Origin of the sequence: Gallibacter sp. Marseille-QA0791 (assembly GCF_965119705.1) — a bacterium.
In the GTDB taxonomy this organism is placed as follows: Bacteria; Bacillota; Clostridia; order Peptostreptococcales; family Anaerovoracaceae; genus Lentihominibacter; species Lentihominibacter excrementipullorum.
Map to the genome: position 1 here is coordinate 2,075,060 of NZ_CBCPMH010000001.1, position 230,686 is coordinate 2,305,745.

Below are 230,686 nucleotides of genomic sequence, written 5' to 3' on the forward strand. Positions count from 1 at the left end.
TTTAAAATGAAATCACCACAATAACATAGAAAGGAGTTTTCAATTATGCTCATGTCAAATTATATAGAAGAATTATTTGAATTAAAAGGTGCAATTTTAGAAAATATTAAAAGTACTGAGGAATCTCTCAACATTTTTATCTCAATGAAAAAAGAACCTCATACCTGCCCCTGCTGCAACTTCCCTACTGAAAGGGTTCATGACTACCGTACTCAGATAATCAAAGATGTCCCTTTTCTGCATAAAGCAACTTTCATTCATCTTAGAAAAAGAAGATATGTATGTCCTCATTGTGGTAAAAGATTTTTTGAGAAAATACCTTTCTTACCTAAATATCAAAGAACAACCAATAGGCTCTGGGCTTTTATTCTATCTAGATTTACTGAAGTTTCTTCACTAAAATCTATTGCTAAATTAACATCTCTTTCTCAGGCAACTATTGGCAGAATCCTTGATAAGATAGATTATGGCTTACCTAGTCTTCCCAAGGTGATTGCCTTTGATGAGTTTAAAGGAAATGCTAACGGAGAGAAATTCCAATTTATCCTTACTAATCCTAAAGCAAAGAAGGTTTTAGATATACTTCCTTCAAGAAAAGCTGACTACCTTTACTCTTACTTTTCCAAGTTTAAGGATAGAAACAATGTGCAATATGTTGTAATCGATATGAGCACTGCATTTAAAGCGGTTTCTAAACATTGTTTTCCTAATGCAAAAATCATAGCTGACAAATATCATGTTATCAGACAAGTCACATGGGCATTTGAAAGAACAAGAAAAAAGGTCCAACAAAACTTTGAGCCTAGCCGAAGGAAATATTTTAAAAGATCAAGAACACTGCTTCTTAAATCGCAGGACAAACTTAAAGACTATGAATGGCAACAAGTATTAAACATGCTATCTTTATCAAAGGAATTATCTCAAGCCTACTATCTTAAGAATGAATTTTATTCTCTTATGAAGGAAAAAGATAGCTACAAATTTACTAAAAGGATGAACAACTGGATTATGATGGCACAAAGTTTTGAATGTAAAGAGTTTAATAATTGCTGTAAAACTTTTATAGATTGGTTTGATGAGATAAGGAATGGAATAATTACAGGATACACTAATGGATATACAGAGGGCTGTAACAACAAGATAAAAGTAATCAAGAGAGTATCTTATGGAGTCAGAAATTTTAAGAGATTCAGAGCAAGAATCATGCATTCATTAACATAAAGAAACTGACAGAGTGAATATACACTCTGCCAGCCTATGATCTCATTTTATGAGTTCTACCCCAACATTTGACATAGAACCTTTTTTTCTCGGCTATTACATGAGCAGGAATACCAGCATGCCTCCGATGACAGAAGCTGAAGCCAGCAGAGCGGCAAAGGTGTGCTGCTTGTTGTTCTTGGCGATGACGCGTACGACGAAAGCAGCCAGACCGACGAAGCCGAAGCCCCAGGCGAACGCCTGCAATAATATCCAGTTGGATGGAAGGCTCTGGGCGCTTAATATCGCCAGCAATATCCCCCATATGGCCATAGCGAAGCATATGAGCTTCCTGGCTGCCATGTTTTTAGTGAGAAACAGGGCCAGCAGACCAACTATACTGATGATGCATAAAACGATGTACATGATAACAAGAATTCCTAATGCCATTTTTATATCCTCCTTTTATTTACTAAAATCGCATTTCCTTACTACGGTTATTAAGATACCACCATAATATAAAGAAAAACGGGAACAAATTCTAAAGAATCCTGAAGAAAAACGGGAATGATACTCAGGATCTGAAGAGGAACTAAACGTGATCAGGCCATATCAGTGACTGTCAGGGCGATCGCTATATCGATGAGGAAACTGCAGTCATCGCCGGACACGTTCACATGCCCGCCGGAGGCTTCCGCTATGCGCTTTACATTTACCAGTCCTATCAGACTGCTTTCAGGAGCGGGATTTTTGGATATGACCGGTTTTGCCACCTTGTTTTCCTGTCTGATGAGAAGGAGGTGGCCTTTTGTGCTCACCGTCAGCTGGACCGCTTCGGATGGATCAGCGTATTTCTGCACGTTGGAGGCCAGATTGTCGATTATCCTGCAAAGGCTGGAAGTATCCACTGCGCACGGGAAGTTACCGCAATGGGAAAGATCCACATGGCAGTCGAAATTTTCATCCAGGAGCTCTTCCCATTCGAAGGTCAGCTGACGCATCAACAGACCGATATCATCTATCTTCTCCACAGCGGCGGTGCTCTGGCCGGAAAGTTGTGAGATGAGACGCTTCATCTGTTCCGATTTGGAACGGACCAGCGCGATGTAATTCTGAGTTTCTTCCTTTCCCAGGTCCTCTTTCTCCGCCAGGAGCTCTGAGTAGGAGAGGATAGAGGTGAGGGGCGTCCTTATATCATGGGAAAGACTGCGGATGAACTCTTCGCGCTCATCCTTAAGCTCCTGTTCACGCCGCATCAGCCGCCGCTGAGACGAGGAGAGAAAATTGATGCTTTCCGCCAGCTCCGTCAGCTCATCGTTCCCCTCAGGTTCTATATAAAAGTTCATCTGGCGCTCTCTCAGCTTTTCGACTCCTGCTGTGATTTGGTTTATGTATTCCAGCCTGCGGCCTAACAGCACGAGGAACATGCAGATGAAAATGATAGACGCGGCGGCGATACAGAGACTCTTGAGCCATGTGTCCAGCAGAGACATCTGAACGTCCGTAAGGGGAATGCCCCGATGCGTTATGTAATTTTCAACAATGGAATGGGATGAGTAATAGAGAAAGAAAAAAGTGAAGGCCGCGACCACGAGGGCGGCCGCCAGATCCTTCAATATTTCAAAGTACAGTTTTCTTCGGTTCCCGGAACGCTGTGTTGTATCAGTCGACATAATAGCCTCTCCCCCATGCGGTTTTTACATACTTAGGTTCTCTGGAACTGTCTCCCAGTTTTCTGCGGATATTCTTTATGTGGACCATGATGGTCTCGTCGCCGACGGCGTCTTCGTTCCAGACGCTGCTATATATGTTTTCGGGAGAAAATATCTTCCCGCGGTTTGTCAGGAAGAGCTCCAATATCCTGAACTCGGTATAGGTGAGCTTGATGAGCTGGTCCTCTTTGCGCAGAGTATGGGAATCTGTGTCCAGCAGCAGGTCTTTGTATATTATGGTGTTCCCCGCTGTGTCCGTTTCATCCGTGCCGCTGATCCTTACGGCCTCGCCATCTGTCGTATTCATATCCGAGCCGCCTTTAGCGACGCTGATGTCAGCTTTTCCTATGGTCCTGCGGAGGATAGCCTTCACCCGCATCAGCAGTTCTGTATTGGAAAATGGTTTTACGATATAATCGTCAGCGCCCGCCGAAAAGCCGAGGTATTTGTCAGATTCTCCCGCATAAGCCGTCAGAAAGATCATGGGGGTGTCCGACCGCCGTCTTATCTCTGACCCGGCCGCGAAGCCCGACATTTCCGGCATGTTCACATCCAATATGTACAGATCGATATCTTCAGAAGGATGCTCCAAAGCCTGGCGACCGTTACTGGCCCGCACGACCTCGTACCCGTTTTCCACCAAGAGCATTTCCAGTACATCCAGTATTTCTTTCTCATCGTCAGCGATGAGGATCCTTCCTTCGCTCATGCCGTCCCTCCTTCACATACGCTTCCCTATAGGAACAATATATAGGAGAGTGGGGGATAAGTCAAGAAAAGCACCGCATCTATCTGTTCACGATGGCCTGCAGTACCTGGTTGGCTACAGAACCCGCGGCATCGATGCCGTATCCGCCGTTTTCCACCAGAACAACGAAGGCATATGGATTGGATGGGTCGTTGAGGAAACCGGCGAACCAGGAATGAGGGCTTTTGCCGTTACCCACCTCAGCGGTACCTGTTTTCGCGCACAGACTGTCCAGCCCCGGGAAGTTCTCCGAGCCGTAATGAGAGACCACGTTGTTGGCCATCATTTCCGTAAGGGACGAAGCTGTCGATGAGTCTATCATCTGCTTAGTCCTGCTGGTGGTGCCGAATACAGGAAGCCGGGCCTTCAGATTATTGAGGAAGGAGGTCGGCTCTACTATGTTGGGAAGCACGGCTTCGCCGCCGCCTGCGATGGCGCCCATATAGACCATAAGTGCACAAGGATTTACCATATCTTCCCACTGCCCTATACCGGTCCAGGCCAGATTCATCCCACTGTCGGGATAGGAAAATGAACCTTCAGCAGTCTTGATGCCATTGATGTCGTAAGAGGTGGTCAGTCCGGCCTTTTCCACGTATTTTTCCAGGAGCCCCGGTCCCAGCTTTTCGGCCAGCTGGCCAAAATAGCAGTTACAGGAGACTTCCAGCGCTTTTTCCAGATCCACGGTCCCGTGGGCCGTTTCGTCGGTCACGGCGTATTGTCCTCCGTAGCTTACGGAACCGGTGCAGTTGATCTCCCACGTATACGCGTCATCCAGGTTTTCGATGGCCGCGGCAGCCGTCACCAGCTTGAACACAGAACCGGGAACGAAGGTAGAGGATGTGAACCTGTTGATATACGAACCTTCCTCAGGTGAGGAAGGCGGGTCGGCAGGGTCGTAGGTAGGAGCGCTGACCATACATATGATGTCGCCTGTCTCATAATTGTAGACGCCTATTGTCCCGTTTCGACCGCCTAAGGCTTCATAAGCGACAGCGCATATGTTGGCGTCAAGGGTGAGCGTCACATCTTCTCCTTCGTTGTTGAGAGAGTAGACTCCATTGAGCAGATCGTAACCGATGAGCTCATCGGTGAAAGCTCTGTTGGCGCCTGTGGAGATATTGTTGTCACGGTCGCCGGTTATGTGCATCAGAGCCCTTCGTATGGTGGCGTCATCATTGTATATGATGCCATCCGCCGTGTTCTGCATCAGCAGTGTGCCATTGATGTCGTATAGCCGGCCTTTGGAGAGGTCTCCTTCGGCGTACACGTCGCGGTTGCCCTCATAGGAGGCCCAGTCGTCACCGTGGGCTACATATCTGTAGGAGAAGACGCCTACGCCTGCCAACAGGACGAATGCCAGAAGGAGGCACATGATGGCTCGTTTTTCTATTTTTTTCATTTGTCATCGCCTCCGAAAATATCTTCAAGGGTCAGCGGCTTGTCTTCAGAGGAGCTGTTAGGCGAGGTAGTCCTGCCGCCGGTGCTGTTTGAGCTGTTTGGACCGTTGCCCGTCCGTTTGCCGGTCGTTTTCGTTTTCTTCCCGGCCCCGGTCACTCCACGTGAATCACGTTCGAAGCTTTCAAAAAATTCCTCATCTGAAAAATCTTTGTACTGTATTTTTTTCTTTTCGTTCCGAGGCTTGCTCACTACCGTAGTATTGTCAAACCTGCGGGTCTCATCAGCCGTCCTGCTTCTTCCGGAAGGAGCGCGCCGCCCCGGTCGTCTGGCAGGACGTTTTCCGCCGGCGCCGGCCTCAGGCCTGGCCGGTATGGCTCGGAATATCTCTTCCGGATCTTCCGGTCCGCCGCCTTCCAGCTCCGGCTCGAACTCGCCTTTCTTGTCAAGGCGTATGGCAAAGCTGGCGTTTTGCCTCGTATCAGCGGCTTTGAGGAAGGCCAGCAGCCCCCATGACGCTATCATACTGGTCCCTCCAGAGGAGACGAAGGGGAAGGTCACGCCTGTCAGAGGCAGCAGATCCACTGAGCCGAACACATTGAGTATAGCCTGGAATATGAACATGGATGTGGCTGCGCAGGCGGCGATGCTGTAATATGTAGATCTGCCCGCTATTATGGCCCGTACCGCGAAGACACCCAGGGTGATGATACACAGTACAGCCAGGATAGCTATTATCAGGCCCCACTCTTCACTTAGCAGACCGAATACCAGGTCGGTGCTGGCCGCCGCCACATCGCTGAGATTTCCTTCGCCTGCGCCCAGACCGGGAAGGCCGCCGCTGGCGGCTGCCGTCATGGTCTGTACCTGCTGGAACCCGCCGCCTGTGGGATCGTCCCAGACATGGCCCCAGGTCTCGAATCTGGCTCCGATATACGGTCTGAATCTGAGGACCATCAATCCCATAAGTCCGGCCGCTCCTATGATGAGCGCCAATTTGGAGAAGTCGCCGCTTCTGAGGAAGGAGATGACGAGGAAGGTGACGAAGAATATCATCGCCGTACCGAAATCTCCCATTATGGCGAGGCATCCCAGGCAGAATACCGAGAAGCCCATGAAAATCGTCAGGTTTTTACGCTGCTGGAGTTCATCCAGCGTAGCCGCGCCAACGTAAACGAATACTATCTTCACCAGCTCCGAGGGCTGGAAAGAGAATCCGCCGATCTCCACCCAGTTCTGAGCTCCATAGCGAACAGTCCCCAGCAGCAGGTTTATCAGCAGCAAAAGTACGCTGGCCCCCATAAGGGCGTAGATTATCCTCTTGGCTCTGTTGAGATCACGCAGGAACCAGCATAGTCCGAAAAACAGAGCCAGTCCCAGCACGACGCAAACCGCCTGCTTGAAGACAGTGGACGGATAGGCTGAAGCTGTGACCGCCAGACTCAATGTGGAGAGGAAAAAGGCGATTATCTCCATTTCGAAGCCTACACGCCGCATGGTCCTCATGAAGATCACGTAAAACCACATGAGAGCGCATAGCAGCGCGAAAGCTATTGGTAAGTTGGCAGGGAAATCTTCGCCAAGCGATATCCGGAACTGGATGACCGTCAGAAGCTGGAACAGCGTCAGCGCTGCCAGAGACGGCCATGGAGAGACGGGGCGTGTCTTGCGCTTTCTCTTCTCGATATTGGCCATTCTCTCCTGCAGGCTGACTGGGTAGAGTGTGAAATCGGAGCCTCCGATAGTAAGCACATCTCCTCCTTTGAGGACTGTAGCCTCTTTTACCGGCCTGCCGTTTATCCTGGAACCGTTTTTGGAGTTGAGGTCGTTATATTTCCAGACGCCGGCTGAATCCCTTATGAGGGTGGCATGGCTCCTGGAAACGCTGGTCAGGTTGATGATGACATCACAGCCTCGGCCGCGCCCTATCAGATTTTCCCAGTGGGTGAGAGGGACATTGGTGCCATCGGGGCAGCCCAGATAGGCCCATATCTCTGAAGGATTGCGGGCCTGCAGCAGTGAACGTATCTGCCGGGCTAATATGAAGATCGCCAGGACCAGGAATACCCACCTGACTCCCGTTGTAAAATATATACCGGTATATTCCAATACCGTATTCAGGAGGTCCATAAAATTCTCCTTATCTTATCTCTAAAACACGAATGTATACATAGTCAATATAACAGATGTTTTTGTTGTTGATGTGATGGAAACGCCATTTGAGCCGGGCCGGCGGAAGAGAGCGGCTCTGGTTCTTGACTTGCCGGAAGTGCTGATATAACATGGGAAATATAACATGGGGAAAGCTAAGGAGGTAAGAAATGTTAAACTTCGCTTTTGTGATCAATGTATCGGGCGCTGCTCCCGAAAATTATTCCGTTATATATGAAAACGATGAGAGCCGTAGTATCATAGCCGGCGTGGACGGGATAGAGGCAGGAAAGGCATATGTCAGAGAGCTGATAGGACAGGGGTATACGCTCATAAATCTGTGCGGCGATTTTGACGATGATGTGACAGAAGAGATAAGAAAGGACGCAGGTGAGGGCATCACTGTGGAAAACGCCAGGTATACCATAGATGAGCTGGCGAAGCTCAATAAGCTGGAATCCTTTCACGATTACGGCATGATAGTGAAAATGGACGGTGTGGATGAACCGCAGTGGAGAAGGCTTGAAAATGCTGACTGCGCGCTCAGAGTGGTGTTCGTGAGGGATATGGATCAGGCAAAGGCGGCCGCTCTCGAAATGGTGAGAAAGAGGGTGGGTTTCATCGAGCTGTGCAGCTGGTTCGATCAGATGATGATGGAAAAGATATCGGACGAGACAGGAGGAAAAGTTCCTATCGGGACGTGCGGCAGGATCTACAGATAGATAGGCTGAAGCTGATACGGTAAGTGAGCATTAAAAGAGGAGACTGCTCCGGGAAAGGATATTCCCGGTACAGTCTCCCTTTTTCAGCATTACATGATCCATGTCCGTGTCCGGACCGTTGGCACGTCTGTGCTATTTGTAGTGGAGCAGTCTGTGAGCGTTTTCTCCGGCCAGCAGCCCATTGTAGAGATTTTCGGTCACAGGATTGCCCTGAGACGTACGTACGTTGGACAACTGATCGGCTTCGTACATCCCCTGGGAACGTTCGGCTCTTGCTCTTCCTACTACGAACGGCTGTCCCGCTCCGGCGATACATCCGCCCTGGCAGGCCATGACTTCGACGAAATCGTAGTGGACTTCGCCGCTTTCTATTTTTCTTATGAGATTTTCCGCGTTTCGCAGGCCGCTTACGATAGCGATGGAAATAGTCTGTTCTCCTTCTTCTCCGTAAGGCAGATGGACTTCCTTGACACCGTCCAGTCCTCTTACGCCTGTAAAGGCTATTTCTTCCAGTTCGGCTCTGCTGTCAGGATCGATGACGTTTCTTATCACTGCTTCTGTAACGCCACCCGTGACACCGAAGATGACTCCGGCACCGCTGGCGATACCGAATGGCATGTCCACGGCTTCAGGCTGTATGTCTTCAAACTTGAGACCCGACTCGATAATGAGGGAAGCCAGCTCCTGAGTGGTGATGGCCAGATCGACCGTAGGTTCACCATTTGTCTTCATTTCTTCTCTCTTCACTTCGAATTTCTTAGCAGTGCAAGGCATGATAGCTACGTTCTTCACTACCTTAGGATTTTTCTGGCCTTCCGAATCAAGTCTGGCTTTTTCCTTGAGGACTGAACCAAACATTTCCATAGGCGATTTGCAGCTGGAGATGTTGTCCATCAGCTCAGGGTGCTTCGTCTCCGCGTACTTGACCCATGCAGGGCAGCAAGAGGTGAAGAGCGGCAGCTTCCCGCCTTCCTTCAGCCTTTCCACGAACTCGGCAGCCTCTTCGATGACTGTCAGGTCAGCTCCGGTAGCTGTATCGTATACCTCGTCAAAGCCCAGCTTTCTCAGAGCTGCAACGATCTTACCCATGACGTTGGTCCCGTAAGGGAAGTTGAATTCATCTCCGAGAGCTACTCTTACGGCAGGTGCTATCTGAGCCTGAACGATGATGTTGTCGTCGTTGAGCATTTCCCACAGTTCACGAAGGTTGCTTCTTACCGTTATAGCTGCCGTAGGACATACGGCGGCACATTGACCGCAGTTGACGCAGTCCGATTCGGCCAGCGGCATATCGAATGCCGGCATTACTTCCATTTTTGAGCCTCTGTTGACGAAGTCGATGGCTCCTACGTTCTGTATCTCGTCGCACATCCTGATGCAGTCGCCGCAAAGTATGCACTTGTCAGGATGTCTGATAACAGCAAGGGAGGATTTGTCTTTCGTTCCATCCATGCTGTAGGTCTCAAATCTGACGGTATCGACGTCGAAACGGCGCGCCAGTCTCAGCAGCTCGCAGTCACGTCGCTTCTCGCAGGTGATGCAATCACGGTTGTGGTCGGCCAGCATCAGCTCCAATATCATTTTCCTGTATTCTCTCAGTCTCGGTGTATTGGTCCGTATGTCCATACCGGCTTTAGGCGGAGTGGAGCAGGATGCCAGGATATTGCCTTTTTTGTCTTCGACGATGCACATCCTGCACGCGCCGAAGGTGGAAAGCTGTGAGTGGTAACATAAGGTCGGCATATCGAAACCGGCCTTGCGTATGAGATCGAGAATATTCTTCTCGCCTTCTATAGGTACAGGCCTTCCGTTTACGGTCATGGTTCTCTTGTTATTGATAGTACTCATTTTAGCCCTCCTTAATGGCGTTGAACTTACATTTTTCCATACATGCTCCGCACTTGATACATTTGGCCGCGTCGATTTCATACGGCTCCTTTATCTTTCCGGAGATGGCGTCTACAGGACATACCTTGGAGCACAGGGAGCAGCCCTTGCAGAGATCCTTGTCGATGTAGATGGTTTTGAGGGCCTGGCAGTTGCCGGTCCTGCATTTCTTATCGACGATGTGCTCGATATATTCGTCCCTGAAGTATTTGAGTGTCGACTGGACAGGATTAGCTGCCGTCTTGCCCAGACCGCAGAGGGCTGTGGCGGTGATAGTGTCAGCCAGTCTTTCCAGTATGTCAAGATCGGAGAGCTCGCCGTTTCCGGCTACGATCTTCTCAAGGATGTCCAGCATTCTCCTGGTACCTTCACGGCACGGTACGCATTTGCCGCATGATTCGTTCTGAGTGAAGTTCATGAAGAATCTGGCCACCTCTACCATGCAGGTGTCTTCATCCATTACTACCAGTCCGCCGGAACCTATCATGGCGCCGACTTTTTTCAGGCTGTCGAAGTCCAGCGGCAGATCGAGATGCTCTTCCGTGAGACATGCTCCCGAAGGACCTCCTATCTGTACGGCCTTGAATTTTTTGCCGCCTCTGATGCCGCCGCCGATATCGTATATGACCTGTCTGAGAGTAGTTCCCATAGGTACCTCGATGAGACCGGTGTTGACGATGTTTCCGGTAAGAGCGAATGCCTTGGTGCCGGGGCTCTTTTCAGGTCCGATGGATCTGTACCATTCCGCGCCGTTTTCTATTATGATAGGAACATTGGCGAAGGTCTCCACGTTGTTCAAAAGTGTCGGTTTGCCGTAGAGGCCGTGCTCTACTGTCCTAGGAGGCTTGACTCTTGGCATTCCTCTGTTTCCTTCGATGGATGTGGTGAGGGCGCTTCCTTCTCCGCAGACGAATGCGCCGGCTCCTTTTACGATATGTATATCGAAGTCGAAATCAGCGCCCAGGATGTTCTTCCCCAGAAGGCCGATCTCGCGGGCCTGTTCGATGGCCATGGTAAGCCTTTCCACAGCCAGAGGATATTCGGCTCTGACGTAAATGTATCCTTCTTTTGCTCCTGACGCGTAGCCTGCTATCATCATTCCTTCCAGCATCTTGTGAGGGTCGCCTTCCATGATGCTTCTGTCCATGAAGGCGCCTGGGTCGCCTTCGTCTCCGTTGCAGACTACATATTTCTCAGGAGATTTCTGGGATTTTACCTGGGACCATTTCCTCCCGGCAGGGAATCCGGCGCCGCCTCTTCCTCTCAGGTTGGAATCTGTGATGACCTTGATCACTTCGTCCTGAGTCATTTCGAACATACATTTTTCCAGAGAGCTGTAGCCGCCGTAAGCGATGTATTCCTTGATGGACTGAGCGTCTATCTGTCCGCAGTCCTCCAGGACCATCCTCGTCTGATGTTTGTAGAATGGTATCTCTTCCTGTTCCGGATACTGTATACCATCTCTGCTGTATATGAGTCTTTCGACTACTTCGTCGCCTGCTATGGATTTTTCCACTATCTCGCGGCAGTCTTCCGGCTTGACCTTCAGGTAGAAAAGCTTCGACGGCTCTATCCTGAGGACAGGGCCCATTTCGCAGAACCCGTGACAGCCGCTCTTCTTGAGGCCTATGCTGCCCTGACAGGCGTCAGAATCCAGAGAAACGTCACATCTGAGGCCGTATTCCTCGATGAGCTTTTTGAATTCGTCATAGATTTCCATGGAACCGCCGGCTACGCAGCCTGTTCCGCCGCATACATATACCTTTTTTGTCTGAGTGTCGATATGAGCCAGAAATTCCTTTCTGTACTGGTCTAAATGCTTTCTATCTGTTATTTTCATGGGGTCCTCCTATTCCAGTTCTTCCACTAAGGCTGTAGCTGATTCGGGAGTCATGGCAGGGTATACCTTGTCGTTGACGGTCATTACGGGAGCTAACCCGCAGGCGCCGAGACATGATACCGTTTCGACGGTAAAGAGACCGTCATCGGTAGTCTTCTTGCCTTCCTTGAGATTCAGCTTGTTCTGAAGAGCATTTAAAATAGGTATGGATTTTCTGACGTGACATGCCGTACCGTCGCAGATCTTTATCACGTATTTTCCCTTCGGTTCAAGGGAGAAATTCTCGTAGAATGTCGCGACGCTGTAGATCTTGGCGATGCTCACATCGATTTTCTTTGCAAGATAAAACAACGCTTCCTTAGGAAGATATCTGTATTCCTCCTGGATATCCTGCAAAATAGCGACGATAGGTTTCTTGTCGCCGTGACGGTCGATGATACCGTCGATGGTTTTACACATTTTCTCATTATCCATAGTGAATTGCCCTTTCTGCATGTAGGTGGTGATAACGGTATGAAATTTAAGAATGGTGAAAATCTTGATAAAAAATATTTTACATTATCGGTTAAATGTTGTCTACAGGTTTAATATGTAGGAAAAAACTTACTTGCTTAAAAAAAAGAAAAAATGTTATTAATTTGCTCAAAAAACGGCTTTAATTTGTTTAAAAAATATCACAGTCTTATGGAAATCTCGCCGGATGAAAGGGCTTCCCGAGTACCGTTTTCATACTGGACGATCAGCCGTCCGGCGTTGTCAATATCAAGAGCCTTTGCCGGTATACCTGAAAGATCCTTTTCCGGTGAGGTGAGGTATCTTCCTTTATATACCGTGATATCCCGTCCCAATACGATACTTCTTTGCTTATAAGAATCGATAAATGTGCTGTTTTCCTGATCGCCGATAAAACGCAGCGTCCCGGCTATTATTTCTGCCGCCAGCTGAGCTTTGGAGTAATTTCCTTCCACAGCACCTGCGATATCCAGCAGCTCTTCAGGGAAATCCTTAACAGTCGTGTTGACTCCTATACCTATGATCATGGTTTCGACGCGGCCTGTTTCGAAGTTGGTGATGCCCTCGGTCAGGATACCGCATATTTTTTTCCCGTCGCAGTAAATATCGTTGACCCATTTGATCCCTGCCTGCTTTCCGCAGACTTTTTCAACCGCTTCGGCGACGGCGACGGCGGCGGCTGTGGTGACAGCGGCTGCTCTGTCGAGAGCGAAAGACGGCTTTATTATGATGCTGAGATAAAGACCTTCCCTGGGAGAAAAGAAGTCTCTGCCCAGACGCCCTCGTCCGGCTGTTTGCTGCAGCGCTATCACGACAGTCCCGTGACTGGCCCCGTCATCTGACAGCTGGCGTGCTTTCAGGTTAGTTGAATCGAGGATGTCGTATACCTCTATATCGATGCTTTTGTATTCCGAAGGGAGAAAATCACGTATGTTTCCCGCGGCGATAGTATCGCCTCCTTCGATGAGTCTGTAACCCCTGTTGGTGACAGCTTTTATGATATATCCTTCTTCTCTGAGGGCTCTGATGGCTTTCCATATGGCGGTACGGGAAACATGGAGATCGCCTGACAGCGTCTCTCCTGAAACGAAACTCCCGCCGGCGTTCCGGAGCGATTTTAACACGAGATCTTTAGTAGACATAATATCAATCCTCCAATTCGTCCTGCAATATCTCCAGCAGCTTCTTCGCGGCGGCGGAGAATATCTGGTACTTTTTCCACGCGATGAACATATCCACTTTCATGGCAGGTTCAAAAGGGCGGAAGCAGAGAGGGCTTTCTTCGGAAGTATTGGCCAGCTTATCTATGCAGACGGCGTATCCCAGACCTTCCTCCACCATGACAGCGGCATTGTAGATAAGATTGTATGTACCGATGATGTTCAGCTCCTCAAAAGCGATGCCCAGCCATCCCGAAAGCTCGTTCTGTATCAGAGCCTGACGCGAACACAGGAGAGGCAGACCTGGGAGCATGTCGGGAGTTATGCTTTCCTCCTTCGCCAGAGAATCGTCCTTTCTCATGATAAGACCCCATCGGTGATAGTAGGGCAGTGTCAGATAATCATACTTTTTCAGATCGGTCATGCCGACAAACAGACCGAAGTCCAGCAGCCCCTTGTCCAGCCGCTCGGAGACGTCTTCACCGTTGCCGCTGTACAAGTTGAACGTGATGCCGGGATGGAGAGCCTGCAGCCGGGACAAAGATTTTGCTATATACCGTATAGCTTCGGTTTCACCGCTGCCGATGAATATCTCTCCCACTATGGTCTCGCTGTCCGCTGTGAAGGCAGCCTCAGTCTTGTCGACCAATTCGGTTATTTCCTGAGCCCGCTTGCGCAGGAACATCCCGTCCTCCGTCAGCGTTATCTTCCTGTTGCCCCGTATGAACAGCGTTCTGCCCAGCTCCTTCTCCAGCTCCATCAGCTGCTTCGACAAGGTGGGCTGAGTGACGTGGAGAGTCTCGGCAGCAGCCGTTATATTCTGCTCTCTCGCGACAGCGAGAAAGTATCGTAAAACACGAAGTTCCATTTTATCCTTCTCCTTGATATATCTATCACATGTTTGATTCAATTATAAGTATTAAGTAAAGTCATGGCAAGCGGCTTTTATAGGCGTCCGCTATTGGAATGAGAGCGGGAGCCAAGGTAAAGATACGGAAAAAATTGTGTAGTTGCTGTGAATCCGCTTGTCAACAGGCGTGCGGATAATGTATATTAAAAAAAATATATATTCGAAAAGCAGCAGGAGGATGAATATGAGCGGATTTTTTTCACGTTCCAGCAGCAATCGCCGCTATCCTGATCCAAACAGGGGCGGGAGCCATTACAGGAAAAAGGGCCTGTTCGGTATACTGTCGGGATTCGGCGGCTCTTTCGGTTCACGGAGCTCATGGGGCTACAGAGGTTACGGCGGCTATCCGGGACAGGGTTATCCCGATCAGGGCTATCCGGGGCAAGGCTATCAGCAGGGTGGTCAGACGAACTTGTCAGGCGGCCAGATGAGTCCTCGTCATGGAGACGGCCAGATAGTATGCCCTAAGTGCGGGACAGCGGTCCCGGCAGGTTCGAAGTTCTGTTTGTCGTGCGGAGAAAAGATAGAGGCCAATGCCTCCTTCTGTACCGACTGTGGCAAGCCTCTCCCGCCGGGGGCCAAGTTCTGTGCCAACTGCGGCAAGCCGGTCGGTAAATGATGCTGCGGAAAAATAAGAGGATCGGAGACTACACCGTGATGTCCCGCATCGGAAGCGGACGTTACGGTGTATGTTTTCTTGCGCGAAGCTCTGATGGGAGGCAGGTGGTGCTGAAACGGTTTCGCAGGCGGATGAGAAGAAAAAACCGTTTCCACGAGCACCACGAAGCAGTAATACTGTCGGGTCTTCGGCATCCGGCGCTCCCACAGCTGGAAGGAGTGATAAATGACCGTCATGGCTATTTTTTCGTCCTTGAATACAAAGCCGGCAAATCGCTGGCCAGATGGTTGTTTGATGAGAAGAAGAGCTTTTCGGAAGCGGAAATAAGGGACATCGGGACGCAGCTTTTTCGTATACTGGAGTATTTGGAGAGCCGCAGCGTTATCCACGGAGATATCAGCATTTCAAATATCCTGTATGATGGTGAGGTGATAGCGTTGATAGATTTTGGCCTGGCCAGGTATGAGGGGACCAGAGGCATGTCCTTCAGTCTGGATCTGGCACGGACAGCAGACGTTTTGCTGTATCTGCTCTATTCATGCTACGGCGAGACTGCCTGCGGACCAGCAGGCAGCCGCGAAGAGAGGACGTGGCGTCAGGAGCTTCCTCTTTCGCGGGAGCAGCAAGAGTTCATCGGTCAGCTGTTGGAACCGGATACTTTCGGCAGGGAGGCATCTGACACGGACGCTACGGAGACAGGAGCCACGGGAACGGGTACAGCCCGGAGAAGCGATGGACCCCGTCCGGCTGCCGCAGCAAGGGAGATATTTCAGAGATTATGGCCGCGGATGTGAATGAAAACGCACGTCCGCGGCTTTGCATTGTGGCTCCGCGGGGATCTGTCGTTGTCCGCCGGCCCCCTGGGTCCTTCCGCTATCCGCAGCTATTCCTTTTGCGTATGGAAAACGATAATTTATAGGTATTTGCTATCAATGAAGACCGGGTGTAAAATAATCTCATCAGAAAGCGTGGCGCAGGAGGCATTGAGATGTTGACGAAAAAAGAGAAAGACGCACTGAGGCAAATATTGAAGGATGCCGGATGTTGCCAGGAGCAGGCCGACAGGTTCTTAGGATGTCGTGAAAATAAAAGCTGCGGCGAGCAGCTGGACATATTGTCGGACTACAGGCGGCAGCTGTTGGATAAAAGTCATCAGGTACAGCGGCAGCTGGAGTGTCTCGATTATCTGATATACAGGATAAAAGAGGGAAAAGAGATCAGTTGAAACAAGAGGAGGTATGGTTATGAAAAAGCAGACAGCCGGAAGAGATAGTCTTGGAGAATTCGCTCCTAAATTCGCGGAGCTGAACGATGATGTGCTCTTTGGAGAAGTGTGGTCGAGAGAGGATAAACTGTCGTTGAGGGACAGATCGCTGGTGACCATATGTGTGTTTATGGGAAAAGGTCTTGTCGATAACTCCCTTAAGTACCATCTGATGAGCGCAAAAAACAATGGGATAACGAAGGAAGAGATGGCGGAGATAATAACCCATGCTGCCTTCTATGCCGGCTGGCCAAACGCGTGGGCCGTATTCAATCTGGCTAAGGAAGTGTACGCTGACGAAGAGGATGGCCGCGACGGGGAGCACGGCGGCATGTTCGGTATGGGAGAGCCAAACACGGCATTCGCCCAGTATTTCATCGGCAATTCATATCTGAAGCCGCTGGTGGATCCGGAAAAATCCAATCTTTTCCTGGCTAACGTGACCTTTGAGCCGGGATGCCGCAACAATTGGCATATACACAGAGCCGAGAAAGGCGGCGGACAGGTGCTGGTATGCGTCGAAGGAGAGGGCTGGTACCAGGAAGAAGGAAAACCGGCTCAGAGCCTGAAGCCGGGCGATGTGGTAGTGATCCCGCCTGATGTCAAGCACTGGCACGGTGCCAAGGCCGACTGCTGGTTCAGTCATATAGCGATAGAGGTTCCGGGAGAAGCCACAGGAAGCGAGTGGTGTGAACCGGTCAGCGATGAGGAATATGGGAGGCTTTAAGATATGATATACAGGAAATTCAAGGATAAGGAGTTGTCGGCTCTCGGTATGGGAGCTATGAGGCTGCCTGTCATAGATGGCGACGATAACAAGGTGGATGCTCCGAAGGTAGAGGAAATGGTATCCTACGCCATGGAAAAAGGGATCAATTACTATGACACTGCATGGGGCTATCATGGAGGAAATTCGGAGACAGTTATGGGCGAAGCCCTCAGCAGGTACCCAAGAGAGTCCTTTTATCTGGCGGATAAATTCCCGGGGTATGACCTTTCTAACATGGACAAGGTGGAGGAAATATTCGAGAAGCAGCTGGAGAAATGTCAGGTAGAATACTTTGACTTCTATCTTTTCCACAACGTATGTGAAATGAACATCGACGAATATCTCAATGAAGATCATGGCATCATGGAATACCTGTGGAAACAGAAAGAAAACGGCAGGATAAAACATCTTGGATTCTCTGTCCACGGAAGCTTCGATGTAGCCAGGAGATTTCTGGAGAAGTATGGAGACAGGATGGAATTCTGTCAGATACAGCTCAACTATCTGGATCTGACTTTCCAGCACGCCGATGAAAAGCTGAAGCTGCTGGAGGAGTACGGTATCCCTGTATGGGTCATGGAGCCTCTCAGAGGCGGTCGGCTGGCAAATCTGACTGACGATCAGATCTCGAGGCTCAAGGCTCTGAGACCTGATGAGAGCGCTATAGGCTGGGCTTTCAGATTTCTTCAATCTGTCCCTCAAGTAGTTGTGACCTTGTCGGGAATGTCCAGTTTCGATCAGATGAAGGACAACATCGCTATTTTTGAGAAAGACGCTCCACTGAACGACGATGAAAAGGGAGCGCTTCAGGATATCGCGGACGATATGCTGAAGGAAAAGGTGCTGCCGTGTACAGCATGTCATTACTGCACCAGCCATTGCCCGCAGGGACTGGATATACCTGAGCTGCTGAAACTTTACAACGAGCATGTCTTTACCGGAGGCGGATTCATCGCTCCGATGGCCCTCAGTGCCATACCGGATGATAAGAAGCCGAGCGCCTGCATAGGCTGCCGAAGCTGCGAGGCCGTCTGTCCGCAGCAGATAAAGATATCGGAAGCGATGGCTGATTTTTCGGAAAAGCTGAAAGGATGACGAATGTAAAATAATGAAAAATCGGGAAACTTCCCCGACCCTCTTGACTCTGCCCGGGGGAGATACTGTATCATATTAAAAAAGGAGTCTTGCGGCAGGCAAGGCTCGAAGACGGTCAGAAAAAGGTTCCGGCGATGCCGGAACCGGTAATGATATCGCGATACAAAGCGGCAGAAGGAAGGTCGAGATTTTGCTGGAGAAGCTTGCGGGTAAATACGGAGCCAGTGCAGGAGTGGTATGCCTTGTCGTATCAGCCCTGTTGTGGGGCGGAGAATACGTGGTAGCCAAGGATGTGCTGGACATCATGGAGCCTAACTGGAGCAATGCCATCAGAGGATTTTTCACATCGATATTTGCTATAATAGTATGGCGGAAATATTTCAGGAACGCCACCGGACGGGACTGGCTACGGGGGAGCTATAGTATCGGCTGATTATTTTACGGAAAAGACCAGTGTTGAATTTATAACAGGATGCCAATTTATATGCACCTTTATTATCGGTATCGTTTTCGCGCTCATCATGGAGCAGCCGCCGGACATAACGATGACGGCGCCTGTCGTGCTTGAGTTCATATATTTGATATTTTTCGGTACATTCATCACTCAGTTTCTGTTTACGTTTGGTGTCAAATACGCATCGGCCAATCAGGCCGGCGTCATATTCCCGCTGGAATCGGTGTCAGCTACTGTGTTCGGATGCCTGTTTCTCCATGAACAGCTGGCTGCCGCTCAGGTCCTCGGCGGGATATTGATAGTTACGGCGATAATAATCAGTAGTATTTCTCTGAAGAAGACCACTCAGCGATCACAGTAACAGGTGATCGACTGTCATGAAATATTGAAAAAAGGGGGCTGTCGCTGCAGCTGACCTGATTTGGTCAGCTGTGCGGCAGCCCTGTGTTTTTTGACAGATATTGAGGGAGAATGGATATGCCCTCGCTAAATGACACCCCTCTTGCCTGTGATATGCTCGATAGTCAGTTGATAGGCGCAGGAACCGCAGCCCTTTCTGATGTGCTCCTTGCCGCTTTCCATGAACTCAGCGGAATACTTGCCTACCAGTGCTTCCAGCACTGGAATCTTTTGGGCAGTGTCCTTTATTATCTCCACCTTGCCGAACAGGATGACGCTTTCAAACAACGTCGTGAAATTTTCCTTGGCGATATCATCCTTGCTTATGATGCTGAAGGAAACGTTACCGTTTTTGCTGAGACAGTCGTACTTGTAACCCTCGGCAGCGCCATGGAAATAGATTTTTCCGTCTTTATAGACAAAATTGACAGGAACGGAATAAGGATAGCCGTCTTCGCCGAAGACAGCCAGTGTGCCGTTGGCGGCAGTTGTCAGGACTTTTTCTATCTCATCCTGAGACAGCGCCTGCTCTTTTAAACGCATTTCTCTGAACATGTTTACCTCCTTTATATTCACATGTAAATCAGTTTACATATTTATACCTGAACTTTTTTATCACATTGCCTCTTTTTCGTTTTGCTTACTTTATCGTATAGCCGCCATCGGATACGAGAGTGGTACCGGTGACGAAAGACGACGCATCTGACGCCAGATAGAGATAAGCTTCAGCGATTTCCAGCGGCGTTCCCATTCTGCCGATCGGGTGATGAGCGGCGAATTCGCTGCAGTATTCCTCGATGGTCTGACCGTTCTGACGAGCATCCTCTTCTGCCATAGGAGTGAGTATGTATCCCGGAGCTACTGCGTTTACACGTATGTCGTAGCCTTTTTCGCCGCAGTAGAGAGCGGCGCATCTGGTCATGGCCTGGACGGCGGCCTTTGTCGCACAATACGCGAAAAACTCACTGTCGCCGACTATGCCGTCCACTGAAGCGGTGCTGACTACGGCCCCCGGCTTGCCATTTTCTGCTATGGCCTCTATTCCCAGCTGCATGCCGTAGAAGACACCGGTCTGATTGGTAGCGATGGTCTTATTCCATGTCTCGTCGCTGATCTCCGGAAGAGATTCACGGTAGCTGGTCCCTGCGTTGTTGATCAGGATATTGAGCTCGCCAAAGCGTTCCTTTGCCAATTTAATGGCTTCTTCCCAGCTTTCACGCAAGGTGACGTCCAGCCTGCAGAAAACAGCATGCCCTGGATAATCGGCGTTGATGGCTGCCGCGGCGCTTTCACCCTCCTTCGCGTCTCTTCCGCAGATGACGACCTTGGCGCCTTCGGATGCGAAAAGGTGGGCGGCGGTCCTGCCGATGCCCTTTGTCGCCCCGGATATCAGAGCGACCTTGTTTTCCAGTCTATTCATGATATATCTCCTTTCTTGATGCGCTCAGCGCGGTCATTCAGTTGCTCAGGGCTGATGCGGATGACAGTTCCGCCGTCAGGAGCGATTTCTTCATCGCCGTATACTACCCATATGGCATTCATGGGTTTATCAGGCATGGGCGCCTGGCCATCAGTGAAAATGATGCGATTATCCACCCGTAAAGTGAAAGCGTTTACCGCTGCATTGAAATCAGTACCGCCGCCGCCCTCAAAGACCATATCGTCTATGTCTTTTTCATTTCTGATATCGTGAAACCCGTAAAATACCGTATCGAAACAACCTGCTTTCATTTTGGAAAAGGTGAGTATGTTCTTGCATTCCCTCAGGAAATTTCTCAGCAGGTCTTCGTCCACTGACCAGCTGGTATCCAGGATGATTTCCGTTTCCGGGATGGGAAGTTCCTCCAGGACAGGTCTGACGATGTTGTCTTCCAGGATGGCGTTGGAATAAGACCAGTCTACCCCGTAATTTATCGTATTGGGGAGAATGACGCGCCAGTCGATGAGAGGGGCGGAAGCACCGATCTCCTCGACCGTTCTGATATCTCTGTTGACAGCGTTCCCTGCGTCAGATTCCTTTTCTTCTATCAGGGTATATTCGTCGTCTTCATCCTCGTCGTCGCGATCCTCTTCCAGCGGCAGCTCCTTATAGCTCTCTTCACTTTCGTCCTCATCGCTGTTATCACCGGTATCCTCCTGTTTGCTTTCGCTATGGCTGTCGGAAGGAGTTTCCTGCCCCTCCAGCTGGCCGTCTATAAGCTCGATGTCCAGTTTTTCGCTGAGCAGCAATTCGTAATATTCCTCGGCGCTGTAGTCGATGGCTTCGGGGTAATCGATGCCGCCTGAGATTATCTCCAGCCCATCGCGCTTCAACATCTGATTGATGACTGCGTCGGTGGCGCTCATCCATACCGTGGGATCCTTTCCCACGCCTCGCTCCTTATGTTCGAAGGCTATGTGGCAAAGCTCGTGAGCCAGAAGGAAAAGCTGGTCGTTATCGGAAAGCGTCGACATGTACCGTGGGTCGTAGAAGATGGTGGAGCCATCGTTTTTCATGATCCCTGTATCTTCGATTTCCTGATATTCCACATTTGCCGCCACGCTGCCGAAGAAGGGATACATGGCGAGTACCTTGCGTTTCAATATTGTTATATCGTATATCATCCTTTTTCTCCCGGCAGTGTGTAGGAATCGAAGACAGCGCTGAATTCTTCACCCAGCATGGATACGAATTTCTTTATTGTTTCCAGATGCTGCCGATCTGCCTGTGTCAGCCCGACTGTTGTCGCGTATCTTTCGGATGTATTCATCTTTTCGATATCCTTATCGCTGTAGTTGCCGCTGAGAACATCTTCCATGGTTATCGCCGGCTGGCTGCAGAACTTTACGAATTCATCGGTGATGTCTTCTCCGATGAGAGCGCGCAGCATTTCCGGACGTCCCGTCGCGTAGAGCATTTTTGAAGCCATTTCCCATTTTCTGGGGTCGGCGTTTGGCTTTTCTCCGGTGTATTCGCTTCTCAGCGGTTCGCCCCTCTTGCAGGCGATGTATGCGTAGATAGCGGGATGGATGTTGTTTTCCCGGGCCCATTTCAACCATTTTTCTGTGGTGGTGTTGATATATACGTGGGCAAATCTGTTGAAGAACGGCGCCGCCAGCTGATAAGCCGCCAAAGAGTCCTGTGTGTCGTTGCCCGCGGCGACGATCCTCGCGTTGTCGGGGAGCTTCCAGATGCCGTTGACTTCTCTGTCAAGCACGATGTTGAACGCCATGCCCTGTATGCTTGGCAGCGCGTTGTTTATCTCGTCAAAAAAGACTACGTGCAGCTTATCCGGCTCCTTTTCGCATTTTGCCTGTACTTTTTTGAACCATGTAGGAGGAATGTCGATCATTTCGCCTGTGGACTGATTGTAGACGCTTCTGCCGTTGAGGCTGTCCGGCGTGGCGTTGCGCAGATAGATTATTTCACAGGTCGGGTCTATTTGCTTTACTCTGGCACTCTTTCCTTCCGATGAAGGGCCGTGAAGGAATACGGCTACATCGCTTTCGATGGCGCCCCTTATGATATCCTCTTCGCTTACTTCTCCGAAAGTCAGGTTATAAGGGTTCCTTCGTTTTGCGGCTCTTTTTATCTCATTTTCGTATTCCGCCTTTTCTTCGGGGGTCATTTCGCGGAGGATGCTGGGGATCAGATCTTCCGCTAACGTCGTATTTAAATATGAATATATCGAAGTTTTTTCAAAATCCTCATCGTAGTAAGATTCGCTGGAAAACAGCACTCCGGATACGAGGATCTGCCTGCTGACGAGGAGAGCGGCTTCCTCGTCATACAGCCATTTTACCGGGGCCACTTCGATCCATACGATATCATCTTTTTTGCAGCTTTTCCCATTAGACAGCGAGAGAATGCGTTCCGCCATGCAGGCAACTCTGATGTATTTGTGACCGTCTCGCTGATATTCTTCGTATTGCGCCTGATATTTTTTGCCGGTTTTTCTCAGTCGCCCTTCGGAAAAATCCTGCTCAAGGGTCCTGGCAAGCTCTCTGTCTGCTGCGCTTTGCGGATATTCACCCAGCTGGACTTCTTTAAAGCCGGTGATGTCTTTTGTTGTCTTGCAGTGCAGCTGAGAGATATCCTGGCATTTCATCACCGGACGAACGCTGCCGCGGGATGTCGAATAGGCCACCTTCTGACTGCCATCACTGTCGACCAGACACACGTCGCCATAGCCGGAAGCTGAAGACAGGAACCATTTGCCCTGTTTTTCATCATCGACATCAGCCCCGGATATGATCCCGAAATCAGTCACACCGCATTTTGTACCCAGCGCGCGGATGACATCTATCGGTGCTTCTCCAAATACTTGCTCCTTTGAAAGTAAAGTGTATGTGTGATTCATCGCAATACCGTCCTTGATCATAGCTTTTCCAAATATGTATGATACACCAAATTTGGCATGGTCGAAAGAGCCAACGTTCAAATAATTTGAGGGACAGGAATGTGGCGGGATCACTTGCGCCGGATACGGGGCGGAAAAATGTGAGGGATGTTGTTTGAATAACGATGCAGATATAGTATTGATGCTATAATACAAAAACATCTATTTGTTGAACGGATAATTAGGAGGAAAAGATGAGGAAGTTAAAAAAAGTACTGCCGTTTTTGATGGTAATGCTCCTCATGCTGGGTATGACAGCATGTGGAACGGGAGAGCAGGATGCCGAACAGGAAGATGCCGCGGATCTGACCGGAAAAAGCCTGATGGTGTATTGCGGAGCCGGCATGAAGGAACCTTTCCAGGAAATCGCCTCGGCTTTCCAGGAGAAGACCGGGTGTGAGGTGAATGTAAATTTCGCTAACGCTGCCCAGATCCAGACACAGATCAATGAGTCCGGGGAAGGCGATATGTTTGTCGCCGGATCTGCGGAAGAGCTGGAGCCTGTCAGTGACAAAGTGAGCAGGAGTGTCGATCTGGTGAAGCATATCCCGGTGATCGCGGTACCAAAAGGTAATCCCGACAACATAACATCGATAGAAGATCTTGCCAGTGGCATTGGGGTTGTTACAGGCGACCCGGAAGCTACGCCTATCGGAAAAATCGCGATGAAAATGTTTGCGGACGCAGGGATAAGTGGCAGCGTGAATATCCTCGCGACGACAACCACCGCGCCGCAGCTTACTACGGCACTTGAGGCAGGAGAAGCGGACGCCGCGATCGTGTGGAAAGAAAATGTAAAGGGCGATCAGGTCGAGATCGCTGAGGTAGAGGGGATCGATAAATATATCAAGGTAATCCCTGCTGCTTCACTCAACACTACGCAGGATGACGAAACATTGAAGATTTTCGAGGAGTTCCTTAAATCAGAAGAAGCCATGTCGATATGGCAGGACTTCGGTTACGAGGCGGTAAATGCGGAATAATGGTAAAAAAGATGCTTTTTCAATAATAAGTATTGCGGTGGCACTGCTGATGATTTTCTTTATCGGCAGTGCTTTAATTTCTGTCGTGGCCGGAGGGATCAGTTATATCCCTGAGGCTGTAAAATCGGAAGAAATTTGGTTCTCGGTAAAGACGAGTCTGATCACTGCTACGATATCGACAGCTCTTTGCGTATTCATATCGATACCGTCATCCTACGCATTTACCCGGACCGATATGCCCTTCAGGCGAATATCGGAGCTTATCATGGAGCTTATGATGTGTTTGCCATATATCGTTCTCGGCCTGTGCCTGTTGATATTGTTTTCTTCCGAATTCGGCAAGGCTCTCAAGGAGCTTGGATTTCAGGTGGTGTTTGATGTAAAAGGCATTGTGATCGCGCAGTTTTTCGTGAACTTCCCCTATGCGATGAAAATGGTGAAAACAGCATTCATGCAGGTCGACAGACGGTTGGAAATAATAGCGGGCATGCTGGGAGCTTCAAAGTGGAAGCAGCTGACGACTATAATACTTCCGCTTTCCAGAAATGCTCTGATAAGCATGATCGTTCTTGTATGGTCGAGGGCGATCGGAGAATTCGGAGCTACCTTGATGCTGGTGGGGATAACAAGAATGAAAACGGAAACCCTTCCGGGAAGCATATATCTCAGTATATCGACAGGGGATACGGAAATGGCCATGGCGGCGGCGACGATAATGCTTTGCATTGCGATGATTTCTCTTACGGTGATCAACCGACTGAATACTACGCCGAAATACTTCCGGCTGAATGGAGCAGAATGAAATGAATACGATCGAATGCAGAGCTCTTGTTGTTAAAAGAGGGAATTTCACACTTGGCCCTGTAAATCTGAATATCGAGAAAGGAGAAATCTTCTGTATCCTGGGGCGCACGGGGTCGGGGAAAACTGTTTTCCTTGAAACGCTGGCAGGCTTTTACGATAAAAAGTACGAGGGAGAGATAGTGATCCATGGTAAAAACAGGGGCTTTGTTTATCAGGATTCAGGCCTTTTCCCTCATATGACCGTTGAAAAAAACATATCATATGGACTGCGAATGAATCGTGTGGATAAAAAAACGATAGAGGAGAAAGTCCGGGATATCACAGAGATACTGTCGATATCAAATATACGAAAACAATATCCGGCTACAGTAAGCGGAGGTGAGCGTCAGAGAGCGGCGCTTGCCAGGACTCTTGTAATGGATCCTGATATAATATTTATGGATGAGCCTTTTTCCGCGCTGGATCCGGCTACATGCAGGAGAATGTATGAAGAGATCAGGCGCATACATAAGAAGTTCAAATGTACGATAATATTTGTAACGCATGATTTCAGAGAGGCGCAGCATCTTGCCGATCGTGTCGGGGTCATGCTGAATGGTAAATTGAGAACAATAGTGAGAGCTGAAGAGCTTTTTACAGTCCAACACGAGGAAGATGTCAAAGAATTTTTAGGAGGTGTACAGCATGAATAAGAAAGAATTGTTGGAGCTTATTGTCACACGTTTCAGAGAACTTCCTGAAATAGAGAGCCTGATCGATGAAACTGCTGAAATCAGAGCGAAAGCATTGTCACCTGAGGAGGCGATAGGGAATACAGAGAGGAAGGATTATCCTATACTTGACGGAAAAGACGTGATGATCGAGGCTGTCTGCAACGGAGCTGCGGGGCAGGCGTTCACCTGCGCGCCGGCTGACTTTTCCGGAACATTAAACGATGTTCTGGACATGGATTTTGAAAATGATACTCAGGCCGCAGGGCTTATGATAGCCGCGATAAATGCTGTGATGGCAAGTCTGGGCATTTGCGACAGAACGGTTCACTGCAAAAATGAAGGCCCGGCATTGTGCGGCATAGAAATGATGAAATATTTCAAAGAAAATCATTATGATGAGAATATCCTTATCGTAGGGTATCAACCGTCGATCATTTCAAATCTCACAGCAAATATGAAAAATGTAAGAGTGCTGGATCTGAACCCCGATAATATCGGATATGAAAAATGCGGCGCGATCATCGAAGACGGCGAACGTGCGATGAAGGGAGCTGTCGAATGGGCCGATGTCATATTATGTACGGGAAGCACTGTGTGTAATGGAACTCTTGTTGATTATCTGGATACGGGAAAGAAAACATATTTCTTCGGGACTACCCTTGCGGGGACAGCAAAGCTGTTAGATCTTGACCGGTTATGTTTCGCGGATATCGTTTGATCCACGGAAACGCAGACAGAGACCCATCCTGCCCGATACAGTCGGAGGGTGATTTCCTGTCCCCTCTGTATAACGAGAACCACAGGCCGGCTGTTATGAATTATCCATTGCAGTTGATCCGTCAGTCGTGTCCGTAAAAATTTGAGGAAGTTCAGCCTTCTTCGCCACAGATGGATGCCGTAAAGACTGTGGAAGCTGTTGAAGCTGAAGAAGCTGCGAAGCTGTGAGAGCTGTGAAAATGCCAACTCGTTGAAATTTTCCGGACTTTTGGGCAAAAATAACGGATTTGACACGGCTTCCGCAAGACAAAATGCCTATAACCCTTTTTTTCATCAGTCCTTTTGGCATATTTCGAGAGCCGATTGGTAAATTTTATGCCAAAACAAATTGTTTTCATCACAGTATTTGGCATTTCAGCACTGGTGAGAACGCCACAGAACTGTGAAAGCCTTGAGGTATAGAGAGGTTTTGCGGATTGTGCATCTTTATCTTATAAAGAAAAGCCTCGCAGATGATTCTGCGAGGCTTTGCAATTGGTACACCATCAGGGGATCGAACCCTGGACACCCTGCGAACCTTGGGCGTTTGCATACCGCCTTACCACTTCGTATCGCGTGTTATATTATCTGCGATGATCGTTGAAAACTCAACGGATAGCGGATATCATAACACGAAATAAAACTTAAAGATATTTTATGATTATTATTCAAAAACAGAGCGCTTTGTGGGAAGAATTTATAGATATGAGGAGGAAACAGCAATGATAAGTTATAAGAAATGTGAAGGTTAATTTTATCCTGATTTGGGAGGTTCAGAAGAAAACATGCATAGCTTGTCTTCAATACAGCTAATCAGTTATGCAGATATAAATAGCACGGATGAGTTGACAATAATATCTGTTAGTTTAGAAGGCGGAATAAAAAATTGATAAAGGTCTTGTTTGAGAAGGTGTTGAGCAAGACCTTTGTATTTATGTGGCGGATAGGCTCATATATGTAAAAAAATGTTGAAAAATCAATCGTTTTTTTGATACAATATATATTATTATGGAGAGATATGTAATGAGGTATTGACAGATGATGACAGCAGAAAGGACAATTTTAGCAAGCAAGCAAGCAAGCAAGCAAGCAAGCAAGCAAGCAAGCAAGCAAGCAAGCAAGCAAGCAAGCAAGCAAGCAAGCAAGCAAGCAAGCAAGCAAGCAAGCAAGCAAGCAAGCAAGCAAGCAAGCAAGCAAGCAAGGCGTAACTCTGTCCTTTTTTCATGTCAAACTGAAAACTGCACAAAAACGGAAGGCGTATTCCGCCCGTTTTCATACGGGTGGGATGCGTCTTTTTTCGTTGTGCGCCTGGCGGCGCACGTTTCTAACGGGTGAAAGTCCCGAATCCGCCCGGTAGTGGGAAGGATATAGCCGAAGGCAAGGGTGTTGCAGGTGACTGCAAATCTGAAGGAAGCCGGGTGTGGGGAAGCTACTAACCCACGGGCAAATCTCCGGTCTGACGAACAGAAATCGCATATTAGGCTATGCATGAGGGTAAGTCTGCAACACACGATGAAGCCCGATAGCTACACGGAATCATGCATGGTAAATGCGGCAGATAGATGGAGAGAAAGAAACGTGTGGTACCCAGGGAGGTCTGTGTGAGACGCCCTGAAAAGGGTAACCGCTATCGTAAGGTGGCGCTGAGCACACAGAAGTCAGCAGAGGTCATAGTAACTGAGAAGCGAAGGACCGAATCAATAGGAGTCTTAAGTACAACCTGGAAAGGAGGAATGAGCAAATGAGTGCAGAAAACGAGAAAGAAAGCTGCTCACAGAGAGATAGCGCGGAACGTAAAGGGTATGTGAGAGCGCACCGTTCATTTAACCGGATATGGAAGGAAAGAGACAGTGCAGAGCCGGACATCTTAGGTAAGATACTGGAAAGAGATAACATGAACAGAGCTTACAAAAGAGTGAAGGCAAACAAGGGAGCGCCGGGGATAGATGGAATGACCATTGAAGCGGCACTGCCATGGCTTAGGGAACATAAAGACGAGTTGATAGGAAGAATCAAAAGAGGGAAATATACCCCCTCACCCGTAAGACGAGTCGAAATTCCAAAGCCGGATGGAGGAATACGAAAGCTTGGTATTCCTACCGTCATCGACCGAATCATCCAGCAGGCAATAGCACAGAAGCTGATGCTAATCTACGAGCCAATGTTCTCGGACGGAAGCTACGGCTACAGGCCGGGACGGAACGCAAAAGATGCAATAGAGCGAGTAAGGGAATACGCCGAGGAGGGATATCGCTATGCGGTGAGTCTCGACTTGAGTAGGTATTTTGACACACTGAACCATGAGATATTACTGAACAGGCTGCGTAAGGAAGTCAAAGATGAGAGGGTCATCCAAATCATCAAGAGATATCTTAAAAGTGGAGTGATGGAAAATGGAGTGGTCATGGACACGGAAGAAGGCTCTCCGCAAGGAGGGAACCTGTCCCCGCTGCTTGCTAACATCTATCTGGACGAATTCGACAAGGAATTCGAAAGGAGAGGTGTACCGTGTGTGCGGTACGCTGACGATATCGTACTACTTGCAAAGAGCGAGAGAGCGGCTAAACGGCTATTGGAAACAAGCACTTCATACTTGGAAAACAAGCTGAAGCTGACTGTCAACAGAAAGAAGAGCAAAGTGGCCAGTGTGTATGCGATTCGAAATTTTAAGTTCCTCGGCTTCGCATTGGGAAGGAACGGAAATGGTACATTCATTCGAGTTCATCCGAAGTCGTGGAAGAAGATGAAAGCCAAACTGAAAAGCCTGTCTTCCCGCAGACATGTTCAGAGCGTAATACCGGCACTGTGCAAAATCAGAGAGTATATGCGAGGATGGCTTAACTACTACGGAATCGCAGCGATGAAGCAAGCAATCGAAGAACTGAATGGATGGCTATACCACAGAATACGCATGTGTATATGGAAGATGTGGAAAAAGCCGAGGTCGAAGATGAAGTATCTGATGAAGCTTGGGATACCGAAGCATTATGCCTTCATGGCGGCTAACAGCCGCAGAGGGCATTGGTTTACATCGGCAACCAGCACAGTAAACAGAGCCTTATCAAAAGAAATACTGGTACGCAAAGGCTTTTATGATTTAGCCGATGCATACCAGCAGATGCACGTCAACTATTGAAACCGCCGTATACGAGAACCGTACGTACGGTGGTGTGAGAGGACGGCGGTTAGTCACCGCCTCCTACTCGATTCCGGCGGACTGAAAATTTTTTTAACCACATACTCACTGCTTGGTCAATCAGAAACGAAGGGAGGGGTTTTATGGCAGAAGAAAAAGGAATACCGGCGCGGCGTGTTGCCTTCCTGGAAACCTGCTTTGATGTTTTCTGCGAAAACGGGCTGGAAAATACCGGTCTGAAAATGCTGGCCGATGCCTGCGGTGTGACTAACGGAAATCTGCTGTACTATTTCGACAGCAAAGATAATATAGTCATCGAGGCCACCGCTCACTGCATGGCAAAGGTGGAAGATGATTTCATGGCGAAAGCGCCGACAAGCGTTGAGGATATTGAACGCTTCCTGCGTGAGATGCCATATCTTACAGCAAAGCTGCACGGGAAAAAATATCGCTTTATGTATCAGGTGTATGCAAGCCCTAAATACCGGGAATACGGCAAGGAATTTTTCAAAGGTGTAAATGCGCGCTATTACGAATATGCCGTACAGCTTTCCCAAAAGCTCGGTATGCCGGTGGACTTCATCCGGGGCATGACGTATATCTTCGTCCGTGCCTGCGTACATTATGCGCTGTTTGAGGACGAAGAATATCTGAGGCTACAGCTGGAGGCAATACGCACATCATTGAAGTTGTTTGTAAAAGAAAGTAAAACGAAGGAGGAAAACCTATGAAACACAAAATACGCAGCCGGGTATTGACGGTGATGCTGTCGCTAATGTTTATCGTTGGCCTGATGCCTGCAACAGTCTTTGCGGCGAATACTACGACCCTGAATGTAAACGGTACAAATATTCTTACCGCACCCGACTACAAGGTTGTATGCGGAAGCGGAACGGCAACCTATGATCCTGGTACCAACACACTGACTTTGGATAACGCAGAGATAAACTACCAGCAAAATAGCGGTAACAATGGTGCGGGCGCAATTCTGTTTGACGGAGATTTGAACATCAATCTGGTTGGGGAAAATACGATCACGTCTGTCACCTGCGGTATTCTCGGAAAAAACGCCGGGACGCTCACGATAACCGGCGATTCGCTGACCCTTGACTGCATATATTACGGAATCGCAAGGTATTCAGCCGGCGCCGACATCACGATCGACGGCGCTGACATTGACGTTACTGCAAAAGGCGCAGATAATTTTACGGGTGTGGGTATTCAGGCCAGCGGGGTGCTGTCGATTAAAAACGGCGCATATATTGATGCTACCGATGTATCACATCACCCGATCATTGGAAATGCCGGAATTGAAATAGAAGACAGTACGGTATACGCACAACAATATACGGATTATTATGCTGCGATCAGGTCGGATAGCGAAATATCTATCAGCAATTCCACGGTTGAGGCAAAGGCCGATTCGGAAGGTTCTTCGGCAATTTGGACGGGAAACGACTTATCATCAACTTTCGGTAACATTACAATATCCAACGGAAGCGATGTAACGCTTTACTCCAAGAGCTCAAACGCAGTTTATGCAATGCTCGGAACCATTTCCATCAGCGGCTCGACTGTAAAAGCAGAATCATTTTCTGGAGCATATCCTACCCTTTGTGCAGACGGCGATATTGATATTACCGATCATTCTGATGTAACGGTTAAAAGTGCCGACACCATTGGTATTTATTCTACTGGCGGTGCCGTCGAAATTCAGGATTCGATCGCTCATGTTACAGCTCACGATGAATGGGACGCCATCCGAGGAAACGACGGCGGCGCTGCAATCAGCGGCAGCTGGGTCGAGACTTTCGGGTCTATGGTCAGTCAGTTGTTTACACATTCTGACAGCGCTATTTTTCTGAACAACGAGGGTGAGGCAGACGGTTCACTCATACTTCCGGGCGATGTGACTGTCAGCAAGGATATGATTCTGTCTGTTCCGGAAGATTCATCCATTACAGTGCCGGACGGCGTGATCTTTACAAATCACGGTCAGATCGAGCTGCTGGGTGAGCTTGTCGTTAACGACGGTGCCATTGTCTGCGACAGCCACAGCGGCGGCACGGCAACCTGCATAGAAAAGGCAAAGTGCAGCATTTGCGGTAAAGAATATGGTGATCTTGGTTCGCATGTAATGAAGAAGACAGAAGCTAAAAAAGCCACCTGCACAGAGGACGGCAATACGGAATACTATACATGCGAAATCTGCGGTAAAATTTTCAGCGACAAAAATGGCTTGGTTGAAATTCAGCTTTCCGATACTGTAATTAAAGCCAAAGGGCACAGCTATGAGAATGGCAGGTGTACATTGTGCGGCGCTGCTGAAGGGTCAGCCCAGACAGGCGATGACAGCAGCATCGTCTCTTTGGCAATACTTGCTGGTATTGCCGCCCTTGGAATTGCGGGGACAGCATTATACAGGAAAAGAAGAGAAATAAAGTAATCAGGACCATGCCGCATTAACGGGAAACAAAGCGTTAATGCGGCAGTTTTTTTTCAAAGCATAACTTCTTCTTAACTTTGATTTTCTGAAGACGATTCACAGATTCATGTCCTGCAGGGGATTTTGATTAGAAAGCAATTTACTTGAGACATTTTACAAAATTTAAAAATTATGGTAATATACCCTCCATAAGCACAAGAAACGGGGGGTGGCGAAATGGAAGAAAAGCGTCCTTTTGAAGATGATAGGTTGTATACGGTCAGCCAGGTGACAAAAGCCTGCGGAATAAGCCGTTCCACTATTCTGAGAATGGAAAGGGACAATCTTGTGGTTCCGGCAAATACGAATACTGACAACAGTTATCGTTATTATGACCTTTTTAATGTTTTTCAAATACAGCAGATCAACTATCTGAAAGAACTGGGATTAAAGAAAAGCGAAATATTAAAATATTATGATACGAATGGGGACATAACGGAGCCCCTTCAGATTCTTGAGAACAAATTGATGCTGCTGAGACAGAGTGTAGAGCTGTTGAGGCTCAGAAAATCGGAGGAAGAAAACATGATTATAAGTTTCTACGATTTTCCGGAACAGATTTGCTATACCCGAAAAGCTAAAAGCTCAGGTTCTGCCGATACATACCGGATAATGTATGATCTGTGTCAGGAAGCTGTGACGAAGGGGTATGAACTGTTATCGAGCATGCCGCTTTTTGGGATCAATATGCGTACGGATTTTCTGAAAGGAGATTTTTCGGAAAAAGATTTTGATTATATCTGTTGTGTTCCGCTGGCGCCGGAAAGGGCGCCGGAGGAGGCGGAAGTGATTCCTGCGTGTCATGCGGTATCGCTGTTGTATCATGGCTCATATGAGCATCCGGAAAAGCCGTTTCTGGCTCTTGGAAAATATGTGTCTGAAAATGATCTGATACCGGCAGGGCCTCTGCGGGTGGTAGGTATTGTGGCACCGTATGTAGGTAAAATGATTTCTCCCGAAAATTATGTGACAAGGCTGGTATTACCGATTGAATAACCAAATAAATATATGCTAACAACTTGACCTGTTCATAGGAGAACAGATTATAATTAGTATAAAAAGTTTTACAGATCATACAGTACAGAATATAAAACAAAAGGAGAAGATCCATGCAGAAGAGGAAGTGGACCGCAGTATTGCTGGCTGTTATCATGGTGACTACCGCGATAACAGGGTCAGTGTATGCAACAGATGGTTTGGAAAAACAGACCATGAATATATCTGCCAAAGAGGTAACGGTACGCTCTGTTATTCTGGAGCATTTCGGCGAGCTTGCAGGCGAAATAATCAACAATGTGACGGAGATGACTCTGGAGGATATCAACGGTGCAACGGACGGGCAATTGTCGGAAGGGCTTTGCACACTGCTGGGAGGTGCCACAGGCAGAGCCCTAAATGAGATATCGGATGAGATCGAGGCGACTCAGGAGATGATTGCAGAGCTTCAGAAATCGGTGGAGGTTCTGGCTGTTCAGACAGAGAAACACCTTGATGTGATAGAGGATCATCTGAACGAACAGGATCTGGACGATGCACTTGATACTTTAAACGAAGCCGATGCAGCGGTGGATTCGTTAAGCGGACAGTACAGAGAAATAATCGACAGCCTCTATGACTCTGACGGAAAGCTTAAGGAGGAAATAGGGACAGATGAAATCATACGGATCAATGGATTTATAAAGCATATCGATCAACTGGATATTTCTGCTCTGCTTGATAAAATAAAGGCAGATGTGAATCCTGGTATGGGGGAAACAATATATGATGTGCAGTTAAAATGCTATGAGGGAGAAACCTCTTTCAGACATAAGACATATATGAGTGCATATGCACTGGCTAATTGGATTACACAGATTCGGGCAGGACTTCTATTCTTCGAGAAAGAATCTGAAAGCTATAAGCAGATGCTTATTTATAAACATAATAATCCTGAGGATACGGATCTTGAGGGCTTCACGCCGAACTTTGCGAATTATGCATCCTTATATAATCAATTTATTGAAAATACCAATGCGGAAATCGAAAAAACAGCACTGTTTGAGGAAATAGGCAAGATCTTCAGCGGCGTTGATGACGGAGAACTGCCGCAGCAGGGAAATTACGGAAATGAAGAGGAATTTCAGGATGCAGTGGAATATTATCTGATGAACCATACCGATAATCTTCAGGATGCGATAGATGATTCCATATTGACAGAGATAGAGGTATATGCGCCGGACGGGAGCAGGGTAACAGAACAGGCCTATAAAGTTGTTTCCAATAAAGACGGCTGTGCATATTATATATCTCTTGAGGAACATACGCTTGATGACTATTTGATTTACAGAGATGAAGGATATCCGCCGACATTTTACTATAAAGTCGATTACGGAGCTGGTGTCACAACTGACGGCAAGTATATGCTTCCGGCAGACCAGAAGGCCGTGAAAGGTCTGTTCAACAGTCCGGCAGGAACGAAAGAACAGCTGACCTGGCTGATTGAGGAACTGCGTGACAGAGAAGGGAATTGCTTATTGAAGAATGACCGGAAGATTCTCTTGACCACGAATAAACAGGAAAAATTTTATCTTGTGGATCAAGGAAGTATTGATTACCCATATTCATATGAAGCAATAGATTACCTTTATCTTCTGGATGCCAATTATTTCAATAGCGATGATAGCTTGACGGAAACGAATTATATGCAGTGTGATGGCCATAGATATGACTCCAAATCAGTCTTTTTTTGGAATGAATACAGGTTTCACGGAGATAACCACGATACGGTCGTAAGAGATGCACCTCTTCTCATGGTATATAAGGATGCTACTTATAATGGGGAAGAAAAGCCTGTGACGGCAGATGAACTACCTGATAAATTTAATCTGGAAGACGGACAGACACTGGATCTTGGTGAAATATCCGGGCAGCATAGTAAATCTGTTACCATAACGGGAAACGTCACGATAAAGGGCGCAAATAATACTATAGGAGGATTGAAGCTGTATCTGTATGAAGATGCAAACCTGACACTGGAAAATATCAATCTGACTGGTGATAATACCATAGTAAGATCCCATGGACGAAATACGAAGCTGATAATAAAGGGAGATGTTAAGCTCGAGAGCACAGATGACGCACCTGCTGTAAAGGGATACAGTGATTCTGAGCAATTTATTATCACATCCGCAAATGGAGTCGGAGTCAGTGATGCAGTGTAGGACAGGCTGACTGTTATATCTGAAGAAGAGAATACTGCGGCTATAGAGATTGATAATTCCCTCAGGATAGAAAACCTGCATATTGAAGTGAATTCAAAAAAATGCAGTAAAGCAATTATGTGCGGAAATAATTCCAAAATAACAGACTGCTGGCTGCATACGATAGTTTCAGAAGCCGGAAACGGTGAGCTTACAATAACTTCCGGAGAAATAGCGGGGAATACTCTATATCTTACATATGGAGGAATAGATGGCGATGTGGTGAAATCCGATAATGACTGGACAGGGAATATTCGTGTTAAAGTCGAGCTGAAGACCGGAGATGTAAAAGATGCCTCGTCTGATGCAGTCGTACACATGACTTTGTATGATTCCAATGGCGCATCATACACGGTAGACAGTGTGGGGGAGGCTGACGGAGATCAGTTTGAGAGGAACCACACAGATGTATTGTATTACAGTATCCCTTCTGCCGTGATGAACGGATGTACTGCCGTAGAGCTGAAAATGGAAGGTGATGACGGATGGTATGTAGATACGGTAAAAGTTACCGAGTCAAGCATCGGTAATTTTGAAACAGGCGAGGGTCAGAAAACTTTTAATTTCTATAGATGGCTGGACAACGATGGCAGTCATAAGGCTGAACTGACGGATAAGGCCGTGAAGTTTACAGTGGAAACGGCGAATGAAGACGATGCAGGTACTGCGTCAAAAATAGAAGTGACTGTGGAATACAAAGACGTAGCGGGCGTCATAAAGACTCTGAAAAAGACTGAACTTACCAGCAGAACGCCGGATGGAAAGTTCTCTGCAGGCACGATTCTTAATATACCGGTAGCATTTACCGAAGAGGAAGTCGATGATATAGACGAGGTTACAGGATTTTATGTGACTACGGACCATTCGGGATCCAAGCCGGGATGGAAGCTGAAGACTCTGAAATTCTCATATGATAAAGTAAGCTATACAGCAAATCCGAACCAATGGTTTATTAAATCAGGACAGACAGGGTATTTTGGAAACAGCTGGAACAGTACAGGAGCTGTAGAACTGGTCACGAAGACAGCTGACAGAGATAAAGCGGGAACGGATGCCAATATCAAGCTTAAACTGGTTACAGAAAACGGAACGGTTACAGATGGACTGGATTTTACGGATTTCTGTGACAGAAGAGAGTATGATCCTATGGAAAGAGGAGCAGTAGATACATTCCATATTGCCTACCCTGAGCAGATAGGAGAAGTAAAAGGTCTGATTCTCGAGTCCGATGGAAGCGGTTCCGGTCCTACATGGGAATGTGATACGATTACTGTTAAACTCAGAGGGAACGATGGGTCGGTCAAAACCTATAATTTCAGCATTTACTGCAAGATAGGAGAAGGGACCTATCAGTTTATGGCTGATAATATGCTGAAAACCAATGCAAGCAGTGAACAGGAGCTGGTGGAGATTATGGAAGAAGCAAAGGATATGAGTTCTTTCCATATCACAGCAGATGGCATGCTTAGCAGATTGTCCGCGGAATTTTTAAGCAGACTGTCTGAAATAGGAAAGACAATGGTATTGGAATTCAGATCAGGAGGAGCCATGACATATCAGTGGATTTTCCGGGGGAATGATATGGCGGAAATCCTGTCGGACATAGCTTTGGAAGTTGAATTTTATTCAGAAGTAATAGAAAAAATGATAGGCATAGAGAAGACAGGAACTATGGCAGTGGTGAACCTCCCTGATATATCCAAGCTGCCGGAAGGCGTAAGTATTAATGTAAACGGCAGCCCATATGGATTCGAGCCCGGCGATACAGTATATATATTCATGGAATGAAAAAACAAAAATGCTGACTGTACAGGGAAAAGTGCAGGCAGATGGTAACAGCGGTATCCTTATAGACGTAAGGAGTGAAGGCCCGTATCTGTTGACTTCAGAACTGGCCAAGCCTGCGGCAGGATCTGAAACAACCGTTGATAACGGGATTTATGCGGATGAGGGGACAGCTGACAGCGGAAAAACCTCCGATATACCGAAAACAGGCGATGACAGCAATGCAGCTACATGGATCGTGATTGCAGTATCAGCGGCTTTAGGTGCGGCAGTAACGATGCTGCGTACCAGGAGGAGGAAACAGCATTAAGATAAATATATAAGATTAAAGGAATATGTTATTTCGGGCAGATCATGCAGATGGTCTGCCTGTTTTTTATATGAACCGATATTGTTTAATGCCGGTTGAACGCAGCAAATAAATCCAGGCAAGCGGCTTGACCTGTTCATAGGTGAACAGCTTATAATGGAAATGAAATAAAAAAGTGCGTGTTTATAAAAGAGTATGGATATTATCTTAAGGGGTTGTTTTATAAAAAAAGAGCGCGCGCATTTTCTTGCATAAGGAGGAATACAGATGGTTCGAAAATTTTGGGCGCTGCTGCTGTGTCTTGTTATGGTAATGACGATGATGCCTGTGATGGTATTTGCAGCTGATTCGCCTGACAGCACACAATTTGCTGGGACAGACGGGCTGAACTCGTTTAATGCGGCGCAGGCTGCATCAAGCGGCGAAAGCGGCTGCATCAATGAGGTGAAAGAGGGAGGTGATACACCTTCGGAAGCGGCAGGCGGTACTCAGAAAAATTCTGATGCAGATGCAGACGACTTAGAAGGCGGCAATACGCCTGCGGGAAAAAAAGTCCTCAAAACCGGCCATGCTGCAAAGACGACAGGGGTGAAGGGGCCGGATACGGACACCAGCTATGCTCTCTGGGTTAACGGAACGCAGGTGACGCCGGAAATTGCAGGAAACATACTTGATGATGGTACAGCAAGCTATGATGCCGAATCAAATACTCTTGCTTTAAATGGCGCTGATATCAATCAGCCCTATACAAGCGGTGCTTATACATCCGGTATCTATTCGGCCGGAAATATCAACATTACCCTCAAAGGAGAGAACAATATAAAGGTCTCAGGCGGGATGATAGCGTCAGGCATTCATGCCAACGGAGTTATAAATATCAGCGGCTCCGGATCCCTTAACATCACGGTAAGCGGTGGAAGCAGTGAAACGAGAGCGTTATCAACAGGATATACCGACAAGGAAGCAGGAGTTGTTATAAACAGCGGCGCTGTTTCCATTGACGCAGACGGTCAAAGCGGAATATATGCTGTATATGTGGATGGCTCCTACGGAACAGAACTTCCCGAACGCTATTTTAAGATCAACGGCGGCACTGTAGAGATGGACGCAAATTCCACGATGCCTTATTCCTGCTATGCGACCAATATCAGGCCGGATCTCAGTAATTATGAGGGCTATTCAGCCACAGCTATCCTTAACAGCGGGGAAGTACTTCAAGCTTACAATGAGAGCAGCTGGCAATACTATCGCTACATAAAGGTTCAGCCCCTTGTATACGATGAGAACGGTATTTCCGAGGATAAAGAACATTTCCAGCCGGCAGTGCAGGCCGAAGACGGTTATTATGAGATCAGAAACGCCGGCAACCTCTTCTGGTTTGCGGAGAAACTTGCGGAAAACGATAATAACGATACGCTCAATGCCCGTCTTATCGGCAACATCACCATGCCGGATGGAATGAACTGGGTTGCCATGAAGGCGGGAACCTACGGTAAACCTTACAACGGAACCTTTGACGGCGCAGGACATACTATTTCGAACCTGAGCGCTGAATTGGAATCAGGTGTGTACAGCAACGAAGGTCTGTTTAAGACCATCGGTGAAAACGGAACGGTAAAAAATCTGGGATTGATCAATGCAAGCATCAAGCCAAGCTCAGGCGGCGCAGGGGCCATCTGTGGGACCAATCACGGCCTGATTGAAAACTGTTACAATCTGGACGGTGAGATAAGCATCGTTTCCATATACGGTGGAGGCATCGCCGGAGAAAATGACGGGATCATCAGACAGTGCTATAATACCGGAAACGTGAAATCGACATTTACCTACGGATCTTCTATAGGCGGTATAGCCGGTTATTCCCATGATGGCGGTGAAATCATTGATTGCTATAATACCGGGGATATCACAGGCGCCTGGTATGTGGGCGGCATTTGCGGCCAGCTTGGTAAGACAGGTGAGCTGAACGGCGGAACTGTTAAAAACTGTTATGGTACCGGTACAGCCACAGCTACATCTCCCGGCTACGGTTCAACGGCAAATGCCGTTGTGGGCGGCCGTCTGGGCAGCTGCACCGTTGAAAATACCTATTATGTCAGCGAGAAAGAGAATAATTCCGGCGGAAAGACGTCTGAGCAGTTTGCTTCCGGAGAGGTGGCGTATCTGTTGAACGCAGATCGGAGCGAAAATGTATGGGGACAGGACATCGGGAAAGAGACATTACCTGTTTTAAAAGGACAAGCAGTCTATGCAGGATACGAATATTGCTATTCCGACAGCATCATCTACAGCAATGACGCTGACCGGGTTCACGAAACTAAGCCGGAACATAAATTTGAAAAGTTAGAATATGATGAGACCTGCCACTGGTATTCCTGCACTAATGACGGATGTACAGCGACTAACGGAAAAGAAGCGCATAAGGACGGTCAGAAAACTTACTTTAAAAAAGCTGTATGCGAGGTGTGCAATCAGGAATATGGAGATGTTTCGAAAGATATAACAGCACCTGCCGGAAAAATCTCCATCGGCACAAACGACTGGAATAAATTCCTTAACGATATTACGTTCGATCTGTTCTTTAAAGACACTCAGACTGTCGAAATTACAGCAGCAGATGACAGTTATACTCATGATGGGTACACTGATGATAAAAAAGTTAAAATTGAATATTATATTCACACCCAAGATACGACTCTGACAGAAGACGAACTGGAGGATAAGACCTTTACAGCATATTCGAAAAGCTTTAGTATCGATCCTGACGGTCAATATGTCATCTACGCAAGGATTACCGATCACGCAGGCAACGTGACATATATCAGCTCCGGCGGTATAGTGCTGGATGGGACTGCCCCTGTGATTACCGGAGCGGACAACGGCAATGTATACTATACGACGCAGAAAGTCACTGTGACAGATGCCAACCTTGATTATGTAGCTCTGAACGATGAACCTGCAGCAGGCCCGGAAGTGATACTAGATGGTAACGTAAATGCCGTCTACACCATTACAGCTATTGATAAAGCAGGCAATCAAGCCACCCTGACGGTAACTATGAAGCCGATCTCGGATATCCGAGAATCATTTGCGGATATTACGGTGACAAATGTGACATCTGAAGATAAGGTGCAGATCGTGCAGCTGCAGGAAACGGTGGACAAGCTGCTGCAGGAGGATGATATTACCGATGATGAAAAAGAAGAACTGCAGGATATCAGAAAAGAACTCGAGGGGCTTCTCACACAGATAGAGAATGCCGCTCAGGCCGGAGAGACGGATAGAACTGATAAAGTGGAGGGAATAACTTCCGATAATGTGAAACTGGAGGATAAAGACGATCTGAATTCTGCAAAAGAAGATCTGGAAAACGCACTGGACAGCTTCAGCGGAAATTACACCGAAGCAGAGAAAACGGCGCTTGAGGAAAAGCTGGATCGGATAAACAGCGCTCTTGACAGTATAGGAAATGTTGAAAAGACGGAAGAGATGATCGGCAGTCTCCCTGATAAGGTAAATCCTGATGACGCTGATGCCGAAAAGCTTATAAATGATGTTAAAAAACAGTATGATGCTCTGACTGATCATGAAAAAAGTCTTGTTTCCAAAGCTGCGAAAGCTAAGCTGGAAAGTCTGCTTGATGATCTGAAGGATTATAAAATAATAAAGGGGGATGGCAGCATATGGACGAAGGGAACAGAAAGAGGTCTTGAGTTCACAGCAAACGGCTCCTATTCAAAGTTCGCAGGAATCGAGGTGGATGGTGAAACGGTGAATGAGGAAAATTACACAGCCATTTCCGGCAGCACAGTAATTACGTTAAAGCCGGAATATCTTGAGACATTGTCCGTCGGCCGGCATACCCTGACAGTGCTTTATACTGACGGGAAAGCCGGGTGTGGATTTGAGATACGGGCAAAGGCGGATACCGCCGCACAGACGGGTGATGAAAGCAATATGAGCATCTGGATTGCGCTGGCAGTGCTGGCGGCTTTAGGTGCGGCAGGTGCCTTGTTATATGGCAGACAGCGAAAAATGCAGTAACCAGAATGAATTGAATATACAAGACGAGCGCAGCCGATAGTGGCTGCGTTCATGATTTTATATAAGCATTGTTTTAAAGATAAAGAATATAAAAAAGTGGTCGCAGATACGAACATATGCAAAAATCTGCAAACTGCTGATAAAATAAGGGATTTTGGCAAAACGGACGAAAGCTGGACGCAAATGCGGCACTATGATATTACCCGTTTTACCCTTTTTGACGGGCGATGGCAGAGCCGGATTTTCATGATATAATATTACGAATATTCATATTTTTTATGATATGAATAATATGGGATTGTCTGCTTTGTATCAGGATCGGCAGGTCTGAAAACAGCGAGGATATAAGACATAATATATCTGAAATCTGTCACCATAGAGGAGAAGGAGATATGAAGAATATTGCAAAGAAGATCACAGCGATAGTGTTGGCAGTCACGCTTGCGGCTACGATCTGTCCTGCTATAGATTCGGCAGGGGCGGAAACAGCAAAGAATGAAACACAGAAAGAAAAGGCAGAAAGCACTGTCAAGGCCGACAATGAAGCGGTGGTTTATTCGGAAAGTGAAGCGGCAGCGGGGTTCAACGTTGTTAAAATTGACACTGTTGCAAAGACAGCAGAGATAAATTGGATGGGAAATGTTGAGACCATCGTCGTGAATTTTTATGACGATGGATACAAGGGCCAATATAAAGATAGACCTCCGGTATATACAAAGAGCATTAATGTCACGGCTTCTCCAGATGAACTTGTTACGACAAATGTAACATTTGATAAAGACATGCCGGAATATTTCATACTGGAAATACTGCTTAAGGACGGTTCCGGAAAGGATGTGGCAGATCCGTATGTAACCAATCAGTACACGGAAGCGATCCGTGAGATCAGCGACAAAACCATAGAAGATTTCAGAAATGAGGGGGATCGTCTTGTGGAGCTCGCTGAAAATGCAGGTGCTGAGGAAGGCAGTTTTCTGATCCTTGCTGATGACGTCATCCGTATAGATGAAGGCCCCACCGGCCAGGAAGGCGTGGAAGGTGCAGGCTATGTCCAGGTGGAGATGATGCCGACAAACGGCGGCGATCAGCTTTGTACTCTGAATAATATAGACAGTGAACTTTCCCGTCAGCTTGATGATATCGAATACGGTGCGCCGGTGTTCATAACGGATGAGACTGTGGGCGCAAACGGGGCAGAGACGAGCTATGTCATGTTCAAAGCCAAGAGTGCGAGCGTAGATGAGAAATCAGGCAGTGCGGTTCTGCGCGGTGAGGTCATGGAAAGCGCCGGAAAAAACGGTGAAGTTAACGAAGAAGAAATGGCGACATATATCAAGGCGGCGAGTATCGGCGGCAAAGCTGACTATGAAGATGACTGGGATGATGTTTGGCTGCCCGGCGGGATAACTTTTACGGCGCATATGCATGGCACTATGGAGGTTCAAATTATAGTCAATGCAATGTCAATGTCCTATTTTGACTTTTCCGTATTTCTGGTTGATGACAGATATTGTGAAGACGCGGAGATTGATGTGAATCTGCCGTCCATTGTAATCGATATTCCTGTCAAGACATTCTCTTTAGGTGTAAAGGGCATATTTGAATTTGAGTTCAGCATCAATATCAGATTTTCAGGCTCATCATCAGGCGGAGTCAGGTTTGATTTCTATTTACCGACATATATATTTGTAAGCATAAGCTCACGGTCAGGACTTGGTATAAATAATTTTTCACCTGACAGCCGGTTTGAATTCGAGGGAGTCACTTTTAGAGGACAGTTCTTTGCAGGAGTTGCTACAGGGGTCGCAGGCAGTGCATTCGAAATGTTGTCTCTCAGCGCTGATCTGGAAAGCGGACTGGAGTTTTCCGCCGAGATGAATAGCGGCCAGTATTGGGACGGAAAGCGAAAATACCATGCATGCGAGGATTTCAGCTGTGTAGGCGGCGATATAACTTTTAAGAAATTAGGCTACAGTATCTGCGCCAATGCAGGGCATTTCAGCAATGGAATTTCCGGGGATATACTGCCGCCGAAATTGCTGAAGAATTTCTATTACTCATATACATACGATGATTACGGGCTTTCAGAGTGTCCTCACTGGGGATACAGGCTGAATGTTCATGTGAAAAATCAGGACGGGAAGGATGTGTCGGGTGCAAAGGTCAGCTATGATATAACCAGCTCAAACGATTATGCCGATAAGGATAAGGAGCGGTTTAAGGGCCTTACGGAAGGGACTACCGATGCGCAAGGCATTGCGACAATCTATATGCCTGAGAACGAATTTGATATAGACATCACGGCAAAAGATGAATACGGTCATACGTTCAAAGCTTCGAAAACATTTGATGAAACGGGAGATGATCCTGTTACAGAGACACTAGATATAAAAATCGATATGTCCCGCAACAAGCTGTCGTTCATAGATACAGATCAGAGCGGTCCTGCCGAGAATATGCCGGATCCGGTATATACGTACGACGATGAGCCGTCGGCAGCGATCCCGGAGAAAACTCCGTCAAAAAATAACCGCGTCTTTGTTGGCTGGGCTGCTGAACAGGGCTCAACAGAGGTGGCATACAACCCGGGAGATCCAATCCAGGTGAAAGAGGATACGCAGCTTTACGCAATCTGGGCGTACGATGAATATACGATAGAATTGGATAAAAATAAGCCGGGGAATGCATCTAATGAGATTAAGGGTGATATACCGGCTTCTATAACGATACAATATACTGAGGCAGACTCGCAGAGGATAGGGACTATGACTATGGAGGGATGGGAGTTTAAAGGCTGGAGCAGGGACAGAGTACCTTTTTCTGATAAGGATCTGATAAATGAGATTTCGAAGGAAGAGCTTCTGAAGAGTGATAGCAATACCATCAGGCTGTACGCGCAGTGGGATCCGAAGCCGTATAATGTGACATTTGTGGGTCAGAACGATCAGAAAATAGGAGAACAGGGAATATATTATGATACTCCTACGCAGCTGATTTCTGTTGAACAGCTTAAACTGCAGAATGAGAACAGTATATTCACTTACTGGACCGTAGCGGGTTCTGAGGAAAAGTTTCCGGATAAAGCCAAGATAACGAATCTCTGTACAGTGAACGAGGACGGCAGTCTGGAAGGGAAAACACTTAAAGCCAACTGGCTTACAAAGACCGGTGCAACGATCATCATAACGGACAGCGGTAAGTTTGTTGACGCCGGGGCTGCAATAAATATTACTTTGAAAAAATATGGTGACGATACTGTACAACACAATGTGACGTTCGTGAAAAAAAGCCCGGGCATTTACACCGTAGAAAATATACCTGATGGGATATATGTAGTCGTATTTGGTGATGAAGGTATGCAGGCATATAATACTGAGGACAGATCTATAGAAATAAGTAAAGACTTTGGAGCATACAATTTTGACTATTATTCGGTGGACGCCGAATACGACGGTAACGGGAAGATAAGTGTAACAAACGAAGATGGAGAGCAAGTCGGTCCGGAAGATAAGCTTATATGGGGAACGAAAATCAGGGTGTCTGCAACGGCGGAAACCGGCCATCACTTTGAGCAATATACGATCCTTGGAAGCGATAGCGGATTAGAATGGGAGCCGACGGAAGCGGAACAGACATTTACCGTTACAGGAGATATGGAAATTGAAGCTCATTTTGTCCCGAATCTCTATAAGATAATATTCCATGACAATGACGGCGGCAGCGATCAGACAGTGACGCAGGATATGGTCTACGGTGAGGGACAGAAGCTGTTTGCCAATCAGTTCGAGCGCCGCGGATATGAATTCGCCGGCTGGACGACGGAATCTGAGTGGAAGGGGTCTGCCGTTGATTATGTTGATTCCCAAGATGTATTAAATCTTACTGAAAAAAACGATAGACAGGTTCATCTGTACGCTCAGTGGACTCCTGCAGCAACCTTCATTGTTTTTGATGATAATGCTGACGGTGAAGAAGTAAAAGGCAAAATGCTGCAGCAGGAAACATTTTATGACAGTAAGACAACATTGTCGCCATGTGAATTTGAAAGGGACTACTGGGATTTTATCGGCTGGAACACCAGAGCAGATGGCAGCGGTATATCCTACTCTGACGAAGCAGTATTTATCTCGGACAATCCTGTAGATGGTTCAGAACTTACATTATATGCCCAGTGGAAGGAAACGGAGTACACCATTGATTACGACCTTGCCGGAGGAACTGTAGCGGCAGACAGGGATAGCACTGAAGGCGGCGCAATTAAAGGTAATCCGGCAACATATAATATAAACACTGAAACTTTCACTCTCATCAACCCTCAGCGCGTTGGCTATGAATTCCTTGGATGGACGGGAACAGGCATAAAGGGGGATGACCCTCAGGATAAAGTCACGATCATAAAAGGCTCTCATGGTGACCGGGAATATACCGCCAACTGGAAAGCTGAGGAAAAGACACTGAAATTCGATCCGAACGGTGGAAAGTGGGATGACGGCAGCAAGGATATTGTTGCTGTGAATGCGGATTATGACAGCACCATTTATATTCCTGATGCTCCTTCGAGAGAGTACTATACTTTCGAATTTTGGGAAGACGAAAACGGAAACAAATATATACCGGGCCACGAATACAAGGTAAGGGGAGATCAGGAGTTTAAGGTGATCTGGAAGCCGGTGGAATATGTCATAGAATATGACCTTGCAGGCGGATCTGCTGCAGGGAACGCCAATCCGGTCGTTTATACTGCCGAGACAGATGATTTTGCTCTGACAGCTCCTGAACGGGAAGGCTATGTATTCATCGGCTGGACCGGCTCCAACGGCGATGATCCCGAAATGGAAGTGATTATCACTAAAGGTTCCGGCGGTGACAAACATTATACCGCCAACTGGAAGCCTGATAAGATGTCACCGTCAGAAGATGGATCGAAAGGTGAAGGACACGATAAAGGAACTCCTACCGGAGATCACTTCGATCCGATGCTTTGGGGATTTCTCCTTCTGGGTTCAGCTGCTGCATTGGCAGGACTTGTTATAAGAAGACGGAGGAAGGGATCAGAATAAGGAAAGAAGATATCATGAAAGGCAAAATAAAGAAAAGGATTTTTGCTTAGGTGGCTGCAGTCTGCTTATCGTTGAAGCAGGCGGCGAGATACTGCTGAGATAAAGCTTTGAACTTAATGTGCCGGTGAAGATACCGGAAGATAAAGATGTTACACTCGACCTGATTAGAAAAGTTGCTTTTTGAGTATTATTTGATATTAGCAATTCATGGAAAGAATATATAAGTGTTCGCATCTCCGAATATATATGATGATCTGTGAAATGCCGATAATTAGAGAGCTTGACTGATCGGATGAAATCTTGCAGAGCATGGCTCTGTGATATTATAATATAAATATGTGTGCAGTGAGATATTGTCAGATAATAAGGGGGGAGAAATGATATGAGAAAAAGAATCTGTATCACAACGGTTTTTGTTATGATGATGCTGACCATTATGCCGACAGGGGTATCTGCGGAAACCAATGACTGGACTTATGATGCAAGTAACCGAACTTTGACAAGCGCAGACCAAAACATAACATTATATAATGTCAGAGCATCCAATAAGCACCTTTGTATAGAGAATAATAATGAAAAATCTTTTAAAGCGATCGATCTGACGGGGAAAATAAACGGTGGTGAGTATATCATTACAGAATTGGGATCGGAGTCATTTAAAAATTGTAAATCTCTTGAAGACATCAAGTTACCGGACAGTGTGAAAGAAATCGGATCCGGAGCATTTGCTCGCTGCTTCAATCTCAAATCATTTAACATTCCAGATGGTGTGGAGGATATCGAATCGCAGATATTCCTGGAATGCAGTTCGCTTTCATCTGTTAAAATTCCGGATAGTGTAAAAAAAATCGGGAATACGGCGTTTGCCAATTGCAAAGCGCTTACATCTATAGAGATTCCTTCTCATATCGCAAATATTGGAGACTATGCGTTTGGTGGATGCAGCAATCTGAAAACCGTAGTCATCAATGCGGTGTTTCCGCCAACGATAGGACCAGAGATATTTAAGAGCCTTCCTGATGATTTCCGTATCATCGTACCTAAAGAAAGCATTTCCAGATACCGGATTTACAATGGATGGAATAGTTATAAAGACAGACTGATGATTTCTCAAGTGGGCACGGGATCGACGGACCATGATTGCGAAGGTGAAGATTGTACAATATGCGGAACACAGGAGCCTGGATCCGTATGTAAGATAATAAAGGGAGAAAACAGCACATGGCAGAAAGGTGGCAAGGACGGACTTTCCTTTACGTCCAGCGCCGCTTTTGCAGACTTCCTGAAAGTCCAGGTCGATGGCAAAGATATTGACGCTTCCAACTATACAGTTAAGGAAGGAAGCACCATAGTCACTCTTAAAGCGGGATACCTGGAAAAACTCCCGGCAGGTGAGCATACTATTACCATCGTTTCAATCACCGGAACGGCGGATACTAAATTCAGCATAGTTGCCGTATCCGATGGGATAGTGCAGACAGGAGACGACAGCAATATGGCGATTTGGGTTGCGGTTATGCTGGCTGCGGGCACTGCATTGACCGGCACTATCATTTACAACCGCAAGAAAAAGTACAGTAAATAACCTATAGCAATGTGCTCTGTGGTTTTATCCCACAAAGCGCACTAGCCACTTGGCAGTTAACCATACCGTATGTATCGCCTGCTTGACCCAAGACAAGGGCGGCACCGATCATACCGTGGATTATGGGAAAAGAAAGGGATTAGGACAGTCTATGACGGTTACGTCTGCTGTTTTAATATAAGAATTATTTTAAAGCTAAATAATATAAAAGCGGCAACGATAACATCGTCATTGAGGTGACCGCTCACTGCATGGCAAAAGAGGAAGACGATTTTATGGCGAAAGCGCCGACGAGCTTTGATGGCATCGAGAGGTTTTTGCAAGAGATGCTATTCCTTACAGCAAAACTCCACGGGTCGAAATACTGATTTATGTATCAGGTGTACACAAGCCCGAAACACCGGAGACACAGCAGGAAATTTTTCAAGGGTGTGAATGCCAGGTACCGTAAATATACCTGGCTGCTCTCTGGTAATCTGGGGATGCCGGCAGAGTTTATTCAGGGTATGACCTGCATCTTTGTTTGAGCCTGCGGCTACTATGCGCTGTTTGAGGACGAAGAGTATTTGAGATTATAGATGGATGCAATACGTACATAATTGAAGGTATTTGTAAAAGAAAGTAAAATGAAGGAGGACAATCTATGAAACACAAATTACGCAGCCGGGCATTGACAGTGGTGCTGTCGCTTATGCTCATCATCGGTCTGATGCCTGCAACGGTATTTGCGGCGCCTGTTAACCCGACTACGGTGCAGGTGAACGGGACCGATATCCTGAACGGTACTGACCATACTGTTTCGTGTGGACGCGGAACGGCAACCTATGATCCTGGTACCAACACACTGACTTTGAATAACGCAGAGATAAACTACCAGCAGAATGACAATAGTGCGGGAGCGATCCTGTTTAACGGTGATTTGAACATCAATCTGGTCGGTGAGAATACCATTACTTCCGCCACCTGCGGTATTCGCGGAACGAACGCCGGTGCGCTTACGATAACCGGCGATTCGCTGACCATTGACTGCACATATTATGGAATTGGAATCCCTATAGCTGGCGCTGATATCACCATCGATGATGCTGACATTGATATTACTGCAAAAGGCGTAAATGATTTTACGGGTGTGGGTATTCAGGCCGGCGGGGTGCTGTCGATTAAAAATGGCGCATATATTGATGTTACCGATGTATCACATCACCCGATCATTGGAAATGCCGGAATCGAAATAACAGACAGCACCTTATACGCACAGCAATATACGGATTATTATGCTGCGATTAGGTCGGAGAACAGTGTATTTATCAGCAATTCTACTGTTGAGGCAAGAGCTAATTCGGAATCTCCTGCAATTTGGACGGGAAACGACTTATCGTCTCCACCAACTCCCGGTCACATTACAATATCCAACGGAAGCGATGTGACACTTTATTCTGAGAGCGCAACCGCAGTTTATGCGCTGTTTGGAGACATTGATATTGAAAATAGCGCGGTGGAAGTATCCTCCGAAGATAATGCTGCTATCTATTCTTACGAAGGAACCATTAGCATGACCGATTCTGTGGTCAAAGCGCAGGCATACAGTGATTATTATACCATATCCGCCACCAAAGGAATTTCTCTGACCGGGGTCTGGCTGGACAATGTTGACAATGAGGCAAGTCTCTCTGACTCCGACACGGTTGAAAACAGTGTAATCATCGATTATGAACAAGGCAGAGCTGTGGGGAATCCTGTCATCACGCGTGATGTGGAACTTCGCAATGGTGTTAAATTAACCATTCCTGAGCAGACATCGTTGACGATGGCGGAAGGCGTCGTATTTAAAAACAACGGAACTGTTAATCTGAAGGGAAATTTTATCAATAATAATGCAATTGTACTGTGTGCGGACAGCAGCCATGCGGGAGGTACAGCAACCTGTACTGCAAAAGCAGTATGCGCTCTTTGCGGAAATGAATACGGCGATCTGCTTCCACATAATTTTGAAAACGGCAAATGCATAGTGTGTGACGCAATTGATCCTGACTTTAAGCCTGTAATTATCACCGGTGCAAACGGAATATGGCAGAAAGGTAGTAAGGACGGACTTTCCTTTACGTCCAATGCCGCCTTTACGGACTTCCTGAAAGTACAGGTGGACAATAAAGATCTGGATGCGTCTGACTACACGGTAAAAGAAGGCAGCACCATAGTAACCTTGAAAGCTGAATACCTGGAAACCCTGTCTTTGGGCAAACTATAGTTTCCGAAACCGGTACGGCAACGACAGAGTTTACAATCAAGGCTGCTACTGACTCATCGGCACAGACCGGAGATGACGGCAATATTGCACTTTATGTAGGGCTTGCAATACTCGCAGCAGCAGGAGTTGCGGCAGTCGGTATACAAAGAAGAAGATAGCAATAAGGCGTTTTACATGTTATTGTATGAGTAAAACCAGAGATATTGATTATGGAGTTATAAGACGAGCGCAGCGATCATTGGCTGCATTCGTTTTTTATGGAAAGAAGTTTTAAAAATTGATAGGGTTTCAGGTGCTCTTGACATACGTATTTACGCTCCGGTAGTGGTGTTGTACATAAGCGTTATCAGGAAGGCTCGCATATTTATCACATCGGATTTGAAGCGGCTGAGTTCATCGGGAACATATTTTATATGCTCGATGTTGAGCTTGCGGAACCACTTTTTTACCTGAGATGAAGGTGACTCTTTTTTGTTTACACGGATAGTTTTTTGCTGCTTGTAAGCACTTCCACCGCGATGTTTACGAGTTTATCTACCGAAGTTTTCTTAAAGGGCTGGTGTGATATAAAAAAAGTTGACAGCCTATTCTCAAGGATTTCATAATAAAACCAAGAGAATAAGGAGGTATTCAAAGTGGCACGTAAATATGACCATGAATACAAAGTACAGGCAGTAAAACTTGCCAAGGAAATCGGCGGCGCTAAGGCTGCGAAAGAATTAGGAATCCCAGAAGGAACCATCCATACCTGGCTGAAAGCTGTTAGAGCCGGTAAGCTGGATATCGGGGAAGGCTCCCATACTCCCACCAGCGCAATGAGCCTGTCAGAAGAGATTACCATGCTGCGCAAACGGGTGAAGGAACAGGATAAGGAAATCCGTCGCCTGAAGGAAGAAAATGAATTCCTGGAGGAAGCCAGTGCTTTTTCGCCGCCAGCCGTCGGAAGTCAGCAAAAACCAGAGAATGATCTTTCTTGCCCTGAAGACAGAGGACGGCAGGATTACCGGGAAAATCTCGTTTTACTGCAGAACGCTTGGGATCAGCCACCAAGGCTTCTATAAATATCTCGCAAATAAAGACCGTCCCTGGAAGTACCAGGATCTGGCAGATGCCATGAAAGAAATCGTCAGTGAGGATGAATGTAACGATACTTATGGTCGGATCCGGATGTACCAGGCATTGTTGCTGAAACAGCCGGAAGGAGTGCATATTCCCAGTGAGAGAACCGTATACCGGGTTATGGATCAGATTGGCTTGAGCTATCGACCCAAGATAAAACCTAACGGGATTACAAAGGCTGATCGCGAAGCCATGAAATCGGACGATCTGTTGAAGCGGGATTTCCGTTCTGATATCCCATTAGAAAAATGCATCACGGATATCACGGAGATCCCGGCATCCAATGGGAAACTGTATGTATCTACGATTTTTGACTGCTTTGATCTTAGTGTCCTCGGTCTGGCAATGGAAACAAATATGAAAGCCAATCTATGTATCCATACATTGGAAAATGCCCTGACTGCTTATCCTGCGTTGGAAGGCGCTGTCATCCACAGTGACCGCGGGACACAGTATACCAGCGAATCCTACCGTCGGACCATCCGGGAGCATCATATTCATCAAAGCATGAACAGTGCCGGAGGGCGCTGCCATGACAATGCACGTTGCGAGAGCATGTGGGCCAGAATGAAAACGGAGCTCCTTTATGACCGTTATGACACAAAGCAGATGGAAGTAGAAGAACTAAAGGTACTTATCTGGAGATACTTCCTCAGCTACTGAAACAACCGGAGGATCTGCTCTGTCAATGGCGGCCTTTCTCCCATGGTAAAACGCAGGCAGTATTATGAGGCTTTGGAGGTGACTGCATAGTCAGTGATATCCTTGAGAAAAATGTATCAACTAATCTTGACAATATCAAAAGTTTGTCTTAAACAAGATATTAACCATCCAAACTACAACCGTTCTTTAGCTGGTGATTTGAGAGATTGGTATGATATAAAAAGCAAACTGACAAGCGGCAGTATTCTTACTTCTGAATATGACCACTGGAGATACAACTTCCCAGCAGACAGAGCGGCAGAAACGAAGAGAAGACTTGATGAGTTGAGCTCAAAATAAAGGGGTAGTGCAATAATCCTATAGCAGAAAGGAAATGTTAGAAATGAAGAAACTGTTTACAGCAATTCGTCAAGGAAATCTTGATGAAGTGAAAAGTATACTTGAAAAGAAATTTGAACTAGTTAATTGTGTTTCCGGGGCTCTGCCTAAAAAGGATCATGGACAATCCCCGTTGCAAGTGGCACTAAAAACAGGTAAATATGAAATTGCAGACTACTTAATTTCGCATGGTGCTGATGTGAACTTTATGGAAGAGGAAGATGATGATCCAGGATTGCGGGCACCAGTACTATTTGATGCAATTAATGCTACTATTACATCCCTTTGTTATAGAAGAATTGATGAATCCGATATTGCATTTGACTATGTGAAGCTTTTGATTGAAAAAGGCGCTGATGTGAACAAATTGGCTTCAAATGGTTATGATTCGATTAACTGGTCGATAAACACAGCAGAACTATTATTTGAACGTTCGAGTATATATCCAGATGTTCAAGAGAAGGTGCGGGAACAGTTAGCTAGAATACTGGATTTATTGATTGAAAATGGCGCAGATTATGTCGCGTGGGCTAATAGAGGACATTATCCGGAACCATATCCCGGACCAAGTAATAAGAGTATGTATATTGATGATTTTATTCCTGGTGACGAGACGGACATTGATAAAAATAGTAATATGAGGTTATTTATGCAGAATTACTTTAAAAGTAGAAATCTAAAGTTATAGTAAGGAAACATTGCTACAAAATACTAGTGAGGTACAATCATGATTACATTGAGATTATGCAACGAAAAAGATTGTGAAGTTTGGGTTAAATTGAATAAGGCATTTATGGATTAAGAAATACAAGATAATACGTTATGGAACAATGCGAATCAAGCGGATGATCAAAAGTTTCATAATACTTTTTTAGAAGCCTTAAATTCTAATAACCTTATAACCCTATTAATGTTTGAAGAAGATGGAAAACCTGTAGGGTTTGCCAATTTAATGACGATATTCAGTGTTTGGGCTCATGGAAAAGCGATTATTTTAGACGATCTTTATATTGTTCCAGAAGTCAGAGGAAAAGGTTATGGAAAGCAATGTCTTCAGTATATAGAAGAATTTGCAAAAGAACGAAATTATAAGAGACTTCAGTTTCAGTCAGAAGCAACAAATCCAAACGCAATGGAGTTTTATATTGCAATGGGATATACACCAACAGATATGAAATTCTATGTGAAATACTTTGAATAGTGAGGTGAATATATATGAAAATATTAAAGCCAAAACATCAAAATAATGCGAATGAAAACTTAATATCAAAATACCTTGAAGCAATAGAACTAAGGGATAAAATTGAAGAAGAGGGATTTATAAACAAAGGGGATGTGTCAAAGTATAATAAATTATCAGATAGAAAAAGAAAAATTGCAGCTCAAATTGAGGAAAAGTATCCTGAAATCAAGGATGATTTTTATAAGTTGCTGTTTCATCCTCGTGAAAGCGTCAGGACTTCCGTAGCACATAGCATATTGGAAATTATGAATTATGAGGAAGAGCAGAATATAGAGGCTCTAAAACATATTATATATATTGCTGAAAATGGAGAGGGAACTAATCAACTTGGACATGAAATATGGCTAAAGAATTGGTATGAAACCCATCCGGAGCATTTAAACTTAATAAATGCAAAGAAAACTTATGCTGAATACTATTGGGGAAAAACGATTGATGATGGAAACGATCATCTTAGCAAAATAGAAAGATTAAACCTCAATGTTGATAGACTAGCGGCATTCAATCATATTGCAATATTTTTTAGATGGGGATTTGAGCATGGTTTATTAAATGAAAAACTGTTTGAAGCAATATCAAACTTGAATGAAATAATGATGAGTCAGAGCGTAGATTTAAGAGAAATAATAAGTGATAAAGATTATTTTGACGGTAAAATCAGACGCCTACATTTTAATGAAAAAGGAAGAAAATTTCTAGATGAGTTCTATGCATTCTATACAAAAGGATATGCATATTGTGTTGATAGGTATGCTGAAAAGTATTGGGGCCAGGAAAAATATAATAGTATAGAATTTCAGAACGAAGCGTATTTATTTGTTCCTTTTGATGAAGAGTATTATAAAGGTTTATCAAAATATGTCGAGCAAGCATATAAAACATTTTGTATTGAACAGGATGCCCTTGGGAGAAAGATGGTTAGTTTGTTTGCTGTGTGTAAGCCGTTTAAAGAAATAGACATCTGGGAAAAGTGGTGTGAATTTTGTGCATCGTTTGAAAAGACTTGCGGCATGGAATTTACACATGTTGCATATGACGTTTCTTCATTAAATTCAAGTGGAATAAGAACAAAAAAACGAGGCTTAAAAAAGCTTAGTTCTGCTATAAAAAATGAAGACGAAATTGAATGTATAGGATTTTATCTCTTGCCAAAAGATTATAAACAAGCAGCATTTGATTATAAAATGCATATGTCATTAAGTCATTATGTGGGGGTGTCAACATACTGTGAAATTACAGTAGAGAAAGAGCTGCTTGGAAATATTGAATATAAAAAGTGGGTTGAAGCGCTGAGCGGTTTTTTAGACATTATCGAAGTGGAAGTGAACATAATTCCGCACTATGAAGTGTTTAATTATAATACAAATTCTATTCTTATGAAAAGTGATACATATTGTGAACCTTACATTGTAAACAAGCTGTATAAAAGGAAAAATATTATGGGAAATACAAGACAAGAAATTGAAAACATAAAAAAAGCACTAGCAAAACCGGCAATTATATTTGAAACTGGAGGAAAGCGACCAACGAAAGAGCTTCTGGAAAGTTGGATTGGTCGTATCGGATGGAAAGATACAGACGAAGATCTGCCTGTAGACTGTAATGGGAATACGATGGTACCTTTGATGATGCTTTTTACTAAAGAATTACCATATGTTCCGAAGCCTATAAAGGACATTGAATTAATAGAGGTGTTTGTTTCAGAAGCAACAATAGATGAATGCGAGCTGGAAGATGAAGATTATGTAGTAAGAACATACAATTCTTTGGAAGGTTTAGAAGCTTGTGAATGGCAGGCAGACTGCATTAAAGCTTTTCCTATAACAGCTAAACCTATTGATGAAGATTTTCCGATGTGGGACAGTAGAGATATCCCTGAAGAAATAAGAACAAGAATTCTTGAGATGGAAAAACGTGGAGAACTTGAATATTTTGAAGACATTGCAAATAGTGGTGAATGTTTTCATAAAATAGGAGGATATCCATCTTTCATACAATCCGGCATAGGGGTAGAGGGTTATGAATTTGTTTTTCAGATTGTTTCCGATGATAAGGCAAATTTCTATTATGGTGATGCTGGTAATATTTATTTCTTTTACAGTGAAGCAGAGAATAGTTGGAAAGCATACGGAGATTTTTATTAAAATTATGGTTCTAAAAAATAAATTGGGGTGGCTCGCAGATAGCGAGTCATCTTTTTTAACGAAAAGAGAAGCATTAGACACCTGAATCCTGTAGAATAAAGTTACCACACAAAACACTAAGGAGGTATCTAATGCTCTATCAGGATTGTATCGAAAAACTGCTCCAATTGAAAGAGGTAATTGTAACAAATATTGAATGTCGGGGTTGTGAAATGCATATATGGCTCAGAATGGAACAGCGAATGCACTTCTGCCCTTGCTGCGGAACCATCACAAGCAAAATCCATGATTACCGTACTCAACTGGTAAAAGATGTTTCCATATCAGGATATAATACCATTCTTCATCTTAGAAAACGCCGACATGTATGCCCTGAATGTGGCAAACGATTCGATGAACATATCGATTTTCTCCCTCGATACAGACATTTTACCAACAGAGTAAGCATGCAGATTTTCGAACAGCTGAAGGAATGCCGCAGTACCAAGAGTATTGCAAAGCAGAGCAATATATCTCCTCCAACAGCTGCAAAGATCATAAACGATATCAGTTTCAAAACCGTAAAGCTCCCTCATGTCCTTGCCATAGATGAGTTCAGAGGAAATGCCGAAGGCGAGAAATTTCAGTGTATACTGGCTGATCCGAAGAATCACAGAATAATAGATATTCTTCCTGACAGAAAACATGAAACGATACGACATCACCTTCTTAGATTCGGCAATAGAAAGGATGTAAAGCTCATCGTGATGGATATGACAGGTGGATATAGAAGGTTAATGCATGAACTCTTCCCTCATGCAAAAATCATAGTAGATAAATACCACTATGTCCGTCAGATAACTTATGCAATAGAGCGTATACGTGTAGAAGAGCAAAAGCGCCTGTCTGTGACATGGCGCAGGTATTTCAAAAGGAGTAAATATCTTTTACTGAAAGATACAGACAGGCTTACTGTTACTGATAGGGTACAGCTTGATAATCTGCTCCGTGTATCAGAGCCTTTAAGAAAAGCATATGAGCTTAAACAGCAGTTCGAATATGTAAAGGCAAGCACAGAACGCTCCGAAGCTGCCAAAAGGCTAAGCGAATGGATCATGGATGCGCAAAGCAGCGGGCTTATGGAATTTATGAAAGTGTCCCTCACCTATCAGAACTGGAGCAGGGAAATACTCAATTCATTTGAATACCCATATACTAATGGATATATTGAAGGCTGCAATAACAGGATAAAGGTGCTGAAAAGAGTATCTTTTGGTATGCCGAGGTTTTCAAGATTTCGTAGACGCATCATGCATATTATGTTAAATTGATAATGTCTTGATATTGGATGCAGCTAAAATCGAATATATTCCAATTGAGCTACAGGTGCATTATATCGTTTTTCAGCGTCCATATTTCGAGTCGAAAAGAATATCTTTATTCTGCATATAGAGTATCTGATGTGGAGGTTTTGCAGGAGCTTTTAAATGGTAGATTTTTAAAATTCCAGAGGCTCTGACTTAATTGAGATGCTCCCCACCCCAATATTTTTTATAGAACCAAAATTAAAAACCCTCGAAATGTTGAAATTTCAAGGGTTTGTGTTGGTACACCATCAGGGGATCGAACCCTGGACACCCTGCGGATCTTGGGCGTTTGCATACCGTCTTACCACTTCATATCGTATGTTATATCATCACCGATGATCGTTGAAAACTCAACGGATAGCGGATATCATAACACGAAATAAAACTTAAAGATATTTTATGATTATTATTCAAAAACAGAGCGCTTTGTGGGAAGAATTTATAGATATGAGGAGGAAACAGCAATGATAAGTTATAAGAAATGCGGTGATCAGCTCTATCCTGATCTGAGAGCTTCAGAAGAAAGAATCAGAGAAGTAAACATATGGGGTATTAGACATGGCGAGTATCTGAAGCACCATAAAAAAGTGATCTATTACAACATGCTCACAGCGGGCAGCCTGAACGGACACCTTGCGGAAACCGGTAAGCAGGCGGCTGACATGAAAGCAAAGCTAATAGGCGATATGAAGCGTGCCGAAAATATTACTGAAGAGCTCAAGGCAAAGGATATGATGGCGTGGGTACAGGTTATGAACAGTATCAGTAGCAGAGCTGATGAGACCGGGTACAGAGAGATAATCTATAAATAAATTTATAATCAACAGGTACAATGCTGCAAATAGCTTGTATAAAGTATCTGCAGGCAATATAATTATTATATAAGCAAAGGTTTCAGGCAACGCAGGATATAGTAATTTAGTTGGCTGGGTTGTTCCTAAAACCGGGCTTAATGCCTGCAGATATTGAAATTTCAATGAAAAATTAGTTGATTGTTGGTTGACTGAGAATAGAAAAAGGTGATTTATGCTCAGACCTGTTGCTAAAAATGTTAAAGCTATTGAGGCTTACAAGTTTACTGTGGAGTGGTCGAGCGGGCAGGAACTATGTACGGATGATATATTATAGCAGTAAGCAGGCGTAGTGAATTGTAAATCTTCTTACAGCGTACAGGTAGCAGCGTGATCTTAAAAGGATAAGGCATAGAGAATTATCTCTGTGCTTTTTGTAATTGAGTCGCTTCCCAGAATATGCATGTCATATTACATAATTGAATACGCACACGCAGTGTATAAGGCTGCCGACGAGGAATATCGGTATTTTTTCTCATATTTTTCTTCGTATTTGTCTCTGATACTTAGGATCTCCCGGACTTCTGCACTGAAATCATAGGATGAAAGGTGCGCGAGAGTTTCAAAGGAAAAGCCCAGGTGGCCTCCTGTGCTAGGACCTTCTATGATATAAAGTCTGCGGTTCTGGAATATTTCCTGTCCCAGTACTTCAGAATGACCTGAGCTGATTTTTTCGTGGAAACGATGGGTGCGATCTTTACGGGAAACCCCTGTACGTACTGGGGAAGCGAGGTGGGAAGACCGGCTCCGGTTATAATGGCATCTGCGCCTGCTTCGCATGTTGTCCTCACATGTTTCTCATACAGCTGGGTGAAGGTCATGATGTTGACGTCTATCATACCACAGCCATTTGATAGTTCCTTTGCCTGCCTACGGATATTGGGCGTTTACATACCGTTTCACCACTTCATACAGCGTGTTATATCGCCTACGATAATCGTTGAAAATTCAATGGATAGCGGATATCGTAACATAGAATAAAACTTAAAAATATTTTATAATTATTATTCAAAAACAGAGCACTTTGTGGGAAGAATTTATAGATATGAAGGAGGAAACAGCAGAGAAGTAAATATATGAGGCGTACTGCACATAAATCATACAGAGCGCAGAGGGTCAATTATAGTTGTAAACGATAAGAACGATGCTCCATCAATTCAGTTAAATTATAGGCTTGAGTAAATAGACATAAATTTGACTATATTAAAGAGAGGGGGCGTATATACAATGACACTACATGAGACGATCAGACCTTCGGCAGATCTGAGGAATTATTACAATGAAATGTCAAAGCAGTGCAGGGAAGATAACGAAGTAGTCATCATCACAGTGAACGGGTGAGGAGATACGGTTTTGTTAGCATATGAGGAATATCAACGCATAAAAGCGAGTGTAGAACTTTTGGAGATACTTGCGGAGGCGGAAAACTATGTGAAAACCGGCAGAGTCACACCTGCTGGTGAGACATTCGATGATTTGAGAAATATGCTTCAGGAGGAAAGAGCTTGAAATACAGTGTGATACGAACGGATTTAGCTGATTCTCAAATAAGAAGCATCATTTTATATATAGCTGAAAATTCGGAAGTGATTATCACAAAAAAGTTTCAGAAGATTTGCAGTTTGATACCTTAAAGCCTGAGAAAAAACAATTTTCATAATGTGATAAAATATTATTAATTCTGTTCGGAAAGAGGTTTTGGCAATTGTGTAGAAAAGAAAGGGCAATACAAATTTTAAGCAAGCAAGGTGTTCGTTTCTGCGAACATACGTGAAAATTCTCAAAGTGATTATAAAATCAGGTGTTTTGACGTATCATACATAATTTACAGCAAAAATATCGCTTTTAAACTAACCATTTTACCTGTTTGAATGGGCGATGTCAGAGCTGAATATTTGTGATATAATGTATGATAATACTAACAGATATGCAATGAGGTATTGACAGATGATGACGAAAGGAAGGACAATGTTAGCAAGCAAGCAAACAAGGTGTAACGTTGTTCTTTTTTTCTATTGGGCTGAAATTTGCACAAAACAGAAGGCGTATTCCATCCGTTTTTCATACGAATGAAATACGCCATTTTGCATTGTTCAAAAGAAGACTGAAGGAGGAAATTTATGAAATGCAAACCATTTAATCGAGCATTGACGGCATTGCTGTCGCTGATGCTTATTGTCAGCTTTCTGCCGGCAACGGTATCTGCGGCTGAGAATAATCCGACATCGCTTACAATAGGCAATGTGGTAGTGGATACGTCACAGAGTGGTTACTGGACAACAGATGATTCTGGTGTGCTCACGGCATCTGACGAGTCAAATTACAATGTATATTATGACGCAAACGGAACATTATACCTGAACAATGCAACGATTTCCGGCGTAAGCACAACAGTCTACGGAGCGGGTATTTGGTTTAAAGGTGGAGATCTGGTGATTAATCTGGAAGGAAATAACAAGATTAATGCATCTTCGAATAATGGCTACTCAGCAGGAATTTTTAATTCGTATGATTTCAAATATGGACTTACGATAACAGGAGGCGGTTCTCTTGATATAGGCAGTTCGGATGCTAATAGTTCTGCATATGCAATTTTTATTGCCAAAGACATCACACTTGATAACGTAAATGTTACTGCAAGTACCGGTAAAGCTAATAATACAAGAAATGAAGTAATCCGCAGTGAAGCAGGAAGCATTTATATCAGAAACAGTACCATCTATGTAGAGTCACCCGATAATGACACCGTGCCATACAGCCGGGGACTTATGGCAGGGAACGGTCTGGAAGGCATAAGCGTTACGATTGAAAACAGTACGGTAACGGCTCTCGCAGGAAACGCAAGGAGCGACAGTACTGCGATTGAAGCAAATGATGTAATTATAAAAAACAGTTTTGTGATTGCAGACGGTAAGCATTATAGTATCGGAGCTTATGATGGCGTTGATTTTACAGATTCGCTGATTCATCTGACCGTAAGACAGGATAATGCGGATGAATCTTCTGTATTCGGAAATTATACCCTTTCGTCTGATTATACTGTAGGTTCAGATGAAATTATGAATGTGGAAGGAAACAGTGTTTTAACAGTAGGCGAAGGAACATCATTGATAAATCAGGGGAGAATTGTAAACAAAGGAACGATTCAGGTAAATATAGGAGGTACATACAGCGGAGACCAGCCTGAGACAAACAAAGTAAAATATGAGATTGGATGGGATACCGATGGCGATGGTACTGCTAATGAAAACAGTTTTTACGAATATGGAGCATCACTTATCTACAATGGTCAGACACCATCTAAAGAGGGAGATGCACAGTACAGCTACGAATTTACCGGCTGGAGTCCTGCAATTGCCGATGGAACGACAGTCAGCTCGGCTGCTCTGTATTCCGCCATATTTACTCCCGTATTAAATCATTACACGGTTACACTGCCGCAGGAAAAAGGTTATAGTATAAACTATACAGGAGATACCAGCATACCGTATAACGGGGACTTCTCCTTCACGGTTGATTTTGACGAAGGTTATTATGCCGGAGAGGATTTTGCCGTCAAGGTAAACGGGGCTGTAATCCAAAGCGATGGCAATGGAGTTTACAGCATTACAGGCATTGTGGAGAACAAGCGTATAACCGTTGAAGGCGTCGAGAAGACGATGACTGATCCGGCGCAAACAGAAAATGAGTCTGCACAGACCGGCGATGACAGTAACATGCTTCCTATAATCGCAGTCATGGCTCTCGCGGCGGCGGGAGCGGCAGGCATCGGGATAAGCAGGAGGAAAGAGCAATAAGGGATTTTAGTATTGTATGAATATAATCAGATATATCGATTATAGAGTTATAAGAGGAGCGCAGCGATCATTGGCTGCGCTCGTTTCTTGTTCGCCCGCCATGGGCGGGCTCTAACGGGTGAAAGTCCCGAGTGCGCGTAGGCAACGACGAAGCACATAGCTGAACAGCAAGGGTGTTCACCGTGAGGTGAAATCTGAAGGAAGCTGTAGGCAAACCTCTGACCTGACGGACAGAAACCACATATAAGGCTGGGAAATACGGATAAGACGGCAAGAAACATCGAAGTCCAAAAGTTGCTGGAAGTACCAGTAAATGTGGCAGGTATATGGAGGGAAAGAGTCCGCACCTTAAGCGGGGAGGTCTCACAGGCGGTCTCATTAGCCGTAGTAACAACGAACTGTGAGAAGTCAGCAGAGGTCGTAGTAGTGAAGAAGTTCCTGTAATGGGGATGGAGCGAAGGACCGAACAATCAATCAGTTGAAGTACGTTCCACTTCGTAGCCGGAGCAAACGCCTGTCGATGACATCAAAGGCGGCAAAGGCAAAAGGGGCAGAAAGGAAACAACGCATGGACACAAGAAGTCTCATGGAGCAGATAGTGAGCAATGATAACCTCAATGCGGCATATCTGCAAATCGTCAGAAACAAAGGAGCGGCAGGCGTAGACGGGATGACCGTTGAAGAGCTTGGCGCATATCTTGCGGAAAACGGCGAAAACATCAGGAAGCAGCTGCGGACAAGGAAGTACAAACCGCAGCCAGTTAGACGGGTGGAGATACCAAAACCAGATGGAGGGACAAGAAACCTTGGAATACCAACGGTAGTTGACCGGTTTGTACAACAGGCAGTAACACAAGTACTCACGCCAATCTTCGAGGAGCAGTTTCACGAGCATAGTTATGGATTCAGACCGAATCGGTGTGCGCAACAGGCAGTGCTGAAAGCATTAGAGATGATGAACGATGGGCATAGCTGGATAGTGGATATCGACCTTGCAAAGTTCTTCGACACGGTAAACCATGACAAGTTGATGACGATTTTCGGACGGACAATAAAGGACGGAGACGTTATCTCAGTGGTAAGGAAATTTCTGGCCAGTGGAGTGATGATCGATGACGAGTATGAAGATACAGTTGTCGGCACACCACAGGGAGGGAATATATCGCCGCTGTTGGCAAATGTCATGCTGAACGAGTTGGATAAAGAGCTTGAGGCAAGAGGGTTGGATTTCGTGCGCTATGCGGACGATCTGATTATCATGGTAGGAAGTAAGCAGGCGGCGGAGAGGGTAATGAAAAGTGCTACCCGATTTATTGAGGAAAAGCTGGGATTGAAAGTAAATGCTGAAAAGAGCAAGGTGGACAAGCCCAAAGGAATCAAGTATCTCGGATTTGGATTTTACTATGACACATTAGCCAAAGGATATAAAGCCAGACCGCACCCGAAAGCAGTAGCGAAATTCAAAGCACAGATGAAGAAGCTGACATGCAGGAGCTGGGGAGTGAGCAACAGTTACAAAGTGCAGAAACTGAACCAGCTTATCCGAGGATGGATAAACTACTTCAAAATCGGGAGCATGAAGGGATTATGTGAGCGTTTGGACAGAAACATACGCTACCGTCTGCGGATGTGTATTTGGAAGCATTGGAAAACACCGCAGAATAGGGCAAAGAACCTGATGAAGCTGGACGTACCCCGCTGGGCGGCATACAAAATTGCCTACAGTGGAGACCGTTATGCGAGGCTTGCGCATAACGGCTGGGTACATAAAGCGATAAGCAATGAAAGACTAACCACATTTGGGCTAGTCTCCATGAGTAATTACTACGCCGAAAGGCGTGTCATATGTTAAGTTGGTTGAACCGCCGCTTGCGGAACCGCATGAGCGGTGGTGTGAGAGGTCGGAAATTCCCCAATCAGAGGAATTTCCTCCTACTCGATTTGGGGAACACCCCGCCAGTACGCACAATAAAATCAGCAAAACGGTAATTTTAATCCTCTTCATCCGAACCCCTTTCTGGCTGTCATGGCCTGCGCTGTTTTTCTATGTAGAGCTGGTACAATCCCATGCGTGATTTTACACCTGCTTTCTCATAGATCGCCGCGATATGCCGCTGACAGGTTCGCCGGGATAGATACAGTCCATCTGCAATCTCCTGAATACTTTCCTCTGAATTGACCAGCTTGTCAAATACTTCGGTTTCCTTGGGCGTAAGAATAAACAGCTCCGACAAGAGACGGAACGCTTCCTGAGGGTCCAGGTCTGTCGGGATATCCTTGGGGGTGCCGGATGAAACCGGCATCCAGGCTGTATAAAGATAGATGACTACGCTGACGGCCACAAACAGGACCAGTGCCAGAATGATGGATGCCATGCCATTGCTGTCAGAAACAAGCAGCGCTACAGAGGCGTTGGTAAGCAAAGCGGCGCTCACGTTATTCATGGCGCGCCCCATACCGGCCCACAGCGCTGGCGTGGGCATATGGCGGGCAAAATCCAGAAAGCTGGTGGTGAAGAATACCACAAAAAATCCAGCCGAAAGATAAAATACGATCAGGCCGATCAAAAACGGGCCGCCCAGCTTGAGTACTACCACACAGATGACGGACATCAGCATGACGCAGTACATCATCATGGCCATAAATTTCCGCTTTCGGATATCAAAAAGAAAGCCGGCAGAAAGGCCGCTTACCGCCAGCAAAAGCCGCGGCCATTGCCCGATGTCAGTGCCTGCTGTATGATGCATGGTGACCGCGTTGTCCAGCGTACTGAAGATACATGCCATCAGGATGACAAGCAGTGCAAGGAGTCCGCCGGCGGCGATCTTCTTTCGGGTTCCCTTCCCATCATCCTCTATGGCGGGGGACTGGAGTTCTTCCGCTTCTGCGTTTTCCTGGCGGCAAAGCCTTTCTGCCTTCAGCAACAGCGCTAACGCTACAAGGGCAAAGAGTGAAAGTATCAAGGCTTCCGCAGTTTCCAGATCCACAAGATTGTTATTTAGAAACTGCAGGAAGATCCCAAGGGCATAGGAGACACCAACCATACGCGCCAGATGGGTGCAATCCCTCGCCAGTTTGAAAAACAGGTAGTGGGCCGCGCTTCCCAATATCCCCAGAAACAGGAACAATGTCATTCCGGAGAGCAGAGTGGACGAAAAAGAAACATGTTTTTGAACCAAAAAATTGCATACTGCCGCTGCTAGTGCAAGGATAAAAAGTCCAACGATTTGTACCCGCCTTTTCAAAAAGCGATGAAACAGCGGATAGAGCAAAAAACCGACAGCGCTTATTCCTAACGCGTAGTTTTGCGCAATCACCGTTTTTTCTTCCCCTGCCGTAAGCGAGATCATATTCACATATAGGTACTCGGCGCCAAGAAATAGAAAAGTAAAAATACCAAGCAGCAGAATCGCATAAATGGATTTTGGATTTGTGAAGCTTTTCTTTATTATTACCATACGTCCCATTCCACTCCCTTTCTCCGCAATGGTACAGCTATAGATTATTATACTATAAACGGCATGGATTTTCAACGATTTCGGTCGGTTAGAGACTTTTTTCGCTCTTAGTTGTCAAGACATTTGTTACACTTTGAGAAATACTCCGCTACTACCTGATCAGGGCTTTTGAAGTTCAATACCGTCTTCGCTGTGCTGTTATATTTCTTCTCGTGTCTCGCTACTTTCTTCTTAAGCTCTTTCTCACTTGTGAATACTTCTCTGCCATACAGGATCTTCCCGTCTTCTCTGTGACTTCTCTCTACCTTCCCATTCTGCCATGGCGAATACGGTCTCGTCCTCTTAAGCTCCATATTCAGCTTTTTTACCGCTTTTTCAAACGCACTGTCCTTTTCCGTCTTATCATCGTCATTTACGAATTCCGGCCCGTTGTCTACCTGGATAGTCTCTATCTTGAATCCCATTCTCTTTCTCAGGCTCTTTATGAATTCCTTTGTCTCGTATGTGCTCTTCTCTTTTACTATCTTCAGCACTCGCTTCCGGCTGTATTCATCTATCGCCGTTATCTGATAATACTTATCTCCGTAACACGGGAACCTTATACATTCCTGAGGTACATATTTGATATCTACCTGCACCTTCTCTCCCGGGTATGTCCCCTGCATGTTCTCATATTTCGTATAGCTTTTCTTCTTTCTCTCTACTTTTCTGTATCCCCTGTTTCTTATCTGTCTGCACATGCTTTCAAAACTTCGGCTATATCCTCTGCTTTGACATCTTACATATACTTCTGCAAGACCATATCGTCCGTTTCTTCTAAGCATGTTCTTTATCAGCTTCAGTTCTTCTTCCGTATGCGCGTTCGGGCTGCGCTGAGGCCTCCTGGACCTCAGCGCAAGGCTCTGAACGCTTCCATCGTACTTTTCCAGTTGTCTATATACAAACTGCCTGTAGGTATGATATCTCCTTGCAGCCTTTGTTACGCCATGTTTTAAAGCATATTCACATAAACGCTGGCGAAATCTCATTTCTTCGGTTATACTTTTCATGAGAGATACTCCTTACTGATACTTGTTTTTTTGGTTGAAAACTATTGTATCAAAGTATCTCTCTTTTTTTATTTATTTCTGTAACATATGTCTTAGCACATTACATTCGGTCGGTTAGAGACTTTTTTCGCTGACGTTTTTGCGGAATATACAATCCTTCCTGTTTGACCTAAACCAGGGATTCTCCTGGATAAAACCGTATATTTTTGGAGCTGCGTTCCGCATCCGGGAACTACCGTTTTTTTGCGCCCGCACATGCCGTTTTACCGCAGCCACACGGTGTAGCCGCGGTAAACAAGGAAATATCCTGAATGAGAGAAGCTGTCTAGTAGGTGATATTGTGGACGTAAAAATAAATCAGCAGGCCACCCAGCCCAGCGCCGCTTATCAGGCTTGCCCACGTCCAGAATAAAGACAGCAGAAGCCCCAGGAAAATAAACACGCAGAACACCACGACAAAAGCGTCTCTCTGGAAGAGCATGATGAATTTGATACAGGCGATCACAACCCCTACCATCATAACGAGAGCCCCAAGAAGAGCCAGAACAAAAACATACACACCCGCCATCTGGAGAATTGAGATCAAGATATTAAAGCCAAGACCTATCCCCGCGATCAGGCTGCCTACTTTGATGAGGCTGTCACGGGTAGCGCTGAACGCGTCAAAGAAAAATGACCCATTCTGCGCTTATGTAGTACGATGTGGAAACTGCCAAGCTAATAATGGCGGTGAGGGCAGTGAGGAACCCACCGATGGCGCCAATGAGATGGTACGGCCTGAACCTTGCATACATACGATATATCCCCTTTCTGATCCTGCGTTCCGAAAAGGTCAGCTGAAGCTTTTTGGACATTCTGTGTCCTGGCCGGCCTTCCATCATGTGAACTTTTCGTTTTTTATCATAGCAGGAAGCTGGTGTTTTTAACAGGCCGTTTTAGCGCCAAACTAAAAAAACACTGTGGCGCACCTGCGCCATTTTGAGAAACGAAGCTTTGAGCGGAAAATTGAGGCCATCCACCCTGTACAGAGTGTAATACCTCTTAAGTTTACAGGACGTAGCAGGCCGCCTGTCATGATCGGCAATCCCTTTTGCACAATCAAGGTGTTTTGGAATTTTCACACAAAAAATAGATTGGCGCAGGTGCGCCACATAATTTTTGGGAAATTGGCGCTAAAGCGACCTGCACAAATCCCGAAAAAGGCGCTACAGTAAGAACAGCAAAAAACCAAGGATGGAAACGCCGTCTACATCGTTCTGTTGGCCGCGATACCGGTGGCTGTCCTGCTGGCGCTGCTGCTTGTATTCTTATACAGGAAAAAGCGGAAGGCACAGGATAACCCGCCAGCCGGAGGAAAGGATCCGTCCGGACCGGACGGCGGAAATACCAAAAACTGATTCTATTTGCAAAGGAGAGAATGAAGATGCTTCGAAAAAAGAGTTTGCTGGCGCTGCTGCTGTCCTTATGCATGGTGGTAGGAATACTGCCGGCGACAGTGTTTGCGGCAGGCGCAGGTATGCCCCAAAACATACGATGGGCAGAGAGCCCTAAAAGCATGGTACAGTGGGACGCGCCCTCGGGCGGCGGCCAGTATCAATACGAGCTTCGGTTGAAGCTCGGCGAGACAATAATTGACGGTCCCGATTTGACAGTACAGAGATATCATCTGTTTAATGGCAGCCTGATGACGGAGGCTCGCGAAAAATACACAGTTGAAATAAGGGCGAGAAGCTGCATCATTGTCGGAGAGTTTCCCAACGAATACGTTACCAGCCCAGGAGAATGGGGTGACTGGGCTACACTTGAAGGCTCCGGCGGCGGAGAGGGGTCTACTCCCCCCATGAACACAGCTTCGGCGGCTGGAAAAATAATGGAACCCAGCATTGGAAAGAATGCAGCTGCGGAGAGAAATCTGAAGTGGGCAACCATACTTTCGGTGATTGGACGATAACAAAGGAGCCTACCACAACCGAAACAGGTTCCAGAGAACGTACCTGCTCCATCTGCAAATATACGCAGACAGAGACGCTGCCGGTTCATACGCACGATGTTCACGATGAAGCATGGAAATATGACGAAACCCAGCACTGGCAGGAATGCTCCTGCGGTGAAAAGCTCAATGTGGCAAACCATACCTACGGCGATTGGAAAGTAACCAAAGAGGCCACCGAGACTGAAGCGGGTTCCAGAGAGCGCGGCTGTGCGGTCTGTGAATATGTGCAGGTTGAAATCATCCCGGAGATCGGGCATGAGCACGGCATCCATGATGAAACGTGGAAATATGACAAAACCCAGCACTGGCAGGAATGCTCCTGCGGTGAAAAGCTGAATGTGGCAAACCATACCTACGGCGATTGGAAAGTAACCAAAGAGGCCACCGAGACCGAAGCGGGCTCCAGAGAGCGCGGCTGTACGGTCTGCAAATACGTGCAGGTCGAAACCATTCCGATGCTTGAACATGAGCATGGCATCCATGATGAAGCATGGAAATATGACGAAACCCAGCACTGGCAGGAATGCTCCTGCGGTGAAAAGCTGAATGTGGCAAACCATATCTACGGCGATTGGAAAGTAACCAAAGAGGCCACTGAAACCGAAGTGGGTTCCAGAGAGCGCGGCTGTACGGTCTGTGAATATGTGCAGGTTGAAATCATCCCGGAGATCGGGCATGAGCACGGCATCCATGATGAAACGTGGAAATATGACGAAACCGACCACTGGCAGGAATGCTCCTGCGGTGAAAAGCTGAATGTGGCAAACCATACCTACGGCGATTGGAAAGTAACCAAAGAGGCCACTGAGACCGAAGCGGGCTCCAGAGAGCGTGACTGCACGGTCTGCGACTATGTGCAGACTGAAGCCATCCCTGCAACAGGAACCGGAGAGCCAACGGATCCTACTGACCCGACCACTCCTACCGACCCGACTGAGCCAACCGATCCAGCCAAGCCCGAACAGCAGGGCAAGCCTTCTGGGCAAACAGAAAGCCCCCAGACTGGGGACGGCAGCGATATGGCGCTGTGGATCGGCCTGATGATGGCCTCCTGCGGCGGCGTGCTGGGGATGCTGTTCTACAGGCGGAAAAAGGCGGCGGCCGGGAAATAAGACTGAGAGATAAAACAAAACCGGCAAAAGCGCCTGCGGGCGGGCTTCGTGCAAAAACCACAGCCCGCCCCGGCGCAGCCGGTATCTTTTTCAAGAAGGGATATCCCTTCTATCCTTTGATATCTACCAAAGGATAAGCAATCTTATTTGACAAGGAGGAAAAATACAATGCAAGCAAAAAGGAAACTGACGGCGTTGCTGCTTTCCCTGTGCATGGTGTTGGGAATGCTGCCCATGACCGTGTTTGCGGCGGATGCGCCGGCTGCTCCGGGAGATTTAAAGCGGGAGTGGACAAACAGCGGTTTGAAAGTCAGCTGGAGCCAGCCGGAACCCATCGGAGAGCTGGAGATCTTTGAGTATGAAGTGTCCCTTTTCGTCGATGAGAATCTAAAGGAGAAAGAAACGGTTCGCCAGGCTACTGACTATACCTTTAAAACGTTTGGGGATTTAACAGAACCCACAAACTTTCGCGTGGAGGTGAAAGCGCGGGAAGCTATTTCCGGCACCGGCGATCGGGGTAATCCGGCGAGCTTTGATGTGACGGAATGGACTGAGTGGAGCAGCGCGAGCAAAGAGACATTCGTTGAAGACGACTCACCTAAGGTCAACACGGAGATCATTAAGCATTATACGGGAGTTGTAGATGTGGCTTTGCCCGGCAGCGACCAGAAGCTATACAAGGAGGGCATAGAAGCTGCAGATGATGCTGATATAGAAGCCATAATAGATCTGCTCTATGCCTATTTCGAGGAGAATAAGACAACGGTTCCTGAGCTGGCGAATGTCACCAGGGATAACCTGATGGTCAAAACGGTGCTTGAGCGCATTGAGTCATCGAGAACAGTAGGGTCTATAAACACTGAGGGAAGACCTGTGGTAGTGGTACATGAGGTGGTGGATAAATATTACGATCTCAGGCTGGTATACAAAGAGCAGCACGAGCATGTCTGGGCGGAAGACTGGATCAGCGACGGCACACATCACTGGAAAGCCTGCACGGCAGAGGGCTGCGCCGAAAAAGACCAGTACGGAGTGCATCAGATAGCAAACGGGGTTTGTACGGTGTGCAAGGCTGAAGTAGAAACATCCGGGGTACAGACGTATGCGGTAAAGGTGAACGGCGTCACCGTCACCAGCGCCAACGCCAGCGACATTCTGGGTGATGCCGACGGTGACGGCGCCACGGCGTACTATGATCCGGCGGTCAACACCTTGACGCTGGATAACGCCCAGCTGACATCCAGCGGCTTCGGCGCTGTATGGGCGCAGGAAGAGAACTTTACCCTTGTGCTGAAAGGTGAGAATCAGATTACCGGAGAAGGGGACTTCCCTCACTCCGCGGTTTATTCCCACGGGGCTATGACGGTCAAAGGAAACGGAAGCCTGACCACCAGCGGCACCTATTTCGGCCTGTTTGGCAACAATACCATTACCATTGAAGACGGGGCGTCTGTAGATCTTACCGTTGACTTTTCCAGCGACGAGCAGGATCAGCCATATGCCGCAGTCAGAGCAATCGGCGGACTGACGGTGGACGGCGCGACGCTGAATGCGAAGAACAATGCAACTCAGGATGCCGGTTTCGGCACTCCGGGCATTAATACTGACCTTACGGCGATTAACGGAGCGAAGGTGAATATTTCTTCCGTAAACGATCACGGCATCTGCGGTGATGTCATCGTCAGCGGAGCCGGAACCGTAGTAAATGCCTCTTCTGCAAGCGGCGAGCACTATGGTATCTTTGCTGGCCAGGAAGATATCTTTGGTGAATTGGGCGGCGATCAGAAGGGGATCTTCACCATCTCCGACGGAGCGGTTGTCACTGCCAGCGGCGGAAAGGGCGCCATGCGCTGGAAACCTGACTTATCTGGCTACACCGATCCTGTTGTAGCGGCCGGTGATTCTGCTGCGGCTGAGGAAATTATTGGCGATCCTGCCGGCACAGAGTATCAGAACGAAAAATATGTGCAGGTTCGTTCCTCTTTGGAGCCGGTTGAACCCACTGAGCCAACGGATCCTACTGACCCAACGGATCCTACTGACCCAACGGATCCTACTGACCCGACCACTCCTACCGACCCGACTGAGCCAACCGATCCAGCCAAGCCCGAACAGCAGGGCAAGCCTTCTGGGCAAACAGAAAGCCCCCAGACCGGGGACAGCAGCGATATGGCGCTGTGGATCGGCCTGATGATGGCTTCCTGCGGCGGCGTGCTGGGAATGCTGTTCTACAGGCGGAAAAAGGCGGCGGCCGAGAAATAAGGCTGAGAGATAAAACAAAACCGGCAAAAGCGCCTGCAGGCGGGGCTTCATGCAAAACCTGTCCCAGGCAGCCGGCAGGAAAAATTTTTAGAAGGGGCGCCCCTTCTATCCTTTGCTTACACCAAAGGATAAACAATCTTATTTGACAAGGAGGAAACAATCATGAAGCGAAAAATACTTGCAGGTTTGCTGACGCTTTGCATGGCGGCGGGAATGGCCGTACCGGCAGCCGCAGCCACTACGCCTGCTGAACAGGAGCAGGGCGCGGAGGGACCGCAATACACCATTGAAGAACACGTTTTGAACAAAGGAAATGACTGGAATATAAGCGACGAGCTGATTATGCCCGGTGAGACATTCCGTACCGAGGGAGACTACGACTTCGACCCAAATGGTTGGGGTAATTACGATTTGGATGGAAGGCTGGACTATCAGAGGGATGTAATGATGGCCAACGTGGAGCTCCTTTTGAGCAAGCCTAGCTCCGGATTTGAGTTCGATTGGGAATACCACAGCCAACTGATAACGAGTACGCCCGATATTTCAAAGCTTACCGCTATTCCGGAAGACTTTAATCTGACAAAAATCGCCTATGATAGAGGAGACCTGGATGACCTTCTGAAAGATGAAGCGTGCACGGAGGATACCCGGGAGCAGTTAAATACATTGATGGAGACAACGAGGGAAATTAACACAGGCTATATCAACGAAACCGGCCTCCCTATGGTTCTTAGATCGGTTTCCGGCGGCAGCACGAATAACGAGGGAGATGGGTTTGGCGGCCCATATGGCCTGCACCATGTCTATGATGCGAAATCTACTACTATGGCAGGAGCTACCGTTGCCTTTTACGAGCCTTATTACGAGTTGAGTTATAAAATTACGGGTTTCTACGGAGAAGAGTTTACTGCGGAGGAACTGGAACAGTTCCCGAAAGGCTATTATATGCAGCGCGAGGCGCAGCAGCTGGTGCTCCCGAATATTGTCAGGCCCGGATGGCATTTTGGCGGATGGTACTACGGACTTGGCATCGATGAAAGCGATATCGTAGTGGAGGGCGGAAAATCCATCATAACATTTGATTGGGAAAATAACCTTTCTAAATGTAATTCTATTGAGAGACTCACTGAGTTAACAGCACATTATACGGAGGGTCGAACCGTGACTTTCAACCCAAACGGCGGAAAGTTGAAGGACGGGGATGCGCCTATCCGTGAAACCGACTGGAAGGATGAAGAGGAGAGCAGGTTTTTCGACATCGGTGAAGTTGTTCCTGTGCGTGAGGGCTATGCCTTCGTCGGCTGGTGCACATCTCCCGACTGCACGGACGAAAGCCTGATTACAGATACGGCAAGCGACAATTGGATGGATAATAGCTATGATATGCAGGTTTACGCAAAATGGGAGAAGGCCGTTACCGAGCTGACCGACTCCGACACCAACGTTTCCATCTCCCTGACCGACGGTGTGCCGGAGGACGCGACCCTTTCCGCTGATACTATCGCGCAGGAAAGCGTACTGGAAAGCCGTCCGGAGCTGAAAGAGGAGCTGCCGGGCCTGCTGTCCATTTACGACATCAGCGTCCGCCAGAATGGGGAAACCCTTGAAATCAAGGACAATCCCATGACGGTGAAAATCCCGCTGAACGACCACCTGAAAGGCTACAAATACTATCAGGCGGTGTATCTGGGCGACCCATTGGAACGCTTTGACGCGGTGGTGGAAGGAGACTTCCTCGTGTTTGAAACCGACCATTTGAGCCAGTACGCAATCCTTGGTTCCAACACGCCGTTTGAAACCAGCGAAAAGCCGACCGACCCCACCGACCCAACTGACCCCACTACTCCAACAGATCCCACCGATCCGGCTGGGCCGACTGACCCGACCACCCCGACAGACCCCGCTGACCCGGCTGACCCAACCGACCCAGCCAAACCCGAACAGCAGGGCAAGCCTTCTGAGCAAATAGAAAGCCCCCAGACCGGGGACAGCAGCAATATGGCGCTGTGGATCAGCCTGATGATGGTTTCCTGCGGCGGATTGCTGGGGATGCTGTTCTACAAACGGAAAAAAACAGCGGCCGGGAAATAAGGCTTAAAGATAAAACAAAACCGGCAAAAGCGCCTGCGGGCGGGCTTCATGCAAAAACCACAGCCCGCCCCGGTGTAGCCAGCGTTGTTTTGCAGAAGGGATATCCCTTCTTTATGCTTTGGTCTTCACCAAAGCATAAAGAACTTTAACTGCGGCAAAGAAGGTTATTCGTTCCGCCCTGGCTGCCTGAACCGGCGCGCCGGGGAACGGATGGCATAGAACACAGAGAAAAAGGCGGTGACACACCAAAAAGAATGATCAAACCTGTATATTCACATAAAAGTTATCTTGAAAGGAGAAAAATCAATCATGAAACTAAAGCGCAAACTTCTTGCAGGACTGCTGACGCTTTGTATGGCTGTTGGAATGGCTGTGCCGGCGTTTGCGGCGAACGGCCCCTCGTCCGGGGACATGAGCTCCGCATGGGTGCAGCTGGTTCAGGGAGAAACAGGCAAGTTTCTGTACTCAAACAGCGGCAAAGTTGACACTGTGGAGGGCGCTGTCTATGACAAGGCTACCAACACCATCACCCTGACAAACTACAACCACCCGGAAATGACCCTTGCCACCAACGAGATGGGCGACGATTTGAAGCTTCATCTGGTGGGTGACAATCATATCGCCGAACTGGTTGTATGGGGCTTCGGCTGGGGCGGCAATCTGGAAATTACCGGAGACGGCTCCCTGACCATCAATGAAAACAAAACGTCTCAGACTGCGGCGATCCGCTTTATGGCCGAGGGAACACAGGGTCTGCTCAAGGTCGGCTCAAACGCTTCTGTGACAGCGTATAAGAGCGCAGGTGAAAACACTTATTCTGCGGCCTTTGTATCGACAACATCCTCAACCCTTCCCTTCACAGGTAATCTGGAAACAGAGCTTGCCCTGACCGCCAATTCCGGCATCGAGGGGGAGACCACCGAAAGGGAAAATGTCATATTTGAAAGTGGATATGTTGCTCAAAACTGGAAGGTTCTCACCAAGGGCGAGGACGGAAAGAAATACGGCGTTAGTTACGGAACAATCTTAACCGGCAGCGATTTAACAAACGGCAAGCCTGTGGGCTATATCCACGAGCTGGTGAAGGTGGAAGGACTTCCTAGCCAAAATGAATATCTTGCCGTTCAAATTGCTACCGTTGACGGACTTGAAAAGGACGCTCTGCCTGAGGGATATACCGACTCAGGGGAAACCATCACCGCCAGAACAGGCGATATCAGCTCTATGACAGTGCTGATCAAGGACGGGCAGAAGTTTTATTGGGGAGGAGACCCGAATCAATCCCAGTGGTTGGTCTATCAGACCGCCGTTGATAAAGTAACTGCGGAGGATTGGGGTCAGACAACCCTGACAAAAATTGTAGTGCCTGTGGCTGGAGAAGGCGTCAGCGGTGCGACCGAAGAAGATATTCCGGCAGGCTATACCACCAACGTGGTAAAGACCGGCATGTATAGCTACTACTGCACCAATGATGTGATCAAAGTATCCCCGTCCGGGACTTCTACCGATCCGGGTGTCAAGAATCTGACTGCTTCCGATACCGGCGTTTCCATCTCCCTGACCGACGGCGTACCGGAGGGTGCAGAGCTTTATGCCGACACCATTGCACAGGAAAGCGTGCTGGGAAGCCGTCCGGAACTGAAAGAGGAGCTGCCGGGCCTGCTGTCCATTTACGAGATCAGCGTTAGAAAAGACGGTAAAGCTCTGGAAATCAAGGATAACCCCATGACGGTCAAAATCCCGATGAACGACCACCTGAAGGGCTACAAATACTACCAGGCGGTATATCTGGGTGACCCGCTGGAACGCTTTGATGCAGTGGTGGAAGGTGACTTCCTGGTGTTTGAGACTACCCATCTGAGCCAGTATGCTATCCTTGGCTCCAACACGCCGTTTGAAACCAGCGAAAAGCCCGAACAGCCTGGCAAGCCTTCTGAGAAAACAGAAAGCCCCCAGACCGGCGATAACAGCAATATGTTCCTGTTGGTCGCTCTGCTGTTTGCCAGCGGTGGTGTTCTGACCGTGTTGGGTGTTACAGACAAGAGAAAAAAGAAAGGGATCACTAAATAACATTGACAAACCCGAAATAGCATTATGATAAGCGGGCAGTGACCGAAAGACTGTCACTGCCCGTTTTCAAAAAACTCGATGTGAATATATGCTGGAAGTGAACATTTCTCGCTTTCGCAAAAAGCAGTCACGCAAACTGATTGAAAATTGAAAGGTTAAAGATAAAGGTCGGTGACGGTAAATATGTCTCCTGAAAAAAGAATAGACAACCGGAGTCACTCTCCAGCATGATTTTAAGACGCTCAGCAAGAAATTACTTGCTGAGCGTTTTTCTTGTTCGCCCGCCATGGGCGGGCTCTAACGGGTGAAAGTCCCGAGTGCGCGTAGGCAACGACGAAGCACATAGCTGAACAGCAAGTGTGTTCACCGTGAGGTGAAATCTGAAGGAAGCTGTAGGCAAACCTCTGACCTGACGGACAGAAACCACATATAAGGCTGGGAAATACGGATAAGACGGCAAGAAACATCGAAGTCCAAAAGTTGCTGGAAGTACCAGTAAATGTGGCAGGTATATGGAGGGAAAGAGTCCGCACCTTAAGCGGGGAGGTCTCACAGGCGGTCTCATTAGCCGTAGTAACAACGAACTGTGAGAAGTCAGCAGAGGTCGTAGTAGTGAAGAAGTTCCTGTAATGGGGATGGAGCGAAGGACCGAACAATCAATCAGTTGAAGTACGTTCCACTTCGTAGCCGGAGCAAACGCCTGTCGATGACATCAAAGGCGGCAAAGGCAAAAGGGGGAGAAAGGAAACAACGCATGGACACAAGAAGTCTCATGGAGCAGATAGTGAGCAAAGATAACCTCAATGCGGCATATCTGCAAATCGTCAGAAACAAAGGAGCGGCAGGCGTAGACGGGATGACCGTTGAAGAGCTTGGCGCATATCTTGCGGAAAACGGCGAAAACATCAGGAAGCAGCTGCGGACAAGGAAGTACAAACCGCAGCCAGTTAGACGGGTGGAGATACCAAAACCAGATGGAGGGACAAGAAACCTTGGAATACCAACGGTAGTTGACCGGTTTGTACAACAGGCAGTAACACAAGTACTCACGCCAATCTTCGAGGAGCAGTTTCACGAGCATAGTTATGGATTCAGACCGAATCGGTGTGCGCAACAGGCAGTGCTGAAAGCATTAGAGATGATGAACGATGGGCATAGCTGGATAGTGGATATCGACCTTGCAAAGTTCTTCGACACGGTAAACCATGACAAGTTGATGACGATTTTCGGACGGACAATAAAGGACGGAGACGTTATCTCAGTGGTAAGGAAATTTCTGGCCAGTGGAGTGATGATCGATGACGAGTATGAAGATACAGTTGTCGGCACACCACAGGGAGGGAATATATCGCCGCTGTTGGCAAATGTCATGCTGAACGAGTTGGATAAAGAGCTTGAGGCAAGAGGGTTGGATTTCGTGCGCTATGCGGACGATCTGATTATCATGGTAGGAAGTAAGCAGGCGGCGGAGAGGGTAATGAAAAGTGCTACCCGATTTATTGAGGAAAAGCTGGGATTGAAAGTAAATGCTGAAAAGAGCAAGGTGGACAAGCCCAAAGGAATCAAGTATCTCGGATTTGGATTTTACTATGACACATTAGCCAAAGGATATAAAGCCAGACCGCACCCGAAAGCAGTAGCGAAATTCAAAGCACAGATGAAGAAGCTGACATGCAGGAGCTGGGGAGTGAGCAACAGTTACAAAGTGCAGAAACTGAACCAGCTTATCCGAGGATGGATAAACTACTTCAAAATCGGGAGCATGAAGGGATTATGTGAGCGTTTGGACAGAAACATACGCTACCGTCTGCGGATGTGTATTTGGAAGCATTGGAAAACACCGCAGAATAGGGCAAAGAACCTGATGAAGCTGGACGTACCCCGCTGGGCGGCATACAAAATTGCCTACAGTGGAGACCGTTATGCGAGGCTTGCGCATAACGGCTGGGTACATAAAGCGATAAGCAATGAAAGACTAACCACATTTGGGCTAGTCTCCATGAGTAATTACTACGCCGAAAGGCGTGTCATATGTTAAGTTGGTTGAACCGCCGCTTGCGGAACCGCATGAGCGGTGGTGTGAGAGGTCGGAAATTCCCCAATCAGAGGAATTTCCTCCTACTCGATTATGCAAAGAAGCTCTAAAAATTGATTAGGGTTTCAGGGCCTCCTGACATATGCGTTTTAGCTCCGGCAGGAGTATAAATGCAGTGCTTGCTAACAAATATGCACGCAGAGCTCATTGTTTTTCTGCGTGCATCATGTCGTGATTCACTTTGACTGTGTAGTAGCTGTCTATCGTCGCAGGAGCGTTGTACATCAGCGTTATCAGGAAGGCTCGCATATATGCCACATCGGATTTACAGCGGCTGAGTTCATCGAGAACATATTTTATATGCTCGATGTTGAGCTTACGGAACCGATCCTTTACCTGGGAAGACGGCCGTTCTTCTTTGTTTACCCGGATAGTTTTTTTGCTGCTTGTAAGCACTTCTGCCGCGATGTTTACGAGCTCATCTATCGCGGTTTTCTTAAAGGGCAGATCGGATATGAGAGCTTCATAATGGATCTGATCTTTGAAAACGGCAGCCGCCTCACCTGGAAGTGGATAGTCTTTTGTAATAATATTCTCTGTCGTGTTCTCTGTATTTGTATGGCGGTTTTCAGTCATATCAATATCGGAAATATGTGATACCCTGTCACTTTTTAAAGTGATAGGTATCACATTTGAAAGTGATACATCGCCCCCTGCTTTCTCCGGATAAGTGAGCTCCATGAGCTTGTCGGGGAATAATTCTATATACAGGACATTGCTCAGCTTCTACATGTTTGTCGATACCGTTCTGAACTCCCTTCTGATAACTCCGAGAGTTTCAAGCGCCTTTATTGCTTCCGTGACCTGTCTCTTGGAGTATCCGAACTGCTCTGAAAACTGCCTGTAGCTTCGCTGCAGAAGGTCTGCTTTAAAGCGTTTTTTTATCCCGATAAATTCTCCCGTCGCCTCATCCCTCAATATCTTTGGACGGTACCAGTAGACAATGTCACTCAGCAGCATGATTGCTGTGCTGTTTGGTTTGCCGTTAGATGTTGTTATCGTTTTGAACCAGTTAAGCGGAATGACATTGCCCGTGATCTCCATCCCGTACATCTGATCGACTATTGGACTTCCTGAAGAAAAATTGTTTTTCTGTCTGCTCAATCGATCATCCCCCTGCCTATGAGATCTTGTGGATCTCGCTTTTGTCCCTGAGATTTACATTTTGATTCAGCGATATGAATTTTATGAGAACATCGGTCGGTATGAGTATCTTTCTCCCCACCTTCAGAACAGGCATGGCTTTCCATTCTATGAGCTGCCTCATGGTGTTCCTGCCGATTCCCGTATATTCTGCCGCTTCCTCTACCGTCATTGCCAGTTTATTGCCGTTCATGCAACCACTCCTTCCATATGATTATTGCGTATTGCAACTATATTATACAGCCTCTCGACAATATGTCAAGCGTTATGCCATTTTAATAAAAATAAATAAATTGCGTATTGCAATCAAAGGGGTGCCGTGATATACTGTAAAAAAATACATAAGGATAAGGGATATGTTTGATAAAGAATTGAGAAAAACCATAGGAACTCGTGTCAAAACGAGAAGGAAGGAGCTTAAACTCACGCAGGATTACCTTGCGGATAAGCTTGATGTAAACAAATCCACCATACAGCGGTATGAGAGCGGGACTATTGACAATACCAAAAAGCTGGTAGTTGAGGGGCTCGCCAAGGCGCTGCATGTGTCTGAGGAATGGCTCACAGGCAAAACCGATGACATGAAGGCGGATGTCAGCAGTAAGGTGGCTGTGGAGGTGCTCGACGAGCTTGAAAAGGTAAAGACTTGTCTTGATATCGATGTGGACGATACCGGGAAGGAGTTTTCAAAGGCACTGCTGCTCTTTGTTCTCAGGGAGTACGAGGCCTTCAACAAGTCGCTTGAGACAGCATATCAGAGATATGGCAGGAACGAAGAAATGTACGCAGACATCGCGAAGGAGATCGGATTTGATTCTGCGGGCGAATTCAACGAAACCATGTTTCTCCGTGAAATTTTACATACATCTAATGCATTCCTGGAGATTTCAGAGCTCATAAAAGCGTACCCGGGCGACAGCAAAGCCGCTCTGGCGCGCCTGAAAAATCTGCAGGATTTCTACGGCTGAGCAGAATACGGATCGGGCATGGTTTAAACAGTATTATGTTGTCAATATCCCACAAAGTGTTCTGCGGAAAGGAGAACACGATGACAGCAAACGAATCGTTACAGAATGGAAGTGTAAGGAAGAAAGGCAATCAGTGGTACTATCGCTTCAGGGTTCAGGAAAGCGATGGCAGCTGGAAGCAGAGGGAATTCAAAGGAGGAAAGACAAAGAAGGAAACAGAGCTGATGCTCAAACAGGCTCTTAATGATTACAAATATGAAGGAGAACTGTTCGATCCCGGAAGCCTTACAGTAGCGGAATTATGCGACCAGTGGTGGGAATCTGAGGTGGAAAACAGCGATATGGCTTCAAACAGCAGGACGGGACTGCAGGCTGCTATAAAGCACATTAAAAAGGAAGAGCTCGGGTCGAGAAAACTGCGCGATCTGACCATAGAAGACATTCAGGCATATGTAGACCTCAAAAGCTACGGAAAATTCGATGAGAGGGGAAACAGGACGGTCAGAGCATATGCCGAAAGCACACTGAGAAAGCATTTCAGCGTACTCAACGGCATGTTCAAGTATGCGGTCTATCCCAAAAGATATCTTCGCGAAAATCCCATGCAGTATGTGAAGAAGAGAAGACAGCAGAAAGTCGTGAAGATATTCGGTGACAGCGAAGAAAACAAAGTGAGTACGATAACTCACGGAGAGTTTGAAAAAGCCGTAGAGTTCTTTCTGAAGAATGAACATCTCAGTTATTATGCTCTGCCTGTACAGATTGCTTACTATACGGGACTTAGAGCGGGTGAGGTCTGCGGGCTGAACTGGGAAGATATCGACTTTGAAAGAGCGCGGCTCACAGTTAGACGATCCATGTACTATGACAAGGAAGAAAAGTGCTGGGAGCTGAAAGTCCCAAAGAATGGCAAGCCGAGGGTAGTCGATTTTGGCGAAAGCCTTCTTGAAATCCTGAAGCAGGCTAAGAAGGAACAGCTTGAGAGGCAGAGCAGATACGGGCAGTATTACCACCAGCATTTCATGCAGCCGCGCGAGATCAGGGGGCGCGTGCACTGGCAGATATTTACGAAAGCATATGCAGACGACGGCGTGCTGAGCAGCAGAGTAACAAAGGGAAAATTCATCGAAGAAGCCAACATGAAAGAGCCTTTGCAGCCGCTGTTTTTCGTCTGCTCCAAGCAGGACGGTGAGCTCCTTACGACACAGTCGCTGAAATACTGCAATAAAGTTCTGCAGAAGGAAGTTTGCGGACTTGAGCACTTTCACTTCCACGCACTCAGGCACACATATGCGAGCACACTTGTGAACCACGGCGCGAATCTCAAAGATGTGCAGATGCTTCTCGGACATTCCGACATCAAGATCACGCTCAACACATACTCGCATGTGGACGATGAATCAAGGCGAAAGGCCGTTGATATCTTTGAAAAAGCAGTCACCGGCTGAAGGATCTTCCCACAGGCTTGTGGGAAGATTTGTGGGAAGATGGACATTATGTAAACGAATCTCAAAAAATTAAAATCCTCAAACGCCCTGTTTTCAATGCATTTGAGGATTCTCTTGGTACACCATCAGGGGATCGAACCCTGGACACCCTGATTAAGAGTCAGGTGCTCTGCCAGCTGAGCTAATGGTGCTCACAGTCGATAAAAAAGCTGGAGCTTTTCTTGTCGAGCAGATTCAATTATAGCGGTTTACAAAGGACTTGTCAACAAAAAAATCAATTTATTTCCTCACATACGCAAAATAAATGAGCGCAAACTAAAGACGAGGAGGGATGAAAATGAAAAGGAACAAGATGAGCGACCAGTGCGGAAGCGAAAAAGACCGCAGAAGCGCTAAGAGTGAAAGAAGTGAGAAAAAGCACTGTGACAGAGCGGAGAAATCCGACAGAGCAGAGGACAGGGCAAGACACACCAGCAGCAGATAGGGCTGCGGAACGCGGCTGGCGTTAATTTTTGAAAATATACGCCGCCCGTAGCAGGCTTTTTTCGGGGAATTTCACTGGAAAGCTGGAAAAAGCCTGCTTTTGTATACACTTTTTTACATATGCATTTGAAATCGAAGCCTATATATAGTATAATACATGAGACTGTATAATTGTGTAATTGTATATCAGACCGATATTTTACGATTAAACCATATTAATTGGGAGAAGATTACATGACGACAATCATAGTTGTAGTTGTTGTGGCCCTGGTTTTTTTTGTTGCGGTATGTGTCGTATCCTTCATGGTCTGGAAGCGCGAGTCGGAAATGCGGACCGACAGCATAAAAGCCATAGAGGAGAATTTGGAAAAGCTTACACAGGAACTTTCGCGCGAGACTCATGAGATGGGTGCGGAAGGGCAGGAGATCTTCCCGGAGGGACCTGACAGGGACTTGAAGGATATAAAGCGCGATCTGGCGTATGTCGAGTCCGTCATGGCGGAAAGGGCGTCGGACAAGTCGGGAAGGATCGGGAGCTGGGATCCTTTCGGATGGGTTAGAGACACGGAACGTTCGCCTCGTAGCGATGACAGGGGTGAAAACAACGGGGCAGAGGAAACAGACGAAACATCGAAAAAGCAGTTTGGAGAAGAGCCGGCCTTTATGGAAACGACACCGATGTCCGGTACGGAAAAGTCTGAAGAAACAGGATTGGGGCGAGACTCCTCGAAGATAATGAAGTTAGGACTGGCGGCGGAGACTGCCTCAGTCAGGCCTGTGGCTGAGGGGTTGAATGATGAAGCGGCGGGACCGGAAACAGCGGCAGACGATGGCAGCGGGCCGGGCGATGATGAAATCCGTGAGGATGAGCTGGTCTCCGAGGCGGAAAGCGCTCCGGAAGGTGAGCCGGAAGAGCCTGAAAACAGGATGGAGCAGCCTGCCGAGGAGCAGGGCGATGAAAGAGATGCTGTCGTCGAACAGGAACCGGACCAGCCGGAACTGATGAGAGATGACGGAAAAGATCTTCCGTACGGAGAGATAGACCTCGATTCGATAGGTGAGCTGAGGATCGAAAGCGATATAGAGAACGAAACGAAGAATACGATAGGATATGATGTTGGGAGAAGCGGGAAGAAATACACGACATCGGAATTGGAAGCGCTGATCAAAGAGTAATATCCAGAAGGAGGAATATATGTATTGTAAGAATTGCGGCAATGAGATTGCGGATGGCTCGAAATTCTGCAACCACTGCGGAAGCCCTGTAACGGCAGCGGCACCTCAGCAGCATGATGATCCTGCGGCTGCAGTGTCTGCGACGGCAAAACCTCAGGCGGCCGCGTCAGTGGCGCCGGCAGCGGCATCAGTGCCGACGCCGGGGGCGGAGAAGAAACAGGAAACGAAGACAGACGATACTCCGAGGGAACCATTATTCGATGAATTCAAATGGAATGTTGAAGAGTACCCGGGGAGAGGTCCGGCGAAAACCGAAGACGTAGACTTCGACTGGAACGCAGATCCCAGCGATATACCGGATACAGTGCCTGCTACAGCGCGAAGGAGCGTGACAGCGGCTTCTGACGCAGATCGTACAGTGCAGGATGTCGCCGCGGAAGCGCCGGGCCTGGGACTTTCGTCATCGGCAGGAGACACGGCGCAGGGGGCACATGCAGTGACATCGCCATCTTCGGCATCTGCGACTGAAGAGATCAAGACGATGAGCGCGGCTGACAGGATAGACAAGTTCTATACGTTTAACAAGAAAAATGAAGAATTCCAGCAGCTTCTCAACAGAGAATATGAGAAGGTGAAATCCGGAAATGCTATAAAAAACGAGATGTCCGAGGCGGAAGAGCTGGCTAAGCAGAAATTCGAAGCCAGGACCGAAGATCCGTCGATGGAAGCGTTCCTGGAAAGGGAGGGGATCGTAAAGCCTTATCAGCCTAAGGCTTTTGAGTCCGATGTGCTCCAGCGGATAGAAGCTCAGGAAGCTGAGAAAGAAGCCAAGAGAAAAGAAGAAGAAGCCAGACTGGCCGCTATCGAAGAAGCCAGAAAGGTCGCGGCGGCAGAGGCTGAGGCCAGAAGGCAAGCCGAGGAGGCCGCCAAGAAGGCTGCCGAGGAGGAGGCTAAGCGCCAGGCTGAAGAAGCCGCTCGTCTTCGTGCGGAGGAAGAAGCGAAGATAGCAGCAGAGGCTGAGGCCAGAAGGCGAGCCGAAGAGGAAGCAGCGCGCCTTGCGGAGATCGCTAAGAGAAAGGCTGAAGAGGAGGCGCGGCAGGCTGAGGAGGCCAGGATAAAGGCTGCCGAAGAGGCTAAACGTCAGGCTGAAGAGGCGGAAAGACTGAGACTTGAGGAAGAAGCCAGACAGCGAGCCGAAGCTGAAGCTAAGATAAAAGCCGCCGAAGAAGCCAGGATAAAGGCGGAAGCTGACTTGAAAGCAGCACAGGAGGCTGCCAGGATAAGAGCACGGCAGGAGGCCAGACTGGCTGCCGAGACGGAGGCCAGATTCAAGGCCGAGCAGGAAAGAAAGCAGCTGGAAGCCGCGGAGGCTCAGAAGCGTCTTGAAGAAGAACGCCGGAAGATAACCAGAGAAGCCAATCAGGCGGTCGCTCAGGAAGAAGTCCGCAAGGTGATCGAGCAGACAGCCAGGATGAGAGATGAGGAAGCTGCCAAGATAAAAGCCACGGTGGCAGCGATGAGAGATGGCATCGATCAGATGCGCGACAGCAAGGTAAGCCGTGAAGTGGAGGAAGCGCATCAGGCGACAAAAAACCAGATAAACGAAATGGCCAGAGCGAGGGATACCTTCTTCGCAGAGCTGGAGGAGGCCGAGCCGAAGGCGAGCGGAGCGCAGCCGCAGTCTCAGGACGTGCATTCTGAAAAAGCTGCCGAAAGACCGGTGACCGGAAGAGAGACGATGCTCTCCAACGAGGAATTTGTACATACGAGGACGATAGATAAAGCCTCCATCAAAGCGGGGCTCAACGATGATACTATCGTGGCGTCCAAAAAGCCAAATCCGGCGCCTGAAAGTGATGATGAGTTCTTCGACAGCCTGGATAAGGCGGCGGAGACCAATAATATGGCAAGCGGCGAAGAACAGACGGAACAGCAGCCTGTGCAGAATGACGGGAAAGGCGCGGCTGTTGCCGGAGCGGCGCTGGCCGGTGCAGCCGCAGGTGCTGTTATCGGAGCAGGAGCCGCAACAGCGTATGCGGACGGGGCGCAGCCAACTGATGCGAAGCCGATAGATTTCAAGACAGGAACAGCCGGAGAGTCGTCTGCCGGGGAAGCTGATGATCTGCTTTCGCAGTTCGAGAGCGTGAACGATCTGGGCGGCGCTGCTCAGCAGCCACAGACCCAGCAGCCACAGCAGAGTCAGTATACTCAGGAGCCTGAGGTTCAGGAGCTGCAGTTCCAGCAGGATCAGCCGCAGACCGAACAGCTGGGCGAGATATATCAGGGGACTCAGCAGACAGGTGAGTTCAGGATGAGCGATACTATCCAGGCCGGGAATCTGAGTGAAGCATTTAAAACAGAGGAAAAACCGGGCCTCAACGAAACGCTGGTGATGCCTAAGAATGAGATGTCCGGAAGCGATGCCTTCAGGCAGGCCGCGGCAGCCAATGATTTCGACAACTACGGCAATGCCGAGGCGGCGAATTACAGGGAGCAGCAGAGGCAAAGAAGCCAGAACGACATGGATGACTTCTATGACGACAGCTTTTTCGATGACGAAGATGAGTCCCAGCTTTCCAAGAAAGAGCTGAAGAAGAGAGAAAAGGAGAGAAAGCGCCTTGAAAAGGAAAGGGCCAAGGAGGCTAAGATCCTCGCGAAGCGCGATTCGGATTTCGATAACGTCGCGTCAGATGACGTAGATGAGGGAGAAAAGAGCGGCGGTAAAGGCAGACTGGCTCTGAAGATAGTTCTCATAGTCCTTATCGTGATACTCGCTGCGGAAGTCGTAGGCATGGGAATAAGGTTCCTGGCTCCGCAGAGCGCAGCGGCGGAATTTATTGACAATCAGCTCAACAAGGTGATACAGCTCATAACCGGCGATGATACTGAATACAGCGTCATAGCCGCACAGGTCAGGACAGAGCCTATGGAAGACAAGACAGACCTTATAAGGTCGCAGCGCGACAGGAATGTGGACGACAATATAAAGGAGATAGCCTACAGCTCGGATCTGGCGTATGATCAGGAAAGGGACGCAGAGGTATCGGACCTGGTCCTATCACAGCCTATGACCCAAGTAGAGTGGGGTAGAGATGAGGATAACTATCCCGTATATTATGACGAACAGGTCGTAGGCGAAATAATAGATTTTGAGTCCAATCTGGTCAACCTGATGAGAGACGGCGATGAAGCAGTGCTCGGATCGATAGATCCTGACAGCAATTTATATACGGAGATCTCGGCCCTCAGCGGCCAGGGGATGAAAGGGGATTTTGAAAAACTCGAGATTGGAGAGATAAGACAGGCCGGCAATCACTATTATGTATGGGTGAGAGAAACCATCGGAGGCAATTCTGTCGAAAGGGTATATGCGATGTATCCGGATCATGAATTCGTCATGATGATGTCGGCGCGCTATGAAGTTTAATGAGGAGGTAAACTTTGGCAAAAGGGAAGAAGAGGAGACCGTTATTGTGGATAATAGTGGCTGTGGTCGTGATCCTGCTGCTGTTTTTCAGCCTGATAGGGTTCATTACGGACTTCATCTGGTTCAAAGAGCTGGACTACGTATCGGTATTTTTTACTAAGCTGTTCACGCAGATAAAGATAGGTGTACCTACATTTGTAGTGGTGACCTTTCTTGCATACGTGTATCTCAAAGTTCTCAAGAGAGGATATTTTAAGAAGATATCGTCCGATGAACCTGTGAACCATGGCAGGCTCAATCTGATATCGTGGGGATTGGCGGCAATATATGGCGCCATAACGACGTTTTTTGCCGTTACCAGATTGTGGTTCGATTTTTTGCAATTCGTAAACAGTACGGACTTTGATATCAAAGATCCGCTTTATAATATGGATGTATCCTTCTATGTTTTCAGGCTTGATTTCATAGAGGAGGTGAATCAGATCGTTTTGGTACTGCTGATAGCGTTTGCGGTGCTGACGGTCATTTACTATTCGATACTGCTGTCCATGAGGACGCCGAAGATATTCGAGGAAGGCGACGACAGTTTCGGAAGTGCTTCCAATGAGAACGCCGGCTCAGCGGGCGCCGGCGGCGGATCGCCTTTTGGAAACATGGGGGGAATGTTCGGTAAGTTTGCCGAGTCCTTCGCGGGAAAAGCCGGCAATGGCGGGTTCAAAAGGCCTTCCGGAGGCGGAGCGTTGGATAACAAGAACCTGAAGATGCTGGTGAGCATTGCCGAAAAGCAGCTGATCATCGTGGGCGTACTGTTCTTTCTCATGGTGGGAGTAAACTTTTTCCTGAGACAATATGGGCTGCTGTTTGAAAACACAGGAGCAGTTTACGGAGCGGGATTCACGGCTGTCAATGTGACCCTCTGGATGTACAGGATAATTATGGTGCTGTCGGTGATAGCCGCCATCGGATTCGCGGTGGGTATAAACAAGAGACGCGTGAAATACGTGGTGACAGTGCCTGTGTTGATGATAATCATCGGCCTGGTCGGATCGGGAGCCGGGCTGCTGGTCCAGAACCTGGTCGTTACTCCTGACGAGATAAACAAGGAGAGTCAGTATCTGGAAAGCAACATCGAATTCACGCAGGCGGCCTACGGGCTGGACAATGTTGATACAAGGGAATTCGCGGCCAGCAATGATCTGACGTCCGAGGATATCAGCAATAACGATGAGACTATATCCAACATCAGGATAAACGACTATGAGCCGACCAACACTTTCTACAATCAGACCCAGGCCATAAGGCAGTACTATTCGTTCAACGATGTGGATGTGGACAGATATATGATAAACGGAGAGTACACCCAGACCTTCCTGTCGGCCAGGGAGATACAGGAAAGCTCCATCAAGGACACGTGGCTCAACAAGCACCTCAAGTACACCCACGGTTACGGCATAACCCTTTCCAGGGTGGATCAGATAACGGCCAGCGGTCAGCCTGATGTGTTGGTAGGGGATATCCCGCCGGTATCCAGCGTCGAGGATATACAGATAACTCGGCCGGAGATATACTATGGAGAACTGACCAACAATTATGTGCTGGTCAATACGTCAGAGGATGAGTTCGACTACCCTGACGGCAACGAAAATAAATATACCCAGTACGAGGGAACGGCTGGAATAAAGCTGAATCCGCTCAACAGGTTCATGTTCGCCGTCAAGGAGAGAAGCTTGAAGATGCTGGTATCGGGCAATATCAACAGCGATTCCAGGATATTGATAAACAGAAACATCGAGGAAAGAGTAAGGGAGATCATGCCGTATCTGGAGTACGATGAAGACCCTTATATGTTCACAGTCGACGGAAAACTGTACTGGATAATAGACGCATACACCTATACCAACAGATATCCGTATTCTGAACCTTACAGCAGTAATTCGGATATCAATTATATAAGGAATTCTGTAAAGGTAGTCATCGACGCCTATAACGGAACGACTGACTATTACATCGTGGATGATACAGATCCTATCGCTCAGAATTTCAAGAAGATATACCCTGACCTGTTCAAGGATCTGGATGATATGCCTGAAAGCATACAGGCTCACATGAGATATCCGGATACGTTATTGGATATCCAGGCGCAGGTATACCAGAGATATCACATGAACGACGTCAACGTCTTCTATCAGAACGAGGACCTGTGGGAAATATCCGATGAGATATACGGCACTGAAGAGCAGAGGATGACTCCTAACTACTACATCATGAAGCTGCCGGGAGAGGAAAAGGCTGAATTTGTAAATTCCATACCGTTCACTCCTAAGGATAAGCGAAATCTGATGGGGCTCTTTGTGGCCAGGAACGATGGCGAAAATTATGGTGAACTGATACTGTACCAGATGCCGAAGAGCAAGACGGTATATGGACCTATGCAGGTCGAAGCCCAGATAGACCAGAATACGGAGATATCCGAAGATTTCTCGCTCTGGAGCTCGGCAGGGTCACAGTACAGCAGAGGAAATATGTTCATTGTTCCGATAGAGGATTCGCTGCTCTATATCGAGCCGGTATATCTGGAGGCCACCAATTCCAGTATTCCTGAAGTCAAGAGAGTTATCGTAGCTTACGGAGACAGGATCGCCTACGAGACTACCCTGGCGGAAGCGCTCAATTCCCTGTTCGGAGAAGGAAGCGCTGAGGAAAGCACAGGAAGCGATCAGTCAGCCGCAGCCGGAGAGGGCAGCGGCGGTCAGGATCAGACCATGAGCCAGGCACAGGTGATCTCCAATGCTCAGCAGGCATTTGCAAATGCCCAGAAAGCATCCCAGGAAGGAGACTGGGCCGCATACGGCCAGTATCTGGATGAGCTGGAGCAGTATTTGAATATGTTAAGTGAATAATAATATCGTTCGGAACATTCCCTTTATGCCGTTAGGTCTGACGGGAATGTTCTGTCGTTCTAAGCGAGATACAAAGGAGATGAGTTATGTTATCGTATGATTTGGACAAGATGCTATACGTTATTCCCGCGGACAGTCATGAGCCGGAAAAGGTCAGGGAAATACTGCGGCAGCACCCGGAGATAAAGTTCGTATCACTTATGGGTATAGATATAGGAGGCCACGACACCGACGAGAAGATACCGGTGGAGGAATTCATCGACGATATGGAAAAATTTCTTGAAAACGGTGTCCAGACGGACGGTTCCAGTGTAGTGCTCCCTAACATAGCGAAACTCAACAATGCCAAGGTGGATATCATACCGGATTCTACCGTCAACTGGTTCGTGGATCATAATTTCAACTATCCGGATCACGAGACAGGGCTTCCGGTAGGGACCCTCAGGATACCATCATCACTGGTCCATAACGATTCATATCGTGTCGGGTCCAGGGTGATACTCAGAGACGCCATACACAATTTCAACGAGGATCTGATGGAGCTGCTCAGGGAGAATCCGTATGTGTTCCGGTATCTGGATCTGGACAGTGTCGACGAGATAGAAGGCATAGAGGTCACAGCCGCTACGGAGCTGGAATTCTGGGTCAAGACTCCGGATGACGATGCCGACAGAGAACAGCTTTCCACGGCTCAGATGCTTAAAGAGCAATACTGGAAGAGGACTACCGGTCCGGTGAGGACTGCGCTGGAAGAAGTGATGGTAGTGCTTCAGAAGTACGGCTTCAATATGGAAATGGGACATAAAGAAGTCGGTGGAGTCAAGGCAAAGCTGGGCAACTCGGGGAATTATGACCATGTGATGGAACAATTGGAGATAGACTGGAAATTCTCATCGGCTATACAGGCGGCCGACAATGAAAACCAGATAAAATATGTAGTCCGTGATATATTCAGGACTTACGGCCTGGAAGTCACGTTCATGGCCAAGCCTGTGGAAGGTGTGGCGGGAAACGGCGAACATACTCACATGGGTGTGGCGGCCAGACTTAAGGACGGAAGGCGTGTAAACCTCTTCTCGCCTGCCGATGTGGAGAACGAATTCCTGAGTCCCGTAGGCTTTGGCGCGCTGATGGGACTGTTGAAAAATTACGATGTGGTCAATCCTTTCGTCAGCTCCACCAACGATTCCCTCAACAGACTGAAGCCGGGATATGAGGCTCCTGTCTGCACGGTGACATCCCTGGGACACAGCGCGAAAATGCCGTCGAGGAACAGGACGGTGCTCGTAGGACTGGTGAGACAGATAGGCAACACTATGGCTACCAGATTCGAGCTGAGATCGCCAAACCCTAAGAGCAATACATATCTGGTTCTGGCCGCTTCGTACATGGCCATGCTGGATGGCATAAAGGAAGCGCTGGAGCACAGCAAGACGCCTGCCGAGCTGGAACAGTCCATTTCCAAGGAGTACGGAGAGGAAGACTTCTATCTGGAAAAGGACAGGATGTACAGGAGCGAGAAGGACGTGTTTGACGAATATACGGCCGATGAGCGTGATGAGTTCTTCGGCAGAGCGCCAAGGACCGTATGGGAGAATCTGAAAGCATTTGATGAGCATGCCGATAAGCTGGCCATATTCAAGAGAGACGATGTGATGACCGATGTGACGCTGGATTCCTACAGAGAAGCCGTCAGAGCACAGTGGGCTACCGAGCTCCATGACAGGATAATCCCTGACACCATGGATTTCATCAGAGCCTGCAGCAAGGCCCATGATGAAATGGACTGTGTCGATTACGACAGACATTACTGGGAGAGGATACAGCGGCTGCGGAATTATCTGGGCAGAGATACTCTCGACAAATATTGCCTGCTCACCAGGATAAAGCAAGCCCTTGACAGCGGAAGATACAACGATGCCTCCGATATGCAGATAGAGATGCAGGAGGTGGTGGCGGAGCTTACGCGGCTTTATATAATATACAAGAAAAACTTATTTTAAACAGTGACGGAGGAAAAGTGAAATGTTAGATATCAAGAGGATAAGGGACGATTTTGACAATGTGAAAAAAGCCGTCGAATCCAGAGGACAGGGCGACTTTGGTATAGACAAGGTGCTGGAATACGATAAGAAAAGACGTGCGTTGCTGGCTGAAGTGGAACAGATGAAAAACAGGCAGAGTGTGTCCTCCAGACAGATACCGGTGATGAAGAAAGAAGGAAAGGACACCAGCCAGCTGATGGCGGAGATGAAAAAGTTGTCGGAAGAGATCAAGGCTCTCGACGCTCAGGTGAGCCAGGTGGAGGCTGATCTGAGGGATGCCCTTCTCAATGTGCCTAACACTCCGTATAAGGACGTGCAGGTGGGAGCCGATGACAGCGCTAACGTGGAGCTGAGAAAGTGGGGAGAACCAAGAGAGTTCGATTTTCCGCAGAAAGCTCACTGGGATGTGGGAGCCGATCTGGATATCCTGGATTTTGAGCGGGCTGCCAAGATAGCGGGGACCAGATTTACCGTTTACAAGGGAATGGGAGCAAGACTGGAAAGATCCGTGATAAACTTCATGCTTAACCTTCATACGGAAGAGCACGGATTTACGGAGATATTGCCTCCTTTCATGGTAAACAGGGACGCTATGATAGGAACAGGCCAGCTTCCTAAGTTTGAAGATGACATGTTCCATGTGCCGGCAAAGGATTTCTTCCTTATTCCTACGGCAGAGGTACCTGTGACTAATCTGAGGATGAATGAGATAATGGATGAGGCGGAACTGCCGGTGTACTACACGGCCTATACGCCATGCTTCAGAAAAGAAGCAGGTTCAGCCGGACGTGATACCAGAGGACTCATCAGACAGCATCAGTTCAACAAGGTCGAACTGGTCAAATTCGTAAAGCCGGAGACGTCTTATGACGAGCTGGAGTCCCTGACGAGAGCAGCTGAGGAAGTCCTTCAGAGACTGGAGATACCATATAGAGTGGTGAGACTTTCCACGGGAGATCTGGGCTTCTCGTCGGCTATGACGTACGATATCGAAGTGTGGATGCCTAGCTACGGCAGATATGTGGAGATCTCTTCATGCAGTAATTTTGAAAGCTACCAGGCCAGGAGAGCCAACATAAGGTTCAGACCTGCTGAAAAGGGGAAGCCGGAATTCGTCCACACTCTCAATGGATCGGGACTTGCCGTCGGCAGGACAGTGGCCGCTATACTGGAAAACTATCAGCAGGAAGACGGTTCGGTAGTGATACCGGAGGCACTGAGGCAATATATGGGAGTAGACAGGATAGAGAAAAAATAGGGGGAGCAGGGATCTCCCCGAGACCAAACAGCAAGGAGAAGAAAAACAATGGACACGATAATCATAGCCGCTGTGTTCGTCATATATCTGGGCGTCATGGTGGTCATAGGAATGAAGTACTACAACAAAGAAGACGACATGTCGGAATATATCCTGGGCGGGAGAAAGCTTCCGCCCATTGCTGTGGCCATGTCAGCTCAGGCGTCGGATATGAGCGGATGGCTTCTGACGGGACTTCCGGGACTGGCTTACATACTTTACGCCGGCACATCGGAAGCTATCTGGACTGCCGTTGGACTGGCATTGGGAACATATCTCAATTGGCTCTTCGTCGCCAGGAGGCTGAGAAAGTATACTCAGGTGGCGGGGAACGCCATTACGCTGCCTGACTTTTTCGAGAACCGTTTCCGCGATAAGAAGCACATACTCAGGATGGTATCGGGAATATTTACTGTGATATTTTTCCTTGTGTACACCTCGTCTCAGATGGTGGCAGGCGGGAAGCTGTTCACTACTGTATTCGACATGGATTATACTATGGGTATGATCATCGTCGCCATCATCGTACTGGCTTACACAGCTCTTGGCGGGTTCACCGCTGTGTGCTGGACAGATACAATACAGGGCATAATCATGTTTTTCGCGTTGCTCATCGTTCCTATCGTGGCCTGCGTACATGTGGGAGGCCCTGGCGCGGTAGCGGAGAACCTGGCGCAGCTTACCGATGAAACGCTGCACTTTTTCCCTGAAACCACCGGCGGGCATATAGACAGCCTGCTGCTGGCGTCCGCTCTCGGATGGGGACTGGGATATTTCGGCCAGCCCCATATATTGGTGCGTTTCATGGCTATAGAGAATTCTGAAATGATAAAGACATCCAGACGGATGGCAATGGTGTGGGTGGTGCTTACCCTTTCGGCCGCTGTTCTGGTAGGACTCATAGGAAAGGCATTCATGCCTGATCTGGCTGATGGTGAGACTGTTTACATGGAAATGATAGACGCCCTTTTCAACCCTGTTCTGGCAGGAGTGATGCTGATAGCCATCCTGGCAGCCACCATGAGTACAGCCAGCTCCCAGCTTCTCGTCACAGCCTCGTCGGTATCGAGAGATATTTACGCCATCCTCTTCAAGAAAGAAGGAGAAGAAAAACAGCTGGTATGGGTCAGCCGTGTAGCAGTAGTCGCTGTATCGGTCATAGCGATCTTCCTGGGATTGGATCCTAACAGCTCCATATTCAGTCTGGTGTCCTGTGCCTGGGGCGGCATAGGGGCGACCTTTGGACCTCTCATCCTCTTCTCGCTGTTCTGGAAAAGAATGACGCTGGCAGGAGCTATCGCCGGCATGATCGTAGGAGGAGTGACAGATCTGCTGTGGTACAACCTGTCGGGAGGAGTATTCGACATATATGAGATAATACCGGGATTCCTGTTCTCGTCGCTGGCTATCATAGTGTTCAGCTTGTTGACGAAACCATCTAAGGAAATCGTAGAAGAATTCGAATCGGTGAAGGATGCTGAGATATGATCCTGAAAGAACAGCCAGGATCCTCTGCGATATCGTAAATACAGCGATGAGTGCTGTTTTGCGGTATCACGGTCGTACGCAGAAAGGAGAAATAACATGATTGCAGATAAAATGAAACCGCTGATGGCTAATAACTCGGCTATCAGGACCATGTTCGAGGAAGGGGACAAGATGAGGGCTGAGTTCGGGGCCGAAAACGTATACGATTTCAGCCTGGGTAACCCTGACGCCCCTGTGCCTGATGAGATAAAACAGGCTGTAATAGATATCCTCAACGAGGAAGATCCGGGGACGATCCACGGGTATATGAGCAATGCCGGGTTTGAAGACGTAAGAGAGGCTATAGCTCAGTCTCTCAACAGGAGATTCGGCACATCCTTTGACAGCGGAAATATCCTGATGACGGTAGGAGCTGCCAGCGGGCTCAACGTGGCTTTCAAGACCATACTTAATCCGGGAGAAGAGGTAATAATCTTTGCACCATACTTCCTGGAGTATAACTGGTATGTGGATAACTACGATGGGAAAGTGGTACAGGCGCCGACTGATAAGGAGACTTTTTATCCTGATCTGGAGAGCTTTGAAAAGCTCATAACGGACAAAACGAGGGTGGTGCTCATCAATACGCCAAATAATCCTACAGGAGTCATATACAGCGAGGAGACCATAAAGCAGATAGCCGATATCCTGAACAGAAAGCAGAAGGAGCTTGGCAGGACTATTTTCCTGATCTCCGATGAACCGTACAGAGAACTGGCGTATGGTGGAGTGGAAGTGCCTTACGTGACAAAGTATTACGATAATACTATCGTGGCATATTCATACAGTAAGTCTCTGTCTATACCGGGAGAGAGGATAGGATATCTGGTCATCCCTTCGGAGCTGGAGGACAGTCAGATGGTCTTTGATACAGCGTCCAACGCCAACAGGATCATAGGGTGCGTCAATGCTCCGTCGTTACAGCAGAAGGTCATCGGAAGGTGTGTGGATGTCCAGGTGGATCTGGAGTATTACGACAGGAACAGGACTGCGCTGTATGAGGGGCTGAAGGAATGCGGATTCGATTGCGTAAAGCCTGAGGGAGCGTTCTATATGTTCCTCAAATCTCCGGTGGAGGACGAAAATCTGTTCTGCGCGGCAGCAAAAAAGTATAATATTCTGATGGTACCGGGGACTTCCTTCGCGTGTCCGGGATATGTCCGTCTGGCCTATTGTGTTTCCTACGATACCATAGTGAATTCCATGGCAGGATTCAAAAAACTGGCGGAGGAATACGGGCTGCGGCAGTAGGACAGAATTGCGGTTGAACACACATTTGACTACCTTATGAGGACGAACAGAAATTGAAGTTTGTGTGAAAATCCTACCCCCTGGGTTTAAATAGAAGAACAGGTACTGTATAATAAATCCGTATTCTTCAATAAGTGATAGTTATTTCAGTAGAGAGGAAACTATGATTACAAATTTAAGGAATTACAAGAAAGCGCTTGTGGTGACAGCAGCGGTTGTAATTCTGGCAGTTGCGTCAGTGGTTGTCCTGAATATGACAAAGCCGTACGCGGTATACGCGGACGGAACGAAGGTAGAAGATCCATATGTCGTAAAGGCCGGAGATGAGGAATTGTTCCTTGTGGAGGATTCCAAAACGGCGGAAAGAGTTATAGAAACTGTTATCAAGCAGTATACGCCTGACGGCGCCCAGATAAACTCCATATCGGTGGATAAGGAGCTCAGCGTCGACAACAAGAGCCTCAGTCGCGGAGAGAAGGCCCCTACAGTACTTACGGAAGAGGAAGCAGTCAACTATATACTGGAGGAGAACAGTCAGGAGGATCCGTTGTTCTCGGTAACTATCAACGCTGAGATAGGCTCGGTGGAAAAGGTAGAAGCCGGTACACAGTATGAAGACAGTGATGAACTGTATAAGGGACAGAGTGAAGTCAAGAGCGAAGGCTCCGACGGGGATCAGATCGTAACAAATGAGATAACCAGCGTCAACGGCGCTGTGCTTACATCGCAGGTGATCGATACGGCTCTGCTCAATGAGTCGGTCGATACGGTAGTATATAAGGGTACGAAGGAAAGACCTAAGGATACGGTCAGAGCTGATTATGGCGGTCAGGTCATGGGAAGCGGCAGCGGTGCCGCTGTGGCCAATTTCGCATTACAGTTCGTGGGGAATCCATATAAGTATGGCGGTACAAGTCTTACTGACGGTGCTGATTGTTCCGGATTCGTACAGAGCGTATACGCCCAGTTCGGTATATCGCTTCCTAGGACGGTGGGACCTCAGTCCAACTGCGGTAAAGGCGTTTCGTACAGTGAAGCCCAGCCGGGAGATCTGATCTGCTACTCAGGGCATATAGCTATCTATATAGGAGGCGGCAATATCGTCCACGCGGCAAATTCCAGAAGCGGTATAATCGTTTCGACAGCTAAGAGCTTCGGGGCGATCACTACGGTAAGAAGAATAATAGAATGATCTGACATAAAAAGAATAAGGTAGGAAAACAAGGCTGCCCGTCGACCGGCAATGGTTCGGCGAGGCAGCCTGATTATTTGGCAGGAGAAAGGCTCGCTGCCGATGGGAGGCTGGTTTTCACGGAGAGAAAAATGATATACAGGATGTTTTGCAGGCTGTTCCAGGCGGTGATGAAAGCGGTCATGTACGCGCTGCCGTGGCATACGCCTGACGTTCTTGAAGGGGATGAGGCCCTGAAGAGAATGGTGGATGACATCGAAAATCAAGGTATAAACAAAGTCATGGTAGTGATGGGACCCAGTATGATGAAGCGTGGTATTCCCCAGTCCATGTTGGATATTATGAGCCGCAGAGCCATACAATACGTGATCTTTGACAAACTCACTTCAGATCCCACTGATGAGCAGGTAGAATCAGGGGCGAGACGCTACCGGGAGGCGGGATGTCAGGGAATGGTGCTATTTGGAGGCGGATCACCTATGGATTGCGGCAAAGCTATAGCGGCGCGCATCGCCAGACCGGGGAAGAGTGTGAAACAGCTGCAGGGCGCGCTGAAAGTCCGTCACAGAAAGGATGTGCCGTTGATGTGGGCTGTACCGACGACCGCCGGAACAGGCTCTGAGACGACAATGGCAGCTGTGATATCTGACAGCGTAACTCATAGAAAAAAGTCTATAAACGATCCATCTATAATCCCTCATGTGTGTGTGCTGGATCCGGCCCTCACGGTCGGTCTTTCTCCCGAGATGACTGCTTATACTGGCATGGACGCACTCTGCCATGCGGTAGAAGCGTATATCAATAAGACTTACAACACAGAGCGGGAAGATAAGATGGCAAAAGACGCCGTAAAATTGATCCATGATAATTTGATAAAGGTATACCATAATGATGGCGACGTCGACGGCAGGAGGAAAATGCAGCTTGCTGCTTTTTTTGCCGGGAGAGCGTTCACCCGCGGCTGTGTCGGGTATGTTCATGCTATAGGACATGGGATAGGAGGATTATATGGGTTCCCTCATGGAAAAGTCATGGCTGTGCTGCTGCCTTACGTGCTGGAGGCCTATGGAAGCTACGCCGAGGAGAGATTGGCTGAGCTGGCTGATGCCTGCGGGATCATGGCCGGAGGAAGGGCAGCAGAGGCTGTATCCGATAGGGAAAAGGCGATAGCCTTCATAAACTGGATAAGAAGTGTTGATCGTCAATTGACGATCCCGGAAAAGCTGAGATGTATCAAGGCCGAGGATGTGCCAACTATAGCACGGTGGGCGGCGGAGGAAGCGAATCCGCTGTATCCGGTGCCGAAGATATTAGTCAGGGAGGAGCTGGAGAAGCTGATAATACAGATAGCTGGAAGTCCGGAGAAATAGCAGACGTGGATACCCATAAAAGAGGAAAAGGGAAAAATTTTCCGATAAAACTATTGACAAAACTTTTGAAAAATAGTATCATAATAAAAAAGTTAGTCAACAATAACTTAAGTGCCTAAAATAACAAAGACGGATATACGGGCATGAAATATTGCCCGTATATTTAAAAAGTTGAGTTAGCAAAAACTAACCAAGCGAAAAACAACAGAAACTAATAACTGTAAATGCAGGCGGTACGCTTGCCGGCAGCAAATAAGATACGCCGATAAAAGCGAACCCCCGGAAGAAGGAAGGATATACATCGAGGACAGGAGGATGTAATGAGTGTGGTAATAATCGGAGGGCATGAGAGAATGGTCCGTCAATATGAGGAGATCTGTGAGAAGCATGGATGTGATGCAAAGGTATTCGTAAAGGAGCGGAGCGGATTCAAAAAGAATCTGGGGACGCCGGACCTTATGATACTGCTGACTAATACGGTGTCTCACAAGATGGTGAAAAGCGCGGTCAGCGAAGCCAGGAGGAACAAGATACAGATAGCCAGGGCACATAGCAGCAGCGCATCAGCTCTGACAAATGTGCTGCGGCAGCACGGCGCGGGGCCGATCGATAATTGAGGTGGAATGAAGCATCGGAAAAAGCGGGATTTTCGTGAAAATATATGACCAAATAAGCACACATGGAGAAAGAGGCCACCGTATCAGGGTATGATGCGGCGGCCTCTTCCTCGTATTCATAGAGAGATGTACGGATGTAACTATCTGCATCATGGTTTGGGCTTTTTTATCGTTTACGCCTTCCCGAAGCCGCATACCGGGAAGGTGCAGGTCTTGCAGTTGAGACATAGACCTCCGTGAGCCAGTCCGTTGATATCCTGCTTGGTTATTCGTTCTCCTGCCAGCAATCTTGGTACTATCAGGTCGAAGATGCTTGTGCGGCTGTACATTACGCAGCCGGGGAGCCCGACAACGGGAACATCCCCTATGTATGACAACATGAACATGGCGCCGGGGAGGACAGGCGCTCCGTAGCTGATCACTTCTCCTCCGGCCTTGCGGATACCGGACGGCGTTCTGTCGTCCGGGTCGACAGACATGCCGCCTGTGATGCCTACTATATCCATGCCCTCATCTATCAGCTGCCTGATGCAGTCGGCGATCATCTCATCGTCGTCATCTGCAAAGAGCTGCTTTTCAACTTTGCTGCCCAGGTTACCGAATTTCTCTACAAGGACAGGACCAAAAGCGTCTTTTATGATACCGTTGTATACCTCGCTGCCGGTAGTTACGACCCCGACCTTCATTTCCTTCAGAGGGACGATCTTCACGATAGGGGTATCTCCCAGGATGGCTTCCGCCTTTTTCAGCACTTCTTCAGCTACGAAAAGTGGGATTATCCTGGTACCGGCCAGTTTCTCGCCCTGACGGACCACGATGTTCTCGTGTATGGTGGCGAACATTATTTCATCCTGAGAAACCAGCTGATACAGCCTTTCGCGATCTATCTTCAGGAGGCCGGTAACAGCCGCCTTCAGTTCTATCTTACCTTCCGACGGTTCTGTCAGCTCTATGCCTTCGCCAGCGGCTTTAGAGGCTATTCTGTAGGCGGCCTCGTTCTCATGGACATCGGTATCGTTTTTCTCCAGGACGAACAGATGCTTTTTACCCATGGAGAGCAGCAGGGGGATATCTTCCTCTGCGATTATATGTCCTTTTTTAAATTTAGGGCCCTTGTACTGGCCCGGTATTATCTGAGTGATATCATGAGCAAGTACAGTTCCTACGGCCTGTTCTACGGCGACTTCTTTCATTTGATTATCCTACCTTCCTTCAGGGTGATATTTTTATCGGCGAAGAGCTCGGTTTCACGATGGTTATGAGTTATCAGGATCGTCGGTATCCTCAGGCTCTCCTTGAAATCCAGGAATTCTTCGTATATCTTTCCCTTGGTGTTCTCGTCCAGCGCTGAGAAGGGCTCGTCCAGGAGAAGGAGAGACGGTCTGGTCACCATCGCTCTGGCCAGCGCGACACGCTGCTTCTCACCACCGGATATAGCAGTAGAGTTTTTCTTGGCCAGATGGGCTACCCCCAGCATTTCCATCATGTTATCGGCATATTCCAGCATAGGCTTCCTGGTAGCCTTGCGCCTGTACTCCTTTTTGTTTTTCAATCCATAGAGCACGTTTTCGCGTACTGTCATGTTGGGAAACAAGGCATAATTCTGGAAGAGATAGCCGATGTTCCTCTTTTCAGCAGGGACATTTACCTTATCAGTATGACTGAAAAGGACCTTGTCGTCAATGGTGATTTTCCCGTCATCAGGAGTGATGATGCCGGCCAGACAGTTGAGTATGGTCGTCTTTCCCGCGCCGGAGGAGCCTTCTATGACCAGGAGTTCATTTTCCATGGTGAATTCCACGTCCAGTGTAAAGTAATTGAGTTTTTTTATCAATTTGAAGGACACTGCCATTTACATCAGACCTCCTTTGCTCTTTCTTCTTTTCAGCCAGAGATTGAGGCCGAATACCAAAGCGAAGCTGAAGGCTACCATTACGACTACCAGAGCCATGGCTTCATCATCTCTGCCTACCACGACCGCGTAATATATAGATGTAGGGATGGTCTGTGTTTTGCCGGGGATATTGCCTGCCAACATCAGGGTGGCTCCGAATTCGCCCAGCGCTCTGGCAAAGGTGAGAACTACGCCGCTGACGATGCCCGGTCCCGACAGTGGGAAGATTACAGTCCTGAAAACTTTGAAAGGGCTGCTTCCCAGGGTCCTGGCCGCCAGCTCATAGCTGGGGTCGACGCTCTGAAAGGCTCCTTTTGCGTTCTGATACATAAGAGGCAGCGCGACTACGCACGCTGCGATGACACAGGCTATCCAGGTGAAAACCACCTGAACCCCGAAGGTATCAAGAAGAAAAGCCCCTATGGGGCCTCTTCTTCCAAAAACCTTCAAGAGCAGATAACCTACTATCGATGGAGGTAAAATCATAGGGAGGATCAGTATTGTCTCCCATACGTTTTTGCCGGGTACGTTCCTCTTCGTAAGGAGATATGCGAAGAACACTCCCAGGAAAAATGCTATTACCGTCGCGAGCGTCGCGACTTTAAGTGATAAAATAATAGGATCAAACATATCTACTCGATTCAAATCCAAAAGGTTGCGGTGTTTAGAAATTTACAGTGAATCCGTACTTCTCGAAAACTTCTCTGGCAAAATCGCTCTGCATGAATTCGAAGAAATCAGCGGCATAGTCGGCCTGAGGAGCATCCTTCATGATTGCCGCAGGATATACGACTTCATCGTAGAGGCTCTGGTCAACATCATCGATGATGGAACCGCTTTCCTCATCCAGGAGCATAGCGTCCGTTCTGTAAACGAAACCGCAGTCTGCGTCGCCTGTCTCAACATAGTTGAGTACCGCACGAACATCCTTGGCGTATACGATCTTGTCAGTCAGCTGATCTGTGATGCCCATGTTTTCGAATACCTGGGACGCATACTGGCCGGCAGGAACTGTTTCAGGTTCGCCGATGGCGATAGTTCCAACTGCGTCCGTGGTGAGACTGTCCATCGTCACAACATCAGCCTTTTCGGCCGTGGCGATGAGGGTCAGCGTGTTCCTGAGGATGTCTGTTCTCGTCTCAGTGTCTATGTAGTTTCCTTCCTCAAGCTGATCCATGTTGGAAACGGATGCCGAGATGAAGATGTCGCAAGGCGCGCCGCCTTCTATCTGCTGTACCAGGTCTCCGGAGCCCGCGTAGCTAGGTGTGATGGTGCATTCGGCGTCCTTTTCGTACTCGGCGATGATCTCATCGAGGGCATCTGTCAGACTTGCCGCTGCCAGAACGGTAACTTCAGGTTTTTCAGCGCTGTCTTCGCTGTTGCTGCCGCACCCTGCCAGCAGCATCATTGACATGACCATGATGATGGCTGTCGCGATAGTCAATACTTTCTTCATATTTCCTCCTGTACTTTTTAATGATTGATAATGTAGCAATACAACAATATTTTTATTCAAAAATATTTTAACATAGAAAAAGAGCGGTACATATTGTCATAACAACATGAAACGCTCTTAATTTGCTTAAAAAAGTATAATATATTTGCTTTTGTATCGAAAGTGTTGCATTATTGATACAATTATCTCATAAGCGCGGGAATGGCTGTGATCAGCTCTCTGATGTTGGCCAGTCGCTGCTCCTCTGAAGGGAGGCCGCCGGCCGGGTCGTGATCAGCTGCAGCGGAAGCGGCGCCTTCAGTCTCGGAGACGGTGCCGCAGCTATCCCCATGGTCATGTTCGTGTTCCATGTGAGCGTTGGAATCCCCCATACCGTAGATGAGCTCCAGGATATGGACCGCGTCTTGCCCTTGCTTTTTCAGAGAGTCGCGACAATCTATGCAGCAGGTCAGATACGGCAGGACCTTGTCGCTGCCCTGACTGTCGCTGCCCTGACTGATCGAGGCTCCCATATCCTCCGCAAGAGCGATGATGGCCGCCTTGGTCTCATCGTCAGCGGAATACCTTTCATCTCCTTCAGCCTCAAACAGAGTATAGCTCGCGGAATTGCAGCCTCCGCTCACGTTCATGTCCAGCAGGAGCTGATAGAGGGACAGGACTTCCATATCAGGAGAGCCTTCCCGCAGCCTGGCCATACATTCCATACAGGGAGTGACGACTACAGGCTTTCCCAGAGACAGCCACATATCGCGGACAGCATCGCTGCCGCAAGGGCCCACGAGGATGGCAGTGTCCGGATGCTGGAACAGGATGGAGTCATAGATCTTGATGACTATCTCTGGTTCGGCTCCGCACAGGCGACATCCGGGGAAAAACAGATATCCGCAGGACCTGCGGCTTGTGCGGGAGGAAGAGGAAACGCCTTCCTCCGCAGGAGCGTAGGAGTCTCTGGCAAATAGGAGGATATCTTTTGTCTGCTCCATATCGCGTTTGCAATCGTGGTAAGAAATCTTTATCATTTGTACACCTCGCAGTAGAATGTGATTCAATTATACCATATGTATGGCTGACGGGGGCGCTGAAAGATGGCGGGATCATATAGCAGATCATTAAAAAAGATGAAAAAATGTTGTTTTGATAATGCAAAAAAGAAAAAGCGCGCAGCCGGACATGCTTTCACAACATGTCAGCTTCGCGCGTAGGCAGTTAGCAAAAGTTGTTGTTATCAGTTCTATGCGGGTTTGGCAGCCCGCAAAAACGGAGTAATTATCTACAGGATCATTGTACGTGCAGGACACCTGTTTTGTCAATACAAATGTTGTCAGAACAACAAAAATATTTTCGAAGTCAGATTCCGGCCGATACGATCAGCTATTGGTCTTGATTAAGGGCAGAGCGGCGGATATAATAGGTGACAAACGGATAGTAAAGGAGGTCGGGCGCTGAGCGCGCGGAAATGTGATGACATACGAAAAGGATATATTCGATATTACAGAAAGAGGGCTGGAGCTGGCATCGCTGGAAGCGGGAGACAGAGTGTTGGATATCGGCTGCGGCGCAGGAGATGATGTGGCCTATTTTTCGGAGAAAAAAGGATTGAAAGCCGAAGGTATCGATATCAGCCTGGCAGCCATAAGCGAAGCCAGGGAAAAGCACCCTGACATAGCTGTGAAGTTCGGTGATGGAGAATTCCTGGACGATTATTCGTCCTTTACATTCGACGGTGTGTTCATGCAGGATGTGCTGAGGCTGATAAACCTCCCGGACGAAGCGCTGCACGAAGCTTATTGTGTTCTGAAGAAGGGTGGGAGACTGGTCATCGTGGATGAATATCATAAAGATCCTGACCCGAAAAAGATGAAAGCGGTAGCCATAGAGGCACAACGGCAAAGCAATATACCACATAAGGAAGGAGACTGTGAGACCGACCCTGTCAGATTCGTCGATTTCAGATTCGACGGAGCCTTTTATGAAGGACCGCTGAAACGTCAGCTGGAAGAGACGGGATATGTGATAAAAATCTTTGAAGATGTGACGGATGCGGTGGAGGCCGGTCCGCAGGAAGGCGACAGGAGAGAAGACGGCAAGACAGGAAGATTCCTGTTGGTGGCGGAGAAGCCGAAAGCATGATATATATAATGTAGGAAGGAGAAAAGAAGATGTCGGAACAGTTGTCATATTATGCGCGTGATCTGCTGGAGCAGGGGCAGGATTTTGTCATCGCCAAGGTCGTGGATACCAAGGGATCGGCTCCCAGGAAGAAAGGAGCGGTTCTGCTGATGAGACAGGACGGCTCCACCATAGGAACTGTAGGCGGCGGACTTTTGGAGGCTGAGACTGAGAAGCTGTGCCGTAAGACATTCGAAACCAGGGAAAAGAGCCGTATCTACGAGTTCACGCTGGATGAAAAGCAGAAGGGAGCCCTTGACATGGGGTGTGGAGGAGACGCCACAATACAGATAGATTATATCTCGGCTGATGATCCGGGGGATTTCGTGGAGGAATTCAAGCTGGCAAGCACAGCATATATATTCGGAGGAGGCCATGTGGCCTACGCGCTGGAGCCTGTGCTGCGCCATGTGGACTTTAAGACTGTGATCATCGACGACAGAGAGGAATACGCCAATCCACAGAGATATCCGAAGGCAGCAAGGACTATCGTAGTCGACGATTTCGATAACGCCTTCGACGATATAGAGACCGATGAGGACAGTTATATAATAATCGTGACAAGAGGCCACAGAGGAGATCTCAAAGTGCTTCGCCAGGCTCTCCGGAGGCCATTTGCCTACCTGGGGATGATAGGCAGCAGGAGGAAGAACGGATTGCTTTACGATGCTCTGAAACAGGAGGGAGTCACTGATGAACAGCTGGAGCAGGTACATGCCCCTATCGGATTGGAGATAGGATCGGAAACTCCGGAGGAGATCGCTATAAGCATAGTAGCTGAGATAATCAGCGAAAGAGCCAGAAAAAACAGAGGTCAGTAGACATGTCTGATATACAAAAGGGCAGTTTGAAAATGGAGGAGCCGGTATTTGCAGCGATAATACTGGCGGCGGGGTATTCATCGAGGATGAAGAAATTCAAGCCCCTGCTTCCCATAGAGGGGACTACGGCACTTGAAAGACTGGCTGCCAGTGTCAGAGCCGGGGGAATAGAGAAACTGGTCGTAGTCACAGGTCATCGAAGAGAGCAGCTGGAGCCGGTGCTGGAAAAAATCGGGGCGATCGAAGCTTACAACGAAAATTACGATGACGGTATGTTTTCTTCCATAAAGATGGGGATCAGGCGCGCGGCAGAGCTGTATAGCGATGCCGCGGGCTTTTTTCTGATGCCGGTGGACTGTCCTCTGATAGACAGCGGCGTCATAGGGAAAATGCTCGGGAAAATCGTGGCCGGCACCGGGGAGAACAGATCAGATTTTTATGTACCGGTATTTGAAGGGAAGAAAGGACATCCTCTGTATATCCCAAGAGAATATGCGGATGAGATATCCAGGTACGAAGGAGGCGGCGGGCTGAAGGCTGTGACCGACAGACACTGGGACAGGATGGTGAGAATACCGGTGGACGATGAAGGGTGCCTGCTGGACATGGATACGTTAGAAGGCTATGCGGAAATACAGGAATTCCTGAAAGCAGGCCGCAGGCGTGAGGATGTTGTGTCGCTGGCCGAAGGACGGCGTATATTCCTTGTGAGGCATGGACAGACACGACAGCACAGGGAGAAAATGTTCATAGGCCGGTACGATGTCCCCCTCAGCGATGAGGGCATGAAGCAGATGATACGGACAGCAAAGGAGATCGCCCGGCTCCGGCCGGAAACGGAAGTCATCTATACCAGCGACCTGACCAGGGCAGTCCAGTCGGCTGAGATATTGAGCCGGCAATTTCGATCCGACAGACAGCTGCCGATGAGGCTGGAGCTTAGCCGGAGACTGCGGGAGATATCCCTGGGACCCTGGGACGGCAGGCCGGTCCGCGAGATAAGGGAAAAGTACCCGGAGCAGTACGCCAGGCGGGGGCAGGACATCTTCACTTTCAAGACAGGAAACGGTGCCGAAAATTTCTATGATATGCAGTATAGAGCGGTGAAGGAGCTGAGGAGGATACTGAAAGAGGACGATAACCGTGATGTGGTGATAGTGAGCCATAGCGGTGTCATAAGAGCGTTGGAAAATAATCTGCGGGGCATACGGGTGGACGATAGCTGGGAGCCTCTTTCCAAGGGTGATTTTCGAGTGGTGGAGATTCTCCGCTGACCCGTTGATGCCGATGCTATTTTTTGTAAAATTCCTTCTTTCCACTTCTTTCATGATGAAGAGCACTCATTGGAAGTAAAAAAGTTTTCAAAATCGGACAAAAAGCTTCATATATATAGAAGAAGTTTGAAAGGCACAATTCTTAACAAAGATGATAGATTTTAAATAATGCTTGTGATATAATGCACTTCGTACGGACAATTTAATATCTGTAGAAAACACGTTGACACCCATATCATCGACCTTTAGATGCGTCTGAAGTATAGAAGAATGGGAAAGAAAGAGAGGTTTTTGAAATGGAAAAGAAAGGGAGGTCTTTGAACAGCATCAGAGTCAGTCATGAAAAGCATACTGCAGGCTGTGCGACTGAGAAGATGGCTGTTCCTGAAACCGTCTGTATTTCCATGGCCCAACACATAGGCGCTCCATGCAAACCGTTGGTTGCAAAAGGGGATCACGTCAAAGTCGGGCAGAAGATCGGAGATACGGAAGCATTTGTGAGCGCGCCGATCCATTCCAGTGTATCGGGCACCGTGAAGGAGATCTCATCCATGAGATCGATGGCGGGAGGAGAAGATCAGGTCATCATCATCGAAACTGACGGCAAGCAGGAAGTCAGTGAAGATATCGCTCCGCCTGTCATAGAGAGCCAGAAGGATTTTGTGGCGGCTCTGCGGGCCAGCGGGCTCGTGGGTCTTGGAGGAGCGGCATTCCCGACCCATATTAAATTCAATCCGAAAAATCTGGACGAAGTGGACACTCTTATCGTAAACGGAGCGGAGTGCGAGCCGTTTATAACGTCCGACCACAGGCTGATGCTTGAGGACACGGAGTTTATCATAAAGGGCATCGAGGCCACGGTTAAGTATCTGGATATCAAAAACGTATATATCGGCGTCGAGGAAAACAAGCCGGACGCCATAAGCAGGCTGAGAGAAGTCATCGAGAAGAAGGGCCTCTCCGGCACCATAGAAGTAAAAACGCTGAAGGCCAGGTACCCGCAGGGAGCGGAGCGGGTAATGGTCCATGAAATAACCGGAAAGACTCTAAACGCAGGTGTTCTGCCTGCGGAGCTTGGAGTACTCCTTTCCAATATCACGTCCATAGCCTTTATAGGTCAATATCTGGAAACGGGCAGACCGCTGACCACCAAAAGGATAACGGTGGATGGCAACGCGATAGCCGAGCCTAAGAACATAATAGTTCCTATAGGAGCCAGGATCGCCGATGTAGCGGCGGCATGCGGCGGCTACAAAGCGGAGCCGAGGAAGATATTGATGGGCGGACCTATGATGGGAAGGGCTGTTTACTCTGACGAATTCCCTATAGTAAAGAATAACAATGCCATATTGATCTTCGACGGACCGCAGGCGCTGATACCTGAAGAGACGGGCTGCATAAAGTGCGGCATGTGTCTGAGAGCGTGTCCGTTTGATCTGATGCCTGTATCTATGGTAGAGGCATATGAGAGGAAGGACGTGGACAGACTTAAGCGGCTGAAGGTCACGGAATGTATGGAGTGCGGAAGCTGTTCGTATATCTGCCCGGCAAGACGGCCTCTGAGCTTTACCCATAAGATGGCAAAAGGATTTTTGAAGGAGGTGGCTGGCAAATGACGGATAACAGATATCACGGCAATTTGGATATAACATCATCTCCTCACCAGGTCGGCCCTGTGAATACGACGAAGGTGATGGGAATGGTGCTTCTGGCGCTGGTTCCGGCGTTCATAGTTGGGATATATCAATTCGGATACAGGGCGGTGACCCTCACTCTCGTATGCGTCATAGCATGCGTGGTGCTGGAGTATCTGATGAACAAGGCATTGAAGAGAACTCAGACTATAGGCGATCTGAGCGCGGTAGTTACAGGCGTGCTCCTGGCATTTAATCTGCCGGCCAATTTCCCTTACTGGATGGCAGTAGTGGGAGCTATCATAGCGATAGTGATCGTCAAGCAGCTGTTTGGAGGCATAGGCCAGAATATCGTAAACCCGGCGGTAACAGCCAGAGTATTCCTGTTGCTCGCTTTTTCCACGGAAATGACCACATGGCCTACAGCAAGGGGAACAGGGCTTGACGCAGTGACGTCGGCTACGCCTCTCGGTGAGCTGAACCTGGGCAGCGGTCTGGGTGATGTCACGGCATCCAATATGGATATGTTTCTTGGCAACATTGGCGGCTGTATAGGAGAGATCAGCGCTGTGGCGCTGCTCATCGGCGGCATATTCCTCATCTGTACCAGGATAATCTCGATACATATACCTCTCAGCTTCCTCGGCACTGTGTTCGTGTGCGGCTTCCTGTGGGGAGGCCTCGACGGGGCTGTCTTCCACGTGCTGGCCGGCGGAGCGATACTGGGAGCGTTCTTCTGCGCCACAGACTATGTCACATCACCGATGCTCCCAATGGGGAAGGTGATCTTCGGCATAGGCTGCGGTCTCTTTACCATGCTCATAAGGCTTTTCGCCACGTATCCTGAAGGGGTGTCCTTCGCTATACTCCTTATGAACATACTCACTCCGTATATCGACAGAGTGACGGAAAAATTGATGTATAAGGCGCCAAAGGCTGTGAAGAAAGGGGATGTTGTAAATGAAAAATAATTCATTCAAAGAAAACTTTTCCCCGATTATAGTTCTGGTGGTCATATGTCTGGTCACTACTCTGGCTCTGGCAGGCACGTACAGTGTCGCTAATCCAAAGATCATTGAGAACCAGAAGGCGGCAGCCGACGAAGCGAGAGTGTTGGTTCTGCCTGAGGGAGACAGTTTCACTCAGTACGACGGAAAGCTGGTCGACGGCGTCATCGACTGCTACATGGCCGATAACGGCGCCGGAATGACTGTGACAGCCGGAGCCGGTGGTTACGGCGGTACAGTCGAAGTTATGATAGGCATAGATCCCAACGGCGCCATCACAGGCGTTACGGTAACGAATCATTCGGAGACTCCGGGGCTGGGAACTAAGGCTATGACAGAGGAGTATCTTTCTCAGTACAATGGGGTAAGTGAAGTCGCAGGCGACGATATCAGAAAAGACAGCGACATAGACGCTATTTCAGGAGCGACCCTCACATCCGACGCGGTATACGTTGCTGTAGGCGCGGCTCTGGACCAGTTCAAGGAATGCGGAGGTGTTAACTGATGAATAAATTGCAGATAGTAACAAAGGGTATAATAAAGGAAAACCCTGTTCTGGTGCTCCTGCTGGGAACGTGTCCGACGCTGGCTACCAGTACGAGCGCGATAAACGGATTGGGCATGGGCGTGTCCACCATGGCGGTACTTACATGTGCCAATATAGTAATAGCCCTTCTGAGGAACATAATCCCTGACAAAGTGAGGATACCGTGCTATGTAGTAGTTATCGCGGGATTCGTAACGATAGTTCAGTTCCTGCTGCAGGCGTACCTGCCGTCCCTCAACGACGCGCTGGGACTGTACATACCGCTCATCGTAGTAAACTGTATCATACTGGGAAGAGCGGAGATGTTCGCGTCTAAAAACACGGTCCTTGATTCAGCTCTTGACGGCATAGGGATGGGTATCGGCTTTACCCTCGCTCTTGGCGCTATGGGTCTGATCAGAGAATTCCTCGGAAACGGAACTGCTTTTAATATACCTATCTATGCGGATACCGGTATAAGCCCTATAACGATATTCATGCTGGCTCCGGGAGGATTCTTCGTGTTTGCCCTGCTGGTAGCGGGAGTCAATCGCATCATGAAGGACAAGAGCAAGAGAAGAAAGGAATTCAGCTGCAAGGGCTGCATGCTCGCAAGCACGTGCGGCGGAGCCTGCGACAGAAAGGAGGCTGACGAATAATGACTGAAATACTGATCATAATGTTTTCGGTTATCCTTACCAATAACTTTGTATTGGCTCAGTTCCTGGGTATTTGTCCGTTCCTGGGCGTTTCCAAGAAGCTGGATTCAGCTGTAGGTATGGGAGTGGCCGTAACCTTTGTCATGGTATTGGCCTCAGCTGTTACCTGGCCGATCCAGGTGTATATTCTCGATAATTTCGGCATAGGATATCTTCAGACGATCGTGTTCATCCTGGTAATAGCGGCGCTCGTACAGCTGGTTGAGATGACGCTGAAAAAGTATATGCCTCCGCTCTACAGCGCACTGGGTGTATATCTGCCTCTCATCACTACCAATTGTGCGGTACTGGGTGTTGCCATCATGAACATCGATGAAGGATATAACTTCGTTGAGTCGCTGGTATGCGCATTCGGAGCAGGCATAGGATTCCTGCTGGCAATGGTGCTGTTCGCCGGTGTAAGAGAAAAGATGGAAAACTGCAAGGGTATCCCCGATTGCTTCCAGGGAGTGCCTATCACGCTGATTTCAGCGTCGATACTCTCCATGGCATTCATGGGTTTCTCCGGCGTGGTTGAAGGAATATTTGGTTAGGAGGTGGACGTGATGACGATGATAATAATACCTGCTGTCATAGTAGCGGCTGTAGGTCTGATTGCGGCCATCATACTTACTATAGCTTCTAAGCTGATGTTCGTACCTGTCGATGAAAAGGTGGCGGCTGTAAGGGAAGTCCTTCCGGGAGCCAATTGCGGAGGCTGCGGCTTTGCCGGATGTGATGATTACGCGGCGGCATTTGCCGATGACCCTGACTTGAGCACATCCCTCTGTCCTGTAGGCGGCCCTGAGGTGGCCGGCAAGATAGCCGAGATAGTAGGCGGTTCCGCCGGTGATGTGGAGCCTGAAGTGGCTATGGTAATGTGTCAGGGCAGCTACGATAAGACCAAGCCGATAATGTCTTCCGACAAGATATTCTCGTGCAAGACGGCCAAGATGTTCTACGACGGCCAGTGGGCGTGCGCTTACGGATGTCTCGGCCTTGGTGACTGCTTCGACGTCTGCAAGTTTAACGCCATAGACGTGTACGACGGTCTGGCCCACATAGACAGAGACAAGTGCGTAGGCTGCGGCGCCTGCAAGGACGCCTGTCCTAACGATGTCATCGAGATGGTCAAGAAGAAGAATCTCGTCCTGGTAGCATGCAAGTCGACGGATAAGGGCGCCAAGACCAGAAAGAACTGCGAGACCGGATGCATAGGATGCATGAAGTGTCAGAAGACCTGCAAGTTCGACGCAATAACGGTAGAAAACAATCTCGCCCGCATAGATCAGGATGCCTGCAAGAACTGTGGTATGTGCGAGAAGGAATGCCCTACCGGCGCCATCGTCAACTTCAGGAAGAAGAAGGCGAAGGCGGCCGCGACTGCGGAGGCGCCTAAGGCCGACGCGGTATAGCGGAAGGCGGAAAGGTCAGAAGATAAGAGGACTGCGCCCGCAGTCTGTGGTCTGTGGTTCGCGACCCGCGGTCCTGGATCTCAGCGCGCAGTCAGGTGCAACAGTGTAACAGATATGAAAGAGCCGGAGCTGTCCCTAACTGGGATACTCCGGCTCTTGTAGTCAGCAGCGCGTCCGGCGGCGCGTGCTTTGCGACAGCCCTACCGTATGGGCCATCCTGCCGGAGATTTTCTGTGGCCATTATCCATCAGGCAAAGGTCACCTTGTAAATGCTTTCGTAATTAAGTGAAAAAATCCGAGCGAACAAAGCGATTGTCGGCGATAATCATCCCGGTTTTATCTACATTTTTGAAAAGGCGCGAAATGTAGGTAACTTTTTCAACGTTTAAGGCTTACATGACTATGATGAGTCCGTTAAAGTCGAAAAAGTGACGCTTTTAGCCCTTTACAAAAAATGTCCAGATTGTTCGAGCCCATTGGATTTTATCTACATATTAGAAAAAATGATAAATGTAGATAAAAAAAGGCGAAGCGGTAATCACAGTGTGTTTGAGACAGTGTTTCGCGGCCTTCTGATGGAAGATGCTTTGATGGTGACCTCGGAAAAGTGCTCTGAAGGTATGACAGGCCGAAGCTCATTCGTCATCATGCTGCCGGGTCGGTCGGTCGCCAGGCAGTCGTTTCAGTATGATGTAGGCCACGATGCCGATGAGGGCGCCGCTGATGAGGCCGGAGAAGATGAGGACAGGGAAGTAAATGAAGCTGCTGAGGTTGGAGACAAGGAACGCTGCAGCCAGTATCTGCCCCAGATTGTGCGCTACCCCGCCCGCCATGGATACGCCTGCCACTGAAAAGAGACCTGTCTTCTTCAACAGCACCATCACTGTCATGCTGAGGATGGCCCCGGCGAGGGAATAGATGATGCCGAAGACCCCGGAGAACAGCAGACCGGCGATGAATATCCTCACCACGTTTATCGTGATGGCGTATTTCAGTCCCATGTGGTACAGGGCAACGATGACTGCCAGATTGGCGATGCCCAGCTTTATGCCGGGGATGGCCGGGCTGAAGGGTATCAGGACCTCTATGTATGAGAAGATGAGGGCCAGTGCGGCCAGCAGTGCCGTCATCGTCAATTTTTTTGTATCAGTCGTGTTCTCCATTTCATCACCTTGCTATAGTATCATATTGGCGTGTCCCGCCGGAGATTTCCAGGACAACCTTATTGGGCAGACATATGATGCTTTCGCCTGTCTGGGATATGGCGCCCTGATGTACGCAGTCCTGCCCCTGACAGTCGGAAAAACTCATTGAAACAGTACCGTTTTTTATGGTAATCTTATTAATATGGCCGTCGCGTTCAACGGTTATCTCCCTGTCTTCGGAGAGAGGGTAGGAGCCGAAAAGCTGGCCGTCGCAGCTGATATCCAGTTGGTCTCCGGCGGTACGGCCGAAGGAAAATATATATGACATGGTCAGCCCCGCCGCCACGAGGAAGCAGGCGAGGAGTATATCGGCTTTTTTGAACATGATGACCTCCGGAGGTATCTATCAAATGAAAAGATTAAGGAAAATCACCAGATATATCAGACGCTCAGCGTTGTTCAAAGCGCTGATACTGATAATGATCCTGGTTTTTGCAATTATAACACAAACAGGCTGCTCAAATAAAGAGGTCAGCAAAACTGATTTTGCCCTCAATACCAGTTGTACCATAACCGTCGGCGGTATGTCGGAGAAAGAAGCCAACGATATACTGACGGAAGCTTTCGATGTCATGAGGCAGTATGAGGACATGCTCAGCAGGACTGTGGAGGGCAGCGATATCTACAGGATAAACAATGCCGGAGGTGAAGCGGTGGAAGTCTCGGATGAGACTATCGAAGTGCTTCGCCAGGGCATCGCTATGGGAGAGCTGTCGGGCGGCAGGTTCGATATCACAGTAGGGAGACTGACGGACATGTGGAACTTTACCGGTGAAGATCCGTCGGTGCCGCCTCAGGAGGAGATAGATGCGGCGCTTCCGGCAGTCGATTACAGGAATATCCATATCGACGGCAACAAGGTCACCCTTGCAGACCCGGGAGCGGCTATAGACCTGGGAGGCATCGCCAAAGGCTATATAGCCGATAAGCTGGCGGAGTTCCTGATGGATAAGGGAGTAGAGTCGGCGGTGATAAACCTCGGCGGCAACGTGGAGACGGTCGGCGCCAAGGCTGACGGAAGTTCATGGACTGTAGGGATAGAAAGACCGTACAGTGACAGAACGGAGCTGATGGGGAAAGTTTCATTGGACGATGGTACCTTGGTGACCTCAGGGATATATGAACGCAATTTCGAGGAGGATGGGGTGCTGTATCATCATGTGCTGGATCCGGATACGGGCTATCCTGCTGAATCAGATCTGGAAGCTGTGACCATCATGGCTGTGCGAGGTAATTCCGCTTTCTGTGACGGGCTGTCTACCGTCTGTCTGATGCTGGGAAAGGATGAAGCGATGCATCTGGTGGAACAGCTGCAGGAGGAATATCCGGACATGGGCCTTGAAGCGGCCTTTATTGACAAGGAAGACGAGATGGTGCAAACTGAGGGCATGGATATCCAGGCCGCTGACTGACTATGATGGGATAAGGCTGAAGATCCGCGGCCGCGGCGGTGTGAAACGGATGTGAGGTGTGCAGTGCATGGAGAAAAAGGAACTGAGAACTGTAGACATAATAGTGCCTTGCTATAACGAGGGAGAAAACATAGAGCTTTTGTATCGGGAGACCCGGAAGGTGACAGCTGCCATAGATGGATATTCCTTTCGATATATATTCGTAGACGACGGCAGTGTGGACGATACGCTGGACAGGATAAAGAAACTGATCGCTCAGACTGAGCTGAGATATATTTCGTTCAGCCGTAATTTTGGCAAGGAGGCGGCCATGTACGCAGGGCTTCGGGCTTCCTGCGGCGATTTTGCCGTGATAATGGACGCTGATCTGCAGCACCCGCCTGAGCTTATCGCGGAAATGGTGAGAGTCATCGAGGCGACCGGCTGTGACAGCTGCGCAGCAAGGCGAGTCTCCAGGAAAGGCGAGCCGGCCATCAGAAGCTTCTTTGCCAGGAGTTTCTACAAGATAATGAACAGGTACAGCGATATAGAGATAGTCGATGGAGCGGTGGATTTCAGGATGATGAGCAGAAGGATGGTCAAGGCCATCGTCAGTATGCCGGAGACTCAGCGGTTTTCCAAGGGTATATTCGCCTGGGTGGGATTTGAGACCCGGTGGATAGAGTTCGAGAACGTCAAACGGATATCGGGAGAAAGCAAGTGGTCTCTGTGGAGCCTGATGAAATACGCTGTGGACGGATTCATCGATTTCGCCGCCTCTCCGCTTAAGTTCGCGGGGGTTTTCGGAAGTGTGACAGCGGCCGGGGCGGCTGTGTATCTGATAGTTGAGGTGCTGAAAACCTTGATAGCCGGAAAGGATACGCCGGGATATGCGTCCACCATATGTCTGATACTCTTCTTCGGAGGAGTGATAACGACCATCCTCAGCATCATGGGAGAATATATCGGCAGGATGTATATGGAAACCAAGAGGCGACCTATCTATATAGAAAAGGAAAGCAATGTGGATGAAGATTAGTCGATTTTTTCAACGGAACAAACTTATATTGGCGGCCTTTTTCCTGCCGGTGCTGCTCACTGTAGCCGCGATGGCCGTGACGGGGATATATCCGTTTGGTGAAAGTCAGATAGCGGTCATCGATATGTATCATCAGTATGTTCCTTTCCTCAGCGAGCTGCAATACAAGCTCCAGAACGGAGGGAGCCTGTTTTATACCTGGGATGGAGCGGGCGGATGCAACTTCTGGAATCTGCTGGCCTACTACGGCGCCAGCCCCCTTAATCTGATATTGGCTCTGTTCCCCGAAAAATTCATTATGGAGGCGGTCACTGTCATACTGCTGATAAAAATAGGGCTGGCAGGGAGCTTCATGGCAATGTATCTGCGGTACATCAGCAGGAGGTGGGACTGGGCAGCTGTGGCGTTTTCCACCATGTACGCTCTCTGCTCATATGTGCTGGCCTATTACTGGTGCGTGATGTGGATGGATGCGGTCGCGCTGCTGCCGCTGTGTATACTGGGACTCAATCGCCTGATGGATGACGGGAAGCCGGCGCTCTACACAGTGTCGCTGGCCCTCATAGTATTCACCAATTACTACATGGCTATAATGGTCTGCATTTTCATATTGGTGTACTATTCTGTCCTGTATTTTACGAAGAACAGATGGCACGGGATCCGTCACTGTGCTGTGACTACGGGAAAAGCCGTCGGCTTTTCGTTCCTGGCTATAGGCATGGCCGCAGTGATGCTGCTCCCGACCTATATCAGCATGCAGAGTACTTACTATATCTCTGCGGAGATGCCGGAAAGTCTGAGCTTTTATAACGACGCCATCGACGTAATCAACCAGCTGTTGCCGTACAGTGAACTGACCTACAGGGAAGGCCTTCCTAATCTTTATTGCGGCATGATGGTCGTGATATTGCTGGTCTTCTATCTGACAGGCAAAACTTTCAGCCTCAGGGAAAAGCTGATAAATTCGATATTCCTGATGGTGATGTTCCTGAGCCTGAACGTGAACATGCTGGATTTCATATGGCACGGATTCCACTTCCCGAATCAGCTGCCGTACAGATATACTTTTGTGATATGCTTCGTACTGATCGCCATAGCCTACAGGACCTTCAGGAGATTGGAAGACATCGACACGAGGACCATATGGATGGTCTTTGCTGCCGGGCTGATGTATTACATGTTCGCTCAGAAAGTGCTAACCGGCCATATAGATGATATGGATCTGTTCTTCTATGGAGGCATCGCGTGGCTGGCCCTTTATTGCGCCGTACTGCTGTTGAGAAAGAGAAAACTGGTGACGCGAGGCTCTTTCGTGATGCTTATAGTGGTCATCGTAGCCGCGGAAATGATTTCGTCGGTATGCACGGCCTTTGACACGGTGGGGAACACACAACGCACTTCTTATTTTGAGAACTACGACGATGTAACGGCTCTGGCGGAAAGCCGGGAAGACGAAATGGCCAGGATGGAGATAAGCTATAACTACATCCTCAACTGTCCTGCACTGTATCATTATAAAGGCCTTTCTCAGTTCTCCTCATCCATCAACGCCGATACGACAGAACTCATGGAAAAGATAGGCCTTGAGGGAGAGCCGGGAAAGAACAGGTTCAATTATAATCAGACAAACCCGGTGACGAACGCCATGCTCAACGTGAAGTATCTGATCTCAAAGAACCTGCCTGTAGATGATCCGGATTTTGTAAAAGTGGACAGTCAGGGCAACTCGACGCTGTATGAAAGCATATATCCTCTTTCCATAGGATATATGACAGGTACGGAAATAAGGACATGGGACACCAGCAGCGATAATCCTTTTGTAGTGCTGGACAACTACGTGAAGGCCGCCACATCCAACAGATATGATCAGGTGTTTCGGATGGAGGAAAACCCTGATGTGCTGGCGAATAACGCTACAGTTAGTATAGACGGTGACGGACAGATGACTGCCGACATCGAAGATACATCCGAGGACGCGGAAGTGGTGCTGGAGTACAGAGCAGATGAGAGCCAGAAGTATTATGTGTTCGTGGAGGCTGATAATGCCGATGAGATAACAGTGTATGACGAAAAGGAGGCCTATGAGAAAATAGGGATAATGAATGACTGCGGCTCCATCGTCAACATAGGCACAGTGGAGGCGGGGGAAACGTTTGATATCAGCATAAAGTATGAAAACGGCGAAGCTGGTGATATCACATGCTATGTGGCTGCTCTCGACTATGACACGTGGAACGACGCATATGCCATCCTCTCGGAAAGGACGCTGGAGGTGACCGACAGCGGTGACTCCTTTATCGAAGGCACAGTCGATGCCGGGGACGGCGGGATGCTGGTGACATCAGTACCATATGATATGGGGTGGACGCTGAAGGTGGACGGCCAGGAACAGGGGATCCAGGAGCTGACGGGCGGCGTGTTCATTTCCGTCGCGTTGGATGAAGGAGTCCATGAGATAGAGCTGTCGTTCAGACCGCCGGGACTGGTGGCAGGACTTATCATAACAGCAGTGTCAGTATTGCTGCTGATACTCCTTATAAGGCTGGGAAGCAGACGATATAGGCTGCCGGGCAGATCGACAGCGGGACGGGGCGTGTCCTTGTCTGTTGATGAAGAATGTCCGGATGGCAGAGGGCGGCAGGAGGAAGAGATCAGTCAGCCTTCCTCCATGCCTGGATCAGAGTCCGGAGAAGAGAAGGGATACGCTGGAGAGGGATCTGATTATAATAGAAGAACATGAGATCCTTTTCGTAAATGACGACAGGGATGCCGAGATCATCGGCATCCTTTTTCAATGCCTCCACATCTCTCTGCTCCTTGACTTTCAGCAGGATGTTTATGCCGGAGGAAGTGTTCTTTACCTCGATGAAGTCCGAGGCGTGTCTTTCGAATGCTTCCGTTACAGCCAGCAATTTTTGGGAGTACAGCTTCCTGAGCTTTTTTATATGAGTCTGATAGCTGCCCGTCTCCATAAAAAGAGCCAGGGTCAGCTGCTCCAGCTTGGAGCAGGTCTGAGAATAGTCGCCGGCCATTGAAGAGAAGAGAGCTGCCATCTCTTCGGGAAGGACCATATAGCTTATTTTCACCGCGGCGAACAGTGTGCTGGAAAAAGACCCCAGATAGATGACGTGATCGCTGTCTTCCAGGCTCTTGAGGGCGGGGACAGGCCGTCCGAAGTACCGCAGTTCGCTGTCGTAGTCATCCTCGATAATGTAGCTGTCGTTTTCCGCAGCCCAGTTGAGAAGCTCGAACCTTCTGCCGACAGGCATGACAGAACCTGTAAATACATTATTGGATGGACTGACGTAGGCTGCCGTCCGTATGTTGGCGGGAAGCTTCTCTATAAGGATGCCTGTATCAGAGACCTTTACGGGAGTGATAGCAAAGCCCCGGTCTCTGAATATATTGCGTACCGGCGCGTATCCGGGGTTTTCCATGGCTACGTTTTCTATCCCCATTTTTCTCAGGATAGTAGCCAGATGGTTGGTTATCTGCTGAGTACCGGCACCGATGATGATTTGCTCCGGGGAACAGGAAACGCCTCGGGAAAGATAGAGATATTTAGCTATTTCGGTACGCAGGACCTCTTCTCCCTGGGGATCCCCCTCGAAGAACAGCACAGGGGAATGCTCAGTGATCACCTTGTTCATGGATTTTTTCCATTTGTTGAAGTCAAAGCAGTCAGGATCGTAGATGAAAGGGACCGGGGCAACGCGCATGGCTTCATCCGCGGAAAAAGTCTGTACGGAGAGGATGCTGTCCCTCGATTCGGCAGCTCTCCTGGAGTGGGAAAAGACATTGCTGACGTAATATCCCGACTGGGCCCGACTATAGATATACCCTTCGACCAACAGCTGATTGTAGCATTGTTCAACGGTGGTGACGCTGACACCGACGGATCTGGCCAGAGCGCGGAGAGACGGCAGCTTTTCCCCTTCCGTTATCTCTCCTCGCAGTATGGAGTCCTTTATGTAATCATATATTTGAAGATAATATGGCTTTTTGCTGGTTTCGTCCAGCAGCGGCATGATAGCTTTCATATGGCCTCCTTGCTGTAAAATAAGGGATCTCGGTAGCAGCTGAAGTTCATCTCCGCCATTGATCCGGCAAAACTGTTATTATAAAAATAATTATTTTTGTATATTAACTTACATACAGTTATCGTGTATTATAGTATAGTACAAAGCATGATATTTGAAAAGAGGCATTTGCTATGAAAACGAGAAACAATACATTCAAAATAGTGATGACAGCATTGATGATGTGTCTGATAATGGTGGCCACTATGTTCATCAGGATACCTATACCGGGCACACAGGGATACGTCCATCTGGGAGACGCGATGATATTCCTGTCAGTGCTTATACTGGGATGGAAATATGGAGCGCTGGCGGCAGCCTTTGGCAGTATGCTGGCTGATATCATCGGCGGGTTCGCTATGTGGGCGCCATGGTCTTTCGCTATAAAAGGGATAATGGCGCTGATATTGGGGCTTATCGTGATGAAGTTCGCCGGCGGGGGAGAAAGCAGCGGCAAGAGGTTCATGGGCGTGGAAATCGCGGCCATGGTCATCGCGGGGGCCTTTATGGCGGCAGCATATTATGTGGCCGAAGGGGTCATGTACGGCAACTGGCTGGCTCCGGTATTGGGCGTACCATGGAATATCGGGCAGTTCGTGGCAGGAATGGTGATATCGGTACTCATCAGTACAGCCCTGTGCAAGACACCTGCCAGGACATATTTTACCTATTCACAAAAACCTGTCACAATGAAATAGTATAATAGGATAAAGTAAATAGGTGCGAGTTAATATCCGTTAACTCGTACTTTTTGCATTTGACAGCGGAGGCTTTTCAATGTCTGTCAAAAATGGTACAATTAAAAGCAATTTGTAGAAGGAAAGGGAGATGGCAATGAGTACGCTTAAGATAAGGGATTTGACGTTGGAACCGGGGAAACCGAAGATAGCGGTCCCCATAGTGTCAGCCGACCCGAAGGATATCATCGCTGAATGCGAGAGCGTTAAAAGCATGCCCTGCGATATGATAGAATGGAGAGCGGACGGATACCTGGGAGCGATGGAGGATCCCGAGGGCGCCATGGGAGAAAAGGATTTTTATCTGGATCTGATAAAGATTTTAGATGATATCAACTACATAGCGGCAGGAACACCGCTGATATTCACCATAAGGAGCAAGGATCAGGGAGGCGGTGTAGAGCTTACCGATGAACACCTGGCCAGCATAAGAGGACTGGTGGCGCAATCAGGCCTGGTGGATCTCGTGGATGTAGAGTTTTCGGGGAAAGATGCTGCCGGTGAGAAGGAAATCGTGACGAGACAGATAGATGAGATACATAAGCACAGCTGCAGGGTCGTGTTGTCTCATCATGATTTTGACGGTATGCCTCGAGCTGAGGAGATAGTCGAGACTGTCAGGAGTATGGCCGCCCTGGATGGAGATATGTTCAAATTCGCGGCTATGGCGGCTACAAAAGAGGACAGCGAGAAATTGCTGAAAGCGACAGCTTTCCTCAGCAGAAACGGAATAGGCCCTCTCATTATGATAGCTATGGGAGAAATGGGCAAACCGGCCAGAGTGGCAGCGGGCAGGTACGGTTCCTGTGTGACCTTCGCATCCGGTAAGGAAGCGTCGGCGCCGGGACAGGTGGATGTGTACACCATGAAAAAGTGGCTGGATGACTACTACGACGGAAAGGAAAACTAAATGGAAGACTTCATCAAGGTAGAAGATCTGACATTTGAATATGTGAAAAGCGAAGACGGGACGGCGGTGAGAGCCATCGACAGCGTCAGCTTCAGCGTGGAAAGAGGAAGCTTTACGGCTGTAATAGGGCAGAACGGATCGGGCAAATCGACGCTGGCAAAGAATATAAATGCGCTGCTCGTTCCCACGTCGGGCAGAGTCATGGTAGACGGGCTGGACACCTCTGTGCCTGAGCATGTATGGGATGTCCGCAGCCGTGTGGCCATGGTGTTCCAGAACCCTGACAATCAGATCGTTTCGTCGATCGTCGAGGATGATGTGGCCTTTGGCCCGGAAAATCTGGGAATAGAACCGGCCGAGATAAGGAAACGGGTCGATGAGGCGCTGACAGGTGTAGAGATGTACGACTTCAGGAAGAAGGCTCCACATATGCTGTCGGGCGGACAGAAGCAGCGTATCGCCATAGCGGGGGCGGTGGCCATGGAGCCTGAGTGCATCGTATTCGATGAGCCGACAGCGATGCTGGATCCCAGAGGCCGTGATGAGGTCATGTCAGTTATCAAACGCCTCAATGGGAAGGGGATAACAGTGCTGCTGATAACTCACTTCATGGAGGAGGCCGCTCAGGCGGATAAGATAATCGTCATGGACAGAGGTGTAAAGAAAATGGAAGGGACTCCCGAGGAGATATTCCTGAGAGCGGATGAGCTGAAGGCTCTCAGCCTGGATGTGCCGCCTGCCGTAGATCTGGCTATGAAGCTGCGGGAGAGAGGTATAGATATTCCGGAAGGCATCTTGACGATAGATGATATGGTGAACTGCTTATGTCGATAGAAGTAAAAGGATTGACCCATATATACAGTGAGGGACTCCCTCACGAATCGGTGGCGCTGGAAAACGTGTCCTTCAACGTGGAGGATGGACAGCTGGTAGGGGTGATCGGTCATACAGGATCGGGCAAATCAACGCTGGTGCAGCATCTCAACGGTCTGCTTAGACCCAAGTCCGGAACCATTGTAGTGGGAGATGTGGATATCACGGCTGACGGCGTCGTCATGCGGGACATCAGGAGGAAGATAGGTCTGGTTTTCCAGTATCCTGAATATCAGCTGTTTGAGGAGACTGTAGCTAAAGATGTGGCTTTCGGACCGGGAAATCTGGGGCTTTCACAGGAGGAGACGGAACAGCGGGTGAAGGAAGCCATCCAGATGGTAGGACTGGATTATGATGCGGTGAAGAATGTGTCGCCCTTCGAATTGTCAGGAGGACAGAAGAGGCGGGTAGCCATAGCCGGAGTCATTGCCATGAAGCCGGAGATCCTGATCCTGGACGAGCCTACGGCCGGGCTGAATCCCAAAGCTCACGACGATATCCTGGCCATGGTACGAGCCATACATGAACAGGAGAAGAATATAATCTTCCTCATATCCCACAATATGAACGATATCGCCGCTATGGCCGACAAAGTCATCGTGATGGACAGAGGGCAGGTAGCTATGGATGGTACTCCGGCTCAAGTCTTTTCACGGGGAGAAGAGCTGAAAGCCATGGGACTGGCGTTGCCTGATTCCATGGAGCTGGTGGCTCGGCTCAGGAGAGCGGGAATGGATATAGATACCAGCTGCCTGACTATGGAGCAGGCGGCAGATGAGATAGCAAAGGTTTTGAAGAGATGATAAGAGATATAACCCTGGGGCAATACTATCCCGGAAATTCATACGTCCACAGGCTGGACCCGAGAGTGAAGATATTGGCGACGCTGCTTTACATCGTGTCCCTTTTTGTGGTTGACGATTTTATCGGGTTCGCTGTAGTGTTCCTGGGACTGGCTGTGGTCATCGCAGTATCCAAGGTGCCGCTGCGTTTCATACTGAGGGGATTGAAGCCGGTCTTCATCATAATACTCTTTACATTCGTGATAAATATGTTCATGATACAGGGAGAGACGCTGGTATCTTTCGGGTTTTTGACTATAACCAGGGAAGGACTGAGAACTGCTGTGTTCATGGCAGTCAGATTGATATTGCTGATAATCGGTTCATCGATGCTGACGCTGACCACCAGACCCATCAGCCTGACAGATGGGATCGAGGCTCTACTTTCGCCATTCAAGAAGCTGGGACTGCCTGCTCATGAGCTGGCTATGATGATGACTATCGCGCTCAGATTCATACCGACTCTGCTGGAAGAGACCGATAAGATCATGAAGGCTCAGCAGGCAAGAGGCGCCGACTTCGAGAGCGGCAATATCATCAGGCGGGCCAAAGCGCTGGTACCTATCCTGGTGCCGCTGTTCATAAGCGCTTTCAGGATCGCGCAGGAGCTGGCGATGGCCATGGAGGCCAGGTGCTATGGGAGCAATATCAAGAGGACCAGAATGAACGGTATGAAATTCCACAGCCGGGATCTGATCGCGTCGATAGTGTTCGTGATTTTCCTGGCGGTCATAGTAGCGGAAAGGATCGTACTTTGATATGAGACAGAGAAAGGCTAAAGACCTGGAAAAGAGGCTGCGGGAATGCAGCGCCTATATGACAGATGGTCCCGGCCAGGACGGCCGGGACTATTTCGGCCGTAGGATCGCTGATGGCGGTTATCACAGAGATCTGTTCGTTGAGATAGGATGCGGCAAAGGACAGTTCATAATAAGCAAAGCAGCGTCCCATCCGGAGGCTGATTTCATCGCCATAGAGGGTCAGGAAACGGTGATACTGCGGGCGTTGGAAAAAGCCAGGGAATACGACAGCGCCGATCCGGCCGGGAGCATGTCCGGCGCTTCCCACGGCAGGCTGACCAATCTCAAATTTATGCTTACCTTCGTCCATACCATGGATGAATTGTTCGATGAGGGACAGCTCTCGGGAATCTACCTGAATTTCAGCGATCCATGGCCCAAGGCGCGCCATGCCAAACGGAGGCTGACTCACAGGGAAAGGCTGAAGGACTATGCATGGGCGCTGAAAAAAGGCGGATTCATAGAGATGAAGACCGATAACGATGATTTGTACGATTTCACTCTGAGAGAGATAGCAGCGGCAGGATACGAGATTGTTGAGCAGACACGAGATCTTCACAGCAGCAGCTTCGAATCACGCCTGACGACTACCGAGTACGAGGACAAGTTCAGCAGCAGAGGGAAAAATATCAATTACGTGAAGGTGCTGGTGGAATGAAAGAGGATCCGCGCCGGAAACTGCGGCGGAAAATATCTTGACCGGAGAAGCGAACTGCCATATAATAGTCGAGGAAAATCGCGTGTGGATTTTTCCGGATGATATAAGATCGTGTTTTCGCCACACAGTTGTCATTAGACGACTGTGTGTTTTTTGTTCGCCCGCCATGGGCGGGCTCTAACGGGTGAAAGTCCCGAGTGCGCGTAGGCAACGACGAAGCACATAGCTGAACAGCAAGTGTGTTCACCGTGAGGTGAAATCTGAAGGAAGCTGTAGGCAAACCTCTGACCTGACGGACAGAAACCACATATAAGGCTGGGAAATACGGATAAGACGGCAAGAAACATCGAAGTCCAAAAGTTGCTGGAAGTACCAGTAAATGTGGCAGGTATATGGAGGGAAAGAGTCCGCACCTTAAGCGGGGAGGTCTCACAGGCGGTCTCATTAGCCGTAGTAACAACGAACTGTGAGAAGTCAGCAGAGGTCGTAGTAGTGAAGAAGTTCCTGTAATGGGGATGGAGCGAAGGACCGAACAATCAATCAGTTGAAGTACGTTCCACTTCGTAGCCGGAGCAAACGCCTGTCGATGACATCAAAGGCGGCAAAGGCAAAAGGGGGAGAAAGGAAACAACGCATGGACACAAGAAGTCTCATGGAGCAGATAGTGAGCAATGATAACCTCAATGTGGCATATCTGCAAATCGTCAGAAACAAAGGAGCGGCAGGCGTAGACGGGATGACCGTTGAAGAGCTTGGCGCATATCTTGCGGAAAACGGCGAAAACATCAGGAAGCAGCTGCGGACAAGGAAGTACAAACCGCAGCCAGTTAGACGGGTGGAGATACCAAAACCAGATGGAGGGACAAGAAACCTTGGAATACCAACGGTAGTTGACCGGTTTGTACAACAGGCAGTAACACAAGTACTCACGCCAATCTTCGAGGAGCAGTTTCACGAGCATAGTTATGGATTCAGACCGAATCGGTGTGCGCAACAGGCAGTGCTGAAAGCATTAGAGATGATGAACGATGGGCATAGCTGGATAGTGGATATCGACCTTGCAAAGTTCTTCGACACGGTAAACCATGACAAGTTGATGACGATTTTCGGACGGACAATAAAGGACGGAGACGTTATCTCAGTGGTAAGGAAATTTCTGGCCAGTGGAGTGATGATCGATGACGAGTATGAAGATACAGTTGTCGGCACACCACAGGGAGGGAATATATCGCCGCTGTTGGCAAATGTCATGCTGAACGAGTTGGATAAAGAGCTTGAGGCAAGAGGGTTGGATTTCGTGCGCTATGCGGACGATCTGATTATCATGGTAGGAAGTAAGCAGGCGGCGGAGAGGGTAATGAAAAGTGCTACCCGATTTATTGAGGAAAAGCTGGGATTGAAAGTAAATGCTGAAAAGAGCAAGGTGGACAAGCCCAAAGGAATCAAGTATCTCGGATTTGGATTTTACTATGACACATTAGCCAAAGGATATAAAGCCAGACCGCACCCGAAAGCAGTAGCGAAATTCAAAGCACAGATGAAGAAGCTGACATGCAGGAGCTGGGGAGTGAGCAACAGTTACAAAGTGCAGAAACTGAACCAGCTTATCCGAGGATGGATAAACTACTTCAAAATCGGGAGCATGAAGGGATTATGTGAGCGTTTGGACAGAAACATACGCTACCGTCTGCGGATGTGTATTTGGAAGCATTGGAAAACACCGCAGAATAGGGCAAAGAACCTGATGAAGCTGGACGTACCCCGCTGGGCGGCATACAAAATTGCCTACAGTGGAGACCGTTATGCGAGGCTTGCGCATAACGGCTGGGTACATAAAGCGATAAGCAATGAAAGACTAACCACATTTGGGCTAGTCTCCATGAGTAATTACTACGCCGAAAGGCGTGTCATATGTTAAGTTGGTTGAACCGCCGCTTGCGGAACCGCATGAGCGGTGGTGTGAGAGGTCGGTAGGCGAAATAATCGCCTACCTCCTACTCGATTGTTGGAGGAGAGAAAAACGATGAACGAGACTTTCATGAAGGAAAGGCCGGTATTCCGGCTCATACTGTCGATGTCCCTTCCAATGGTGTTGTCGATGCTGGTCAACTCGCTGTACAACATAGTGGACAGCTTCTTTGTAGCCCAAATAAGTGAGGACGCCATGACCGCCCTGTCGCTGGTGTACCCGGTACAGAATTTCATAAACGCCCTGGGGATAGGATTCGGAGTCGGGATAAATGCAGTCATCGCCTTTTACCTGGGGGCGCAGGACAATGTCAGAGCCAATATGGCGGCGACCCAGGGCCTGGTGCTGGCAGCTGTTCACGGCGCGGTGATGACTATCGCCGGTATCGCTGTGATGCCTGCTTTTTTGCGGATGTTTACATCGTCGGAAGTTGTGGTACAGTTAGGTGTCAGATATTCCAACATCGCATTTCTCTTTGCACTGGCGATCATGCTGGGTCTTGTATTTGAAAAGATATTTCAGTCAGTAGGAAGGATGAATGTGACTATGCTGGGACTGACCAGCGGCTGTGTCGCCAACATCGTGCTGGACCCTGTGCTGATATTCGGATTGGGACCTTTTCCCGAAATGGGAATGGAAGGGGCGGCTCTCGCCACCGGCATAGGCCAGACTCTTTCGCTGGCCATATATCTAGTGGTCTACAGGGTGAGCCCGATAAACGTGCGGATAGACAGGAAGCACCTGGTTCCTCGCAGGAAGATGGCAGCAAAGCTGTATTCCATAGGGATACCGGCGACGCTGAACCTGGCTCTTCCTTCTTTCCTGATATCCGCCCTCAATGCCATCCTGGCGTCATATTCGCAGGTCTACGTTCTGGTTCTGGGTATCTATTACAAGCTGCAGACATTCCTCTATCTTCCCGCTAACGGCATAATACAGGGGATGCGTCCGCTGATAGGTTACAATTACGGGGCGGGCGAACACGGACGGGTGAAGCGTATTTATGGTATCGTGCTGTGTATGAGCGGCGTCATCATGGTTGCAGGTACTGCCATATGCCTCGCCGTTCCGGGGCAGTTGATGGGGCTTTTCACGCATACGGAGGCAACTGTGGCGGCGGGGGAAACGGCCCTTCGCATCATCAGCGCGGGATTCATCGTTTCGGCCGTCTCCGTTACATCGTCAGGAGCACTGGAAGGATTGGGGAAAGGCCTGCCGTCCCTCGTCATTTCCCTGTGCCGCTATATCGTCGTCATCCTTCCTGTTTCCTTCCTGCTGAGCCGCCTCTTTGGCCCGACGGGCGTGTGGAACGCCTTTTGGGTGACAGAGGCGGTAACAGCTGTCGTCGCCTTTGCAGTGTACAAGGGGGCGGTCGTCCCCGTCAGTGAAGTCTAAAGTATGTCTATGTATTCTCCTGAAAGGGCCTTGTTCATGCTGCGGACCGCGCAGAATTTGCCGCACATGCTGCAGGCTTCCTCATGATCTTCTTCAGGCTTCCTGCTGTCACGGATAGCTCTGGCCGTTTCGGGATCCAACGCGCATTCGAATTGTTTGTCCCAGTCCAGTTCGCGTCTGGCATCGCTCATACGGTCGTCTATGTCGCGGGCTCCGGGGATCCCTTTAGCTATATCAGCTGCATGAGCCGCTATCTTGGATGCGATGATACCTTGCTTTACATCTTCTACGTTTGGAAGAGCCAGATGCTCTGCAGGCGTCACATAGCAGAGGAACGCAGCGCCGTTCATAGCAGCCACGGCGCCGCCTATAGCGGCGGTGATATGATCGTAGCCCATAGCGATATCAGTCACGAGCGGCCCCAGCACGTAGAAAGGAGCTCCCATGCAGATAGTTTGCTGCACCTTCATGTTTGCTGCTACCTGATCGAGAGGAACATGTCCGGGACCCTCTACCATAACCTGTACGTTGTGCTCCCAGGCTCGCTTTGTCAGCTCCCCAAGGCGTACCAGTTCTTCTATCTGGCATACGTCGGTGGCATCGGCAAGACATCCTGGACGGCAGGCATCGCCCAGGGAGATGGTCACATCGTATTCTTCGCATATATCGAGTATTTCGTCGTAGTATTCGTAAAAAGGATTTTCCTCTCCTGTCATGGACATCCAGGCGAAGACCAGACTGCCGCCTCTGCTGACGATATTGGTCTTTCTCTTGTGTTTCTTTATCTGATCGATGGTCTTTCTCGTTATACCGCAGTGGAGCGTCACGAAATCCACCCCGTCCTCCGCATGAAGACGGATAACATCGATGAAATCTCTGGCCGTCAATGTCGACAGGTCGCGTTGATAGTGTATCACGCTGTCATAGACAGGTACTGTCCCTATCATGACAGGGCATTCGGAAGTAAGCTTTCTCCTGAAAGGCTGAGTGTTTCCGTGACTGGAAAGATCCATGATAGCCTCGGCTCCCATGTTAACAGCGCTCATGACCTTTTCCATCTCTATGTCGTAGTCCTTGCAGTCTCTGGAAACTCCGAGGTTCACATTTATCTTCGTTCTGAGCATGCTTCCGATGCCTTCGGCATCCAGGCATGTATGCCTTTTGTTGGCGCATATGGCTACTTTCCCTTCGGCTACCAATTCCTGCAGCTTTTCCACAGACATGTTTTCCTTTTTCGCGACAGTTTCCAATTGCGGTGTGACGATGCCTTTTCTCGCGGCATCCATCTGAGTAGTGTAGTTCATCATTACCTCCCGTCTCAGTTTTCCTACGTGGATATATGGAAAAAGCGTACACGCCGGGGCATGTACGCTTCTGTTTATCGACATATACGTATGATGTGCGAAACACATCTTCATATCCCTACGTTGGCATTATCCACATCAGGTTCATGGGTCGAAGCTCCTGCTTCCTCTCAGCCTGTTCCACAAGCTCCCCGTTAAATTGTCTATGTGTTTATTATATCCCTGACTGAGCGATTGTCAAGCTGATTTCAGATGAGTGAAGCCGCAGTTTCGATACAGTCCAGGTGAATCGCCGACGCTGCCGCGGTCGTCATCCCGCGGCCATAAGTCCGCGTCTACAGACCCTTTATATAACTGCCGGGGGCTACAGGATCTCCGTTTTTCCTCATTTCGAAGTGAAGGTGATCGTCTTCACCGAATTCAAACAGAGAAGTGCGGCCTACTTTTCCGATAGTATCTCCCCTGGAAACGATCTCACCCAGCTCGATAAGGTCATCGCCTGCCAGATTGCCGTAGACTGACAGCAGGTTGTTGCCGTGATTTATCTCTACGACGATACCCAACTTGTCGTCCTCCTCTATCCGTGTTACCGTACCGGCGGCACAGGCGCTCACTCCGGTCCCTTCAGGGGCGGCGATGTCTATACCACTGTGGGTCATGTACTGGTCGAGAGTCTTTTGATATATGGGCATGTCCATGGAAAAATCCATGATGATCTCTCCTGAAAGGGGAGCGGTGAATTCCGCGGCGTTCTGGCTTTCGGTATCGTCTGCGCCGGAGTCTGTGCTGTCAAGGCTGTCCACTATATCGGCTTCTGTTTCTGTGTTTTCCTCGACGGCTTTTTCTTTTACGACATCCGCTGCTTTATTGCTCTGGGCGGTATCGCGGATCTTATCCACATTAGCTTTTACGACGAAAACGGAAACGAGCGCCATCAGACAAAAACACAGCACCAGAGTGATGGCGGGGATATCTTTTTGCTTTTTGTCCTGTCTCATGTGCATCTTACCTCCTATGGATTTAGTATCGACAATGGGAGGAAAATTAATACCGTTAATTACTTGTAATAAAAGGATGAAATGTTGTATTATATTAAATGTTAAAGTTCAATGCGGGAAAAGGCGTCAGGCGGCGCACGGCCGGCTGTTTTGGAAATTTTGGCAACTGCGGCGGCCCGGTAGTCTCGACAGTTTCGGCGCGTCAGACGGAGCGTAAACCTGTGTGAGAATGGATACAAAAATAATTTTCAGAGGTGATTTTAAAGTGGCGGAGTACATTTTAGCCAGACAGAACGACAGGAGCATACCAAAGGAAGATAAGATTTTCGGGATAAGCAACAGAGCGAAGAAGATGATAGCCGAAAAGGGTGCCGATAAAGTCATAAATGCGACCATAGGCTCTCTTCTGGATGATGACGGCAAGCTGATAGTCCTTTCTTCAGTAGATGAGGTCTTCAGAGGACTGAAGCCTGATGAATACGCAGATTACGCGCCTATATGCGGGATACCTGCTTTCAGGGAAGCAGTACAGAAAGCTGCTTTTGGAAAATTCCGGCCCAAAAGCTTTACAGATGCAGTAGCTGCTCCGGGAGGAACAGGAGCTTTGAGAAACGCCATCGCCAACTATTCTCAGCCGGGAGACAAAGTATTGACTTCGGACTGGCACTGGTCGCCATATAACACTATCGCGGGAGAGATAAGACGGAGAGTGGATACGTTCAGCCTCTTTACCGAAGACAGAAAGTTCAACTGGCAGTCCTTCAGGGAAAAGGTCCTCCAGCTTCTGGATACACAGGACAGTCTGGTGATAATACTCAATACCCCGGCTCACAATCCGACAGGATATTCCCTTACGCTGGGCGACTGGGACAAGGTCACAGAAGTCCTGACGGAAGCGGCAAAGAAAGGCAAAGCCATTGCGTTGGTAGTGGACGCGGCCTATATAGATTTTGCCGGAGACGAAGAGGAATGCAGGAGATTCCTGCCAAAGCTGGAGACTATGCCGGAAAATGTCCTTCCGATAATAGCCTATAGCCTTTCGAAGACGTTTACCTTATATGGGACAAGATGCGGAGCTCTCATCTGCATGGCGAAGACGAGAGAGATAGCTGATGAATTCAAGCGTGTCTGTGAGTTTTCATCGAGAGGATCCTGGTCCAATGGTACCAAAGCGGCCCAGGTGTTGCTGGCCAAGATATACGCCGATGATAAGCTGCTGGCAAGAGTCAGCGAGGAGAGAGCTCGTTACAGGGATATGCTGCTGGCCAGAGGCAGGGCATTCGAGGAGGAAGCGGCTAAAGTGGGACTGGAGATGGTGCCTTTCGACGCCGGTTTCTTCGCCTCCATACCGTGCAGTGATCCCGACGGCATAAGCGCTCAGCTTGAAAAGCAGGGGCTGTTTATCGTTCCGCTGGCCAAAGGGCTCAGGGTCTCGGTAGCTTCCGTTTCCGAGGAAAAATGCAGAAGGATCCCAGCCATGATAAAGGCTGTGATGGGATAGCTGATCCGCGCTGACGATTCATGTGCGGTTAAAGAGCTCCCGGTCTTGCGTTGCAAGGCCGGGAGCCCTTTTAAGATGGCGACGCTCCATGACCTGACGGAGCGGCCGACTGCGAGATATTATCATCCTGCTGACATCGGAAGCTGTTGAAAAAAGTCAGCTGCTGTAGTAAATTGATATCAAAATGAGGGAAGGAAGGCCGGGTAATGAACTGCGAAAACATCATCAAGATCGGAGATACTCCGCTGAGCGTCAGCGTATACGCGGTGAAAGAAAAGGAGCTGCAGATGCATGAGGCTGGCATGCTGGAGATAATCCTCTGTCTCACAGGAACGGTGACTTTTTCGTACGCATACGAGGAGTTCACGCTGAACAGCGGCGAATATATATCCGTAGACAGAGACGCTTATTATCTTAAGAGTGATGGGTATAACATGTGCGTGTCATTTTATGTCGATTTAATGGCTTTCGAAGAAAAATACCCTGATATAAAGCATCAATTGTTCGTGTGCGAGGGATGCAGTCAGTCCACCATGTCAGTCTATCCCAGCGAATACCACGACAAGCTGAGAGGAAAGCTGATAACATTGCTGAAGCTATTTTTAGATGGAAGGGCGGAAGAGGATACAGGACGGATATGGAAGATAACCGAATCGATGGTGGATCTCTTCGTCTTTCATTTCAATATCATCCTCTACCATTACGGCGGCCTGGAAATGAAGCGGGAATTCTTTGACAGGTGCCGGGATATATACACGTATATAGGGGCGCATTTTGAGGAGAAGATAACACTGGACGATCTGGCCTCCCATCTTGGAATTTCCAAGAGTTACCTGTCGGAGTTCATGTCAAAGGTCTCCATCGGATTCAGCAATATGGTGTCGTATATCAGGGCCAATAAATCCGAGTGGTTCCTGATAAACACCAATCACACCATCGTCGAGATAGCGGAAGAATGCGGCTTTTCTGATCCGCAGTATTATTACAAGGCCTTTAAGGAATGGTACAAATGTACGCCGCGTCAGTTCAGGGAGAAATACGTGAAGCAGTCGGAGAACAATATGGTGTACTATGAACCGCGGATAATCAGGAGCATAGTCGACGACATGATGGTGGAACACTACATCCAGCTCTTTGAAAGATAAATATTGTTGATATTGCTTCCAAACACAGGAAAACAACAATAAAACGCCATTGTTCCTCTGAAATTCACTGAATATTATGAAAGAGTAATCATATCAATATTCAGGGAGGTATAATCATGAGTGAAAAAAATCAAATGGGCGAAACTACGCTGAAACGAACATTGACGTTGCCTCTTATCATCATGTTCGGTCTGGCGTACCTGGCCCCGACGGTAGTATTCAATTACTACGGTCTCTTTACGCCGAGCACCGGCGGGATGTATACGCTGTCGATATGTGCTACAGCAGTGGTGATGGCATTTACGGCGTACAGCTATACTCAGATGGTAAAGGCATATCCATCAGCTGGTTCGGCCTATACCTACATAAGCAAATCGGTACAGCCCCATGTGGGCTTCCTGTCAGGCTGGGTCATGCTGGTGGATTACCTGTTGCTGCCGATGATCTGTTATCTGCTGCTGGGAGTCTATATCAACGAATATTTTCCTATGATACCTGTATGGGTCATCGTGATAATCGTAGCATTGATAGGCATGGTGATAAATATCGTAGGGATAAAGACGGCAAGTATCGTCGATACCATCGTAACATGTGCAGCCATCGGATTCACGATACTGTTCATCGCCTGCATCGTGAGATACGTCACGGATGGAGGCGGCTCAGGCACACTGTTCGATCCTTCAGCTTTTTACAATCCGGAAAATTTCCAGATAAAAGGGATCCTTTCCGCTTCGGCAGTTCTCTGTGCATCCTTCGTTGGCTTCGACGCTGTTACGACGCTGGCCGAGGAGGCGAAGGAGCCGGAAAAAGTTATGGGCAAGGCCATCATGGGCGTGGTGATAGGAGCGGGGATCATCTTCGCCATCGTCGCCTACTTTTCGCAGATAGCGTGGCCGCAGGCCTATGCCAACATCGAAGATCCTGATACCGGTATATTCGAGCTCTTCCCTCATATAGGGATGTCGTGGCTGGGAACTATATTCTTCATCATAGACAACTGCGGCAGCTTCGTATGCGCGCTGGCCGGGATGGGCGCTGTTTCACGTATCCTGTACGGAATGGGGCGTGACAACATCCTGCCGAAGAAATTCTTTGGGAAATTGTCTCCTAAGTTCCAGACTCCGGTCAACAACATAGTGCTGACTACGATAATCGCGCTGACCGCCATCTTCTATCAGGACAATGTGATGGGAGCGGCGTCGCTGGTGTCCTTCGGTGCCGTGTGCGGGTTCTTCATGGTGAATTTCTCAGTAGTGGGACATTACATCATCAGAGGAAAGGAGCGGGGTGCATCCGCGATGATAAAACATCTCGTCATCCCTGTCATCGGGATGATAAGTCTGATCGTAGTATTTTACTTCATCGAAACACCTGCGAAGATATTAGGCGGGATCTGGCTGCTGGTAGGTATCGTTTATCTGGCCGTCAAGACAAAAGGCTTCAGGCAGCTGCCGCCAGAGATGAAGATAGAGGAATAGCAAAATAAAAACCGACCGGAGGAAAAACATGACTACTATAATCAAAAACGCGAGGATTTACACGTCCGCCGAAGGCTGTCCGCAGGCCGACTGCCTGGTCTTTGACGGCAAGAGGATAGGATTCGTCGGAACAGCGGCGGATGTGGACATGGAGAAATATGGCGACGCAAAGATATATGATGTCGGTGGCAGGACGGTGCTGCCCGGCATCATCGACAGTCACATCCATCCTGGATGGGTAGCTAAGAGCCTTTGGCATGTAAGATTGCCGTGGACAGAAGATGTGGATGAGCTGCTGGCGTTTATAAAAAAATACGGAGAGGAGCATCCTAAGGAAGAATGTCCGTTCCTGTATTTCGAATATTATCCGACATCCATGTTCGATGAAAAAGGGCCGACGAAAGAGCTGCTGGACACGGCTATAAGCGACAGGCCGGTCCACTGCCAGGATTTTGGAGAGCATCTGTGCTGGGTCAACAGCAAAATGCTGGAGCTCCTGGAGGTAGATAAAGATACGCCCGACCCGGGCCCGCTGGAGACCTTCGTCAGAGATGACGAAGGGAACCCGACTGGCTGGATAAGAGAGATGGCGTGGTACAAATTCGTGGACAACATGTACAAAGCGCTGGGGTGGCAGCCGCCGGAGGAACTGAATGCCGAGACGATGAAAAGCTTCTTCGATTTTCTGGAGGAAAGCGGGATAACCGCCATGGCCGACGGTTTCATCGAAAACGACGATCAGATCCGAGGGATATATGAGCTGGATAAGGTGGGAAAGCTCAATGTGTATTACGACGGTATGGTCAGATTCTGGAATCATGAAGATCTGCCGGAGAAGATAGCAAAGCTGAGAGAATATCAGAAGCTGTATACGACCGACCATATAAAGATCAATACCATGAAGCTGTTTCTGGACGGGACCAACGAAAGCGGCAATTCCGCGTCCCTGCATGAGCATATCCACGACCCGGGCAATTTCGGAGAGATAATGATGGAAACGGAAGAGCTTGCTCAGTGCATGGAGCTGTGCAACAAAGAGGGTCTGGATATACATATCCATATGGTGGGAGACAGAGCCTTCAGAGTAGGCTGTGACGCAGTGGAGATGGCGCAGAAAGCTGCCCGGGAAAAGGGAGAGCCGTGGGTGTGCCGTCCGACCTTTGCACACTGCGAGGTCGTCGACCCTTCAGACATGGGGCGCCCTGCCCAGCTGGGGATATTCATCAACTGGTCATGCCACTGGTCAGGAGGATATTTCGGCGAAGAAGCGATGAATTACTACACGGAGGAAAAATGGAGAAGGATGTATCAATTCAATCCGATGATAGAGAGCGGCGCTACTATAGATTTTTCCAGCGATGTAGTGACAGGGTATGAGCTCCACAGGGCATATCCGTTCTTCGGCATGCAGGTGGCGGCTACCAGGGTGGATCCTGAGTTTCCATTGGATCCGGAGCGGTATCCGGGAAGCATGAGACCTGAAGAGTCGGCAAAGCTGAGCGTACCTGTGCTGCTGAAAGGCTACACCATAAACGGCGCGAAGCAGCTGCGTTGGCAGGATGATATGGGATCACTGGAAGTGGGAAAGCTGGCCAACATGATAGTCGTGGACAGTGATCCGCTCCACACACCTGCGGAGCAGCTCAAAGACATAAATGTGGACGCCGTCATATTCGATGGAAAGATTATAAAGGGCAGTCTATGAGAAAGCTGTTCGATATGGAGCTGAGCCAGCAGGATGAATTGCTTATGGAAAATACGGCAAGAGGAGACATCCTCCTGTCGAGCACCCAGGGAGGGATGTTCCGGGGCGAAAGGCTCAGAGGGAATGTGATGCCGCTGGGTATGTGCGTCACATGTACTCCCGGCAGCGGCAGGAATCACATAGACATGTCTCTGGCTCTGGAAACCGATGACGAATCACAGATATTGATGAATGTATCGGCGCATCTTCATCTGGAACCGGAGCTGGAACAAAAGCTCATAGAAGGGAAGGCGATCCCGCCGGATGAATACTATTACAAGGGCGTCGTCAAATTCGACGCAGGCAAAGCCGGATACAAATGGCTGGAAGAGAGGGTATTCGTCTGCGACGGCGTCATCTGCGACTGGAGCCGTCTGAGATTTTCGGTCTATGAGGTGTGATGCTGCGCGTTTGTGAATGCTGCGTGCAGCATTGCCGCACCGCCTGGTTTTACAGACATTTTGCCTTTTCGCAGAATGTCTGTATTTTTGCGTTTATGTGCTGACAAGTCTCCGCCTTGCGTACGGCTCGCCGGCCTGCCGCGCCCAACCTTGACACATGCCGCTGAGGATGTGTATAATTGAGTCGATAAATGTAGAAATATATGTCCGCGGCAGAAAACGGTGCCGCGGAAGTTTATATGGAGGTTGGATGAATGATAAATGACAACTATTATGATAAATTCGATCGCAAGGAGAAGCTGAAATTCGACTCGAAGGTGGTCCACGGCGGCCTGGGGTGCGACCCTATCACAGGAGCTGTCAGTTTCCCGATATTCCAGACAGCCACCTTCCGTCACAGGAAGTTTGGCGTATCGACGGGATACGACTATTCGAGACTCCAGAACCCTACGAGACAGGAGCTGGAACGAACTATGGCTATCCTGGAGGAGGGGGAGGAAGCCTTCGCTTTCACCAGCGGTCAGGCGGCTAACATGTGCCTCTTTGGCATATTGAAGCCGGGCGATCATGTCATACTCTCCGATGATATCTACGGAGGGACTTTCCGTATCTGCGACGAGATCTTCAGCAAGCTGGGCTGCGAGTTCACATATGTTGAGATGTCAGATCTGGACAAGGTCAAGGCAGCCGTTCGGCCGTCTACGAAGATGTTTTTCGTTGAAACACCGACCAATCCAATGATGAAGGTGGCTGACATCAGAGCCATAGCTGCTATCGCAAAAGAGGCGGGAGCGCTGCTGACAGTGGACAACACCTTCCTGACTCCATATTTCCAGAGACCGCTCACTTTGGGAGCGGATATCGTGGTCCACAGTGGCACCAAGTACCTCTGCGGTCACAACGATGTGATAGCGGGTATCGCTGTGGTGAAGGATAAGGCGCTGGCGGAGCATTTCAGAGGCGAAATGAAATCACGGGGCAACGGCCTGGGACCGTTTGACTCCTGGCTCATCCTCAGAGGTATCAAGACTCTCTCCCTGAGGATGGAAAGACATAACGAAAACGCCGCCAAGGTAGCAAGGTGGCTCAGGGACCACGAAAAAGTGAAGAAGATATATTACGTGGGTTTTGAAGATCATCCGGGATATAGCGTGAATCTGAGCCAGGCGACAGGTTTCGGAGGGATGATATCCTTTGAGGTGGACAGCGAGGAAACTGCTCACAAGCTCCTTTCAGACGTGGAGATGATCCTTTTCGCCGAAAGCCTTGGGGGAACCGAGACGCTGATAACTTACCCTATCACACAGACCCACGAATCCATTCCGGACGACATCAGACGAAAGCTGGGGATCAATGAGAAATTTGTCAGGATATCCATCGGTATAGAGGATCCGGACGATATAATCGCTGATCTGGCTCAGGCGATGGAGTGATCAGGGGTCAGTGGCAAATGACAGGAATAATGGAAAAGATGGAGAAGATGGAAAAAATAAAGTTCACCAAGATGCAGGCTTTCGGCAACGATTATGTGTATATAGACGCGACGAAGGAAATCCCGGAAGACCTCGGAGGGCTGGCGAAACGCATGTGTGACAGACATTTCGGAATAGGCTCTGACGGGATAGTGCTGCTCTGCTCGTCCGAGAGGTGTGATTTTCGGATGAGGATATTCAATCCTGATGGGACTGAGGCCGAGATGTGCGGCAATGCGTTGAGAAGCGTATCGAAATTCGCGTATTTTCATGGGCTGACAGATAAGACGCGCCTTACTGTCGAGACCCTGGGCGGGGATAAGACGGTGGATCTCCGCGTGGAAAACGGTCAGGTGGTCGATATAAGCGCATCCATAGGAAAGCCGGAACTGAGGGCGGATCAGGTGCCGGTCAGGACGGAAAAGGAGCGATTCATAGATCAGCCTCTTGTTGTCGGGGACAGGATCTTCAACGCGTCATCGCTTTCCTGGGGCAATCCTCATACGGTGCTCCGGATCGAAGACGCGGAGCACATCGACGTGGAAAAATATGGACCCATGGTAGAAAACATGGAGTGTTTCCCGGAACGGACCAATGTCACGTTCGCTCAGCCGGTAGATGACGGACATATCAGGATACGTGAATGGGAACGCGGTACAGGTGAGACCCTGGGCTGCGGTACTGGCTGCTGTTCGGCAGTAGTGATATTCAACATGCTGGGACTGTGCGGGAGGACTGTGGATGTGGAACAGCCGGGAGGGATCCTTCATGTCCGGTGGGATGAAGAAGGCGTTGTCCATATGACGGGGCCGTCACATGTGGTTTATGGAGGGGAGTTTTATTTATGAAATTAAAAGATCTGTTGAAAGATGTGACCAGCTCCTGTCTCAGCGGAAGTATGGAGACTGAGGTCACTTCCATAGCATATGATTCGAGAAAAGTGTCCGAAGGGACGCTTTTCGTCTGCCTCAGAGGGTTCGCGACGGATGGACATAAATACATAGACGATGCTGTGAAGGCGGGAGCTGCCGCGATCCTGGCCGAGGAGGATCCCGATCACCATACCGGAGTGACAGTGGTGAAGACGGATGACACAAGGAAGGCTCTGGCGTTCATATCAGCCCGGTGGTTCGGTCATCCGGCGGAAAAGATGACGATGATAGGACTGACAGGGACGAAGGGAAAGACCACCGTCGCTCACATGATAAAAAAGATTCTGGAAGAAGAAGGGCGCAAAGTCGGTATGATAGGTACTTTGGGGGCCTTCATCGGCAGTGAGAAGATGGAGACCAGGAATACCACGCCTGAATCCTACGAGCTGCATCATATGTTTCGTCAGATGCTGGATGCCGGATGCAGCCATGTAGTCATGGAGGTTTCCTCACAGGGTCTCAAAATGCATCGCACCGATGGCATTACCTTCGATTATGCGGCCTTCCTCAACATCTCCCCGGATCACATCGGGGCAGGGGAGCATGAAGACTTCGACGACTACCTTAACTGCAAGAAACGGCTATTCAGCCAGGCCAGAGTCACCGTCGCCAATATCGACGACAGTCACTGGCAGGAGGTGACAGCTGACGCTGATGAGGTGTATACTGTGTCGCTGATCCGGGATGCGGACTTCATGGGCAGGAATATACGCAATATATGGGAACCGAAGATACTGGGGGTCGAGTTCGAGATAACGGGAAAATTCGACGAGAAGATCGTACTCAATATGCCGGGAGCTTACAATGCTGAGAATGCGTTGACAGCGGCGGGGATAGCGTATCTTATGGGAGTATCTCCCGATATCATAGCCAGAGGTATCAGCGAGACGCGGGTCAAAGGAAGGACTCAGCTGTTGACCGACGTACATTTTTCCACATTCCTCATAGATTATGCTCACAATGCGCTCAGCATGGAAAATCTGTTGAAGACTCTGAGGGAATATGAGCCGAAGCGCCTCATCTGTCTCTTTGGAGGCGGCGGCAACAAGGCTCGCCAGCGACGCTTCGACATGGGAGAGATGGCTGGGAAGTACGCTGACCTGACTATAATAACGCTTGATAATCCGCGCTTCGAATCCACAGAGGAGATAAACAAGGATATCATCCGTGGTCTGGATGTATACGGCGGGGAATACAAGGTGATCATGGACAGGGAGGAAGCCATACATTACCTTATCGACAACTGTGGAGAGGGAGATATAGTAGCTCTCATTGGCAAAGGTCACGAGGAATACCAGGAGATAGAAGGCGTCAAGCACTTCTTCTCGGAGGAGAAGATAGTGTCTGAATACCTCAGGACCAAATAGGGGAAGAACGTCGGTATATCACTGCGCTGTCTATCATATTTTCGATACATCCCGATGGAAATCACGGTAATCCTGCTGCCATTCCTTTTTCTGCTGGTCCGTAAGCTGGCTTTCCGGAAGCTTCAGGTCGTTTTTCAGCTTCAGACCGAAGTCCCGGGTCACCGTCACAGCGCCGGCGTAGTTGAGATGATTGCCGCCGTCTGTAGTGTGTAGTTTCCAGTCGAAGCCGGGCGGGAAGGAGCGGTTGTAGTCGTAGTATGTGAGACCGCTCTGCTTCGCCAGCTCACGGACAGCCTGAGATTTGGCGTCGCTCCAGGTGTTGGCGGAAGGAACGGTGATCAGGACGAGGCGGATGCCGTTGTCGCGGCATTTTTCATTGATCTCGTCGAAGGCCGCCTTGTTTTTTCCGCTGAGAGCGGCCGACTTCCCCTCGGAAGGCTCCATATAGCTGTTGCCTGCAGTGTAAGGACTGACCTTTTCAGAGTAGGCCATCCCTTTGTTCCGGAACTTGTAGAAGTTACGGTTCCTGTCGATGAAGGAGGAAAGGCTGAGCTTTTTCCATCTGTCATGGTATTTTACCAGAGGGAAGTAGTAATTGATGGCGGAAATGATCGCGCTGTCGGCATCGCCGGCGGCTTTTTTTATTTTAGTGAAAATAGTCGTCGTTTCGGCCTTATGTTTTTTGTAGTGAGAGTTGGTCCCGGAAAACATGCAGTCAGTCTCCAGGACGACCACTTTTGGCTTCTGATATTTCAGGATGTCGTCGATATCAGAGGATATCTCCTTCAATGTATTATTGGGGCGGCCGGCGACCGCAGAGGTGATGCCTGTATCGTGGTACAGATCGACAGGAGAAACACCTCTGTATACGTCGCTGTTGCCGACGAATATCACGTCCAGAGTGTTTTCCGCCTCCCCGCGGTAAGCGCTGGATATCCTGGATTCCATGCCATCCTCGGAGGAATTTCCACTGACTGCGAAGGACTTGGACAGAAAGATGAATATCATCACCACCAGACTGATGAATATCACAGCTCTGGCAGCATTTTTCAATGCCGAGATCTTGGTTCCCATGAAAGCCTCCTTAAAATTCTCCGTATATGAAAGTAGTATTTACGAAATCGCCTCCATATGCGCCCAGTATCACGATGGAAAATATCAGCAGCATATAGGCGGTCCAGCGTATGGGCAGGATCTTACGGGAGAGAGACGAACGAAGCTCTATCCCCCGTTCCTTGGCCATCGAGACAGCCAGCAGCAGGAGGACGGAAAGGAAAAGTATCATATAATCCCATCCGTCGATTCCCTTGATAGCTGAAAGCTCGCCGACTGTGCGGCTCAGCCCCGGGTGCAGGAAAAGCCGTGAGAATATCGAAGCCGCCTGGCTAAGGCTCTCTGAGCGGAAGATGATCATGCCGAAACATACTGCGGCACATGTCCTCAGGACCTCAAAAATGTGATACGGCTTGCTGTCTCTGGAGACCCCCAGGGATGAAAGGCATTTGTCCGACAGAGGTTTTAACGCCTGGCCCAACATCATCAGCACGTAATAATAGAGGACGTAGATGATGAATTTGATCCCGGCTCCATGCCACAGCCCGTTGCAGAACCATACGAAAAACAGAGCGTAGGCCGACGGGATGAGGGTGAGCAGATGTCTGGAGGAAATGTGCTTCCTTGCTTTCTCGTTTATGGCGCGAAAGTGTCTGGAAAGACTCACGGGATAGAATATGTAATCCTTGAGCCATTGCCCCAGCGTGATGTGCCAGCGTCTCCAGAACTCACTGATGGAACGGGAAAAGAACGGCTGCCTGAAATTTTCCGGCATATTTATTCCCAGCATCTGGGACGTCCCGCATACTATATCCATACACCCGGAAAATTCCGCGTATATCTGCAATGTATAGAGTATGGCGGCGATGGCCAGCGCGCCGCCGCTGTAGTCACTGTGGTGGGGAAATATGGTGCTCACGATGAGCCCGGCTCTGTCGGCTATCACCAGTTTTTTGAATATCCCCCACAACAGTCTTATGCCGCCGCTTTTTATCCTGTCGTAGCTGATCGAATGAGCTTCTTTCAGCTGAGGCCCCAACTGTCCATATCGTTCGAATGGACCTTCTGTGATATGGGGAAAGTAGCAGAGGAACAGCAGCAGCCTCAGTGGATTCCGCTCTGCCGGTATCGATTTCCTGTACACGTCCGTTATGTAGCTGATGCCCATCAGTGTGTAATATGAGATGCCCAGCGGCATGATGATGTGGAATGTAGGCAGGAGCTTACCGAAGCCCAGAAGCCCGGCGGCGGAATTCGCCGCAGAACCGAAGAAATTGCAGTACTTAGTGGACAATATCATCAGTATCAGGAGGGCGACCGAAACGGCTACTATTTTTTTCTTTTTGCGTTCTGTCTGCTTTTTCAGGGCCTTTTTAGCGGCTTTGTTATCGCTTCTGATCGGAACATCGTCTCCATTGCCTGCGGCGGTCATGGCCGTCATATCGGCTGCTTCTTTCAGCCGGAGCGTCAGTCTGTCATCCTCCCGCGAGAGAAGGAGCCCGGCTGCGTATACGACTGCGGCCGCAGCTGGGAGGAACATCGCCATGATACCACATGACAGTATGTAGAAAAGCAGAGATGCGATGAGCAGTACCAACCACTGGAGCTTTTTCGGCACGATGAAATAGACGATGCCCGTCATCAGAAGAAAGCACAGGAATGATATAGTTGCGTAATTCATTGTCTGTCCCTTTCCCTATCTATGCCTCTTCTTTTTTTAGCCTTTTTATCAGCGCTAATATTCCGTCCGGAGAATCAAAATTTTCCGGTGTTATGTCGATGGCGCGAAGCTCCACGTCGAACCTGTCATTGATCTCCGATGCGATCATTATTATATTCATGGAGTCCAGATCCCCTGACGAGAAGAGGTCGGTCCTTCCTTCAAAGTCGACGGCAGGGTTGGCCATCCGCAGTATATCAAGTATTTCTCTCATTTCATCCATATTCGTAATGTTGCTCATATCTGTACCTCACTGTTTCTTTTGATGTAGATCTCATTCAGTTTACTTCTGTCTATTTTGCCGTTGGCGTTGTAGGGCATGGCGTCGACGCTGATCAGTCTGTCGGGGAGCATGTAGTCGGGCAGCATATCCTTGAGATGTTCAGATATGCTTCCGGCCTCTGCTCCTCTGGCGTCGCATACCAGGAGCAGCTGCTTCGAGGCGCTGTCGTATAAGGCGGCCGAAGCTCTTATGCTGTCCATTGAATTGGCGGCAGCTTCCACCTCGCCCAGTTCGATGCGGTAGCCCATCCGTTTTATCTGGTTGTCTTTTCTCGATATATATACATATTCTCCTCTTTCATTGAGCCTCACCAGGTCGCCGGTACGGTATATCCTGTCGGGATATGCGGTGTTGAGAGGATTCTGGCAGAAAGCGGCGGCTGTCTTTACCGGATCATTGTAGTATCCGTCGGCCAGGAAGGCCCCGCGCACTACCAGTTCGCCCTCCTGACCCGGATTAGCCATGCGTCCGTCCTCCGTCAGCAGGAAGACATCGCAGTTGTCGCACGCCTTGCCTATGGGGAGGATCTCGCTGTCATCAAAGGAGCGATCCACCACGTAAAAAGTGCATATATCCGTGGTCTCTGTCGGGCCGAACAAGTTGGCATATGTGCATTCAGGAAGGTGGGACATCCAGTAGTTGAGATGGCGTGTCGGCATCACCTCACCCGCGAACAGTACTTTCTCAAGATGCTCCGGCATGGCGTACTGGAAAAGATCCCAGTTGGGCGCGATGGCCAGAGCTGAAGGGACCCAGTACAGAGTGTTGACGCGTCTGCTGTTGAGATGCTCTATCAGCTTTACCGGGAAAGAAAACAGCGCCTTCGGGATGATGTCATAGGTGCATCCGCATTTCATAGTCGAATAAAGGTCGGTCACTGACATGGAAAAATACAGAGGCGTCTGGGAGCCAAAGACGGTGGCGTCGTCAAAGCCGAACTCCCCGGTGACCCAGTCGATATAGCTGATGACGCTTCTGTGGGAAACCACCGTCCCTTTCGGAATGCCTGATGATCCGCTGGTAAAGAGGACGTAAAGCGGATCCGCATCAACCATACGATCCCTGACGCCTTTTATGAATCGGAGGTCTGCGGGAGACTGTATCGCCTGTTCGTAGACTGTTATCGTATTCCCTTTATATACCCGGCCTGCAAGCTCCAGGTGTGCCAGATCGGTTATCACCGCCTGAGGCTTCAATGTCTTGAAGATTTCCGTGATCCTGTTGATCGGAGAATCGATATCGATGACTGTGTAGAAGCAGCCGGCGTATACGGCGGCAAACATGGCTTCCACGCATTTCGCACTCCTGTCTGTCATTATGGCTACAGGGCTGTTGCGGGAAAGATGTTTCAGTGCGCCGGCGATTTTTTGCGAGTTGTTCATCAAACTGAGAAATGATACCTGGCGGTTTTCGTCCGCCAGAGCTATTTTTGAAGGGTATTTGAGTACCGTTTCTTCGAGATGTTCCAGTATGTTCTTCATATATGGCCATCCTTTCTTTTGTTGTTGTGGTCATGGCCATTATGAAAGAATTTCTTTTAACATTAAAGACGGTAAAGTATTAATAATGTTTTAACGATTTATTAACCGGAAAAAGAAAAAGGCGATCCGCCTGCTCCGTTTGAGCCGGGAGGCGGATCGCCTGCTTTTTATATGAGCTTTTCACGGATAAGGAAATTGGCAGCCTGGATTTCCTGTTCCAGCATTTTGAATATCATCGGATGAAGGAAGGCGCTGTCTTCTCCTTTTTCTTTCAGACTGTTTGCGATGGAAAGGACGAGAGCCATCCGTAAGTCGGCGTCGTCAACCAGCTCTCTGGCCATGTCCATTACGCGTTTCAACGCGGCCTTTGACCGGCCTGCTGTTTCGGCACGGGCTCCGCCTGTGTAGTTGTCGGCATTGGAGACGACTTCCTTCAGAGCGGAAAACGCTTCGGACAGACGCGAGGTGTCGGTGATGCGTTTGAGGCGTGTTGAAGCGGCGGCTTTCAGTTTCTTTTCCGTGTAAACTTCGCCGGGATCCAGCTCCAGAAAATAGGCTGCATTGTCAGCGCCCAGCAGCTGGTGAGAGGAGAACTCTCCTTTTTTGAATGTATACCTGATGCCGTCGTATTTTCCAAAGTGGCGCAGAGTATCGAGATAGCCAAGGCGCATGATCCTTGCAGTGTTCAGCCTGTCGAATGTGAGGAAGTTTCCCAGTGGCAGCGGACTTTTTATCAGATGGAACTCCTTGCATTCTCTCGACGCCCTGTTCAGAGATTCCCGATCCACGGTACCTACCGCTTCCAGGTCGACAGCTATTATTCTGTCCGCGCCCGCCGCAAGAGCCATTGATACGGGCAGATTGTCCCTGTAGCCGCCGTCTATGAAGTATTCGCCGTCTATGTCATATTTTCTTACAGCCGGAAAACACGAGGCACTGGCCATTATGAAGTCGGTCAGCCGCCCTTTCGGGATGTCGCGGGCATACAAGGCATGCTTTTCGAAGGATGGGAATTGGACTGTGACCAGGCCGTATTCGATGGAAGAACGCCGGATCTTATCCTCATTTATATACTGATGGAGGAGTTTGGCAAGGCCGGTGCTGCCCGCTCCGCCGTGAAGAACGATTTCCCTGGCGTAGGCTACGGCGTCTTCCGAAGGGATACCGCTGGATTCGATGTCGAATATCATGTCTGTTTCCATCTGGAGCCAGAGGTGTTCGGCTTGTTTCAGGGCTTTCTGGGCCACCATGGCACCGTTGATGGCGCCTACCGACGTTCCTGCTGCCATGTCTATGGAGATCCTGAGCTTTTTCAGCCCTTTCCAGACGCCTATCTCGTATGCTCCGCGGCTCCCGCCTCCGCTCAGTACCAGCGCAGTCTTTTTCATGTCATTACCTCCCTGCGCTGCCATGAGGGCAGCGCTGCCCTTGTTGTAAGGCCTCTTCGCGTATGCGCGGGGCCCGGCTGTCATATTGAATTATACTATATGAGCCGCGGCGCGTCTATCGGCAGGAGGATGTCATCGCGGAGATCCCGGATTTTCACGGCGCCGGGATCTGAAAGGAGAGAGAAAGAATTTTTTAAAAATATATTGACAATATATTACAAATATGGTATTTTATAGATAAGGTCGGGAAAGAGGTATACCTGATGAAGATCATCGTGAAAGGAGAAAAGAGATGAACGGAAATGATACGGGCAGGGAGATATCCTTCGATATCGTAGAGGAGATAGGAGTGCTTACCACTTATACTACGGGGTGGAGCAAGGAGCTGAATCTGGTCAGCTGGAACGGAGGCGCGCCAAAATACGATATCAGGGATTGGTCTCCCGATCATCTGAGGATGTCCAGAGGAGTGACTCTTCATGAGAAGGAAATGAGATTCATTCTGGATGTGATGAGGAACAGGAACAGAAGGCAGTCTTATGACAGCCGCCGCGAAAGAGAGACGGGTCAGTGGGAAGCGGATGAGGACAAGGCCCTGGAAGCGGGGATTGAGGCGGAAGAGAAGGTGGTATGATATCATTGTAATAAAAATCACAGGTGCTGTCCTGTGGTTTTTATTTTGCGCGTATGATATACTGATTTATATTCATGGGGAAATAAACGGATGTGTTTAGAGGTGACATCATGAGGATAATGTTGAAGACGAGGCCGGACGGCGAGTGTCGTGAAATCATCAGAGAAGGGCGCGTGACGCTGGAAGAATTGGCGGGAGAATTCCGCGGTGAACTGCCGTATACTGTATTGCTGGCTAAGGTCAATGGAAAATACGAAGAGCTGAGTTTTTCGCTGGAAAAGGATTCGACTGTGGAGCTTCTGGACATAAGGAACCACAGCGCTGACCTGGCATATCAGAACAGCCTGGCGCTCATTTATCTGAAAGCCGTATGGGATACGATGGGGGATGTCCCGGTGAATATCGAGAATTCCCTCAACAAAGGACTGTATACGGAGATAGAGGTGAGTCCTCACGTGACGGAGGAACAGGTGCGGGTTGTGGAGAAGAGGATGAGAGAGCTGGTGGCTGAAGATCTTCCTATCGTCAGGGAGATATATGACCGGCAGGAGGCCGTGGAGATATGGGAGCAGTACAACTGCTCCGAGAAGGCCAGGCTCCTGAGAGAGTCGACGTATATCACGGAAGCCAAGTTTTACAGCCTGGAAGGCTACAGAAACTTTTTTTACGGGCTTATGGCGCCATCCACAGGATATATCAAGTATTTTCAACTGGAAAGATACGGCCAGGGCGTGGTGATGCGATTTCCTCAGCCGTCTCATCCCGACAGTCTGCCGGAGCCTGTGGACGACAGGAAAATATACAGAGCCTTCGCGGAAGCCAAGAACTGGCATCGTCTGCTGGGCGTCGCTTATCTGCCGGATCTCAATGACAGCATAAAGGCTCACAAGTCCAAGGAGCTGGTGCTGTTGTCGGAGGCGCTCCATGAGAAGAAGATCGCGGAGATAGCCGACATGATAAGCCGGAAGAAAAAGCGGATGATACTGATAGCGGGGCCTTCATCCTCCGGCAAGACGACTTTTGCCAAGCGGTTGTGCGTGCAGCTGAGGGTAAACGGACTGCAGCCCCTTTACATGGGGACTGATGATTATTATCTGGAGCGGAGTCAGTCTCCGGTCGATGAGGACGGACATTATAATTTCGAGAACCTGGACGCCCTGGATATCGATTTGTTCAACGATAATATGAACCGATTGCTGATGGGCGAAAAGGTAGATCTTCCGCGATTCGACTTCAGGATGGGAAGGAAGGTGTTCGGGACCAGGATAACATCCATAGGGCCGCTTCAGCCTGTCGTGATAGAGGGGATACATGGTCTCAATGACAAGCTGACTGAGCGAATAGATGATGATGAAAAATTCAGGATATATATAAGCCCCTTCACCCAGCTGAACATCGACAGGCATAACAGAGTGACGACCACGGACGACAGGATGATAAGACGTATCGTCAGAGATAAAGAATTCAGAAGAAGCTCAGCAGCCGAGACCATTTCCGTATGGCCCAAGGTGAGAGCCGGAGAAGACAGGAATATATTCCCTTACAGTGAGAAGGCCGATGTGCTTTTCAATTCGGCTATGGCCTATGAGTTGTCAGTGCTGAGAAAATACGCGGTGCCGATCCTGAAAGAGGTCAGGGAGGATCAGGACGAGTATGCGGAAGCCGTGCGGCTGCTGAAATTCATCGAGTTTTTCGATCCGATGGAGGAAGAAGAGGTCATCCCTAACAATTCGATAATAAGGGAATTTATCGGTGGCAGCATTTTCGTATGATGGAAAAGGAGAAAACTATGATCGCAGTGATAGGATGTGTAAAGGAGACTGTCAGCGTAAAGCTGCTGCCTCCGAAAGAGGATGAACGACAGCGGGAAGGCTTTGGCGGATACGGATATCCGGGGCCTTACGGTATGGCGCCGCCGCAGGAGATACCGCAGGAGGAACCGGAAGAAGAGGATGATGAGATAACTGTGAAGGGCAGCGGATGCGGTTACAATATCGCTGTCAATCTGGCTGCCTGGGGATATGATACTGAATTTATATCGGCGATAGGCAATGATACTATGGGCTCTGCCGCAAGAGCCGGGCTGGACAAAGCGGGAGTGGGCCGGGAAGGTCTGGCGGTATTCGAAGACAGTACGGCGGTCGACGTGGAACTGGTGAACATATTCGGAGATGTCAGTATGGCAAAGAAAAACAGGCATGTGATAAAGAACATCACGCCGGAGTTTATCCGTGACAGAGCGAAAATACTGGAAAAGGCTGAAGCCATCGTCGTGGACGGGACCATACCTGGGGAGACTATCGATTATGTGCTGAAGACATACGGCGGCAGATCCGGGGTGAAACTGTTCTTCGATCCGGCCAGCAGCCGGGGAGGGAGAAAAGTCAAGGATTCTCTGGAGGGATTTTATTGTGTGATGCCGGGCAGGATGGAAGCGGAATCCATGAGTGGAAAGACCGTTTTAAGTGAAGAACAGCTGTCGGAAGCCGGTGCGTTTTTCGGAAAGTCAGGAGTCGAGAGGATCGTCATAACCATCAAAGGCGGCGGGCTGTATTACAGAGAAGGAGACAGAGAAGGGATATTGAGACCTGAGCGGCTCATAACGCTGGGGAGCACATCCGGCGCAGGTGATGTGGTGTCCGCTGCGGTGGTTGCCGGAGCCGTGGATGGAAAGACGATAGAAGAGATCGCTGCAGACGCCATGGAAAAAGCTGCGCTGTATCTGGCGGACGTAGGCGTAAAAGCAGTGGAGTGACAGGAGAAAGACTATGATAGAATACGGGAATGAAATATCCGCAGATGAATACAACAGCCTGAGAAAATCTGTGGGCTGGAAGGAACTTGACGCTGCGCAGGCACGCAGAGGTCTGGATAATTCCATGCTGGTGGTCGTTGCCCGCCGGGACGGAGAAGCTGTCGGTTCAGCGCGGGTGATAGGCGACGGAGGCTATATGTACCTCATCGCGGATGTGATGGTGAGACCTGACTGTCAGAGGCTGGGGGTCGGGAAGGCTATGCTGGTGCGGATCAACGAGTGGCTGGAAATGGTGGGAAAAGACGGCCTTTGTGTCATGGCCAATCTGATGGCTACCAAAGGAAACGAAGGCTTTTATGAAAAGCTGGGATTTACCAGCAGACCTAACGAAGAGATGGGCGCCGGCATGGTGAAATGGATAAACCCGTGATGCCGTTTTGATTCCGCCGCACTGATGAAAGGCTGTCATCAGTGCGGCAGTTATTCTTTTTGACCTTCAGCGTTTTGCGATTTGCATGTGAAAAGGGGGGCAGAAAGCCTCGATTATAAAATATTCCATAGAATTTATACTTTTCTAAAGAGGTTTGTGGATTTTCCGTATAAGGCGAAGCTGATTTTTCTTGCGATTTTTATACCTGAATTAGGATGTAAGCAAGGAAACCGTATAAAAACAGTGGTGTTTTGAGGGAAAAGGAGGCGGATTGTTATACGGGAAAACGCTTAAAAGAGCGGATCTGGTATAAAACGCAGCATAGCATAATATAAAGCGCTGGAATGCCGGTTCTTTAAAAGGCATAACTTGTTGGAACAGTCCGATAAAGGGCATAGCCGACGCCCGCAGATAAAATAAAATTTCTGAATTTTTGTTCTTTGCCTCCTGAATGGAAACGCAGGAAAGCGTGTGCGTAAGATGCGACTGAAAACGGTTGAAAACAACAGGTTTATAGTGATAAAAAAACGCAAAAAAATTTCCGGAAAACTCTTGCATAAATTGGGATAATAGTTTATACTACAAAGGCTTGTGTAAGGCGATGAGGTGGGAAGTTACCGTGCTATAGGAGAATTTCCACTGAGAATTGTCCTCACTTCAGATGAGGGCGAAGGGATTCGCTGATTTTTTGTTTTGTGTAAAACTTAGGAAACACACGAGGCCGTGTACGAAGCAAGCGAAACCACTGTACGCGCCGGGAATGGAATACCGCAGGCATTGAAAATACTGGATATGATCGATGCATGCGATGCGGACGCCGGGAAAAGTCAGGAGACGGGATCCCCTGTACGAGCATAGCGAAAACAGTACAAAAGAATTAGGAGGAAAAGCAATGAGCGAATTACAGAAAATCAGAATCAAACTGAAGGCTTACGACCATGCGCTTCTCGACCAGTCGGCTGCGAAGATTGTCGAGACAGCCAAGAAAACGGGCGCTGAGGTTTCCGGCCCGATCCCTCTTCCGACGGAGAAGGAAGTCGTGACCATATTGAGAGCTGTTCACAAGTATAAGGATTCCAGAGAACAGTTCGAGCAGAGGACTCATAAGAGATTGATCGACATCACCAGCGCGACGGCGAGGACGACTGATGCCCTCACGAAGCTGGATCTGCCTGCCGGTGTCGACATCGAAATAAAGCTCTAACTCACGAGGAGCAGAAAAGAAAAGCGAAGGGAACTCCCTTAGTATGACCGCTGCCGCGGTCCGCTGTAAGAAACAAGGAGGAAAGATAAACCATGAAAACGATTTTAGGTAAAAAGATGGGCATGACTCAGATATTTACCGAGCACGGTGCTGTGATACCGGTTACGGTCATCCAGGCCGGCCCTATGACGGTAACGCAGATCAAGACCGTTGAGACGGATGGATACGACGCCGTACAGTTCGGTTTTGAGGACGCCAAACCGCAGAGAGTGAACAAACCGATGACGGGACACTTTTCAAAGAACGATATCGCCCCTAAGAAGCATCTTGCCGAGTTCAGACCGGAAGAGGGCGAAACTTACGAGATAGGACAGCAGATAACTGTAGCCGACTTTGAGGTCGGAAAGAAGCTGGATGTGACGGGTACTTCCAAAGGTAAGGGGACCCAGGGTAACATCAAGAGACATGGACACCACAGAGGCCCGATGAGCCACGGTTCAAAACACAAGAGGCTGGCAGGAGCCCTGGCGGCAGGTACCTATCCTTCAAGAGTCTTCAAGGGTAACGCGGGTCCGGGAAGAATGGGCCGCGAGACTGTGACGGTGCAGAATGTCGAGCTGGTAAAAGTTATAGAAGATCAGAACCTTATGCTGGTAAAGGGTGCGGTTCCGGGGAACAAAGGCGGACTTGTTCGTATCCAGTACGCGGTAAAAGGTCAGGACAAATAAGAGATGACTTCAGGAAGGAGGAAGTAAGATGTCAAAAGTGACGATGCTGAATATGGAAGGCAAGGAAGCCGGACAGATCGAGCTGAAAGACGAGATCTTCGGCATAGAGCCGAATCAGAACGCGGTTCATGCGGTAGTGAAGAACATTTTAGCGAATAGAAGACAGGGAACACAGTCTGCGAAGACCAGAGCTGAAGTCAGAGGAGGAGGCAGAAAGCCTTTCAGACAGAAGGGAACTGGACGCCACAGACAGGGAAGCTCCACAGACCCTTCACAGGTAGGAGGCGGTGTGGTATTCGCGCCGAAGCCTAGGAGCTACAGATATACGCTGCCTAAGAAGCTGAGAAGACTGGCGATGTTGTCGGCTCTTTCGTCCAAGGTAGCTGAGAACGAGATCATCGTTATGGACGAGATCAAATTCGATCAGCCTAAGACGAAAGAAATGGTGAAGATGCTGGAAAACATCAATGCCGGAAAGAAAGCGCTGATAGTGATGGCCGAGAAAGACGAAAATACCGTAAGATCGGCGGCTAACATACAGGGAGTGAGAACAGCCCTCGTTACGACGATGAATGTGTACGATATCATCAACCACACGAACTTCATCGTGACGAAGGAAGCGATAGAGAAGATTGAGGAGGTGTACTCATAATGAAAACGCCTTACGATGTAATATTGAAGCCTGTCATTTCCGAACAGAGCATGGAAGACGCGCAGGCGAAAAAATACACGTTCAAGGTTGCCGTAGACGCCAACAAGACAGAAGTCAAGAACGCCATTGAGGAGATTTTCGACGTAGAAGTGGCCAAGGTGAATATCATGAACGTGGTAGGAAAGCAGAAGAGAATGGGAAGATACGTCGGCATGACTGCCGCCAGCAAGAAGGCAATCGTGACCCTTACTGAAAAGAGCAAGGAAATCGAGTTCTTCCAGAGCCTGTAATATAGGAGGTACGAAACGATGGGAATTAAAAAATACAATCCGACAAGCCCGGGCTTGAGAGGCATGACGGTTTCCACTTTCGAGGAGATCACCTGTGACAAGCCGGAAAAGTCGCTTACGGTAACTCTTAAAAAGCACTCGGGAAGAAACTCCAGAGGTAAGATAACCGTAAGGCACAGAGGCGGCGGATACAGACCGAAGTACAGAATAATAGACTTCAAGAGGAATAAAGACGGCGTCCCTGGAACGGTCGCTACGATAGAATATGACCCTAACAGGACAGCCAATATCGCTCTGATAAATTACGCAGATGGAGAGAAGAGATATATCATCGCTCCTAACAAGCTGACAGTCGGATCGGTGATAGAGTCGGGAGCTGAGGCCGATATCAAGATCGGTAACGCCCTTCCGCTGGCAAATATCCCTGTAGGTACTATCATCCATAACATAGAGCTGAAGCCTGGAAAGGGTGGCCAGATGGTGAGATCGGCAGGGAATGGCGCGCAGCTGATGGCGAAGGAAGGAAATTTCGCTCAGGTGAGACTGCCGTCCGGAGAGGTGAGAAAGGTGAGGATCGAATGCAGAGCCACTATCGGCGAAGTCGGCAACCTGGATCACCAGAACATCCAGATCGGTAAAGCGGGAAGAAAGAGACACATGGGCATAAGACCTACCGTAAGAGGTTCTGTAATGAATCCTAACGATCACCCTCACGGCGGTGGTGAAGGTAAGGCCAGCATAGGACGAGTAAGTCCGGTAACGCCTTGGGGTAAACCTGCACTGGGTTACAAGACCAGAAAGAAAAAGAAGGAATCCAACAAATATATCGTGAAGGATAGAAGAGTAAAATAACAGGAAGGAGCAGAAACAATGGGTAGATCGCTTAAAAAGGGCCCTTTCGTAAACGCCAAGCTGCTTAAAGCCATCGAAGAGATGAACGCGGCTAACGATAAGAAAGTGATAAAGACATGGTCCAGACCATCGACCATATTCCCACAGATGGTAGGACATACGATAGCGGTACATGACGGGCGTAAGCACGTTCCCGTATATATAACGGAAGATATGGTAGGACACCGTCTGGGAGAATTTGCTCCGACGAGGACCTACAGAGGCCATGCTGCCGACAAGAAAGTAAATAAGTAAGAAAAGGAGATAAAAAATGGAAGCAAAAGCAGTTGCAAAATATGTGAGAATGTCTCCTATCAAACTTAAGCCTGTTACCGATCTGGTAAGAGGAAAGGATTTAAACGAGGCATTGAACATTCTGAAGTTCACTCCCGGTAAAGGAGCTGAGATAGTGGAAAAGGTTGTCAAGTCCGCCGCTGCTAACGCGGATGTAAAGGAAATGAATACAGACAATCTTTATGTCGCCGAAGTTTATGCCAACCAGGGGCCGACTATGAAGAGATGGAGAGCCGGATCACAGGGCAGAGCGTCGATAATACTGAAGAGAAGCAGCCATGTGGGCGTTACTCTCAAGGAAAGAAATTAGGATAGGAGGTTCAATAAATGGGTCAGAAAGTAAGTCCTCATGGGCTGAGAGTAGGCGTAATAAAAGACTGGGATTCAAAATGGTACGCAGATAAGACTAAGTTTGCCGATTACCTCATTGAAGATAATAAAGTAAGAGACTTCGTAAAGAAAAAGCTGTATGCCGCGGGAGTATCAAAGATCGTACTGGAGAGAGCCGCGGAAAACAAGCTGAAGGTGATCGTAATGACAGCCAAACCCGGCATGGTAATAGGAAGGTCGGGGACCGGCATCGATGAGCTCAAAGGAGAGCTGGAAAAGATGACGGGAAAGACTATCATCATCGATATAAAAGAAGTGAGAAGATCGGAGCTGGACGCTCAGCTGACAGCCGAAAGTATCGCTCAGGCTCTGGAGAGAAGAGTTTCCTTCAGAAGAGCCATGAAGCAGGCCATAGGCAGGACCATGAAGGCCGGAGCCAAGGGTATCAAGGTCCTCACATCGGGAAGACTGGGCGGTGCGGAAATCGCCAGATCCGAAAAGTACAGCGAGGGTAACGTTCCACTCCACACCCTGAGAGCCGACATCGATTACGGATTCGCGGAAGCGGATACGACTTACGGCAAACTGGGCGTGAAGGTATGGATAAATCACGGAGAGATACTCGACAAGGGCCTCAAGAGCGCAGTGCCTGAAGAAAAGAATGACAGAAGAGACGGCAAGAAGAGAGGCGACAGAAGACAGAGAAGAGACGGTGACAGAAGACCTAGAAGAGATGACAGAAGACACGACAGAGCTGAAGCCGCGCCTAAAGCTGTCAACATGAGAGTTAGAAAGCCGAAGGTAGATCCTGAGGAGGAAGCGGCCAAGAAGGCGGCTGCCGAAGCACAGGAGGCTCAGGCACAGGAAGCACAGGTCGAAGAATCACAGACTGCCGCGGAAGCGCCTGCTGACGCCGCATCTGAAGAATAGACGAAAGGAGGACGTTGTCATGTTAATGCCAAAGCGCGTTAAACGTAGAAGAGTCCACAGAGGCAGAATGAAGGGCAAGGCAACGAAGGGCAACACCGTAACGTACGGTGATTACGGTCTTGCAGCCACTGAATGTGGATGGATAACTTCGAATCAGATAGAAGCAGCCAGAATTGCGATGACCAGATCCGTCAAGAGAGGCGGTAAGGTATATATAAAGATATTCCCGCACAAGCCGGTAACGAAGAAGCCGGCCGAAGTACGAATGGGTTCCGGTAAAGGTGCTCCTGAGTACTGGGTAGCGGTTGTAAAGCCGGGCAGGATAATGTTCGAGATAGAGGGCGTTACCGAGGCGCAGGCCAGAGAAGCGATGAGGCTGGCGGCTCACAAGCTGCCTGTCAAGTGCAAATTTGCCATCAAAGACCAGGAATTAGCAAAGGGTGGTGAAGCATAATGGAATTGAAGAAAATCAGAGAAATGTCAGAAGCTGAGCTGAACGCGGAACTGTCAAAGATGAAGAAGGATCTCTTCAATCTCAGATTCCAGCATGTTACGGGACAGCTTGAAAATCCGATAAAGATGCGTGAAACGAAGAGAGACATCGCGAGAGTCAAGACCATTATCAGGGAAAAGGAACTCGCGAAGGTTCAGGGCTAACGGAAAGGAGGATGTATTATGGCAGTTGAAAGAAACAGAAGAAAGACAAGAGTCGGCATGGTCGTAAGCGATAAGATGGACAAGACAATTGTCGTAGCGGTTGAAGACTTCGTAAGACATTCCCTTTACGGAAAGGCTGTAAAGAGAACCAAGAAAGTCAAGGCTCACGACGAGAACAATGAATGCCAGATAGGCGATAAAGTTAGAATCATGGAGACGAGACCTCTGTCCAAGGACAAGAGATGGAGACTTGTCAACATCGTTGAAAAAGTTAAGTAAAGGAGGCGCCTAACGATGATCCAGACTGAAACGAGATTAAAGGTCGCTGACAACTCCGGCGCTAAAGAACTTTTATGCATACGTATCCTGGGTGGAACCAGCCGTCAGTACGCTCACATCGGAGATGTGATCGTCTGCGCGGTAAAGGACGCTACGCCGGGTGGAGTTGTGAAAAAGGGCGAAGTAGTCAGAGCCGTTATTGTTAGAACGAAGCAGGGTGCCAGAAGAGTGGACGGCAGCTATGTGAAGTTCGATCAGAACGCGGCTGTAGTTATAAAGGAAGATTTACAACCGGTTGGAACCCGTATCTTCGGACCTGTAGCAAGAGAGCTGAGAGATAAGGGATTCATGAAGATAGTGTCCCTGGCACCGGAAGTATTGTAGGAGGTGTACGAGATGCGAATTAAGAAAGATGACACTGTAATAGTACTGACCGGCAAGGACAAAGGCGTTACCGGCAAGGTACTGAAGGCCATGCCTAAAGAAGGCAGGGTGATAGTGGAAGGCGTTAATGTGCAGACGAAGCACCAGAAGCAGACTCAGAAGGAAGCCGCTGAGATAAAGCATCAGGAAGGCCCTATCGATGTTTCGAACGTCATGTACTATGATACTAAAGCAAAGCAGCCAAGCAGAATAGGCTATAAAGTAGAGAACGGCAAGAAGGTCAGAGTAGCTAAGAAGACCGGCGCCGTAATAGACTAGGAAAGGAGGAGACGGTTTTGGCAAGATTGAGAGAGTCTTATAAGAACGACGTGTTTCCGGCATTGATGGAGCAGTTTAAATATACCAACGTGATGGAAGTGCCGAAGCTGGAAAAGGTCACGATCAACATGGGTCTCGGCGAAGCTAAGGAAAACGCCAAGATAATGGAAAGCGCTATAGAAGAGATAAGCCTCATCACAGGGCAGAGACCTGTAGTGACCAGAGCGAGAAAATCCATAGCCAACTTCAAGGTGAGACAGGGAATGCCTGTCGGAGCCAAGGTCACCCTCAGGGGCGAAAACATGTACGATTTCATCGACAAGTTGTTCAACATCGCTCTTCCGAGAGTAAGAGACTTCAAGGGCGTGAGCAAGAACTCCTTTGACGGCAGAGGAAATTACTCCATGGGTATAAAGGAGCAGCTCATATTCCCTGAGATCAACTATGATAAAGTTGATACCATAAAGGGCATGAATATAGTATTCACGACATCAGCGAAGACAGACGAAGAGGCCGCAGCGCTGCTGGCAGGTCTGGGACTGCCGTTCGAGAAGTAAGAGCAGTTCAACGATTGCGCTCGGAGATTATATAAGGAGGGAAAAAATGGCTAAAACATCTCTCAAAGTGAAGCAGCAGAGAAAACCTAAGTTTTCGACACGTGCATATACGAGATGCAGGATATGCGGAAGACCACATTCTGTACTGAGAAAATACGGCATCTGCCGTATCTGCTTCAGAGAGCTTGCCTATAAGGGAGAGATCCCAGGCGTGAGAAAAGCAAGCTGGTAATACGAGTTAAAGCACTACTATCCGTTAAGCAGCATGATTGCTGAACTGGCGGAGGAAGGAGAATATATAAGATGACAATGACAGATCCTATTGCAGATATGCTGACAAGAATCAGGAACGCAAATACTGCAGGTCATAAAACGGTCGATATTCCCGCTTCTAAGATGAAGAAAGCTATCGCGGGCATATTGAAGGAAGAAGGATACATCGAGGACTTCAAGGTGACGGAAGATAACAAGCAGGGCATGATCACAGTCACTATGAAGTACGGTCCTAATAAAGAAAGAGTTATAAGCGGAATCAGAAAGATTTCAAAGCCGGGCCTTAAATCGTACGCCAAGGCCAATGAGATCCCAAGAGTTCTGGGCGGACTGGGCATCGCGGTGATTTCCACATCCAAAGGAGTCATCAGTGATAAGGAAGCCAGACAGCTGGGTATCGGCGGAGAAGTAATCTGTTATGTATGGTAGGAGGAAAGAACAATGTCAAGAATAGGTAAGAAACCAATCACTCTTCCTGCCGGCGTTGAGGTCAAGGTCGATGATAAGAATGTCGTGACCGTTAAGGGACCGAAAGGCGAATTGCAGGAAAAGGTAAGCGATTTACTGACTATAGAGAACAAGGACAACGTAGTGACGGTATCGAGAGACGGAGACGATGCCGAGAAGAGAGCTCAGCACGGACTGGCAAGAGCGCTGATAAGCAACATGGTGATCGGCGTTAGCGAAGGGTACGAAAAGAAGCTCCAGCTGGTAGGCGTAGGTTATAAAGCCGAGAAGAAGGGCAAGAAGCTGGTGATGAACCTGGGATATTCGCACCCTGTTGAGCTGGAAGACCCGGAAGGCATCACTACAGAGGCTCCGGATGCTACAACTGTCATAGTTAAAGGTATAGACAAAGCTAAGGTCGGAAATTACGCTGCGAACATAAGAGCCTGGAGAGCTCCTGAACCTTATAAGGGCAAGGGGATCAGATATGAGGGCGAATACATTCGCAGAAAAGAAGGTAAGACCGGGGCTTCATCATAAGGAAAGGAGTAAAGTAAAATGGCTAAAGAAAGCAGAAATGATAAGCGTGTTGCCAGACACCAGAGAATCAGAAAAAACCTTTATGGAACTCCTGAGAAGCCTAGGCTCTGCGTTTTCAGAAGCAGTAAGAATATTTCCGTTCAGATTATCGACGATGTAAACGGAGTTACGCTTGCTTCAGCATCTACTGTCGACAAGGAATTGAAGTCACAAGTCGGATACGGCGGCAACAAGGAAGCTGCCAAAGCAGTAGGAGAAGCTATCGCGAAAAGGGCACTGGCCAAGGGTATCGAAGAGGTTACCTTTGACAGAGGCGGATTCCTCTATCACGGAAGAGTAAAGGAACTTGCCGACGGAGCCCGTGAAGCAGGTTTGAAATTCTAACAGGAGGTAAGTTGAATGCGAAATACTATAGATGTATCAAAGCTGGAGCTGAGCGAAACTATCGTGAGCATCAGACGTGTAGCGAAGACCGTTAAAGGCGGAAGAAATATGAGATTCAGCGTTACGGTAGTCGTAGGCGACGGCGAAGGTCACGTAGGCGTTGGCCTCGGCAAAGCTCAGGAAATTCCGGAAGCGGTGAGAAAGGCCACTGAGGACGCGAAGAAAAGCATCATAGAAGTTCCTACTGTGGGTACGACTATCCCTCACAGGAATCTGGGGATTTTCGGAGCAGGCAGAGTGCTGCTGATGCCGGCTATGCCGGGTACCGGAGTAATCGCCGGTTCATCGGTGCGTACTGTTCTGGAAGCCGCAGGGATCAAGGATATCAGAGCCAAGTCCATCGGTTCCAATAATACGGGAAATATGGCGTACGCCACGCTGGAAGGACTTAAGAGCCTCATGACCGTGGAGCAGGTGGCAGCCAAGCGAGGAAAGACCCCGCAGGAAATTCTAGGATAAGAGGAGGCAGAAACAATGGCAAAGATGATAAAAGTCACATTGACGAAAAGTGTTATTGGCGCTTCCCCAAAACAGAAGAAAGTTGTAGAAGCGTTAGGACTTAAGAAGATGCACCAGTCGGTTGAACTCATTGACTCTCCGGTGACCAGGGGAGCTATAAACAAGGTTCCGCATCTTTTGACTGTAGAAGAGCTATAGGATGGGAGGTGCAAGCGAAATGAAACTTCATGAATTAAGAGCTGTTCCGGGAGCGACTAAGGCCCCTAAGAGAAAAGGTCGAGGTACAGCTACGGGACAGGGGAAGACTGCCGGAAGAGGTATGAATGGACAGAAGTCCAGAAGCGGCGGCGGTGTCAGACCTGGATTCGAAGGAGGTCAGATGCCTCTTTACAGGAGAATTCCTAAGAGAGGATTCACCAATATCTGGAGAACGGAGTATACAGTTCTCAACGTGGAAGATCTCAACAGGTTCGAGGAGGGCACAGTGGTGACTCCGGAACTTATAAAGGAAGCCGGAATGGCCAAACAGGTCAAGGATGGCATCAAGATCCTCGGAAACGGTAACATCGAAAAGAATCTGACGGTTCAGGCCCATAAATTCAGCAAGACTGCAGTAGAGAAGATAGAAGCTGCCGGAGGAAAGGCCGAGGTGATCTAATGGAGATGATCAGAACAGTCGCAAAAGCTTGGAACATTCCTGACATCAGAAAGAAAATCATATTCACGCTGCTTATGCTGTTGATTTTCAGAATCGGATCCCAGATCCCTGTACCGGGGATCGACAGGGAAGTGCTTGCCCAAACTTTTGACAGCGAAACAGGGCTTTTTGCTCTGTTCAATCTGTTCTCAGGAGGCGCGTTCAGTAACTTTACCATATTCGCGTTGAGTATCACACCATATATCACTGCCTCCATCATTCTTCAGCTTTTGACCATCGCTGTTCCGTCTCTGGAACGGCTGGCGAGAGAAGGAACCGAAGGAAGAAAAAAGATAGCGCAGTATACTCGTTATCTCACAGTTGTACTGGCGATAGTCCAGGCCATCGGAGTTTCCATAGGGCTCTTCAGGCAGGCGCTTATCAGCACCGATGTGTTTTCCGTCGCTGTGATCGTTCTGGTGCTTACGGCGGGAACCACATTCCTCATGTGGCTGGGTGAGCAGATAAATGAATACGGTATCGGAAACGGCATATCGCTGATAATATTCGCGGGAATAATCTCCAGACTCCCGTCAGGTATCCAGGAGATCTGGGTAAGAGTACAGGATGGGACCATGAGCATCGTTACGTTGATTCTGTTCATCATCTTCTGTGTGCTGGTAATTGTCGGTATCATAGAAGTGCAGCAGGGCCAGAGGAGGATCCCGGTACAGTATGCAAAGAGAGTCGTAGGAAGGAAGATGTACGGAGGACAGGCAACTCACATTCCTTTGAAGGTGAATCAGGCCGGCGTCATCCCGGTAATATTCGCCATGTCATTCCTGCAGTTTCCGCTGACAATAACATATTTTATGGATAGCAGCAGTGGTGTGGCAGCATGGATAGAAAAATGGCTTTCTCCGACGGGAACGCCGGGAGTGTGGGTATACGCCGTGTGTAATGTAGCTCTGATAATATTCTTCACCTACTTCTACACTTCCGTGACCTTTAATCCGCTGGAGGTAGCTCAGAACATGAAGGCCAACGGAGGCTTTATCCCGGGTATCAGGCCGGGTAAGGCTACGGTTGAATACTTAAACAGAGTTATGACAAGAATTACCTTTGTGGGAGCGATTTTCCTGGCGGCAGTCGCCATACTGCCTACGATAGTGAGCCAGCTGGGCGGACTCAATTTCCACTTCGGCGGGACTTCACTGCTGATCGCTGTGGGTGTGGCGCTTGATACCATGAAACAGCTGGAACAGCAAATGGTAATGAGAAATTATCAGGGATTCCTGAAATAGTGCTCTTTTGAAGAATTGGAGGTTGAGCATGAATTTAATATTATTAGGGCCTCCGGGCGCGGGAAAAGGCACCCAGGCTGCGAAAATCGTCAAGAAGTATGATATCCCCCACATTTCGACGGGAGATATATTCAGGGCTAACATCAAGGAAGGCACGGAGCTGGGGAAGAAGGCGCAGGAATACATGAACAGAGGAGAACTGGTTCCCGATGAGCTGGTCGTTGAGATAGCTACCGACAGGTTAAAGGCTGACGACTGCAGGAACGGATTCCTTCTGGATGGATTCCCAAGGACAGTCTTTCAGGCTGAAAAGCTGGATGAGTTCCTGGAAGCACAGGGTAAAAAAGTAGACCACGTACTCGATATAGATGTCAATAAGGAAGAGCTGATGATACGACTGACGGGAAGAAGAGTCTGCAAGAAATGCGGCGCCTCCTATCATGTTGTCAACATACCTCCGAAGAAGGAAGGCATCTGCGACGTATGCGGCGCTGAGCTGGAACAGCGAAAGGACGATAACGAGGAGACCGCGGCTAACAGGATCGAAGTATACAACAAGGAAACAAAGCCCCTCATAGATTATTACGAGAAGGCGGGGAACATAGCACATATAGACGGAACCATCGGTCTGGAAAATGTGTTCAACGCTATCGTGGACATATTGGGTGAGTAGATATGATAATAATCAAATCGGATGAAGAGATAGATCTGATGAGGGAATCAGGCAAGGTGACAGCGTTTATATTAAAGGAGCTGGAAGATTTCATCAAGCCTGGTATATCTACCGCAGACATAGACAGATTTGTTGAAGACACCATCAGAGGAAACGGGATGATACCTACCTTCAAAGGGTATGGCGGATTTCCGGCCAGCGCGTGCGTATCCATTAACGAAGAAGTAGTCCACGGGATCCCGGATAAGAAGAGGATAATAAAAGATGGCGATATAGTCAGCGTGGATGTAGGATCTACCTACAAAGGGTACGTCAGCGATGCGGCCAGGACCTATCCCGTAGGTAAGGTGAGCGATATAGCGCAGAAGCTTATAGACGTTACGAGAGAAAGCTTTTTTGCAGGGCTGGAATTCTGCAAAGTGGGATGCAGACTGTCGGACATTTCACATGCGGTGCAGGTGAAGGCAGAGAGCGAAGGCTTTTCGGTGATACGTGATTTCGTAGGCCATGGCGTGGGACAGAACATGCATGAGGAACCGCAGATACCTAACTACGGAAAGGCCGGCAGAGGTCCGCGTCTGGCAAAGGGCATGGTATTCGCCATCGAACCGATGATATGCGAAGGCGGGTACGATGTAAAGACCCTTTCCAACAACTGGACTGTGGTCACTCTGGACGGTAAGCTGGCAGCACATTATGAGAATACTGTGGCGATAACCGATGGTGAGCCGGAACTGCTCACATTGGCTTACTAAAAGCGAGGTGTTAAGAATGGCGAAGAAAGATGTCATAGAGGCGGAAGGTAAAGTAATAGAGGCGCAGCCTAACGCGATGTTCATTGTTGAGCTTGAGACCGGTCATAAAGTATTGGCACATGTTTCGGGCAAGATAAGGACTAATTATATCAGGATTATCCCAGGGGATAAGGTGAAGGTGGAGCTTTCGCCGTATGATCTTACAAGAGGCAGGATCACATGGAGAGGCAAAGCATAAGAGCATAGATGAAGGCGGATACAAAGGAGGATTAAAATGAAAGTCAGAGCTTCCGTAAAGCCTATCTGTGAAAAGTGCAAGGTGATCAAAAGAAAAGGCAAGGTAATGGTTATCTGTGAGAATCCTAAGCACAAGCAGAGACAAGGCTAAAAGAACAGAAAAGAATTTGTATTGAAAGAACATCCCGTTTATATTACTATCTGCCGATGAGATATCGGTGAGAAAGGTGACGGAAGATGGGAACAGGAGGAAAATATGGCTCGTATAGCCGGTGTAGACTTACCAAATGAAAAAAGGATAGAAGCAGGTCTCACCTATATCTACGGTATAGGATGGGCGACTTCAAGAAAGATTTTAGAGAAGACCGGAATCAACCCAGATACCAGAGTCAAGGATCTGACAGAGGAAGAAGCCGGTAAGATCAGAAAGGTCATCGAAGCTGAGTACATGGTGGAGGGTGACCTGAGAAGAGATGTCAATATGAACATCAAGAGACTGATGGAAATCGGATGCTACAGAGGAATCAGACACAGAAGAGGTCTTCCTGTAAGAGGACAGAAGACAAAGACGAACGCCAGAACTAGAAAAGGTCCTAAGAAGACCGTAGGAAGAAAGAAGAAGTAAAGGAGGTAGAACGATATGGCTAAAGCTGTAAAGAAGGCTGTCAGAAAAAAGAGAAAAGAACGTAAGAATGTTGAAAAAGGCCAGGCTCATATCCAGGCTACCTTTAACAATACATTGGTGACCCTGACTGATATGGCGGGAAATGCTCTTTCCTGGTCCAGCGCAGGCTCACTTGGTTTTAAGGGTTCGAGGAAGTCGACTCCATTCGCGGCGCAGTCGGCTGCCGAAGAAGCTGCTAAGGCGGCTATGGAACACGGTTTGAAAACAGTAGAGGTTTACGTGAAAGGTCCTGGATCCGGCAGAGAAGCTGCCATAAGAGCTCTTCAGACGGCAGGTCTTGAGATCACGATGATAAAGGATATTACACCTATACCGCACAACGGATGCAGACCGCCTAAGCGCAGAAGAGTCTGATAGGAAGGGAGGAAACGAATTATGGCAGTAAACAGAGACCCGATTTTAAAGAGATGCAGATCTCTTCAGATAGATCCCAGCCACCTGGGTATTTTCAAGGAGTCGAAGAGAACTTCTCAGAGAAATACGAGAAAAATGAGCGATTACGGCTTGCAGCTCCGTGAGAAGCAGAGAGCTAAGTTCGTATACGGCGTTCAGGAAAAGCAGTTCAGGAACACGTTCGAAAAGGCCGCTAAGAAGAAGGGTATCACAGGTGAAAACCTTCTCATCATGCTGGAAAAGAGGCTGGACAATGTGGTTTACAGGATGGGGCTTTCGACTACGAGAAGAGAAGCCAGACAGCTGGTTACTCACAGCCACTTCCTGGTAAATGGAAAGAAGGTCAATATCCCTTCTTATCAGGTAAAGCCGGGGGATGTGATAAAGGTCAGAGAAAAGAGCTTAAGCTCTCCTAAGTTCCAGGAGATCAAGGACATGACAGTAGGCATCCCGGCATGGCTCTCCGTAGACAGAGATAAGCTGGAAGGAAAAGTACTGGCTGACCCGACCAGAGATCAGATAGACACGCCAATAGAAGAACACTTGATCGTCGAATTGTACTCCAAGTAGTCTCTTTGCCAGGAGACGGAAGGCAGTTATCGCGCGGATTTCTGCTCTTCTGATCCTGACAGAAGGCTGACGCGGGTTTCGGTCCGGACCGGATCTGCGATAGTTCAGGTAGCGATAAGTTATCGTTTTGAATGAAAAAGGAGGGTTTTGAGTGATAGAAATCGAAAAACCGACAATCGAATGCATATTTTCAGACGAAGATCCCAATTACGGAAAGTTTGTGGTAGAGCCTCTTGAAAGAGGATATGGTACTACTTTAGGGAACAGCCTGAGAAGAATTCTTCTGAGCTCATTGCCAGGTGTTGCCGTTACTTCCGTTAAGATCGACGGTATCCTTCACGAGTTTTCGACCATTCCGGGCGTCAAAGAGGACGTTACCGAGATCATATTGAATCTCAAAAAATTGGCGATAAAGCTCAACGGAGAAAATACCAAGAGAGTGCTGATAAATGCTATAGGGCCTAAGGAGGTCACTGCGGCTGACATCCTGGGAGACGCGGATGTGGAGATATTCAACCAGGATCTTCATATAGCGACTCTCGAGGAAAATGCTACACTCATAATGGAGATCAATCTGGCCAGGGGAAGAGGATATGTTCCTGCGGAGATGAACAAAGACGAGAACACACCGATTTCGGTCATCCCTACTGATTCCATCTATACGCCTGTAAGAAAGGTGAATTTCACGGTGGAGAACACTAGAGTAGGTCAGGTGACGGATTACGACAAGCTTATACTGGAAATATGGACCGATGGCTCCATCACCCCTAGTGAAGGCGTGTCCATAGGTGCCAAGATAATGCAGGAGCATCTGAACCTGTTTGTTGAGCTTACCGATTCCACTGAGAGCATGGAGATCATGGTGGAAAAAGAAGAAAACCAGAAGGAAAAGGCTCTCGAAATGACCATCGAAGAGCTGGAACTTTCGGTAAGATCCTTCAACTGCCTCAAGAGAGCTGCTATCAATACGGTAGAAGAGCTTACTCAGAGGAGTGAGGAGGACATGATGAAGGTAAGGAACCTCGGAAAGAAATCTCTCGACGAGGTAAAACATAAACTCGAGGAGCTGGGGCTGAGTCTCAGACAGAGTGACGAATAAGAATAAATAATACAGGAGGAAACAGCGATGCCAGGATATAGAAAATTAGGCAGATCTTCAGCTCACAGAAAAGCTATGCTGAGAAATCTTGTTACCGACCTTTTCAGGGAGGGCAGGATCATGACGACTGATACGAGAGCTAAAGAAGCCAGAAGACAGGCAGAAAAGATGATAACACTTGCGAAGCGCGGCGATCTTCACGCCAGGAGACAGGTGTTGGCATATGTATACGATGAAGCCGTTGTAGCCAAGTTGTTCGATGAGATCGCACCGAAATACGAGGACAGACAGGGCGGCTACACGAGGATCCTTAAACTCGGACCTAGGCAGGGAGATAACGCCGAGATGGCGTTCCTGGAACTGGTTTAGGACAGACGCATAAAAAATAATACTATCGGATAGAGGCGCGGGATTTATCAGTAGCCTTCACGGTCCGGCAGAGGGAAGCCGGGATACCGTGGAGGTGAAAGGAAATTTCGCCGAAGGAGTTTACGCGCCCCGCGCAGCTCCTGGGACGCCGTAAAATATGCGGCGTACTGTCACATTAAGTGGAGCACTATCGATATAGCGGAAACGCGGAGCAAACCGCGGAGCAAACGCCATGGATGCTGTTTCGATAGTGTCCATGGCGTTTTTTCATATTTTGAAGGAAGAGACGTTATCACACTAATATATGAAGTAAAATCGGAGGGATAAAATGGAGAAGGTTAAAAGCAGAGCTTTCAGAATTATCATGATAGCAGCTCTGCTGGTAATGGCCTTTCCTCTGCTGGCTTTTGCAGAGGATGGAGCCGGGGAACCGGCGCTGTACGCTACGGCATGGGCGGCATTGCCACCTATAGCGGCTATATTGCTGGCTATAATCACTAAGGAGGTATACAGCTCGCTTTTCATCGGCGTGGTGATCGGTGGAGTCATTTATGCCGGAAACTTTGAAGGGACTATGACCCATGTCATAAGCGACGGGATAATCGCGTCGCTGTCGGATTCCTATAACGTAGGTATACTGGTATTCCTGGTGATACTGGGCGTCATCGTAGCGTTGCTGAACAAATCAGGCGGATCGAAGGCTTTCGGCGCCTGGGCCAGTCACAGGATAAAGACGAAGATGGGCGCGCAGTTCGCTACCATAGTTCTGGGGATACTGATTTTCGTAGACGATTATTTCAATTGTCTCACCGTAGGGAGCGTTATGTCGCCGCTGGCGGAAGCTAACGGCGTACCCAGGACGAAGCTGGCTTATCTGATAGATTCGACGGCAGCTCCCGTCTGCATCATCGCGCCTATATCTTCCTGGGCGGCAGCCGTAACCGGGTTTGTGGAAGGCGAGAACGGGTTCACTCTGTTCATCCAGGCCATTCCATTCAATTTTTACGCGCTCCTCACTATCGCTATGATGTTCCTCATCGTGGGGATGAAATTCGATTATGGCAAGATGAGGGAGTATGCCAATAAGATACAGGAGTCCAAGGGAGACCAGGCCGCGGACTTTTCTGCGGAAGAGAAGAAAGGAAAGCGCGAGGGTAAGGTCATAGATCTGGTGTTCCCTATCATAATACTGATCATCGCATGCATAGTAGGAATGATATATACAGGGGGATTTTTCAGCGGCACCAGCTTTGTCCAGTCCTTCTCCCAGTGTGACGCTTCTGTGGGGCTGTCTCTGGGCAGTGTGTTCGCGCTCATCGTGATAGTTATCATATATGTGGCAAGAGGTGTGCTGACCTTCAAGGAAAGCATGGACTGCGTGCCGGAGGGCTTCAAGGCCATGGTAGCGCCTATCCTCATTCTTACGCTGGCCTGGACTCTTAAAGCTATGACCGACAGCCTCGGGCTGGCTGTGTTTGTATCGACAGCTACCGAATCTGTGGCCGGATCCTTCATGAGCCTGCTCCCGGCTATCATATTCGCCATCGGATGCGGCCTGTCATTCGCGTCAGGCACATCCTGGGGAACCTTCGGGATACTGATACCTATCGTCGTGGAAGTGTTCCAGGGAAGCGATCCGCAGCTGATGATAATATCCATATCGGCCTGCATGGCGGGAGCCGTGTGCGGAGATCACTGTTCGCCGATCTCGGATACCACTATCATGTCCAGCGCCGGTTCCAGATGTAATCATATGGCTCACGTAGTGACTCAGCTGCCGTACGCCCTGACAGTAGCATCGATATCCTTTGTTACATATATCGTAGCCGGATTCACAAGAAGCGCGTGGATATCCTTGCCGGTGGGACTCATCATCCTTATCGCCGTATTGGTAGTGATAAAGAAGGTGCAGAAACCATTGGAAGATGATAACGCTGCGGCTGAAGCGTGATCTACAGGAACGTTAAAGCCATGCAGAAAAAGAAGCCGTCACGACGGGAATGCTAAAATGGATCTGTTATCGATGCGCAATAGGCATAAATTACGGTCGAGTGATGTTCACAGATGGTGCAAAATGCCTAAAATCCATAAAATACTCGACATTTTGGCATAAAATCAACGGGGACCTATCCGAAATATGCCTAAAACAGCATCTGAAACTGATTTTTTATTATTTCGTCATCAGAAGGCTTTGAAATACAATGGGCATTATGCCTATTGGGAAGCAAAATCCTCTGTTATAGGCATTTCTTGATGAAGCGATAACAGGATCTTGCAGCCGACAATCCGTATCGAAACGGGGCCGCCGCATTAACAGTTACTTTCCGTTAATGCGACAGCCCCGTTTTCAGTTGTATGATATCATTTGTATTGCATCATCGTTCATAGACGATCTGACCGTCGATCACCGTCATATCAGCCTTTAATGATTTCAGCTCTTCTACAGGAGTATCCAGGATATTCCCTGAGAGGATCACAAGATCCGCCAGCTTGCCCGGTTCGATGCTTCCCTTGATCTTTTCCTCCAAAGAGGCGTAAGCACCATTGTAGGTATACATCCTGATGGCATTCATGATACCGATCCTCTGATCTTTTCCGGCAACGATACCGCTGCATTTATCGGCCCGTGTCAGAGCTCCGTATAAGCCTATCATCGGATCTGCTTCTATGACCGGAGAATCAGATCCCAGAGCAGCTGTGATACCATTGTCCAGATATGATCTCAGAGGGAACATCCAGTTCACTCTGTCTCCGTAATATTTGACATATATCTCGGCGTTTTCATTGAAAAATCCGGGGTTCGGGACAGGTACGATGCCTGCTTTTTTTATTCTTGAAAGCAGATTTTCGTTGATGATACCGCAATGCTCTATCCTGTGTCTGCATGGACGCGGATTTTGCGCCATGGCTCGTTCGATGGCGGTCAGTATCACATCGACTGCTACATCGCCTACAGCATGGGCGGAAACATTGAAGCCGGCATTGTGGGCCTTTATTATTATATCGTCAGCCTCTTCCTGTGTGTAAAGCTGTATACCCTTGAGAGCAGGGTCGTGGCTGTAAGGCTGGCTCGTGGCGCAGGAAGGAGCGCTGGTACTTCCGTCTATCAGGATCTTTACGTGTCCAAGCCTGAAGTGGTCGTCACCGAGGCCTCCGTGTATCCCCGTGGAAATGAAGTCGTTGACCCATTCGATAGTTTTCTTCTTTCCATAGGCATGATACAGAAGGTTGTACATGCGGACTTTGATGATGCCGTTTCTGCAGGCGTCCTGATACAGACCTATGGTTTCCTCTCCATAGAAGCTGCCGTCGTGCATGCTTGTGACGCCGTAACTCAGGAGAATATCGTTGGCAGCCTTGAATGATCTGAGATATTCATCCTTCGTATATATCACTTTGTCCCACATGTAGGTGCATGCCGTTTCTTTAAGAAGTCCTGTCATGCGGCCGTTTTCATCCACTACCACTTCTCCGGGAGCGAACATCTCAGGGCCCGTGATCCCTCCGGCCCTGAGAGCAAGAGTGTTGTAGACGCCCATGTGAAGGCAGCATCTCGTGAGCTGGACAGGGTTATCGGGAGCGGCTTCATCCAATTCATCTCTTGTCGGATGTCTGCCCTCCTTGAGTTTGCTCTGTTCATAGCCTGTCGCTTTTATCCATGCGCCTTTGGGTGCCTTTGCGGCAGCTTCACGGATCTTTTGCTGGATTTGGCTTATGGAAGTGACTTTATTGCTGTTACAATCGATTATGACGGCTGCGTTCTGACCTGTCATTCCCAGATGCATGTGAGAATCTATGAATCCGGGAAGAAGAGCTCTTCCGGCCAGATCAATGACGCTGGTATCAGGACCCAGCCACATTTCCGCTCCGGCGTTGTCGCCGACGTATACTATTCTGTTGCCATTTACGGCGACAGCCTCACACAGTGAGTTTGCGGAGTCGACGGTCACCACGACGCCATTTTTGAATATCATGTCCGCGTATAATGAAAGAGATCTGTTCATATTTTCATGCTTCCTTTCTTGCATTTGATATGATGCGGCTCGTGGCTTCATGCCTCTTCTGCGGCTTCCGATTCTTCGTACAGCTGATCCATGATATAGTCAGGGAAGAATTTTCTCAGAGTTTCTTCAGAGGCCGGCTTTGTGACAAGGCTCACGATGATGAATATTGGGATATTGACCATCAGACCCCAGATCCCTGCATGGATGTATAACGGATTAGGCCATATGATATTGAAGATAGCCACTACGAATACGCCTGAGGCAAGGCCTGCGACAGCTCCGGCCTTAGTAGCTCTCGGCCAGCACAATACGCCCAGCATACAAGGAAATAACTGGCCTATGAAGCCATAACATACGAGAAGTATGTTGACCAGCTCACCCGGATTCGTCACTGAAAGAGGGAAGGCGATGAGAAAAATGACTACCAGCAGCAATTTTCTCTGGAGTTTTCCCTCTTTTTCCGGAGACAGCTTCGCCGCCGGAGCGATGACATCGTGGGTCAGCGTGAATGTGCTGGTGTGAAACTGCGGCTCGGCAGATGATTGGGATGCGGCAAGGATCCCCGCTCCCAGAAGGCCTGTGAGCCACCATGGCAGATTATCGAGGCAGTACTGGAGCGCTACCTGATCGGTGGATTCCCCGTTAAAATCCGTATATGCGAACACACATACCAAGCCCACTATCATCATCGGGATCATGACGAAGTAAAAGACCGGAACGTAAAGGTACTGCTTCCTGGCGGTGTCTTCGTCCTTTGCTCCGGAAGCCCATACCCAGAATTGAGGCCAGAAGGAGAAGATACTGATGAGTATTGAAGTGGTCCAGTATATCGGAGGGAAATTGTCCATCGCGCCCGGCAATGTCAGATATTGGGGTGAGGTCTCCTGGAGCGTCCTGAAAGCTTCGGCGATGTCAAGATCTCCCATGGCAGTATAGACGACGAAAAGACCTACCATTATGGAAAGGCAGAACATCAGTACGCCCTGGAGGACGTTGGTCCAGCCAATGGCTCTCAGACCGCTTTTATATACATAAAATGCGATGGCTGAGACGATGATCAGTTCTCCCAGCCACAGCGGGATGGTGCCATGGCTCATTACATACAGTATATTACCTGATCCGATGACCTGGACGAGAGAGTTGCCTATGACGGCAAAGGCTCCGACGACACCGCAGAGTATACGGAGAAACGGTGATTCGAACCTGGCGCCGATGCCTTCAGCCTGTGTCCTGTACCCGCTTTTGAGAGCAAGTCTGGTCACTCTTGGGGACATGAGATAACAGGCGTACACCATGAAAGCCATATAGATGACCACATACAGACATGCTACTCCTCTGCTATAGCCCCAGCCGGGAGCCCCGAGAAAAGTGTAAGAGCTCACATTCCCGGCTCCTGTCAGGAATATCATGACGATTATCCCCATGGTATTCCCTGAAGATGACCAGTTTTCCACTTTGTTCATATCAAGCTTCCCTTTGGCGCTGTAGCCGAGGATGCAGGCGATCACGGTATACATTATCGTGATGATGAACGGTCCCCATGAAGTCAGGAAATCCATATCAGTGAACCCCCCATCTGTAAGCGACAGTCAATACGATGATGACTACCAGAAGCGCACCTATGGCCATCCAGAGCATCAGAGGCAGGCCCAGGAACAAGATCGGCTTGTTGAAAATATTTACGACAGGTGAGATGGTGAACAGAAGACTCGCCACCATCAGAGCGAAGATTATCCACTCTTTCGGCTTGCGGGGCCTTACCATGACCCAGCTTTTCATCTTTTTTTCTTTCATTGTGATAAAACCTCCTTGGTGATAAATGATGATATGTCGTCAACTGTCTTCATATATTGTAGAACTGTGGGAAAAATACTGCAAATGTTTTAAGCGGTTACAGGCGTATATGGTGCAAAATCAGCAAAGTAATCTGAGAAAAGTACAGGAAAAACGAAGAGAGCAGGTCAACTTTTCAGAACTGCTCTCTTTTGTTGTTATCTGTTATCGTTTGTGCTTTCTTTATTTTTTTCCACTGCGCCGGGCTTTCCAGCATCCTCTTCTTCAGGATCGTAGACATATTCTATTATGTCTGATACGCCGCATTGGAGGATGGAGCAAAGCTGGCAGACCGTGTTAGTGGTAATGCTGTTTCCTCGTTTGATGGAATAGTAAGTAGACTGCGGGAAACCGCGTTTCGCCAGCTCATATGAGCTGACATTCTTTTCGCGCATCGTTTTGAAAAGGGGTTCGTAACTTATCATATCTGTGCACCTCACATGTCTATTGTACCCGTATACTCGGAAATCAAACATGTGCTAAAATACGCACATATCATGATGCGGACGTTACTCATCTGTATCGATGTATTCCATCACATCGGAGACGGAACAGTCCAGTATCCGGCAAAGCTGATTTATAGTGTTGGTACTGACGCTGTTTCCCTGCTGGATAGAATAATAGGTAGCTTTTGAGAAACCGCTTTTAAAGAGAGCGTAAGAAGACATATTCTTTTCTGACATCGTTTTAAACAGTGGTGCGTAGCTTATCATATCTTTCCCCCTTCGATCATGTTCAAAATAATTTTAAACTTATACTCGGATATTGAAAATGTATAAATATTCGAGTATAATTATATGAAACCGATGGCATGTTTTTGTGAAGTTTTCGAAAGAGGAGCAGTAATGTCAGAAATTAAAGGATTGTTTGAGAAGGTAAAGATCGAGAACCTCATGGCATTTCTTGTATACGGCACTGACTCGGAAGGCGAGAGCATAGACGATTACGAAGAAAAGCTGGAAGGTTCTTATGATAGCTTTCTGTCAGGGCTGGAACGGAAATATCCGGGGATCGACAGAAATGACAATGAACTGATGGATATGATATCGGATTTCGCGGGAGCCCATGATCATGTGTATTTTGAGGCGGGCGCGCTGACAGGATTCCGGCTCTGCAGGAATATGGACAGAGAATACGAGAAGCGTTTCAATGAGGAGGAGCATGACGGAGCGGCAGACGCAGAAAAGGCAGATCCGGAAAAGATGCTGTCGGCAGAGACGCCTGGCAGGAGAAAAGCGCGGGAAGAAACGGGCCTTATGGAAGGCGGCCTCAACGGAGGCAGGTTCACGGCCAGGCAATGGGATATCATAGAGGAGACGTTGTTCATGAATACGGAAAGTGGAGCTGAGTATGGCAAGGCGGCGTACCATCAGGGCTTTGCCGACGCGCTGAAGCTCATGAGCGATATGTTCAAAACCATGTGATCGATCGGGAAATCATACGAAATTTACAGTTGGGAAGGGTAAAAGCGGACCAATTAATTCTTGAATATTATTCTTGATATGTGTATAATTATAAAAGTGATGAAAATATCGTAAAAAAGAATAAAAATATGAAGAAGGAGAACTGGATATGAAGAAAAGTGTAATTGCAGTTTTACTGGCTATGGTTCTCGTCTTTTCACTGTCGGCATGCGGCGGTGACAGCGAGGACACGAGCTCGGATACGGTAGTATACAAAGTCGGAACAGAGCCTACATTCCCGCCTTTTGACACTACTGATGAAGATCAGAACATAGTGGGTCTCGACATGGATATCATGAAGGCCATCGGCGAGGATCAGGGCTTTGAAGTCGAATTTGAGAATCTGTCCTTCGACGGACTCATCCCTGCTCTCCAGGCAGGTAATATCGATATCGTAGCCGCCGGAATGAACAAGGATGACCCTGAGAGACAGGAGCAGGTGGATTTCAGCGACGCTTATTATGAATCCCAGCTGTTCGTAGCCGTACCTGTGGACAACGATACGATAAACAGCATCGATGATCTTACTTCGGATATGAGAGTAGCGGCTCAGACGGGTACTACCGGTGCGGAGAAGGTAAAGGAACTGGCTGATTCAGGACAGATCGGTGAAGCTGTTATCCTCGATGGACTGGATACTGTAATGATGCAGCTGATAAACGGAGATGTACAGGCAGTCATCAATGACAAGCCTGTTACGGAAGCTTATATGGCTAAGCAGCCTGATAAGATCAAGATGGTAGGCGAGGCTCTCAATGCTGAGAATTATGGCTTCGCTGTACAGAAAGGCAATACGGAGCTTCTGGAGAAGATCAACGCCGGTCTTGCCAACATCAAGGAAGACGGAACCTTTGACGAGCTGGTGGACAAGTGGTTCAATATGTAAACGCTTTGCGGCTCTGAAATATCGAAATATGATAATCAGTCGACCTTTGGCTGTCGGTGCAGTCAGAGGTCGTTTTTTTGGTAACACTCACTTTGCATAAGGAGGCGTTGTTAGTTTGGAAGATTATTTGCAGGGAATAATGGTCGCGGCGAGAGGTGTGCCGATGACGTTGGCGATCTCTCTGGTAGCGGTCATGGGAGGGCTGGTCATCGGTCTTCTCGTGGCAATAGCGAAACGGTCGAAATTCAAAGTGCTCAGAGCGCTGGCGACGGTATATGTGGATGTGCTGAGAGGGACACCTTTGCTGGTGCAGGTGCTGATACTGGCCTATGGCGTACCGCAGATGATACGCCTTATTTTCGATATGCAATTCAATTGGGAGCATATGATAATAGTGGGCTTCATAGCCTGTGGTATAAACAGCTCGGCATATATGGCGGAAATAATAAGGAGTGGGCTTCAGGCTGTCGATATCGGACAGACGGAGGCGGCCAGATCTCTTGGACTCAGCAATGGCCAGACCATGAGATATATCATCGTGCCCCAGGCGTTTAAAATCATTGTTCCGGCTCTCGGCAACGAATTTGTGACATTGATAAAGGAAACATCCATATTGTCTGTAGCAGGAATAGTGGAGGTGACCAGACGTGGTACTTTATGGGCGTCATCTGATTTTCTGTACTTTCAGGCATATATAGGCGTGGCTATAGTTTATCTGATAATGACCCTCACATTGTCCAGGCTGGTGGCATACATAGAGAGGAGGCTGGCGCAAAGTGATAGAAGTTAGAAATCTGGAAAAATCTTTCGGAGATCTGCATGTACTCAGAGGAATAAGCGAAACTATAAAGGAGCAGGAGGTGGTGTGCGTCATCGGACCTTCAGGTTCCGGAAAGAGCACATTCCTCAGATGCCTCAACCTTCTGGAGGAGCCTACCGGCGGGGAGGTATATATCGACGGAGAGCGGATAAATGTCCCGGACGTAGACATAGATAAGATAAGAGAAAAACTGGGCATGGTGTTTCAGAACTTTAACCTCTTCCCTCATATGACGGTCATGGACAACATTACGCTGGCCCCTGTAAAAGTCAAAGGACTGAGCAAGGAAGAGGCGGAAGAAAAGGCGAGGACGATCCTGGAGACAGTTGGCCTTTCCGATAAGGCGGAGTCATATCCGGCATCTCTTTCGGGAGGGCAGAAGCAAAGAGTGGCTATCGCCAGGGCGCTGGCTATGGAGCCTGAAGTAATGCTGTTTGACGAACCGACCTCGGCGCTGGATCCGGAAATGGTAGGAGAGGTGTTGAGCGTGATGAAAGGTCTGGCGGAAAACGGCATGACCATGGTCATCGTTACCCATGAGATGGGCTTTGCGAGAGAAGTGGCGGACAGAGTTTTCTTCATCGATGAGGGAATCGTGATGGAGCAGGGCTCTCCGGCAGAGTTGTTCGGGAACCCGCAGAACGAGAGGACGAAAAGCTTTCTGAGCAAAGTACTGTAACGCAGAGCAGACAGCGAGATAGTTTATAAGGAAGATTTGGATATTGACGCGAATCTTCCTTTTTAGTTGTGCGCCTGGCGGCGCACGTTTCTAACGGGTGAAAGTCCCGAATCCGCCCGGTAGTGGGAAGGATATAGCCGAAGGCAAGGGTGTTGCAGGTGACTGCAAATCTGAAGGAAGCCGGGTGTGGGGAAGCTACTAACCCACGGGCAAATCTCCGGTCTGACGAACAGAAATCGCATATTAGGCTATGCATGAGGGTAAGTCTGCAACACACGATGAAGCCCGATAGCTACACGGAATCATGCATGGTAAATGCGGCAGATAGATGGAGAGAAAGAAACGTGTGGTACCCAGGGAGGTCTGTGTGAGACGCCCTGAAAAGGGTAACCGCTATCGTAAGGTGGCGCTGAGCACACAGAAGTCAGCAGAGGTCATAGTAACTGAGAAGCGAAGGACCGAATCAATAGGAGTCTTAAGTACAACCTGGAAAGGAGGAATGAGCAAATGAGTGCAGAAAACGAGAAAGAAAGCTGCTCACAGAGAGATAGCGCGGAACGTAAAGGGTATGTGAGAGCGCACCGTTCATTTAACCGGATATGGAAGGAAAGAGACAGTGCAGAGCCGGACATCTTAGGTAAGATACTGGAAAGAGATAACATGAACAGAGCTTACAAAAGAGTGAAGGCAAACAAGGGAGCGCCGGGGATAGATGGAATGACCATTGAAGCGGCACTGCCATGGCTTAGGGAACATAAAGACGAGTTGATAGGAAGAATCAAAAGAGGGAAATATACCCCCTCACCCGTAAGACGAGTCGAAATTCCAAAGCCGGATGGAGGAATACGAAAGCTTGGTATTCCTACCGTCATCGACCGAATCATCCAGCAGGCAATAGCACAGAAGCTGATGCTAATCTACGAGCCAATGTTCTCGGACGGAAGCTACGGCTACAGGCCGGGACGGAACGCAAAAGATGCAATAGAGCGAGTAAGGGAATACGCCGAGGAGGGATATCGCTATGCGGTGAGTCTCGACTTGAGTAGGTATTTTGACACACTGAACCATGAGATATTACTGAACAGGCTGCGTAAGGAAGTCAAAGATGAGAGGGTCATCCAAATCATCAAGAGATATCTTAAAAGTGGAGTGATGGAAAATGGAGTGGTCATGGACACGGAAGAAGGCTCTCCGCAAGGAGGGAACCTGTCCCCGCTGCTTGCTAACATCTATCTGGACGAATTCGACAAGGAATTCGAAAGGAGAGGTGTACCGTGTGTGCGGTACGCTGACGATATCGTACTACTTGCAAAGAGCGAGAGAGCGGCTAAACGGCTATTGGAAACAAGCACTTCATACTTGGAAAACAAGCTGAAGCTGACTGTCAACAGAAAGAAGAGCAAAGTGGCCAGTGTGTATGCGATTCGAAATTTTAAGTTCCTCGGCTTCGCATTGGGAAGGAACGGAAATGGTACATTCATTCGAGTTCATCCGAAGTCGTGGAAGAAGATGAAAGCCAAACTGAAAAGCCTGTCTTCCCGCAGACATGTTCAGAGCGTAATACCGGCACTGTGCAAAATCAGAGAGTATATGCGAGGATGGCTTAACTACTACGGAATCGCAGCGATGAAGCAAGCAATCGAAGAACTGAATGGATGGCTATACCACAGAATACGCATGTGTATATGGAAGATGTGGAAAAAGCCGAGGTCGAAGATGAAGTATCTGATGAAGCTTGGGATACCGAAGCATTATGCCTTCATGGCGGCTAACAGCCGCAGAGGGCATTGGTTTACATCGGCAACCAGCACAGTAAACAGAGCCTTATCAAAAGAAATACTGGTACGCAAAGGCTTTTATGATTTAGCCGATGCATACCAGCAGATGCACGTCAACTATTGAAACCGCCGTATACGAGAACCGTACGTACGGTGGTGTGAGAGGACGGCGGTTAGTCACCGCCTCCTACTCGATTACATCTTTGCCGGGATGAAAATTTGCGGAGCCTGCCTGAACGGAAATTTGCGGAGCAGTCGTTGAAAAAATTCGAAAAAGAAAATATAATAAAAGTATTCGCAGATACGAACAGAAATCTATATAGTATTTCAATGGGGAATATACAGGAAGAGATCATATGGAATACATGACAGTACGTGAAGCAGCAGAAAAATGGAACATATCGGAAAGACAGGTACAGAAATACTGTGCACAGGGAAGGATAGACGGCATAATAAAGCTGGGCGTCTCATGGGGGATACCTGCAGGCGCTTCAAAACCCGGTGATCCAAGGAAAGTAAAAGGGAAAGACAGGAGAGAAAGACCGGGAGGCAAGAGCCCGGCGGAAGGTCTGTATCGGGGATTGATGCCGCTTTTGAATACACCTTTTGTTCCGGGACACTGCCTTGAGAGCATAGAGGCTATGGAGGAGAACTCCGAAAGGGACATAGCTTTTGCTGAATACCATTATTTCAGCGGCCACGCGGAAGAAGCTGCAGGTGAGGCAGAGCGTTACCTGACAAGTTCTGATATGTACATCAGGCTTTCCGCATGTCTCATATATGCTTACGCTAATCTTTCCATAGGAAAGATACAGAGGGCAAGATACGCGTTGGAACAGGTGAAGGATATGTTGAGCAGCAGTGATGAGGCGTCGGCTGAAAACCGTGTGGCCGGAGCCTTTATCAACGTAGCGTCAGCTGTGCTCCTGCATCTGCCGCTGCCGGAAGGGATGCCATCGAGCAAGGACTTTCTGCCGGCTTTACCGCCGGGCGTCAGAGCCTTCGCTCTTTATGTGCAGGCCCATTATCTCTATCTTAAAAAAGAATATGAAAAGAGTCTGGGGGTCGTGGAGGCTACCTTTGCCATGGGAGCGCAGGAATATCCGATACCGGCGATATATCTCCACCTGGTCGCTGTCATGGATTATATGAGTCTGAGACAGAAGGAAAGGGCAGAGGAGCATATGCTGGCGGCATGGGAGCTGGCAAGACCCGACGATCTCATCGAGGGGCTGGGAGAACATCATGGACTTCTCGGCGGTATGCTGGAAGCGGTGATAAAGCCTGAATGGCCGGAAGATTTCAAGCGGATCATAGATATAACCTACAGGTTTTCCGCCGGCTGGCGCAAGGTCCACAATCCTGACACGGGGCACGACGTCGCGGACAACCTCACTACGACAGAGTTTGCCGCTGCCATGCTGGCGGCACGAGGCTGGACTAATCAGGAGATCGGTGAGCATATGAACATATCACAGCATACGGTAAAAAGACATTTGTCCGCAGCCATGCAGAAGCTGGGGATCAGTCGCAGGCAGGACTTGAAAAAGTACATGCTCAGATAGGCGACATAAAAGGATATCGATAATATCGGATCTGAAATTACCCATTTTACCTCTTCAAACGGGTGATGTCAGATCCGTTTTTTTCTGTTATAAAGATTGTGAAAGGATCGATATGCTCTAATACTTTTTACAGGAGGGATGATAATGGGACGAATATTAAAGAAGCGGTCTGTAATGATACTGCTTGCTCTTATGCTGATCATGGGTCTTGCTCCCATGACTGCGTCGGCGGAGCCGGGAACGGAAAACAAGGCGACAAGCGTTACAGTGAGCAATGTGACGCTGAATGATGGTGATCGTGCGACCACGGATGAAGATGGAACAGTTACGAAACAGGACCCCGGCGAGGAGAATTACAACGTAATGTTTTCTGACGGTGTTCTGTACCTCAGTAATGCAACCATCGTTGCACCTTCCGAACGTCACGGAATCAGTGCCGAAGGGGATATCACTATCGATATTTCGGGAACAAACAGCGTGACTGGCGGCAGCAACAGTCAAGGAGCAGAAGAAGCGAGTGACGGTATATTCGCAAAAGGCGATATAATCATCACCAGTACATCTGACAGTAATGGTGGTAGTCTGACTGCAGCCGGAGGAGCCGCAACCTACAGCGGCGGGATCTACAGCTCGGGAGGCGATGTGACCATCAACGGAGATGTTGAAAAAATAACTGCCAAAGGTGAAAAGGCTGCATTCGGAAGCGTCGGTATAGGCGCGGAAGCAGGAAATGTCATCATCAACGGCGGTACTGTTGAGGCGACCGGTGACGAAGCGACTACCAATGGCGCGAGCAATGGCATCTGGGCCGCCGGAGATGAGGCAGGTGAGATCTATATCAATGGAGGAAGTGTTACTGCCAACGGCGGCAAGGCTGTAAACGGCGATGGTATCTGCGCGGAAAACCATATAAGGATCAATACTACCGGTAATGTGAAGGCTAACGGCGGAGAAGGAAAGCACAGCAATGGTATATGCAGCGGAAGCGGAGACATTTCCATAAACGCCAACATCGAGGCCAAGGCCGGAAAGGCCAATACAGACAGCAGTGGCACGGAAAGCCAGACAGTACGTAAAGGTGGACATATCGTAGGAACGGATAATAACAGTAGCGTTGGTATCAGCGCTGAAGGAGGAGCCGTTTCTGTCAACGGTGGTACTGTTGTAGCCAATGGGAGCGAGGCGTTGGATAACAACGGCGTAAGCGATGGTATCCGCGCTGCGGAGGGCATCACCATCAAAGACGGAGCTGTATCCGCTGCCGGTGATAAAGCCAAGTACAGCGGCGGCATCTTCAGCGAAGCAGGAGACGTCATCATAGAAGGTGGTAAAGTGAGCAGCTCCGGAGGTCACGCAAGTGGAGAAAACAGCGGTAGCGTAGGGATCGGCTCAGATACCGGCAGCGTCAATATATCCGGCGGCAGCGTAGAGACTGAAGGATGCTGCGCCGACGGCACCGACAGCGTAAGTGATGGCATCCGTGCATATGAGGATATTATCATCAGCGGAGGCAGCGTGTTTGCTGAGAGTCAGAGGTATACAGTGGAGGCAGATCCGTCCGGATATAGCGGCGGCATCTTCAGTGAAGCAGGAGATGTCATCATAAGCGGAGATAGTACTGATGTCACTGCTCTCGGAGGAGAAGGAAGCGACGGCAGCGTTGGTATCAGCGCTATGAACGGCAATGCGATAATAAAAGGCGGTGTCGTGCTGGCTTTCGGGGCGGAAAGCAAGGGAGAAACCTATGGCATAAATGCATCCGATGTAATCGCTTCGCCGGCTCAGGGAAAGATGATAGCAGCAGAGACTGGCAGTGATATTGAAATCGACAGCACCGGAACAATCAGCGTGATCGGTGCGGCAGCCATCGAAGGCTCGCCTTTCAAAACCGAGACTTCTATGGGCAAAAGCTTCGGTCCGGTATTCCACAGCTATACAGCTGATGTCCCTGATGTGACTCCGGGAACCGACGATCCCGCAGGTAAAGATGATACTACCAAAGGAAAAGCCGGGACGCCGGGAACAGGCGATGATTTTAATGCCGCTCCTATGATAGCACTCATGGCTCTTGCGGCTGCGGCAGGAGGGATTGTCGTATATGGGACAAGGAAAAAACACAGAGCATGATATCGGTTGAGCAGATGTATGTGATGAAGAAAACAGATATCTGATTTTAATAAAAAATATGGGAGCGTGGGCTTGTTGACGATCCGCCTCCCTTATTTTTTTCGCGAAATATAGCGAAATATTCCGAAAAGTGTTCGCGGCTCCGAACATGTGAGCCTTTGGAAAAGGCGGATATAATGCGGGATCCCGGTTCAATTCAGGGAGCGGCCTTGAAAAAGTGCCGCTTCGATATCCGATTTACCTCCTCAAACGGGCGATGTCAGAATCGCTTTTTTTTGGTATAAATAATATGGATCAATATGTTTTATGTCAAGGGGCATTAAGGGTAAAGGGTTTGACATTTGGAGGAAGAGGGTATGAAGAACATTACGAAAAGGATCATCGCCGTAATATTGACAGTCACGCTCGCAGTCACGATCTATCCTGCCATAGGCTCGGCAAGGGCGGAAGCTGCACCGGCGGATAAGGTCGAGAAGACGGAAGCGGCGAACAAGGCGTCGACGACGTTCAAAAACGGGGACAAAGTGAACACGAGCGAGCTGACCGCTGCGTCCGCCGAAAGCGAAGCAAAGGCGGGATTCCTCAACGTAGTGGCCGATACGGACGCGAAAACCGTCGAGGTCGACTGGATGGGCGATGTAAATAAGATCGTGGTGAACCTTTATGAGGATGATTACGACGGCTCATTTGAAGAGCAAAGTCCGGTTTATGTGAAAAGCGTCGATGTCTCGCCTTCTGCGGAGAAAATCGTTACGACGGATATCGCCTTAGGTAATGGTATGCCGGAGTATTTCATACTGGAAGTGCTTTTGCAGGATGATGCCGGCAGCGATATGGCCGAGCCATACCTGTCAAACGCTTATTCGGAATCGATACGCAGCATCAGCGAAACGACGGCGGATGACTATCGTCATGAGGGCGACCGTCTGGTGGAGATGGCAGCCGATTCCGGCGTCAATGACGGCAGCTTCATGCTTCTTGCCGATGATGTCCTGCGCATAGAGGAAGGTACCGGAGGGGCAGAAGGTGCGGAAGGTGCAGGGGGCGTTCTGGTGGAGCTCGAGCAGACCAATGGCGGCGAGTATTTCTGCACTCTTGAGAATGTGGACAACAAGCTCGCGCGACAGCTCAAGGCTATCGATAAGGACGATCCTGTCTTCATTATAGATAAAACTTACGACGGGGGAGAGCCAGCGACAGGGTACCATATGTTCACCGCTGACGGCGCAAGCGTTGACAGTGAAGACGGCAGCGCGATACTCAGAGGAAGTATGGAAGAGGGGGTCGATGAAAACGGGAATTCTGATATTAAGACGCTGGGAACATTCCTGAAAGCTACGAATGTAACGGCGAGCGAAAAATATGAAGTTCCCATTGAGGGTTTTCCTATCGGTAGCTGGGGAACGTTAACCATGGACATAAAGGGCGAGCTAAAGGTTTCTTTTGTCGGGAATTTCGGCTGGAAGGAAAGCAGCATATCTATTTCCGTAATAAATGATATTGAATGTAGCGACACGGAAGTGGATCTCGATCTCCCTACGGCGACGAAAGATATCCCTATCGTGGAGGTTCCTATCGTAGTCACAGGCGTTGTCAATTTTGAATTCATTATCAATCTGAGGTTTTCCGGAACGGCTACGGGCGGGATAAGATTTGATATCAACATGCGCACCGGTATGGAGGTAGGCTCCAGGCTCGGATGGGGCGGCTTGGATCTCTTCGTAAACAACAAATCGACCATGCCTAAAACGACATTCCGCGGCTTTTCGCTTCAGGGCTCGGTATTCGTGGGCTTTGCGGGAGGTCTTTCGGCTAATGTATTTAAAATATTCGGCGTCGCCGCTGAGCTGGAGAGCGGGTTAGTGCTTACCGGAACGCTGACCAGCGGGCATTACTGGGATGGAGGCAGGAAATATCACGCATGTAAGGATTTCACGTGTATAGACGGCGATTTCAGCTATAAGCTGCTGGGATACAGTCTCAGCGTAAGCGCAGGAGTCTTCAGTAAAGGTGTATCCGGGGATTTTATGCCTACTGTCCAGATCACGCCGTTCTATTATTCGGGCACTTACGATGACTCGGCTGCTACGAACTGCCCTCACTGGGGGTATCGGCTCTACGTACATGTGAAAGATCATAGGGATAAAGCTGTCGCCGGGGCGGAGGTCTCATACAGTATCGATGACAAGCAGTTCGAATCGCTCAGCAGTGCGAAGACAAATTCGGAAGGCGTCGCTACTCTTTATCTGCCTGAGGAAGAGTATGATATAAACGTTTCATATAAGGACGATAAAACGGGACATACATTTGAAAGCAAGGGTAATATTTTTAACGAGGAGGGATATTCTGATGAAGGCGAGCTGATCACGCCGGAGACGACCATTGTACTGAACACGTCCTGCTATGAGCTCTCGTTTATAGACCTGGATCAGAGCGGTAAGGCTGAGAATATGCCAAGGACGATGTATGCGTACGGCGGTGACAGTGAAAAAACGATCCCGGACGTTGAACCGACAAAAGGAGGGCGAACCTTTGTAGGCTGGGCCACGGAGCAGGGCTCGACAGAGGTAAAATATAAGCCGAACGATAAAATTACTGTTAATCAGAATATCCAACTCTACGCGGTCTGGGCGTACGACGAGTATACGATCAAATTCGACTCCAATAAGCCGGGGAACGCTTCTGATGAGATCAAGGGCGATATGACGGATATGGAAATAACTTATAAGGCGGGAGAGTCTGATAATATTAGTGCGAATGAATATACTCTCACAGGCTGGGAATTCACCGGCTGGAGCACGACTCCGTATGCTTTCGACCCTGATGCTGTTGAATATAAAGACAAGGCGGCTATATCACATGAAACTCTGCGCAAGGGCATGAAGCAGACCATAACCCTCTACGCCCAGTGGGAGCCGAAGCTGTATACGGTGACATTTAAAGATGAAGACGGAGACGGCAGCACTGAGACTCAGAATATGTACTACGACACACCGACAGCGCTAAAGTCATGTAATTTTACAAAAGCGGGTAATGTATTCACCCACTGGTCTACGCCAAGATTGGGCAGTCGTTATGCTGACGGGGCCATGGTGACTAATCTCTGTACAGTAAAAGAAGACACCGGTGAATTGCAAGGGGATACGCTCACCGCCAACTGGGTCGAAACGAATGGGGCGACGATAATCATCATGGATAATGGACAGCTCGTGAATGTAGACGATGAGAAAAGCGATATTAAATTGATTGAGGCTTATAGGGGTGAGGAGACGTACCAAGGTGTATTTGAGAAAAAAGCCTCGGGTATCTATTCGATAAGAGAAGACGCTGCAATACCTAAAGGAACATACGAGGTCGAATTCACAGGAGACTTGGCGGTATATGATGCCGGCGGCAGGACGATAGAGGTAGATGATTATGCGGGAACATATAATTTTGATTATTATACGGTAGAGATCTCGTGCGATGAACACGGAACTTCGTGGATAGGAGAAAAAGGCAAGAAGACGGCAGAAAAAGTATTGCGCGGAACAAAAATAGCTATCGGCACAAGCGTTCCTGAAAACAGCGGCTATCACTTTGAAAGCTATACGGCACTGGGTTCGGCTCCTGGCTGGGAAAATGAAAATGATGGTCCGACTGCAGCGGAGCAGACTATCACCGTTACCGGACAGATGGAAATAGAGGCGCACACTGCCGCGAACCTTTATCATGTCGTGTTCCATGCCAATGACGGCGAGACCGAATGGACGATAAAGCAGGATATGGTCTACGATGAGCCGCAGAGGCTGTTTGCGAACCAGTTCGAGCGGTACGGGTATACGTTTGCCGGCTGGACGACGACTGAAGACTGGACCGGTCATGAGTATGGAGATCGTGCAGAGGTGGAGAACCTTACCGCTGTAAATGGCGGAAGTGTTGATCTCTACGCTCAGTGGAATCCGGTTCCGGTAATGATAGAATTTAATCCTAACGGCGATGACGATGATGTTGAGGGAACGATGCTTGATCAGGAGACCTTCTATGAGAGCCGTACGACTCTCTACAAATGCAGTTTCACCAGACCTCACTGGGATTTCATCGGCTGGAACACCGAGCCTGACGGCAGCGGTATATCGTATCCTGATGAAGCAGAATATGTTTCACATAGCATAGATAAAAAAGATGAAGACGGAAATGCTGTTCTCAAGTTGTACGCCCAGTGGGAGCCGACGGAGTACACCATAGGCTACGACCTTGCCGGAGGTACGGTATTGGAAGGAAATCCGACGACATATAATATTGAAACTGAGGAATTCACCCTTAAAAACCCTGAACGCGTGGGATACATTTTCCTGGGCTGGACCGGCTTCAACGGCGACAAGCCTGAAAAGAAAGTGACGATAAGTAAAGGCTCTCACGGCAACAGAGAGTATACGGCCAACTGGAAGGCTGAGGAAAAGACGCTGAAATTCGATCCGAACGGCGGCGAGTGGGAAGACGGAAAGACAGAGACACTTGCAAAGAAGGCCGATTATGACAGCACCGTTATCATCCCTGACGCGCCTGCGAGGGAGCACTATACTTTCGAGTTTTGGGAAGACGAAAGCGGAAACAAATACATACCGGGACATGAGTATAAAGTGCGAGACGATCAGGAGTTCAAAGCTCTGTGGGAGCCTGTACAGTATGTCATAGAATATGACCTTGCGGGAGGAACGGTAGCGGAGGACGCCAACCCGACCGTATATACGACGGAGACCGACGACTTCACTCTCGCGGCGCCGGAGCGTGACGGATATATATTCCTGGGCTGGACCGGCTCCAACGGCGACAAGCCTGAAAAGGAAGTTACGATAGAAATGGGATCAGGAGGCGATAAAAGCTATACAGCCAACTGGGAGCCTGTGAAGACGGCAACACCGGAAGATGAGACAAAGGATAAAGGAACGCCTACGGGAGACAGTTTCGACCCATTGCTCTGGGGAGTTCTCCTCTTGAGCTCCGCAGCTGTGTTGGCGGTTCTTTATGGCAGAAGGCGAAGGAGCAGATAAAGGCTGCCTGTTTTGTTGCGATCCCGGTTTGTCATGAAAAGCGGGAGGATATCATAGACCAGTATTTCCTGCATTGATAAAAAAGCTGCCGCGGAATATGTTCCGCGGCAGTATATGTATCGTATGTGAGAACCTTTTAGCCGAAGTATCTCTTGAGGAGACCCTGGAATGCTCTTCCGTGTCTTGCTTCGTCCTTGGCCATTTCGTGAACTGTATCGTGGATGGCGTCCAGATTCTGCTGCTTAGCCTTTGTTGCCAGCTCTTTCTTGCCTGCACATGCGCCGGCTTCGGCTTCTACTCTCATCTCCAGATTCTTCTTCGTGGAATCAGTAACTACCTCGCCCAGCAGTTCAGCGAACTTGGCGGCGTGCTCTGCCTCTTCCCATGCAGCCTTCTCCCAGTAAAGCCCGATCTCAGGATATCCTTCTCTGTGGGCAACTCTTGCCATAGCCAGATACATTCCGACTTCTGAGCATTCGCCATTGAAGTTGTCTCTGAGACCCTGGATGATCTCAGGATCAACGCCCTGAGCAACGCCTACAACGTGATCGTCAACGAATTCGATAGCGCCTTCCTTTACCTCAACGAATTTGTCCGCAGGAACGCCGCACTGTGGACATTTTTCCGGTGGCTGAGGTCCTTCATAAGTGTATCCGCATACTGAACAAGTCCATTTCATAATCATCTTCCTCCTTTTACATTTAAGTGTTTATTGATTTGAGTGTGTGTAATCTTTGGTATATCCGTATAATATACCATTTTGGTAAAGAATGCAATACCTTTTGGAAAAATTTTTTAAAAAATGCATGGAAAAGTCCAAACACTGCTGGCCGTATGAGCCGCGTAAAAAGTACACAAGCTTTACACTTTACCTGAAGGTCGGCGTCGTGGTATAATAATTGTGATAATTTAACAGTACAGAAAGGTGAGTACCGTGAAAATATACAGGATAACAGCGGCGTTTTTACTGATAGTTTTGAGCATAGCGACATTTTCCGGATGCACGACCTTCGATAATTTCAAAACAGCATTTATAGATAAACCGGAGGAAAATACGGCGACGATACTCATCGGAGTATACGAGCCGATGACGGGAGTCGACAGTGAAAGCAGCCGGGCGGAGATAGAGGGGATAGAACTGGCTCATGAGATGTATCCTACCGTAAACGGGAAATTCGTACAGCTGGAATACGCGGATAACGCTTCCGATATATATGCTGCGGAGACGGCGATAAAGGAGCTTATCCTGAAGGAACCGGCCGTCATTCTCGGCAGCTATGGAAGCGTGTATTCCATGGTTGCGGGAGAGTATATCAATGAGGCTCAGATACCTGCCATAGCGATAACCAATACCAACCCTCTTGTTACCAGCAATAACGACTATTACTTCAGGGTATGTTACGTTGACTCCAATCAGGGAGATATATTGGCCAGGTACGTGTTGGAAAGCAAGAAGGAGACTACGGCCGGGGTATTGCTGCCTGAAGGTGATGACGCGGCGATGGCTATGGCTACGGCCTTTACCGACAGGATAAAGGCGGAGACAGAAAATGAAGATGCCATAACGGTATACGAGGAATATACTCCGGGCGATAAAGACTTCAGCGCTCAGCTGGAGGCGGTGGAGAAAGCAGGCGTCAAAAGTGTGCTGCTGCCGGGAGACAACATAGATTCGATCAACATAATAAAACAGGCTTCGGATATGGGACTTGACGTAGTCTTTCTGGGGGATAAGGACTGGAGCAGTGATGAATTTCAGGATCTTGCCGACGGAGTGGCTACTGATGCCAACACGGCTTTCGTGAATTTCTATGCTGCTGATGAGGCGGTGAACGAAGAGGCTGAGAAATTCCTCAAAGCTTATCACGAAAAATATGGCGAGAACAGTGTTCCTGAGGATGCTGTTGCGTTGGGATACGATTCATATATAATAGCTCTCGATGCCATTGACCGGGCGGACGATGACGCTACCGGCGAAGAGATACGGGATGTGCTAAAGGCGGAGAGGAGCTTCCAGGGCGCTTCGGGAACGATAACGTTCAACACTACGGGGGATCCTATAAAGACCGCCTACATAAGCACATGGAGAGATGGGGAACTGGTTTCTATCTACACGGTAGATCCGGTTTAGTGATGTATTTGTAACATAAGCGGTCATAAATTTTGTCCGTTTGTAAATAATAATGATAAAGGAGAAGAACATGGAACAGAAGATCAAAGATGCGTTGGAGCAGATAAGACCATTTTTGCAGAGAGACGGCGGAGATATCGAATTCGTGGAGTATACCGATGACAATATCGTCAAGGTGAGACTCCAGGGACATTGTGCCGGATGCCCGGGCGCTCAGATGACTATCAAGGGCGTTGTGGAAAAGATACTGAAGGAAAGTTATCCTGAGGTAGCCGGTGTGGAAGCGGTGCTGTAACGTCATGGGCTTGCTTAATGATGTAAATGATAAGATAGCCGAAAACAGGGCAGAGATGCTTGCGTCTCTGTCCGCTCTTATATCTGTACCGAGCGTAGCGGTCGGCCCTGATGGAGATAAGCCCTTTGGAGAGAATGTCCACAGAGCGCTGGAGTACATGCTCCGGCTGGCGGAACAGGAAGGCTTTGAAACGTACAATGCTGACAATTATGGAGGACATATAGATCTTAAAGGCACAGAAGACGGCGTAGTGGCCATAGTGGGACATCTGGACGTGGTTCCGGAAGGCGATGGATGGGATTTCGACCCTTATGGCGGATCCATAGAGGACGGATATGTATGCGGCAGAGGCGCTGTCGATGACAAAGGCCCCGTGATAGCGTCTTTCTATGGGATGAAGGCTCTCAAAGACTGTGGATATCAGCCAAAGAGGACCATCAGGCTCATTTTGGGGCTTGATGAGGAAACCAATTGGGAAGGAATGGATCATTACCTTTCGCACGTGGAACAGGTGCCGGAGCTGGGATTCACGCCCGACGCGGATTTTCCTGCCATTTATGGGGAAAAAGGCATTATCGTATTCGATATAGTCAGGAAATTCGATGCTTTTGGCGGGAAGGGGCTGGAACTCAGTTCGATGAAAGGTGGTAACGCGGCTAATTCGGTGGCGGACTTTGCCCGCGCAGTGCTCCATGACAGCTCAGGAGCCGGGTATGACAAGATAAAAGAGCAGGTATCGGATTTCCGTACCGAAAAAGGCTGTGAGATCAATTGCAGAGGGATGGGAAAAAGCCTGGAGATCATAGCCAGAGGTGTTTCGGCTCACGGCGCGACTCCGGAACAGGGAAAGAACGCTGTTTCCATCATCATGGAGCTGTTGGGGAGGATAAATTTTGCCAACGAGAGCACCAATGATTTCATCGCATTTTATAATGACCATATAGGATATGATCTCCATGGGGAACGGATAGGCTGTCCGTTGGAGGATGAGCAGTCGGGCAAGCTGGTGTTCAACGTGGGGATGATAGAGGCTGATAAGAAGACCGCCAGACTGACGGTCAACGTCAGGTATCCTGTCACGGCGAGCGATGAGCAGGTATATGAGGATATGATGACTGTATTGGGAGATTATGAACTGGGGATAGTCAAGGGGAAGACCCAGGAACCGATATACATCCCGAAGGACGATCCGCTTGTCGAGACGCTGATGGATATATACAGGCGAAATACAGGTGATGATGAAAGTCAGCCACTGGTCATAGGCGGTGGTACCTACGCCAGAGCTGTCAAAAATACAGTAGCTTTCGGCGCAAGATTCCCCGGTGAACCGGAGCTGGCCCACCAGAGAAATGAAAAGATCCCGGTAGAAAATATGACGAAATTGGCTCAGATATATGCTGAGGCAGCATACAGACTGTCGGAGCTGGAGGATGATGACAAATAGAGACATATATTGAATAATTGTGCATAAATATTCAATATCTTGGGAAAAAACAGGAGCATAACAGTGTCAGGAACCGCAAAACTTGACAAATGCTCCTTTTTTGTTACAATGGTCTCACATGCATATAAGTGTATAAATCTGATGTTGGGAGAACAGATATGAAGATAAATATCAAGGATGTCTTTGAGCGAGAGGAAAAGGATGTCCATATACATACTAATGACAGACTTGACATAGATGAGATATTTGCTGAGGCTGGAGCAGTCGCGGAAGAACATGAGCCCGCGGACGATATGGGGGAAGAACAGGCTGAGTCGGAGGAGCAGCCTGAGCCGGAAGAGTCGCCTGAACCGGAAGAATCACCTGAGCCGGAAGAGTTGCCTGAACCGGAGGAGCAGCCTGAGCCGGAGGAGGCGTCAGGGCCGGGAGAACAGCTGCGGGAACAGGCCGGTCAGGAGGAGGAAACGGAGACAGCTGCTGAGGCGCAGGAGACAGAAGAGCCACCTGAGACGGAAGAACAGACTGAGTCGGAAGAGTCGCCTGAACCGGAAGAATCACCTGAACCGGAAGAGGTGACTGAACCGGAGGAACAGTCTAAATCGGAAGAACCACTTGAACCGGAGGAACAGGTTGAACCGGAAGAAGAAACTGAAGCGGCAGACGCCGGTCACGAGAACAGTGAAGAAAACGTGACATCTGAGGCGGATGAAACGGACAGCAAGTCCGGGCCTCCGTTTTATAAGAGATATATGACACAGGGAGCCATCGCAGCATCCTTCGTGGCATTGCTGGCGGTGGTGGTCGTTTACACCACAATGATCCCGAGGGAGGTATACGCCACTATAAATGGTGAGGAGTTCACTTTCAACAGCAAGGCGCATACGGTGGAGGGTTTTCTTGAGGAAGAACAGATAGATTTCGGCGACAATGATTATATATCCACACCGCTGACGACTTTTATATACGACGGGATAGAGCTGGATATCCAGCATGCAACTGATTTCAAAGTGACGGCGGATGGTAAGACGAGATCGTACGAGAGCCTGGCCAATACAGTGGGCGAAGCGCTTGATGACGCGGGTATCAAATTGGATGAGGACGATATAGTCACTCCTCAAAAGGATGAGCTTCTCACCAGCGATCTGGAGATCGTGGTTCAGAGAGTCGATGTCAAGGTGGAAGTGGTAGAAGAAGCCGTCCCTTTCGAGACAGTGGAGAAGGATGACAGCTCGCTGGACGAGGGGACCAGTAAAGTGGTCACGGAAGGCGTCGAAGGGAAGGACCAGGTGACGTATAGCGTCACATATGTTGATGGAAAAGAAACTTCCCGCAAGGAAACAGCAAGGACTACACTGACCGCTGCTGTCGATAAGGTCATCGCCAATGGGACCAGGATAAATTACAATGGGCAGACCTACAGCAGAAAGCTGGTCGTAAAGGCTTACGCCTATACGGGAGGCGGAAGGACGGCTATGGGGACAAGAGCCAGAGTGGGAGAGATAGCGGTAGATCCGAGCGTCATCCCACTGGGGACTAACGTATATATAGAGGGAGTAGGAGCAAGGCGTGCCGAGGACACCGGCGGAAACATAAAAGGCAATACTATAGATATTTACATGAATACTGAAAGTGAGTGCAGGAGCTGGGGCGTCAGGTACGTGACGATATATATTCAATAAAAGGGGAAGGGTGATATCAATTGTACAATCCACAGCTGGAAACATTTGTCTGTGTCGTGGAAGCGGGCAGCTTCAATAAAGCCGCGGAAAGGCTGTACATCTCTCCTCCTGCGGTGATAAAACAGATAAATCTCCTTGAGGAAAACCTGGATATCAGGCTTTTCATACGCACTCACAGAGGGCTGCAGATGACAGAAGCCGGAAAGTCCCTTTATCAGGACGCCAAATATATCATCCAGTATTGCAAGGATTCCGTTACAAGAGCCAGGAATGCCATGCAGGAGAGCGAAGAGATAATCCGCATCGGTACATCCATGATGACGCCGGCGCAGATACTGGTAGATCTTTGGCCCAGGCTGCAGGAGTATTGTCCTGACATCAAGTTCAGGCTGGTACCTTTTGAGAATACTCCGGAGAACGCCAGGGAGATCCTGGGCAATCTGGGACAGAACATAGATGTGGTGGCCGGTATCTTCGATGAAACCATGCTCCAGCTGAGGCGTTGCGCGGGACTGGAAATCTCCAGAGAATCCATATGCTGCGCGGTGTCCATACACCACAGGCTGGCTGTTAAGGAAAGATTGACAGTAAATGATCTGCATGGGGAAACGTTGATGTTGATGCGCCGCAACTGGAGCCATTATGTGGATATGCTCAGGGACGATCTGCGTGAGAATCATCCTGAGATATCGATAGAGGATTTTGATTTTTACGATGTTACGGCATTCAATAAGTGCGAAAACAATAATTGCGTATTGATGGCTATAGAAAACTGGAAATATGTACACCCGCTTTTGAAGATACTTCCGGTGGACTGGGGATATACCATTCCGTTCGGTCTGCTCCATTCGCCTGAACCTTCGCCGATGGTGAGCAGGTTCCTCAAAGCGGTGGAAAAGGTATTGGTCCAACAGCGCTGAAAACAGCTGTTAACTTTAAGGTATAAACAGGATAACGAATCGAGACTTCCAATCAGGTCTCGATTTTTTTATTATGTAATCAGGAAAAGGGAAGAGGTGTAAGAGCTGTGGAGAGGAAACATGGATGAGCCTTATACGGTGGATACGAAGATATCGGAAGTGATAAGTGATCCGGTATTGGGAGAGTATGGAAGACTGATATTCCCGGTCGACAGAGGATATTGCAGCGGCGATACTCTGGGAGATCTGCGATTGGCATGGTATAGCGATATAGATCCGGACAAGACCGTGGAGATAGCCAATTATCTAAGAGCGCGTGCGGCGGCAGGCCAGACGGTGTTTTACGATATATACACCGATGAGGAAAAAGCGGATGACCCGGCAAAGGAAGACACAGGGTTGTTTTTCTTCAAAGGAAAGGCGGGAGCGCCTTTCGCCGTATGCAACGCAGGCGGCGGGTTCGCATATGTAGGCGCGATGCAGGACAGCTTCCCGCACGCGCTGGAACTTTCGAAGAAAGGGTACAATGCCTTCACTTTGATATACAGGCCGGGCGCTCAGACAGCCTGTGAAGATCTGGCCAGGGCCATCAGCTTCATATTCGAAAATGCCGATAGACTGGAAGCAGGTACAGATTGCTACTCACTGTGGGGCGGCTCCGCGGGAGGCCGTATGGCGGCGTGGTTGGGATCGTATGGGCCGGCTGCCTTCGGAGGAGATGTGCTGCCTCGTCCGGGAGCCGTTATCATGCAGTACACAGGCCATTCGGAATATACGGGAAACGATCCGCCGACATATGCCTGCGTCGGAGAGGAAGACTGGATAGCCAACTGGCGGGTAATGGAACGGCGCTTGCGGCGGCTCAGCTCTTTGGGGATCGCGACGGAATTCCATCATTATCCCGGTCTCAGCCACGGTTTCGGGCTGGGGACGGGAACAGTCGCGGAAGGATGGATTGATGAGGCGATGGATTTCTGGGAAGCGCAGATGGACAATGATCGAAAGTAGAAAGGAGATATTGAGATGAAGAAAATTGCGGTATTGTTGATGAGTTTTGTAATGGCAGCAGGGCTTGCGGCCTGCAGCAGCGGAGGTTCTACAGACACTTCGGCGGCATCGGGACAGAATACACAGGAGGCATCTTCCGGTAACGGGAACACATTGGTGGTATATTATTCCGCTACGGGCAATACTGAGAGAGCAGCGCAGTATATAGCTGATGCGACAGGGGGAGACATATTCGAACTGGAACCGGTGGATCCGTATACTGATGAGGATCTGGACTGGACCAACGATAACAGCCGAGTGACCGTGGAGCACGACAATGAAGACCAGAGGGATGTGGAGCTGGTAGCCGATACAGTGGATAACTGGGATTCGTATGATACGGTATTCGTGGGCTACCCTATCTGGTGGGGTATCGCCGCATGGCCGGTGGATGGATTCATCGAAGCCAACGATTTTACAGGAAAGACTGTGATCCCGTTTTGTACATCATCCAGCTCGGATATAGGCGACAGCGGACAATTGCTGGCGGATATGGCAGGAACAGGCAACTGGCTGGAAGGTCAGAGGTTTTCCTCAGGAGTGAGTCAGGATGAAGTAGACCGGTGGGTAGAAAGCCTGGGACTGTAAGAACGGATAGTGATAGGAATGATCGTTTTGAGAAAAGAGTGATGATGAGATGCGAAAAAGACTTTTGGGAAAGGATCTGGAAGTATCAGCTGTAGGATTGGGATGTATGGGCTTTTCCCATGCTTACGGAGCGCCTACAGATGAGAAGACAGTTGTTGAAAGGATAAGACAGGCTGTGGAGATTGGGTATACCTTTTTCGATACGGCGGAAGTATATGGCACGGCCGATGATCCCCATGTCAACGAGCGACTGGTGGGAGAAGCGCTGGAACATGTGCGTGATAAAGTTGTCATAGCCACCAAGTTCGGACTGAGCTTCGATATGGAAAGCGGAAAAGTCCCTTATCCGTTGATCCCGGATTCCCGGCCGGAAACCGTCAGGAAGTCGGTCGAAGGCTCATTGAGAAGGCTCGGGACCGATCACATAGATCTGTATTACCAGCATCGTATAGATCCGAAGGTGGCTCCGGAAGAGGTGGCACAGGTCATGTCGGAACTGATGCGCGAAGGAAAGATAACTCACTGGGGGATCTCAGAGGGGGATGAAGAATATCTGAGAAGAGCCAATGCCGTGTGTCCGGTGACTACGGTCCAGAACAGGTATTCCATGATGGCACGGCAGCACGAAAAATTGTTTCCTGTGCTGGAAGAGCTGGGGATAGGATTCGTAGCTTTTTCACCTATGGCCAACGGGTTTCTGACCGGCAGATACGCCAAAGGCGAACCTTTCGACAGGAAATACGATTATCGGGCTTCGATGCCTCAGTTTGCTGATGAGGCGATAGATGAAAACAGGGAGCTGCTGGGATTATTGTCCGGGATGGCTGAGGAAAAGGACGCGACGCCGGCTCAGATATCCATGGCGTGGATGCTGTGTAAAAAGCCGTGGATAGTGCCAATACCCGGGACTCGAAAGCCGGACAGGATGAAGGAAAATGCCGGAGCGGCAGATATCATGCTTACGGCAGACGAGGTGGCGAGACTGGATGAGGCCCTCGAAAATATGTCCATGTCAGATGTGTTTGGCGGGACGGGAACAGTGAAGAAACAGGAGGCAAAATGATGACAGATAAAAAATCACGGCCTTTTGTCGTATGCCATATGCTGTGCCCTATCGACGGGAAAATAGAGGGGAACTTCATGTCAGCTCCTGAGAGCGCCAGCTGCATAAAAAAATACGGTGATCTCAGGAGCACATTCGGGTGCTAGGCGGTCCTGTATGGGACGAGGACAGCGGCGGAATCTTTCGCGTCGGGAAGAGTGAGCGATTTTCAGGATAAAAGGATGCGGCTTACTGCGAAGGATCTCGTGGCCGAAAATGACGCGGATGACTATATCGTCGCCATCGACGCAGACGGAATACTGAGCTGGTATGGTGGATACGTGGAAAAGAAAGGGCGTCCAAGGGCTCATGTTATCGAGGTGCTGACTGAAAAAGCGCCGGTGGCTTATACAGAGTATCTGGAGAGCCTGAGCGTCTCGTATATTTTTGCCGGTGTGGACAGCCTGGATTGCAGTCTCGCTCTGAGAAAGCTGAAGGCTTTGTTTTCCATAGAACGGCTCATGCTGGCCGGAGGAGGTATAACCAACAGCTCGTTCCTTGAAAAAGATCTTATAGATGAGCTGAGCGTAGTGACAGTTCCTGTCGTGGAAGGAGAAAGATCATCAGCGTCGCTGTTTGAGAACGTCTTTATGTCGGGCGGGGGTGGAAATAAAGCCTTTTCCCTCGAGAAAGCGGAGCGGCTCGGCGACAATGGCCTGTGGATCAGATATATCCGTGTCAAAGACGCTTCGGGAACAGGAGATGATCGACGATGAAATCGGTTCTTTTCGCAGGCCGTCTTAAATGGTCCCTGCTTATCCTGCTGATGATGTGCGTGTTGACAGCTGCTTTGCTGTGCTCATGTTCGCGGGGAGACGGCAGCGGGGAAGCAGAACGGTCTGCGGCAGGTGAAACGGTAAAAACAGGCATCATCGCCGGACAGATTTTGGACGGGGCGGATGGCGAGATACATTACAGCTATTATATTCCCGAGGACTATGATGAAAACAGGATGTATCCTCTGATGGTCACGATGCCGGGATATGATATGATGTGGTTCGGTGAGGATTCGTCAGGAGCGAATCTGAACTGGGATGGCTTTCGCGTGTGGACTGAGCAGGATGAAGACATGATAGTCGTCTCGGCTCAGCTTACTGACTGGGGCGAAACATCGGCCAGGCAGGCGGTGGAGCTTACAGAGCATTTCATCGATGATTTTTCCGTCGATCCTTCCCGGGTATACGCTGCCGGGTATTCCGCAGGAGGGGAAACCATGTCGCGGGCGGTATCCATGAGGCCGGATCTTTACGCGGCATACCTTCATGGCGCGTCTCAGTGGGATGGCGAATTCGCACCGGTGGCGGAGGCGGGAGTCGCTGTCTATATTTTCATGGCGGAGAACGACGAGTATTACGGATCTCAGCGGGCACGGGATGCTTACGATGGGCTCCGCTCGGCATATCTGGATGAGGGCCGTTCAGATGCGGAGATAGATGAAGTGCTCCAGATGGAGATACCTGACGATGAATATTTCAGTGAGCGCGGTATCTATGGCAACTATCATGGAGGAGCCAACGTGCTGTTTGCCGATCAGGCGATAATCGACTGGATAACATCACAGCATAAATAGTTGGCTCTGAATCCATGGAGCAGCCGTTTGGCAGTAAGGCGAAGGATGCCGTCGGTCATCGGAGATGCTTTTCGATCAATTCGGCGAACAGTTGGGCGTCCTTCTGATCTGAGAAGATGGCGCGGGCGGATACTTTGTTTCCTCCGCCTTTCCCATTGTAGAAGGAAGCGTATTCTTTCACGAGAGAACCGCAGTCGGGAATACCGCCGGAAACCAGTATGTAGGATGTATCCTTTTCCGAATAGAGCATGATGAGTCTGTCGGTCTTTTCCATATAGTGTTTTCCCATCGTAAAGGCATCATCCATGGAGAGATGAGGAAGAGGATATACGATGACCTTCGAGCTCCCGCCGTTCTCCTCTGCGGAACGGCCTATCATCTCATCCAGTTTATCTATTTCGTTTTCTATATAGGCTTTTTTCAGATGGAACAATTCGTCCTTCACTGCGGACAACTTCTTTTCCTGAGCTTTCAGCTTTTCGGGGAAATCCTCTATGGATGAGGAATACCTGTTGGAAAGAGCCGTCAGGATATCGTGTTTAACATTGTAGTCGGCGAGAGCGCGTTGCCCGGCTTCGAAATATATCCTGAACATCCCTTTGTACTTTTCGACCTTGAATATCTTTATCGCGCCTACCTGTCCGGCTGTGGACGGATGGGTCCCGCAGCAGGCGACGCAGTCTGCCGCGTTTTCTACGGAGCCGACGCAGACGATTGAAATATCTTCATCGAAGGCCAGCGCTTTTCGCAACGGCATCTTTTCCGCTTTATCCCGTGAATCAAATCGTATGACGGTCACGGGAGCGTCTGACCAGATGACCTTATTGGCTTCCAGCTGGGCAGCGAGAGCGTCTTCCCATGTTATGTCCTTTTTTTTCGGATCTTCTTCCAGGGAGATATCGATAGTCATGTATTCATGTCCCATATGAAATCCTCTGTTGACTCCGCCGAAGAGACTGTAAAAGACTCCTGAAAGGATGTGCTCGCCGCAATGGCGCTGCATGTTATCAAACCTTCTTTCCCAGTCTATGGAGCAGTGAACTGTATCTCCGGTCGCGATACCGCTGCCGGCGGCGCCTGCCACCGTGTGGAGGACCTGCTGCCCGTCTTCGCTTTCCTGGACATCGATCACATCAAGATCATCGATATGACCGATGTCACAGCTTTGTCCGCCGCCCTCGGGAAAGAAGGCGGTGCGATCCAGCGTGATGATGAAACGGTCATCCGCATTATCGATCTTTTCTACCGACGTTACGGAAGCGTCCCATTCTTTCAAATATGTATCACTTTGGTATAATTTTGTTGTTTTCATATTTTCAACACTCCCTTTTGACCGCAAGTATATTAATAAAATTTTATACAGAAAGTGCAAAAAAGTCAAATAAAATGCTGTTAAATTTACAAAAAGTGATTTATAATATTGTTGTAATTTATTAATTTGCTGTAATATGGACGCACCTGAAAAAATAGAATCTATCGAGGAAGATTGTGAGGTGCGTGATGAGGGGCAAAGGGATTTTAATAGCAGTCACGTTGGTGCTGATGTGTACGGTCTTTTGCATCCCGGATTACAGGGATATGGCATCATATGTGTGGAACAGTGTATCAGAGCCTGTGGTGGTATTGGATCCGGGGCATGGCGGAATGGACGGAGGGGCTGTAAGCGGCGACGGGACCAGTGAGAAAGATATAAATCTGGCTATAGCCAGGAAAATGAAGGCGCGGCTTGAATCGGAAGGTATCCGCGTCATCGTAACGAGAGATGGAGACAAAGGTCTTTACGAGGAGACTGGGAATGAGAGCATCAGGAGTCTTAAGACCCAGGACATGAAGGAAAGGAAGAGGATAATAGAAGATTCGGGGGCAGATCTGACGGTCAGCGTACATTTGAATAGTTTTACACAGGATACGTCCGTAAAAGGAGCGCAGGTCTTTTACCCTTTATACGGAGATCCGGAGGCAGTAGACGAGAGCGAAAGAGCGGCGAAAATTATTCAGGCTGGTCTCAATGACGAGATAAATATCAGAAAGAAAAGAACCGAGCTGGGAAAAGATGATGTGTTTTTGCTGAGAGAGGTGACGGTTCCGATCGTGATAGTGGAATGCGGGTTCTTGTCAAATCCGGAGGATGCGTCGAATCTTAAAGATAAAAAATTTCAAAGCAAGATCTCCCGAAACCTAAGTGACAGTATTTGTTCATATTTGAGTCAATGATTACATGTTCGGCGCGAAAGCGTTGAATTTACGGGATTTTCATTCATATGAAATAAAAAGAACAAAACTGTGGATAACTTTGGATCAAAAAAAGCACTTGACAGGTAAAAACGTTGAAAAATACACAAAGTCAAAAAAGTAATTATCCACAGCAACCTTTGGATAAAATTGTATACAATGTCTGAAAATTTGTGGATAACTTCTGAAAGGCTGATATTTTAAAAGTTATTGGGTTGTTGAAAGATGTCGAGGAAAAAGCGAACACAAGTTGACATAAAACATAATGCGAAGGTGGAAGAAAAATGCTTAAAGAAAAAATTATTTACAAAGATGAGCTGCCGATCAATGTAGTAACTGCCAACATAGAAGAGTATCCCATACATTTCCATGACGATATGGAAGTTGTGTATGTTCTGGAAGGAAGCGTCATCCTTCGGAACGGATATTATACCTATAATCTCAAGCAAGGCGATATTTTCATTCTGAATGACAGGGAAATGCATAGTTTCCAGAGGACCGACGAGGACAATCTGGTGATGATGTTTCAGATGGATCTCACGTATTTTTCCAGGTATTACGATAGTCTGAAGAATAATTTCTTTGTCACTGATGTGGAGGATGACAGCGATGAAAGTCTGGAGGTGCTGAGAAACCTCCTGGCAAAGATCATGATGGAGATCATCCAGAAAGGATACGGATATGAGCATAAGGTCATAGAGAGCACTCATAATCTGATAGCCTGCCTTCTGTCGGACTTCCAGTATTTCGTCATGGAAAACGGTCGTTTCAAGAACGAGATGAAGAACAAGGGAAATAAAATCCTGGCAGGAAGGCTCAACAGGATAACTGACTACATGTACGATAACTATACCAGAAAGCTGACCCTGAGCGAGATAGCCGACAGAGAGCACCTGAGTATATACTACCTTTCGCATATAATAAAGGAGGCGACCGGCCTCAGCTTCCAGGATCTGTTGAGCTACATCCGGGTCGAGGAGTCGGAACGGCTGCTGCTTGGAACCAACAAGAAGATAGGAGCCATCGCGGAAGAAACCGGATTTTCCGCTGTCAGGTACTATATCAAGCATTTTGAGCACTGGTTCGGCATGCATCCACTGGAATACAGGAAGAAGTATATAGGAAAAATAATAAGCCGCGATATAGAGGCGAAGTATAAGCTGGCGACCCCGGCTCAGATAGAGAGCGCCATAAGAAAACAGGTGAAGGGGATCTATGCCGATTATGCGGACAAGTTCAAGGCCAAGCCTGTCATCATCGATATAGATATCTATGATGACTATGCGGAAGTGGAAAGCGAGCCGCCTGTAATGTCGGAAATAATGGAAAGAGATGTCAATAAAGTATTGGCCGAGCCTTACAGGAAGATGATGGAAATGCAGGAGAACATCATTTCCTCAGGCGAAAACTACATCGTCTCGACTAAGTGCAAATATCCGGGAGCTTTGGACAGCCTCAGCATATTGATGTATAACTTCGATGAGAATACCGGACGAAATCTGAGAAAGATCCTCAACCGGGACGACCTTCTCAGGATAGTGAGGAATTATGAAAACGAGATGGAATTTCTGGTAAGGTGTACGGGACTTTCAGGGACCTTCAGGATAATACGATATCGACTGGGGAAGGAAAGCTTTCTGGCTAAGATCGCCCACGAGGCGGATTCCGGCGCCAGGGAGAGCGTTCGGGAAAATCTGATAAACAAGCTGACATCGGAAGGGAATATAAGTACAGGCAGTTATATAAGCTCTGACGCTCTCAGCGTGAGGACCATATTTGAGGGCATCGGCGCCGAACTGATCTTGATAGACAAAGTTTGAAAACCGCAACTTTGTACTTTTTTAGGACAATGGGGTTGTTGAAATTTTCAGATAAAGGATATACCATATTCAATAGGAGATAAACCGTAAAAACTTATTGTTTAAGCAATAATTATATGGAGGTAAAGAGATGAAATTACTTATTATCGGAGCTGGCGGAGTTGGTACATCTGCAGCAAAAATCATCGCAAGAGCAGGAGCTGAAGGCGACTGGGCTGAAAAAGTAGTTGTTTCTGACTATGATCCTGAAAGAGCAAAGAAAGTCGCTAATGAAATCTGCGGCGGCGGCAAATTCGTGCCTGCACAGATAAACGCAATGGATGCTGAAAGCATCAAGGCTGTAGTTAAAGAGCACGACATCGATTTCGCGATGAACGCTTGCGACCCTAGAATGAACGCAACGATTTTCGACACTTGTCTCGAGTTAAAGATAGGATACCTCGATTGCGCTATGACGCTGGGAACAGAGCATCCTGAAAAGCCTTACGAACTTACTAACATCAAGCTGGGCGACTACCAGTTTGCTAAGCAGAAGGAATGGGAAGCTTCCGGTAAGATCGCTATCTGCGGTTCCGGTGTTGAGCCTGGTATGGCCGACGTTTTCGCGAAGTATGCTGAAAAACACCTCTTCGATAAGATCGACAGAGTTGACGTAAGAGACGGCGATAACTACGGAAATACTGATTCTGACTTCGGATTCTCAGTATGGACAACTATCGAAGAGTGCCTGCAGCCTCCTGTAATCTGGGAAAAGAACGAAGAGTATCCTGATGGACACTGGTTCTGTACAGAGCACTTCTCCGAGCCTGAAATCTTCAACTTCCCTGGCGGAATCGGCGATGTGGAAGTAGTTAACGTAGAACACGAAGAAGTTCTTCTGGTTCCTAGAGAAATCGACTGTAACAGAGTAACATTCAAGTATGGTGTTCCTGCTGAATTCAGAAGAAAGCTTCTGGTTCTTCAGGAGTATGGCCTTGCTGACAAGAGAACGAAGATCAAGGTTGGCGACAGCGAAATCACTCCTAGAGATTTCGTCTGCAAGGTAATCCCTAGCCCGGTTGACGCTACTACTACTATGACAGGTAAGGGCTGCGCAGGTACTTGGGTAACTGGATGGAAAGACGGAAAGTACAGATCAGTATATCTGTATCAGGTTGCTGACAATCAGGAATGCATCAAGAAGTACACTACTAACTCAGTAGTTGCTCAGACTGCAGTAGGTCCTGTAATCATGATGGAACTCATCGCTAAGGGAATTTGGAATGAAGCTGGCGCTTGGGGTCCTGAGCACTTCGATCCAGATCCATTCGTTGAAAGACTTGCTAAGTATGAATTCCCTGCCGGAATCAGAGAGATGGATTCCGAGTATGCGGATGATCTCAACGAAAAGGCTTTCTTGGACGCAGTAAGCAAATAAGAGTGGGGCAGAGCATTTAAATATAAAAACCATGGAGGTTGTCGCATGAGCGGCAACCTCTTTTTTAATCGGAAAATATCGATTTTGTCGCTTCGCTTTTGGGAGGACGATTGGCAGAATGCACCTATAGGAACGTCATATGACGGGATATAGGTGCAGTTTTTTCGCTGATTTGGGGAAATATGCACCCATGATGAGGTTTTTGTCCGGAGTTATAGGTGCATCAACTCATGAAAACGTGGCTTAAACGCCGGATTTGCACCAATAGGATCTCGTGATCATCGTACTTGGGTGCATTGCTTTTAAAAGGTATCGTCAAACATTTTTTCTTCATTTTGACACATTTTGATAAATATAATGAAAAACTTGACGGGGGGGGGGTATAATTGGTATAATTATTTTATTCTATACACATTAAAAAACGGAGGGAGATGAAAGGAAGTGAAGAAAAAGTTTTTTATATGTCTGCTTTCACTGCTGATGGTGTTTACCATGATGCCGGCAACGGCACTGGCCAATGAGTCAGATGCGGGCCGTCCGATCGACTTTGCCACATTCTTAGAGGAAGTAGAAAAGGCAAACTATGATTATGACGGAAAAGGTGTAACAGTTGAATGGAGTCCGTCATCTGCCTGTACGGATAACAGGCAAGACCACAATTGTCTCTTGGAAGGCGAGGGCAAAAAGCCTGACGGTAACAATCCGCAGAGGGGACAGGCTCCCAATGCACAGTATCAGGTCTTTGACGGACAGGCAAATGTAAAGATCACCAATGTGAACTTTAAATTTAAACCTGCTGACTTTACATTATGTATGAACAACACCGGATGGGGCGGCAGCTTTTCAGAAGACAACATCAAAAACGCAGAACTTCAGATGCTGAATACAGGAAATGTGTCTTTCAGCGGCTGCGACTTTGACGGAGTCATTGTCAGTCCTTTTGGAAGCAGAGGAGAATCCGCTTTTACAGAGTGCGATTTTAAAAATGTCTATGATGCATATGCCATCAAAGACATCTACTCTCCTAATGCAAGTATAACAGATTGCACTTTTGACAACTGCGGCGGCGGAATCTACTTTGAAGGAGAGACCGGCAAGGAAAGTATCGTTATAGAAAACAATGTTTTCACCAATATCGATACTAATGCAGCAGAAGGGAAACAATTTACCCGTGGCCTGATCCAGTTTTCAGCCAAAGGCAATTATTCAAAGGCCAAAATTACCATTGCCGGCAATTCTTCCACCGGAGAGGCGGCTGTTATCAGACAGCTCAATACTACGATCACATCGGATGTGTTAGACCTTGGTGAAGTTGAGGAAAACAACCGGTTTGAAGGCAATGTACTGCCGGATTCATCTTTTGGCGACAATACGGTATATTATAATGGTAAATATTATGCTACATTGAGTGATGCCTTAGTAGGCGTTTATATGAGCTCTCCTGAGGATACTGCCAAGATATACTGCAAACCTGGGGCTGATGTAGGGACGATGACCCATGGACATGTGGCTGATAATATCATCATTTACGGAAATGGTGCGTATGTTTCAGCAGGTGAACGGGATCTTGAGATCGATACCTATAAGTATGACAGAACGACAGGCCAACAAAGCAATGCCGGTTCCTTCCTCGATAAGGACATTACCGTGAAAGTATTCGACTTGAACGGAATTGCTGCATGGGGACAGAGGAATACTGACAACACGATCAATCTGTTCTTTGAAAACTGTCAGAACATGGAGAGGATATACTTTACCAATACAAACAACAAAGTTGGAAAGATAAACATCACTTTGAACAACTGCAGCTTTGACGGAAGCGATGAAAAGCTTGAAAGCAATGCCAATACATCAGTATATTCCAATGCAGCTGGAGATATTTCAATAAATAACACTACTTTTAAAGAGATAGCCGTAGGTCTGAACATCAACCATAAGTCAGAAGGCGTTCAGAATATAACCCTTAAAGATTGTGTTTTTGAGGATTGCGCTCTCAGCGATTCTCCTCAGGCGGTGAGTACAAAAACCTATGGCGCTCCTGTACGCGTTGTGGCACAGGATGGTGCAAGGACCAATCTGACGATAGAAAACTGCGAGTTTATCTACAGCGACGATAAGGAAAACTGCGGCAACGGCGATATACTCATAGGCGACGGCCGATATGATGCTGACAAAAAGCAGGGTATAGTAACTTTGGCTATGACAGGAACCAAAGCAGATATAATGGTTCAGGAAGCCGGATATTATGAAGCTGAAGGCACTGTCGCAGACCCTGATAAGGCAAGGATGGTATCTGTAAATGAATCAGATGTGGTCTTTGCAGATTCAGAGAGCCATTTCATTGTTGACAGGCATGACTCTTTTGGAATCGTAGGAGCAAAAGAGGCAACCTGTACAAGTGAAGGATATACGGGAGATAAAGTCTGCAAGATCTGCGGCAAGACCATTGAAGAAGGCACGGTCATCGCCAAAACCGCCCATGTTTTCAAAGACGGCAAATGTACCGTATGCGGAGCGGCTGACCCGGATTATGTGCCGGCAGGGACGACTGATACCGATAAGGGAAATTCAGGCGGTCCGGGAACAGGCGATGACAGCGATATGACATTATGGCTGGCACTGCTGATGGCTTCGATAGCGGGAGCACTGGGTGCGACAGTATACAGCAGAAGGAAAAAAGCACAGTAGATACGATAAACGACCGATAATGAAAAATATCCTGTGATGACCTCACAGGGTATTTTTTTATACTGTTATAGGCAAAGCGGAGACAGCATAGGGGAAGACCGCAGGCGCGCGCCCAATTGTGAAAATTAGCGAAGAAGGTGTTAAAACCGTGTAAACCTTATTGCAGGCAGTTGGATGTTATGATAGCCTGTGACTGACGTGACGATATGTTTCAATAATAGAGAGGGAGAGAAAATGAGCGATATATTAGTCATATATAAATCGAAATACGGAGCCACTGAGAAATACGCCAATATGCTGAAGGCGGATCTTGACTGCGATATCATCGACGCGGGAAGCTTCAACAAGTCTATGCTGGCGGAACATGACCGTATAATATTGGCTGGTGGTATATACGCCAGCGGAATCGCAGGAATAGATATCCTTAAGAAGAACATAGGCGGGATGACCGGTAAAAAGCTGGCTGTTTTCTGCGTCGGAGCATCTCCCTTTGACGAAAAGGCCATAGAAGAAGTCAAATCACGCAATATGAAAGGGGAGCTTCAAAGAGTACCGCTATTTTACGGAAGAGGAGCCTGGGATGAAAGCAAGATGAGCTTCAAGGACAGGACCATGTGCAAGATGCTCCAGAAGATGGTAGCCAAGGAAGACCCGTCAGAGTATGAACCGTGGATGACAGCGCTGATGTCGGCTATCGGGAAGAGCTGCGATTGGACGGACAGGAAGTATCTGGAGCCGCTGATGGAATATATGAAGGCCGAGTAATCTTTTCGAGCTGGCGTTATCGATATTGGGAGAATACTTTATAGAGGTGTATGGAAATATCGTGAATCACTGATATTTTCAAAAAATATGCAGCCATAAAATCCGAAGCGAGCTGTCCAATGGGCTGACAAAATATCCTACAGGGTGTAAAATAAAGGGGAAAATCCCGACAGGTATAACCTGATGATAAAATAAGGAGGAAAGGGTATGAAGATAACGGTTTTGGCGGGCAGTCCCCGCAACGTGAACACTACAGCTATGGTGGAAGCCTTCAAGGAAGGTGCTGAGGGAGCAGGCCATGAGGTGACTGTCCTCAATGTAGGGAAGATGAAGATCGCCGGGTGCTTAGCGTGTGAATACTGCCACACGAAGGGAGACGGAGAGTGTGTACAGAAGGACGATATGACCAAGGTATATCCGGCTCTCAAGGAGTGCGATGCTCTCGTGTTGGCGTCACCGATATATTATTTTACGCTGACGGCTCAGATACAGGCGGCTATACAGAGGATATACGCCATCGATCATCCTCCTAAAGCTACAAAGGCGGCTATGATGCTGACCTCTATGTCGCCTGATGTCTACGAAGGAGCTATAGGCGAGTATAAAGGGATACTGGGGTATATGGGCCTCGAGGATCGCGGAGTAGTTATGATAAAGGATCCGGAGAATGGAACGGACGAGGCTCTCGATAAATGTCGCGAGCTGGGAAAGAACATGTAAGCCGGGAGAAGCATGTAAGCCGGGAAAAGAAAGAACTGTCATGCCGGGCAGGCAGATCACGATGGTGATCTGCGGATCTGCTCAGGGTCTGCATGGCAGCTCTTTTTGATACAGATATCAATTGATAAGCATCTACACTCCAAAAGTCTCGGCTGTCTCCTTCAGCGCCTGTATGATAGGCAGGTGCTGAGGACATTTTTCCTCGCAGGAACCGCAGCCGACGCAGTCGGAGGCGTGGTGGCCTTTGGCGACCCACTGAGTATATTCCATCTTCGTCGCCGGGTTGTGGCCGTAGGTGTTCCACTCGTTGAAATACTCGATGAGGTCCGGAATGTTGAGCTTCTGAGGACATGGCAGGCAGTACTCGCAGCCGGTGCAGGAATACTTTATCAGCTTGTTGTATTCGGCCGAAACTTCATCGATGACAGCCAGCTCTTCAGCTGAGAGCTGTTCCAGATCTTCCGATGATATTATTTTTATATTTTCTTCGAGCTGCTGCCTTGAGCTCATGCCGCTCAGCATAAGAGTCACTTCCGGCATGCGGGCCAGCCATTTGAAACACCACTCGGCGGAGCTCCTTTTGACTGGAGCGCTGTCCCACAGCTCCTGTATGGCGGGAGGGATGTTACTGGTCAGCTTGCCTCCCTTGAGCGGCTCCATAATTATCACACCCAGACCTTTCTCTGAAGCCAGCTTCAGCCCTTTGACCCCGGCCTGAAGATCCTTGTCCATGTAGTTGAGCTGTATCTGGCAGAAATCCCACGGATACGCTCCAAGGACTTCTTCGAACAATTCATATGAATCGTGGAAGGAGAAGCCGATGTACCTTATCTTTCCCTGGGCTTTCATCTCTTCCAGGAACGGCAGCAGATTCAGTTTCCTGGCTCGTTTCCAGTTGGGGACATTGACGCTGTGGACCAGATACATATCTATGCAGTCCACATCGAGACGCTCAAGCTGCGTATCGAATATTTCCTTCATCTTAGCTTCATCCTTGGCCATCCATATGGGCATTTTGTCGGCCAGCAGTACTTTCTGACGATAACCGTCTTTGAGAGCTTTTCCCACGATGACCTCGCTCTTTCCGCCGTGGTAGTTGTAGGCCGTGTCCACATAATTGACTCCTGAGTCCACAGAAGATCTTATTATGTCAATCGCTTCCTTTTCGTCCACTTCTCCGTCTGCTGTTTCCGGCAGTCTCATAGCTCCCATCCCCAGCAGTGAAACCTTTTCGTTTATCTTGTTGAATATTCTGTACCGCATTGCTTCACTCTCCTGTATAACCAATTAATTCATTGAAAGCACAAACTTCTATGGTATTATATACCATAAGTATACTTAAAAAGGAGCTGCATTTCAATGATAAAAGAGAGGGATAAACTCAAGGGGATATGTGAGGAGATCCTTTCATGTGCGGATCTGTCCCATATGGCGGGACTGGCTGTGGGAGTGATGAAAGGAGAACAGGTCTTCACAGAGGCAGCCGGCTTCAGAAATACCGAAGCTGCCGACAGGCTTTCGGAAAACGCGGTTTTTCACTGCGCTTCGATTTCCAAGACTTTCACATCGACAGGCATCATGAAGCTGGTGGATGAAAAAAAGCTGAATTTACAGGATAGACTTGTCGATTTGTTGCCTTATTTGTCAATTGCTGATGAACGATGCGAGAAGATAAGAGTACATCATATGCTGAGTCACATCGCAGGGATACACGATGTGAAAGAGCTGGACTGGACGTCTCATGAAACCGGAGCAGGAGCGCTGAAGGAGCAGGCTCTTTCCCGAGAAGTGCGGGAGATGATCCTCAGCAGTGATCCGGACGAAGGGGTCTTCCTCTACAGCGATCTGGGTTATGATCTGCTGGGACTGATAATACAGGAGATCTCCGGTATGGATTTCGAGGATTTTATCGCGGAGAATCTCATAAAGCCTGCTGGCATGGAAAACACCACGTTCCTGACATTCGAGAGGACCGACGGAAGTCTTACGTTGAGCGATGTGGACAAGGCGGGGATGGCTATGCCTCACAGGCGCGAGAACGCCGGGAAGCTGGCGCTGGAAAGCGTCTATCCGTATTCAAGAGAGCACGCTCCCAGCTCTACGTTGACGTCGACGGTGGGAGATCTGCTGAAGTGGGCCAGGTTCAATATGGAGAAGAAGGCAGTGTCGCCGGGAGCCTACGAGAAGATGTGGACCGAGCGGGTAGACGCTCCGGATAAAGGTGCGGAAATGGGTATGGGCTGGTTCGTGAGGAAGCAGGGCGACTTGCGTTTCATCGGCCATGAGGGCGGCGACGTGGGATTCAGGACCAGTTTCTGGATGTGTCCTCAGGCGGATGCCGCGGCTGTGATATTGTCCAATACGACGGAGGCACCTATAGAATTGCTGAATGAAAAGTTGTATGAGGCTGTAGTGAAAGGAAGGATTTGAGTGATGGCGAAGGAAGGATTCAAACTTAACGAAATATGCGAGGCATTTCTCGACAAAGCGATGGAGATCTACGACGTTCCCAGCGTCGCTCTCGGAGTCATGGTAGGAGATGAGCGGTTTACGGGAGCGAGAGGCTACAGGAATTATCTGACAAAGGATCCGATAGATAAGGACGATGTCTACCACTGTGCGTCGGCGTCCAAGATGATGACAGCCATGGGCATCATGAAACTGGTAGATGAGAAAAAGATAGATCTCAACGACAGACTGGTGGATCTGCTGCCTTATTGGGAAATGGAGGATGAGCGATGTCAGCGCATAAAACTGTATCAGCTCCTGTGTCATACGTCAGGGATGCATGATGTACCGGTGGAGGATTGGGAAGAAAAATGGTCAGAAAAAGTGGTCGATCCAGGCTCCATAAAGAGATATGTCACGTCTGATGAGGTGATGAAGGGAAGGATGTTATGCGAGCCTGGCACGGGAGGCTTCATATACAGCAGCATAGGCTATGAATTGCTGGGCGCTGTGATAGAAGAGACGTCGGGAAAGCTTTTCAACGAATTCATCAAGGAAAACTGTTTTTTACCGGCAGGGATGGACAACACCACTGTCCTTACCATAGAAAGGACTGATGGGAGCCTTGAGCTGGAGGACATAGACAAGCTGAGGATGGCGATGCCTCACGAGAGAGATGAAAACAGGAACTTCATAATGGCGAAGTACTATCCGTACAGCAGGCAGCACGCTCCAAGCTCGACTCTCACTACTAATGTGGCGGATATGCTCAAATGGGGACGTTTCAATCTCGACAGGAAGGCTTTTTCCGATGAAACCTATGATAAAATGTGGCAGGACTATGCGACAGTACCTAACAATGGGGAAAAGATGGGTCTGGGATGGTTCATGAGGGAGCAGGACGGGCATCATCTGATAGGCCATGAGGGGACAGACATCGGGTTCAGAGCCAGTTTCTGGATGTGTCCTGAGCTGGATATGACCATAGCCGTCCTGTCCAATGTTTCGGCAGCTCCTGTAAAACGGATAAATAAAGCTGCCTTTGAGGAAGTCACTCGTTCCTTATAAAGCTGAGAAAATCCTCGAAGTCTTCAAAATCGCTTTGGATGAACTCGAAGAGTACCGATTCCTTGAATTCGTATTTGGACGTTATCATGAGAAACGGCGCCAGCATGCTGGATTTCAGTTTGTTTTCCAGATATCTGATGTCAGACAGGCTGTAGGCTGATACTATCAGCTGGCCGAAATCCGTCAGGAAATACACGCCTTTGACATCATTGTTGAGACGGAAGACTCGCTCGTTGACGTGGTCATTATTCTTTTTGAAGGCCATGAACATCCGGCCGTTTTCATGAGATGTCATGATGGTATTGAGGTCGATCGTCAGTTCGCCTATATTGTTTTCCATATCTTCATCTGACAGGAGGACTTCGTAAACTGTTACAAATTCGGGCTTTGCTAACATCATCGCGGCTTCCGCGGTGCTGACGGCAAAGCTCGAACATTTTTTGAAGTCCACTACACGAAGATCTTTCACCACCACTTTGGAGATGACCGTTTCATAGCTGTTGGCCGATTCTATGAGGGATTCGCACAGATAGGAGATCGCTCCGTCCTCGTAGGCACGCTCGGTATCTATGACATTCTTGCAGAAGGTGGCGGGGAAATAGTTGTCATAGGTATCGAGAGGGACGCCGGCTTCCGCCAGATAGGCGGCCCCTTCATGATCTTTCCCGAAGCAGCGCATCAGAAAATAATTTATGGTTTGGTAGTCGGAGACCATATCGCCGCAGATATCATGCATCAGGGCTTCCTTTTCTTCGGTGGACAGGACTGTGGCCGGTTCCAGCAGAAAGCTGTATTCATCGTAGCCTTCCGGAAGCGGCAGGTCGTGGGTCTGATTGAATTCCTTGTAGTACGTCATGAGCCCTTTCAGACGGGTCTCTGAAAGACTGATCTTTTTTGCTCCCAGGCCTCCGATGAGACTCTGCTCTATGTAGCTGATCTCTTCAAGGTCGTTGCCGAATATGGACTTATAAGTTTCCAGCCCCGCTTCTTCGCAGTCTATGTAAAAAAACTGATGGAGATCATACTCCGGTTCCGTGTCGGAAAGCTTCCATCTGGCATATACTGAAAGCACACCCATCAGTCGGGTGTTGGTGACATAGGCTGAGACGAAATATTTGTCACGGTTTTCCATGGAGGCGGAGAGGCCGCCTTCTATAACTGTCAGTTTAGGCTTGCTCAAATCGTGTACCTCGTTGATATTTTCTGCTGCAAGTATTATGCGTCCGATACAGAAAGTATAACCCATTTTGGGAAAAATACAAGGGAAATAAAGTTAGAGCCGTGTAGGTTTGTCAAACATATGTTACACCGTCATTTAAAAAATTAAGCAAGGTCTGTCTGGGAGAGAGCCATCCAAGAGGTCTCATGGGAAAGTCGTTGTATCGCCTGTTATGGACTTTGAGTTGTCTGCTGAAATCTTCGAATGAATAGAAGCGATGAGCTGCATAAAAGTACTCATTGTCTTTCCTGTGGGAGCGTTCTACTTTGCCGTTATGTCTGGGGGTGAAGGGCTTGATTTTACGATGTTGAATGTCAAGGTCTTTCAATTTTTTCTCAAACATCGTGAGATCATTGTCTGCCTTGCTGTTACCAAAACGTTTTGTGAACTCAAATCCATTATCCGTCTGGACGCATTGGACTTTGAAGGGGAAGGCTTTCAGCATATGCTCCAGAAATACTGCAGATGAATAAGTGGATGCTTCCTGAAAGGCTTCTACATAACGGAACCGCGAGAACTCGTCGATAGCGGTATACTGGTAGAATTTTTCTCCTTTCACATCGCCGACCATGCAGGAAGAAGGTACGTGCTTCACGTCGATCTGCACACGCTGACCGGGGTACAGCATCTGTTCATAAGGCTTAGGAGTGTATTTCGGGTTTGGAAGCTTTTGAGGAGCCATATCAAGCCTTTTGAGGACACGCCAAAGACCTGTGATGGAGCGTGAATAACCGCGCTGTGTAAGCTTAACCCAAAAGACGACCAGACCTGTGTGAGGGTTCCTCCTGCGCATATCCCGGATAAGTTTGAGCTCTTCGGGAGTATGCTGGTTGGGATGGGAATGAGGACGTCTGGAACGATCGCGCAGGGAATCCCAGGAGCCATCGTAGCGAGCTTTCCAACGATAGATATACTGACGGTTAGTCTTGTATTTGATAGCTGCTTTGGTGACTCCATAACGTTCAGCGTATTTAATAAGTGATAGACGGTATCTCATATCCTGTGTTATACTTGCCATGCGAGGATGCTCCTTTATGTATTTTTGTTTTGTGGTGATTCAAATATAACACAAAGTGAACCTATCGCTTTTTATTTATTCACTTGTAACATATGTATTGTAATCCTACATACAAGGGAAATAAAGTTAGAGCCGCCTATTGACATAGCATCTAATTCATATATAATTAAATGTGGAAAACTGAATGATATCCTTATTGAGAGCGGTGGAGGGACTAGGCCCAGCGAAACCCGGCAACCCCTGTACATGGAGTATGGAAGGTGCCAAATCCTACAGATTTTTATCTGAAAGATGAGGAAAGAATAATGATAACAATATCTCTTTCTGATTCTGGAAAGAGATTTTATTTTATGGAGGTCAATGATGAAGAAATTATTTACATCGGAATCGGTAACCGAGGGACATCCCGATAAGATCTGCGATCAGATATCGGATGCCATAGTGGATGCCATAATGGAAAAGGATCCCCAGGGACGTGTGGCGGCAGAGACGACTGTTAATACCGGATACGCGATGGTCATGGGGGAAATAAGCACAGAATGCTATATCGATATACAGAAGCTGGCCAGAGATGTGATCTGTGACATAGGGTACGACAGCGGTGAATATGGATTTGACGGTAATGTGTGCGCGATAATGACCGCCATAGATGAACAGTCGCCGGATATAGCCATGGGAGTAGACAAGGCGTTGGAATATAAGGACGGGGAGCTTGCCGATGAAGCGGAGATGACCGATGAGACGGGAGCCGGAGATCAGGGTATGATGTTCGGCTTTGCCTGCGACGAGACTCCGGAGATGATGCCGCTGCCCATATCGCTGGCCCACAGACTGGCCAGAAGGCTGGCGGAGGTGAGGAAGGACGGCACGCTGCCGTATCTGAGGCCGGACGGAAAAACGCAGGTGACCGTGGAATACGACGACGATAAGGTAAAGAGGATAGATACCATAGTGATCTCCACGCAGCATGACCCTGACGTGACTCTGGAACAGATAAGGGATGATCTGATAGAGCATGTGGTGAAGCCGGTGGTGGATGAAGCTCTGCTGGATGATGAGACCAGATATTTCATAAACCCTACGGGCAGATTTGTCATCGGAGGCCCTCATGGAGATTCGGGTCTTACAGGACGGAAGATAATCGTGGATACTTACGGAGGCTATGCGCGTCATGGAGGTGGGGCTTTCAGCGGAAAGGACCCTACAAAGGTGGATCGTTCAGCTGCTTATGCGGCTCGATATGTGGCTAAGAACCTGGTGGCGGCAGGGCTTGCGAAGAAGTGTGAGATACAATTGGCCTATGCTATAGGTGTAGCCAGGCCGGTTTCCATATTCGTCGATTCTTTCGGCACGGGAAAGGTCTCCGATGAACGACTGGCACAGATCGTCGAGGAAAATTTCGATCTGAGGCCTGCGGCTATCATCAGGGATCTGGATCTGAGAAGACCGATATACAGACAGGTGGCGGCATACGGTCACTTCGGCAGGACTGATATAGACGTGCCGTGGGAAAAGACCGACAGAGCCGATAAATTGAGAATGGCCGCAGATATATAGTTTCAGAGAAAGGAAAGTCGAAAGGAGAGCTTTGGTAAAGATGGGAGTTAAGGTGGCGAAATTCGGAGGTTCGTCGGTGGCGGACGCTCTGCAGATAGAGAAGATAAGAAAAATAATAGAAGATGATGGAGAAATAAAGTATGTAGTCGTATCAGCGCCGGGGAAGAGATTTTCCGAAGACAGCAAGATAACGGATCTGCTGTATCTGTGTAAGACTCATATCGAGCACAAGATACCGTATCAGCAGATATTTCAGGTGGTACGCGACAGGTTCATGGCGGTCAGAGTCAACCTGGACGTGGATGTGAACCTGGACAGGGAATTCGACGAAATAAAGAAGAATCTGGAAGACGGAGCCAGCGCTGATTATATAGCCAGCAGAGGAGAATACCTCAACGCCATGATAATCGCGGCGTATCTGGGCTACGATTTCGTTGATGCGGCTAAAATGGTCAAATTCGATGAAAAGGGAAGGTTCATGGAAGAGCTTACCAACAAGGAGATAAAGAAGGAGCTGGCAAACCACGAAAAGGCTGTGATACCTGGCTTCTATGGCTCGAAAGTAGATGGGAGCGTGAGGACTTTCTCAAGAGGCGGTTCCGATATAACAGGAGCGCTGGTAGCCAGAGCTGTAGAGGCGGATGTTTACGAGAACTGGACGGATGTATCGGGTTTTCTGATGGCCGATCCGAGGATAGTCGATAATCCTAAGCCTATAAGCACTGTATCATATAAAGAGCTGAGAGAGCTTTCCTATATGGGTGCGTCGGTGCTTCACGAGGACGCTATATATCCTGCCAGAGTTGCCAATATACCTATCAATATCAGAAACACCAACAGACCGCAGGATCCGGGAACCATAATAACATCGGAGCCCGGTCAGCTGGAGGAAGGACAGATCATCGCCGGTATCGCGGGCAGCAAGGATTTTACCGTAATAGCCATGTACAAGAACCTGATGAGCAGTGAACGGGGTTTTATCAGGAAGATGACCGGGATACTGGAAGATTACGACGTTCCTATCGAACACATACCGAGCGGTGTGGATACGCTGTCGGTGGTATTGGATAACGATGGTATCGACGGCAGACTGGATGAGATCGTGGAGGAATTCGAGCGCCAGCTGAAGCCTGATACCATAGAGGTCTTTGAAGACATGGCTCTCATAGCCACCGTGGGACATGGCATGTCCTACAGACCGGGTGTGGCGGCGAAGCTGTTCGTCGCACTGGCACAGGAGAACGTGAATATCAGGATGATAGACCAGGGCTCCAGCGAGATGAACATAATCGTCGGCGTCGAGAACAAGGATTTTGAAACAGCGATAAAGGCCATATACAGGGCTTTCGTGTCCTGAGAGTGAAGCTTGCGTATAATCTTTGTATAATCCGTATATAATTGATGATTTGAATTGTAAATCCGAAGGATTTGAGATAAAATGTAATATTATAATCACAATAGAACGCAGGAGGTAACTATGGCATATATTTTTGACGAACCATCCAGAACATTCAACGAGTATCTTCTGGTACCGGGGTACTCTTCAAAGGAATGCAGGGTCGATAACGTTTCTCTACAGACACCGGTAGTTAAATTCAGAAAGGGAGAGGAGCCGGCTATAACAATGAACATTCCTCTCGTATCGGCTATAATGCAGGCGGTTTCAGGAGAAAAACTTGCCATAGCCCTTGCCAAGGAGGGGGGAATATCGTTCATATTCGGTTCTCAGACCATAGAGAAGCAGGCTGAAATGGTCAGGAGGGTCAAGGCTCATAAGGCCGGTTTCGTCACGAGCGATGCCAATATCAGGCCTGATCAGACGCTGAGAGACCTGCTGGCGTTGAAGGAAAGAACGGGACATTCCACCACTGCGGTGACGGAAGACGGTACAGCCGAGGGAAAGATGGTAGGTCTGGTGACCAGCAGAGATTACAGGATAAGCAGGATGTCCCTGGATGAAAGGATATGCGATTTCATGACGCCTTTCGATAAGCTGGTGTATGCGGAGGAAGGCGTGACTCTTTCGGAAGCCAACGATATCCTCTGGGACAATAAGTTGAACGCGCTGCCGATAATAGGAAAGAATCAGAGACTGGCATACTTTGTCTTCCGCAAAGACTACGATACACATAAGGCGTATCCTGATGAATTGCTCGACGAACATAAGAGATATGTAGTGGGTGCAGGCGTGAATACCAGGGACTATGAGGAGAGGATCCCTGCTCTGGTGGAAGCGGGAGCTGATGTACTCTGCATAGATTCCTCCGAAGGGTTCACCGAATGGCAGAAGGCAACGCTGGATTTCGTCCGCGGCAAGTACGGAGACAGCGTGAAGATAGGCGCCGGTAACGTTGTGGATAAGGAAGGCTTCAATTTTCTCGCCGACGCGGGCGCTGATTTCGTAAAGGTTGGTATCGGCGGAGGTTCTATCTGCATAACAAGAGAGCAGAAAGGTATCGGCAGAGGTCAGGCGACGGCGGTCATAGAAGTGGCAAAAGCCAGAGACGATTATTACAGGAAAACAGGCATATACGTACCTATTTGCTCCGATGGAGGAATCGTATATGATTATCATATGACGCTGGCTCTCGCCATGGGAGCGGATTTCCTGATGCTGGGCAGATATTTCTCCAGGTTCGATGAGTCTCCTACGGCAAAGCTGATGGTAAACGGCAATTATGTAAAGGAGTACTGGGGAGAAGGATCTAACAGAGCGAGAAACTGGCAGCGTTACGATATGGGCGGCGACAGCAAGCTGTCCTTCGAAGAAGGCGTCGATTCGTACGTTCCGTATGCAGGCCCTCTCAGCGATAACGTGAGGCAGTCTCTGCAGAAGGTGAAGTCCACCATGTGTAACTGTGGAGTTCTGACCATACCTGACCTGCAGAAAAACGCGAAACTGACGGTCGTTTCCGCTACCAGCATCGTGGAGGGCGGAGCCCACGATGTGATCCTGAAGGATACATCGGGAAATAACAACAGATAGCCTGAACACCGGACCCGGCACGGTAATCGTGGCGGGTCGTTGCTTTTCACGGGGGCATAGCCGACAGACCGATACCGTGAAGCGGATATTCAAAAATAAAACTATTCTATTTGGAAGGGAATCGATATATGGAACATGAAAAGATCATCGTCCTTGATTTTGGCGGACAGTACAATCAGTTGATCGCCCGCCGCGTGAGAGAATGCGACGTTTACTGCGAAGTGCGCCCTTATTCCATGAGCCTTGAGGAGATCAAGGCAGAGGCACCGAAAGGCATCATTTTCACGGGCGGCCCCAACAGCGTTTACGGAGACGATTCTCCGCAGTATCCGAAGGAGATATACGAGCTGGGGATCCCGATCCTGGGGATCTGTTACGGGGCTCAGCTTATCGCCCATCAGCTGGGAGGGAATGTGGAAACAGCGCCTGTCAGCGAATACGGAAGGACAGAGGTCGACATCGACGACAAAAGCGGGCTTTTCAGGGATGTGGATGATAAGACGATATGCTGGATGAGCCATACCGACTACATAAGCCAGACTCCGGAGGGGTTTGAGGTGACAGCTCATACACCTGTCTGCCCTGTGGCAGCTATGGAAAACAGGGAACGCGGGATATACGCGCTTCAGATGCACCCTGAGGTAGTACATACGGCGGAAGGGGTCAAGATGCTCCGGGCCTTCGTAAAGGATGTGTGCGGATGCTCCGGCGACTGGAAGATGGGCTCTTTCGTAGATGATACGATAGCAGCCATCAGGGAAAGAGTAGGCAGCGGCAAGGTGCTGTGCGCTCTGTCGGGAGGCGTGGACTCTTCCGTAGCGGCGGTGCTGATGTCGAAAGCCGTCGGGAAACAGCTTACCTGTGTTTTCGTCGATCACGGACTTCTGAGGAAAAACGAAGGAGATGAAGTAGAAGCCGTCTTCGGACCGGAAGGCGAGTACGATCTGAATTTCGTAAGAGTGAACGCTCAGCAGCGGTTTTACGATAAGCTGGCAGGAGTCGAGGAACCGGAACAGAAGAGAAAGATCATCGGCGAAGAATTCATCAGGGTTTTCGAAGAAGAAGCGAAGAAAATCGGCGCAGTCGATTTCCTCGTACAGGGAACGATATATCCCGATGTGATCGAGAGCGGACTGGGAAAATCCGCCGTGATAAAGTCCCACCACAACGTTGGCGGGCTGCCGGATCACGTGGACTTCAAGGAAATCATCGAACCTCTGAGGATGCTCTTCAAGGATGAAGTGAGAAAGGTGGGCCTCAAGCTGGGGATCTCGGAATACCTGGTATTCCGCCAGCCGTTCCCGGGACCTGGCCTCGGTGTCAGGATCGTCGGCGAGGTGACGGAGGAAAAGGTGAAGATCGTCCAGGATGCCGATGCCATCTACCGCGAGGAGATCGCCAAGGCGATGGAGAACGGACTCATTCCGAAGTATGGTGAAGAAGGGACCCTCGGCCAGTACTTCGCCGCTCTGACGAATATGCGCAGCGTCGGAGTGATGGGCGATTTCAGGACCTACGATTACGCCATCGCCCTGCGGGCAGTGCTGACCAGCGACTTCATGACAGCAGAAGCCGCCCAGCTTCCGTGGGACGTGCTCCAGACCGTCACCACCAGGATCGTCAACGAGGTGAAACACGTGAACCGCGTATTTTACGACTGTACGGGCAAACCGCCGGGGACGATAGAGTTCGAATAATTAACAAATTTCGAGAGCACTTGGAAATAGAGAACTCTCAGTATTCTTCGATCTCAGTCATGTGGATATAATGCTGAAATTTATGGATGGTAGTTATTTTTAGAAAATCCTTTGTTTTTTAATTAATGTAAAATTGCATGATGAAAGAAAAACTTAAGATATTATCATTTCAAACTGCAATGGCTATGCAGAATGAAAGAGAAAAACACGATCGGACAAAATGGATCTATGTTCCAGATTTTTATACGGAATATAGATATATTCTGGGAACGGTAGGGAATAATCCGCTTATTACTATTGGAATCAATCCATCAACTGCAGAACCGGAAAAGATGGATAACACAATGAAATCAGTCGAAAGGATAGCGACGGGGAACGGATTTGACTCATTTATTATGTTTAATGTCTATGCACAGCGAGCGACAGATCCAAATCAAATGAATAAAGAAATAAATCCGATGCTTCACAAAGAGAACATGCAGGCCTTTCAATGGATATTGGAAAACAGTGGCAAAAAGCCGATAATCTGGGCAGCTTGGGGAACAAATATAGAAAGAAGAAAATATTTAAAGGAATGTCTTAGAGAGATGATTAATATTTCTAATCAGTATAAGGCTGTTTGGTGTAAGGTTGGAAAGTGTTCTATTAAGGGACATCCTCATCATCCTTTATATTTGAAAAAAGATTCCAGGCTAGAAACGTTTGATGTTAAAACATATTTGACTTCATTATGAGGGAACTTTCTATGAAATCTTTAGATACAAGTGTATGTTCCCCAAAGGGATAATGATGGAAGAATTGTAGATTTTATAGATATCCCCTCATATTCTACCAATAAGGGATTCGTTTTATTCTGAAAAAAAGTATGATTATATCATCAAATGAATGGAGGAATAGAAATGAATCAATTAGTTATAGGAAAATACATTTCCTTAAAGAGAAAACAGAAAAACATGACTCAGGAACAGTTGGCAGAGAAGCTAGGCGTTTCAAATAAAACTATTTCAAAATGGGAAACTGGAAAATGTATGCCTGATTATTCTATTGTTAAGAAGCTATGTGTTGAATTGGAAATTACAGTTGCAGAATTGTTTGATGGTGAAACTTCAGGAGAAAAAAGTGTTCGCGTTTATGATGGAGAACAGTTTTTAGATTTACTTAGAAGAACACAGGAATTAGAAAAACAAAAGAATACTTTGTACGGAGTTGTGTTAATTGTTATGGGCATAGCTATGCAAGCTCTTTCTTATGCAGTTGGCGGTTCTGATATGAAAGACTTTATTTCAGGGGTCCTCTTAGGGATGTCAGTTGCGGTGATGTTAATAGGTGTTTACGTGGTTGGAAAGTCTTTATCGGGAAAGTAATTTATAACTTTTAAGCGGGCAATAATGTTAGAATTCAAATAATATTGAAGAAGACCAATCCATTGCTATTAGCGACAATAAAATGACAATAAGATTCTATAGAATCAGAGACAATACATACAAATCAGTTCATTATTGAACTGATTTGGGGCTGAAGTATGGAATAAGAACTATAAATTAAGTAGAACTTTGCGAGTTCGAATAGCGGGTAGACTCCCGGAAATGCTGAAAAAATGGGCATTTCCGGGAGTCGATTTATGTCCGTCACTGCAAGTATTCGATAGATGATTTAACAGAACTTTCTTTCTCTGCTGTTCTGCTGAATAAAGTTTAATTCTCGATTTCCTAAATTTCCCCATATTCTGCTTTTGATGCTGGTGTGTGATAAAAGAATCAAATTCGTCTATGCTATCATATTTTTCGCAGGGATAATTTTCACACTGAAAGCAATATTCTACATTCCCATGCTGCAAGCAGCATAAAGAAAAAAGTAAATTATTCCGTTGGAAATTTTTTATCGCGGTTCTCCTCTGAAAGCGTATTTTTAATAATCGATTTGAGTTTATCTGAATGTTTTTGGCTTTTCTGCATCAGATCATGTAGGGCCTGGCAGTTAGCCCAGTGTTGTTCCCACATATCTTTACCTACAATTCCTTCAAAATCAAGCTTTATAGGAGCGTATCGCTGTTCATAATCTTCAAGACGTTTTATTCGCTGTGCTATATCTGGAATGTGTCGAGAAGATGGGGAAAGTGCGGCGTTACTTAGCATCCATGTTTTCCAGTGTTTATTCCCCTTACTTTGATTGCATTTGCCACAGGCAGGAACTAAATTATGGATTTCGGATATGTATCCAGTTGGCTTTTTATCTTTGATTAGGGGATAAAAATGATCCCATTCAGTATATGGATTTCCACAGTATGCGCAAACAATGTGGTCTTTATCCATTCCCAAAGTTTCTAAGGCGGCTTCGATTTCTTGTTCTGTTGGTTCAATAACAGGAATGATTCCATTAACAAAGGCATTGGTAATGCTGGAAGTTCGTCCCGTGATTTTGACAGGTGTTGGCATTCTAAATATCTTTTTCATTGGTAACTCCGTATTAGTTTTTTGGATATACTTTGACAGCTATTCCGGAAACGCTTTTTTTGACGACAATCTCCATATCTATCTGATTTTCACATTAAGACAGGCACATTGAGATCATGTCCTGCTATGATCTCAATACACTTGCCCCGTCCATTATGAACGTTTCCAGAAGATCCGACATGTATTGGCGGGATTCCTTTATGCCGCCTCTCAGCCATGTCAGGATGAGGTCTATACAGCCGGAAAATATAAACGAAAAGAAATATTCGTATTTCGTGCGATCGCTTACAGGGTACAGCTGTGACCAGGAGTCGAAACAGATGCCGTGAGCGATATTCTTGATCTTTCGGGAAAAAGACATATCTATCTGATTGTCCGCCAGGGAAAGGACCAGTCTGCTGTTTTTTGCCGCAAAGGCCAGCATACCGTCTATTCTGGGCAGCGGACTCTCTGTCAGTTCTTCCGGATGAAAGCCGTCGAATACGCTTCTGAATTCGTCAAAAAAGTCGTTTTCGATATCGTCGAGAAGGTCGTAGATATCGCTGTAATGCAGGTAAAATGTGCTGCGGCTGATATCCGCGAGATCGGCAAGCTCCTTAACTGAAATCGATTCTATGATGCGCCCCGTTGAAAGCAGAGCTATAAGGTTGTCCTTGAGCTCTTTTTTCGTTCGGATACTGCGCCTGTCTGATTTACTTGACATTTTATCCCTCCGTGTCGATAAATGAACAGATCGCTGCCTTTTGTGCATCGTAAAAGCGAGGCACTCAATTATAATAGACAGATGTCAAGAAAAATGCAAGCATTTGTTTTGGAGGGTAGAATATGAGATTTGGCAAGGCATTGAAATCGAGATTTGAACTTATAAAGGAAACGCCGATACGCATACTGGCGATCGCGATAGCAGTTGTCGTTTCCCTTTGCTATGGGCTTGTTACGGTAGTGGCGTTCAGCAAAATCCCGGATTCGGTAAAGGATTTTCCCGTCGCTATCGTGAATGGCGACAAAGGAGTCGGGTTTGACGGCAAGCGAGTAAATTATGGGGATATGATAATAGAAGAGGTGGAGAAAAATGACAGCGTAAAGTGGGAGATATGCGACGAGGAGCAACTGGAAGAAGGTATAGAGAAGACTGATTATTATCTGGCGTTCGTGATACCGGATGATTTCAGCGAAAAGGTCCTGAGCGCCAGGACGGGAAAGCCGGAGACAGCGGAGATACAGTATCTGTCGAATATGAGGAAAAATTTCATCGCTTCACAGCTTACCAGAAGCGTACGCTCGGAGTTTGAAAAGCTGGTAGCACAGAAGATATCGCAGGAATATGCGACAGGCGCGTTTGCGGCGATAGGAGATGCAGGTGATGGCCTTGAGAAAGCGGCTGATGGAAGCAGGAAGATAAAGGATGGTCTGCTCGTGCTGAAAGAAGGCGCAGAGGCCCTGGATGACGGCGCATCGGATCTTGAGCATGGCGCGGCGGAGTTGAGATCGGGTGCCGGTGAACTCGCTTCCGGATTGTCAGTATTGAATAAAGCTACGGCGCAGCTGGAGCTTAGTGAGATATCTTTCGATCAAGATCAGAAGCAACAGGTCTATGACGCTGCAGCAAATTCACAGATGGTATCGGCTGCAGCAGATCAGATATCGCAGGGAGTGGCATCTGCTGTCAGCTCGAATGTAAAGGCAAAGATGACATCGCAGGGAGTAAAGTCAGCATTGACGTCGCAGATATTGTCCGGCCTCGAAGGCGGATATGGGGAGCTTTTATCGAGCCTCACTCAGGAGCAGAAGACGCAGCTCGTGGGAACGATAGTTTCTGCATCGCTGGAGGGGGCGGCATCCGGCGTATCGGAGGAAGACATCTTAGAAGGGATAAGCGAGCCTGTTGCCTCGGGTCTGAAAGCGACTGCCGGGCAATCCGCCGTTTCTGGCGCGCAGGGAGCCATACAGCAAGTGAACACGGCCATCTCGGCATCATCAGAGGATATGTCACGCCTCAAATCGTCGGTGTCACAGTTGTCGAATGGTGCGAATAGTCTTTCGGAAGGGGCTAGCCAGCTCCATGAAGGCACCGGACAGCTTGCCGGCGGAACCTCATCTTTGCGCAGCGGGATACCACAGCTTGCAGAGGGAAGCGGAACGCTGACTGCGGCATTGGAGAAAGGCGGGGCGAAGATAAAGACTGAACTGGTTAATTCCGACAGCGAGATGGGGAAGTTCATATCAGATCCATTGGATGTGCCGGAACATATATACGGTGAGCTTACAAGGTATTCGGAAGGATTCCTTCCACTGTTCATGTCACTCGGTATCTGGATAGGGTCTCTGGTGCTGCTGTTCATAATTCCCATCAGGAGAAAAAGCGATGTGCAGCTCAATTCGCCGGAGATAGTATTTTCCGGATATGTGACGATGGCGCTGTTCAGCATACTGGAAGCTGTATTGATAGTTACAGGGATCCTCGTCATAGGTATAGAGCCGGCGAGCGTTCCGCAGATGTATTTTTTCGCAGTCGTTATGGCACTGTCTTTCTCCGCTGTGTTGCAGTGCTTCAATCTCGCGTTTGGGATAGGAGGAAATATCGTCGGTGTACTGGTGACGATATTCATGATACCCGCCTGTGGCGGCAGTTTCCCGGCAGACCTTATGCCGGAATTTTTTTCGAAGATCAGTGCTTTTCTCCCGATGACCTATAGCATAGACGGCATCAGGGAAGCTCTCAGCGTGGGAAATCTGCCGACGCTTTTGGGGGATTGCGCATACCTGTGCATTTTCATGGTCGTCTTCATATGTCTGTCATTGATCATATGTAAGCCGTGCACAAGACGGGTGGAGCATATAACAGAGCAGATAAGCAGAAGGTAGAGACAGCACGCAGGACGAGGAATGAGGAAATGTACCGGCATAGATGTTAAAAATTCTTAAATCATCAATTGCCGGATATGTTAAAATATCGTTGAGTCTGAGCGATATTGATGAAAGACTTTCAAAGCAGATCGCGGAGATGGCGGGATAGTGTATTGTGCTGCTTTTGCAGGCACAGGACATATGCGATGAAGTCTTTGGATCATTTGATAAAGAGAGGAAACGATGGACAGGAACTTTCAACGTATGCGGGAAGGTTTTAATACAGCCTTCATAGACGGGAGCACGAGCTCCGATGCCGGGTTCAGGCCACAGTTCATTTCCAATGATTACAGGCGTGGGAAAAAGGTGGTCGCCGCCATTGAGAGAGAGCTGAAGCGGTGTGATGAGTTTTTTATCAGTGCAGCCTTCATTACGAGGGGCGGGATCACACCGCTTTTGCAGACGCTGAAGGAACTGGAATCACGGGGTGTGAAAGGGAAAGTTCTTACGACGGATTATCTTGCGTTCAGTGAGCCGGGAGCATTGAGGAAGCTCAATACTTTGAGGAATGTAGAAGTGAAGATGTGTTTCACCGCAGGACGTGCCGCGGGATTTCATACGAAGGGATACGTGTTCCGACAGGGTCAGATATACAGGATGATCGTTGGAAGCGCCAATATGACTATGAAGGCTCTTTCGGTAAACCGGGAATGGAACGCGAAGATGGTCTCTGCGGAGGATGGAGAGTTTCTGCGGGAGATGCGGAGCGAGTTCACGGAGCTGTGGGACTCTGCAGTACCCTTCGATCAGTGTGCGGAGGAGTACGAGCGGTATTACAGGGAGGCTCGGGGAAAAGCGGAGCATAAGGTGCTGGCGCAGCCGGGGTCTCCCGAGCAGGTGATACAGCCGAGGCGCTCGATGCAACCGGCGCCTTCACTCGCCATCGAGGCGGGGCGGAGCTGGATCGACGAGGACTTTCGGAAACCGGCGGAGCACCAGGATCCGGCCGGGTCTCTGATCCCCAATCTCATGCAGCGAGTCTTTACGGAAAACCTCATGGACCTTGTTAGCCGCGGGGAAAGCAGAGCGCTGCTGATCTCAGCTACCGGCACGGGCAAGACTTACGCGTCGGCCTTCGCACTGCGGCAGATGAATCCCGGGAAAATACTGTTCCTCGTACACCGGGAGCAGATCGCGAGGCAGGCGCGCGACGCTTATCGGAAGGTCTTCGGGAAAGGCAGATCATCGGGGATATTGTCGGGGAGCAGCCGGGAAAAGACCGCGGACATGGTTTTCGCCACGGTCCAGACCATGGGCAGAGATGATGTCCTGACGGGATTTGCCAGAGATGAATTCGATGTGATCGTCATCGACGAGGTCCACAGAGCGGGGGCAGGGACCCACAGGAAGATAATGGAGTATTTCAGGCCGAGGCTATATCTCGGGATGACAGCCAGCCCGGAACGGACCGACGGATTCGATATTTTCGGGATGTTCCATCACAACATAGCTTACGAGATCAGACTCAGGCAGGCCCTGGAGGAAGATCTGCTGTGTCCCTTCCATTATTTCGGGATCACCGAGCTGGAGATAGGCGGCGAGGTTTTTGACGATGAGACGGGGATCAGGAATTTCAACAGGCTCGTTGCCGATGAGAGAGTGGATCGCATAATAGAAAAGGCCGGGTATTACGGCTGGAGCGGGGACAGGGTGAAGGGTCTGGTGTTCTGCAGCTCCCGGCAGGAAGCGGCGATCCTTTCGGAGAAGTTCAACTGCCGTGGCTTCAGGACTCTCGATCTGTCGGGAGAGGACAGCCAGGCGGTGAGGTCGGAAGCCGTGGAGCGGCTGGTGAGCGATGACAGAGGCGACCGGCTGGATTACCTGTTTACCGTGGATATTTTCAACGAGGGCGTGGACATCCCCGAGATCAATCAGATTATCATGCTGAGACCTACCCAGTCGCCTATTATTTTCGTACAGCAGCTGGGGCGGGGGCTCAGGAAAAGCGAAGGCAAGGAATTTCTCGTCGTTCTCGACTTTATCGGAAATTACAGGAACAATTTCATGATACCTGTTGCCTTGTCGGGAGACAGGAGCTACAACAAGGATGCCATCAGGCGGTACGTCTCGTCGGGGACGCGGCTGATCCCAGGATGCTCCAGCATCCATTTCGACGAGATCGCCAGGGAGCGGGTGTATGAGTCCATCGATAGGGCGAAAACCGGCGATGTGCGGCTTCTGCGGGAGGCGTATGAGCTGCTGAGATACCGCGTCGGCCATGTACCGTCCCTGATGGAGTTCGATATTTACGGGACGGTGGATGCCGTCAGGATATTCGACAGCCCCGCCTTCGGCTCCTATCATACTTTTCTGCGAAAGTGCGACGGGGAAAATTACGACGTGGAGCTTTCCGGCGATGAAGTCGCAGCGCTGGAGTGTATCTCCAGGCGATTCGCCAGAGGAAAGCGGCCCCACGAGCTGGAAATGCTGGGGTGTCTCGCCGACGGCTTTGCGGATCCGATGGATGAGTTTGGCGTCAGGATGAGAAAGCGATTGGGAAGGGAGGTGTCGGAAGCGGAGCTGATTTCGACGGTGAATAACCTGACCTTTGACTTTTTTATGAAAAAGGAACGTGAAAAGCTGGGAAAACCTTTTATGAAAAAGAAGGCGCGGGCCCTGGCGGATGATCCGGCGGTCGCTTCCGGGGAAACGGGCGAGAGGGGCTTTGCTGCTTCCGTTTCCGATGACTTCGCGAAAATGCTGGAAAATCAGGACTTCAGGGAAATGGTAAAGGAGCTGGTGATGTTCGGGCTGTCGAGATTTGAGGAAAATTTCGCGCGGAGCTATCGCCAGACGAATTTCACCCTCTACGGAAAGTACACCTACGAAGATATATGCCGACTCCTCAACTGGGAAAAACAGCGAAACCCCATCAACGTGGGAGGGTATTTCTACGAAAAGGAAACGAAGACGATGCCGGTTTTCATAAATTACCGGCAGGACCAGAGGAACGCCATCTACGAGCATAGATTTTTGTCCAACAGAGAGCTGATCGCATTTTCAAAACATCCGAGGCAGGTCACTTCCTCCGATGCCGATCACATCTATAAGAGGACGGACGATGACCGGGACAATAAAATATACCTGTTCGTCAGGAGGAATAAGGACGACCGGGAGGCAAAGGAGTTCTATTTCATGGGTGAGATCAGAGCTGTCGGGAAACCGAAACCGGTCATACTGGAAAAGAGCGGCGATGAAGCCTTTGAGATCACATATCTGCTGGAGGATCCGGTGAGGGATGAGCTGTTTGAATATATCACGGGAGACGACGGTAGCCTTGGCGGCAGCTGATGGGCGAAACGCGGCAGGCGCAGGCCGGGCAATGATCGACGTGGAAAGAATGCGCTTCAGTGGCAGGAGGCGCCCGGCCGGGAGAGGGAAATTATACGTTTATTTTTGAAAATGAAATTAAGCGTATAAGAGAATTGCGTGAAGACCTTCTGGGGAAAGGGCGACAGCGTGATTTTTATACATTTATGGCTGATTTTCTCTGAAAGCGTATAAAGATTGGCTTGGGATTTTCAGAAACACCGGCGAGGTTTATACGTAAAATCAAAAAAACTCGTGGAAAGTGTATAAAAATTGGCTCTGGAAACAGAAATAATAGGTTCGCCAGAGCCAGACATTATACGTAAGAAATGATATAACAGTAAAAATGTATAAAATTAAAGGGAAATATTTACAAATGCGGAGCCGTGGATCGAATCGCTAGATCAGCTCTGCAAGTTTAAGTTTATTTAGCTGATTATTCAGCTGATTGTTTCCTGTCGGGAAGCTGGGAGATCACAAAGGCGGCGAACATGATGACGCATCCGGTGATTTCCCGGGCCGTCATGGTTTCCCCGAGGAAGAGGCCACCGCATATGGCGGCGAAGACCGATTCCAGGCTCATGATTATCGCTGCCAGAGCAGGCGAGGTGTATTTCTGCCCTACGACCTGGAGGGTAAAGGCGACGCTCACTTCCAGGATGGCGACGTACAGTATAGGTACGGCGCAGTCGAGGATCGCCTGGAGCTCTATGGTTTCGGTAAAAAGCGCGGTGATGCCGGAGAGTATGCCTGCCAGCATGAACATCATGAAGGAAAGCTTCACCGCGTCGACTCTTTCCGCAAAATAGTCGATTATCAGTATCTGGAACGAGTAAGCTACGGCACAGCCCAATACGAGGCTGTCCCCCAGCTGTAGGGAAAAGCTCTCGGTGATGCAAAGCAGATAGAGACCTGTCGTCGCCATGGCGATGCCGATCCATGTCATCCTTCCTACTTTTTTCCTCATGAAGAGCAGGAAGAGCGGAACGATGACGATGCTCATGGAGGTGATGAACCCGGCCTTTCCTGCCGTCGTGTAGACCAGGCCCACCTGCTGGAGAGATCCGGCTACGAAATTGGAAACGCCTCCCAGCAAAGCGCCCAGCCATAGTGTCTTATCGGTGAAGGGTGTGATCTCTCTGGGCTCCGGGCGCCTTTTGTTGATCGCGCCGGAGATCCATATCACCGGCAGCAAGGCCAGAGCGCCGAGACAGAATCTGAAAATACCGAAGGTGAATGGACCGATGTGATCCATGCCCATTTTCTGGAATATGAAGGCCGAGCCCCATATGAAGGCGGCCAGGAAGAGACAGAATTCCCCTTTGAATTTCACGGCAAAGGAATTACTCAATATATCACTTGCTCCTTTCCTTTTCACGGTTTGCTTTTCGTCATAGAGTATGCTTTAATTAAATTATAAAGGTCAGCCCCGGTACTTAGTCAACAGGTTTTTTCTGATTCCTTTAAAAATGTGAAAATGAGGGGCGGTCATATTGATGCGGTGATGAGGCCGCACGGGAGGATAATATGGATCACATCGAAATTTCAAAAGAACTGTCAGCTTTTATAGAGGAAAGTCCCAGTATGTTCCACACGGTAGAGGCTGTAAGGAAGCGGCTGGATGCTGCCGGATTCAGATATCTGCCGGAGACAGAACGGTGGGATATAGAGGAAGGGGACAGATGTTATACCGTCAGGAACGGTTCCAGTATCATTGCCTTCAGAGCAGGCAGATCAGCTTCCGGAGAAAATTACAGTTTCCGCATATGCGCTTCTCACAGCGATTCGCCGTCTTACAAGGTGAAGGCAGTGCCGGAGCTTGAAGGGCCGGGAGAATATCTCAGACTTAATGTGGAGGGATACGGCGGGATGATAGACAGCTCATGGTTCGACAGACCATTGAGTGTAGCGGGGAGGATCCTGGTGAGAGACTGCGCGCGGCCACACCGGATCTCGACGAAGCTGGTCTATATTGATAAGGACATCCTTATCATCCCCAATGTGGCTATCCATTTCAACAGGGAGATAAATACCGGGTATAAGTACAACAGACAGATAGACCTCTGTCCGCTTTTTTCAGCGGGAGCATTGAAAAAGGGAGCTTTCGATGAAATGATAGCAGAACGGCTGGATATCGACAGCGAGGATATCCTGGGAAAGGATCTGTTCCTGGTGAACCGGCAGAAGCCATCATTGTGGGGTCATGACGGCGAGTTCATTTCAGCGCCGAAGATGGATGATCTGCAGTGTGCCTTCGCATCATTGCGGGCGTTTATCGATGCTGAGAACGACAGCGGTATCAATGTTTACTGCTGCTTCGACAATGAGGAGGTGGGCTCCAACACGAAGCAGGGGGCGATGTCCACCTTCCTGCGGGATGTGCTGATGCGTATAAACGAGAGATTGGGGAAGACAGGGGAGGAATATCGGCGAGCTGTCGCCGGTTCTTTTCTGGTCAGCTGTGACAATGCTCATGCCGTTCATCCCAACCATCCGGGAAAGACAGATGATGTGAACAGGGCATTTATGAATAAAGGGATCGTTATAAAGGAAAGCGCCAATCAGAAATATACGACGGATGCTTTCAGCAGAGCGGTCTTCGAAGAGCTCTGCCGCGAAGCGGATATCCCTGTCCAGACTTTTGCCAACCGGAGCGACAGCGCGGGCGGTTCGACGCTTGGTAATATTTCCAATATGCAAGTGAGCCTCCATTCTGTCGACATAGGTCTGGCTCAGCTGGCGATGCATTCCAGCTACGAGACAGCCGGCGCGATGGATACCGTATATGCTATTGAAGGGTTGAAAAAGTTCTATGAGACGGACATACTGATAGAAGGAATGGAAGCAGAGCTGGGGCGATGACAGATAGCCGGTAAGGCGATACCGTTACCGGGACGCTTCAGGCAACGCCTCAAGTGTGAAGGGACTGTGGTTTAAACTACACAGTCCTTTTATATTGTTGATGATTTGGCGAAGAAATGTTTATGAAAAGATTAAGAACCCGACAACGCGTTAATAGAATAAAGAGGTAGAGTAAAGATGGGAAGGCGCGGAAAAATATCCCGCGCAGCATTTTTTCAACGCAGGGGATATTTCTCAGAGGTATTTCCCCGTTTTTGGAGAAAGTCAGGATTTTAGCGAAGGCTGCTGCCGGAAGAGGATCGGCGGAGCCGGCTTTGTTATCAAGGAGGGAATGATGTGATAGAGGTGAAAAATCTGACGAAGAGATACGGCAAACATACGGCCGTGGATGGGTTG

At 48.4% G+C, this 230,686-nt stretch carries 204 protein-coding genes, 1 tRNA gene, 1 pseudogene and 3 riboswitches (1 of these 209 only partly in view); of the genes and pseudogenes, 155 read left to right on the forward strand and 51 right to left on the reverse strand.

Features of this window, described 5'->3' with window-relative positions; genetic code table 11:
- The first annotated feature begins 51 nt into the window (after positions 1 to 51).
- On the forward strand, positions 52 to 1,221 hold the full coding sequence (locus ACQY69_RS09600) for an ISL3 family transposase (protein WP_226385831.1): 1,170 nt from the start codon (positions 52 to 54) through the stop codon (positions 1,219 to 1,221).
- Between the two features lie 96 nt (positions 1,222 to 1,317).
- On the opposite strand, the gene ACQY69_RS09605 is transcribed toward ACQY69_RS09600, so the two are convergent.
- The 5 genes from ACQY69_RS09605 to ACQY69_RS09625 all read right to left on the reverse strand — a co-directional run bounded on the left by ACQY69_RS09605 (position 1,318) and on the right by ACQY69_RS09625 (position 7,188).
- The gene (locus tag ACQY69_RS09605) at positions 1,318 to 1,650 is read right to left on the reverse strand and encodes a hypothetical protein (RefSeq protein WP_428260306.1); all 333 of its coding nucleotides are present in this window, start codon (positions 1,648 to 1,650) and stop codon (positions 1,318 to 1,320) included.
- Between the two features lie 152 nt (positions 1,651 to 1,802).
- On the reverse strand, positions 1,803 to 2,873 hold the full coding sequence (locus ACQY69_RS09610) for a sensor histidine kinase (RefSeq protein ID WP_428260307.1): 1,071 nt from the start codon (positions 2,871 to 2,873) through the stop codon (positions 1,803 to 1,805).
- A complete protein-coding gene (locus ACQY69_RS09615) occupies positions 2,863 to 3,621 on the reverse strand; it encodes a response regulator transcription factor (RefSeq protein WP_428260308.1) in 759 nt (252 codons plus the stop codon). The genes ACQY69_RS09610 and ACQY69_RS09615 overlap by 11 nt, the downstream gene beginning before the upstream one ends.
- A gap of 79 nt (positions 3,622 to 3,700) precedes the next feature.
- Positions 3,701 to 5,062: a penicillin-binding transpeptidase domain-containing protein gene (locus ACQY69_RS09620; RefSeq protein ID WP_428260309.1), complete on the reverse strand. Its 1,362-nt coding sequence runs from the start codon at positions 5,060 to 5,062 to the stop codon at positions 3,701 to 3,703.
- Entirely contained in the window at positions 5,059 to 7,188 is a 2,130-nt protein-coding gene (locus ACQY69_RS09625) for an FtsW/RodA/SpoVE family cell cycle protein (RefSeq protein WP_428260310.1), read from the reverse strand. The genes ACQY69_RS09620 and ACQY69_RS09625 overlap by 4 nt, the downstream gene beginning before the upstream one ends.
- A gap of 191 nt (positions 7,189 to 7,379) precedes the next feature.
- Here ACQY69_RS09625 and ACQY69_RS09630 point away from each other — a divergent pair, with 191 nt between their 5' ends.
- Positions 7,380 to 7,931, forward strand: coding sequence for a DUF6506 family protein (locus ACQY69_RS09630; protein WP_428260311.1), 552 nt, complete (start codon positions 7,380 to 7,382; stop codon positions 7,929 to 7,931).
- A 132-nt stretch (positions 7,932 to 8,063) separates the two neighbouring features.
- Here ACQY69_RS09630 and ACQY69_RS09635 read toward each other — a convergent pair whose 3' ends face one another.
- The 5 genes from ACQY69_RS09635 to ACQY69_RS09655 form a co-directional block, all read right to left on the reverse strand.
- On the reverse strand, positions 8,064 to 9,779 hold the full coding sequence (locus ACQY69_RS09635) for a [FeFe] hydrogenase, group A (protein ID WP_428260312.1): 1,716 nt from the start codon (positions 9,777 to 9,779) through the stop codon (positions 8,064 to 8,066).
- 1 nt (position 9,780) lies between these two features.
- Positions 9,781 to 11,658, reverse strand: coding sequence for an NADH-quinone oxidoreductase subunit NuoF (gene nuoF / locus ACQY69_RS09640; RefSeq protein ID WP_428260313.1), 1,878 nt, complete (start codon positions 11,656 to 11,658; stop codon positions 9,781 to 9,783).
- Between the two features lie 9 nt (positions 11,659 to 11,667).
- Positions 11,668 to 12,132, reverse strand: a complete 465-nt coding sequence (locus ACQY69_RS09645; RefSeq protein WP_428260314.1) for an NAD(P)H-dependent oxidoreductase subunit E — start codon at positions 12,130 to 12,132, stop codon at positions 11,668 to 11,670.
- Positions 12,133 to 12,332: 200 nt separating this feature from the next.
- Positions 12,333 to 13,313, reverse strand: coding sequence for a biotin--[acetyl-CoA-carboxylase] ligase (locus tag ACQY69_RS09650; protein ID WP_428260315.1), 981 nt, complete (start codon positions 13,311 to 13,313; stop codon positions 12,333 to 12,335).
- 4 nt (positions 13,314 to 13,317) lie between these two features.
- Positions 13,318 to 14,199 carry a LysR family transcriptional regulator gene (locus ACQY69_RS09655; RefSeq protein ID WP_428260316.1) on the reverse strand — a complete coding sequence of 294 codons (882 nt, stop codon included), beginning with the start codon at positions 14,197 to 14,199 and terminating at the stop codon, positions 13,318 to 13,320.
- 226 nt (positions 14,200 to 14,425) lie between these two features.
- Between ACQY69_RS09655 and ACQY69_RS09660 the strand changes: the two genes are divergently transcribed.
- From ACQY69_RS09660 to ACQY69_RS09690, 7 genes are all read left to right on the forward strand, one after another.
- Positions 14,426 to 14,860 carry a zinc ribbon domain-containing protein gene (locus ACQY69_RS09660; protein WP_428260317.1) on the forward strand — a complete coding sequence of 145 codons (435 nt, stop codon included), beginning with the start codon at positions 14,426 to 14,428 and terminating at the stop codon, positions 14,858 to 14,860.
- Positions 14,857 to 15,654: a protein kinase domain-containing protein gene (locus tag ACQY69_RS09665; protein ID WP_428260318.1), complete on the forward strand. Its 798-nt coding sequence runs from the start codon at positions 14,857 to 14,859 to the stop codon at positions 15,652 to 15,654. Before ACQY69_RS09660 ends, ACQY69_RS09665 begins: the two co-directional genes overlap by 4 nt.
- A 194-nt stretch (positions 15,655 to 15,848) precedes the next feature.
- Positions 15,849 to 16,085 (forward strand): hypothetical protein, encoded by a 237-nt coding sequence (locus ACQY69_RS09670; protein ID WP_428260319.1) that lies wholly within the window; start codon positions 15,849 to 15,851, stop codon positions 16,083 to 16,085.
- 19 nt (positions 16,086 to 16,104) lie between these two features.
- Positions 16,105 to 16,851: a carboxymuconolactone decarboxylase family protein gene (locus ACQY69_RS09675; RefSeq protein ID WP_428260320.1), complete on the forward strand. Its 747-nt coding sequence runs from the start codon at positions 16,105 to 16,107 to the stop codon at positions 16,849 to 16,851.
- A 3-nt stretch (positions 16,852 to 16,854) separates the two neighbouring features.
- Positions 16,855 to 17,988, forward strand: coding sequence for an aldo/keto reductase (locus ACQY69_RS09680; RefSeq protein ID WP_428260321.1), 1,134 nt, complete (start codon positions 16,855 to 16,857; stop codon positions 17,986 to 17,988).
- Between the two features lie 190 nt (positions 17,989 to 18,178).
- Positions 18,179 to 18,421 (forward strand): EamA family transporter, encoded by a 243-nt coding sequence (locus ACQY69_RS09685; protein ID WP_428260322.1) that lies wholly within the window; start codon positions 18,179 to 18,181, stop codon positions 18,419 to 18,421.
- A gap of 31 nt (positions 18,422 to 18,452) precedes the next feature.
- Positions 18,453 to 18,803, forward strand: coding sequence for an EamA family transporter (locus ACQY69_RS09690; RefSeq protein WP_428261046.1), 351 nt, complete (start codon positions 18,453 to 18,455; stop codon positions 18,801 to 18,803).
- 125 nt (positions 18,804 to 18,928) lie between these two features.
- Here the strand turns inward: ACQY69_RS09690 and ACQY69_RS09695 are convergent, their stop codons facing one another.
- From ACQY69_RS09695 to ACQY69_RS09710, 4 genes are all read right to left on the reverse strand, one after another.
- Entirely contained in the window at positions 18,929 to 19,396 is a 468-nt protein-coding gene (locus ACQY69_RS09695; protein WP_428260323.1) for a pyridoxamine 5'-phosphate oxidase family protein, read from the reverse strand.
- Between the two features lie 85 nt (positions 19,397 to 19,481).
- On the reverse strand, positions 19,482 to 20,261 hold the full coding sequence (locus tag ACQY69_RS09700; RefSeq protein WP_428260324.1) for an SDR family NAD(P)-dependent oxidoreductase: 780 nt from the start codon (positions 20,259 to 20,261) through the stop codon (positions 19,482 to 19,484).
- Complete coding sequence (locus ACQY69_RS09705) at positions 20,258 to 21,445, reverse strand: vWA domain-containing protein (protein WP_428260325.1); 1,188 nt, start codon at positions 21,443 to 21,445, stop codon at positions 20,258 to 20,260. The genes ACQY69_RS09700 and ACQY69_RS09705 overlap by 4 nt, the downstream gene beginning before the upstream one ends.
- Complete coding sequence (locus ACQY69_RS09710) at positions 21,442 to 23,181, reverse strand: ATP-binding protein (protein WP_428260326.1); 1,740 nt, start codon at positions 23,179 to 23,181, stop codon at positions 21,442 to 21,444. Before ACQY69_RS09710 ends, ACQY69_RS09705 begins: the two co-directional genes overlap by 4 nt.
- 233 nt (positions 23,182 to 23,414) lie before the next feature.
- Here ACQY69_RS09710 and modA (ACQY69_RS09715) point away from each other — a divergent pair, with 233 nt between their 5' ends.
- The 16 genes from modA (ACQY69_RS09715) (at position 23,415) to ACQY69_RS09790 (ending at position 50,368) form a co-directional block, all read left to right on the forward strand.
- Positions 23,415 to 24,203 carry a molybdate ABC transporter substrate-binding protein gene (gene modA / locus ACQY69_RS09715; protein WP_428260327.1) on the forward strand — a complete coding sequence of 263 codons (789 nt, stop codon included), beginning with the start codon at positions 23,415 to 23,417 and terminating at the stop codon, positions 24,201 to 24,203.
- Positions 24,193 to 25,005: an ABC transporter permease gene (locus ACQY69_RS09720; protein WP_428260328.1), complete on the forward strand. Its 813-nt coding sequence runs from the start codon at positions 24,193 to 24,195 to the stop codon at positions 25,003 to 25,005. Before modA (ACQY69_RS09715) ends, ACQY69_RS09720 begins: the two co-directional genes overlap by 11 nt.
- Position 25,006: 1 nt before the next feature.
- Positions 25,007 to 25,699: an ATP-binding cassette domain-containing protein gene (locus ACQY69_RS09725; protein WP_428260329.1), complete on the forward strand. Its 693-nt coding sequence runs from the start codon at positions 25,007 to 25,009 to the stop codon at positions 25,697 to 25,699.
- Positions 25,692 to 26,438, forward strand: coding sequence for a Rossmann-like domain-containing protein (locus ACQY69_RS09730; RefSeq protein WP_428260330.1), 747 nt, complete (start codon positions 25,692 to 25,694; stop codon positions 26,436 to 26,438). Before ACQY69_RS09725 ends, ACQY69_RS09730 begins: the two co-directional genes overlap by 8 nt.
- A gap of 1,076 nt (positions 26,439 to 27,514) precedes the next feature.
- Positions 27,515 to 27,811 (forward strand): hypothetical protein, encoded by a 297-nt coding sequence (locus ACQY69_RS09735; RefSeq protein ID WP_428260331.1) that lies wholly within the window; start codon positions 27,515 to 27,517, stop codon positions 27,809 to 27,811.
- A 406-nt stretch (positions 27,812 to 28,217) separates the two neighbouring features.
- Complete coding sequence (gene ltrA, locus ACQY69_RS09740) at positions 28,218 to 29,612, forward strand: group II intron reverse transcriptase/maturase (RefSeq protein WP_428257586.1); 1,395 nt, start codon at positions 28,218 to 28,220, stop codon at positions 29,610 to 29,612.
- A gap of 143 nt (positions 29,613 to 29,755) precedes the next feature.
- Positions 29,756 to 30,343, forward strand: a complete 588-nt coding sequence (locus ACQY69_RS09745; RefSeq protein ID WP_428260332.1) for a TetR/AcrR family transcriptional regulator — start codon at positions 29,756 to 29,758, stop codon at positions 30,341 to 30,343.
- Complete coding sequence (locus ACQY69_RS09750; RefSeq protein WP_428260333.1) at positions 30,340 to 32,058, forward strand: hypothetical protein; 1,719 nt, start codon at positions 30,340 to 30,342, stop codon at positions 32,056 to 32,058. The genes ACQY69_RS09745 and ACQY69_RS09750 overlap by 4 nt, the downstream gene beginning before the upstream one ends.
- Before the next feature lie 216 nt (positions 32,059 to 32,274).
- On the forward strand, positions 32,275 to 33,093 hold the full coding sequence (locus tag ACQY69_RS09755) for a MerR family transcriptional regulator (RefSeq protein WP_428260334.1): 819 nt from the start codon (positions 32,275 to 32,277) through the stop codon (positions 33,091 to 33,093).
- A 113-nt stretch (positions 33,094 to 33,206) separates the two neighbouring features.
- Complete coding sequence (locus ACQY69_RS09760) at positions 33,207 to 35,297, forward strand: hypothetical protein (protein WP_428260335.1); 2,091 nt, start codon at positions 33,207 to 33,209, stop codon at positions 35,295 to 35,297.
- 117 nt (positions 35,298 to 35,414) lie between these two features.
- On the forward strand, positions 35,415 to 37,124 hold the full coding sequence (locus tag ACQY69_RS09765; protein WP_428260336.1) for a PLAT/LH2 domain-containing protein: 1,710 nt from the start codon (positions 35,415 to 35,417) through the stop codon (positions 37,122 to 37,124).
- Between the two features lie 10 nt (positions 37,125 to 37,134).
- The gene (locus ACQY69_RS09770; RefSeq protein ID WP_428260337.1) at positions 37,135 to 37,431 is read left to right on the forward strand and encodes an LPXTG cell wall anchor domain-containing protein; all 297 of its coding nucleotides are present in this window, start codon (positions 37,135 to 37,137) and stop codon (positions 37,429 to 37,431) included.
- Positions 37,432 to 37,698: 267 nt separating this feature from the next.
- Positions 37,699 to 41,475 (forward strand): GLUG motif-containing protein, encoded by a 3,777-nt coding sequence (locus tag ACQY69_RS09775; RefSeq protein WP_428260338.1) that lies wholly within the window; start codon positions 37,699 to 37,701, stop codon positions 41,473 to 41,475.
- Between the two features lie 392 nt (positions 41,476 to 41,867).
- Positions 41,868 to 46,535, forward strand: coding sequence for an InlB B-repeat-containing protein (locus ACQY69_RS09780; RefSeq protein ID WP_428260339.1), 4,668 nt, complete (start codon positions 41,868 to 41,870; stop codon positions 46,533 to 46,535).
- A gap of 382 nt (positions 46,536 to 46,917) precedes the next feature.
- Positions 46,918 to 48,120, forward strand: a complete 1,203-nt coding sequence (locus ACQY69_RS09785; RefSeq protein ID WP_428260340.1) for a leucine-rich repeat protein — start codon at positions 46,918 to 46,920, stop codon at positions 48,118 to 48,120.
- Positions 48,121 to 48,763: 643 nt separating this feature from the next.
- Complete coding sequence (locus tag ACQY69_RS09790) at positions 48,764 to 50,368, forward strand: hypothetical protein (RefSeq protein WP_428260341.1); 1,605 nt, start codon at positions 48,764 to 48,766, stop codon at positions 50,366 to 50,368.
- Positions 50,369 to 50,679: 311 nt separating this feature from the next.
- Here the strand turns inward: ACQY69_RS09790 and ACQY69_RS09795 are convergent, their stop codons facing one another.
- The gene (locus ACQY69_RS09795; protein WP_428261047.1) at positions 50,680 to 50,853 is read right to left on the reverse strand and encodes a DUF6017 domain-containing protein; all 174 of its coding nucleotides are present in this window, start codon (positions 50,851 to 50,853) and stop codon (positions 50,680 to 50,682) included.
- A 150-nt stretch (positions 50,854 to 51,003) separates the two neighbouring features.
- Here ACQY69_RS09795 and ACQY69_RS09800 point away from each other — a divergent pair, with 150 nt between their 5' ends.
- The 7 genes from ACQY69_RS09800 to ACQY69_RS09830 all read left to right on the forward strand — a co-directional run bounded on the left by ACQY69_RS09800 (position 51,004) and on the right by ACQY69_RS09830 (position 58,073).
- The gene (locus ACQY69_RS09800; protein ID WP_428260342.1) at positions 51,004 to 51,429 is read left to right on the forward strand and encodes a transposase; all 426 of its coding nucleotides are present in this window, start codon (positions 51,004 to 51,006) and stop codon (positions 51,427 to 51,429) included.
- A complete protein-coding gene (locus tag ACQY69_RS09805) occupies positions 51,332 to 52,150 on the forward strand; it encodes an IS3 family transposase (RefSeq protein WP_428260343.1) in 819 nt (272 codons plus the stop codon). Before ACQY69_RS09800 ends, ACQY69_RS09805 begins: the two co-directional genes overlap by 98 nt.
- A 382-nt stretch (positions 52,151 to 52,532) precedes the next feature.
- The gene (locus ACQY69_RS09810; RefSeq protein ID WP_428260344.1) at positions 52,533 to 53,216 is read left to right on the forward strand and encodes an ankyrin repeat domain-containing protein; all 684 of its coding nucleotides are present in this window, start codon (positions 52,533 to 52,535) and stop codon (positions 53,214 to 53,216) included.
- Positions 53,217 to 53,333: 117 nt separating this feature from the next.
- On the forward strand, positions 53,334 to 53,729 hold the full coding sequence (locus tag ACQY69_RS09815; RefSeq protein WP_428261048.1) for a GNAT family N-acetyltransferase: 396 nt from the start codon (positions 53,334 to 53,336) through the stop codon (positions 53,727 to 53,729).
- 14 nt (positions 53,730 to 53,743) lie between these two features.
- On the forward strand, positions 53,744 to 55,915 hold the full coding sequence (locus ACQY69_RS09820; RefSeq protein ID WP_428260345.1) for a DUF1963 domain-containing protein: 2,172 nt from the start codon (positions 53,744 to 53,746) through the stop codon (positions 55,913 to 55,915).
- 131 nt (positions 55,916 to 56,046) lie between these two features.
- Positions 56,047 to 57,225 (forward strand): ISL3 family transposase, encoded by a 1,179-nt coding sequence (locus ACQY69_RS09825; RefSeq protein WP_428260346.1) that lies wholly within the window; start codon positions 56,047 to 56,049, stop codon positions 57,223 to 57,225.
- A 500-nt stretch (positions 57,226 to 57,725) separates the two neighbouring features.
- Positions 57,726 to 58,073, forward strand: coding sequence for a TnpV protein (locus tag ACQY69_RS09830; RefSeq protein ID WP_428260347.1), 348 nt, complete (start codon positions 57,726 to 57,728; stop codon positions 58,071 to 58,073).
- 641 nt (positions 58,074 to 58,714) lie between these two features.
- Here ACQY69_RS09830 and ACQY69_RS09835 read toward each other — a convergent pair.
- Complete coding sequence (locus tag ACQY69_RS09835; protein ID WP_428260348.1) at positions 58,715 to 58,951, reverse strand: hypothetical protein; 237 nt, start codon at positions 58,949 to 58,951, stop codon at positions 58,715 to 58,717.
- A gap of 514 nt (positions 58,952 to 59,465) precedes the next feature.
- On the opposite strand from ACQY69_RS09835, the gene ACQY69_RS09840 reads away from it, so the two are divergent.
- The 3 genes from ACQY69_RS09840 to ltrA (ACQY69_RS09850) all read left to right on the forward strand — a co-directional run bounded on the left by ACQY69_RS09840 (position 59,466) and on the right by ltrA (ACQY69_RS09850) (position 63,761).
- Positions 59,466 to 59,621: a hypothetical protein gene (locus tag ACQY69_RS09840; protein WP_428260349.1), complete on the forward strand. Its 156-nt coding sequence runs from the start codon at positions 59,466 to 59,468 to the stop codon at positions 59,619 to 59,621.
- A 611-nt stretch (positions 59,622 to 60,232) separates the two neighbouring features.
- Positions 60,233 to 61,909 carry an LPXTG cell wall anchor domain-containing protein gene (locus tag ACQY69_RS09845; protein ID WP_428260350.1) on the forward strand — a complete coding sequence of 559 codons (1,677 nt, stop codon included), beginning with the start codon at positions 60,233 to 60,235 and terminating at the stop codon, positions 61,907 to 61,909.
- Between the two features lie 568 nt (positions 61,910 to 62,477).
- Positions 62,478 to 63,761, forward strand: a complete 1,284-nt coding sequence (ltrA, locus tag ACQY69_RS09850; protein ID WP_428259086.1) for a group II intron reverse transcriptase/maturase — start codon at positions 62,478 to 62,480, stop codon at positions 63,759 to 63,761.
- Between the two features lie 172 nt (positions 63,762 to 63,933).
- Here ltrA (ACQY69_RS09850) and ACQY69_RS09855 read toward each other — a convergent pair whose 3' ends face one another.
- The 3 genes from ACQY69_RS09855 to ACQY69_RS09865 all read right to left on the reverse strand — a co-directional run bounded on the left by ACQY69_RS09855 (position 63,934) and on the right by ACQY69_RS09865 (position 66,936).
- Positions 63,934 to 65,376 carry a response regulator transcription factor gene (locus ACQY69_RS09855; RefSeq protein ID WP_428260351.1) on the reverse strand — a complete coding sequence of 481 codons (1,443 nt, stop codon included), beginning with the start codon at positions 65,374 to 65,376 and terminating at the stop codon, positions 63,934 to 63,936.
- A gap of 98 nt (positions 65,377 to 65,474) precedes the next feature.
- Entirely contained in the window at positions 65,475 to 66,416 is a 942-nt protein-coding gene (locus tag ACQY69_RS09860; RefSeq protein ID WP_428257570.1) for a DDE-type integrase/transposase/recombinase, read from the reverse strand.
- 325 nt (positions 66,417 to 66,741) lie between these two features.
- The gene (locus ACQY69_RS09865) at positions 66,742 to 66,936 is read right to left on the reverse strand and encodes a hypothetical protein (RefSeq protein WP_428260352.1); all 195 of its coding nucleotides are present in this window, start codon (positions 66,934 to 66,936) and stop codon (positions 66,742 to 66,744) included.
- 903 nt (positions 66,937 to 67,839) lie between these two features.
- On the opposite strand from ACQY69_RS09865, the gene ACQY69_RS09870 reads away from it, so the two are divergent.
- From ACQY69_RS09870 to ltrA (ACQY69_RS09895), 6 genes are all read left to right on the forward strand, one after another.
- Complete coding sequence (locus tag ACQY69_RS09870) at positions 67,840 to 68,367, forward strand: hypothetical protein (RefSeq protein ID WP_428260353.1); 528 nt, start codon at positions 67,840 to 67,842, stop codon at positions 68,365 to 68,367.
- Positions 68,334 to 69,521, forward strand: coding sequence for an LPXTG cell wall anchor domain-containing protein (locus tag ACQY69_RS09875; RefSeq protein ID WP_428260354.1), 1,188 nt, complete (start codon positions 68,334 to 68,336; stop codon positions 69,519 to 69,521). Before ACQY69_RS09870 ends, ACQY69_RS09875 begins: the two co-directional genes overlap by 34 nt.
- Before the next feature lie 168 nt (positions 69,522 to 69,689).
- Positions 69,690 to 71,783, forward strand: a complete 2,094-nt coding sequence (locus ACQY69_RS09880; RefSeq protein ID WP_428260355.1) for an LPXTG cell wall anchor domain-containing protein — start codon at positions 69,690 to 69,692, stop codon at positions 71,781 to 71,783.
- A 162-nt stretch (positions 71,784 to 71,945) separates the two neighbouring features.
- Positions 71,946 to 73,874, forward strand: a complete 1,929-nt coding sequence (locus tag ACQY69_RS09885; protein WP_428260356.1) for an InlB B-repeat-containing protein — start codon at positions 71,946 to 71,948, stop codon at positions 73,872 to 73,874.
- Between the two features lie 309 nt (positions 73,875 to 74,183).
- A complete protein-coding gene (locus tag ACQY69_RS09890) occupies positions 74,184 to 75,944 on the forward strand; it encodes an LPXTG cell wall anchor domain-containing protein (protein ID WP_428260357.1) in 1,761 nt (586 codons plus the stop codon).
- A gap of 754 nt (positions 75,945 to 76,698) precedes the next feature.
- Complete coding sequence (ltrA, locus tag ACQY69_RS09895; protein ID WP_428260358.1) at positions 76,699 to 77,982, forward strand: group II intron reverse transcriptase/maturase; 1,284 nt, start codon at positions 76,699 to 76,701, stop codon at positions 77,980 to 77,982.
- 201 nt (positions 77,983 to 78,183) lie between these two features.
- Here the strand turns inward: ltrA (ACQY69_RS09895) and ACQY69_RS09900 are convergent, their stop codons facing one another.
- The 3 genes from ACQY69_RS09900 to ACQY69_RS09910 are packed head-to-tail and all read right to left on the reverse strand — an operon-like array spanning position 78,184 to position 79,375.
- A complete protein-coding gene (locus tag ACQY69_RS09900) occupies positions 78,184 to 78,720 on the reverse strand; it encodes a DUF6017 domain-containing protein (protein WP_428260359.1) in 537 nt (178 codons plus the stop codon).
- A 45-nt stretch (positions 78,721 to 78,765) separates the two neighbouring features.
- A complete protein-coding gene (locus ACQY69_RS09905; RefSeq protein WP_428260360.1) occupies positions 78,766 to 79,143 on the reverse strand; it encodes a hypothetical protein in 378 nt (125 codons plus the stop codon).
- Positions 79,144 to 79,159: 16 nt separating this feature from the next.
- Complete coding sequence (locus ACQY69_RS09910) at positions 79,160 to 79,375, reverse strand: helix-turn-helix domain-containing protein (RefSeq protein WP_428260361.1); 216 nt, start codon at positions 79,373 to 79,375, stop codon at positions 79,160 to 79,162.
- A gap of 163 nt (positions 79,376 to 79,538) precedes the next feature.
- Here ACQY69_RS09910 and ACQY69_RS09915 point away from each other — a divergent pair, with 163 nt between their 5' ends.
- Together ACQY69_RS09915 and ACQY69_RS09920 are read left to right on the forward strand one after the other, a co-directional pair.
- Positions 79,539 to 80,150: a helix-turn-helix domain-containing protein gene (locus ACQY69_RS09915; protein WP_428260362.1), complete on the forward strand. Its 612-nt coding sequence runs from the start codon at positions 79,539 to 79,541 to the stop codon at positions 80,148 to 80,150.
- Positions 80,151 to 80,230: 80 nt separating this feature from the next.
- On the forward strand, positions 80,231 to 81,598 hold the full coding sequence (locus ACQY69_RS09920) for a tyrosine-type recombinase/integrase (RefSeq protein ID WP_428260363.1): 1,368 nt from the start codon (positions 80,231 to 80,233) through the stop codon (positions 81,596 to 81,598).
- 115 nt (positions 81,599 to 81,713) lie between these two features.
- Here ACQY69_RS09920 and ACQY69_RS09925 read toward each other — a convergent pair.
- A tRNA-Lys gene (locus ACQY69_RS09925) sits at positions 81,714 to 81,789 on the reverse strand.
- A 146-nt stretch (positions 81,790 to 81,935) separates the two neighbouring features.
- On the opposite strand from ACQY69_RS09925, the gene ACQY69_RS09930 reads away from it, so the two are divergent.
- From ACQY69_RS09930 to ACQY69_RS09980, 11 genes are all read left to right on the forward strand, one after another.
- Entirely contained in the window at positions 81,936 to 82,082 is a 147-nt protein-coding gene (locus tag ACQY69_RS09930) for a hypothetical protein (RefSeq protein ID WP_428260364.1), read from the forward strand.
- A gap of 233 nt (positions 82,083 to 82,315) precedes the next feature.
- Positions 82,316 to 83,257, forward strand: a complete 942-nt coding sequence (locus tag ACQY69_RS09935; RefSeq protein WP_428260365.1) for a hypothetical protein — start codon at positions 82,316 to 82,318, stop codon at positions 83,255 to 83,257.
- A 19-nt stretch (positions 83,258 to 83,276) separates the two neighbouring features.
- Positions 83,277 to 86,684, forward strand: a complete 3,408-nt coding sequence (locus tag ACQY69_RS09940; RefSeq protein ID WP_428260366.1) for a zinc-ribbon domain-containing protein — start codon at positions 83,277 to 83,279, stop codon at positions 86,682 to 86,684.
- 14 nt (positions 86,685 to 86,698) lie between these two features.
- A complete protein-coding gene (locus ACQY69_RS09945) occupies positions 86,699 to 89,584 on the forward strand; it encodes a UPF0182 family protein (RefSeq protein WP_428260367.1) in 2,886 nt (961 codons plus the stop codon).
- A gap of 86 nt (positions 89,585 to 89,670) precedes the next feature.
- Positions 89,671 to 91,587: a glutamine synthetase gene (locus ACQY69_RS09950; RefSeq protein WP_428260368.1), complete on the forward strand. Its 1,917-nt coding sequence runs from the start codon at positions 89,671 to 89,673 to the stop codon at positions 91,585 to 91,587.
- Positions 91,588 to 91,609: 22 nt separating this feature from the next.
- Positions 91,610 to 92,887, forward strand: coding sequence for a serine--tRNA ligase (gene serS / locus ACQY69_RS09955; protein WP_428260369.1), 1,278 nt, complete (start codon positions 91,610 to 91,612; stop codon positions 92,885 to 92,887).
- Positions 92,888 to 92,935: 48 nt separating this feature from the next.
- Positions 92,936 to 94,414, forward strand: coding sequence for a sodium/proline symporter PutP (gene putP, locus ACQY69_RS09960; protein WP_428260370.1), 1,479 nt, complete (start codon positions 92,936 to 92,938; stop codon positions 94,412 to 94,414).
- A gap of 96 nt (positions 94,415 to 94,510) precedes the next feature.
- Positions 94,511 to 95,704 (forward strand): pyridoxal phosphate-dependent aminotransferase, encoded by a 1,194-nt coding sequence (locus tag ACQY69_RS09965; RefSeq protein ID WP_428260371.1) that lies wholly within the window; start codon positions 94,511 to 94,513, stop codon positions 95,702 to 95,704.
- A gap of 163 nt (positions 95,705 to 95,867) precedes the next feature.
- Positions 95,868 to 96,896 carry a C40 family peptidase gene (locus ACQY69_RS09970; protein WP_428260372.1) on the forward strand — a complete coding sequence of 343 codons (1,029 nt, stop codon included), beginning with the start codon at positions 95,868 to 95,870 and terminating at the stop codon, positions 96,894 to 96,896.
- A gap of 131 nt (positions 96,897 to 97,027) precedes the next feature.
- A complete protein-coding gene (locus tag ACQY69_RS09975; protein ID WP_428260373.1) occupies positions 97,028 to 98,266 on the forward strand; it encodes an iron-containing alcohol dehydrogenase in 1,239 nt (412 codons plus the stop codon).
- Between the two features lie 320 nt (positions 98,267 to 98,586).
- The gene (locus tag ACQY69_RS09980) at positions 98,587 to 98,883 is read left to right on the forward strand and encodes a DUF2325 domain-containing protein (RefSeq protein WP_428260374.1); all 297 of its coding nucleotides are present in this window, start codon (positions 98,587 to 98,589) and stop codon (positions 98,881 to 98,883) included.
- Between the two features lie 173 nt (positions 98,884 to 99,056).
- Here the strand turns inward: ACQY69_RS09980 and ACQY69_RS09985 are convergent, their stop codons facing one another.
- The 5 genes from ACQY69_RS09985 to ACQY69_RS10005 all read right to left on the reverse strand — a co-directional run bounded on the left by ACQY69_RS09985 (position 99,057) and on the right by ACQY69_RS10005 (position 103,252).
- Positions 99,057 to 100,076 (reverse strand): molybdopterin-binding protein, encoded by a 1,020-nt coding sequence (locus ACQY69_RS09985; RefSeq protein WP_428260375.1) that lies wholly within the window; start codon positions 100,074 to 100,076, stop codon positions 99,057 to 99,059.
- Positions 100,073 to 100,735, reverse strand: coding sequence for an ATP-binding cassette domain-containing protein (locus ACQY69_RS09990; protein WP_428260376.1), 663 nt, complete (start codon positions 100,733 to 100,735; stop codon positions 100,073 to 100,075). Before ACQY69_RS09990 ends, ACQY69_RS09985 begins: the two co-directional genes overlap by 4 nt.
- Positions 100,736 to 101,407 carry a molybdate ABC transporter permease subunit gene (modB, locus tag ACQY69_RS09995; RefSeq protein WP_428260377.1) on the reverse strand — a complete coding sequence of 224 codons (672 nt, stop codon included), beginning with the start codon at positions 101,405 to 101,407 and terminating at the stop codon, positions 100,736 to 100,738. It abuts the gene before it with no gap.
- A 34-nt stretch (positions 101,408 to 101,441) separates the two neighbouring features.
- Positions 101,442 to 102,233, reverse strand: a complete 792-nt coding sequence (gene modA, locus ACQY69_RS10000; RefSeq protein WP_428260378.1) for a molybdate ABC transporter substrate-binding protein — start codon at positions 102,231 to 102,233, stop codon at positions 101,442 to 101,444.
- Between the two features lie 182 nt (positions 102,234 to 102,415).
- Positions 102,416 to 103,252: a hypothetical protein gene (locus ACQY69_RS10005; RefSeq protein WP_428260379.1), complete on the reverse strand. Its 837-nt coding sequence runs from the start codon at positions 103,250 to 103,252 to the stop codon at positions 102,416 to 102,418.
- A gap of 442 nt (positions 103,253 to 103,694) precedes the next feature.
- Here ACQY69_RS10005 and ACQY69_RS10010 point away from each other — a divergent pair, with 442 nt between their 5' ends.
- From ACQY69_RS10010 to ACQY69_RS10050, 9 genes are all read left to right on the forward strand, one after another.
- Entirely contained in the window at positions 103,695 to 104,363 is a 669-nt protein-coding gene (locus tag ACQY69_RS10010; RefSeq protein ID WP_428260380.1) for a class I SAM-dependent methyltransferase, read from the forward strand.
- A 29-nt stretch (positions 104,364 to 104,392) separates the two neighbouring features.
- Complete coding sequence (locus tag ACQY69_RS10015) at positions 104,393 to 105,223, forward strand: XdhC family protein (protein ID WP_428260381.1); 831 nt, start codon at positions 104,393 to 104,395, stop codon at positions 105,221 to 105,223.
- A gap of 2 nt (positions 105,224 to 105,225) precedes the next feature.
- Positions 105,226 to 106,497: a histidine phosphatase family protein gene (locus ACQY69_RS10020; protein ID WP_428260382.1), complete on the forward strand. Its 1,272-nt coding sequence runs from the start codon at positions 105,226 to 105,228 to the stop codon at positions 106,495 to 106,497.
- 296 nt (positions 106,498 to 106,793) lie between these two features.
- Complete coding sequence (rsxC, locus tag ACQY69_RS10025; RefSeq protein ID WP_428260383.1) at positions 106,794 to 108,113, forward strand: electron transport complex subunit RsxC; 1,320 nt, start codon at positions 106,794 to 106,796, stop codon at positions 108,111 to 108,113.
- Entirely contained in the window at positions 108,110 to 109,102 is a 993-nt protein-coding gene (locus ACQY69_RS10030; RefSeq protein ID WP_428260384.1) for an RnfABCDGE type electron transport complex subunit D, read from the forward strand. Before rsxC ends, ACQY69_RS10030 begins: the two co-directional genes overlap by 4 nt.
- The gene (locus ACQY69_RS10035) at positions 109,092 to 109,643 is read left to right on the forward strand and encodes an FMN-binding protein (RefSeq protein WP_428260385.1); all 552 of its coding nucleotides are present in this window, start codon (positions 109,092 to 109,094) and stop codon (positions 109,641 to 109,643) included. The genes ACQY69_RS10030 and ACQY69_RS10035 overlap by 11 nt, the downstream gene beginning before the upstream one ends.
- Positions 109,643 to 110,323 (forward strand): electron transport complex subunit RsxE, encoded by a 681-nt coding sequence (rsxE, locus tag ACQY69_RS10040; RefSeq protein ID WP_428260386.1) that lies wholly within the window; start codon positions 109,643 to 109,645, stop codon positions 110,321 to 110,323. The genes ACQY69_RS10035 and rsxE overlap by 1 nt, the downstream gene beginning before the upstream one ends.
- Positions 110,323 to 110,916: an electron transport complex subunit RsxA gene (gene rsxA / locus ACQY69_RS10045; protein ID WP_428260387.1), complete on the forward strand. Its 594-nt coding sequence runs from the start codon at positions 110,323 to 110,325 to the stop codon at positions 110,914 to 110,916. The genes rsxE and rsxA overlap by 1 nt, the downstream gene beginning before the upstream one ends.
- A gap of 12 nt (positions 110,917 to 110,928) precedes the next feature.
- Positions 110,929 to 111,777, forward strand: coding sequence for an RnfABCDGE type electron transport complex subunit B (locus tag ACQY69_RS10050; RefSeq protein WP_428260388.1), 849 nt, complete (start codon positions 110,929 to 110,931; stop codon positions 111,775 to 111,777).
- Between the two features lie 635 nt (positions 111,778 to 112,412).
- Here ACQY69_RS10050 and ACQY69_RS10055 read toward each other — a convergent pair.
- Both ACQY69_RS10055 and ACQY69_RS10060 read right to left on the reverse strand, forming a co-directional pair.
- Positions 112,413 to 112,940, reverse strand: a complete 528-nt coding sequence (locus ACQY69_RS10055) for a Gx transporter family protein (RefSeq protein WP_428260389.1) — start codon at positions 112,938 to 112,940, stop codon at positions 112,413 to 112,415.
- Between the two features lie 4 nt (positions 112,941 to 112,944).
- Entirely contained in the window at positions 112,945 to 113,307 is a 363-nt protein-coding gene (locus ACQY69_RS10060; protein ID WP_428260390.1) for a NusG domain II-containing protein, read from the reverse strand.
- A 25-nt stretch (positions 113,308 to 113,332) separates the two neighbouring features.
- Between ACQY69_RS10060 and ACQY69_RS10065 the strand changes: the two genes are divergently transcribed.
- The 3 genes from ACQY69_RS10065 to ACQY69_RS10075 all read left to right on the forward strand — a co-directional run bounded on the left by ACQY69_RS10065 (position 113,333) and on the right by ACQY69_RS10075 (position 118,152).
- Positions 113,333 to 114,394 carry an FAD:protein FMN transferase gene (locus tag ACQY69_RS10065; protein WP_428260391.1) on the forward strand — a complete coding sequence of 354 codons (1,062 nt, stop codon included), beginning with the start codon at positions 113,333 to 113,335 and terminating at the stop codon, positions 114,392 to 114,394.
- 67 nt (positions 114,395 to 114,461) lie between these two features.
- On the forward strand, positions 114,462 to 115,412 hold the full coding sequence (locus ACQY69_RS10070; RefSeq protein ID WP_428260392.1) for a glycosyltransferase family 2 protein: 951 nt from the start codon (positions 114,462 to 114,464) through the stop codon (positions 115,410 to 115,412).
- Positions 115,402 to 118,152 (forward strand): YfhO family protein, encoded by a 2,751-nt coding sequence (locus tag ACQY69_RS10075; protein ID WP_428260393.1) that lies wholly within the window; start codon positions 115,402 to 115,404, stop codon positions 118,150 to 118,152. Before ACQY69_RS10070 ends, ACQY69_RS10075 begins: the two co-directional genes overlap by 11 nt.
- Here ACQY69_RS10075 and ACQY69_RS10080 read toward each other — a convergent pair.
- On the reverse strand, positions 118,064 to 119,452 hold the full coding sequence (locus ACQY69_RS10080; RefSeq protein WP_428260394.1) for a PLP-dependent aminotransferase family protein: 1,389 nt from the start codon (positions 119,450 to 119,452) through the stop codon (positions 118,064 to 118,066). The two genes, ACQY69_RS10075 and ACQY69_RS10080, sit on opposite strands and share 89 nt — an antisense overlap.
- 173 nt (positions 119,453 to 119,625) lie before the next feature.
- Between ACQY69_RS10080 and ACQY69_RS10085 the strand changes: the two genes are divergently transcribed.
- The 8 genes from ACQY69_RS10085 to ACQY69_RS10120 all read left to right on the forward strand — a co-directional run bounded on the left by ACQY69_RS10085 (position 119,626) and on the right by ACQY69_RS10120 (position 127,675).
- Entirely contained in the window at positions 119,626 to 120,189 is a 564-nt protein-coding gene (locus ACQY69_RS10085; RefSeq protein ID WP_428260395.1) for an ECF transporter S component, read from the forward strand.
- A gap of 136 nt (positions 120,190 to 120,325) precedes the next feature.
- The gene (gene aroD, locus ACQY69_RS10090; RefSeq protein WP_428260396.1) at positions 120,326 to 121,138 is read left to right on the forward strand and encodes a type I 3-dehydroquinate dehydratase; all 813 of its coding nucleotides are present in this window, start codon (positions 120,326 to 120,328) and stop codon (positions 121,136 to 121,138) included.
- Positions 121,139 to 121,972 (forward strand): energy-coupling factor transporter ATPase, encoded by an 834-nt coding sequence (locus ACQY69_RS10095; protein WP_428260397.1) that lies wholly within the window; start codon positions 121,139 to 121,141, stop codon positions 121,970 to 121,972. It begins immediately after the preceding gene.
- Positions 121,963 to 122,814 (forward strand): energy-coupling factor transporter ATPase, encoded by an 852-nt coding sequence (locus tag ACQY69_RS10100; protein WP_428260398.1) that lies wholly within the window; start codon positions 121,963 to 121,965, stop codon positions 122,812 to 122,814. The genes ACQY69_RS10095 and ACQY69_RS10100 overlap by 10 nt, the downstream gene beginning before the upstream one ends.
- A complete protein-coding gene (locus tag ACQY69_RS10105) occupies positions 122,811 to 123,611 on the forward strand; it encodes an energy-coupling factor transporter transmembrane component T family protein (RefSeq protein WP_428260399.1) in 801 nt (266 codons plus the stop codon). The genes ACQY69_RS10100 and ACQY69_RS10105 overlap by 4 nt, the downstream gene beginning before the upstream one ends.
- Before the next feature lies 1 nt (position 123,612).
- Positions 123,613 to 124,311 (forward strand): tRNA (guanosine(46)-N7)-methyltransferase TrmB, encoded by a 699-nt coding sequence (gene trmB / locus ACQY69_RS10110; protein ID WP_428260400.1) that lies wholly within the window; start codon positions 123,613 to 123,615, stop codon positions 124,309 to 124,311.
- Positions 124,312 to 124,945: 634 nt separating this feature from the next.
- The gene (gene ltrA / locus ACQY69_RS10115) at positions 124,946 to 126,229 is read left to right on the forward strand and encodes a group II intron reverse transcriptase/maturase (protein ID WP_428260401.1); all 1,284 of its coding nucleotides are present in this window, start codon (positions 124,946 to 124,948) and stop codon (positions 126,227 to 126,229) included.
- A gap of 105 nt (positions 126,230 to 126,334) precedes the next feature.
- Entirely contained in the window at positions 126,335 to 127,675 is a 1,341-nt protein-coding gene (locus tag ACQY69_RS10120; RefSeq protein WP_428260402.1) for an MATE family efflux transporter, read from the forward strand.
- Here ACQY69_RS10120 and thiC read toward each other — a convergent pair.
- Together thiC and ACQY69_RS10130 are read right to left on the reverse strand one after the other, a co-directional pair.
- A complete protein-coding gene (thiC, locus tag ACQY69_RS10125) occupies positions 127,672 to 128,982 on the reverse strand; it encodes a phosphomethylpyrimidine synthase ThiC (protein ID WP_428260403.1) in 1,311 nt (436 codons plus the stop codon). The genes ACQY69_RS10120 and thiC overlap by 4 nt on opposite strands.
- 95 nt (positions 128,983 to 129,077) lie before the next feature.
- Positions 129,078 to 129,183: riboswitch (TPP riboswitch) on the reverse strand.
- Positions 129,184 to 129,314: 131 nt separating this feature from the next.
- Positions 129,315 to 129,977 carry a peptidoglycan DD-metalloendopeptidase family protein gene (locus ACQY69_RS10130; RefSeq protein ID WP_428260404.1) on the reverse strand — a complete coding sequence of 221 codons (663 nt, stop codon included), beginning with the start codon at positions 129,975 to 129,977 and terminating at the stop codon, positions 129,315 to 129,317.
- 229 nt (positions 129,978 to 130,206) lie between these two features.
- Here ACQY69_RS10130 and ACQY69_RS10135 point away from each other — a divergent pair, with 229 nt between their 5' ends.
- The 8 genes from ACQY69_RS10135 to ACQY69_RS10170 all read left to right on the forward strand — a co-directional run bounded on the left by ACQY69_RS10135 (position 130,207) and on the right by ACQY69_RS10170 (position 140,017).
- Positions 130,207 to 131,478: a pyridoxal phosphate-dependent aminotransferase gene (locus ACQY69_RS10135; RefSeq protein WP_428261049.1), complete on the forward strand. Its 1,272-nt coding sequence runs from the start codon at positions 130,207 to 130,209 to the stop codon at positions 131,476 to 131,478.
- 206 nt (positions 131,479 to 131,684) lie between these two features.
- Positions 131,685 to 132,623 carry a helix-turn-helix transcriptional regulator gene (locus ACQY69_RS10140; protein WP_428260405.1) on the forward strand — a complete coding sequence of 313 codons (939 nt, stop codon included), beginning with the start codon at positions 131,685 to 131,687 and terminating at the stop codon, positions 132,621 to 132,623.
- Positions 132,624 to 132,739: 116 nt separating this feature from the next.
- Positions 132,740 to 134,101, forward strand: a complete 1,362-nt coding sequence (locus ACQY69_RS10145) for an APC family permease (protein ID WP_428260406.1) — start codon at positions 132,740 to 132,742, stop codon at positions 134,099 to 134,101.
- A 28-nt stretch (positions 134,102 to 134,129) separates the two neighbouring features.
- Positions 134,130 to 135,806 carry an amidohydrolase gene (locus ACQY69_RS10150; protein ID WP_428260407.1) on the forward strand — a complete coding sequence of 559 codons (1,677 nt, stop codon included), beginning with the start codon at positions 134,130 to 134,132 and terminating at the stop codon, positions 135,804 to 135,806.
- A complete protein-coding gene (locus ACQY69_RS10155) occupies positions 135,803 to 136,246 on the forward strand; it encodes a DUF3237 family protein (RefSeq protein WP_428260408.1) in 444 nt (147 codons plus the stop codon). The genes ACQY69_RS10150 and ACQY69_RS10155 overlap by 4 nt, the downstream gene beginning before the upstream one ends.
- A gap of 254 nt (positions 136,247 to 136,500) precedes the next feature.
- On the forward strand, positions 136,501 to 137,679 hold the full coding sequence (locus ACQY69_RS10160) for a trans-sulfuration enzyme family protein (RefSeq protein WP_428260409.1): 1,179 nt from the start codon (positions 136,501 to 136,503) through the stop codon (positions 137,677 to 137,679).
- A gap of 17 nt (positions 137,680 to 137,696) precedes the next feature.
- A complete protein-coding gene (gene dapF, locus ACQY69_RS10165) occupies positions 137,697 to 138,566 on the forward strand; it encodes a diaminopimelate epimerase (RefSeq protein WP_428260410.1) in 870 nt (289 codons plus the stop codon).
- Complete coding sequence (locus ACQY69_RS10170; RefSeq protein WP_428260411.1) at positions 138,563 to 140,017, forward strand: UDP-N-acetylmuramoyl-L-alanyl-D-glutamate--2,6-diaminopimelate ligase; 1,455 nt, start codon at positions 138,563 to 138,565, stop codon at positions 140,015 to 140,017. The genes dapF and ACQY69_RS10170 overlap by 4 nt, the downstream gene beginning before the upstream one ends.
- Positions 140,018 to 140,050: 33 nt before the next feature.
- Here the strand turns inward: ACQY69_RS10170 and ACQY69_RS10175 are convergent, their stop codons facing one another.
- The 5 genes from ACQY69_RS10175 to ACQY69_RS10195 all read right to left on the reverse strand — a co-directional run bounded on the left by ACQY69_RS10175 (position 140,051) and on the right by ACQY69_RS10195 (position 145,942).
- Positions 140,051 to 141,091, reverse strand: coding sequence for a hypothetical protein (locus ACQY69_RS10175; protein ID WP_428260412.1), 1,041 nt, complete (start codon positions 141,089 to 141,091; stop codon positions 140,051 to 140,053).
- A gap of 10 nt (positions 141,092 to 141,101) precedes the next feature.
- On the reverse strand, positions 141,102 to 142,751 hold the full coding sequence (locus ACQY69_RS10180; RefSeq protein WP_428260413.1) for an MBOAT family O-acyltransferase: 1,650 nt from the start codon (positions 142,749 to 142,751) through the stop codon (positions 141,102 to 141,104).
- A 19-nt stretch (positions 142,752 to 142,770) separates the two neighbouring features.
- Positions 142,771 to 143,031 (reverse strand): phosphopantetheine-binding protein, encoded by a 261-nt coding sequence (locus ACQY69_RS10185; RefSeq protein WP_428260414.1) that lies wholly within the window; start codon positions 143,029 to 143,031, stop codon positions 142,771 to 142,773.
- Complete coding sequence (locus tag ACQY69_RS10190; protein ID WP_428260415.1) at positions 143,028 to 144,554, reverse strand: amino acid adenylation domain-containing protein; 1,527 nt, start codon at positions 144,552 to 144,554, stop codon at positions 143,028 to 143,030. The genes ACQY69_RS10185 and ACQY69_RS10190 overlap by 4 nt, the downstream gene beginning before the upstream one ends.
- A 167-nt stretch (positions 144,555 to 144,721) precedes the next feature.
- Positions 144,722 to 145,942 (reverse strand): patatin-like phospholipase family protein, encoded by a 1,221-nt coding sequence (locus tag ACQY69_RS10195; RefSeq protein WP_428260416.1) that lies wholly within the window; start codon positions 145,940 to 145,942, stop codon positions 144,722 to 144,724.
- A gap of 292 nt (positions 145,943 to 146,234) precedes the next feature.
- Between ACQY69_RS10195 and ACQY69_RS10200 the strand changes: the two genes are divergently transcribed.
- The 36 genes and pseudogenes from ACQY69_RS10200 (at position 146,235) to ACQY69_RS10375 (ending at position 168,111) form a co-directional block, all read left to right on the forward strand.
- Positions 146,235 to 146,576 carry a YdbC family protein gene (locus ACQY69_RS10200; RefSeq protein ID WP_428260417.1) on the forward strand — a complete coding sequence of 114 codons (342 nt, stop codon included), beginning with the start codon at positions 146,235 to 146,237 and terminating at the stop codon, positions 146,574 to 146,576.
- A gap of 92 nt (positions 146,577 to 146,668) precedes the next feature.
- Complete coding sequence (locus ACQY69_RS10205) at positions 146,669 to 148,348, forward strand: nucleoside kinase (RefSeq protein ID WP_428260418.1); 1,680 nt, start codon at positions 146,669 to 146,671, stop codon at positions 148,346 to 148,348.
- A 17-nt stretch (positions 148,349 to 148,365) separates the two neighbouring features.
- A complete protein-coding gene (locus tag ACQY69_RS10210; RefSeq protein ID WP_428260419.1) occupies positions 148,366 to 149,331 on the forward strand; it encodes a PfkB family carbohydrate kinase in 966 nt (321 codons plus the stop codon).
- 13 nt (positions 149,332 to 149,344) lie between these two features.
- Positions 149,345 to 149,761 (forward strand): GNAT family N-acetyltransferase, encoded by a 417-nt coding sequence (locus tag ACQY69_RS10215; RefSeq protein WP_428260420.1) that lies wholly within the window; start codon positions 149,345 to 149,347, stop codon positions 149,759 to 149,761.
- An 892-nt stretch (positions 149,762 to 150,653) separates the two neighbouring features.
- Positions 150,654 to 150,965: a 30S ribosomal protein S10 gene (gene rpsJ / locus ACQY69_RS10220; RefSeq protein WP_177267715.1), complete on the forward strand. Its 312-nt coding sequence runs from the start codon at positions 150,654 to 150,656 to the stop codon at positions 150,963 to 150,965.
- Positions 150,966 to 151,057: 92 nt separating this feature from the next.
- Complete coding sequence (gene rplC / locus ACQY69_RS10225; RefSeq protein ID WP_428260421.1) at positions 151,058 to 151,693, forward strand: 50S ribosomal protein L3; 636 nt, start codon at positions 151,058 to 151,060, stop codon at positions 151,691 to 151,693.
- 28 nt (positions 151,694 to 151,721) lie between these two features.
- Positions 151,722 to 152,345, forward strand: coding sequence for a 50S ribosomal protein L4 (gene rplD / locus ACQY69_RS10230; RefSeq protein ID WP_428260422.1), 624 nt, complete (start codon positions 151,722 to 151,724; stop codon positions 152,343 to 152,345).
- Positions 152,345 to 152,635, forward strand: a complete 291-nt coding sequence (gene rplW, locus ACQY69_RS10235; RefSeq protein ID WP_428260423.1) for a 50S ribosomal protein L23 — start codon at positions 152,345 to 152,347, stop codon at positions 152,633 to 152,635. The genes rplD and rplW overlap by 1 nt, the downstream gene beginning before the upstream one ends.
- 18 nt (positions 152,636 to 152,653) lie before the next feature.
- Positions 152,654 to 153,487, forward strand: a complete 834-nt coding sequence (gene rplB / locus ACQY69_RS10240) for a 50S ribosomal protein L2 (protein ID WP_428260424.1) — start codon at positions 152,654 to 152,656, stop codon at positions 153,485 to 153,487.
- A gap of 18 nt (positions 153,488 to 153,505) precedes the next feature.
- Entirely contained in the window at positions 153,506 to 153,781 is a 276-nt protein-coding gene (gene rpsS / locus ACQY69_RS10245) for a 30S ribosomal protein S19 (protein ID WP_428260425.1), read from the forward strand.
- A gap of 16 nt (positions 153,782 to 153,797) precedes the next feature.
- Positions 153,798 to 154,130: a 50S ribosomal protein L22 gene (gene rplV, locus ACQY69_RS10250; RefSeq protein WP_428260426.1), complete on the forward strand. Its 333-nt coding sequence runs from the start codon at positions 153,798 to 153,800 to the stop codon at positions 154,128 to 154,130.
- A 17-nt stretch (positions 154,131 to 154,147) separates the two neighbouring features.
- Positions 154,148 to 154,774 (forward strand): annotated as a pseudogene (rpsC, locus tag ACQY69_RS10255) (30S ribosomal protein S3); the annotation flags it as partial.
- A 325-nt stretch (positions 154,775 to 155,099) separates the two neighbouring features.
- Complete coding sequence (rplP, locus tag ACQY69_RS10260; protein WP_428260427.1) at positions 155,100 to 155,534, forward strand: 50S ribosomal protein L16; 435 nt, start codon at positions 155,100 to 155,102, stop codon at positions 155,532 to 155,534.
- Positions 155,534 to 155,737, forward strand: coding sequence for a 50S ribosomal protein L29 (gene rpmC, locus ACQY69_RS10265; protein ID WP_428260428.1), 204 nt, complete (start codon positions 155,534 to 155,536; stop codon positions 155,735 to 155,737). Before rplP ends, rpmC begins: the two co-directional genes overlap by 1 nt.
- 18 nt (positions 155,738 to 155,755) lie before the next feature.
- Positions 155,756 to 156,016 (forward strand): 30S ribosomal protein S17, encoded by a 261-nt coding sequence (rpsQ, locus tag ACQY69_RS10270; protein ID WP_177267706.1) that lies wholly within the window; start codon positions 155,756 to 155,758, stop codon positions 156,014 to 156,016.
- Positions 156,017 to 156,031: 15 nt separating this feature from the next.
- Positions 156,032 to 156,400: a 50S ribosomal protein L14 gene (rplN, locus tag ACQY69_RS10275; protein WP_428260429.1), complete on the forward strand. Its 369-nt coding sequence runs from the start codon at positions 156,032 to 156,034 to the stop codon at positions 156,398 to 156,400.
- A gap of 12 nt (positions 156,401 to 156,412) precedes the next feature.
- Positions 156,413 to 156,718: a 50S ribosomal protein L24 gene (rplX, locus tag ACQY69_RS10280; protein ID WP_428260430.1), complete on the forward strand. Its 306-nt coding sequence runs from the start codon at positions 156,413 to 156,415 to the stop codon at positions 156,716 to 156,718.
- Positions 156,719 to 156,735: 17 nt separating this feature from the next.
- Positions 156,736 to 157,275 (forward strand): 50S ribosomal protein L5, encoded by a 540-nt coding sequence (rplE, locus tag ACQY69_RS10285; protein ID WP_428260431.1) that lies wholly within the window; start codon positions 156,736 to 156,738, stop codon positions 157,273 to 157,275.
- Between the two features lie 46 nt (positions 157,276 to 157,321).
- Positions 157,322 to 157,507 carry a type Z 30S ribosomal protein S14 gene (locus ACQY69_RS10290; protein WP_428260432.1) on the forward strand — a complete coding sequence of 62 codons (186 nt, stop codon included), beginning with the start codon at positions 157,322 to 157,324 and terminating at the stop codon, positions 157,505 to 157,507.
- A gap of 71 nt (positions 157,508 to 157,578) precedes the next feature.
- Complete coding sequence (rpsH, locus tag ACQY69_RS10295) at positions 157,579 to 157,977, forward strand: 30S ribosomal protein S8 (RefSeq protein WP_428260433.1); 399 nt, start codon at positions 157,579 to 157,581, stop codon at positions 157,975 to 157,977.
- Between the two features lie 12 nt (positions 157,978 to 157,989).
- The gene (gene rplF, locus ACQY69_RS10300) at positions 157,990 to 158,535 is read left to right on the forward strand and encodes a 50S ribosomal protein L6 (RefSeq protein WP_428260434.1); all 546 of its coding nucleotides are present in this window, start codon (positions 157,990 to 157,992) and stop codon (positions 158,533 to 158,535) included.
- Between the two features lie 18 nt (positions 158,536 to 158,553).
- Positions 158,554 to 158,919 (forward strand): 50S ribosomal protein L18, encoded by a 366-nt coding sequence (rplR, locus tag ACQY69_RS10305; protein WP_428260435.1) that lies wholly within the window; start codon positions 158,554 to 158,556, stop codon positions 158,917 to 158,919.
- A 15-nt stretch (positions 158,920 to 158,934) separates the two neighbouring features.
- Positions 158,935 to 159,438 (forward strand): 30S ribosomal protein S5, encoded by a 504-nt coding sequence (rpsE, locus tag ACQY69_RS10310; RefSeq protein ID WP_428260436.1) that lies wholly within the window; start codon positions 158,935 to 158,937, stop codon positions 159,436 to 159,438.
- Positions 159,439 to 159,453: 15 nt separating this feature from the next.
- A complete protein-coding gene (gene rpmD, locus ACQY69_RS10315) occupies positions 159,454 to 159,636 on the forward strand; it encodes a 50S ribosomal protein L30 (protein ID WP_428260437.1) in 183 nt (60 codons plus the stop codon).
- Positions 159,637 to 159,655: 19 nt separating this feature from the next.
- Positions 159,656 to 160,096 (forward strand): 50S ribosomal protein L15, encoded by a 441-nt coding sequence (gene rplO, locus ACQY69_RS10320; protein ID WP_428260438.1) that lies wholly within the window; start codon positions 159,656 to 159,658, stop codon positions 160,094 to 160,096.
- A gap of 5 nt (positions 160,097 to 160,101) precedes the next feature.
- Positions 160,102 to 161,379 carry a preprotein translocase subunit SecY gene (gene secY / locus ACQY69_RS10325; protein WP_428261050.1) on the forward strand — a complete coding sequence of 426 codons (1,278 nt, stop codon included), beginning with the start codon at positions 160,102 to 160,104 and terminating at the stop codon, positions 161,377 to 161,379.
- Positions 161,380 to 161,407: 28 nt separating this feature from the next.
- Positions 161,408 to 162,052, forward strand: coding sequence for an adenylate kinase (locus ACQY69_RS10330; RefSeq protein ID WP_428260439.1), 645 nt, complete (start codon positions 161,408 to 161,410; stop codon positions 162,050 to 162,052).
- A gap of 2 nt (positions 162,053 to 162,054) precedes the next feature.
- Positions 162,055 to 162,807 carry a type I methionyl aminopeptidase gene (gene map, locus ACQY69_RS10335; protein WP_428260440.1) on the forward strand — a complete coding sequence of 251 codons (753 nt, stop codon included), beginning with the start codon at positions 162,055 to 162,057 and terminating at the stop codon, positions 162,805 to 162,807.
- A gap of 16 nt (positions 162,808 to 162,823) precedes the next feature.
- Positions 162,824 to 163,045 (forward strand): translation initiation factor IF-1, encoded by a 222-nt coding sequence (infA, locus tag ACQY69_RS10340; protein ID WP_147592649.1) that lies wholly within the window; start codon positions 162,824 to 162,826, stop codon positions 163,043 to 163,045.
- A 36-nt stretch (positions 163,046 to 163,081) separates the two neighbouring features.
- Positions 163,082 to 163,195 (forward strand): 50S ribosomal protein L36, encoded by a 114-nt coding sequence (gene rpmJ / locus ACQY69_RS10345; RefSeq protein ID WP_147592648.1) that lies wholly within the window; start codon positions 163,082 to 163,084, stop codon positions 163,193 to 163,195.
- Between the two features lie 105 nt (positions 163,196 to 163,300).
- Positions 163,301 to 163,669 (forward strand): 30S ribosomal protein S13, encoded by a 369-nt coding sequence (rpsM, locus tag ACQY69_RS10350; RefSeq protein ID WP_428260441.1) that lies wholly within the window; start codon positions 163,301 to 163,303, stop codon positions 163,667 to 163,669.
- Positions 163,670 to 163,684: 15 nt separating this feature from the next.
- Positions 163,685 to 164,083, forward strand: a complete 399-nt coding sequence (gene rpsK, locus ACQY69_RS10355; RefSeq protein ID WP_428260442.1) for a 30S ribosomal protein S11 — start codon at positions 163,685 to 163,687, stop codon at positions 164,081 to 164,083.
- Positions 164,084 to 164,104: 21 nt separating this feature from the next.
- Positions 164,105 to 164,692: a 30S ribosomal protein S4 gene (gene rpsD / locus ACQY69_RS10360; RefSeq protein ID WP_428260443.1), complete on the forward strand. Its 588-nt coding sequence runs from the start codon at positions 164,105 to 164,107 to the stop codon at positions 164,690 to 164,692.
- Positions 164,693 to 164,843: 151 nt separating this feature from the next.
- Positions 164,844 to 165,791 carry a DNA-directed RNA polymerase subunit alpha gene (locus tag ACQY69_RS10365; protein ID WP_428260444.1) on the forward strand — a complete coding sequence of 316 codons (948 nt, stop codon included), beginning with the start codon at positions 164,844 to 164,846 and terminating at the stop codon, positions 165,789 to 165,791.
- A 27-nt stretch (positions 165,792 to 165,818) separates the two neighbouring features.
- A complete protein-coding gene (gene rplQ / locus ACQY69_RS10370) occupies positions 165,819 to 166,160 on the forward strand; it encodes a 50S ribosomal protein L17 (RefSeq protein ID WP_428260445.1) in 342 nt (113 codons plus the stop codon).
- 22 nt (positions 166,161 to 166,182) lie between these two features.
- Positions 166,183 to 166,358, forward strand: a riboswitch (Lysine riboswitch).
- 130 nt (positions 166,359 to 166,488) lie between these two features.
- Complete coding sequence (locus ACQY69_RS10375; RefSeq protein ID WP_428260446.1) at positions 166,489 to 168,111, forward strand: Na+/H+ antiporter NhaC family protein; 1,623 nt, start codon at positions 166,489 to 166,491, stop codon at positions 168,109 to 168,111.
- Positions 168,112 to 168,535: 424 nt separating this feature from the next.
- On the opposite strand, the gene ACQY69_RS10380 is transcribed toward ACQY69_RS10375, so the two are convergent.
- From ACQY69_RS10380 to ACQY69_RS10400, 5 genes are all read right to left on the reverse strand, one after another.
- On the reverse strand, positions 168,536 to 170,164 hold the full coding sequence (locus ACQY69_RS10380) for an amidohydrolase (protein WP_428260447.1): 1,629 nt from the start codon (positions 170,162 to 170,164) through the stop codon (positions 168,536 to 168,538).
- Between the two features lie 47 nt (positions 170,165 to 170,211).
- Positions 170,212 to 171,723, reverse strand: a complete 1,512-nt coding sequence (locus tag ACQY69_RS10385) for a sodium:solute symporter family protein (protein WP_428260448.1) — start codon at positions 171,721 to 171,723, stop codon at positions 170,212 to 170,214.
- A gap of 1 nt (position 171,724) precedes the next feature.
- Positions 171,725 to 171,958 carry a hypothetical protein gene (locus tag ACQY69_RS10390; RefSeq protein WP_428260449.1) on the reverse strand — a complete coding sequence of 78 codons (234 nt, stop codon included), beginning with the start codon at positions 171,956 to 171,958 and terminating at the stop codon, positions 171,725 to 171,727.
- A 197-nt stretch (positions 171,959 to 172,155) separates the two neighbouring features.
- Complete coding sequence (locus ACQY69_RS10395; RefSeq protein ID WP_428260450.1) at positions 172,156 to 172,422, reverse strand: helix-turn-helix domain-containing protein; 267 nt, start codon at positions 172,420 to 172,422, stop codon at positions 172,156 to 172,158.
- Between the two features lie 84 nt (positions 172,423 to 172,506).
- On the reverse strand, positions 172,507 to 172,710 hold the full coding sequence (locus ACQY69_RS10400; protein ID WP_428260451.1) for a helix-turn-helix domain-containing protein: 204 nt from the start codon (positions 172,708 to 172,710) through the stop codon (positions 172,507 to 172,509).
- Positions 172,711 to 172,842: 132 nt separating this feature from the next.
- Here ACQY69_RS10400 and ACQY69_RS10405 point away from each other — a divergent pair, with 132 nt between their 5' ends.
- The 8 genes from ACQY69_RS10405 (at position 172,843) to ACQY69_RS10440 (ending at position 186,348) form a co-directional block, all read left to right on the forward strand.
- Positions 172,843 to 173,421 carry a hypothetical protein gene (locus ACQY69_RS10405; protein ID WP_428260452.1) on the forward strand — a complete coding sequence of 193 codons (579 nt, stop codon included), beginning with the start codon at positions 172,843 to 172,845 and terminating at the stop codon, positions 173,419 to 173,421.
- Positions 173,422 to 173,569: 148 nt separating this feature from the next.
- The gene (locus tag ACQY69_RS10410; protein WP_428260453.1) at positions 173,570 to 174,346 is read left to right on the forward strand and encodes a transporter substrate-binding domain-containing protein; all 777 of its coding nucleotides are present in this window, start codon (positions 173,570 to 173,572) and stop codon (positions 174,344 to 174,346) included.
- Positions 174,347 to 174,461: 115 nt separating this feature from the next.
- Positions 174,462 to 175,136, forward strand: a complete 675-nt coding sequence (locus ACQY69_RS10415; protein ID WP_428260454.1) for an amino acid ABC transporter permease — start codon at positions 174,462 to 174,464, stop codon at positions 175,134 to 175,136.
- Positions 175,123 to 175,845 (forward strand): amino acid ABC transporter ATP-binding protein, encoded by a 723-nt coding sequence (locus ACQY69_RS10420; protein WP_428260455.1) that lies wholly within the window; start codon positions 175,123 to 175,125, stop codon positions 175,843 to 175,845. The genes ACQY69_RS10415 and ACQY69_RS10420 overlap by 14 nt, the downstream gene beginning before the upstream one ends.
- Positions 175,846 to 176,352: 507 nt before the next feature.
- A complete protein-coding gene (ltrA, locus tag ACQY69_RS10425; RefSeq protein ID WP_428257586.1) occupies positions 176,353 to 177,747 on the forward strand; it encodes a group II intron reverse transcriptase/maturase in 1,395 nt (464 codons plus the stop codon).
- A gap of 232 nt (positions 177,748 to 177,979) precedes the next feature.
- Positions 177,980 to 179,188, forward strand: a complete 1,209-nt coding sequence (locus tag ACQY69_RS10430) for a LuxR C-terminal-related transcriptional regulator (RefSeq protein ID WP_428260456.1) — start codon at positions 177,980 to 177,982, stop codon at positions 179,186 to 179,188.
- A gap of 144 nt (positions 179,189 to 179,332) precedes the next feature.
- Positions 179,333 to 181,315 (forward strand): hypothetical protein, encoded by a 1,983-nt coding sequence (locus ACQY69_RS10435; RefSeq protein WP_428260457.1) that lies wholly within the window; start codon positions 179,333 to 179,335, stop codon positions 181,313 to 181,315.
- Between the two features lie 356 nt (positions 181,316 to 181,671).
- The gene (locus ACQY69_RS10440) at positions 181,672 to 186,348 is read left to right on the forward strand and encodes an InlB B-repeat-containing protein (RefSeq protein WP_428260458.1); all 4,677 of its coding nucleotides are present in this window, start codon (positions 181,672 to 181,674) and stop codon (positions 186,346 to 186,348) included.
- 136 nt (positions 186,349 to 186,484) lie between these two features.
- On the opposite strand, the gene ACQY69_RS10445 is transcribed toward ACQY69_RS10440, so the two are convergent.
- Positions 186,485 to 187,030 carry an NADH peroxidase gene (locus ACQY69_RS10445; RefSeq protein ID WP_428261051.1) on the reverse strand — a complete coding sequence of 182 codons (546 nt, stop codon included), beginning with the start codon at positions 187,028 to 187,030 and terminating at the stop codon, positions 186,485 to 186,487.
- Positions 187,031 to 187,282: 252 nt separating this feature from the next.
- On the opposite strand from ACQY69_RS10445, the gene ACQY69_RS10450 reads away from it, so the two are divergent.
- From ACQY69_RS10450 to ACQY69_RS10500, 11 genes are all read left to right on the forward strand, one after another.
- The gene (locus tag ACQY69_RS10450) at positions 187,283 to 188,479 is read left to right on the forward strand and encodes an ABC transporter substrate-binding protein (RefSeq protein WP_428260459.1); all 1,197 of its coding nucleotides are present in this window, start codon (positions 187,283 to 187,285) and stop codon (positions 188,477 to 188,479) included.
- A gap of 70 nt (positions 188,480 to 188,549) precedes the next feature.
- Positions 188,550 to 188,774 (forward strand): NifU family protein, encoded by a 225-nt coding sequence (locus ACQY69_RS10455; protein ID WP_428260460.1) that lies wholly within the window; start codon positions 188,550 to 188,552, stop codon positions 188,772 to 188,774.
- Between the two features lie 4 nt (positions 188,775 to 188,778).
- Positions 188,779 to 190,218 carry a dipeptidase PepV gene (pepV, locus tag ACQY69_RS10460; protein ID WP_428260461.1) on the forward strand — a complete coding sequence of 480 codons (1,440 nt, stop codon included), beginning with the start codon at positions 188,779 to 188,781 and terminating at the stop codon, positions 190,216 to 190,218.
- 158 nt (positions 190,219 to 190,376) lie between these two features.
- Positions 190,377 to 191,897: a G5 domain-containing protein gene (locus tag ACQY69_RS10465; RefSeq protein WP_428260462.1), complete on the forward strand. Its 1,521-nt coding sequence runs from the start codon at positions 190,377 to 190,379 to the stop codon at positions 191,895 to 191,897.
- 20 nt (positions 191,898 to 191,917) lie between these two features.
- Positions 191,918 to 192,817: a LysR family transcriptional regulator gene (locus ACQY69_RS10470; RefSeq protein WP_428260463.1), complete on the forward strand. Its 900-nt coding sequence runs from the start codon at positions 191,918 to 191,920 to the stop codon at positions 192,815 to 192,817.
- Between the two features lie 120 nt (positions 192,818 to 192,937).
- Entirely contained in the window at positions 192,938 to 193,825 is an 888-nt protein-coding gene (locus ACQY69_RS10475; protein WP_428260464.1) for an alpha/beta hydrolase, read from the forward strand.
- 15 nt (positions 193,826 to 193,840) lie between these two features.
- Positions 193,841 to 194,452, forward strand: coding sequence for a flavodoxin (locus ACQY69_RS10480; protein ID WP_428260465.1), 612 nt, complete (start codon positions 193,841 to 193,843; stop codon positions 194,450 to 194,452).
- Between the two features lie 49 nt (positions 194,453 to 194,501).
- Positions 194,502 to 195,515, forward strand: coding sequence for an aldo/keto reductase (locus ACQY69_RS10485; protein ID WP_428260466.1), 1,014 nt, complete (start codon positions 194,502 to 194,504; stop codon positions 195,513 to 195,515).
- Complete coding sequence (locus ACQY69_RS10490; protein WP_428260467.1) at positions 195,512 to 195,661, forward strand: hypothetical protein; 150 nt, start codon at positions 195,512 to 195,514, stop codon at positions 195,659 to 195,661. The genes ACQY69_RS10485 and ACQY69_RS10490 overlap by 4 nt, the downstream gene beginning before the upstream one ends.
- A 75-nt stretch (positions 195,662 to 195,736) precedes the next feature.
- On the forward strand, positions 195,737 to 196,270 hold the full coding sequence (locus ACQY69_RS10495) for a dihydrofolate reductase family protein (protein WP_428260468.1): 534 nt from the start codon (positions 195,737 to 195,739) through the stop codon (positions 196,268 to 196,270).
- Positions 196,267 to 197,124, forward strand: a complete 858-nt coding sequence (locus ACQY69_RS10500) for a prolyl oligopeptidase family serine peptidase (protein ID WP_428260469.1) — start codon at positions 196,267 to 196,269, stop codon at positions 197,122 to 197,124. The genes ACQY69_RS10495 and ACQY69_RS10500 overlap by 4 nt, the downstream gene beginning before the upstream one ends.
- 55 nt (positions 197,125 to 197,179) lie before the next feature.
- On the opposite strand, the gene ACQY69_RS10505 is transcribed toward ACQY69_RS10500, so the two are convergent.
- Positions 197,180 to 198,436 (reverse strand): alanyl-tRNA editing protein, encoded by a 1,257-nt coding sequence (locus ACQY69_RS10505; protein WP_428260470.1) that lies wholly within the window; start codon positions 198,434 to 198,436, stop codon positions 197,180 to 197,182.
- A 188-nt stretch (positions 198,437 to 198,624) separates the two neighbouring features.
- On the opposite strand from ACQY69_RS10505, the gene ACQY69_RS10510 reads away from it, so the two are divergent.
- The 6 genes from ACQY69_RS10510 to ACQY69_RS10535 all read left to right on the forward strand — a co-directional run bounded on the left by ACQY69_RS10510 (position 198,625) and on the right by ACQY69_RS10535 (position 206,766).
- Positions 198,625 to 199,338, forward strand: a complete 714-nt coding sequence (locus ACQY69_RS10510; RefSeq protein WP_428260471.1) for an N-acetylmuramoyl-L-alanine amidase — start codon at positions 198,625 to 198,627, stop codon at positions 199,336 to 199,338.
- A 302-nt stretch (positions 199,339 to 199,640) separates the two neighbouring features.
- Positions 199,641 to 201,176 (forward strand): AraC family transcriptional regulator, encoded by a 1,536-nt coding sequence (locus ACQY69_RS10515; protein WP_428260472.1) that lies wholly within the window; start codon positions 199,641 to 199,643, stop codon positions 201,174 to 201,176.
- A gap of 130 nt (positions 201,177 to 201,306) precedes the next feature.
- Complete coding sequence (locus ACQY69_RS10520) at positions 201,307 to 202,593, forward strand: saccharopine dehydrogenase NADP-binding domain-containing protein (protein ID WP_428260473.1); 1,287 nt, start codon at positions 201,307 to 201,309, stop codon at positions 202,591 to 202,593.
- A 441-nt stretch (positions 202,594 to 203,034) separates the two neighbouring features.
- Positions 203,035 to 205,281, forward strand: coding sequence for a hypothetical protein (locus tag ACQY69_RS10525; RefSeq protein WP_428260474.1), 2,247 nt, complete (start codon positions 203,035 to 203,037; stop codon positions 205,279 to 205,281).
- 234 nt (positions 205,282 to 205,515) lie between these two features.
- Entirely contained in the window at positions 205,516 to 206,046 is a 531-nt protein-coding gene (locus tag ACQY69_RS10530) for a flavodoxin domain-containing protein (RefSeq protein WP_428260475.1), read from the forward strand.
- A 207-nt stretch (positions 206,047 to 206,253) separates the two neighbouring features.
- Positions 206,254 to 206,766, forward strand: coding sequence for a flavodoxin family protein (locus ACQY69_RS10535; protein ID WP_428260476.1), 513 nt, complete (start codon positions 206,254 to 206,256; stop codon positions 206,764 to 206,766).
- 132 nt (positions 206,767 to 206,898) lie between these two features.
- On the opposite strand, the gene ACQY69_RS10540 is transcribed toward ACQY69_RS10535, so the two are convergent.
- On the reverse strand, positions 206,899 to 208,029 hold the full coding sequence (locus tag ACQY69_RS10540) for an aldo/keto reductase (protein ID WP_428260477.1): 1,131 nt from the start codon (positions 208,027 to 208,029) through the stop codon (positions 206,899 to 206,901).
- A gap of 96 nt (positions 208,030 to 208,125) precedes the next feature.
- Between ACQY69_RS10540 and ACQY69_RS10545 the strand changes: the two genes are divergently transcribed.
- Together ACQY69_RS10545 and ACQY69_RS10550 are read left to right on the forward strand one after the other, a co-directional pair.
- The gene (locus ACQY69_RS10545) at positions 208,126 to 209,196 is read left to right on the forward strand and encodes a serine hydrolase domain-containing protein (protein ID WP_428260478.1); all 1,071 of its coding nucleotides are present in this window, start codon (positions 208,126 to 208,128) and stop codon (positions 209,194 to 209,196) included.
- 3 nt (positions 209,197 to 209,199) lie between these two features.
- Complete coding sequence (locus ACQY69_RS10550) at positions 209,200 to 210,282, forward strand: serine hydrolase domain-containing protein (protein WP_428260479.1); 1,083 nt, start codon at positions 209,200 to 209,202, stop codon at positions 210,280 to 210,282.
- Here ACQY69_RS10550 and ACQY69_RS10555 read toward each other — a convergent pair.
- Together ACQY69_RS10555 and ACQY69_RS10560 are read right to left on the reverse strand one after the other, a co-directional pair.
- Positions 210,266 to 211,462: a hypothetical protein gene (locus ACQY69_RS10555; protein ID WP_428260480.1), complete on the reverse strand. Its 1,197-nt coding sequence runs from the start codon at positions 211,460 to 211,462 to the stop codon at positions 210,266 to 210,268. The two genes, ACQY69_RS10550 and ACQY69_RS10555, sit on opposite strands and share 17 nt — an antisense overlap.
- A 112-nt stretch (positions 211,463 to 211,574) precedes the next feature.
- Positions 211,575 to 212,519, reverse strand: coding sequence for a DDE-type integrase/transposase/recombinase (locus tag ACQY69_RS10560; RefSeq protein ID WP_428260286.1), 945 nt, complete (start codon positions 212,517 to 212,519; stop codon positions 211,575 to 211,577).
- A 190-nt stretch (positions 212,520 to 212,709) separates the two neighbouring features.
- Positions 212,710 to 212,817, forward strand: a riboswitch (SAM riboswitch).
- Between the two features lie 62 nt (positions 212,818 to 212,879).
- Here ACQY69_RS10560 and metK point away from each other — a divergent pair.
- The 6 genes from metK to ACQY69_RS10590 all read left to right on the forward strand — a co-directional run bounded on the left by metK (position 212,880) and on the right by ACQY69_RS10590 (position 220,123).
- The gene (gene metK / locus ACQY69_RS10565) at positions 212,880 to 214,076 is read left to right on the forward strand and encodes a methionine adenosyltransferase (RefSeq protein ID WP_428260481.1); all 1,197 of its coding nucleotides are present in this window, start codon (positions 212,880 to 212,882) and stop codon (positions 214,074 to 214,076) included.
- Between the two features lie 40 nt (positions 214,077 to 214,116).
- The gene (locus ACQY69_RS10570) at positions 214,117 to 215,433 is read left to right on the forward strand and encodes an aspartate kinase (protein WP_428260482.1); all 1,317 of its coding nucleotides are present in this window, start codon (positions 214,117 to 214,119) and stop codon (positions 215,431 to 215,433) included.
- Positions 215,434 to 215,553: 120 nt separating this feature from the next.
- Positions 215,554 to 217,062: an IMP dehydrogenase gene (locus ACQY69_RS10575; protein WP_428260483.1), complete on the forward strand. Its 1,509-nt coding sequence runs from the start codon at positions 215,554 to 215,556 to the stop codon at positions 217,060 to 217,062.
- Between the two features lie 128 nt (positions 217,063 to 217,190).
- Positions 217,191 to 218,759 carry a glutamine-hydrolyzing GMP synthase gene (gene guaA / locus ACQY69_RS10580; RefSeq protein WP_428260484.1) on the forward strand — a complete coding sequence of 523 codons (1,569 nt, stop codon included), beginning with the start codon at positions 217,191 to 217,193 and terminating at the stop codon, positions 218,757 to 218,759.
- A 137-nt stretch (positions 218,760 to 218,896) separates the two neighbouring features.
- Complete coding sequence (locus ACQY69_RS10585; RefSeq protein ID WP_428260485.1) at positions 218,897 to 219,493, forward strand: DUF1643 domain-containing protein; 597 nt, start codon at positions 218,897 to 218,899, stop codon at positions 219,491 to 219,493.
- A gap of 165 nt (positions 219,494 to 219,658) precedes the next feature.
- On the forward strand, positions 219,659 to 220,123 hold the full coding sequence (locus tag ACQY69_RS10590) for a helix-turn-helix domain-containing protein (protein ID WP_428260486.1): 465 nt from the start codon (positions 219,659 to 219,661) through the stop codon (positions 220,121 to 220,123).
- A 495-nt stretch (positions 220,124 to 220,618) separates the two neighbouring features.
- On the opposite strand, the gene ACQY69_RS10595 is transcribed toward ACQY69_RS10590, so the two are convergent.
- Positions 220,619 to 221,212 carry an HNH endonuclease gene (locus ACQY69_RS10595; protein ID WP_428260487.1) on the reverse strand — a complete coding sequence of 198 codons (594 nt, stop codon included), beginning with the start codon at positions 221,210 to 221,212 and terminating at the stop codon, positions 220,619 to 220,621.
- Between the two features lie 124 nt (positions 221,213 to 221,336).
- The gene (locus ACQY69_RS10600; RefSeq protein ID WP_428260488.1) at positions 221,337 to 221,915 is read right to left on the reverse strand and encodes a TetR/AcrR family transcriptional regulator; all 579 of its coding nucleotides are present in this window, start codon (positions 221,913 to 221,915) and stop codon (positions 221,337 to 221,339) included.
- 122 nt (positions 221,916 to 222,037) lie between these two features.
- Here ACQY69_RS10600 and ACQY69_RS10605 point away from each other — a divergent pair, with 122 nt between their 5' ends.
- Positions 222,038 to 224,077: a YhgE/Pip family protein gene (locus tag ACQY69_RS10605; RefSeq protein ID WP_428260489.1), complete on the forward strand. Its 2,040-nt coding sequence runs from the start codon at positions 222,038 to 222,040 to the stop codon at positions 224,075 to 224,077.
- Between the two features lie 225 nt (positions 224,078 to 224,302).
- Complete coding sequence (locus ACQY69_RS10610; RefSeq protein WP_428260490.1) at positions 224,303 to 227,410, forward strand: DUF3427 domain-containing protein; 3,108 nt, start codon at positions 224,303 to 224,305, stop codon at positions 227,408 to 227,410.
- A gap of 454 nt (positions 227,411 to 227,864) precedes the next feature.
- On the opposite strand, the gene ACQY69_RS10615 is transcribed toward ACQY69_RS10610, so the two are convergent.
- Positions 227,865 to 228,779: a DMT family transporter gene (locus ACQY69_RS10615; RefSeq protein WP_428260491.1), complete on the reverse strand. Its 915-nt coding sequence runs from the start codon at positions 228,777 to 228,779 to the stop codon at positions 227,865 to 227,867.
- 176 nt (positions 228,780 to 228,955) lie between these two features.
- Between ACQY69_RS10615 and ACQY69_RS10620 the strand changes: the two genes are divergently transcribed.
- A complete protein-coding gene (locus tag ACQY69_RS10620; protein WP_428260492.1) occupies positions 228,956 to 230,290 on the forward strand; it encodes a M18 family aminopeptidase in 1,335 nt (444 codons plus the stop codon).
- 336 nt (positions 230,291 to 230,626) lie between these two features.
- A protein-coding gene (locus ACQY69_RS10625; RefSeq protein WP_428260493.1) for an ABC transporter ATP-binding protein crosses the window boundary here: on the forward strand, positions 230,627 to 230,686 show its beginning. Its footprint extends 897 nt past the window's final position; 60 of the gene's 957 nt are visible here — the first part of the coding sequence; the start codon lies at positions 230,627 to 230,629; its stop codon lies beyond the right edge, outside the window.

Bases quoted from the DNA above. Each gene is read 5' to 3' on its own strand.
- ltrA (WP_428259086.1), top strand. From the start codon at position 62,478: ATGGACACAAGAAGTCTCATGGAGCAGATAGTGAGCAATGATAACCTC.
- modB (WP_428260377.1), bottom strand. From the start codon at position 101,407: ATGTTTGATCCTATTATTTTATCACTTAAAGTCGCGACGCTCGCGACG.
- ACQY69_RS10405 (WP_428260452.1), top strand. From the start codon at position 172,843: ATGTCAGAAATTAAAGGATTGTTTGAGAAGGTAAAGATCGAGAACCTC.
- ACQY69_RS09780 (WP_428260339.1), top strand. From the start codon at position 41,868: ATGAAGAATATTGCAAAGAAGATCACAGCGATAGTGTTGGCAGTCACG.
- ACQY69_RS10530 (WP_428260475.1), top strand. From the start codon at position 205,516: ATGAGCGATATATTAGTCATATATAAATCGAAATACGGAGCCACTGAG.
- ACQY69_RS10455 (WP_428260460.1), top strand. From the start codon at position 188,550: ATGGAACAGAAGATCAAAGATGCGTTGGAGCAGATAAGACCATTTTTG.
- ACQY69_RS09765 (WP_428260336.1), top strand. From the start codon at position 35,415: ATGTGCGGAAATAATTCCAAAATAACAGACTGCTGGCTGCATACGATA.
- ACQY69_RS09890 (WP_428260357.1), top strand. From the start codon at position 74,184: ATGAAACTAAAGCGCAAACTTCTTGCAGGACTGCTGACGCTTTGTATG.
- ACQY69_RS09885 (WP_428260356.1), top strand. From the start codon at position 71,946: ATGAAGCGAAAAATACTTGCAGGTTTGCTGACGCTTTGCATGGCGGCG.
- ACQY69_RS09965 (WP_428260371.1), top strand. From the start codon at position 94,511: ATGATTGCAGATAAAATGAAACCGCTGATGGCTAATAACTCGGCTATC.
- ACQY69_RS10465 (WP_428260462.1), top strand. From the start codon at position 190,377: ATGAAGATAAATATCAAGGATGTCTTTGAGCGAGAGGAAAAGGATGTC.
- rplV (WP_428260426.1), top strand. From the start codon at position 153,798: ATGGAAGCAAAAGCAGTTGCAAAATATGTGAGAATGTCTCCTATCAAA.
- ACQY69_RS10390 (WP_428260449.1), bottom strand. From the start codon at position 171,958: ATGAAAGAAAAAAAGATGAAAAGCTGGGTCATGGTAAGGCCCCGCAAG.
- ACQY69_RS10035 (WP_428260385.1), top strand. From the start codon at position 109,092: ATGAAAAATAATTCATTCAAAGAAAACTTTTCCCCGATTATAGTTCTG.
- map (WP_428260440.1), top strand. From the start codon at position 162,055: ATGATAATAATCAAATCGGATGAAGAGATAGATCTGATGAGGGAATCA.
- ACQY69_RS09610 (WP_428260307.1), bottom strand. From the start codon at position 2,873: ATGTCGACTGATACAACACAGCGTTCCGGGAACCGAAGAAAACTGTAC.
- ACQY69_RS09930 (WP_428260364.1), top strand. From the start codon at position 81,936: ATGAAAAGGAACAAGATGAGCGACCAGTGCGGAAGCGAAAAAGACCGC.
- ACQY69_RS09835 (WP_428260348.1), bottom strand. From the start codon at position 58,951: ATGATAGACGTCAACATCATGACCTTCACCCAGCTGTATGAGAAACAT.
- ACQY69_RS10070 (WP_428260392.1), top strand. From the start codon at position 114,462: ATGGAGAAAAAGGAACTGAGAACTGTAGACATAATAGTGCCTTGCTAT.
- nuoF (WP_428260313.1), bottom strand. From the start codon at position 11,658: ATGAAAATAACAGATAGAAAGCATTTAGACCAGTACAGAAAGGAATTT.
- ACQY69_RS10600 (WP_428260488.1), bottom strand. From the start codon at position 221,915: ATGTCAAGTAAATCAGACAGGCGCAGTATCCGAACGAAAAAAGAGCTC.
- ACQY69_RS09700 (WP_428260324.1), bottom strand. From the start codon at position 20,261: ATGAATAGACTGGAAAACAAGGTCGCTCTGATATCCGGGGCGACAAAG.
- ACQY69_RS09655 (WP_428260316.1), bottom strand. From the start codon at position 14,199: ATGGAACTTCGTGTTTTACGATACTTTCTCGCTGTCGCGAGAGAGCAG.
- ACQY69_RS10545 (WP_428260478.1), top strand. From the start codon at position 208,126: ATGATAAAAGAGAGGGATAAACTCAAGGGGATATGTGAGGAGATCCTT.
- rpsS (WP_428260425.1), top strand. From the start codon at position 153,506: ATGGGTAGATCGCTTAAAAAGGGCCCTTTCGTAAACGCCAAGCTGCTT.
- ACQY69_RS09670 (WP_428260319.1), top strand. From the start codon at position 15,849: ATGTTGACGAAAAAAGAGAAAGACGCACTGAGGCAAATATTGAAGGAT.
- ACQY69_RS09665 (WP_428260318.1), top strand. From the start codon at position 14,857: ATGATGCTGCGGAAAAATAAGAGGATCGGAGACTACACCGTGATGTCC.
- rpsD (WP_428260443.1), top strand. From the start codon at position 164,105: ATGGCAGTAAACAGAGACCCGATTTTAAAGAGATGCAGATCTCTTCAG.
- thiC (WP_428260403.1), bottom strand. From the start codon at position 128,982: ATGATGAACTACACTACTCAGATGGATGCCGCGAGAAAAGGCATCGTC.
- ACQY69_RS10065 (WP_428260391.1), top strand. From the start codon at position 113,333: ATGAAAAGATTAAGGAAAATCACCAGATATATCAGACGCTCAGCGTTG.
- rsxA (WP_428260387.1), top strand. From the start codon at position 110,323: ATGACTGAAATACTGATCATAATGTTTTCGGTTATCCTTACCAATAAC.
- ACQY69_RS10570 (WP_428260482.1), top strand. From the start codon at position 214,117: ATGGGAGTTAAGGTGGCGAAATTCGGAGGTTCGTCGGTGGCGGACGCT.
- ACQY69_RS10480 (WP_428260465.1), top strand. From the start codon at position 193,841: ATGAAGAAAATTGCGGTATTGTTGATGAGTTTTGTAATGGCAGCAGGG.
- ACQY69_RS10620 (WP_428260492.1), top strand. From the start codon at position 228,956: ATGGATCACATCGAAATTTCAAAAGAACTGTCAGCTTTTATAGAGGAA.
- rsxE (WP_428260386.1), top strand. From the start codon at position 109,643: ATGAATAAATTGCAGATAGTAACAAAGGGTATAATAAAGGAAAACCCT.
- ACQY69_RS09950 (WP_428260368.1), top strand. From the start codon at position 89,671: ATGTTATCGTATGATTTGGACAAGATGCTATACGTTATTCCCGCGGAC.
- rplR (WP_428260435.1), top strand. From the start codon at position 158,554: ATGGCTAAAGAAAGCAGAAATGATAAGCGTGTTGCCAGACACCAGAGA.
- ACQY69_RS10015 (WP_428260381.1), top strand. From the start codon at position 104,393: ATGTCGGAACAGTTGTCATATTATGCGCGTGATCTGCTGGAGCAGGGG.
- rplF (WP_428260434.1), top strand. From the start codon at position 157,990: ATGTCAAGAATAGGTAAGAAACCAATCACTCTTCCTGCCGGCGTTGAG.
- ACQY69_RS10500 (WP_428260469.1), top strand. From the start codon at position 196,267: ATGAAATCGGTTCTTTTCGCAGGCCGTCTTAAATGGTCCCTGCTTATC.
- ACQY69_RS09660 (WP_428260317.1), top strand. From the start codon at position 14,426: ATGAGCGGATTTTTTTCACGTTCCAGCAGCAATCGCCGCTATCCTGAT.
- ACQY69_RS09910 (WP_428260361.1), bottom strand. From the start codon at position 79,375: ATGAACGGCAATAAACTGGCAATGACGGTAGAGGAAGCGGCAGAATAT.
- ltrA (WP_428257586.1), top strand. From the start codon at position 28,218: ATGAGTGCAGAAAACGAGAAAGAAAGCTGCTCACAGAGAGATAGCGCG.
- ACQY69_RS10605 (WP_428260489.1), top strand. From the start codon at position 222,038: ATGAGATTTGGCAAGGCATTGAAATCGAGATTTGAACTTATAAAGGAA.
- ACQY69_RS10180 (WP_428260413.1), bottom strand. From the start codon at position 142,751: ATGAATTACGCAACTATATCATTCCTGTGCTTTCTTCTGATGACGGGC.
- rplX (WP_428260430.1), top strand. From the start codon at position 156,413: ATGCGAATTAAGAAAGATGACACTGTAATAGTACTGACCGGCAAGGAC.
- ACQY69_RS10510 (WP_428260471.1), top strand. From the start codon at position 198,625: ATGAGGGGCAAAGGGATTTTAATAGCAGTCACGTTGGTGCTGATGTGT.
- ACQY69_RS10005 (WP_428260379.1), bottom strand. From the start codon at position 103,252: ATGATAAAGATTTCTTACCACGATTGCAAACGCGATATGGAGCAGACA.
- ACQY69_RS09985 (WP_428260375.1), bottom strand. From the start codon at position 100,076: ATGAAAGAAGTCGCCGTAGAACAGGCCGTAGGAACTGTACTTGCTCAT.
- ACQY69_RS09635 (WP_428260312.1), bottom strand. From the start codon at position 9,779: ATGAGTACTATCAATAACAAGAGAACCATGACCGTAAACGGAAGGCCT.
- ACQY69_RS09990 (WP_428260376.1), bottom strand. From the start codon at position 100,735: ATGGCAGTGTCCTTCAAATTGATAAAAAAACTCAATTACTTTACACTG.
- ACQY69_RS09630 (WP_428260311.1), top strand. From the start codon at position 7,380: ATGTTAAACTTCGCTTTTGTGATCAATGTATCGGGCGCTGCTCCCGAA.
- ACQY69_RS10130 (WP_428260404.1), bottom strand. From the start codon at position 129,977: ATGAGACAGGACAAAAAGCAAAAAGATATCCCCGCCATCACTCTGGTG.
- ACQY69_RS10080 (WP_428260394.1), bottom strand. From the start codon at position 119,452: ATGAAAGCTATCATGCCGCTGCTGGACGAAACCAGCAAAAAGCCATAT.
- ACQY69_RS09620 (WP_428260309.1), bottom strand. From the start codon at position 5,062: ATGAAAAAAATAGAAAAACGAGCCATCATGTGCCTCCTTCTGGCATTC.
- ACQY69_RS10495 (WP_428260468.1), top strand. From the start codon at position 195,737: ATGCGGCTTACTGCGAAGGATCTCGTGGCCGAAAATGACGCGGATGAC.
- ACQY69_RS10075 (WP_428260393.1), top strand. From the start codon at position 115,402: ATGAAGATTAGTCGATTTTTTCAACGGAACAAACTTATATTGGCGGCC.
- rpsQ (WP_177267706.1), top strand. From the start codon at position 155,756: ATGGCAGTTGAAAGAAACAGAAGAAAGACAAGAGTCGGCATGGTCGTA.
- ACQY69_RS10560 (WP_428260286.1), bottom strand. From the start codon at position 212,519: ATGGCAAGTATAACACAGGATATGAGATACCGTCTATCACTTATTAAA.
- serS (WP_428260369.1), top strand. From the start codon at position 91,610: ATGTTAGATATCAAGAGGATAAGGGACGATTTTGACAATGTGAAAAAA.
- ACQY69_RS10595 (WP_428260487.1), bottom strand. From the start codon at position 221,212: ATGAAAAAGATATTTAGAATGCCAACACCTGTCAAAATCACGGGACGA.
- modA (WP_428260327.1), top strand. From the start codon at position 23,415: ATGAGGAAGTTAAAAAAAGTACTGCCGTTTTTGATGGTAATGCTCCTC.
- rpsJ (WP_177267715.1), top strand. From the start codon at position 150,654: ATGAGCGAATTACAGAAAATCAGAATCAAACTGAAGGCTTACGACCAT.
- ACQY69_RS09760 (WP_428260335.1), top strand. From the start codon at position 33,207: ATGCAGAAGAGGAAGTGGACCGCAGTATTGCTGGCTGTTATCATGGTG.
- rplP (WP_428260427.1), top strand. From the start codon at position 155,100: ATGTTAATGCCAAAGCGCGTTAAACGTAGAAGAGTCCACAGAGGCAGA.
- ACQY69_RS09845 (WP_428260350.1), top strand. From the start codon at position 60,233: ATGAAATGCAAACCATTTAATCGAGCATTGACGGCATTGCTGTCGCTG.
- ACQY69_RS09940 (WP_428260366.1), top strand. From the start codon at position 83,277: ATGTATTGTAAGAATTGCGGCAATGAGATTGCGGATGGCTCGAAATTC.
- ACQY69_RS09865 (WP_428260352.1), bottom strand. From the start codon at position 66,936: ATGATGGTAGGGGTTGTGATCGCCTGTATCAAATTCATCATGCTCTTC.
- ACQY69_RS10095 (WP_428260397.1), top strand. From the start codon at position 121,139: ATGGAAGACTTCATCAAGGTAGAAGATCTGACATTTGAATATGTGAAA.
- ACQY69_RS10055 (WP_428260389.1), bottom strand. From the start codon at position 112,940: ATGGAGAACACGACTGATACAAAAAAATTGACGATGACGGCACTGCTG.
- ltrA (WP_428260358.1), top strand. From the start codon at position 76,699: ATGGACACAAGAAGTCTCATGGAGCAGATAGTGAGCAAAGATAACCTC.
- ACQY69_RS10475 (WP_428260464.1), top strand. From the start codon at position 192,938: ATGGATGAGCCTTATACGGTGGATACGAAGATATCGGAAGTGATAAGT.
- ACQY69_RS09750 (WP_428260333.1), top strand. From the start codon at position 30,340: ATGAAACACAAAATACGCAGCCGGGTATTGACGGTGATGCTGTCGCTA.
- ACQY69_RS10210 (WP_428260419.1), top strand. From the start codon at position 148,366: ATGATCGCAGTGATAGGATGTGTAAAGGAGACTGTCAGCGTAAAGCTG.
- ACQY69_RS10590 (WP_428260486.1), top strand. From the start codon at position 219,659: ATGAATCAATTAGTTATAGGAAAATACATTTCCTTAAAGAGAAAACAG.
- ACQY69_RS10430 (WP_428260456.1), top strand. From the start codon at position 177,980: ATGGAATACATGACAGTACGTGAAGCAGCAGAAAAATGGAACATATCG.
- ACQY69_RS09915 (WP_428260362.1), top strand. From the start codon at position 79,539: ATGTTTGATAAAGAATTGAGAAAAACCATAGGAACTCGTGTCAAAACG.
- dapF (WP_428260410.1), top strand. From the start codon at position 137,697: ATGACAGGAATAATGGAAAAGATGGAGAAGATGGAAAAAATAAAGTTC.
- ACQY69_RS09830 (WP_428260347.1), top strand. From the start codon at position 57,726: ATGATAAGTTATAAGAAATGCGGTGATCAGCTCTATCCTGATCTGAGA.
- infA (WP_147592649.1), top strand. From the start codon at position 162,824: ATGGCGAAGAAAGATGTCATAGAGGCGGAAGGTAAAGTAATAGAGGCG.
- modA (WP_428260378.1), bottom strand. From the start codon at position 102,233: ATGAAGAAAGTATTGACTATCGCGACAGCCATCATCATGGTCATGTCA.
- ACQY69_RS09675 (WP_428260320.1), top strand. From the start codon at position 16,105: ATGAAAAAGCAGACAGCCGGAAGAGATAGTCTTGGAGAATTCGCTCCT.
- ACQY69_RS10185 (WP_428260414.1), bottom strand. From the start codon at position 143,031: ATGAGCAACATTACGAATATGGATGAAATGAGAGAAATACTTGATATA.
- ACQY69_RS10020 (WP_428260382.1), top strand. From the start codon at position 105,226: ATGTCTGATATACAAAAGGGCAGTTTGAAAATGGAGGAGCCGGTATTT.
- ACQY69_RS09605 (WP_428260306.1), bottom strand. From the start codon at position 1,650: ATGGCATTAGGAATTCTTGTTATCATGTACATCGTTTTATGCATCATC.
- ACQY69_RS10160 (WP_428260409.1), top strand. From the start codon at position 136,501: ATGATAAATGACAACTATTATGATAAATTCGATCGCAAGGAGAAGCTG.
- ACQY69_RS10575 (WP_428260483.1), top strand. From the start codon at position 215,554: ATGGCATATATTTTTGACGAACCATCCAGAACATTCAACGAGTATCTT.
- putP (WP_428260370.1), top strand. From the start codon at position 92,936: ATGGACACGATAATCATAGCCGCTGTGTTCGTCATATATCTGGGCGTC.
- ACQY69_RS10200 (WP_428260417.1), top strand. From the start codon at position 146,235: ATGAACGGAAATGATACGGGCAGGGAGATATCCTTCGATATCGTAGAG.
- ACQY69_RS09810 (WP_428260344.1), top strand. From the start codon at position 52,533: ATGAAGAAACTGTTTACAGCAATTCGTCAAGGAAATCTTGATGAAGTG.
- ACQY69_RS10400 (WP_428260451.1), bottom strand. From the start codon at position 172,710: ATGATAAGCTACGCACCACTGTTTAAAACGATGTCAGAAAAGAATATG.
- ACQY69_RS09710 (WP_428260326.1), bottom strand. From the start codon at position 23,181: ATGAATCACACATACACTTTACTTTCAAAGGAGCAAGTATTTGGAGAA.
- ACQY69_RS09600 (WP_226385831.1), top strand. From the start codon at position 52: ATGTCAAATTATATAGAAGAATTATTTGAATTAAAAGGTGCAATTTTA.
- ACQY69_RS10145 (WP_428260406.1), top strand. From the start codon at position 132,740: ATGAGTGAAAAAAATCAAATGGGCGAAACTACGCTGAAACGAACATTG.
- ACQY69_RS10050 (WP_428260388.1), top strand. From the start codon at position 110,929: ATGACGATGATAATAATACCTGCTGTCATAGTAGCGGCTGTAGGTCTG.
- ACQY69_RS09695 (WP_428260323.1), bottom strand. From the start codon at position 19,396: ATGTTCAGAGAAATGCGTTTAAAAGAGCAGGCGCTGTCTCAGGATGAG.
- rsxC (WP_428260383.1), top strand. From the start codon at position 106,794: ATGGAAAAGAAAGGGAGGTCTTTGAACAGCATCAGAGTCAGTCATGAA.
- rpmD (WP_428260437.1), top strand. From the start codon at position 159,454: ATGGCAAAGATGATAAAAGTCACATTGACGAAAAGTGTTATTGGCGCT.
- ACQY69_RS09775 (WP_428260338.1), top strand. From the start codon at position 37,699: ATGGTTCGAAAATTTTGGGCGCTGCTGCTGTGTCTTGTTATGGTAATG.
- rplQ (WP_428260445.1), top strand. From the start codon at position 165,819: ATGCCAGGATATAGAAAATTAGGCAGATCTTCAGCTCACAGAAAAGCT.
- ltrA (WP_428260401.1), top strand. From the start codon at position 124,946: ATGGACACAAGAAGTCTCATGGAGCAGATAGTGAGCAATGATAACCTC.
- rplD (WP_428260422.1), top strand. From the start codon at position 151,722: ATGTCAAAAGTGACGATGCTGAATATGGAAGGCAAGGAAGCCGGACAG.
- ACQY69_RS10175 (WP_428260412.1), bottom strand. From the start codon at position 141,091: ATGGGAACCAAGATCTCGGCATTGAAAAATGCTGCCAGAGCTGTGATA.
- ACQY69_RS10170 (WP_428260411.1), top strand. From the start codon at position 138,563: ATGAAATTAAAAGATCTGTTGAAAGATGTGACCAGCTCCTGTCTCAGC.
- ACQY69_RS09935 (WP_428260365.1), top strand. From the start codon at position 82,316: ATGACGACAATCATAGTTGTAGTTGTTGTGGCCCTGGTTTTTTTTGTT.
- metK (WP_428260481.1), top strand. From the start codon at position 212,880: ATGATGAAGAAATTATTTACATCGGAATCGGTAACCGAGGGACATCCC.
- ACQY69_RS09975 (WP_428260373.1), top strand. From the start codon at position 97,028: ATGATATACAGGATGTTTTGCAGGCTGTTCCAGGCGGTGATGAAAGCG.
- ACQY69_RS10610 (WP_428260490.1), top strand. From the start codon at position 224,303: ATGGACAGGAACTTTCAACGTATGCGGGAAGGTTTTAATACAGCCTTC.
- ACQY69_RS09805 (WP_428260343.1), top strand. From the start codon at position 51,332: ATGATCTTTCTTGCCCTGAAGACAGAGGACGGCAGGATTACCGGGAAA.
- ACQY69_RS09860 (WP_428257570.1), bottom strand. From the start codon at position 66,416: ATGAAAAGTATAACCGAAGAAATGAGATTTCGCCAGCGTTTATGTGAA.
- ACQY69_RS10515 (WP_428260472.1), top strand. From the start codon at position 199,641: ATGCTTAAAGAAAAAATTATTTACAAAGATGAGCTGCCGATCAATGTA.
- ACQY69_RS10060 (WP_428260390.1), bottom strand. From the start codon at position 113,307: ATGTTCAAAAAAGCCGATATACTCCTCGCCTGCTTCCTCGTGGCGGCG.
- ACQY69_RS09730 (WP_428260330.1), top strand. From the start codon at position 25,692: ATGAATAAGAAAGAATTGTTGGAGCTTATTGTCACACGTTTCAGAGAA.
- pepV (WP_428260461.1), top strand. From the start codon at position 188,779: ATGGGCTTGCTTAATGATGTAAATGATAAGATAGCCGAAAACAGGGCA.
- ACQY69_RS10490 (WP_428260467.1), top strand. From the start codon at position 195,512: ATGATGACAGATAAAAAATCACGGCCTTTTGTCGTATGCCATATGCTG.
- rplC (WP_428260421.1), top strand. From the start codon at position 151,058: ATGAAAACGATTTTAGGTAAAAAGATGGGCATGACTCAGATATTTACC.
- ACQY69_RS10120 (WP_428260402.1), top strand. From the start codon at position 126,335: ATGAACGAGACTTTCATGAAGGAAAGGCCGGTATTCCGGCTCATACTG.
- ACQY69_RS09725 (WP_428260329.1), top strand. From the start codon at position 25,007: ATGAATACGATCGAATGCAGAGCTCTTGTTGTTAAAAGAGGGAATTTC.
- ACQY69_RS10410 (WP_428260453.1), top strand. From the start codon at position 173,570: ATGAAGAAAAGTGTAATTGCAGTTTTACTGGCTATGGTTCTCGTCTTT.
- ACQY69_RS10190 (WP_428260415.1), bottom strand. From the start codon at position 144,554: ATGAAGAACATACTGGAACATCTCGAAGAAACGGTACTCAAATACCCT.
- ACQY69_RS09870 (WP_428260353.1), top strand. From the start codon at position 67,840: ATGCTTCGAAAAAAGAGTTTGCTGGCGCTGCTGCTGTCCTTATGCATG.
- ACQY69_RS10585 (WP_428260485.1), top strand. From the start codon at position 218,897: ATGATGAAAGAAAAACTTAAGATATTATCATTTCAAACTGCAATGGCT.
- ACQY69_RS09880 (WP_428260355.1), top strand. From the start codon at position 69,690: ATGCAAGCAAAAAGGAAACTGACGGCGTTGCTGCTTTCCCTGTGCATG.
- ACQY69_RS10150 (WP_428260407.1), top strand. From the start codon at position 134,130: ATGACTACTATAATCAAAAACGCGAGGATTTACACGTCCGCCGAAGGC.
- ACQY69_RS09720 (WP_428260328.1), top strand. From the start codon at position 24,193: ATGCGGAATAATGGTAAAAAAGATGCTTTTTCAATAATAAGTATTGCG.
- ACQY69_RS09900 (WP_428260359.1), bottom strand. From the start codon at position 78,720: ATGGAGCTCACTTATCCGGAGAAAGCAGGGGGCGATGTATCACTTTCA.
- rpmC (WP_428260428.1), top strand. From the start codon at position 155,534: ATGGAATTGAAGAAAATCAGAGAAATGTCAGAAGCTGAGCTGAACGCG.
- rpsK (WP_428260442.1), top strand. From the start codon at position 163,685: ATGGCTAAAGCTGTAAAGAAGGCTGTCAGAAAAAAGAGAAAAGAACGT.
- ACQY69_RS10505 (WP_428260470.1), bottom strand. From the start codon at position 198,436: ATGAAAACAACAAAATTATACCAAAGTGATACATATTTGAAAGAATGG.
- ACQY69_RS10485 (WP_428260466.1), top strand. From the start codon at position 194,502: ATGCGAAAAAGACTTTTGGGAAAGGATCTGGAAGTATCAGCTGTAGGA.
- ACQY69_RS09705 (WP_428260325.1), bottom strand. From the start codon at position 21,445: ATGATATACGATATAACAATATTGAAACGCAAGGTACTCGCCATGTAT.
- ACQY69_RS09785 (WP_428260340.1), top strand. From the start codon at position 46,918: ATGAGAAAAAGAATCTGTATCACAACGGTTTTTGTTATGATGATGCTG.
- rplW (WP_428260423.1), top strand. From the start codon at position 152,345: ATGAAAACGCCTTACGATGTAATATTGAAGCCTGTCATTTCCGAACAG.
- ACQY69_RS10100 (WP_428260398.1), top strand. From the start codon at position 121,963: ATGTCGATAGAAGTAAAAGGATTGACCCATATATACAGTGAGGGACTC.
- ACQY69_RS10520 (WP_428260473.1), top strand. From the start codon at position 201,307: ATGAAATTACTTATTATCGGAGCTGGCGGAGTTGGTACATCTGCAGCA.
- ACQY69_RS09970 (WP_428260372.1), top strand. From the start codon at position 95,868: ATGATTACAAATTTAAGGAATTACAAGAAAGCGCTTGTGGTGACAGCA.
- rpsH (WP_428260433.1), top strand. From the start codon at position 157,579: ATGACAATGACAGATCCTATTGCAGATATGCTGACAAGAATCAGGAAC.
- guaA (WP_428260484.1), top strand. From the start codon at position 217,191: ATGGAACATGAAAAGATCATCGTCCTTGATTTTGGCGGACAGTACAAT.
- ACQY69_RS10440 (WP_428260458.1), top strand. From the start codon at position 181,672: ATGAAGAACATTACGAAAAGGATCATCGCCGTAATATTGACAGTCACG.
- ACQY69_RS09980 (WP_428260374.1), top strand. From the start codon at position 98,587: ATGAGTGTGGTAATAATCGGAGGGCATGAGAGAATGGTCCGTCAATAT.
- ACQY69_RS10375 (WP_428260446.1), top strand. From the start codon at position 166,489: ATGGAGAAGGTTAAAAGCAGAGCTTTCAGAATTATCATGATAGCAGCT.
- ACQY69_RS10540 (WP_428260477.1), bottom strand. From the start codon at position 208,029: ATGCGGTACAGAATATTCAACAAGATAAACGAAAAGGTTTCACTGCTG.
- ACQY69_RS09855 (WP_428260351.1), bottom strand. From the start codon at position 65,376: ATGGGACGTATGGTAATAATAAAGAAAAGCTTCACAAATCCAAAATCC.
- ACQY69_RS10135 (WP_428261049.1), top strand. From the start codon at position 130,207: ATGGATACAAAAATAATTTTCAGAGGTGATTTTAAAGTGGCGGAGTAC.
- ACQY69_RS10395 (WP_428260450.1), bottom strand. From the start codon at position 172,422: ATGATAAGTTACGAACCCCTTTTCAAAACGATGCGCGAAAAGAATGTC.
- ACQY69_RS10380 (WP_428260447.1), bottom strand. From the start codon at position 170,164: ATGAACAGATCTCTTTCATTATACGCGGACATGATATTCAAAAATGGC.
- ACQY69_RS09755 (WP_428260334.1), top strand. From the start codon at position 32,275: ATGGAAGAAAAGCGTCCTTTTGAAGATGATAGGTTGTATACGGTCAGC.
- ACQY69_RS09650 (WP_428260315.1), bottom strand. From the start codon at position 13,313: ATGTCTACTAAAGATCTCGTGTTAAAATCGCTCCGGAACGCCGGCGGG.
- ACQY69_RS10535 (WP_428260476.1), top strand. From the start codon at position 206,254: ATGAAGATAACGGTTTTGGCGGGCAGTCCCCGCAACGTGAACACTACA.
- ACQY69_RS10290 (WP_428260432.1), top strand. From the start codon at position 157,322: ATGGCTAAAACATCTCTCAAAGTGAAGCAGCAGAGAAAACCTAAGTTT.
- ACQY69_RS09680 (WP_428260321.1), top strand. From the start codon at position 16,855: ATGATATACAGGAAATTCAAGGATAAGGAGTTGTCGGCTCTCGGTATG.
- rplN (WP_428260429.1), top strand. From the start codon at position 156,032: ATGATCCAGACTGAAACGAGATTAAAGGTCGCTGACAACTCCGGCGCT.
- ACQY69_RS09625 (WP_428260310.1), bottom strand. From the start codon at position 7,188: ATGGACCTCCTGAATACGGTATTGGAATATACCGGTATATATTTTACA.
- ACQY69_RS09745 (WP_428260332.1), top strand. From the start codon at position 29,756: ATGGCAGAAGAAAAAGGAATACCGGCGCGGCGTGTTGCCTTCCTGGAA.
- ACQY69_RS09770 (WP_428260337.1), top strand. From the start codon at position 37,135: ATGCTGACTGTACAGGGAAAAGTGCAGGCAGATGGTAACAGCGGTATC.
- ACQY69_RS09615 (WP_428260308.1), bottom strand. From the start codon at position 3,621: ATGAGCGAAGGAAGGATCCTCATCGCTGACGATGAGAAAGAAATACTG.
- ACQY69_RS09820 (WP_428260345.1), top strand. From the start codon at position 53,744: ATGAAAATATTAAAGCCAAAACATCAAAATAATGCGAATGAAAACTTA.
- ACQY69_RS10105 (WP_428260399.1), top strand. From the start codon at position 122,811: ATGATAAGAGATATAACCCTGGGGCAATACTATCCCGGAAATTCATAC.
- ACQY69_RS09790 (WP_428260341.1), top strand. From the start codon at position 48,764: ATGAAACACAAATTACGCAGCCGGGCATTGACAGTGGTGCTGTCGCTT.
- ACQY69_RS09920 (WP_428260363.1), top strand. From the start codon at position 80,231: ATGACAGCAAACGAATCGTTACAGAATGGAAGTGTAAGGAAGAAAGGC.
- rpsM (WP_428260441.1), top strand. From the start codon at position 163,301: ATGGCTCGTATAGCCGGTGTAGACTTACCAAATGAAAAAAGGATAGAA.
- ACQY69_RS10155 (WP_428260408.1), top strand. From the start codon at position 135,803: ATGAGAAAGCTGTTCGATATGGAGCTGAGCCAGCAGGATGAATTGCTT.
- rpmJ (WP_147592648.1), top strand. From the start codon at position 163,082: ATGAAAGTCAGAGCTTCCGTAAAGCCTATCTGTGAAAAGTGCAAGGTG.
- ACQY69_RS10085 (WP_428260395.1), top strand. From the start codon at position 119,626: ATGAAAACGAGAAACAATACATTCAAAATAGTGATGACAGCATTGATG.
- ACQY69_RS09735 (WP_428260331.1), top strand. From the start codon at position 27,515: ATGATGACAGCAGAAAGGACAATTTTAGCAAGCAAGCAAGCAAGCAAG.
- ACQY69_RS10010 (WP_428260380.1), top strand. From the start codon at position 103,695: ATGACATACGAAAAGGATATATTCGATATTACAGAAAGAGGGCTGGAG.
- ACQY69_RS10385 (WP_428260448.1), bottom strand. From the start codon at position 171,723: ATGGATTTCCTGACTTCATGGGGACCGTTCATCATCACGATAATGTAT.
- ACQY69_RS10140 (WP_428260405.1), top strand. From the start codon at position 131,685: ATGAACTGCGAAAACATCATCAAGATCGGAGATACTCCGCTGAGCGTC.
- secY (WP_428261050.1), top strand. From the start codon at position 160,102: ATGATCAGAACAGTCGCAAAAGCTTGGAACATTCCTGACATCAGAAAG.
- ACQY69_RS10550 (WP_428260479.1), top strand. From the start codon at position 209,200: ATGGCGAAGGAAGGATTCAAACTTAACGAAATATGCGAGGCATTTCTC.
- ACQY69_RS10330 (WP_428260439.1), top strand. From the start codon at position 161,408: ATGAATTTAATATTATTAGGGCCTCCGGGCGCGGGAAAAGGCACCCAG.
- ACQY69_RS10195 (WP_428260416.1), bottom strand. From the start codon at position 145,942: ATGAAAAAGACTGCGCTGGTACTGAGCGGAGGCGGGAGCCGCGGAGCA.
- rplO (WP_428260438.1), top strand. From the start codon at position 159,656: ATGAAACTTCATGAATTAAGAGCTGTTCCGGGAGCGACTAAGGCCCCT.
- ACQY69_RS09645 (WP_428260314.1), bottom strand. From the start codon at position 12,132: ATGGATAATGAGAAAATGTGTAAAACCATCGACGGTATCATCGACCGT.
- ACQY69_RS10435 (WP_428260457.1), top strand. From the start codon at position 179,333: ATGGGACGAATATTAAAGAAGCGGTCTGTAATGATACTGCTTGCTCTT.
- ltrA (WP_428257586.1), top strand. From the start codon at position 176,353: ATGAGTGCAGAAAACGAGAAAGAAAGCTGCTCACAGAGAGATAGCGCG.
- aroD (WP_428260396.1), top strand. From the start codon at position 120,326: ATGAGTACGCTTAAGATAAGGGATTTGACGTTGGAACCGGGGAAACCG.
- rpsE (WP_428260436.1), top strand. From the start codon at position 158,935: ATGCGAAATACTATAGATGTATCAAAGCTGGAGCTGAGCGAAACTATC.
- ACQY69_RS10030 (WP_428260384.1), top strand. From the start codon at position 108,110: ATGACGGATAACAGATATCACGGCAATTTGGATATAACATCATCTCCT.
- ACQY69_RS09825 (WP_428260346.1), top strand. From the start codon at position 56,047: ATGCTCTATCAGGATTGTATCGAAAAACTGCTCCAATTGAAAGAGGTA.
- trmB (WP_428260400.1), top strand. From the start codon at position 123,613: ATGAGACAGAGAAAGGCTAAAGACCTGGAAAAGAGGCTGCGGGAATGC.
- rplB (WP_428260424.1), top strand. From the start codon at position 152,654: ATGGGAATTAAAAAATACAATCCGACAAGCCCGGGCTTGAGAGGCATG.
- ACQY69_RS10215 (WP_428260420.1), top strand. From the start codon at position 149,345: ATGATAGAATACGGGAATGAAATATCCGCAGATGAATACAACAGCCTG.